Raw genomic sequence first — 230,686 nt, forward strand, 5'->3', positions numbered from 1 at the left:
GCTGACCGGCTAAAAGTTGTTCCTCTGCCTTCTCCCACTCACCAGTCTGTATATATAAGTAACCCCATTTATCAAAAACTGCACGTGTACTATACTTTTCCGCCTTTTGCATATAGGCATAGGCCTCTTCATTTCGCTTCATATCTAACAAACATCTAACTAACGTAAAATATGCTTTCGTTAAAACGTCCGCATCAGTTTCCTCTTCATTTACCTCTTCCAAAGAATCTTTTAATAATTGTGCAGCATCAAGGATTTTACGCTCATCAATTAACTCATCACAATATAAAGAGAGCGTTCTCATATTAGGGAATTTTTTATAAGTATAACGAATTAAAAAGGAGCTATATTGATGCATCAAACCTTCATCAGCAAGGCGAATTAATGTATCAAACTCCGCAAATGATGAAACGTTAGAAAGCCAGGTCTTCACGTATGATAACTTATTCGTTTCTTTTATATGTGCAATTTCATTATTTATCTCATGTAATCCATCTACAAATCTCTTTTCTTTCAAACAAACTTCTAATTGTTTAAAATCTAGCATGTATTCACCTCAAATAATTATTTATACTGCCATTTGCAAGCAGTATTCTAACCTACTTGCTTAGATTTTACACATCATATAGTACGCATTCAACTAAAACCTCATATAATGAACGATATTATTTAATATTATTCAAGTTTTTAACTAAATATCTTAAAAACGATACTTTTTCTCGTTATTTTGTTTAATTTGATGAAATAACATGTATTATTCGAAGATGAATTTTATCTTCTTTTTTGAGGCTTTATTCAGTGGATGAAATTATATTAACGATTTCCTGAATATATCTCTTGTAACTTACAATAGATCAACGATTTGATAAGATATATGGATTTACCGACAAATCTTGATAATAATGGTAACCTATCCACATTAGAAATGTAGCAATTCTCCTTCTCCCTTACTTTTCTAATATGATATTTACTTCTTTATTTCACCAAATGTAATTTTCATATTCGGAGCATATACTAAAGATGAATGCATATGAAATGCTTTAAAAAACCGTAGTTCCACTTCATATTGAGCTAGCGCTTCTTCATATGTTAATCCTCTGGCCATTAAACGTTCTATAAATTGCTGTTTATCACCCGGATTGCCTGCAATCCCCTCTTCTTTTAGAGAATTATATAATCCTTGCTTATCATTTTGATTTAAATTAGAATCTAAAAAATTCACTTTATCACTTACTCTACATTCAATATTTTTAACACCCAATTCACTTAAATACATTGGTATTTTCATGCCAATGTTGCCATCTCTACCGTTTCTCTGTGTATCTCTTTCAAATAATCTCTGCAAAACACCTAACTGGATAATTTCCGATTGATTCTCTCCATCTAATACGTATGAAGACATATTTGACATCCAATGTGGTTCAAAACAGATTATTTTACCACCTTGTTTAATTGAATGTATCATCTTCTCTAGCATCGTTCTTGGGGAACTCATATGTAATAAGAAAGCCTGACAGATTGCTATATCGTATTTATTTTTCAATTCAATTTCTATAGCATCTCCTTTAATAAATTCTGATTCATATGGAAGCGAACGAAACAACTCTCTCGCTTCAACTATTAATGCTTCCCCGCTATCAATACCTGTATACTTTGATCCATTTGGAAGTAAAGGCAACAAAACTAAGCCTAAATAACCATATCCACAAGCATAATCAACAATATGTACCGGTTCAGTAATCTTCCAAACTGTATTCACTAAAAAACTTAAATAATCATCGTTATAATATAAATCTCTCGTATTTCTTAAATACACTAGCTTACTATTCCAATCATATTTTTCCAAAACCCACGCCTCCTTTTATATACAAAACTATAGTTCTCCATTTAATAAATGTATTCCTATGTTTCTAAAAATTTTAGAGATGTTTAATTTTAATTGAAACGTTAAATTGTACATGTTCTTTACTCTCCACCTATTTGACAAACTAATTTTGAAAAAAATAAAAAGGATTACATACCTGAAACGATATATAATCCTTTTCATAATAATATTGAGATAAGCAGAAGTTTAAATAGTACAATCACAATCTGAGCAATCGGTACAATCTATTACGTCACAATCTAAATTTCTCTTTTTTTTGCTTCTTTTTAAATAAAAATATAGTAGCACCATAAATAATACGCAGATAACAAAAGCTATTGTTGCTTCTATATATTTTTCATGAATAATAAAACCAATTCCACTTCCACCTGATATAAAAATTAGAATTATATAAATCCAAAACATGTAAGTAGCTACCTCCGTTGATATGCGGTTTAAGATGTAATCCATATAATACTAGATGCAATAAATAGTCCCATACCATTACCGCTTAATAAGCCGGTAGTTACTCTTAACAAATTTGTGCTGCTTCGCCATTTCCACTTTTGGGTGAATCCATCAATTAATAATGGAATTTGAGCAAAAAAGGATAGCATGAATGAGAGACTAAACGAAGGTGTTATTAAAAAATAAATTGGAAACATACATAAACCAATAAACATACCTGAGCATCGCGCACATAAAGGCATGTATTTTTGTAGTTTAAGAAAACTCCTTTCCGGTAGTCTATGACAAGGAATGTGTAAAATGAAACCTCGAATCAATACGGACCATCCTCTCTACAAATATTTTAATTGATTTCACAACAAAATTATAGAGTTCTTACACTTCGCAGCGTATAACATTTTATAGATAAGAATTTATTCAAGAGAATACAAAAAGAAAAATCAGGTTAATGATCGCCTGATTCTTCTTTTTGTTACAATATTACACTTTAATTTAATCTGCAGTTTATTAGTAAAGTAATATGAATATTTCTCACGGCGCATAAGCACAAAATTATTATTTTACATCTCCTCAGGTGCCTCCACACCAAGTAAATGTAACCCCTCTTTTAATACAACCGTCACAGCATACACTAATGCAAGTCTGCTGTCTTTTTCTTCGCTCTCTTCTAATATACGAACATTACCATAATATTTATTAAACGATTGTGCTACATCTAATACGTATTTCGAAATGATTGATGGCTCATTTTTGTTGAAGGCTGCTTCAATTACTTGTGGGAATTTATTAAGTAATTTTACGACACTCCAGCTATAATCATCTTTTAATGCAAACGTACACGTTTCAAATTCTACACTTTCTTTTCTTAAAATAGAGCAAGCACGCGCGTGTGTGTATTGTACATACGGTCCTGTTTCCCCTTCAAATTTCAACATATTTTCTAATGAGAATTCAATATTATGCATACGCTCATTTTTTAAATCGTGGAAGATAACTGCTCCTACACCTACTTGCTTTGCCACTTCTTCTTTTTGTTTTAAATTCGGATTTTTCTCTTCAATATTTTGTTCCGCAAGTGCAACAGCTTCTTCTAGCACTTCTTCTAATAAAATAATTCTGCCCTTACGTGTCGACATTTTCTTACCGTCTTTTAATATGAATCCAAACGGTACATGTTCCATGCCGTCAACCCAATTGTAGCCAAGCTTTTTTAATACAGTGAAAAATTGATTGAAGTGTAAACTTTGTTCCGGGCCAACAACATATAGCGCTTTATCAAATGCATATGTGTTTTGACGATATAACGCTGCCGTTAAGTCACGTGTTGCGTAAATCGTTGCACCATCTGATTTTCTAATTAAGCAAGGCGGCATTCCCTCTTCTTCTAAATTAACGACTAATGCGCCTTCTGATTCTTCAAGCAAATCATGTTCTTCTAAAATTCCAATAAAATCTTCCATTAAATTATTATAAAAAGCTTCTCCTTGAAAATTAGTAAATTCTACACCGAGAAGTTCGTATATGCGAGAAAATTCTTTTAAGGATTCGTGACGGAACCAATTCCAAAGCTCGACTGCTTCTTCATCACCTTCTTCTAATTTCTTAAACCAAGCACGCCCTTCTTCTTCTAGTTCTTCGTTCTCTTTTACCTCTTCATGGAATTGAACATATAACTTAAACAATTCACGTATTGGATCCTCTTTAACTACTGCTTCATTTCCCCATTTTTTATATGCGGTAATTAATTTTCCAAACTGTGTTCCCCAATCGCCAATATAATTAATCCCTACAACTTCATATCCACATTTTTCGGCGATATGTTTCAGCGAATTTCCTATCATTGTAGAACGTAAATGCCCCATCGAAAAAGGTTTTGCAATATTTGGGGATGAGTAATCAATAACTACCGTTTTTTCACACCCAAAGTGGTTTTGACCGTACTCTTCTTTCTTAGCTAAAATCGTTTTTAATACTTCATCACTTACAGTTTCACGGTTGAAAAATATATTTACATAAGGACCAACGGCCTCTACTTTCGTAAAGAACGGATCATTTAATTTTTCTGCAACTTCCTTTGCGATAATAGCTGGTGATTTTTTATATTGCTTCGCTAGTGAAAAGCATGGGAACGCTGCATCTCCGAATTCATCTTGTTTTGGTGTTTCAATTAAATCTAAAATTTGATTTTTCGTTAATTCATTCGTAAAAATATTCGATAAACTTTTTGCAAACTGCGTTTTATAATCCATACTACAACCTCCTTATTTTTTGAATACAAAAAACTCGTCTCTAAAAAAGAGACGAGTTTTAACCCGTGGTACCACCCTTGTTGTTCATTACGAACCACTTTCCCGTTTATAACGAGGACAGGGGGCCTCGGCTTACTCTACTATTCATTCAAGAAGCATCTCCGAAGTGCGCTTCATCTTTTTCTTCCGCACTAGGCTCACACCACCCCTAGCTCGCTTTCCTTCTGAAAAAGACTACTCTCTTCATCACCGACAGTATATTTAATTAATTATTGCTTATTATACATCTTTTCACACAATTAGCAAGGGTCAATTACACCAAAGTGAAACTTAGCACTTTTTCTTTTGTATACGTGAAAATTATGTTTTTCAAATCTAGAACTACGGAAATGATCTTTCAGAACGACACGCTTTTTCGCCACACGCTTCGCTTCCGCAATTGTTTCGTCAGTAATATCATGATACAAAGCGAAGTGTTTTAACCCTTTTATTCCATCTGATTCTATGACAGTTTCTTCAAACATCGGATCGAGGTAAACAACATCATAACTATTGTCTTCACATTGCGTTAAAAATGCAAAATGCTCTGTTTGCTTTACATCGATTCTTTGCATTGCCTCATCAATTTCTGCAACGGACGAAGACCAAGTTTGCAAGCCTTTTTCCATTATGTAAGCCATATATTCATTTCCTTCAAGTCCTGTTACTCTTCCGCCTTCACCAACAATATAACTAGCTACAATACTATCTGATGCCATACCGAGCGTACAATCTAACACTGTCATTCCGCGCTCTAGTTTAGCAGCTTGTACGAACGGATCGTGCTCTCCGCGCATTAACCTTTTTACACGAAACATCGCTGAGTTCGGATGAAAGAAAAACGACTCTTCCGTACCTTTCGGATAAATAGCTAATCGATTTTTCCCTACAACCAGCACATCTTGTTCATGCTGTTCATGCAATTTATGTACAGGTATATCATTACGTATAACGAAAGAACTATTTAATTCTGCTGCTACCTTATGTGCATAAGCTGTCATTTCTTTATTTGTTCTTCCTGCTGTTGTTACTATCATTGTTTCACCTCTATATAAAGAAAAGAGGGAGATTCACTCTCCCCCTACTTTAGCAATTCTTTTCGAAAGCTTGTTCTAAGTTCGTAATAATTTCGTCCATAGTTGCACCTTCAATTTCATGACGGTGAATGAAGTGAACAACTTCTTTTCCTTTTAATAATGCCATAGATGGTGAAGATGGAGGAATTTCTCCGAAGTATTCACGCATTTTAGCAGTAGCATCTTTATCTTGACCTGCAAATACAGTTACAAGATGATTAGGTTGTTTTTCAGCACGTACAACCGCTTGACCTGCTGATGGGCGCGCTAAACCAGCTGCACAACCGCAAACTGAGTTTACAACTACTAAAGTTGTACCTGTTGCGTTTTCCATAAATTCTGTTACAGCTTCTTCTGTAGTTAACTCTTCAAATCCAGAACGCACTAATTCTTGGCGCATTGGAATTACCATTTGACGCATGTATTCTTCATAAGCATTTGACATCTTGTATCTCTCCTTCAACTTTCATTCCAAATTCATCATATCACGCTCTATTAATAGGTGCAAAAGAAAGATAACGATGATTTCATTTTTTTGTAGGGATTTCACAAACCCCTTCACGGCAGTGTCCAACTGGGACAAGTTTTCTATTGTTAGCGATATAATCGTATACTTTACTTCCAAAACCAAGTACGATAGATAGCTTTATAAAAGGCACTGCAAACCAATAAGATGGAACGGACTTTGCTAATACGTTAATGCTATGAATTCCGTCATACCACTTATTATTTTTTAAAATATACAATCTTTGTTCCATCTTACTTTGTAATTCTTGAGACAGTTCATACTTCTCAACTACATCTTCATCTCGAAATGAAACAAATTTCATCTTACCCTTTTTATCTAATCTTTTCGTACGCTCTGCAACTGCTGTACACATCGGACACCAACTATCATAGAAAACAATCATACATTATTCCCCTTTACGAGACTCCGTCATTTGTTTCCATACAGAACCTTTTGCTTCTTCTCCGCCTTCAATACGCTCTAAAGCTAAACGCGCTTGCATCGCCACTTCAAACTCTGGATCATCTTCTGCTGCTTTTAGTGCCGGAATTGCACTTTCATCACCAAGTTCAAATAAGAACATTGCTGCACGCCAGCGTACTAATTTACTTGAATCTTTCAGAGATTTAATCATAACGAACATCGCTGCTGGATCACCTACGTCTGATAAGCAATCTCCTGCTGTACGGCGAACACTTACTGAACGATCTAATAGCGCTTTATATAATAACGGCAATACTCCATCACCTTTTACCATACCTAAATACGCTGTTGCTAAACGGCGGATTGAAACTTTTTCATCCTCTAATGCCATTTTCAATATCGGCATATCTTCTTCAGTAGGATCCATTTGTTCTAAAGCCGCAAAACGGTTTTTCCAGTCAGAATCTTTCATCATCTCTTCTGTTACTTTATATGGCTCACGCTTTTGAATCGTTACTTCAACAGCACCCGCTTGATTCAATAGTTCTTTAACCGTTTCATTTACACGTTCTTCTGAATAAGCAGCAACAATTTCTTCTACTACTTCTTTCCCGATTTCTTCAAAATTACCGTAACGTGTACTTTGCTCTACCCATTTGCGCTCTTTCACAACATTAGGTGCAGACATTTGCACTTTCATAATAGATTCTTTAAAACGATCAGGTAAGCCTACACGCTCTTCCGTTGTTCCATCTGTTAATTTCACTTGCATCGGAATAGTAAAGAACATTTGAACAAACACTTTCACTTCTCCAAAATGAGAAAGTTGTTGTTCTGCGCTTTCTTCCACTATTTCTTCACCAAAAACGGCACGAACTTGTTGTAATAAAACTTTCCAGTCATACTTCGCATTTCGCTCCACTGCTAAAAAGTCTGCTACATGGTATACACCTTTAATGCCTTCAATTTTCAAAATTTCTTGCACTTGCATTGGTGCTTGTTCTTTATTTTCATTTGTATAATTATTACGCGCTCCTGATGGTAATACTTCATTTAAAATAACTTTCATTGTATTTGGACTTGGCGTCGGTTCAATTGCTTTAATCTTCACGTAAAAAACTCTCCTTTATTGCGTGTTCTTAGCTGTATTGTAACATGTTACCCCTTTATACTCCTACTCGGATGCTTAATTTTGCTGATTTCTTCCCATCATCATAATTTTTCATTCTTTCTCTTTCCACCTAATTAATCCGAAACTATAGTTAAAAGTCTAACATTATTGCGATGCACTCTCCCGCCTTCTCTCTAAAAATGTAATGCTCTCAATCACAACTTCAGTTCTATATATTCTCTTTCCTTGTTCATCATCGTAATTACTCGTATGAATACGCCCTGTAATCCCAACAAGTGAGCCCTTCGTACAATATTCTGTTACATTTTCAGCCGACCTTCGCCAAACAACACAATTAATAAAATCTACTTGTTGTTCACCTAAACTATTTCGAAAACCTCTATTCACCGCAACACATATCCGTGCATAAGCGACACCTTGTTTTGTGTAGTATAATTCTGGCTCCTTTGTCAATCTACCGATTAATACAACTCGATTCATCATAAGTTATACCACCTCACATATTTTTCTTCATTGTAAAGAAAAATGTTGGAAGGGTAAAAAGCACAAAATGATATGTTTGTAAGCAAAAATTATTACTTTATATCTTACAAATCAAAAAAAGAAACCCTACATAGTTTAAACATGTAAGGTTTCCAAAAATATTATACTTCACTGCAAGATATGTAATATCCTCCGCGAGCCATCTTTATTTCAGCGCGGTACATTACATTTTCTAAGTAAAAAGTAATCGGTTTAACTTTACTCTCAAATTTCAATTGTTCATTACATTCTGTCGCATATCCTTCAATAGCTGAACGAATGACTTCTGCTGACGGATATGTTAAAGCGTTATCTAGTTCTATGAAAAAACTTTTAGAAAATAGTTTTTTCATAATCCCTTTTTTCTCTTTCATCATATTCCTTCACCCTCTTCAGTTCAAGCTGATAACATCCATATTTTCAATATATCTTTGAAAATAAAAAATCCTGCACATTTCATGCAGGATTTTTTTATTAGTCATTTTTCGTAAAGTAAGAAACAAAACGAAGAATTTCTAAGTATAACCATACTAGAGTCATCATTAGACCCATTGCACTGTACCACTCCATATATTTTGGAGCTTCACTACGTGCACCACTTTCGATTAAATCGAAATCTAGTAATAAATTTAATGCAGCTACTACAATAACAACCGCACTAATGATAATACCGATAGTTCCGCCTTGGTGAATATATGGAACAGTTACACCGAACATGTTTAATAAGAATACGATTAAATACATAACCATAATTCCCATTGTAGCCGCAATTACACCCGTACGGAATTTATCAGTTACCTTTACAATGCGTGTTGCATACAACACCAACATTGCAAATAGAATTGAGATTGTTAGTAATACAGCGTTTAAAACGATAGAATCGCCAAACTTCATTGTATAAACCGCTGAAATACTTCCTAATACAACTCCCTCTACCGCTGCATAGATTGGTGCACCAATAGGTGATATGCGCGGGAAGAATATAGACGCAAATGCGACGATTGCCGCAATAACTAAAGCGCCAATTAATACTGGCATCTTCATCGTACCTTGCGTCATCTGTATGTATGAATAGACAGACGTTGCAAGCAGCAAGATAAGCATGATAAACGTTTTGCCTACTGTTCCGCCAATAGTCATCGCAGAAGCACTTGCTCCCTCTTTACGAAATGCGTCTTTTTTCAACATTGGATTAGATGTTCTCATTTTTTCCCTCCTAAAATAGGTTCTACCAATAGTGTAAAGTTTTTCTCTTTACTTTTCAATATATGCAGCTTGTTTTTATTTTAATCCTTCAACGATGTCTGATAGTTCACTCCATCTTTCCATCGTTTTTTCTAGCTCTTCTTCTGTTTTCTGCTGTGCTTCAGATAATTCTTGTGCCTTTGTGAAGTCAGATCCAACTTTCGAAAGTTCTTCTCCAATTGACTCAATTTTCTCTTCTAGCTCGGCAATAGTATCTTCAATCGTTTCCCATTCACGCTGCTCATTGTATGAAAGTTTACGTTTACGTTGTTGTTTTGGAGCTTCTTCTACTACTTTTTTCTCTTTTTGAACTTCCGCTTTCTCAATAAGTTCTTTCGTTTTTTCCATTTCTAAATAATCTGTATAACTACCTAAGAACTCTCGCACTTCGCCTCCGCCAGTAAAGATGAACAGTTCATCTACTACTTTATCTAAGAAGTAACGGTCATGCGATACAGTTAAAACGACACCTGGGAAATCTTCTAAATAATCTTCTAGTACTGTTAATGTTTGTGTATCTAGATCATTCGTAGGTTCATCAAGTAATAGTACGTTTGGTTCTCCCATTAAAATACGTAATAAATATAAACGTCTTCTTTCACCACCAGATAATTTACCAAGCGGTGTACCATGTGAATGCGTCGGGAATAAGAAACGTTCTAACATTTGAGATGCACCAATGACTTTTCCATCTGTTGTATGAATAACTTCTGCAATCTCTTTAATATATTCAATCATACGCTGATTTAAATTCATCTCTTCATTTTCTTGCGTATAATAAGCAACTTTTACAGTTTGTCCTACTTCAACTTCTCCACTATCAGGAGATAACTTGCCTGCAAGCATATTTAATAGAGAAGATTTCCCGCTTCCATTCGCCCCAATAATTCCGATACGATCGCCTGGTTTCACAATATGATTAAAATTATGTAATACCGTCTTATCGCCAAATTTTTTCGTTACATCTTTTAACTCAAGTACTTTCTTTCCTAGACGACTTCCACTAAGTGCAATATCAACTGACTGTTTTGCAGCTGGTCCTTCTTGTCCCTTTAGCTCATCAAAACGCTGAATACGTGCCTTTTGTTTCGTAGAACGGGCTTTTGCACCACGACGAATCCATGCTAATTCACGACGATATAAATTTTGGCGTTTTGATTCTTGTGCCGATTCTTGCTCTTCACGAAGTGCTTTCGCTTCTAAAAATGTACTATAGTTTCCTTCGTAGCTATATAGTTTACCGTTATCTAATTCAAAAATACGGTTTGTCACACGATCTAAGAAATAACGATCATGGGTTACAAGTAATACCGCACCTGTATATCTTGCTAAATATTCTTCTAACCATTCAACTGTCTCATGGTCAAGATGGTTCGTAGGCTCGTCTAAAATTAATAGATCAGGTGTTTCAATAAAACATTGTGCCATTGCGATACGTTTTTTCTGTCCACCAGATAAATTTCCAACAGTTGCAGTGAAATCTGTAATTCCTAATTTTGTTAAAAGGGATTTCGCATTTGCATTTGCTTCCCATGCACTCATTGCATCCATACGTTGCTGCACTGCAAATAATTGTTCCTGTACTTTTTCATTACTTGGATCTTTTTCGATATTTAATAGTGCTTTTTCATAATCACGAAGAATACGAATTAAAGGTGTATCACCATGGAATACTTGCTCTAATACTGTTAGTTTCTCATCAAATTCTGGTTGCTGTGATAAATAACTAATTGTATATCCGCGTGAATGCGTCATATCACCTGTATCAGGAGTTTCTAACCCTGCAATAATTTTTAATAATGTCGATTTACCAGTACCATTTACACCAATAATTCCGACACGTTGTCCTTCTGTAATACTACATGATAATCCATCAAATAACGGTTTTTCTCCGTATGATTTCGATAAGTTCTCCACAGTTAACATTTTCATATTTGTGCATTCCACTCTTTCATAAATTGTTCAATAAACTGTTCCATATAACGATGACGAACTTCAGCCTCTTTTTTTGCCGCGTTCGTATTCATTAAGTCTTTTAATTTTAAAAGTTTTTCATAAAAATGATTTAAAGATGGATCGTTATTTTTTCTATACTCTTCTTTCGTCATTACTTCACGCGGCGGAATAGTAGGATCATACATTAATCTCCCTTTCGCTCCGCCATATGCAAATGTACGAGCTATTCCAATTGCACCAAGAGCATCTAAGCGATCCGCATCTTGAACAATTTTCCCTTCAAGTGACTCAACTGTGCCACCGTGACCACCCTTATAAGACATATTGGCGATGATATGAAGAACATGCTTACTTTCCTCTTTTTCAACATGTAACTCTTCTAACCAATCAGAAACTTTTTTCATTCCTGCTTCTTCACTATCATTTAACTTCTCATCTGCCACATCGTGAAGTAATGCTGCCATTTCAATTATAAAACGATTTCCTCCTTCTTGCTCGGATAAAGAAATCGCCAATTTATGTACGCGTTCAATATGATACCAATCATGCCCACTCGCATCTTTTTCTAAAATATGCTTTACGAAAGTTATTGTCTTTTTTATTTTTTCTTGTTTTATCATTTTATCTTCACCCAGTTACTTATTGTAACACGCCTACATTTTTTCATCACATATTTTCTTGTCCGCCCATACACTAGGTGGTAGGCATCATTATGAAGGAGGAATCAAAATGTTCTATAATAATCAACCACCTTATCCACAACAACCATTTTACCCTCAACAACAGGAACAAAGACACACAGAACAATATGAGGAACAAGAGCTTCAACAGCAAGAACAACAATACGAACAAAATCCATACGCAACACCGCAAAATCAAGAAGATGAATATCAACAAAATCCATATGACACACGTCCAAATTATGAATATCCTCAAAATCCATATGCATCACCACAAAATCAAGAACAACAATATCCTCAAAATCCATATGCATCACCACAAAATCAAGAACAACAATATCAGCAAAATCCATATGCAGCACCGCAACATCAAGAACATCAATATCAGCAAAATCCATATGTGACACCACAAAATCAGGAACAACAATATCAGCGAAATCCATATACAGCACCGCAACATCAAGAACATCAAGAACATCAAGAACAACAATATCAACAAAATCCATATGTGACACCACAAAATCAGGAACAACAATATCAACAAAATCCATACGCAACTCAGCCTCAAATGTATCAACCAAACTATGATCCACGAGTTTCACCACCGGCACCACAAACGATTGATCCGACACAACCACAAATTTTACCACCTGGCCCAACACTTGATATTACCCAACCGCAAATCTTACCACCAGGACCTACATTTGATATTACACAGCCTCAAATTTTACCACCTGGACCTATTACAGAACCGACGCAACAACAAATCCAACAAGTTGTCGGTACACAGTTTTTACCTTTAAAGAAACCTGTACTAGATTTCGTAAAACCTTGGGTAGATTACGGTTTAAATGAAGCAAAACATACATCACACAAACATGCTTTAACAGAAGTTGCTGCGATTATGTTCTTAGTTGGTAAAGGATTTAATCCGACGATTGCACATTATATTGTGGAATCTTGGGAGAAGAATGAGCAGTTTTAATCTTATTCATTTTGTGTTAAACAAACCTATAAAAGTGTCACAAATGCCTGTTATACAAGCATTTGTGACACTTTTCCATTTGTTATATTGTATTCTATTTCAATAGGAAATTTCATACTTTTCCACGTGTTTTTATATTATTTATGAGCAAATAATAGCCTTTTAATTAAACTTTATTAGATCTATTTTCATTATAAAAACAATTCATTTAACATACATTTCTGCAATAAATCTTGTATTACAATCACCTTGATAAATAGTTATTACTGTCCCATTGTTGAACTTGTGTGCGGAACAAATTTCAGGATATCAATTCAAATCAAATTTATTACGAAACGTTAATTTATCAGCCTTTTGTATATTCGATATTGCAGTAACAGTAAACGCCATCTGGATATTGTTCGTTAAAAGCCTTCACAAGCTTTTTACATATTTCCGTTCTCTCTTTTTCTTTTTGTTCTAAAATCTCTTTCTGTTTTCTTCTTTCATCCTCAATTGCTTCTTGTTTTTCTCGCTCAGCTAACGTTAACGCCTTTTGGTGTTTTCGCTCTTCTTTCTTTTTTTTTCTGATTGTACTAATATAAAGAGATACTGCTACAATCAGAACTATGATGCCAGAAATGTATGGGTGACCATTGACGAATCCTGGCACGTCGAGCAATACCTTTTCTGGTTTTCTTTTTCTTTAATTTAGACATTTCTCTTAACCTCACTTTCTTCTAAAAGGATTATTTTATTAAGTTATTTTTCCTTAACCAGAAAAATTGTCCCATGCCTTTTACATCTTTCTCATACACTGGCATTACATATATCTCTTCATTTATTAACAGTTGGAACTCTACACATTATTTCTCTTTGTTCCACCCATAGGATGCCATAGGTATCATTTCCGGCTCTATTTTTTCTTTCATTTCCCTATCCCCCTGAATAAAACTCAAAATTCCGTAAATACTGTAGACACATGGTTATCTTTCTCCGTTTTCCTTATATGAGCAGTTAGCTTTTGCTAGCTGCTCTTTTATTTCGTATCATCTATATAGAACTCAGCAACATGCTCAATTAAGTTAGCTAAAGTTTTAATTACTTTTTTAGGATTCTTCTTATCTTCAACAGCATTTTCGATATACGGCTTCATTTCTTCAAATAATTCGTAATCCATCAGTTATCCATTTCCCTTTTCTACAAAATGAAATTTTTATACTAAGCTGCCTCAAGTTCCGTAACAGTTATATAGTTCCTAGCATTCTTCCAACTTGCTATTCTCCTTTGATACGCTGGTCTTGTATAAAAACGAACTGTCGCAGGAAGTACGCCCATATAATCAGCACATTCCTGTATAGTTCCGATACATAGCAATGATTCACCTTTATAAACGACGTACTCCTTTACGTTCACTGTTCATTCTCCTTTTCTCTCAAATAACGATTTTGTTAAATTTCATAAATATAACCGCTTGTCCATTTCACTTTTCTCTATCATTGCATTTACTATAAGTAATACGAACTTTCAGAGGTGAATTACATTGGATGATTTTTTATCTTCTGCTGCATTAAACCCGGGTTCGATTGGACCGACACTCCCACCTATGCAGCCTTTTCAATTCCCTACAGGTCCCACTGGTTCAACGGGCGCGACTGGAGCTACCGGATCAATCGGGCCAACTGACGCGACTGGACCAACCAGCGCGACTGGATTACACCAATTTACAGTGGGTGTAAATGGTATGTTACCTCTTACTTTTACAAGTCCAACGGTTGGTACTCTTTCAACATTAACCATAACTATTGATGATCCTGGGGATACCGTCAGATTTTTTGCAACAATACAATCAGAGACTACTGGGTCAAGCGTAAATTCCGTACCACTTAGTGGGACTGTAATACAGTATCAAATTAGACGAGTAGCACCATTTGCGATTTTCTCAATTGTTCAAAATACAGATTTTGACGAATTAATTTCTACTTTTACAGCTTTTGATAATCCTGGAGTAGGAACTTTCACCTATGTATTAGAAGCGTCATTAATACGTGCAACTGCTGGGAATACTGAACGTGTAACCGGAGTTACTTTCACTGCTGAAGAAATCGAACCTAATTAACTATCAATAATTCTGATTATACTAATAAAAATTCCCTTTAGATCTTCTGAAGGGAATTTTATAAATACATCGGCTATCAAAATTCCATAAATACAGTATCCATTTTTATACAAAATTAAAATTTGGTCTTACTTCACATCAACACGTTTTTGACCTGCCTCCCTGCTAAACCCTTCCGGATATCTTTTTGCTAGTTTAGAAATGTTCATTTACGCAATATCTTCTAAGGTATATCCCATTTCGTGAGCCATGATTGAAATGTAGTACAAGAATTCTATATGGGTGAAATCATGTTAAAAAAGCTGAATTAGGAAATTACCTAGTTCAGTTTTTTATTTTAAGGACCATTACAAAAAAGCTGATGTTCCTCGAATTCGTATTCATGACTTACGGCATACACATGCAACTCTCATGCTTTAAGCCGGAGAGCACCCAAAATCGTTCAGGATCGCTTAGGGCACTCTTCTATTCAAATGACTTTAGATAAATATAGCCATATCACACAAAACATGCAGCAACAAGCCGCAGAAAATTTTGAGAATGTAATAAAACCCTATGAAAATATCAAATAAAAACCAAAAAATTCGAATGTGAGCATTAATAAAAAACAGAGCCTATAAACCTTGATATGATAAGGTTTATAGGCCTACATCATTGAATCTTGGGAGAAGAATGCGCAGTTTTAGTATTTATTTAAAAAAACATAAAAACTTCAAAAATGCCAAATCCCTTATGTCACAAAGGATTTGGCATTTTTAAGTTTCTAGAAAAATCCGATAATTATAGGTAGAAATTAAAAGTCATGAATTCGGTACAATACTGTATCCAAGCCCAAGGAACTGTCAAATGAAATAACGTTTCTAACTTTTTGAAGTCTATTGACCTTTTCAAATCCCCTTATATTAGTGCTCGCTATTAAGACCTTTTTCTTCTAGGACCTACAATTAATTTGATTGCTGTTCTTTCTTGATTATCGATAGTAACCTCTTGAAACGCTGGAACAAGAACCAAGTCAATTCCACTTGGAGCGACAAAACCTCTTGCAATCGCAATCGCTTTAATCGCTTGATTTAAAGAACCAGCTCCAATTACTTGGATTTCTACATTGCCACTTGCTCTTAGTACACCTGCTATGGCACCTGCCACTGAATTCGGACTTGATTTTGAGGATACCTTTAATATATTTTCCATGTAAGTTGCTCCCTCTATTATTTAATCTCTCTTTTCTTACTGTTTGAACTATAACTAACGTATCTTTAACTACTATTCATACTAAATACAAACAATTCTGTATAATTACATTCATTCGATATTTTTTTCCTTCTTCCTGCACAACTACATAAATAAAAAGCGACGACTAAGTTAAAAGCTTAATCATCGCTTTATCCATTTCTCTGTTTCACTAAAATGCTGCCCTTTAAATACTTCTCTTCTTTACTTTGGCGATATACTATCTTAAAGTTTAAATACTTCAACATTTTAAAACCTTGGATAGAGTTATCTGCTAAATATTCATCCTTTTTCTTCTCCAAAATTCATTACATAGAATATTCTAACTCCATTTTTTTGAAAACTATATCTCCTCATTAGAGCACTTTATATTATGCCAGCTTTTTATCCCAAATCTATTACCTTATATGGACAAGTATACACGCCAATTGCTTTTCGATTGCATAAACTACTATGTGTTATACATTTATTAATAATAGGAGGTAATATATTGGGTTCATACTATCATTCTTCAAGTTCATATAAAAGATGTTCATGCCACTCTTCTTCTAGTTCATATAAAAAGTGTTCGTGCCATCAATCTTCCAGTTCGTATAAAAAATGTTCATGCGACCATTCACATACATCATCTAGGCCTGCTTACGGCACTTTTTGGCAAACTGAGTTTATCACGGTTCCTTTTGGCGGTTCTTTTCCATTTAATCACGTTGGCCCTTTGGCAGGAGGAGTTTCCTTACTAAATCCGACTACTATACAATTTAGTAAAGCTGGTGATTATAGAATTTCTTTCATTTCAAGTATTAACACTACGTTAAATCCTGTATTTCCCCATATTCCAGTCATAACTATATTTTTAAATAACAATCCACTTGCTAATAGTCAAGGTGATTTCGCTTTTCAAATGAATACTTCATCAAATAACGAATGCCTTCAACTAGTTGGCGAAACTATTGTTACGGTACCTGCTAATTCAACTCTTCAACTTAGAAATAATAGTGGTTTCAATCATCAAAGTATTGTAACTTGTGATAATGGTATAAATTCAGTTGAATTAACAGTTACAAAACTAAGTTAATACTATTCCCTCACATTCAGATACTAATTTAGTATCTTTTTTTATTGCATAACGTTTTTTGATTCCTATCGTCCTCTTATACAACATAAACTTCCATTTCACTTTTCTACTCATTTACTAAATATGAAAAAGTGCCGAAATCCTTCTACCACAAGAATTCGGCACTTTTTTTATTAAAACCTATTCATTCTTTCCTACTTCTCCACATAAACCGACTTAACTATCGTACGATTATAAGGTTGTCCTTCCTTATTCATCCCTTTTATATCAATTGTAACGTTATATACACCCGGCTGTTCTATATTTTTCAAAGCACCTGTAAATGTATTTGTATTAATATTTTGCGATTCATTTGATTCAGAAACTAACTTTCCATCTTTATTAATTACTCTTACTGTTACTGAAAGATCGCCTTTCATTTCTGGAGCTACAGGTGATTTTTTGAGTTTATACTCTGCTTTATTTACTTTAACTTTTGCCGGCATTTGAAGGACGAACGGAGCATCTTTTTTGTAATCGGTTACGATTAAATATGCATCATTCGGTTGCTTCGCCATCATTTTAACTTGCCATTCTCCTGCTTCCATTTTATCAAATTTAAATGTTCTTATAGTCGCTCCTTTAAAGAAAGACTCGCCTTCACCAGTAGATACAGCACTATCTTTATTTGTATAAACTTTTCCTTTTGGAGAAATTAGTTGTATTTCTACATCCGAAGAAGCTGTTAAAACAGAAACTACCCCTTCTGCCTTTTTATCAACTGCGACAGTTTGTCCTACCCACTGATTTTGTGACAACTCTCCTCCTAAAATAGCTTGATTAGAAGTTGTGTTTAATTGTTCTACCTTTTCCTCTGAACTATTACTTGGGGCTAATAAAACCGGTACTGGTACATTCGCTGTCCGTAAATATGGTTCAATTCGTGCGAAAACAGCTGAACCTTTTCGTATATTATCATGATCAAACCGTGAATCTGTAAATAAATGTGTTCCATATGGTAACTTAGCACTCCATTCGTTCACTAACCCATCATTAGAACCGTATGATGACAAATACAACCCACCCATAGATAATGCTGAAAAAACAGGTCCCCAGCTTGTCCCAGTAGCCGTATAGTAACGGTTTAATTTAGCTGCAGGATTATTATCTATTGTAGAACGAAACTTTGCCATTTCACCTATTTGTAATGAATATGTCCCATCATCTTTTTGACCTAATATAGAGGCAAGCCACCCTGCCCACCAACTATATGATAAATCCGCTAAATTTGATCCGTAATGTGGAGTGGCAAGCGTAATAACATTTCCAACAAATCGATTCGCTCCATATCCAACTAACGCAGCTTGTGTATCGATACCACCTTTACTGTGAGCTACAATATTTACTTTTTTGCCAAAATGATTATAAATCTCTTCAAGCTTTTGTGCTAACAATTTTCCATTGTCCCATTGGCTAGCAGATCCTTTCCCCGCGGCATCATATAATTGAATAAATACAGTTTGATAGCCTGCTTTCAAAGCATAATCGTACATATCATTCATATCATGATATACTGTCTTTCCATACCAACTATCCGCATTACCATTTCTTCCTTGTACAAAGAGAATTGGTGATTTATTCTCATCATAATTAGCAGGTTTCTGACCTAAAAACCATTCTCCAGGAGTAAATACTTCTTGATTTGGAAAGCCAGTCTTAAGCTCTGTTACAACCTCTGCGTGTACATTTGTACTAACAACCATCGGACTCATAAAACAAAGTACAATAAGTAATACGATACACCTTTTCATAATCCCCATTAAAATCCCCCTTTTTCTCTTGAAAGAAAGCGCCATCATTACATTGAACACCAATTGTTTTAAATTCCATTTAATCAATTACTTTTACGATACATTTGAATAAGAAATTAATAGCCACATTCCTTTCTTATCAAACGTTATTCTCTCAACATTCCTTCATTCCTTTTTGCAAGAATCGTTTTAAATATTTCTCAATAAAGCTTTCTCTTTACAAAAAAAGCTGCGTATAAAAGGTTTCTTTAATAACCTTTTATACGCAGCTTCTTTGTTTAAAACTCGATGATGTACTCATCATCATATTTATCGTATTGCAAACCAGCTCCTATTTTCAATTCTGTAACTTTATCTCTTAGAAATGGTGCATCTTCTATTTTACTAGTTGCAATTTCAATTCCGTATTTCTTTGTTAAATGCGCTAACTCTATTAAAAACCATTCTCTTCGCAACGCGACTGGAATATCATACGTCCGTCTTTTCATATATACTAGCACCTCATATTTTTTCATTATTAAAAAAGTACCACTTCTACTTTCGATACACTTTTTAAAACTATCGTTTCTCATCAAAGGCCAATGAAACATTATAGTATATGCATGTCTGTTTTAAACGTGCTATGGCAAAAATAATATTAAAAAACTGAAAACAGCTCATTTAGTTTACATAAAAAAATTATGTAATAGTAAAAGGATAAGGCTTGTCCCCCCATCCTTTTACTATCAAAAGCTAGATTAAGAACATCTTGGTACACCTAAAGCTAAGAATAAACCTGCTACTCCTGCTGTAATTGGCACTTTCAACGTAATAACATCATCTACTTTTGTTACTAAAAAGTAAGCATTCCCTTCTTGTAACACGCAATTCACTAATAATTGAAATTCCATTCAAATCTCCTCCTTTCAATCGATATACTATAATTTATGAAATCTCTTTCAAAAAGTAATAGTAAATATATCTATTTTTCCTTATATACAAAATAAATGTTTATATATCCATTAAAAATAGTAATTTTCTAAATTAATATAAAACGTGTAATATCCAATAAATCCCTATATAATCTATAGAGAAAATCTTACAAATGGAGGTATAAAAATGGCGATTTTGAGTAATATTGGTGCAGCTTTATTTTTTATAGCTTTTATTCTTTTAATACTATGTATTATTTCATTCTTTAAGAAAACTGGAAAAACAAAACAATATGGTCGTCCTACTGTTATTCTTTTTATGATTTCAATTCTCTTAATAGAAATGGGCACTACAAAATCTGAACACCCAGTCATCGATTTTTTTGCTACTTTAAGTTTAATTTTATTTATTTTTTTCCTTGTTCTAGCAATCTTATCCGTAATTAAAAAGACAGGTGTAGCAAAAAAACAATTTATTATCACAGCTATTTTATTTGTCATTTTTGTTGCGCTATCAGGTATTTCAAGTCCTTCTTCTGAAAAAACGACAGCAACGAATAAACAAGTTGCTTCTAATAGTGAAGAGAAAAAAGATGACGAAAAGAAAAAGGAATTAGAAAAGAAAGAATCGGACGAAAAGACTCGTAAGCAAGAAGATGAGAAACGCCAAGCTGAGGAACTAGCTCGTAAGCAAGAAGATGAGAAACGTCAAGCTGAGGAACTAGCTCGTAAGCAAGAGGATGAGAAACGCCAAGCTGAAGAACAAGCCCGTAAACAACAAGAAGAGCAACAGCGTCAAGCTGAAGAACAGGCCCGTAAACAACTAGAAGAACAACAACGCCAAGCTGCTGAGCAAGCTCGTAAACAACAAGAAGAACAACAACGCCAAGCCGCTGAGCAAGCTCGTAAACAGCAAGAAGAGCAACAACGTCAAGCCGCTGAGCAAGCCCGCAAACAACAAGAAGAGCAACAACGTCAAGCCGCTGAACAAGCTCGCGTACAACAGGAACAACAAAAAGCACAGCAAACTCAAACAAAACCTGCTTCAGGAAATACAAGTAACGCATATTACAAAAATTGTGATGCAGTTAGAGCTGCTGGGAAAGCTCCTTTATATAGAGACAAACCAGGTTATAGCTCTAAACTTGATCGTGATGGCGATGGAGTTGCATGTGAAAAATAGTAGTAAAAAAGAAGCTTCTAGTAAGCTTCTTTTTTTATTATCAGAAACTATTGCGACGAATGCCCCTCCTCTTCCTTTTATAAAACTCATTTTATTATTCTCAAATCAGACACATAAAAAGTGATTTCAATCACCACATTATTTTTCATTTATCGCTATTCTTAATTTAGATATTACATTTAAACTTTATGGAGGCATTCATATGGAACATACATTTACTGAAACTTCAATTGTTGGTGAGATTGTTACACAATTCCCAAAAGCTAGTGATCTTTTTAAATCATATAGAATAGATTTTTGCTGTGGTGGTAATAGACCACTGATTGATGCAATTAATGAAAGAAATTTATCGGCTTCTGAGGTAATTACAGAGTTAAATACGCTTTATCATAATACGAAACTATTAAATGAATCTGAAATTGATTGGAAAAATGCTTCTTATCGCGAATTGATTGATTATGTAATTAATAAGCATCATCGCTATTTAAATGAAGAGTTGCCACAGCTAAGTCCATATGTGACGAAAGTGTTACGTGTTCATGGAGCAAATCAACCTCATTTAGCTCAAATTCATAAGCTATTTCATGAACTTAAAATGGAATTAGAACAGCATTTAATTAAAGAAGAAACGGAAGATTTCCCATTAATTTTAGAATTTGAACAAAATCCAACTGATGAAAACTATGAAAAGTTACGCAAAGTAGTAGATGAGTTGGAAAATGAACATAGCCACGCCGGAAATATTATAAAAGAACTTCGTAAGGTGACAAATGACTTTACTCCACCAGAAGGAGCTTGCGGCACTTATCGCCTTGTTTACCAGCGCCTTGAAGCCATTGAATCTGATTTATTTGAGCATATTCATTTAGAAAATAATATTTTATTTCCACGTGCAATTACAAAAGCATAAATAAAGTGCAGGACATGAGTATAAATGCTCATGTCCTGCTTTTTTATTGTATGGAATATATTTATACTTCCCCTCCCCCTCTACCCATATTCCCTTTCGCTTCTCCCTTCACATAAATCCGAATTTTAACAATTTGTGAATCATTATAAAAGTGTGATAAATATCACATCTTCCCCTTTTTTGATTTTCTATAATGAAAATATAATAATTTGTTCAGCATTTCACATAGAAAGGGAAATGAATATGAAAAAACGTTTAGTTATGATCGGAAATGGTATGGCTGGAATACGCTGTATGGAAGAAATATTAAAACATGATAGTGATTCATATGAGATTACTATTTTTGGAGATGAACCACATCCAAACTACAATCGCATTATGCTCTCTCATGTTCTACAAGGCAAAACAAATATGCAAGATATCATTATGAACGAATATAGTTGGTACGAAGAAAACGAAATAACTTTAAATACAAACGAGGGAGTTCAAAGTATTAACCGCGAGGAAAAAGTCATTGTCACAGAAAAAAATCGTACTCTTACATACGACAAACTCATTATCGCAACAGGTTCTAGTGCTTTTATTTTACCAGTTGAAGGTTCCACCCTTCCTGGTGTAACAGGATTTCGAACAATTGAAGATACACAATTTATGATGGATACCGCTAAAGAAAAGAAAAAGGCCGTTGTCATTGGTGGTGGATTACTCGGTTTAGAAGCCGCAAGAGGTCTTATTGACTTAGGAATGGACGTACATGTTGTTCATTTAATGCCTAGCTTAATGGAGCAACAACTAGATACGAAAGCAGCTTCCCTATTGCGTGAAGATTTAGAAGCGCAAGGCATGAAGTTTCTAATGGAAAAGAAAACTGTAAAGATTCTTGGTACAGACCATGTTGAGGGCATTCAATTTGAAGATGGTGAAGTTGTAGACTGTGATTTAATCGTGATGGCTGTTGGAATACGCCCGAATACGCAAATAGCAAAAGATGCTGGTTTACTTGTAAATCGCGGCATTGTAGTTAACGACTATATGCAAACAAATGATGAATCCATTTATGCAGTTGGGGAATGTGCGGAACATGGCGGTATCGCATACGGTCTAGTTGCCCCTCTTTATGAACAAGGCGCAATATTAGCAAAACATATAACGAATTTACAAACGGATGGATATGCGGGCAGCATCGTCGGTACGCAATTAAAAGTTGCAGGTTGTGATTTATTCTCTGCTGGCCAAATTTATGAAGATGATCAAACGAAAGCAATTTCAATCTTTGATGAATGTAATCGTTCCTATAAAAAAGTATTGATTCGTGACAATAAAGTCGTTGGTATCGTTTTATATGGTGACACAGCTGACGGTACACGCCTCTTTAGCATGTTAAAGAAAGAAGAAGATATACAAGAATATACAGCTGCTTCCCTTCTTCACAAAGCTGGTGAAGAAAGCGAACTTGACATTGCTACAATGAGTGCGGATGACACAATTTGTGGATGTAATGGCGTTACGAAAGGTGCAATTGTTCATGCCATTTTAGAACAAGAGTTAACTACTTTTGAAGAAGTTAAAGGATGCACGAAAGCCGCAGGATCTTGTGGTAAATGTCGTCCGCTAGTAGAACAAGTTTTATCTCATACACTTGGAGATGCTTTTGATGCCTCTGCACAATCTGCTGGTATGTGCGGATGTACAGCTTTATCACGTGATGAAGTTGTAGCGGCCATTCACGAGAAAGGTTTAAAATCTCCAAAAGAAGTACGAAATGTTCTTGGTTTTGCCCATGAAGATGGCTGTTCAAAATGTCGTCCTGCTTTAAACTACTATTTACGTATGGCGATTCCAGAAGAATATGCAGACGATAAATCGTCACGTTACGTTAATGAAAGAATGAATGGTAACATCCAGCATGATGGTACATTTTCTGTTATTCCACGTATGTACGGAGGCGTTACAACGGCAGATGATTTAATGAAAATTGCTGAAGTCGCAAAAAAATATGACGTTCCTCTCGTGAAGATTACAGGTGCGAGCCGAATCGGCTTATATGGTGTTAAGAAACAAGATTTACCTAACGTATGGGCTGACTTACATATGACTTCTGGATATGCGTATTCAAAATCGCTTCGTAATGTAAAATCATGTGTCGGTTCTCGCTTCTGTCGTTTCGGTACGAAAGATTCACTAGGACTTGGTATGCTCCTTGAACAGTCATTAGAAATGGTAGATACACCCCATAAAATGAAGATGGGTGTAACGGGCTGTCCGCGTAACTGTGCGGAAGTACTGACGAAAGATTTTGGCGTTGTTTGTGTTGAAAATGGATTCCAACTGTATATCGGCGGAAATGGTGGTACAGAAGTACGCGAAGCTGATTTTGTAATGATCGTCCCTACTGAAGAAGATGTCCTTCGCATCGCTACAGCTTACATGCAATATTACCGTGAAACTGGTATTTACGGGGAACGTACTGCTTACTGGACAGAACGACTAGGCTTCGATCACATAAAAGAAATACTACAAGATACAAGTAAGGTCACGATGTTAAATGAGCGTTTCCAAACAGCTCGTAGCACATATACGGAAGCTTGGGGACAAGCACTAGAAACGAAGTCTTTAAAAGCGATGTATGAAGTAGAAACTGTGAAATAAGGAGCTGTGATCTATATGATACAAACGAAAGAAAAAATAAGAGTTATGCGTGCGGAAGACCTTCCTATTCAAATCGGTAAAGAGGTGCAAATAAAAGGTATGTCTATCGCCCTATTCCGCCTTTCAAATGGCGATATTCGAGCTGTAGAAAATCGTTGTCCTCATAAAAACGGACCGTTAGCAGAAGGAATTGTATCTGGAGAATTCGTCTTTTGTCCACTACATGATTGGAAAATTTCATTACTAACAGGTGAAGTTCAAAAACCTGATGACGGCTGTATTCAAACGTATGAAGTAGAAGTTATTGATGGTGACATTTATATATACATGTAATTTACGAAAGGAAGCCTCCTCTGGCTTCCTTTTAAATAAAAATTGATGAGGTGCGATTATGAACGGATATGTATATTTAGTTGGTGCAGGACCAGGTGATGAAGGGCTTATTACAAAGAAAGCGATAGATTGCTTAAAGCGTGCAGATATTGTCTTATATGACCGCTTATTAAATCCTACCTTTCTTAATTATACGAAAGAAACATGCGAACTTATTTATTGCGGAAAAATGCCGAAAAATCATACTATGCGACAAGAAATGATTAACGCCCACCTCCTTCAATTTGCGAAAGAAGGAAAAACCGTTGTCCGCTTAAAAGGCGGCGATCCCTCTATTTTTGGCCGTGTTGGTGAAGAAGCAGAAACTTTAGCAGCAGCGAACATTCCATATGAAATTGTACCAGGTATTACATCTAGTATCGCCGCTAGTAGCTATGCAGGTATCCCCCTCACCCACCGTAATTACAGTAATAGCGTGACTTTACTAACTGGGCATGCAAAAGGTCCTTTAACCGATCATGGAAAATATAATTCATCCCACAATAGCGACACGATCGCCTACTACATGGGTATAAAAAACTTACCTACAATTTGTGAAAGCTTACTACAAGCAGGAAAGAAAACAGATACGCCAGTAGCAGTCATTGAGTGGGGTACAACTGGAAAGCAGCGCGTTGTCACAGGGACACTATCAACAATAGTTCATGTCGTCCAAAACGAAAATATTTCTAACCCTTCTATGACAATTGTTGGTGATGTCGTTTCCTTACGTAATCAAATCGCTTGGAAAGAACGTAAACCATTACATGGTAAAAAAGTTTTATTTGCATCCGCAACAAATAAAACAAGTTTAGCGAAGCAAAAGTTACAAGAAGCCGGTGCAGAAATATATCAAATTCCAACTTTCAAAAAGAAAGAATACACATTAACCCCTGAACAAATCAATGAAATTTTTAACGTTAAGCGTATTGTATTTTGTTCAGCTGAAAGTGTAGAAATATTGATGCGATTAAGTAGTAAACACCAGAAAGATATTCGTTCCTTACAGGCGAAGCTGCAGTATATGAACGTTGCCACTCAAGAAAAACTGATGCAATATGGGCTACTAAGTAAACAAGCAGAGTTCGCTTCCGATACAACTGTTTATTTAGGAAGAAATATTAATCGGATTGCTTTTATTCAAGAGAAAATTGGTGCCGGGTCATATATGATGACTCATGAGTATACAATTGATCATCGTTTCGATGAAATTCATTCTCGTATGCTTTCTGAATTCTCATGGGATAGCATTGTGTTTGACGGCCGTGCTTCAATTGATACGTTTCTATCAGAAGTAAAACGCCTTGGCTTTATCGATATCCTTACTCTTCCCTTCTCGTATACCGACGTTCCAACTTTACACTATGCGAATAAAGTTGGGTTTCATAATGTAGATGAGCAATTACAAGACATTATTATGAAGAAAGATTTGGTGGTATGATGAAAGGAATTGTATATGTTGGACACGGTAGTCGCCTGCAAGAAGGTAACGAACAATTCATTCACTTTATTCAATCTGTTATGAAAGAACGTAACGAACGGATTCAAAAAATAGCTTTTCTAGAGCTAACAACACCTACCATTTCTGATGCAGTTACAGAAACGATACTAGAGGGCGCAACTGAAATAATGATTGTACCTGTTTTACTATTTGCGGCAGCTCATTATAAACGTGATATTCCTTTTGAAATAGAGCAACTACAAAAGAAATATCCACATATAACATTTTCAGTTGTACCACCTTTTAGTACGCATCCACATATGGTTGAACTTGTAGTAAAAAGAATACGTGAAACTATGCCAATGCAAGGTAGTAGCGTTTTACTCGTAGGACGAGGTAGTAGTGATCCACGGCCTATTTATGAGTTACAACAAATCGGAGCAGCTGTTGAACAAAAACTCGGTATGTCAGTATCGTGCTCCTTTTTAACGAAAGGAACTCCCTCTTTTACCGCTGAGCTCAAGACTATAACATCGACTGCGTCCCATGTATATGTCATGCCGTATCTTCTCTTTACCGGATTGTTGCTTCAAAAAATTAAGTTGCATACAAAAAAATATGATCACGTTACGACTTGCAACTGTCTTCAGTTTGATACATATATGAAGTTAACGTTATTAGAACGAATGGAGGAATGTGTGTATGTATAACATGTACCCTCTTATGTTTAATTTAGATAGAAAAGTGGTTGTTATAGTTGGTGGTGGTAAAATTGCATATCGGAAAGCGTCTGGATTAAAAGATACAGGCGCTTTTGTCACCGTTATCAGCCCAGAAATTTGCGAGGAAATGACGGAACTTCCTTATATTACTTGGAAGCAAAAAACTTTTAGTAATGATGATATTAAAGATGCTCACCTTATTTATGCAGCTACAAATCAACATGCTGTAAATATGATGGTCAAACAGGCTGCTCATGATTTCCAATGGGTTAACGTTGTCAGTGATGGTACAGAATCATCGTTTCACACACCTGGTGTCATCCGAAATGATGATTCTGTTGTCACTATTTCTACTTCAGGTAAAGATCCATCGTTTACAAAGCGTATGAAGCAGGAACTAACATCTATACTTCCTAAGCTTATAAAAAAGCTTTCTCGTACACATAAATCGTAATCTATCACTTAATTAAAATAGTAATTAACTTTGGACAAACGTTTTTTAGAAGCGTTTGTTCTTTTTGTTTTGGTTCCTTTTTTGAATTAAACCGCTTGATTATCAGGCATGGTACAATTGTAAACGACACCTAATATATCAAAGACTGTTTTCTTCTCATATCGATGGGATTTCTGTCCATCATTTACCGCCTCAAATCTATTCGTTTTTGCACGTATATTCAAAACAAAATATATGACAAATAAATAACGACAGTTACTGTAATAATGCTGAAAAGTGTTGAAAATAAAACGATTTGTGCATGTAATTCAGGCTCTATTTGATACTCCATAGCAATGGTTGATGTATTTCTTGAAGTAGGAAAAGAACTTGCAATAAATAATGATTGTGCAACAATACCATCAATGTTTAGTAGGTATATCATGGCAAGTGCTAATAATGGTCCCATTAATAATCTTCCAATTAAAGCCCATGTTATGACTCGATGGAAAAAATTAAGCTTAATGTTGGATAATTGCGCTCCTAGCAATATGAGTGCTATTGCAACAAAACTATTCGCAAGCTGATTAAGAGGTAGAAAGATAGAATTAGGTATTTGAATTGTAAAAGATTGAAAGAGAACCCCTAATATGAGTGCATGAAATACAGGCAGTCTTAGAAATGATTGAATAATACTTCCGATTGTTTTTGTTGCTGATAGTAAGTTATATATCCCATATGAATAAGTTAAAAGATTCTGGAAAATCACAATGAAAATCTGAATGGAAACCCCCACTGGATTGTGACTGAAAATCAATTGACTTACTGGTAATCCATAATTACCGGAATTCATTAACGAAATGCTATTTTTTAGAGCTGCACTTTCTCCTTTTTCTAACTTTAATGTTTTTGAAATGAAATGACTTACTATCATCACACTCAGACTGTAAAGCATTAAATAGTATATTATCTGGAGCAACAAACCTGTTTCTATACTAATATCATATATATTCACAAATACAGCCGCTGGCATCAAGCAATAAGTAATAAGTGTAGATAGCTGCTTTAAGTTAAATTGGAACTTTCTTTGTAAGATTGCACCAATTAGCATCAATATTAATATTGGTAATATTACGTCTAATATAATAAAAACAAACATTTAAAACCTCATTCTAAATATATTTTAGTTGGATTAAACGCTTTACTAAATATGGACACATTTAATTCAAATGTAGACCCTGACGCTACCCAAAATACCATTTAAAAGCATTCGTATACAGGATGTTATCGGTAGCTTGTTCATCAAATAGCTGTTGAATCAATTTGATATCTCCATACTCAAAAGGTCTTTTTGCTCTTGTAGATGGTAAATCTGTTCCAAACATAAGTGCATCTGGGTTAACTTCATAAATCGACTTTAAGGCATTCTCAACATCTAATTCGACACGACCAAAACCAGTAGCTTTCACATGTACCCCTTTATCAACTAGTTTTAATAAATGTGGTAAACCTTCTTCTGATAACCCTAAATGGTCAATTGATATAGCTGGTAATTTTTCTATAGTGGATGCAATTTCGGGCAACTCTTTTGCATCCATATAAAGCTCACTATGCCATCCTACTAAATCATGAACTCTTCTAGCAAAGTAATCCAGCTTCGATAAATCTTCTGAACCACCTCTTTTAATATTAAAGCGTAATGCTTTTATCCCATTTTCATTTAAATTTAGTATTTCTTCATCCGTCACTGTAAAAGGTAATTGTGTTACGCCACAAAATGTTGAACCCAACTGTTTTAGTGCCTTTAATAAATATTCTTGATCAAACCCTTGGAAAGAACCAGATACGATCGCTCCACCAATTACATTCAAATTAGGAGATTCATTCTGATAATCTTCTACAACAAAGTTGGGTGGAAAATACCCTTGGTTCTCAATAATCGGAAAATTAAAATCAATAATATGAAAATGTGCATCAAAAATTCTCATTTCATTTCCCTCCCCTCTCTTTTCTTTAACATATCAAATATGACTCATAAAGAAAATTATGGATTATTTATACAAATTCATAATTTTATCTTATCGACCTAAACTTTATTCTTTATTTTAAGTGTACTTTTTCACAATATCCATTAGCCTTTCCAAAAAATCTGGCCCTAAAAAAATATGAAGTTTTTTCTTGTTATAAATACCGTCATATATTTTTAAAATTTCGGGATATTTCTATATATTTATATTAATTTTTATATATAAATATATAGTTTTTAGAAAGGAGCGACTATTTATCGATTCGTTAGCGATCAATAGTCATCGTTCCATTCAAAAGTTATTATTTTCGTTCTCGATATATTCCGAATGTTTTATGAGGATTTTTCGTTTGTTCATTTCAGTTTTTTAACAATCGTACTGTTGCTTTTACTTTGGAAACTTTCAATAGACAAAAAACAGAGTTCTCGATTGTGGAATTAGATTTAAGTTCATACATTTATCCCTTAATTTCTTTATCTGTAGGCAAAACAATTGCAGCTATTATATAAAGTAACACTGTTAATCCACTAGTAAAAAAGGCTGATAATGCCGTTACTATTCGAAGGATACTAACATCAATTCCATACTTATCGCTTAAGCCACCTAATACACCTGATACTTGTTTATCTTGAGTGGACTTATATAATTTTTTCATCTAAACACCCCAATCCAATTAAATATTTGTATGCTAAAAATTAGTTCGAACATTGGAAGAAATTTAAGATTTCTTTAACTAACCTGCCCTTTAATTGAATAACATCTGCTGTCTATATTTTAACATAAAATCCCATAAACCTTCTGTTTTTCATTTTAAAACCACATTATTTTAGAAAACAAGCGTTTGGTAAGATCGCAATACAACGTGGCGAATCCTATTACTAAAAGAACCATCCCATAATACTTTGGGACGGTTCTTTTTTCTTATTAATGATTCTTTAACATCACTAACAGCTTCTCTTGGCTATACATCCACACTGTAATGATTAAACAAGCAAGTGCAACCTCTGATAATGCCATAAATCCAATTGCATAATGACCTGTTAGTTGGAATAGTAACGTTAAAATTAATGGTGGGAAGAATCCTCCTAGTCCACCTAAAGCTGACACAACCCCATTTACTATCCCTGCTTGTTCAGAGAAATACATTGGAACAAGCTTAAAGATTGTTCCATTTCCAATACCTGCACAGAATGCAACTAGTAAGCAACCAAACGTATACACGTTCATGCTAGGCATGAATGATAAAATAATACCAGACAGTGTTAAACCGATAAATACGAAGATTAATATTTTAAATGGATTAAACTTATCCCCGAGCCAGCCACCAATTGGGCGCATCATTGTTGCTAATACGATGAATCCAGCTGTCCGCATGCCTGCATCTACTTTCTCTAATCCGAAGTGAGATACTAAAAAGTTTGGTAAATATACTGTAAATGCAACAAATGATCCAAATGTTAAAAAGTAAAAGATACATAGAAACCATAATTTTTCATTTTTATATACACCTTTTATTTGTTCCATTAATGGTGTATTCACCTTTTTTTCCTTACGATCGCCTAATAAAAAGTTCATAAGTGCAAATGCTGCAAGTAAAACTAAATAACACTGTACTGTCGTTCTCCAGCCAACTGATGTCGCAATGACAGGTGCTAAAAATGAAGTAATTGCTGTTCCAGCGTTACCCACACCGTAAATACCATTTACAAAACCGTGACTCTCTTTCGGGAAGTATTTCGGTAGAGAAGTTACTCCTACAGAGAATACCGCACCACCGATCCCTACAAATAATCCACCAATAATTAAATCCATCATAGAATTGGCAACACTAATGTAAAAAACAGGGAATAATAAAAGTATAAAACTAATAAAGAACAATTTTCTTGCTCCGTAACGATTCGTCCAATAACCAATTGGAATGCGAAGAATAGAACCTAAAATAACCGGTACTGCTGTGACCATAGAGATTTGTCCCGCAGTTAATGGAATATCCGCTTTAATATAAGGCATTAATGATGATAAAATGACCCATACCATAAAACCGATAACTAGATTAGAAGTTTGTAAACTTAATTGAAAATTAGGACTTTTCATCCTGTTCCCTCCTATGTATGCATAGTTATATTCATTCTCTCCAGCCTAATCACGTCCTAACATGATTAGGCTGAAAAGAATCAACCACCACTTACTGGCGGAATCATTGCTACAATATCGCCAGTTTGAATGATGTCATCTTCATTTGCATACTCTTCATTTATGGCGACCATAACCTCATTTGAAATTGCTACGTTATATTCCTTAACCAGAACTTCCTTTAGTTCAGCAACCGTAATATTTTCACACTCTATGTGCAAGGCAGGTTTGCTTACTTCTTCTTGCAAATGTGCAAATAATAGTACTTCAATCATGTTCTCATCTCCCTTTCAGGCTCACCATTTGCATATGCTATTTTCTCTAACTGATCACCTATCCATGACTCACCATCTTCCCAAAACTCTTTCTTCCAAATCGGAACAACTTGTTTTATGCGTTCCATAATATATTCATTCGCTTCATAAGCTGCTTTCCGATGTGGCGTAGAAACGGCGACAACAACAGCAAGATCAGAAATTTGTAATGTACCAATGCGATGTGTAATTGCCACATATGTCCCAGGCCATTTCTCTTCTACTTCGGTTCCAATCTTCTCAAGTTGTTTTTCCGCCATCGTCTTATAAGCTACATACTCTAAATATAGCGTACGACGTCCTTTCGTAAATTCTCTAACAGTACCAATAAAAGTAGTAACAGCACCACATTCACGCCGAATTACTTTACTTGTAACACCTTCAATTGAAATAGGTGTATCAATTACTTCATAATACGTATGTGTCATTTTGCACCTCTTATCTTTGTATAAGTTAGCAATCTATTTTTATATTATTTGTATGATCGAAGTGGTTCTTTCCACGGCCACTCACTTCCTATATTCGATTCCAATAATAATACCGAAACAATTATTCCTGCTTCAAATCCTCTCGTTCCTCCCGGCAGGACGATACATGCATTCGCCTCTGCAAGTGAAGAAATTGCACTAGATTTATCTAAACCAACTGGAGTAACTTGCAATTGGCCATCTACAATTTCCACTCTCCCTCTTACAAAACGAGTAAATGGGTTTGCTTTTGGAAAATCTTTCTGTAAAATCGCTTCTGCACGATATACATGCGGATCTTTTCTATGCAAATATGTTCGAATAACTGGTCTAACATATAATTCACATCCGACATAACAAGCAGAAGGATTACCAGATAGACCGAATAATAGTTTTCCTTCTAGCTCAGCTACAGTAGTCACGCTTCCTGGTCGCATCGCTATTTTGTTGAAAAGTACATTAGCTTGTAATCTCTCATAAATAGCAGGTAAATAGTCATAGTCTCCTACTGAAACACCACCAGTTGTAATTACAATATCTACCTCTTTCATCGCTTTTTTTACAGTGTTATAACACGTCTCTAATTCATCAACGAACTGTCCATAATACCTTACAATTCCGCCCGCTCGTTCAACTTGAGCAGCTATCATATAGGAGTTACTATTTCGAATCTTCCCTTCTTTCAGTTGTTCATGTACTTCCAGCAGTTCACTTCCTGTCGTTATAATCCCAATAACTGGCTGCCTTACAACATGTACGGAACTATAACCAAACGTAGCAAGAAGCGCCGCTACTCCAGGGTTAATAGAAGTCCCTTTTTTCACAAGTATGGCATTTTGTTTTACATCTTCTCCTTGAAAAGAAATGTTATCACCAGCAGCGAAAGAGCGTTTTAATGTCATATACGTCTTTTCGTTTTCTTCAAACCCTTCCGTTAGCTCTAACATAACAACAGCATTACACCCCGCGGGAATTGCGGCTCCTGTCATAATACGTACAGCTTGAAATGCTTTCACCTCTTCTCTAAAAACAGAACCTGCCCCGATCTCACCAATCACTTCAAACTGAATGGGGTTATTGCTACTTGCTTCTTTTGTATCTTCCGCTCGAATTGCAAATCCGTCGTACGGAGAGCGATCGAAATGCGGGACATCATGATCTGCAATAACATCTTCTCCAAGCGTTCTACCGTAGCTGTCTATAAGGGAAACCTTTTCTATTTCACCTTGATGAGCATACTCCATTACGCGTGCAACTGCTTCTGCTACTGGAATTGGTTTACGTTTTTCTAGCATTCTTTTTTCACCTCGTTTTGATAAGGATAAACTCTCTTTCTGTTCATCCTATATATTTTGCGTATAATCGTTTTGCCATTTTCACATCATTTGTCCCATGAATAAATGCCCTACCGTCTGTAAATAAAACAAAACGATATTCATCTACTAGAAACGATAGTAAATATGGGTTTTTTTTGACACTCACGCTTTTTTGTAAACGTTTTCTAACTTCTTCTAAATTAAGAACTCGCTTTATCCCTGGACGGATTTGAACTGTATTCCGCCCGCATAGCACTTCAGTTTTCATCTGTGATCCAAATGTTAAACTTGGGTAAGTGCGTACATTCCCACAAGATGGACATGTACTTTTCTTCTGCCTATTTACTTTTAATGAGAGATATTGATTGTTCCAAATATCAAATGATAACATCGTTCCCCTTAACGCCTGAAAATCATTCACCAATATTTTCATCGCTTCTGTCACTTGGTGAGCAACGACCATTTGTACAGCCGGCTGAATGATTCCCGCTGTATCGCATGTTGCACCGCCCAGAGGATGATCCATTAGGCAGCGAAAGCATGGTGTTTGCCCTGGAAGAATTGTATACGTTACACCGTAACTTCCAATGCAACCACCGTATATCCAAGGTATATTTTCTTTTTGCGAAATGTCATTTATAAGTAGGCGCGTATCGAAATTGTCAGTCGCATCTAATATAAGATCCACTTCTTTCGTTAACTCTTCTATTTCTTGCATTGTGACATCCGTTACAACTGGTACAATTTCCACTTCAGAATTAATCTTTCTTAAATGTTCTGCCGCTGCAATTACTTTCGGTTTGCACTGTTGTGCATCTTCTTCTGTATATAACTGTTGCCGCTGTAAATTACTCCATTCGACGTAGTCACGATCGGCAATTGTCAATTTCCCAATTCCCATCCTAACGAGCGCTTCTGCATTCGCAGTTCCAAGTGCACCCGCACCGATTAGGAGCACATGTTTTTTCCTTATTTTTCTTTGTCCCATTTCACCAATTCCAGAGAACAATACTTGCCTTGCATATCGCTCTTGCATAGAGAACCCTCCTTTCGCTATCCGCCAATGTAAGACATTTCAACTTTTGGACGTTTATTTGTACTTTCCACCGTTCTTTCATCTGAATACCGATCTGTTCTGTACTCCCATGTATGTTGGAGAATTTTTAATAATGAAGCATCAGAAATATTTTCTCGAAGAAGCGTTCGCAAATCCGTTCCTTTTGTTCCAAATAAGCACGTAAAAAACTTGCCGTCTGCCGAAATACGAGCTCTCGTACAAGAAGAACAAAATGACTCAGATACTGAAGTAATAAATCCAACTTCTGCATCGCTCCCTACATATCGATACAATTTCGCAACTTCGCCAAAGTAATGAGGTTGAACAGGTTCAATCGGATATACGCGATTAATCTTCTCTATTAATTGTTCCTTCGTAATAACTTGTTCAAAATTCCATCCGTTCGTACTGCCTACATCCATAAACTCAATGAAACGGAGCTGAATTTCTTGTTCTTTAAAATAACGAGCCATATGAAGAATTTGACTATCATTCATACCTTTTTTTACGACCATATTTACTTTTACTTCTAATCCAGCAGCCTTTGCTGCTTCAATTCCTTTTAATACAGGTTTTGTACTTACATTTCTTCCATTAATTTTTTGGAAGACGTGATCCTCTATCGCATCTAAACTAATATTTACACGTTTTAATCCCGCATCTTTTAGCGCCTTAGCTTGTTTTGCTAAATGAATACCGTTTGTTGTGAGTCCAATATCCTTTAAGCCTTCTAGCTTTGCAAGCCTTGCAATTAACTTCGGTAAATCTTTACGCAATAACGGTTCACCGCCAGTAAGTCTAATTTTATTGACTCCCATACTTATAAATAATCTCGCTAATCTTTCTATTTCATCGAACGTTAATAAAAACTCTTCTTGTAAAAAAGCGTAATCAGGCCCGAACACTTCAGCAGGCATACAGTATGTGCACCTAAAATTACAACGATCAATAACCGAAATACGTAAATCTTGAAGTGGCCGCTCTAACGAATCCCTCATCTTCTCGTGCATCTATATCCCTTCTTTTCTACTGCAATCCTTAGTAGGTTTCATATTTTTTATTTGCCTTTATTATAAAAAAGAAGCTACATATTCAATGTGACTTTTCTCACATTACTTTCCCCATTCAAAAATTCTTCACAAATCCGTTCGAATTTTGTTCACATCTTTAGTCTCTCCTCCTTACGGTCATTGAAATTTCACTTTATTTTTAAAATAGCTCTTGCATTTTCAGCATATTCACACTCAAAATAGGAAATGTATTGCTTATAAGAAGAAAGGTGATTGCTGTGGCAAACAGTATGACATTATCTCAAGATTTAAAGGAATTACTTGCATCTGTTGAATATAAAATGCAGATTAAAAAGGGGAGTTTTATTTTTCAAGAAGGTATGGAAGCAACAGAACTCTATATCATCCACTCTGGAAAAGTACAAATTAGTAAACTAAGTGCTGACGGGCAAGAATTAACACTCCGTATTTGTTCGGCATACGACATTATTGGAGAATTAACATTATTCACGGACAATGCGAAGTATTTATTAAATTCAAAATGCCTTGAAGATGTTGAAGTAGGAGTAATAAAGCGTGAAACCTTAGAAAAAGCATTACTCCAAAAACCCGCACTTGTATTTGAATTTATGAAATGGATTAGTGAACATTTAAGAAGAATGCAAACGAAGTTCCGAGATTTAGTATTACACGGCAAAAAAGGTGCCCTGTATTCTACTCTCATACGAATGACAAATAGTTACGGTGTGTTAAAAGAAAATGGTATTCTCATCGATTTACCATTAACGAATCAAGAACTTGCTAATTTCTGTGCAACTTCGCGTGAAAGTGTAAATCGAATGTTAAATGATTTGAAAAAAAAAGGTACGATTTCTATTCATAAAGGAAAGATTACAATCCATGATTTACAATTTTTAAAATGTGAAATTGCTTGTGAAGATTGCTCTACCTCTGTTTGTAGCATTGATTAGCATCTTATTTCTATAAGGAAAGCCGAGGTCTCCAATTAGATCTCGGCTTTCCTTATAAGTTACTAGACATATAAAACAAAATTATTTTTTCAATTCATTAGGAATACGTCTTCTATAGATTACATAACTACGGCTTAAATATTTAATTGGAGCACTAAATACATGTACAAGTCTAGTAAATGGCCATACCGCGAATAGCCCCAGCCCTGCAATAATATGAATTTTAAACCATACTGGTACTTCCATCATATATTCAACTTTCGGTTGGAAAATAAAGAGACTTCGGAACCACGGACCGATTGTTGTACGATAATCAAACCCATTTGAGTCGATGTTTAAAAAAGTTGAAGAAAGTCCCGCTAACATTACGATAAGTAATAAAATAAGCGCAATATAGTCTCCCTTTGTACTCGTAGCAATGATACGTTTTACTGTTACGCGGCGGTACGTTAATATAATTAAACCGATGATAGAAGCAATACCTGCCGGAAGCCCGAAACTAATTGCCATTATGTGATACATATGCTCAGAAATACCTATTGAACGATATACAGCCTCTGGAATTAAAATCCCCATAACATGACCACCAATTACGAACATGATCCCAAAGTGGAATAATAGACTTCCGATTCGCAGCATTTTCTTTTCTAATAGTTCGCTAGATTTTGATGTCCATCCAAATTGATCATAGTTGTATCTAAAAATATGTCCGCCGATAAAGATTGCAAAAATGATATAGGGAAACAATACCCACAGAAATTGATCCATCATTTTGACAACTCTCCTTTCTAATTTGTCTGTACACTCCATGTATCGATAGCGAGTAGAACAGCCGCAAGAATTGGTTCATACATACTATCAGCTTCTTTTAACTGAACGTGTAATGCTTGTATGTTCTCCTTGTATTTACTCATAATTGGTTCACTGTCTTGCTCATTTGCATTTGCAAAAAACTCAAGCAATAGCGGTAAATAATCAGGTAATTCTTTATCTGTTACTTCAAAACCAGATTTTTTATAATGCTGTTTTAACTCTAATAACTCAATACCTCTTTCTCTTTGTTCACCGGTGTTCATATAAGTAAGATACATATTTGTCTTCTTACCAAAATCGAATGTATATACGTAACAGTCAATTAATTGATCATCCATTTTATCCAGCGCTTGCTTTATAAATGCTGTAAGTGATGCTTTAACGTCTTCCTGTTCAATCGCTTCAATCTCTTCTTGCAATTCAGTTAAAGCTTCTCTCCACCCGATTTCCGGATAGGAAAGAAGGAATGAAGAACATGAAAAAGCAGTTTGTAAACTTTGTTTCATATTTTTCCGCCCCCATTATTTAAGAAATTGTCGTGCAAGAGCCTGGGCCACCTGCGAAAGATAAACCACAGCTTCCTTGTTCGTTATATAAATCTGCAACTTGTTCGCGGTGAGATGTCGGAATGACGAAACGATCTTTATATTTCGCGATAGCAAGAAGACGATACATATCTTCTACATCCTGTTTCGTTAAACCTAGTTCTTTTAATACCGCTTCATTTGGTTCTTTATTAATTTGCAACGCTCTCATATGCGTTCGCATAACAGCCATTTTTTTCAATGTTAGACGAATATGGGATTCATCTCCTGCAGTGAGTAAATTCGCTAAGTATTGAATTGGAATACGCATATTATCAATAGCAGGGAAAACCTCTTCTGCTTGCCAGTTACTACCTTTCCCCTCCACCATGTTCATAATTGGGCTAAGCGGCGGGATATACCAAACCATTGGCATTGTACGATACTCCGGATGAAGAGGCAGAGCAATTTTCCAATCAATAATCATTTTATAAATTGGTGACTGTTGTGCTGCTTTAATCCACTCTTCAGGAATGCCTTGTTTTTTCGCTTCAGCTGCTACTTCTGGATCATTTGGATCTAGGAAAACAGTAAGTTGAGATTCATATAAATCTTTTTCATCTTCAACAGATGCCGCTTCTTTTACTTTGTCAGCGTCATATAGCATTACCCCAATATATCGAATACGTCCTACACATGTTTCCGAACAAATTGTTGGCATACCCGCTTCAATACGTGGGAAACACATTGTGCATTTTTCAGCTTTATTCGTTTGCCAGTTAAAATACACTTTTTTATATGGACAAGAAGATACGCAGAATCTCCATGCACGACATGCGTTTTGATCTACAAGAACAATCCCATCTTCTTCACGTTTATACATCGCACCGGATGGACAAGAAGATACACAAGATGGATTCATACAATGTTCGCATATGCGTGGTAAATACATCATAAAGACATTTTCAAAATCCGTTTTAATTTCTTCTTCCATTTTCTTTACGTTCGGGTCTTGTAACCCTGTTATATGTCCACCAGCTAAATCATCTTCCCAGTTTGGACCCCATTCAATTTTGTCGATAAATTCGCCTGTAATTGCTGATTTCGGACGAGCAACTGGCTGATGCTTACGCTGTGGACTATTTGTTAACGTTTCATAATCATAGTTCCAAGGTTCAAAGTAATCATCAATTGTTGGTTGATCTGGATTGTGGAAAATATTCATAAGGCGCTTCATTTTGGAACCGGATTTCAGCTGAATTTCACCATTTTTCAATTCCCAGCCGCCTTTATATTTCTCTTGATCTTCCCATTGCTTCGGATAACCAATTCCAGGTTTCGTTTCTACGTTATTGAAGTACATATATTCAGCACCTGGACGATTTGTCCAGGTGTTTTTGCACGTTACGCTACAAGTATGGCAGCCGATGCATTTGTCTAGGTTCATTACCATTCCGACTTGTGCTTTAATCTTCAAGCCAATCTACCTCCTTCAGTTTGCGAATTACAACGTTTAAGTCACGCTGGTTCCCTGTTGGACCATAATAGTTAAATCCATAGCTTAATTGGCCATATCCACCAATCATATGTGTCGGTTTCACATGAATACGGGTTGGACTATTATGCGTTCCTCCGCGGGTGCTTGTTAATTTCGTACCAGGTACGTTAATGTGGCGATCTTGCGCATGGTGCATAAATGCCATTCCTCTCGGTATACGGTGCGTTACAACAGCACGTGCTACGACTACGCCGTTACGGTTAAAACATTCAATCCAATCATTATCAGCAACACCAGCTTCATTCGCATCATCTTTATTCATCCAAACAGTTGGACCACCTCTAAACAGCGTTAACATCGGCAATGAATCGAAGTACATACTATGAATAGACCACTTATTATGCGGTGTTAAATAGTTTAGTGTAATTTCTTTTCCTTCTACTTCGGGACGTGATTTACGGAACGGTTTATGTTGCAGAATTGGTTTAAATGTTGCCATCGTTTCACCAAATTCTTTCATCATGTCGTGATCTAAGTAGAAAGATTGTCGACCAGTTATCGTTCTCCAAGGGATGAGACGTTCAACATTTGTTGTAAATGGTGAATAACGGCGTCCACCTTTTTCAGAACCCGTAAAGGCCGGAGAAGTAATTACTGTTTTCGGCTGCGCTGTAATTTGTTCAAATGTGAAGCATTCTTCTTCACGTTCTTCTGCTAAGTCACGTAGTTTTAAATCCGTTTGTTTTTCAAGTGCTTCCCATGCTTTTACAGCCATATGACCGTTTGTTGTAGAAGAAAGTGTTAATACCGCTTCAGCAGCATTAATTGCTTCTTTTATATCTGGGCACCCCTTCGCAATAGAATCCGTTCGAACAACTCCTAATCGACTCTTTAATTGCTCATATTCTTTTTCTGCAGACCAAGAAATCCCTTTCGTACCAATTGGTTGTTTTCCGGTATTTGGTCCAAGCGCTGTCATCTTGTCATAAATCGTTTTATAATCCCTTTCGACAACATGAATTTGCGGCATTGTTTTACCTGGGATCGGTTCACACTCACCTTTGCTCCAGTCTTTAATCTTGCCAAGTGGTTGCGCTAATTCTTGCGGTGTATCATGAAGAAGTGGTGTTGCCACAACTTCTTTCATTGGCTCAAGATCGATTTTCTTCGCTAAATCTGACACAGCTTTAGAAAGAGAGGTGAAAATATCCCAGTCAGAGCGCGCTTCCCACGGCGAACCGATTGCTGGATTAAACGGATGTACAAATGGATGCATATCTGTACTACTTAAATCATGCTTTTCATACCAAGTTGAAGCAGGTAAGACGATATCAGAATAAAGCGCTGTTCCAGCCATACGGAAATCTAAATTAATAAGTAAATCAAGCTTCCCTTCTGGCGCTTCCTCATGCCACTTAATTTCTTCTGGTCGTAACGAATCACTATCGTCATTCATTAATCCGTTTGTTGTACCTAATAAATGTTTTAAGAAATATTCGTGTCCTTTACCAGAACTTGAAATTAAGTTTGCACGCCATACGAATAAGTTACGCGGGAAGTTATTTTTATTATCAGGATCTTCAATTGCAAATTTCAGTTCTTTATCTTTTAGTTTTTGCGCAACGTATTTTCCGATTTCTTCTTGCGTTGTTGCACCAGCAGCAACAGCTTCTTTATATAATTCAATTCCATTTTTCTCGAATGTCGGATACGAAGGTAACCATCCAAGTCGAGCTGCTAATACGTTATAATCACCGTGATGTTGATAACGAGAGTTGCCCTCAACTGGTGATGCTAAATGTCCAACTGGTGTATCTTCATAGCGCCATTGATCTGTTACGAAATAGAAGAAAGATGTACCGTTTTGTAATTTCGGTGGCCCTTGCCAATCTTTTGCCATCGCGATTGTTTGCCATCCTTCAGCTGGTCGTAATTTTTCTTGCCCAACATAATGCGCCCAACCGCCGCCGTTTACACCTTGTGCTCCGACAAGAAGAACAAGATTTAAAACCGCGCGATAAATCGTATCAGAGTTGAACCAATGGTTAATACCAGCTCCCATAATAATCATCGAGCGACCATTCGTATCAACAGCATTTTGTGCGAACTCACGAGCGATTTGAATAATAAGCTCTCGTTTCACTCCTGTCATTTTCTCTTGCCATGCAGGCGTAAACGGTACATCATCATTGAAGTCTTTCGGCTCTTGTCCACCAAGCCCTCGGTTCACGCCGTAATTTGCTAATGTTAAGTCATATACAGTCGTAACGAACACTTCGCCTTCATCTGTCATAACCTTTTTCACTGGAATTGTGCGTTCTAATATTGTATTTCCATCATCAGAGAAGTACGGAATTTGCACCGTTTCAACACTATCTTCCATTCCAAGTAAAGAAAGACGTGGATCAATCGTTTCACCTGTTTCTTCATCTTCTAAACGTAAGTTCCATTTCTTTTCGTTATCCCAACGTGATCCCATTGTGCCGTGCGGTGTTGCAAAATCTTTTGTGTTCTCGTTCCAAAGAACAGGCTTCCATTCTCCTAACTTCGTTTCACGTCCAATATCAGTAGCATTTAAGAAACGATCAGCGACGAATTGATCTCCTTTTTGTTTCAATGTGACAAAGAAAGGAAAATCAGTATATTGCTTCGCATACTTTGTGAAGTATTCCACTTGATTATCTACGTAAAATTCTTGTAAGATCACATGCCCCATTGCCATCGCAAGTGCACCGTCTGTACCTTGTTTCACACTAATCCAATCATCCGCAAACTTAGTAGACTCGGCGAAGTCCGGACTTACAGAAACGACTTTCGTCCCTTTATATCGAACTTCGGCTAAAAAGTGTGCATCTGGTGTTCTCGTCATCGGTACATTTGAACCCCACGTCATAATGTAACCAGAGTTATACCAGTCACTACTTTCTGGCACATCAGTTTGATCACCCCAAATTTGCGGAGAAGCTGGTGGTAAATCCGCATACCAATCATAGAAGCTAAGCATTGGTCCACCCATAAGTTGCATAAAGCGGCTACCCGCTGCATGACTTAACATCGACATAGCTGGAATTGGTGAAAAACCAACATTTCGGTCTGGGCCGTATTTAATTATTGTGTAAAGTAACGAAGCAGAAACGAGTTGTAATACTTCATCCCAATTCGCACGAATGAATCCCCCTTTACCACGTGCCTGCTTATACTTACGTGCTTTTTCAGGGTTTTCCACAATGCTTTTCCAAGCATCTAACGGTGAATCATTATTTTGTAACTCCTCTTGCCACATACTCCAAAGAACACCACGTACATACGGATATTTCACGCGAAGTGGACTATAAATGTACCAAGAAAAACTTGCTCCACGCGGACATCCTCGTGGTTCAAAATCAGGCATATCAGGACCTGTCGTTGGATAGTTAAGCTCTTGCCCTTCCCAAGTTACAATTCCATCTTTCACATAAATGTTCCAACTACATGAACCAGTGCAGTTCACGCCGTGTGTAGAACGAATTACTTTATCATGCTGCCAACGCTTTCTGTACACATTCTCCCATTCGCGATCTTCATATGTTTCTTGTGTATGATTATCGTTATAACGATCTATTGGTGAAAAATATTTTAAACGTCTCATTAGTGCTGAAGGTTTCTTCTTCATACTGTTCACTCCTTTAGTACGTCTCTCTTACATACCCTTACTATAAAAGAGGTTGTAAAATACAGATGTGACATTTCGCACAGTTCAAGAGATTGTCATAAATTCATTTGGAAATAAGTTTGTGAGAAGATCTTTTGTTCCGTTGTGAAGATTTATGGTTAATCTTAATTATTAGGAGAATAGTATTTTGGGGTATCGACTATTTTGCAAAAGAAAAAACGCAGGAGACATTCCTACGTTTTTCTTTATAAGTATATTGAGAAGTTTTTTATGCTTTTTTGGTAGACTCTTTTCTCACGTTCTATTCAGCACCTTCTTCTAATTATTCTAATTTCACCTACTAATATTGAATGCTCAAAGGATACGTTTGTTATACTCATTTCCTTTTTCCAATGAAAATTATTATCTTTCAAAAGTCATCTACGAATGAAATTATAGTGAAGCGGTTCGCAATATGATAGAAATCAACTGGCTTTGTCTGTGGTACGAAACTTCCTATCACTTTCCCCATTCCTTCCAATTAAAAACTTCGTAAATTTCCATTTTACTGCTTTCATGACAAGTAAAACCGGTGCTTGTTCCATCATGTATGTATACAGTGGATGAACACCATAGTTCAGTCCACAAAAGATTGTAATATAAGCTTCCGTACCAGATTCTTGCCCTCCAAATTGATTACAAGTGAAACCGAGTATTTCTAACTCTTATTCTTTATATTTATCAAATAAAGACGTATCTTAGACAAATTGTTCGCTAGAAGATGAAAGCGGTATTTTAATAGAATTGTGATCAAAATAGTGACTAAGTATGTAATTAATCATACTATTAACTAATAAATTTAAATCATAAGATGTATGATTTATGTTTACAATCTTATCACGTAGATCCCTCTGCGCTTTTTCGTCACCGAAAGCTACTACTCTATTTCTTCCTTGTATGTCCCCTCATTGATTTAAAAATGTTTCGTATTACATTACTCAATTGTCTAGGAATTCAGTGGTATGTATGTGAAGATGGTAGTAGTACAAAAAAGAATTATTACGTTAATAACATAGCGAATATACTGATATTTCCTCATTTAGGTATTTACATATTTATCCTCACGGTTCATAATTTAATCGGGGATGGGAGGATAAATATGGTTCAGATTAAGGTAACACCTGAGGAATTAGAACAAGTTGCAAAACGGGCAAATGATACAAAACACATGTTAGAATCTATACATAAAAATTTATGCGATCAAATTGATTACATGTGTTATCAGTGGGCAGGCGCATCTAATCAAAATTTCGTTCAAGTGTTCAATAACGCAAGACCTTCTGTGTTTACAGCTACCAATGCAATCTCACATATTGAAGAAGAATTAAAGAGAATTGCTGAGAAATTTCGCAATACAGATAATCAGGATGTAGCAAAGGCAGAGGGTGCAATGTGTGGTAAAGTATCAATGGAAGAGAAAAGTTTTGATGAAAAAAAACTAGCTAGAGATATAGCAGGTGAATTGACAGGTGAATACGATATTAGACGTGCTTGGGATGGCATTGATCCCTCTACCGGTGAAAAGCTTTCCACTTGGGATAGAATATTTGCTGGAGGAATGGCGGTAGCTGGACTCACACCTTTTGGAAAACTTGCTAAAGTCGGAAAAGGCGTGAAGATGACTACTAATGCGTTAGAGGGTATTAAGAATGCTGATAGAGCGACTGAAGCTTCTAAGGCAACTAAGAGAATTACACAAGCTGAAGAGGAAATGGTCACTTATAGACGTGTTCAAGGTGGAACACCTCCAAATGCAAGTAGAACTAGGATAACTGTAGATGAAAATAGTAATGTAGAAATACCTAATAAGAAAGCTAATTTAAATGTAAGTACAGGTAATGATGAGCATGCAAAATATTTCTTAAATAAAAGAAGAAGTAATGCAGAGATAGTTGAATTTGATATACCTAAATCGTTAGATGATTTTATAAATGAAAATGCAATACCTCAAAAAGGATATAAATCAAACCCCCTAAATCAAGGAGGAACTGCACCGAAAATAGTTGACCCAACAACGCCAGGAAATTCTTATGAATTGCCAGCACCTTGGATTGAATGGATAGAAGAATACGCCAAGAATGGCAGGACTATAAAGTAATAATAAAAGGAGTAGATTATGATATTAGAACCGCTTTATGCAGAAAACATTATAGTAGCCGTCATATATAATAATGAATTTAGATGGTATGTAACAGATAAAGAACTATGGTTTTTGGATTATAATAAGTTAGATAATGCATATAAAAATTTAGGTGTAAGCATTGAAGATAATGACGAAATTGAAGAAAGAAATGGAATAAAAGTATTAGACAATGAAAATGTAGAAGTATTTTTACAAAGGATTAATAAATATAACACAACTAAAGAGGAATTAAATTATTTACTACTTGAAAATATTAAAAGTAAACATGCAGGAGAAGATCTATTAGATTTTAGTCCGGTGTTATTAATTAACTTTGATGATAAAATACTATATTCAATGTTCCCAGAACCAGCATCATATGAAGAATATACACCAAAAGATTGGAATGGTAAATATGAAGATTTCACTAAATTAATACCTAAATCAGAAAAATATTGGATAGATGAGTTTAATAACAATCTATTTTCACTATAATTTAAACGGGATAAGGATGATAATAGTATGAGTAATAAAGATGTAGTAACTATATTAAATGAGGAATTCGAAAATGAGCAGACTGGTGAAAAGTTACAAGGGTTAACAGTTATAGTTGATGGAAAGTTAAAGCAAGTCATGGATATAATAATCGACAAAAATGATAATTATAGTAATTATACTGAAGTAGTCAAAGATGCACTATTTGAGGGGATAAATAATATCATTAATAAAATTAATAAATGATAAATACTAACTACAAAAAATTAAATACTTAATCTAAATAATGAGGTAAGGTGTAACGAAAATAAAGCACAAATATATATCATAATAAATAATAACGAAGGCTACTACTAATATAAAAGGCGTTAGTCTTCGTTATTATTTTTTTAAAAATGAAAGGAGTTCAAAATACAACGAATATACTCTCGACTTCAAACCCTAAAATTTTAAATTTTGCGCCGCTGTTTCAGGCACCTGGCAAATACAAATTCCGAATATCTCCTCCGCCCTTAAAGAAAAAAGCCGGTATCTATACCGACTATATTTTGAACGTTTTTAATTTGTCTTCGATTTGTTCTCCAGTAATTCCAATGGATCTTAACGTTATCGAAGGATGACTCTGATTTAATAAGGAATTTATTTTCTCCAACGATACTATTTTATATCCAGACATATTTTACATAAAACTACAAATCATTATTTACCATATTGCCCAAAGTTACGGAAACAATTATACTAGATGTAATCAGAATAAATAATCTGAATATTCTTAGAATTAAAGATAAAATCTTTACTGCCCGCAATTAGATGGATACATTCTATTTTCCACTCAATAGATTAAAAAACGATAATAACATTAGGAGGATTACGATGCACCAGCTTGATTCATTACATCCCATTATAGAAAAAATAATTAATAATATTGAAAAGTTAATGGTCGGAAAGCGAAAAGAAACGATCTTAGCTTTGACAGCTCTCTTAGCTGAAGGTCATGTACTATTAGAAGATGTTCCTGGCGTTGGGAAAACAATGTTAGTACGTGCTCTTTCTAAATCTATCGATGCTGATTACAAGCGCATTCAATTCACACCTGATTTACTGCCGTCAGATGTAACAGGTGTTTCTATTTATAATCCGAAAGAGCTCCAATTTGAGTTCAAACCTGGACCAATCATGGGGAATTTTATACTTGCTGATGAAATTAATCGTACATCTCCAAAAACACAATCTGCCTTACTTGAAAGTATGGAAGAAGGCAATATTACAATAGATGGCAGGACAAGACCGTTACCAAAACCATTCTTTGTAATGGCTACACAAAATCCGGTCGAATATGAGGGAACATATCCTTTACCAGAAGCACAGCTCGATCGTTTCTTATTGAAACTAAAAATGGGATATCCTACACAAGAAGAAGAATTTGAAATTTTAAACAGGATGGAAAAAACAAATCCCCTCTCCCATTTACAAGCTATTACTACAATAGAAGAATTACTTTATTTACAACAAAGCGTACGGGAAATAAGCATGGACAAAGCAATCAAGCATTACATTGTAAAGCTTGTTAGTCAGACTCGTTCTTATAGTTCTATACAGCTTGGTGCAAGTCCACGTGGCTCGATTGCTTTAATGAAAGCTTCACAAGCATATGCATTCATCCATGGTAGAAATTACGTTATTCCAGACGATGTTAAATTTTTAGCTCCTTACGTATTGGCTCACAGACTCATTCTAAAAATGGAGGCAAAATTTGAAGGAATTACAGGAGAACAAGTTATCACAAAAATCGTTGCGCGAACTACCGTACCTACTCAAAGGAAGATGAACCTTTGATGAAACGGATACTACGAGCACTCTATCATTTTACTAAGTTATCACTTATTCCGTTATGCCTAGTCTTAACATTTGTATACGCTATGCTTCAAGGAGGATTTGTAAGTTGGTTTTTGTTTTACAGTATGATTCCTATTGGCCTTTATTCACTACTGCTTCCCTTCTATGCTTTACGGAACGCCGAGGTAAAACGAATAACAAATCAAGACGAATATGTAGCAGGAGAACAATTTTTAAGCACGATTACAATAAAAAGAAGATTTCCTTTCCCCTTACTTTATTTAATTATAGAAGATGAACTGCCATCACAATTTACAAATTGTAGACAAACGAAGGTGAATAAGGTAATACTCTTTCCAGGATTGAAACGAAATATTTCGTTTCAATATGCAATTGACACAATCCCTAGAGGAGAGCACACTTTTTCAAGCGTACGTGTCAAAACTGGTGATCTATTCGGAATGATGGAGAAAGAAGTAACTTTTTCAGTTCTAGATACATTTTTAGTCTATCCCCAGTATGTAGATATAGCGTATCGACAATTAGAAAATCATTTCGAACAAGGAGCGCTTTCAGCAAATATAAATTTAGCAAAAGACTCTACAGTCTCTGTCGGTGTCAGAGAATATAAGCCTGGTGACCGCTTTTCATGGATTGATTGGAAAGCAACTGCACGAACAAACAATATTATGACGAAAGAATTTGAACAACAGCGCAGCCATAATATTATGATATTCATGGACAGAACCCCATCCCCTCTATTCGAATCAGTCGTAACATTTTCCGCCTCTATTGTACGGGCTGTATTGAAGCAAAATTCACCAGCGTCATTCGTGTCTGTCGGAAAAGAACGAACTTTTTTCCCTTTAGACAATGGAGATAGTCAGTTGCATCAAATCTTTTGTCATTTAGCGAAAGTGCAAGCGGACTGTGTATTCCCGCTCTCTCGGAGTGTAGAAATAGAATTAAGAAAAATTTATGAGCCCGTAACGATTATACTCGTAACAAGCGATCTTTCTCCCGATATTCAAAAGGCGGCTGACTTTGCTGCTATAAAAAACAGAAAATTAATGGTGTTTGTCGTGAAAGAAAAAGCAAATCAACTCTCACATCGAGAACTAAGTATTCTAGAAACTCTACAAAAACGAAAAATATTTGTAAATGTGGTTTATGGGAACCGGTATACAAACGTGTTTTTTGAGGTGAGCAAATGATAACATTACGAACAAAATACAAATGGGATATGAGCAGATTCTTCATGCATGTATGTGCACTTCTACTTTTACTAGAATGGCTAAGACCCCTTATAGGTATTACAAACGTAGGTAGATTAGATATTTTTGTAATATTTATAGGAATTTGCTTCACTCTCTCTTTTTTTCAAACAAGGTGGCAAATTCCAATAAAGATCGTCACGATCTTATTCATCATTCATTTCCTGTATTATAAAAATGCTTTTATAAATCCATCTTGGCTAACGAAATTTTTTTCTGATATTTCTCGAAATTCCTCCCTGTTATTTCAAGGGAATTTGCTAGATATTTCTCCAGTTTTTCCAACACTTTTATTTTTTTTATCATTTTGGTTTTTGAGTTCTTTCATCTCTTTTTGGATGATTCATAAAAAACGCGGGTTGTTATTTCTTATATTGACTATTATTTATATCATAACTTTTCATAACTTACATTTATACAATGCAAACTACGCTATTATTCGTACTGTTGTCATCGGCTTTTTTATGCTTAGTCTTCTTCAAATAGAACGAATAAAAGAGACGGAACACTTACAAAATTATGCTAGAGTAATCTCAAAATTACTTAGACCTCTTACCATATTTATTGTATTGTCAGCAACTATCGCATACTTCGCTCCAAAATTTGGCCCTCAATGGCCAAACCCAATGGATTTTTTAAAATTCAACACATCCGAAGCAAGTAAAGAACAAGAAGTTTCTAAAATTGGGTATGGTTTAGATGACTCGCAATTAGGTGGTCCTTTTAAGGCGGATAATACAATTGTTTTTACAGCACAAACGCAAAACAAACAATATTGGAGAGTAGAAACAAAAGATTTTTATACAGGAAAAGGCTGGGAGGTTTCTGAAAATCCGAAAAAGGTTTCTTTTAAAAATAAAAACGACGTCGTGAGTTGGTACGAAAAAAATACAAAAACAGAAACAGCCAAAGCAACAATCACCATGCAAAAAAGTTATTCTCACCTTACCTATCCAACAGGATTAGTATCAGTTGAGGCTTCTTCTGATGTATCATACAGCGTTGACCCATTTTCAGAAAAAATCTATACGATGCACGGAGACTCTTCTACTACTTTAAATTCGTATAAAGTAACATATGAGATCCCGGAGTTTTCCATAGAAAACTTGAAAGCTGCAAAAACGAATGAAGGTCAAGAATCAAATCCTTATTTCATGACAAAATACACACAACTTCCCGAATCATTACCGCAGCGAGTAAGAGACTTAGCTGTTAATCTTACAAATGATAAAGACAACCGATATGATAAAGTATTAGCTATTGAAAATTACTTCACAGACCATTCTTTTGTATACGAAACAACGGATGTGATGATTCCTGCCAAAAACCAAGATTATGTAGATCAATTCCTTTTCGATACAAAAAGCGGCTACTGTAATAATTTTTCGACGTCTATGATCGTGTTACTTCGTTCTGCCGGGATTCCCGCTCGATGGGTAAAAGGCTATACAGAAGGAACTCTTGAGAATACACTTGCTAGTACAGAAGATGCGAATGTTTATAAAATCGAAAACAATAACGCACACTCTTGGGTCGAAGTATATTTTCCTGGATACGGATGGATTCCATTCGAACCAACAAAAGGATTTACCAATCCCTATAATTTTACAAATAATACTCCTGCTCCTACTTTTCAAAATAGCGAAGAAACTAATTCTCAAAACGAGCAAATGCACCAAAGAAACAATGAAGCGAAGCTCAAAAGTTTAATAGAAGATACAGAAGAAGCCTCTACTAAAAAGATCACAAATTCTAAAAATGGTTTTTCTTGGTGGTACGTATTCCTCTCTGCGATACCGATTAGTATCATAGGATACATTCTCTTCACCACAAGAATGAAATGGATTACATTTTTTATTATTCTTTTCTATAAATATCGAAAAGATGATGCTGTTTATAGAAAAGCTTACGGTGCACTTTTAAAACAATTTGCGAGAATCGGCATACCGCGGGGTGAAAGTCAAACATTCCGAGAATACGCTCTTCACATCGATACACTTTACAACTCGGCTGATATGCAACAACTTACTTTCAGTTATGAGAACGCTATGTATCAAAAGGAACAAGCCGCCGCCGAATGGAAGACATCCGTACACTTATGGGAAGTGCTTATGAAAAAAGCAGCTTCTCTGCCTAAATCAAATGACTACGATAGAGTGATTTAATCTTGATTATGTGAGTTTAAAGAAAACACCTCAAAGAACTACTTTGTTCTTTGAGGTGTTATTTAATATACATAATAAAAGATAGCTAACTCCTAATTATTCCCCAAGCACCTTCTCAATCTCAACCTCTAAATCCACCGGTTTCGTCTGCGGCGCAAAACGCCCTACTACTTTCCCATCTTTTCCAATTAGAAACTTAGTAAAGTTCCATTTCACTGCTTTCATACCAAGTAAACCGGGTGCTTGTTCTGTCATGTATGTATAAAGAGGATGAGCCTTATCACCTTTCACATCAATCTTTGCAAACATCGGGAAGTTTACACCATAGTTTAATTCACAAAAACTAGTAATATCAGCTTCCGTTCCCGGCTCTTGCCCTCCAAATTGATTACAAGGGAAACCTAGTATTTCTAATCCTTGATCTTTATATTTATCATATACTTCTTGTAATCCTTTATATTGCGGTGTAAAACCACATTTGCTAGCTACATTTACAATAAGAAGCGCTTTTCCTTCGTAATCTTTTAACGATTTATCTTCTCCTGTTATCGTTTTAGCTGAAAAATCATAAACTGTCATTGATCCTACCCCTCTCTTTACTATCATTCTATGTTTATACTATACTACATTCGTGAATATACAGCTCTTATTACGTACTTACACACCAAAATGATAGCGCTTTATTTTTGTTCAAAAATTCGACACAATATACTAGACTTTTATGATGGAAAGTTTTACAATTGAATTGTGAACAAAATGTGACAGTTTATATTCCATGATAAAAGAAAAGGATGGTGTTCATTATGAAAACTGCACAACATGAAACGATTTCAAATCGCGAGTTTTATTTCGTACTATATATGATGTTATTGTATGTTATTGGCTGGGTAATCGATGTAAATGGTTTATTTTTAAGCTCCTACTTTAATTTAGCAGGAGAGATTATGCTTCCAATCGTTGGTGGCATTGTTGGACTGTTCGTTATGTCTATTAATAAAGAACAAACGCGGTAAGAACATTACAAAAAGGCAGAAGACGAAACTTTCGTTTTCTGCCTTTTTGTATTTTTAGCGTATAATATAAAGTGAAACTTTAATCAGTGGGGATTTTGTTCCTCACTGATTATTAGTTGAACCAATCGGGCTTTTACGGGCAGTTGTTCTCCCACCTAACTTCTTTCCTTCAGCCAAATTTTGAGGTGGGAGTCTTACTGCCCACAAATAGCGGGGAAAACTATAAAAGTATATAAGGAGTGGTAAAGATGAAAAAAGTAGAACAATTATCTTCTCACCTATATCTTATTGATGATTACGACTTACAACATATTGAACGAACAGGTACGTACGTTTTATTAGGTGACGACATTACTTTAATTGAAACTTGTGCAGCCCCTTCTCTTCCGTATATTTTAGACGGCTTACAACAACTACATATTGATTTAAAAGATGTAAAAAATATCATTGTTACACATGTTCATTTAGATCACGCAGGTGCAGCAGGGCTAATGATGGAAAAGTGCCCAAATGCTACTTTATTTGTACATTCTCGTGGTGCTCGTCATATGATCGATCCAACAAAACTCATTTTAGGTGCAAAAGCTGTGTACAAAGAAGATTTTGATAAACTTTTTAATCCCATTCTTCCAATTGAAGAAGAACGTGTTCGTATTGTACAACATGGTGATAGGTTAAAAATTGCAGAAGACCGTACACTTACATTTTACGATACACCGGGACATGCTAAGCATCATATTAGCATTCACGATTCATTAACAAACGGCATTTTTACTGGCGATACAATTGGAATTTACTATCGAGAGCTAGCTGATCTTGGTGTAGAACTATATCTACCATCAACTTCACCTTCACAATTCCAACCAGAGGCGATGATCGCTTCTAAAAATCATATTCAAAGTATGGATGTAGATACTATTTATTTCGGTCATTACGGCGCATCATCCAATGTTACAGAAGTATATAACCAACTTGAACATTGGTTACCTATTTTTGTTGGTACTGGTAAAGAGGTCTTTGAAAAGTATAATGATTTCGATGAAGCGACTAAAGCTTTACAAACTTTATTAATGGATAAAATCTCTTCTCATCTTACAAAGTTAAACGTTCCATCAAATCATTCCGTTTATAACATTTTACATCTAGATATAGAAATTAGCGCGATGGGCATTATTGATTATTTCACGAAGCAAGAAAAAGCAAACTCCACTATTAACTAACAGTAAAAGAAGAGATATACAACAGTATTTATTGTATATCTCTTCTTTTTTTGAATATATTTTGAGTAAAGGATGGTGGAATGCAATGCAAAAAGTGATTCTATACCTCTGCTTCACATTATTTATCGTCTTATTATTATTTGTCGGAGTGAAAATTCAATTTTATTTAGATACAGACGCGCAGGTGAACTTTAACGTTTATCCAAGATTATTCTACTATACACTCTTCCCTCTTTTGGTCGGCATTTTATTACGATTCCTTCAATCCATTAATCGTGAAACAAGTAAACAAAACTGGAACTTTCAGCCGGATAAATTTATCGCTATTACGTTGCCTACACTATTCATTTCCTTTTCTCCAGCTCTACTCTTTTCACCAGTTGGAAAATATCTACCTTATTTAACTAATATTATTCTTATAAATACAACTTTCGTTACCATTATTAGTTTAATAGCTGGTTACTCACTTTTAGATTGTTTGATACAAAAAGACAAGGAGACTGGGAAGGAATATAACTAAGTGATTTCCCACTTTCACTTATTTAGTAAATCAAGATAATTCTGCCCCTAACTTGTATGCAAAAGAACCTAATGTTCAATTTTTAAGTGTCGTTGGTTATGGTGGTTTATTTATAAGTGCAATACTCCTTGTAAGAGTTTCTATACATGCGGTAAGGAAATTTAAGTAATAACAAAACGAGTATGAAATCGCATAGATTTTATACTCGTTTTTTATTGTTCATATATTTAATTGATAATAGGAAATTCATGTTAAACTAAAGAAAGTCGTGCACTAAATCAAAATACATTTCAAACAAGGGAGACTTATTATGAAATTTGGGACTTTCTCGTTTCTAACGTTTATCGCAAGTATATGTTCTTTCTTTATTTTAAGAGGACCTAATGCAAATTTAACATTAATTATTGTACTTCTAAGTATTCTTTCATTACTCGGTATTATTTTTGCGATCGCATCAAAGAATTGGCTATTTAAAATAGTTGGCACGGCATTAAATGGAGTAATACTAGTATTTGTATATTTCTTATTGCTAGCAAAAGGCATAGGTGGTTAATATATTTACGTTTCAATAAGAAAAGCTCACAGCTTAAGCTATGAGCTTTTTTACTTATCTCACCTTTTCATCTACATACTCCATATACTGTTCTGCTTTAATAAATCTTTCTTTATACGCTTCAGGTACTTCTTCTACTGTTATCCCACCACTCGATTTCGCTTTTACTAATACAGTTTGATATGACATTAACGCTTCCATATATTGTTCATACTCTTCTGAAGTTAATACTTCTTTACTAGATTTATGGCCATTTAATTTATCAAAATACGGCTGAAGTTCCATTTCTACCTTTTTCATTTCCTCTTTTTTAGCTGGTGATAATTGATCATAATCAATATTACCGTTCGAATCCCCGTACTCAAGCTTTGCATTTGTTAATTTCTTTAGTTCTTTTGTAAACTCTTCATATTCCTTTGCACCCATTTCGTCTTTCGCTTGTGATAACTTTGCATTAAAACGCATATATGCTTCTAATGTCATCGCTCCGGCATGTTTTTTTAAGTTCTCAAACGACCCGTATATACCATCCGCCATAATAGATTGGTAAGCAAAACCAGTCGTTGGGATTAAAAATGCTGCTGCAAGCACCCCTGCAATAAGGCGCTTCTTCCTTTTGTTCCCCCCTCGCTTCATTTTAATCTGAACAATTACTTTTTCTTTTAACTCCGGCGGGGCAATAATCCCCTTCGCTTCTTCTTGTATAGATTCTCTAACTCTACAATCTAAGCTCATTTCACATTCCCTACCTCTCCTAAAAAGATTTCTTCTACTTGCTCTTTTTGACGTAGTTTCTTTAATGCCGCATGAATTCTAGACTTCACTGTACCGATTGGAATATGTAATATTTGTGCTACTTCTTCTTGAGAGTAATCGTGTAAGTATCTTAAGATAATAACTTGTTTCAATTTATACGGTAACTTATGAATGAGTTCGATTAATTTTTGATTTGATATTTTACTTACAACATCGCTAGAAAAATCAATTTGTACTGGCTTTCTTTGCTCTTCTGCTTTTTTTACAATTCGCAGTCGCATCCACCTCTTTCTTCTATAAGAATGAATTTGTTTAATCGCCAGTCCAATTAGCCAAGGTCTAAATGGCTTCTCGCTATCATATTTACGAAGCGATTCATATAGCTGTATGTATATTTCTTGAACGACATCATCTACATCTGCTTTGTCTTCTATTAAAAAATGTGCTGTCTTATATATTTCTTGAATCGTTTTATCATACAATTCGCTATACGCTTCTTTATTGCCTGATAAAGTTAATTGGATTAAATCTGTATACACTGTTTCATCCTTCATGTACCATCCCTCCTTTGTCTTATACTATATATTGGCAAGAAAACGATATTTCGTTCGATTTTTCAAAAAAAATTTTTATATACATTAATATAATGATCTAATGACTTCATAAGCTTCACTTATAACCTTGCATAACAATTATATAATTTTCCAATTCTTAATGAAGATTTAAAATGATTTATATAGTCAAATTTAGGAGGATATTATATGAAAGCTATCGTTGTAACTTCGTTCGGTGGTCCTGAAGTGATGAAATATACAGACGTGGAGATGCCGGCTATTTCAGACAATCAAGTATTAATTTGTGTTGTTGCTACTAGTGTTAATTTTGCCGATATTAAATCACGTTATGGCAAAAAAGGAAACAAAGCCTTACCTTTTATCCCAGGGATAGATGCAGCTGGTATTGTAGAACGCGTAGGTTCTCATGTGAAAAACATTTATCCTGGCCAACGAGTCATTGCTTTTCCTCAAAATGGTTCTTACGCTGAATATGTTGTTGCAAATGAAAATCTTACTTTTGTATTACCTGATGAAGTTGATTTCCAAACTGCAGCCGCTTGCCCTATCGTATCTTTTACAAGCTACAATTTACTTGTAAATGTTGCAAGACTTCAACATGGTGAATCTGTTCTAATTCATGCAGCTGCTGGAGGAATTGGTACTACCGCGATTCAACTCGCAAAATTATTAGGGGCTAAAAAAGTAATTGGGACTGTCGGAAGTGAAGCAAAAAGAAAAATTGCTTTAGATGCTGGTGCTGATTATGTTATTTGTCATCAAGATGAAGATTTTGTAGAGAAAGTCAATGAGCTGACAAACGGAGAAGGAGTTAATGTAATTTTAGACTCTATTTCCGGAACTGTTTCTGAAAGAAGTTTAAAATGCCTTGCTTATTACGGTCGTCTCGTCCATTTCGGCAATGCTAGTGGAGAAGTTGGTAATTTTCAAACGAAAGATTTACACGCAAGTTGCCGTTCTATACTCGGTTTTAGCTTTGGCACTACACGAAAAAAACGTCCTGAACTACTCCAAGAAACTGCAAATGAAGTTTTCCGTTATTTACGTGATGGCCGTCTGAAAATGAAAGCAACGAAATCTTTTCCACTTCAAGATGCAGGGAAAGCACATGAATGGGTCGAAAGTAGAAAAAGTACAGGGAAAGTCATACTAACTATTCAGCCCTCTTCCTGAAATGAATACTTGAAACCGAGGTGTCATTCATGGGATCACGAATTATGCATGCTATTATCGCTAACAGGATTGCCGAGAAATTATCTATTCAAGATAAAACTTCTTTTATACTTGGAGGCGTAGCCCCCGATGCTGTGCATTCAAAGATAGAAAAAGTCACCTCACATTTTTACGCCGGCTCAACAAAAGACTATACGAGACGAATTGATTATGGATCATTTATTCATAAATATAAAGATTATATGGAGTCCCCTTTTCTCCTAGGCTATTGCACCCACCTCATTGCCGATGATAATTGGCTAAGCGGCTTTTTTCTACCTTGGCTTAAAAATAGAATAGAAAATGACGAAACGATCACACCTATGTACTACAACGACTTTAAATTATTGAACGCAAAATTACTTTATCATTACGATAAAGAACAACGGCTCTTCTCTCTTCTCAATCAAGAGACTCACATTATAGATATTGAAGAGGTTTCTAAAGAAAACGTTTTAGCTTTTCGGAAGTATCTTTTTGAAGATATGTTGTATCCAGAGCAACATTTACATGAAAACTTGCAAGTATTTACGTTCAATCAAATCGTTGGTTATATTGAAACAGCTATTGAAAAAGGCGTATTTTATATTAATCAACTCTCTAATGAAAAATCCACTTCAAACATGTAATCCCCCTCAATATATTTGAGGGGGATTTTCAAATAGCAATATTATTATTGGTTCTTTTCCATAACCGCAAAATAATTGCCTTCACTATCAGCAAAGTTAAACACTTTACCAGAAGGCATAGTTACCATTTCTCCAACAGTAACATTTTTATTTTTTAAATCTGTATATAATTGATCAAGATTTTCTGAGAAGAACATTAAAGATGGTGTACCAAGATTTAATTCTGGGCTCATCTTAGAAATAACTTCTTTATTATGTAATATAATACTCGTTTCTGCACCGTTAGTCGGAGCGATTTCAATCCATCTCATTCCTTGCTTGTTATCTTCCTCTGCTACTACATGAAACCCTACCTTTTCCGTCCAAAAATTTACTGCCTCATCTTGATTATTTACATACAGCATAATTTGTCCAACTTTATGGATCATTTCATTTCCCCCTAATGGTTTTTATACTCTATGTAGGTTTCTACAAGTGTTATTGTTATTCCTTTTGAGTTTATATGTACCTCTTTACAAAATTTACCGACTGATTCATCCCGTCAAGTTCGTTAAAATAATCATTTCTTTCAATCATGTTATACCCGTCGAATCCGATTTCATCTAATGCCTTGAAGAATATATCGAAATCTACTTCACCATTTCCTGCTGCGACTTCTATATACTTACTTGAACTATCGCTTTTCACTTCTTTACAATCTTTAATATGAGTTTGTACTATATAATCTTTTAATAGTAATAAACTCTCTATCGGATTTCCATTTACATCGCTAATTAAATTTGCTGGGTCAAAGTTAACAGCTAGTCCTTTGGAGTTTGTAGTTTCTAAAAATTGTTTTAATACTATTGCTTTTTCAGATCCTGTCTCCATAGCGAAGACTCCCCCTAATTTTAATAATAAATCCCCTATCTCATAACAAGCCCTTTGCATCTTGTCATATCGCTCGCTCTTTTCAACATCTGGAATTTTTCCAATGTGAGCCGTTATTATATTTGCTCCTAATTCTAATCCCTTATCAGCAACACGTTTCAACTGCTCTATTACATTTTCATCCTCCGCCCCTACAATTCCACTTTCTCCAAAACTAATTGCTAATGACGGAACTTTAATTCCATTAAAAAATAAACTTTTCTTTAAATTGGTCCATTCTACCTTTGAAATATTTGCTAAGTTGAAAGTCATATTCATAGCATATAGTTGAATATATTTTAAATCCCATTCTCTCGCCTTTTTTATTCCTTCGTTTACTTCAATATGTTTTGTATTTAAAAACATTCCTAATTTCCTGTTCATAAATGTACCTTCTTTTTATTATTTCGTATCATGTTAATATTCGACTCTTTTTATGTTACTTCCTTGTACAAACTAAACTAGAAATGCTACACCTTTATCAATAATCCCTGTAGAATCATTAATATTTTTAAAGTTACGATAGATGAAATTTTAATAATCGTTAATAAAATTTCATCTATTATTCCACAAAAAAAAGACGTAACTACGCATAGTTACGTCTTTCCTTTTATTTATCCCACTATTTGCCGTGCAGTAAGACTCCCACCTCAAAATTCAGTTAGAGCAAAGAAGTCCGGTGGGAGATTAACTGCACGTGAAGGCTAATAATCAGTGGGGAGGAACACCCGCCCACTGATTAAAGTTTAACTTTATCTAGGCTTCTTCTTCCCAGTAAAAGCTGGTTTCTTTTTCTTTGGTTCTTGTGGTTTCGATTCTACAAATGTTCCTTTGAACATTTCTTGTTTCGTAAACACGATACCTAATTTTTTCGCAAATTGAAGTAATTTACGTTCTTCTTGTTCTGTTACAAGAGAAACTACTGTTCCTTCTTTACCCATACGTCCAGTACGTCCTGAACGGTGAATGTATTGGTCTACAGTGTCAGGTAACTCTAAGTGAATTACATGTGTTAAATCATCAATATCTATTCCACGTGCTGCAATATCAGTAGCAAGTAGAATTTCTAATTTCCCACCGCGGAATGCACGCATCGTTGCTTCACGCTCTTGCTTGCTTGCCTCTGCATGAAGAGCTGCTGCTTTCATTTTACGGAATTTCAATTTCTGAGTAATTTCATCTAAACGGAATGGGTCATTTAAGAAAGCAACTGCTTTTACATCGCCCATATGCATAATTCTTCTTACGTAATCATTTTTTTCGCGTCGCTCACAAATGATATACGTATGCTCAACTAAGCTTTTTGACTCTGCACGAGTTACACGTACTAATTGTGGTTCAACTGCTAAATCACGTGCTGCATCTTCTGCCGCTTTTGTCATTGTTGCTGAGAAGAATACTAATTGACGATCGCGCATCGTTGATTTAATTACATCCTGTGCAGCGCCCATCATTTTTTGCTTTACAATTTGATCAAACTCATCAAATACAATTGTTTTCACTTCATGCATTTTTAGCTTTTTCATACGAATTAATTCTAAAATACGGCCTGGTGAACCGACAATTACTTTCGGGTGTTTCTTTAATTTTTCAACTTGGCGCTTAATATCTGCACCACCAATTAAAGATGCACCTGAAATTTCAGTTCCTGCTGTAAATTTTTGAACCTCTTCATGAATTTGCATTACAAGTTCACGCGTTGGAGCTAAAATAACAACTTGTGGCTGTTTTACTTCAGGATTAATTTTATGTAAAAGTGGTAATAAGTACGCTAATGTTTTTCCTGTTCCAGTTGGAGATTCAGCTATAACGTCTTGTCCTTCTAAAATAGTTGGAATCGCTTGTTTTTGAATTTCAGTTAATTCTTTAAAACCAGCCTTCTCCCAAGCTTGTTGTAAAAATGGTTGCATATCTTTTATCATTTGTTTTTCTCCTTTATCTCTATTTTTGAAGAAAATGCTGTATTGTTCGCACCGTTTCTATCATGTGTGAAATAACAGCTATTAAATCATCAACATGGTCTTCTGTAATCGCTTTTTGAAATAGAACCTCTACCTTATTATGATATGAAATCGCTTGCTTATTATATTCGTATGAAATTTTCTGCGTAATCATTCGCTCTTTTCCCCATATAGAATGCAATAAAGTTTCAATTTCTTCGCATCCTATCTCTGGTTGTTCCATTTCGAACGAGAATTCCAGCTTCATTTCACAACCTGGTATAAACTGAGGTACTTCTAATATTTCACCTGATAAATTCTTTGCATCAACAGATAGTGAAAATGTTGCCTCTACCATCGTTTTAAATGGTTCTGTTAGTTGAAATGAAATACTATACATACGACTCAATGAAGCAAGGTCCATCACATCTTTTCGATCTGTTACGAGAATATCACCGTGTAAATCGAAATCATAGACAGCTCCTTCCACAATTACCTTTAAATTTTCAAAAGCAGTTGGATCAAACATAATTTCCTCCAAAAAACAGGCGCCTTTCGATGGAAAGGCGCCACTTGATGTATATATAGTGTACAGATAAACGAGATGAATTACAACCTTTTAGAATAAACCTACTGCTTTTCCCTCTTCATTTACATCCATTTGCAGCGCAGCTGGCTGTTTCGGAAGACCTGGCATTGTTAACATTGTTCCTGTTAACGCAACGATAAACCCTGCACCGATAGATGGTTTTAATTCACGAATTGTAACAATAAAGTCAGATGGGCGCCCTAATTTCGTTGCATCATCAGAAAGAGAGTATTGTGTTTTCGCCATACAAACTGGTAGGTTACTCCAACCTTCTCCTTCATATTGAGCTAATTGCTTACGTGCTTTCGGAGCAAATTCGATATCTTTTGCACCATACACTTTTTGAGCAATTGTACGAATTTTTTCTTCCAATGGTAATTCTAATTCGTAAAGTGGTGCGTAGTTGTTCTCACCTTTTTCGATTTCTTTTAGTACTTTTTCAGCAAGATCAACTCCGCCTTGGCCACCCTTCTCCCAAACTTCTGTTAAGGATACTGCATAGCCACGCTCATTGCACCATTCTTGTAAATATGTAACTTCTGCATCTGTATCAGTAATGAATTTGTTAATAGCAATTACGAAAGGCACACCGAAGCTTTGAATTGTTTCAACATGCTTCTGTAAGTTTTCCATACCTTTTGCTAATGCATCTACATTTTCTTCTTTTAATTGATCTTTTGCTACGCCGCCATGCATTTTAAGCGCACGAATAGTCGCAACAATAACAACTGCTTCTGGTTTAATGCCAGCTGCACGAGCTTTAATATCTAAAAACTTCTCAGCACCTAAATCTGCACCGAATCCAGCTTCTGTAATAACATAATCACCTAATTTTGCTGCCATTGTCGTAGCGATAACACTGTTACAACCGTGAGCGATATTCGCAAATGGTCCGCCATGAATGATAGCTGGTGTATTTTCTAATGTTTGTACTAAGTTCGGTTTTAATGCGTCTTTTAATAATAATGTTAACGCACCTTCTACACCTAAATCTTTAACCGTTACAGGTTGATTTGTAAAATTATAAGCGACAACAATGCGAGATAGACGCGTTTTTAAATCCTGAATATCTGTTGCAAGGCAAAATACGGCCATAATTTCAGATGCTACTGTAATATCAAAACCGTCTTCACGTGGTACACCTTGAACCGGTCCACCAAGGCCAATTACTACATTACGAAGGGCACGATCATTTAAGTCAACACAGCGTTTCCAAACGATTTTACGCGTATCAATTCCAAGTGTGTTTCCTTGTTGGATATGATTATCAATAAACGCCGCTAACGCATTATTGGCAGTTGTGATCGCATGGATATCTCCAGTAAAGTGAAGGTTAATGTCTTCCATTGGTACAACCTGTGAAAAACCACCACCTGCTGCTCCGCCTTTTAGTCCCATCGTTGGTCCAAGAGATGGTTCGCGAAGTGCAATTACTGTTTTCTTACCAATTTTATTAAAAGCTTGACCTAAACCAACTGTTACTGTTGATTTACCTTCTCCAGCTGGAGTTGGGTTAATCGCTGTTACTAAAACAACTTTACCGTCTTTTTCATCCTGTAAGCGCTTAAAAATATCAAGAGATAACTTACCTTTATAATGTCCGTATGGCTCTAATTCATCTTCTAAAATATTTAATTCAGCTGCAATTTCTTGAATCTTCTTCATACTCGCTTCTTGTGCGATTTCAATATCGGATTTAACTGTTGTAGTAGTTGTCATATACCCTAGTCCCCCTTTAATTGGTTCTGATGATATTGTATCAGTTTTTTGTATTTTCTGCACTTATTTACCTCCTAAAAATTCTTTCATTTCTTTATACGTTTTTTAACATAAATACCCATAAGAATGTTAACGATTGTTGTAACTCTGTAGGTAGTTGACCTAACATCTTCTCATTTACTCCGCGCTTATATACACCGATGCCATCTACAACTTCAAAACCTTGTTCTTTCGCTAACTGTTCAAATTCCCAAGGCATCATCGTATTACAAACAACGTCTTTGCCGTATAAACGAGGATAACTATTCTCTCGAGGCTTTGCTGTCGGTCCTAAAATTGCAATACATGCGTATCCATCTTTCTTTAAAACACGCTTTATTTCATTTAATGCTTGTAATGGCTCCTCAGTCCATTCTAAAGAATTAATTGCCATTATTGCTTCAAATTGCTCATTTTCAAATGGTAATGCAGAAAAATCACCTTTTATAAAAGATAAATTTGAGCCCTCTCCGCGTTCCTTACCCTTTTGAATCATCACTTCCGATAAGTCCACCCCAACTGCTTTGTACCCAGTAACACTTAATTTATATGTACCATACCCATCACCACAGCCAATATCTAACACTTGTGCTTCTTTTTCGACGTACTGCTCAAAAAATGGAATGATTGTACTCCTGCTCCCGCTATCCCACATTTCTTGACTATTTTGATTCCAAAACTCTGCATCGTTATCCCATTTTTTCTCTGCCGATTCATGCCAATTAAACTTCGCCATACATTCCCCTACCTTCAGTTATTATCATTCATTTCATTCTACATCATTTTCCAAAATTCCTGTTTATCTTCATAAAGAGATAAAGTGAAGCTTTAATCAGTGGGGGATTTTGTTCGTCCGCCACTGATTATTAGCCCTCACCAATCGGGCTTTTTCGGGTAACCTTACTGCACGGCAAATAGCGGGATGTACAGGATAACAATGGAATCTATTTTCTCCAATTTTTGCTTTACTTGGGTTTAACTCATACTCATGTTCTTTTCCTTATGAAAGATACTATAGATACACCCAATTGAAAGAGAGGGATGTACATGCGAAGAAAGAGAAATCATCATTTTAAAAGTGGTGAAAAAAACGAAGAGTATGCAGCTGAAATATCACCAGCTGGTATTCCGATTAGACATAAGCGCAAAGAAATTGCAAATGAAATAGAAGGTACAAATACCGGAGCAATGATAGGCTATGTCGCATTATTTCTTTCGTTATTCTCCATTGCTTTTTATCCTGTTACACTCGGCTCCCTTGCGATTTTAGTTGGCTTATTAGCTGTCAACTTTGGAGCGAGAACACTTGGATATACTGCAATTGGTTTTGGCAGTTTTTCTGTTTTATTCACTTTACTATATCCGCTTGCTTTATCAGCGTTTTAAAAAAAACACACCAAGTTATACTTGGTGTGTTCATTCATGATACAACATAATATGACCGCATCCACAACAATGCTTGGCTGTAATTTCTTGAAAGACTGGATAATTTTCTTCGTCCCTTTGTTCAATAAACACCTTTTCAAATCGGTACATGTTTGGTGCATATGCCCAATCTTGTTTCGTACGTGCATATAATGTTGATGAAAAAAACTCCTCACCACCACAAACGATACATTCCTTCTTCATTAATCCCCCTCCTATGCTTGTCTTACTTCATCTATATGAACATAAGCATAAAAAAAAGACCTTCTATTACTAGAAAGTCTTCTCTGAAACAAAAAGAAATGTACCAAACATCCCTACTCCGCTATATTCTTTTGTAACACCAGCTTCTGTTTTATACGTTTGCTTTACAGTCATAAAGAAAACACCATTTCGCGCATCAATACTTTCAAACTGTAATTTTTCTTTTTTTCCATCTACATTTTGCGTGCATTCAAAGCTACTCTCGTCACATTTCAATGCATACTTATCCTCTAAATACAATTTGAAATCTGATTCTTTCGGACAAGTTATAAGTAATATCGCCACGAGAATAATACTTACCATACCCACAATTGTATAATATTTCTTCATTTGTTCTCCTTTCAAAAGACAAGAAAACTTGACTTCATGCGCCAAGTTTTCTTAGTCTACTACCCATTGCCACTCTTGTTCTTTCTTATCAAAAATGAGCCAACCTGTTTCTGTTGCGTCCGCTTTCAATTCATCGATATTATCTAGTACCTCATCCGTACTTTCGAATGATCCTACTACATATACCGGAATTTCAAGACCTCTTCTTGACTCAATTTTCCCCGCTAAATCAATGTATAACCCATCTTCCATTAACGGAACAAGCCCAAGGATAACTTCCTTTGAAATTGCTGGGAAAATTTTTGATTTTTGGAAGAAAGTAAAACGTTTCTTTCCAAACGAACCGAGTTTATATGGAATTACTTTACTTAGCATTCCTACAAAATCACCGATTCTACGGTAATACACTTTGTTGTACCAACCATCATCATGTGAAAAATAAACGAATCTATTTTTCAGTAACGGGAAGAACGTTCTTCCAAGTGGTTCTTTTTTGTGAGCCAAATATAATAATTCTGCAATTTCTTTTGGCTCTAACTCATCTAAATCGCTTGCATCATCAAAATCTACCCAACAAAATTCATCAAATTCATCAATCTCTGCTTGAATGAGTTTATGTATGTTTTCTTCCTCGACATATTCAAATAAAGTATGATAATGAAAATCTGTCCACTCAAAATTATGCTTTAAAAGTAATACTTGATGAAGCGGTGAAGGGATGTTACTTGCAAACTCTTTAAACGTAATTCCAGATGTAATAAAACAATGACCCCGACGATTACCATTAATATATATCATATTGTTTACTTGGTCAGATCCTCCAGACAAAGCACCCAGCCACCTTCGTTTTATATGTTTCAATTCTATAGCATATTTTAACATGAAAAATTTTAGAAACATAGAAAAAACTTCAAAAACTATTTACAATTTCATGTGTTTTATTACATACTGATTACAAGAAAAAACGCCTGCTCATAAGCAGGCGTTTTTAAAGGATATCATCTGGGTTTTGAGGGTGATGATTTTCCTCTTTCTTTTCTTCTTTTTGGAACATCGATTGGATTTTATCAATTGTTTGTGGAGCTAATTCAATCATTTTTTCCGCTAAATGTGTCGCATTTTGTAAATGAAGAATATTTACCCCATCTTTATTCACAACTAGAAATGCTACCGGTGTAATTGATACTCCACCCGCGCTACCGCCACCAAATGCAGGGTTACCATTCGCTCTTTGTCCATCATTCGTCTGGAAATCAGAACCTCCTGCGCCAAAACCGAACGCTACTTTAGAAACCGTTAATACTACACCACCGTCAGCCGTTTGAACAGGCTCTCCAACAATCGTATTTACATCGACCATTTCCTTCAAATTTTCCATTGCTGCTTTCATTAATCCTTGAATTGGATGATCCACCGTTCATAACCTCCTTTGTCATATCTTTCCTAGTTTTTCCGAAAGTTTGTGAACTAAACATAAAATTTTATATTGATTTCAAAAAACTTAAGTTGTAATATTTAGAAAAAATAAAAAAGGGGTCGAATCGTGATGCTGCGAAAATTAACAAAGAAAGATCATGAACAAGTATTTTCTTTTCTAAAAGAAGAAGCAGCCCTTAACTTATTTATCATTGGAGATATTGAAGCTTTCGGTTATGACACAGATTTTCAAGAATTATGGGGCGCATTCAAAGAGAACGGAACATTAAAATCAATTTTGCTACGCTTCCATGAAACATTTATACCGTATAGTAAAGGAGAGTTTATAGTCGCTGACTATGAGGCACTTCTTTCCGCATATAAGCCGCTTAAACTCTCTGGCAAGTCGACTATTGTAGAAAGATTTGAAACTGCTCCAAGTGTACAACTAGGTACCAAAAATGAAATGTATTTTTGCGAATGTCTAGATGACAACAACTTACCTAGCACGCCTGTCCAAGAAACAATTAAACATGCCACACTAGATGATGTAGAGCGAATTATGAAATTACGAAGTAACATCGCTGAATTCCCAACTGCTAATGAATCAGAGAAAATATTAAGACAAGCTCTCGAAACAAATACAGGACGTACATATTATATTGAAAAAGACGGTGCTATTATCGCATCTGCTTCTACTTCCGCTGAAAATTCATTATCGGCTATGGTTGTTGGAGTCTGTACACATCCGAATCATCGCGGGAATGGATATGCTTCGCTCATATTACAGAAAATGATCCAAGACTTTACGAAAGAAGGCCGAACGCTTTGCTTATTTTATAACAATCCAGCTGCTGGACGAATTTATAAACGTTTAGGGTTTAAAGATATTGGGATGTGGACGATGTATCGATAATAATGCATAATACACGCAGAAGAGGCTGCCTATTATAAGTAGCCTCTTCTGCGTATAACTAATATCTATTCACATGTACTCCGCTTGTCGTTACTATATGATATACTATGCTTGTTAACTCTTGTTAATTTCTATAACATAAAAAAACAATTTAAATCTTTTATCTTTACAACTGAACCAATTAGGAACGCTTTATCGTTATTCTCTGTTCTTATTTAGATATATTTTTCGAATTGCTACTGAAATTTTCTAATAAATAGGAAATTCCAATACCTACTCCACCAATAATTAGAGCAACAATAGCTGTTAAAACCCTTTTTCCCATTGGCTGTGGAAAGAAGAAGGAAGAAAAAAATAACACTACGGTAAAAATACACATTAAAATGCGCCCTTGTTTAAACATGCTTGATTGCTCCTTTTTTCTTTGTTAAATAAAAAATCAGCCCTCCATTACCAGGGAGATAACGTTAAAAGAGGCGACCAGTAGGCCACCTTCCAAGGAAAGCTATTAGTCATACATGTTATATATTTTCAACTGATATTCCATGCAATCTATCTCTATTTTACCCTTTTCTTTTTTCGATTTCTAAATATAATCTCTAATACAATTACCGTACTGAATCCTACAGTTAGTTGTAAAACTGTAAACAGCAATTTATCATTTAGAGGCATTGTAGGTACACTCCACAGCAGTACTGGAGGGATAAGTATGCCAATGATTACAAGGGTTCTCATTATTTTCCCTATCTTATTTTTTAAATCTATATGTATTTTTCAACTAATCTACAATTCTAATAATTTCTCACGTAGAACTAATTCACTCTCAGTCATATACCCTCTATGCATTTCCTCTACAATCTTATCATGATTAAAACAAAGTACTTTTTCATCACCTAGATAGCCCACTGGATAAGGAACGCCCACATAATCAAAATCACGTTTATCTGCTGATACAACCATTCTTCCAATGATCATAATAATCGGTTCTACCTCTTCTAGTTTAACTATTGTTCCAATTGGAAATAGTTTCATAGGTATTTATTCTCCTCTATTTGTAAATTTTTTAGCTAAACGGTCAAATAATATTGAACTTTCATATGCCAACATCCCAATGCCAATCATAGCAATACTGAAAAATAATTTCTGCCATAAATTAAATGGGAAAAACCACCCTGCAATAACAAGTACCATAGTACCAATAATAATCATAAACCGTCCTTGTCTGAACATACTTTTACTCCTTTTTGTCTTTATCAAGTTTAAAAAAGAATCCTCCTCCATGACCATTAGGTGCTGTCGCATACCCCCCAGTCTCTTGTCCTAAATGGACTTTGTAACCATATCCAAACCCATATTCACCTTTTAGTGTAATATCATAGTCACCTAAGAAAGGGATATAATCCGGAATCTCAATTTTATTAAGAACTACTTCATACTTATGTGCTGTTAATTCATAATCATTTTTAAAAGTATATTGATCTATTCCGAATACATAAGATCCATTTAAGAACTTTTGTGTAACTGTTAAATCCTCTGCAAAGGGAAGTTTTTTAGAGGAAGAGTGGTCTAAAGCATTCGCCTCAAACTTAATGGTACCACCTAGTCCATAACTATCTCTAACATATAATTCCGTTTCTTATCCTAATTATTATTCCTCCTTCAATCTAAGTTTCATTTACTCATCCTCCTTTTAATATACTCCATTAAATTAATTGCTCCTATCGCCATTGCTCCCCAAAAGATCACACCAAATGTATATATAATCTTTTCTTTTATTGAATATGGCCCCATCAGCCCGACAGCGACTGAAATTACAACTAGTATTACCATTATAATTTTCGGAATCTTCATCACCTTACTACTCCTTATCCGTCTTCTCAAATTTTACAAATCTACAACTTTGGACTTTACTACTGTTCCCACTTGTAAAAGCTTCATTTTCATTCCCTTTTATCTTTTGTTTTTCCAATAAAGTCCATTAAATAGGTAAATCCAATTGCTAATCCGCCAAAAACAAGTACAAAAAAGAAAGTAAATATACGATCTCCTAATGACTGCGGAAAAATAATGAGAGTAGTGCAATAATAGGTACTGTTATTAAATATATAGTTCTCATTCGCTTGAAAGGTAGCATTTATTTACTCCTTTTCCCATTGAATTTCTCCATAAAATTTATAATAAATGTGTTCCATACTAGAGAAAATCCAGTAAATATAAAAACAGCTAGCGAAATAACAATTTTATCTTTCCACGTTTCTCCATTTATCATAGCGAGTGTGATTAATAGTACTGCTGCTGCACATATTACTATTTGCGTAACTTTGCGCATAGTAATCTCCTCCTTACACACCTTAATCATCAAACTTTCCCACTTCTTTCATTAAAACTCTTTTCTCAAGTTCCTCCGACTCAATTACAATTGCCATCAATCCCTTTTCTGTACTTGTTTCATGTAACTCACCCTTCTCCCAAAACACAGCTTGTCCAGCTTCCACCTTCACTTTTTCTTTATTTGCTCCGCACACATATCCTTCGCCGTCCACAATAAGAAGCAGTTGAGATACAACTGCTTCATGATATCCGATAATTCCATTCTCTTGTAAATGCATGGCACCGATATGTATATTCCCTTGATGATTTAATATTTTTGCCATTATGAAATTAGATTGAAATGCTGATATGTGTTTCCCAACTTCTGCACTGAAATCAAATATTTTCATTCCTGCTCCTCCCTATATGTATAAAACCATCCTTACTGTCTGCATCATATGTCCTTCAAAGTCCTCTTCAAATTGCTCTAATTCCGCAAAACCTTTCGCTTCATAAAAGCGCTTTCCTTTTTCATTTGCTGCTTCTACATGTATGTACAGTTTCCGAATCCCTTTTAGTCCCTTAATCCCTCTTTTTAACAAAGCGCTGCCTATCCCTTTTCCTTGCTGATCCGGCAACAAATAAATCGCACCTAACTCTGCTTCATTTTGCAGTCTAACAGGTGAAAAATTCGCAAACCCAATTACTTCTCCCTCTTCTTCTGCAACGAATAAGTGTGTATTTTTAAGGCGATATTTCATTTTTTCATCGGAATATGCTTCATTTAAAAAGTTGTCTTGAATCTCTCTCGGAATAATTCCTTCGTAAGTATCATGCCAAGCTATTTTTGCTACGTTTTGTACAGCATGAATATCTTCTTGCTTCATTTCTCTAATTACATATGTCATCTCGATGTCTCCATTCTCTTTAAATTATATTCTGCTAATATACTAGAAGAAATGGCAAAACCATCTTCATAATTTACCTTAATTAATTTTAACTTCTCAATCGAAGCTATTGTAACATCAAATTTTTCATATATATATTCCATTACACTTAAAAATTGATTTGAATTTAACCCATTTGCAATCGTGCAATGCGGAATCCATTTTCCCGGAACGTAATAGGACTGTGGATTATCATGAAAAGTTTTGAAATAATCATGATAAGAATGATGAAGTTTTAATAATTCATCAGTAATGGTTGGTGCTAGAAAGATCGTTCCGTTAGTAGGAAAAGTTCCAACAGATGGAAAAGTTACAGCGGAGATGTTCTCTTGAAAAACTACAAACTCCTCTAATTTCTTCGTATATAAATTAACATCTAACTCATTATAATCAGCCAATGTAATATGTGGTTCTACTCCAGCTAGTTGATTTATTCCAATTATATTTGTTAATTCATTTTGCAATTCTTTAATTTTATTAGTAAACACACTATCCAATGTAGCAATAATTGCGTACATGCTTCCTCACCCCTCCGTTACACATAGCGCTTCCCACTCTTCACGAATCATTCCCATTCGAATAGAGTCATAGTATGTCCCGTTATAATAACGGCATTTTCGCATTCTACCTTCTAATCGCATTCCTATTTTCTCCGCTACTTTCATCATTCGTTCATTACCAGACCAAGTCGTAAGTCCTACTCTACCAATCTCCATATTTTCAAATAGCAAATCTCTATATAGTTTTAATGCTTCTGTACCATATCCACCATTCCAGTATGCTGGGTCATAAATTACGATTCCCATTTCTAACCAACGCGTCGGTTTATGTTCCCAATAAAATCCGACTGTCCCTATAATTTGATCGTTATTTTCTATAATTAAATTTGACAGCGGTTCTTCTCGTAAACGAGTTTGCATCTTCTCTTTATAGGACGCGTATTCTTGCATTGAGAACGGAAAGTACGGTGCATCCCATTTTTTCCACTCTGGATTTTCTTCTTTATATATGAAGCTCCATAATGTTTTTATATCTGATTCTTCTATTGTACGAATTGTAACTTTGTTCCCCTTTAATATAACGTTTTGCATAATTTCCTCCTACATTCCTCTTTATTTCATATATAATTATAATGTTTTTTCAGAAAAATCAAAACAAAAACCCTTTATTTTATTGTATAATTTTGTTATAAAATACGAATTATTTATGTAAATTAGCCTATTTTTTTGAGTTTAATTTAGAAACGGAACTTCGGAAAAAATTAGATGAAGTACGAACTCGTAACATAGTTAATAAAAAATAGGAGGTTATATCCCTCCCACTTTAGCTAAATATTGTATTCCCCTTCTTTTCTACCTCAAGTAGAATTCCTTTCTCTATCCAGCCTTCTACACCATCTTTTTTAATTAAATCATATCCGGCACAACTACCATCAATGAGAGAAACAACATCCCCGTTTCTAACGCTTAATTGTGCACAAGAAATATCCGTTTTCACTGTATACTCACCTGATTCAAGTTGCTTTATATACTCGTTTTTCACATGAAGTAATTCATTTGTTCCTAGTTGTTTACATCCGGTAAAACCTTTCATTCTCTCCACAGGCTCTATGTAATAATGCGGATATGTAACCCCGCCCTGCATTACTGAATTCGCATTAAAATCGGCCAATACCTCATACTGCGGAAAATGATCTACATATGTATAAGAAAACGTATCACCTGAAGTTGTCCTCTGAATAATAAATGCGTTTAATTGCCCTGCTTCTTTAATTGCATTACCACCATCAATCGCAATAATTTTTTTCTCCTTATCAATAACTGGATTGTTAGATGGTGCCTCCTCGGAATAGTTCACAACAGGCCAATGTCCAACAATTACGTACTTATCCGCTCTATGTGACTTATTAAAAAACTCTGGCATTGCAATTGCATTTTTCCTGTCTGTTTGTCTCCAATTCTCTCTATCTTCAAGACCAGCATGTACAAAGATATACTCCTCAGTTTCAATAGCAGTTGGTAATTCTGTTAGCCACTTTATTTCTTTTGAAAAATGGCCCATCAATATGTTTTTCACTTCACAAATATCACTTTCTTCATTAACGGTAACGTTCAATTTCGCTAGCCATTCATTAAAAATTGTATTCTTTTTCGTACATAAATAATTTATTAGCGCAGGATTTTCATTTACAAGTGCTTCAACTACAACTTCACAATTCCCTTCAACTACATAAACATTTGGCTTGCTAACTACTAAATCCATTACATAGTTTACAACGCCAACGCTATCGTTTCCCTTCTCACAAAGGTCTCCATTTATAATTAAATAATCATCATCTTTAAAATGAACTTTATGTAATAATTCCTTTAAAAGATTTAATTCACCATGAATATCAGATATTACGATAACTCTTACACCTTTTGGGATTAATAGTTTCTGAATTTTTTCCAAGTATAAACTCCCCTAACCTTCTTTTAATTCCATATTATCGTCTCAATTATAATGAGACTATTCGACAAAATAAGTAATTACCCCTCCTCATTCTTCAATTCTAAATTAAAAGGGGTTCCATATGTTCTCACACATAGAACCCCCTTACTATTATAATTCTTTATAAAAAGAATAGCTTACCTTATCATAGCCTTCTCTTTCATAAAAACGATGTGCATCAACTCTTGGAAACGCTGATGTAAGAACGATAGAACTGCACCCTTTTTCTTCCCCCCATTTTTCTACATATGACAACAGAACCTTACCATATCCTTTTGATCTGTGAGCTTCTGCAGTTACAAGATCATATACGAAAACATGTTTCTCATTATAAAAATTCGTACAAATCGCTACACCAGCTAGACTAACAACTTCTTCATCTTCATTCTGTAACGAGAGTAGTTTATAATTTTCTTTTTTCATTTTTTGAAATAAAGAACTTGCTTCTTCTCTTGAAATTTTTGTTCGTAATTGCTGTAATACAGGGAATACATCATGTAAATCAGCTTCTGTTACTATTTCTCTAATATTCATTTTGATTCTCTCCTTTCTATTTATTAAATTTTCTAAATGTTGTATCATCATTATAAAAAGTAACTGCCCTTAACTTAAGTGACAGTTCGATTATTTTTTATATGGCCAGTTTTTAAAGGAGAATTCTTAAAATGGATCTTACTATCCCATTACAATTAGAAAGTAAAACACCAATTTACTTACAAATTTACGAATATATGAAACGAGAAATTTCTCAGGGATTACTGCCTGCCGGTACGCGCCTTCCTTCTCACAGAAATTTAGCGATACAACTTAATGTTAGTCGTATTACTGTTGAATCTGCTTATCAACAATTACTAGCTGAAGGTTATGTAGAAAGTAAACCGAAACGCGGGATTTTTGTTGTGGAAGTTGATATTGATGTCATTCAAAATAAACAACACGTTGCGTCAAACAGAGCTAACAATATTAAAAATGAACAATATGACTATGATTGTAGCCAAGGCCTTATTGATCAAAAAGCTTTTCCAATTACAAACTGGAAAAGAGCATTACAAGAAACTTTATTCCAGTATGAAAATGAATTATTTGCTAAAGAAGATCCTCAAGGTGAGTTCATTCTACGAGAACATATTTCAAAATATTTATATCATGCTCGCGGGGTACATTCTACACCTGATCAAATTATTATTGGAGCCGGTACGCAGCCTCTTCTTTGGCTACTACTCCAACTGCTTGGTTCAAAAAAAGAATATGGAATCGAAAACCCTGGATTTCACCGTATAACTGCTATGATTCAAAGTTCTGCTCTTCCTGTTCACCCTATACCTCTAGATGAGAAAGGGATTCATATTTCAGCTTTACGTGAATCAAGTGCTAATGTAGCATACGTCACTCCATCTCACCAATTTCCTCTTGGAATGATTATGCCATTATCTAGAAGGCTCGAATTATTAAGATGGGCCAATGATTGCGAAGGATATATTATTGAAGATGATTATGACGGGGAATTTCGTTATGTAGGAAAACCTATCCCCTCTTTACAGGGACTAGATTCAAATGAACGCGTTATTTATATGGGAACTTTCTCGAAATCCTTTTTACCTTCTTTGCGAATGGGGTATATCGTCTTACCACCTCATCTTTTAAAAATCTATAAAGCGCTTGGAGGCATGTTTAAACAAACTGTTTCTATCCTGCAGCAACTTGCCTTTGCAACCTTTATTCAAAATGGGGATTGGGAACGCCATATTAATCGAAGTCGTACGTTATATAAAAGAAAACATATTTCTTTAGTTAAATCTATTACAAACGAAATGGGCAATAACGTTCATATACTCGGTGAACAATCAGGACTGCACATCGTACTTCATGTTCATAATGGGATGAACGAACAAGAACTTATTCATGCTGCTGCAAAACAGCGAATTAAGTTGTATCCTCTCTCCACATACGATTCTGTTCACAATTTAAAGAAGGTATCGTATGTATTACTCGGTTTCGGCAGTATTCCCGAAGATAGTATCGAAACGATTGTAAAATTATTGAAAAAAGTCTGGTTCCCTAACTAAAAATAACTCCACGTAAGTTATACTTACGTGGAGTTATTTTTATTCACTATTCTTCTGATACTTGCCCTGATCTCGCTGTCCTTCCTGGACGCTTTACACCAGTTGTTTCTGTTGAATAAGAAGCTTCAATTATAGCACTTGGATCTACAGAGAGAACGAGATCTTTCATTTTTGGATAAATGAAACGGTTTGTAATACAATAAATAATTCTCTGGTGCTCTCCTAAAAAACCACCTTCTCCATGTAGATACGTAACAGACAGTTGTAATTCTTTCATAAGCAGTTCGCCAATTTCTTTATTTTTATTCGAAATAATCATGACGCTCTTTCCTTGATTAATACCGTCTAATATGAAATCTATCATCTTCGTAACAATATAGAAAATTGCTAATGAGAACATCGCTTGCTCAATTGAAAATAAAATAGCAACAAATACAAAAATAACCGCATTTACAGCAAGTAAAAATGTACTAATTGGTACTTTAAAATGCTTGTTCATCCAAACAGCTAACATTTCTGATCCATCAATTGCTCCGCCCATTTTTACAACAATCCCTACACCAACACCAAATAGAACTCCTCCATAAAGTACAATTAATAATTCCGAAGTCGTAATTGCTGGAAATGGTTTTAAATAAATCAATCCGAGTGTTGTAACAACATTTGCATAGGATGTACGGATGAAAAACTTCTTTCCCATTACTTTTGCAGTAAATAGTAAAATCGGGATGTTAAGTCCTAAAAACACTCCGTAAAGCGGTAATCCAGCAACTTTATTTGCCATAATAGCAATCGCGGTTACCCCTCCGTCTACTAAGCCATTTGGCGCTAAAATAAGCTCTAGTGAACCCGCTACAATAATGGAGCCAATTGTTAATAATACGTATTCAAATAATTTTTTCATTCATTACCCCCAAAACTTATATATTTTCTTAGTATTATCATAACTAATTTTTTTCGCAAATACAAAGAAATTGCTTTATATACACACATTTTTCACCTTTTTGGTGATTCTTATGTAGAATCTCAAAATTTAATACACTTTATACAAAAATAATATCCCCCTAATTTTTACCTCTTAATTACATTATGTTATATAATTAAATTTAGAGAATTTACAGAAAAAGGAGCTCTTTCATGCTACAACAATTGTTCACTTCACCTATTTTATCTGTTCAAACTTTGCATCCAGGCTATGTAGACCATGCAAGCGACGTGTTTCTTGTTAAAACAGAAGCTGAAGAAGTTATTGTTCGTTCCTCAAAAATGACTGAAGAGCCCAACAATGATTTTTGGTGGGGATGTAAAAACCTTTTTGGAATTGATCCAAGGCATGTACATCGTTTAGAAACAATACACGCATTATTGAAAAAGCATACTACCTTACCCATCCCTACTATTTTGCAAAAACATGTTTTAAATGAGCGAGAGTATGTAATCGTCGAAAAACTAACTGGAAATACACTGCAAACATTTATCGGACAAGCTGATTCTATTTTATTCAGCCTTGGAAAAGGACTAGCAGAAATTCATTCGTTTCAAGCAGAGTTTATAGGAAACCCATCAAGTACTTTCCACATTCCACTAGAAGAATTTAAATCTCACATATTAAAAGTCAGTAAAGAACTTGTAAATAGGTTCTATTCCGATAACACGAGTATCCATAACGCATTTCATACTTTTGAATCACAGCTATCTTCCTTGCCTGCACCAAAGGAATCTACACTCGTTTTAATTGATATGGATCCTACTCAGTTTTTATCAGATGGTACAACTATTACGGGTTTAGTAGATACAGAAGCCTATGCAGTTGCTCCTCGAGAGTTTGATTTTATCGGCTTAGAATATGTATTTACAAAAAAAAGAGGCTCATGCTTTTAAACAAGGTTACGAAACCATTATGCCCATTCCTCGTCTTGAAGAATGTAGACACCCCTATCGATATTTGTACCGGTTATTATCTGTTCAGGGCAGTGTGGAGTTAGAAAAGTGGCTAAGTCATCCATCCTATTTTTAAATACGAATGAGAGGGATTATGAAATGAATATTGAAAAAAAGAAATCTTTAACAGCAAACGAAATTCAGCAAATGAAAGATTTAGCTCATATTTGCGGACAACAAGATAAAATTGATTACTCGTCAGATTTACATGTCAACTTTTTAACTGCCCGTAATAAAGAAATGATAAATGATTTTCTATTTTGTGATGGTACTCAATTAATTGGTGCATTAAGTATGTATGACTTTGAAAGACCGACAAAACTGGAGTTAATAGGGTTTGTTCATCCAAACTATAGGAAACAACATATAGGCACCACTCTTTTACAAACCGCAATGAAAGAAATACGGATAAGAGAGGTAGATGAAGCTCTTCTTATTATGAATGGGGATTCTGCTTCTGGGAAAGAATTTGCAAAACAAATGAAGTTACCTTATTTATATAGTGAATATAGTATGGAGTTCAAAGCAAAAGAAGTGCAACAAACAACAAAGAATACTATACAGCTCACTCTTGCATCTTCAGAATCACTTCTTAATCTTATTGAAATTTCCAGTAAAGCCTTTGGAGATTCTGTAGAAAATACCGCTACATGGTTACAGAAAATGATGAATTCACCTTCTCATCAAGTTTACATTGCTCTTATTAATGAAAAAGCAATTGGAACGATTACCGTTTCTGAGCAAGAACAATCTACTACACTATCAGGATTCGCAGTTCATCCTTCTTATCAAGGTAAAGGGTATGGTAAAGATATTCTTAGTTATATGGTACATACACTTATTATAGAAGGAGTTTCAACAATTGAATTAGACGTCGAAACGAAAAATAATAATGCTTTAAAACTATATACACAATGTGGTTTTGAAATTAAAACGAAGCATGACTATTATAATTTAATGAATTTTGAGCAGAATACATATGTCTAAAAAACTAATTTATTCTGATTATGATATTTTTGCAGAGATCTATAATAAACATTGGGGACATTTTGCAGAACACTCTTATCCAGCCTATCATAAATTCGTTTTACAAGGTGCCGCTCCCCACTCCCGTATATTAGACCTTTGCTGCGGGACTGGTCATCTTACTAGGAAACTAATTGATAATAATTTTATAGTAACTGGTATAGATGGTTCTGCTCAAATGATTGAACACGCACGTCAAAACGCGCCAGATGCATCCTTCATCGTCGATGATGCACGCTCTTTCAAATTGAATGAGCAATTCCACTATGTCATTTCAGCCGGTGATAGCTTAAATCATATAATGAAATTAGATGAGCTAAAAAACACTTTTCATCATGTTTATTTAGCATTATATGATGGAGGTACATTTGCATTTGATATGAATATGGAGAAAGGTTTTCTTGAAAATTGGAGTGCGTCCTTTCACATTTCAGAACAAAAATATGTCTGTACGATAAACTCTACTTATGACATTGAAAGAAAAAAAGCAGAGATGAACTTTATACTATTTAAGCATGACATAAATGATAATTGGCAAAGAAGTGACTTTTCTTTTGAGGAAGCTTGTTACTCTAATGAAGAAATAATTTCTTCGTTGGAATCTGTAGGATTTAAAAACATTCAACTACATGGTACAAATAGAACATTTTTCATTTGTGAAAAATAAAAAAACTGAATCATAACGATTCAGTTTTTTCTTAATATATTTACAACAGCAGTCATTTCATTATTTTCTTTATAAACACGTGGGATTCTTCTGTCTAACATACATGTAACTTCATAGTTAATTGTCCCTAACATATCTGCTACTTCTTCTACCGCAATTTCTTCTTCGCCTTGTTTACCGTAGAATACTACTTCGTCCCCAACTTGTACTGGCATTGCTTTTGAAATGTCTAGCATAAGCTGATCCATACAAACACGGCCAATAACAGGTACTCGAACTCCGTTTATTAATGCATGTCCTTTATTAGACAACTGGCGATTATAACCATCAGCATAACCAATCGGTACAGTTGCAATCCATTCTTCACCCGTTGTTACATACGTATTTCCATAACTAACACCACGATTTTTCTTCGCATGTTTAACATGAGCTACTTTTGATTTTAAAGACAACGCTGGTTTTAACACTACAACAGTATGATCAACTTCTTTGGAAGGATACATTCCATAGATTCCAATACCGACACGAACCATATTTTGAAATGTGTTGCTAAGTTCCATTGATCCTGCACTGTTTGAACTATGAATATATGGAAAATGAATTCCCAATTCTTTTGCTGTATTTACAGCTTTTTCGAATAAACTTGTTTGCATATTCGTATATGCTTTATCAGTTTCATCAGCGGTAGAGTAATGTGTAAACATTCCTACCACTTCCACATACTCCATACGGTTTAATTCTTCTAAAAATGGTTTCACTTCTTCTTCCTGTAAACCGATACGACTCATTCCTGTATCAATTTTCACTTGAATTTGCACTTTCTTTTGAAGACGGTTTGCAATTTCATTTATACTTTGTAAATCTTCAATTCTATAAACAGTCATCATAACGTCATATTGAATTGCATCTTCCACAGCTGCTACTGATGTATAGCCTAAAATTAAAATCGGTACAGTGATTCCAGCTTCTCTTAATTCTATTGCTTCATCTACAAATGCAACTGCAAGTTGGTTTATTCCTGCTTCGATAGCAGCTTTCGCAACTTCAACTGCTCCGTGGCCATACCCATTCGCTTTTACAGCAGCCATCATTGCAATATTTTCATCATTCACACGTTTTTTAAATTCTTTTACATTATGTTTTACAGCATTTAAGTCAACTTCAACAATTGTATCTCTTCCATATTTCAAGCTCATTGGTCTAACTCCTAACTCAATAATTACATTCCATTCTATTTCACGTTTCATATGACCTTTTACAATATAATACTTTTCAATATGCTAGTCAAACTACTAGAATTTTCGGAATTTTGAGTATGATATAATACCCTTAAGAAACTATTATATACGGAGGTGAGGAGAATTACAATGTTTGTTCACTCTGCCTTGCATCAACTACAAGTTGCTGTTGATACTTCTATTCAAATGCTTAACCAATATAATGAAGACGATTTAAAAATACAACCAATTCACTCGAAGCGATCATTATTTGAAATGTGTGCACATCTTTCTCTTATTTGCCATGCTGATTTACTCATTTTAAATGGTATTACAGAAAAAGAGTTACGTACCTTTTATTTAGAACATACACCAAAAACAATTACTCAAATGCAACAAATGATGATAAAAGGGTACGAACTACTTTCTAAAACTTTCTTATCCTATTCCAATGAAGAGTTAGCGGAAATTATGACTGCTTATTGGGGGATTTCTTATTCTCGATTCGAATGGTTACTTGAAATCGTTGCACACTTTTATCATCATCGCGGGCAAATTCATATTTTATTGTGCGAGCACATTAAAGATCCTAACATACCTTTATTTCAATAAAGGTATGTTAGACGATATGAAACTTCTCTAAGGCAAATAAAATACCACCTTCACTTGATTTCTTTGTAACGAAATCTGCTCTTGTTTTTAACTCTTCTCCGCCATTCCCCATCGCAATTCCTAATCCTACATATTGCAACATCTCAACATCATTCCCACCATCTCCAAAAGCAATTGCTTCTGATTTACAAATGTTTAAATGTTCCAATACCTTTTGAATTGCAGTTAGCTTCGATACTTTATTATCTTCCAACACATTCATAACGTAGCCATGAAAACGTTCAAACGTAAGTGCTGGATATCTTTCAAAGAATTTTTGGGCTTCTGTTTCATCAGCATACAGACAAACACAATAAATCTCTTCTGACAAGTTTCTAACTTTGTCAGGATAACACTCTAAATTTAACGTTTCATTTAATGCTCGTATTACACGTTCGTCTTTTGAGGCAATACCATTCATTACAAATTCTTCTGTAAAATAAGAAACACTATGACCATGTAATTCAGCAAAATTTGAAATATCATGAACAATTTCACTTGAAAGTACCGATTTATGTATAACTTCATCAGCACATTTTATATGTGCACCATTTGCAGAAATAAACGTATTTATGCCCAGCTCTTTAAATTGTGAACATAAACTATATGGTCTCCCTGTTGTAACAACTACGTGAATTCCTTTATCTATTAACCTTTGTATAGCCTCTCTTGTACTTTCGTGCATACTTCTATCAATCTCGCTTAAAAGAGTACCGTCAACATCAAAAAATACAACTTTGTACATATCCTCTTACATTCCATCTAAATGATTTGTATCATTTATAAAATGAATAGTTTTCTGTTTATCCGTAAGTTCAATCAAACTAATTCCCGTATCTCCCATTTTAAAATAATAGTCCATGCTAATTGGCATTTGGAAAAACGCTCGTAAAATACTATTTATTACACCACCGTGTGCAACAATTGCAATTCGGTCATATGTATTCTCTGTCACGATTTTAGAAAAGATTCCTTCTATTCTCATTCTAAATTCAATAAATGATTCCCCGTTTTCAAAACGATCATGAAGAAATTTTGGCTCTGGATATTTTTTCGCTTCTTCAAATGATAACCCTGCTTGTATCCCGTTATTAAACTCCATTAATTCTTCTTCTAGTTGAATTGGGCACTGAATCGCTTCAGCTAATGTTTCAGCCGTTTCTCGAGCACGTTTTAATGTACTTGCCCAAATGAAATCTGGTGGGAAATCTGCTTTCACTTTCTTTACAAGCCTTTGCACTTGCTGTCTTCCCTTTTCTGTTAATTCAAAGTCAGCTCGACCTTCATGTACATGTAAAATGTCTGCCTCGGATTCTCCGTGGCGTATTAGTAGTATTTGCATTCTTACTCCCCCTTATCTCCTTAAAACCAAGATTAAATTTTAACATATTATCAAAAATTTTCAAAATAATAAAAGCAATCCCCATTCATAAAAGAATGAAAATTGCTTTTATTACTAACTAACTTTCTTCTAAACTAGCTTTTGACTTTCCTCCTACTCCCCAATGTGAACTAGGTATTTCATTTACTAAAACACGTACACGCCCAACATCTACATCTAAATTTTTTGCAACTGCCTCTGTAACATCCGAAATAAGATTTTGAATTTGTTCTTGTCTTCTACCCTCTATAATTTGAATTTGTACAATTGGCATTTCTATCTCTCTCTTTGCTATTTATTCACAAAACATCGCTACACTTCCTAAGTGATCAAATTGTGCAATAATAGAATCTCCTGCTTTAAATGCAATCGCTTCTGATAATGCTCCACTTAATACGATATCACCTTTTTTTAATCCTTCATTTTGTAAACCAAGTTTATTTACCGCCCAAGCAATTGCCTCTGCTGGATGTCCCAGTACTGCTGCCCCCGTTCCAGTTGTAGCAATCTTACCATTTTTCGACATAACCATCCCTACACTAGCTAAGTCTATTTCTTTAGCATCCATCCATCTACTTCCTAATAAAAACTTTGAAGATGAACAATTATCTGCTATTACATCAGGTAATGTAAATTTAAAATTTAAATACCTGCTATCAATAATCTCTAAAGCTGGCGCAACATATTTTGTTGCCTTTAATACATCATCTGCTGTCACATTCGTTCCCTGTAAATCCTCACCTATTAAAAAAGCAATCTCTGGTTCTACTTTTGGATGAATCAATATTTCGTATTGCAATGGCTCCCATTCGAACGCTAACATATCTTCCAATAAATATCCGTATATCGCTTCATCAATACCCATCATTTGCTGTTTTGCTTTACTCGTTAACCCAAGCTTCACACCAACTCTTTTAGAACCTTCGTTCATTTTCTGTTCAATTAAACATTTTTGCAATTTATAAGCATCCTCTACTGTTAAATCTGGGTGCTTATCCGTTACTTTTACTACTTCTTTCCTTTCCTTTTCAGCTTGAAGTAAATACTCCACAATTTCTAAATCTGCTCCTTTCACTAAAGCCATCTTTTACACCCCCGTTTTTATCTTTGCTAATTCTGCCGCGACATCTAAAATCATATCCTCTTGCCCTCCAACTACTTTTCTTTTCCCCAGTTCTATTAAAATATCACGGGCATCTACATTAAAGCGTTTTGCCGCTCTTTCAGCATGTAATAAAAAGCTAGAGTATACACCAGCATATCCCATTACTAGACTACCTTTTTGGATTTCTTGTGGTACTGGTAATAAAGGGGCAACAACCTCCTCAGCTACGTCCATCATCTTATATAAATCTATATCTAGCTTATATCCCATACGATCCAAAACAGCTAGCAATACTTCTGTTTGGGCATTTCCAGCTCCTGCCCCAAGACACCGCACGCTTCCGTCAATACGTGTCGCACCTTCCTCAATTGCAGTGACTGTATTCGCTACTGCAACCGAAAGATTATTATGACCATGGAAACCAATTTCTATATTTAAAGATTGACGTAATGCACGAATACGCTCACGTACTTCGTGGGGTAATAAAGCACCAGCCGAATCAGTTACATAAATTGCTTCTGCACCATAATCCTCCATAAGCTTTGCTTGTTCTACTAATTTTTCAACCGGTGCAGAATGTGCCATCATTAAAAAACCGCACACTTCCATACCTAACTCACGCGCAAATTGAATATGCTGAGCTGAAACATCCGCTTCTGTTACATGCGTTGCTACACGAACAAGTTTCGCACCAATATTTGCAGCTTGCTTTAATTCATGGATAGTTCCAATACCAGGAATTAACAAAACAGCTACTTTAGCTTGCTTACACTCATCTACTGCTGCCTCAATTAGCTTCATTTCGTTAACTAATGACTTTCCATATTGTAATGTAGAACCACCTAAACCATCTCCATGACTCACTTCGATATAATGCATACCGGCCTCATCTAATGCCCTTGTAACAGATCGAACTTGTTTTTCTGTAAATTGATGTTTCATTACATGGCTTCCATCACGTAAACAAACTTCCGTTATTTTCACTGGCATTTCACTATTTCGCCTCATTCATTACACCTCTTTTCTTCTCTGAAATGATTTGTGCTGCGAATTCTTCAGCTACTTTTAATGACGCTGCTGTCATAATATCTAAATTACCGGCATAAGGGGGAAAATAATCTCCTGCTCCTTCAACCTCTAAAAATACAGTTACACGATTCCCATCAAACATCGGCTCTTGTTTTAAAGAATAACCTGGAACATACGTCCTAACTACTTCAACCATCTTTTGAATCGCTTCTTGGATAGAAGCCTCATCCATATACTTAACTTCACAATATACTGTATCTCTCATTAATATAGGAGGCTCAGCAGGGTTTAATATAATAAGTGCTTTCCCTTGATCTGCCCCACCAATTTCTTCGATTCCGCGCCTTGTCGTAATTGTAAACTCATCAATATTTGCCCTTGTACCTGGACCTGCACTTAAACTTGAAATTGTAGCAACTATCTCTGCATATGTAACATTTGCTACCTCATTAATAGCATAAACAATCGGAATCGTTGCTTGTCCCCCGCACGTAATCATATTAACGTTTTGCTTTTCTACAAAATTATTATTTGGTATAGCAGGGCAAACGAACGGCCCACATGCAGCAGGTGTTAAGTCTATTATTATTTTCCCAAGTTCCCCCAATACTTTTGCATGGTGACTATGTGCTTTAGCTGAAGTTGCATCAAATACAATATCGGCTAAATTTGGATTATCAATAATTGCTTGTATTCCATTATCAAAAATCTCGTATCCCGCTTCTTTTGCTCGCTTTAAACCATCCGATTCCGAATCTATTCCAATCATGGCATTCAGCTCTATGACTTCACTTTTTCTTAATTTATACATTAAATCCGTGCCAATATTACCTGATCCAATAATGGCTACCTTTACTTTCTCCACATCTATCCCCCCTTTTTTCAATCTTTTAATCTATATGAAGGTAACAGAAACCGATCCGAGTGAACCGAAATCAGCATGAATACTATCTTTACTATTTACTGAGACTGCACCAGATAACGCACCTGGTAAAATTAACTCCCCTGCTTTTAATCCAATATTAAACTCATGAAGTTTATTAGCTAGCCAAGCAACAGCTTGCGCAGGATGCCCTAATGCAGCCGCACCAGCACCCGTTGCAATTAAACTATTATTTTTATAAAGTGTCATTCCAGTTGTACGTAAATCTACTTTATCAACGCTAGAGAATGTATCACCAATTACAACTTTTGCCGACGATCCATTATCCGCCACTGTATCAGCAAGCCGAATTTTCCAATCAGCAATTCGACTATCAATAATTTCAAGTGTAGGCACTACATATTTCGTCGCCATTAGTACGTCAACATATGTAATATTAGGCCCATTTAAGTCTTCTGCTAAAACAAACCCTATTTCTGCTTCTATTTTGGGAGCTACAAAGGAACTTATTGAAATTTCACTACCATTTTCTATCTTCATATCGTCCAGTAAATGTCCATAATCTGGTTCATTTACCCCAAGCATTTGTTGCATTGCAACACTCGTAAGTCCAACTTTCTTTCCAATTACACAACGCCCATTCTCCAACTTTCTTTCTACTACTTCAAGCTGAATATTATAAGCATCCTCAACAGATAAATTAGCATATCTCTCAGTAAATGGAGGTATCCCTACTCGTGAATTTTCAGCTTGTAATAGTTCATCAGCTAATTCTTTAATTAACAATTGCTTTCACCTCATTTTTCAAATTTATATATCCCCTATCAACGACAATATAACTAGCCCCCACCTAACTATTTTATTTCCATAAATGTCAGATGAGAGCTTTGAACTTTAAGTTAAAACATCCCCTTTATAATTTCATCGTAACCGTCTTAGCTTCCGTATAAAATTCGAAACTATGACGTCCACCTTCTCTACCAATCCCACTCGCCTTCGAACCGCCAAATGGAGTACGTAAATCTCGAACATACCAACAATTAATCCATAATAAGCCTGAATCGATTTGTGAAACCACTCGTTGCGCTCGTCTAAGATCATTTGTCCAAACAACTCCAGCTAGTCCATAAATGGAATCATTCGCAATGCGAATTGCATCCTCTTCCGTTTTAAATGGAATAACAACTAGAACTGGGCCAAATATCTCTTCTTGCGCTACACGCATACTGTTATCAACATCATATAGAATAGTAGGTTCATAAAAGTTTCCTTCTACTAGACTCTCCACTCTTTTTCCACCATAGGCTAATTTTGCCCCTTCTGAAATTCCTATTTCTACATAACGATCAACTGTTTCTAAATGAGATTTTGATACAAGCGCTCCCATATCTGTATCTTCAGAAAGAGGATCTCCAACTTTTATTCTTTTTACAGCCGCTACAAATTTCTCTAAAAACTGTTCATATACACTTTCTTGCACAAGTAATCTTGAACCAGCTAAACAAATTTCTCCTTGGTTCCGATAAATAGCTTCAATCGATCCTTGTACCGCTTCATCTAAATCTGCATCTTCAAATACGATATTTGCTGATTTGCCCCCTAATTCTAATGAAACAGGTATTAAGTTTTCTGATGCATTACGCATAATTGTTTTTCCTGTATTACTTTCTCCAACAAATGAAATTCTTCTTACAGCTGGATGTGTTGTCATTTTTGTCCCGACAGTATTCCCTGGACCTGTAATAATATTAAGTACACCTGGAGGTAGTCCTGCATCATTTGCAATTTCACCAAGCATAACTGCACTTAATGGAGTATAAGAGGCCGGCTTGACAACAACAGTATTACCAGAAGCAAGTGCAGCTGATGCTTTCCACGTCATTTGCATAAATGGCAAATTCCAAGGAATGATTAAACTTGTCACTCCCGCGGGAGCATACTTTGCATATGACATAAAGTTATGTTTGTCATAATGCTCATGCACCATATATTTAGCCATTTCAGCAAAGAAGCGAAAATTATGAGCCGAACGGGGTATATCGAATCCTTTGCTTTCTTTAATCGGTTTTCCAACATCAAGAGTTTCTATATATGCTAGTTCATCCACTCTTTCCATAATCAAATCTGACATTTTGCATAAAATATTCGACCGCTCTTCCACAGGCATTTTACTCCAAATGCCGCTTTTAAATGTACGTTCTGCCACATCAATTGCTCTTTTTGTGTCCTCTTCATTTGCCTTTGCAATAGAAGCAAGTTTTCTATTCGTCGCTGGATTGAACGTATCAAATGTTTCGCCAGATATGGAATCCACGTATTGTCCATCAATAAACAATTTCGCATTTTTTACTTTCATTTTGTCAGTTAATAATTCTTTGTTCACCTTCCTTACCTCCTACTCCTCAATTTCTAAAACCATCTCAATTTCAATTGTTGTGTTATTAGGTAATTGAGCCATACCGACTGCAGATCGGGCGTGTTTTCCCTTTTCCCCAAAAATATCTACTAATACATCAGATGCCCCATTCATTACTTTTGGCTGATTAATAAAATCTTCCGTACTATTTACAAAACCAAGTAGCTTTACAACTCGTTTTACCTTATTTAAATCACCTAGTTCGTTTCTCACAACACTCAATAAATTCAACATGGATTGTCTTGCTGCTTTATATCCTTCATCAATTGAAATATCCTTTCCTAACTTCCCGTGATACTCATCTACACCTTGTCCTGCAGTAAACAATAAGTTACCTACTTTTACACAACTAACATAATTTCCAACTGCTGGGCGAATAGCTGGTAGTGTGATTCCTAACTCACTTAATTTGCTCTCAGGTGTTTGTAATCTCTGCATATGCTACACCTCGTTTTTTTATATCAATATTTAAAAATTCCGCAGCATTTCCCCCGAGCATCGCTGCTTTTTGTTCCTCCGATAAACCGACTGTTTCATCAATCACTTTTCCAGGATCAACTTCTCGCAATAGAAATGGATAATCTGAGCCCATGAAAATTTTTTCATGTCCAAATCTTTCAATCATATATTTCAAATTAATAGGATCATAATTTAAAGAATCAAAATAAAATTTCTTTGCATAATAACTAGGAGGGTGTGTAGTCAACCGTAAATGCGGCCATACTTTCCATCCTTGATCTAATCTTGGCAAAATATATGGGAAAGACCCTCCCCCATGTGCAAAACAAACCTTTAACCGTGGAAATTTCTCCATTATCCCACTACATATTAGTGTAGCTGCCGCAAGTGCTGTTTCACTTGGCATCCCGACTGTATACATAAAATTATGATGTGGCATTCTATCGCGCCCTAATGTTTCCCATGGGTGAATAAAAATCGGAACTTGCCATTTTTCAGCCATTCGAAAGAATTCAATAAACGATGGATCATCTAAATTTTTACCATTTACGTTTGTACCAATTTCAATACCATGTAAATTTAATTCCGTTATACAACGCTCCATTTCACGAATTGCAGTTTCTCCATCTTGCATCGGAACTGTTCCTAGCCCTACAAAACGATCTGGATGTGCTGAAACTGTTTCTGCAATAAAATCATTTTGAATACGTGCCATACTTTCGGCTTCCTCTGGTTTTGCCCAATACGAAAATGTAACAGGGATTGGCGATAAAACTTGAATATCTACACCTTCACGGTCCATATCTTCAATTCTTTTCTTAGGGCACCAGACTTGGTCTGTAACGTCACGAAAGTTTTTACCTCCAACCATAATACTTGCACCACATGTACAAGTCCGATTTAATATCGGCCAACGACCACCACCAAACTTCTCTTCAAAATCCGGAAAAGTCTCAGGAATAATATGTGTATGAAAATCTATTCGCACTTCCATTCCTCCACTTCTTCTGGCATAATGTGACCACAGTGCTTACATGCTCGAATTTCCTTATTCGAATTAAAACTATGAATTGCTTCTTTTACTTGCTTTTCAATATCATTTAATTGAACACGCACACGATGCATTTCATGATTACACTCGTCACAGAACCAAACGAAATCCTCAAGTTCTCCTTGGCTACGTTTTCTTTCAATTACTAGCCCAAATGTATTAGCAACACGGTGTGGTGAATGTGGTACCATAGCTGGCAGCATAAATACATCCCCTTCTTTTACTGTGACGACTTCCCGCTTACCTTCCTCTGTAATACACTCCACATAACATTCACCTTTAATTTGATAGAAAAATTCATCTGAAGGATCTACGTGAAAATCACGTCTTCTATTTGGACCACCTAATATCATGGCAATAAATTCCGAATCTTGCCAAATAACTTTATTATTTACTGGCGGCTTCAATAACTCCTTATTCTCATCAATCCATTTTAGTAAATTAAAAGATTGCAAAGTTTTAAACATATTATTTCCTCCTCTTTATTCCTTCTATTTATATCGTTTTAAAAGACTAACCGAGTAAAGCGCTAGACTTTTGCAACTCTCCATGACATACATAATTTCTAATTCTCGTTGAAGATATTCGCTCACCTTCTTCACAGCAAACATCTTTCACTATAGAAATATTGAAGTGTTCTCTTAGCAGCTCTATATTACCTTCTCGATTTTTTCCGAACCTAAAATCTTGACCAATATAAATGTCTACAGGATTTAGCCTTTTTAAGTCTTGAACAAAACAGCTCGCACTTTTGGTTATATATGACTCATCAAACCGAATTACAATTACATGTTCAACACCGAGATTTTGAAGACGTTTCACCTTCTCTTCAATGGGTGTTAATATTTGCGCCCCTTGAAAATAAGAACGTGGTGGTGGATCAAATGTATACACAACATTTGTTATCTTTAATTCCTTTGCCTTCTCAACCGTATTTTTAATAACAGTTTGATGGCCTTTATGTACACCATCAAAAGCACCAATTGAAACAATTGATTTCATTAATTCAGGTATACACTGCTCATGTATATAAATGATTCTCATCTCTCTTCTTCTAAAGTTAGATTTCTAAATAACCAAATTCCTTTGAAATCAAATTTGCTGTATTCATCACACTTTGAATTATGATTTCACGTTGACTTCCCTGCATATATGATATGGGACCAACAATATTAAGCGCCGCAATAGTTCTGCCAGTATAAGATCGAATTGGAGCAGCAATTCCATATAGTCCATGTTCATTTTCATTATCACTAATTGAATATCCTTGTTTACGAATCTTCTGTAACTCCACTTGGAATTGTTTCACGCAAGTAATTGTATTAGGGGCTCGTCGTAAAAGTTCTTTTTCTGACGTACATTCTAATGAAGATGAATGGAACGAAAGCAACACTTTCCCTGTACTTGTACAATATGCAGGCTCTCTTGATCCAACATGTGTTGAAATTTGAACTGATTCCCTTGATGACACTTTCAAAATAAATACGACATCACCACGATCATACATACCAATATGCACAGTCCCATTAAAATTTCTAACAAGCTCTTCTACAAGTGGAATTGCTCCGCTATAAATCTCTTGCTGAAACATAACCTGGTTTCCCCACTCTAACAATTTCCAGCCTAATCTATATTTTCTTTGCTCATCTTGAATGAGCATTCCTTCTTCACACAACGTACGAACAAGGTGATGAACCGTACTTGCATTCATATTTAGTTTTTCCGCTATTTCAGAATTACCTAGTACAGGCTCATCACTCGTGAAACAATTTAGAATTTTACAAATTTTACTGATAGAAGCGATCAAATCATTTACCTCCCCTATTCCAGTTACAGTTCTCTAGTTTTAGATGTTGTTAAAAATATAAGAAGATTTACATCCTAACAGTAAAATTCTTGTTATCATCTGTTGCTCCTTCCTTTTCTAAATAAAAATGTAAGCGCAAACATTTTTATTTAACTTAAAGCACCTTCAGATGAACTTGATTGCAAAGCATTGTTTACTAGGGAAAACGTTTGTTGTTTTTTGTACGCATTATAAAACATTCCCATTTTACGTACCGGATCTCCAGAATAATAACGCTCATATTGTAATAACCGTTGTCCAAAAGCTTCTCCACATAAATCCCATGCTAATTTAAATAAACGAACTCGTTCCTCAGAAGATACTCCTTCACGCCCAATATAGTATTTTTCCATATCGTCTTGAATTTCGGGATTCATAAAATCTGCACCTGTCGGTGACATTAATAATCCACCAGCACCAATGGTTTGAATAATCTCAATTGCACGTGGATACATTTTAGGTAATAAACTGCGTATTGTATCAAGTGGCAACCTTGCAGGAATAACTTCTCCATATGGATTCTTTTCATATTCATACTCAGCTACTTGTAAGAGCGCACGTATCGTTTCTACATCTTGCATAAGTTCTGCTAACTGGTTTTGTACATTCAAAAATCCATCTACTCCTATCGAATCTGCTAATTTCATAGCTACTTCAGCAGCGAAAGAAAGCTTTACTAATCCTCTTACTCCAGATTGATGCGCTGGCTGATGACCAATTCCCGTTTTAGGATACAATTGATTCCCAGCTTCTATATTTTGATAAATAAATACTTTATCCCATGGGATAAACACATTATGAAATACTAGTAATGCATCCATTTCCTCAAACCTTGATGCAAGTGGATGATCAAATAGAGAACGTTTTCCATCTTGCATTGGCTCACGACAAAGAATTCTTAGTCCTGGTGCATCAATTGGTACTGCAAAAGAGATTGCATGACGTTCATCACCTGGCTTAAAACTTGGATAGGAATATATAATTACCTCGTCTGTAATAGGGGCGAGTGTCGCTAACATTTTAGCACCACTAACATACATCCCTTCTGCTGTTTCACTTACTACACCTAAATGCATAGTTTCATCTTCTTGTTGATGAGAAGCCTTACTACGATCATTTTGCGGATTAATAATCGCATGTGTTAAAAATAAATCATTATCCCGTATATGTTTATAATAATTCTTTATATTCGCTCCCCATTCTGGATTGAACTTCTCAAAAAACCAAGAATTACTTGCCATTGAAGTTACTGTTACATTTAAAAAATCTGGTGTTCTTCCCATTAAACCGAAGGTAGCTTTTGCCCATACTTCAAATAATTCACGACGTGCTTTTAAATCCTCATAATTTTTTGGCACTAAAAAGGCATTTGAGACCCTTTCCCCTGTCTCTTCGCATATATGAGTAATCTTATCCTGATATTCTAGATTGTGCTGCATATCATATAAGTTAGCAATTTGTAAAATGGGGTCGCGAAAAACATCTTCATTTACTACATCTGTTACTTTTCTTCCACCAATCCAAATTTCAGGATTTCTTTTTCGTAATCCTTCAATATACTGTTCCCCTGTTCTAATTGCCATTCTTTCCCCTCCAATTTCCCATAATAATATACTAAAAAGTTTAGAAACTCTATTTGATGACTGAATTTTCAATCATTATATCAATTTTAATACTTACAATTTCGCTCTTATTTCACATTATGAAATCTTAATTTTTTTTAAACAACACGAAAAAGGAACGGTTTCCCGCCCCTCATCCATTCACTTTCTCTGCATCATTCCAATAATATTTACTAAACGCTTCCGTTAACACATCAATGGTATTATATAGTTCGTCCAGCGTATTATCCACACCACCCACTTCAATTAACATTGCGTTTTTAGATAAGTCTTGATTATATACACCATTTCCGTCTTTTTTATCCTTAGGGAATATTCCTCTACTTATTCCGTAATAGTTTTCATCTAAATAGCTATTGATCGCCCTTGCGATTTTTTCATTTTCAGCACGCCCTTCGTTTTCCATCCCAATTATAAAATATAATCTTGCATACGATTTCCCGTTAATGACTTTTGTTGTTACCTTCTTTCGCTGATCATCACGATGTATATCAATCGGAAACGCAATTTTACTATTCTGTGCTAATGCTTCTTTTACATATCCATGCGATGCTTTATATGACTGATACCATACCCATTTTTTACTAGCTAGTAAATCACCCATATTCGTTTTATCATGAATTACTGGAATTCCTTGTCCTTCAAGTTGCTCCTTAAAACGGTCCCCTAATAAGGACACATTTACATCTGGACTCGATGGATCGGTAGCACCTGGTAATAATGGAAAGAAGGATTCCCAGCTATGTGTATGGTAAATATATACCGCGCTTTCTCCCTTTTTTGTCCCGCTCTTTTTTTGCACTGGATTCTTCTTTTCCGCTTCTGTAACTTTGTCTTTTGCTACTTCTCGTTCTTTCGTTACTTCTTCAATTTGTACACTAGATTCATTAGGAATATTCGTATAGTTCGTCCCTTCACCAGCTACGATAATGTTAGAATAATATTTTGACATACCGGGTACTTCTTTACCAACAAACGTTCTTAAATCTTTAATTTTCAAATCCGTCGCGATAGAGAATAGTAAACTTCCAACTGAGTCTCGTTTATATTTTTTAAAATAATCATATCCATAGTAATGATTCTCACTTTCTATCATTTGTACAAAACCTTGCATCGATACTTTTCCAAACCACTGATTCGCATAATAAGATTTCATTGTATGTAAAAGTGACGTCACAATCGACGCAATAATAATTACTACTAGTGCATATAAAAAGAGTAATGAAATTAGTTTCTTTCCATGTATACGAGTTGCATACTTTTTCACTATATCACCTTCTTTATACATGAATATGTACAAGCTTTATGGAATATACGCACAAAAAAAGAGAAATGGCATCCCATTTCCCTTTCTCACTCTTATTGTTCTTTACCTGTATCATTTGAAGGTAGTTTCTTCGCTTGTTTTTCTTTAAAGATTTCTCCGATTGCACCAAGAGTACCAAGTGTTTCAATTGCATTAGATGGAATAAAGACTTTATTTGCTGGCCCTTTCGCGACCTCAATCAATGATTCAAATGATTTATAAGCCAGTACGCGCTCATCTAAATCTGCTGCACGAAGTAACTCAATTCGATTTTGTTCTGCTTTTGCAATTTCATCAATCGCTCTTGCTTCCCCTTGTGCTTCTAATTCTTTCGCTTCTCGTATACCTTCAGCTTCACGAATACGTGCTTCTTTATCCCCTTCAGCCATCAAGATTTTACTTTGTTTTTCACCTTCAGCACGAAGAACTTTATCTTGTTTTGCAGCTTCAGCTTCTAAAATGATCGCACGTTTATTACGTTCTGCTTTCATTTGTTTTTCCATCGATGCTTGCACATCTTTTGGCGGATTAATATCGACAACTTCAACACGTTCAATACGAACGCCCCATTTTTCTGTTGCTTCGTCAAGCGCTAAGCGAATTTCCGTTGAAATTTTTTCACGGCCAGATAATGTTTCATCCAGTTCCATTTTACCAATAATTTGACGCATCGTTGCAGAAGTAATGTTACGAACACCATATTCATAGTTAGAAATACCGTATGTCGCAAGTTCTGGTTCAACAATTTGATAGAAAATAATTGTATCAATTTCTACTTGTACATTATCTTTCGTTATTACCTTTTGCGGTGGTACATTCGTTTGTTGAATACGTAAATCATGATATACACGAACGCGATCCACAATCGGTATTAATAAATTTAATCCTGGGTGCATAATGCGTTGAAATTTACCAAACCTTTCAATAACTCCAACTTTTTGCTGTGGGACAATTTTAATCGTCAATGCAACAAATACAACGACAATCAACGCGAAAATAATCGTTAACGTTAATGCTACTACCATATTTATTCACTCTCCTTTTTTACTTGTAAAATAGTACTATGCCTCTTTATAACAACGACTTTTTCTCCAGCATCGATAGGAGTATCCGAAATAGCTGTCCAAGTATCTCCATCCACTTTCACAATACCGTTCACTTCACTTGTAATCGCTTGCATAACAATTCCCTTTTTACCAACAAGTTTATCTACTGTATCAGTAAAACCTTTTGCTTCTCGAAAGTTTTTTGAAATTCTTTTCGTAAAGAAGGTCAATGTTAAACTGACAATCGCACCAGCAACAACTTGTAAAAATAGTGCATCAGGGGCAAACAAAGCAATAAGACCTCCGACAACAGCCCCAATCCCAAGCCAAAGCATGTAAAACGTAATCGACAACATTTCCGCGATAAATAAAATACCTGCTATTATGAACCAAATCACCCATCCAGCCATATGCAACCCTCACTTTCTTTCTCATTTTCTATATGTATATGAAGAAAAGAATGGTTTATCCGCCCTTTCTCATAGAGGGACGTTTGCTACAAGCTATTATATATATTCGCTGTTACAACAAGCATTATTAAAATACTATATTAATATATTCTTCATTATACATGAAAATCCCTTTCAAAAAATGACAAAAAATTTAATTCTTTCAAAAATATAACTTGCAGATTATAATAATTATAATTAAAAAGCACCATTGATTTGAAAGGTGGTATTCTTATTGCTGAATCGCTCACTAGTTTACTATTTAGGCTCCAAAATATGTATTACCCTTGCTGACATTGTATACGTAATGATTATTACAACTCACATCTACATCACAACTAAATCAGCTACAATTACCGCTCTCTTTCCATTATTACAAGTTATTACAAATCTTATCGCTAACATATCTGCACCACTTATAATGAATTGGCTTCCATCTTATACGTTGCTATATACTCTGCAATGGCTGAAAACAGCTCTTTTGCTATTATTAATGATTTTATTCCCGGTCTTATCCACAAACATTTTAGCTCTATTAACTTTCATTTTTTTCATTTCATTATGTAGTGGGTGGAGTGCTCCATTACTATACAGCATCCTTCCACGCCTAACACCAAAAGAAAAATTGGTAAAAGTAAATAGTATCTTTTCCTTTTCAACACAAATTGCACAAGCGACAGCTTATTCATTTACAAGTATTATAGTTCTTCTCATTGGTGCTACTTCTACACTCATGATTAATAACATTTTGATGATTTTTGGATGTATTGCATTACACTTTTCATTACGTTCCATACATACTGAACGAGTAACAGAGCCTTCCTCTTCAAAAAGCACCGCTTTATTAGAAGGCTGGAAACTATTATTTCATCACCCTTCTTTGCGCACAGTTACACTAATGGACTTAATTGAAACTTTCGCAGGGACAATATGGATCGGTGCTATTACGATGGCTTATGTAACGACTGTTCTACATAAGGGAGAAGAATGGTGGGGATATATTAATACAAGTTATTATGTCGGTACATTAATTGGTGGTCTAATAGCGTGGAGAATGAGTTCATACATTCAAAACAATTTAATACGCTCCATGGCGTTAGGCTCTCTTATGTTTAGCATCCTTACGTTTCTATATGGTGTTACAAGCAACGCATTTATCGCTCTATTTCTTTGCATTCTAATGGGCCCTTGTTATCAAATTAGAGATATTTCTCAAACAACAGTCCTTCAATCAAGTGTCTCTCCTTCGTTATTATCAAAGATGTATACAGCCCATGGTGCACTTCTCTCGACAGCTTCAGGCCTTTCTATGCTTAGCGTTGGAATTATTACTGATATTTTCGGTGTTCGTACTATTTATATCATCGCTTCTTTTCTTATTTTATGTTCTGCTTGTTTGTCTTTTAGCTTATTAAAGCATCAAAAAACGCAAAAGAAGGATATTTCTTTTTAATCTATATAACAAAAAGGACAGGGATTTCCTGTCCTTTTATATGTTCCATTTACGATAAATTCGGAATCTTTCTATGTTTTGTCGCCTGTTCAAAAGCGTATGCTAGTTTAATTAATGTCCCTTCACTAAAAGCAGCACTTGCAAAAGTAATTCCAAAAGGCCTCCCGTTATCCATATATCCCGCAGGCATTGCTATAGATGGATAACCTGCTTTTGCACATATAGTGGATCCTATATAGGATGGGAACAGTATCGCATCAAGATTATATTTTTCCAATGCAAAATCAATACCTTGTTCTTGTGAAAAATATATATCTTCTAATCTTGCGTTTAAATATTCTTGATTCCTTAACGTATTAGGAAAATCTTTTCTTCTTTCTAACTTAGTTTGTCCATATTTCAAAGCTCTTCCTGCTATATTTTCATTAAACTCTATTAATTCCAACATAGAATGTACTGGAGTGGTAGAAGGTAATTTAGAAAGATAGTTATCTAAGCTATGCTTCAGTTCATAAAGCGGAACTCCCCAGCTCCATTCTCTATGAAAAGATGGAATATCAATATCTTCTACTATTGTCGCTCCCTTACTACGTAAAACTTGAATCGTTTCCTTAAACAATTTTTCATCGTATTCTCCAGATTCATAATAATCTTTTGGCGCATTGCTAAATACACCAATCTTCGCCCCCTTTAAACCGTTAGCATCGAGGTAAGGTGTATAATCTTGATATGCCATTCCTTCACTTTTATGAGTAGCTACATCCTTCTCATCCACCCCAGTTAGACTCCCTAGTAAAATAGCAGCATCTGTTACCGTTCTAGCAAATGGCCCAGCTGTATCTTGTGAATAAGTGAAAGGAATAATTCCACTACGACTAATTAAGCCAACAGTCGGTTTAATACCTACAACCGAGTTTTGAACAGCTGGGCTCAAAATAGAAGCATCTGTCTCTGTTCCGACGGATAATACAGTAAAGTTAGCGGCAACTGCTATAGCAGACCCTGTACTTGAGCCACCAACGAACATATCATCCTCTCCTGTACCGTAAGGATTAATTGTTTGACCGCCTCTAGCGCTATATCCAGCCCACATTTCAAAAGACATTGCATTTGCTAGTTCTGTCATATTTGTTTTACCTATTATAATTGCTCCTGCTTCTCGAAGTTTTGTAACGAGAAATGCATCTTCACTACTTATATTTTGTTCTAGGGCAATCGTACCAGCACTTGTATGCATCGAGTCATTCGTTTCAATATTATCCTTAAGTAAAACAGGTATACCATGTAATGGACCTCTTACACCTTTTGTCTTTCTTTCATAATCTAACGCTTCTGCAATAAAGATAGCATCTGGATTAATTTCTAAAATTGAATTAATTTTCGGTCCATCTTGGTCATACTTTGCGATTCTATGAAGATAATACATGACTAGTTCTTTTGAAGTTAAATGCCCAGCTTCCATTTCCTTTTGAATATCATGAATTGTTAATTCTTTTTGCAATAATGTATTATACTGTATTTCCATATTCATTCTCCTTTTATAAGCCCTTTTATTGATGACGTGTATATATTATTCTTTTCATTTTCTCCGCTCCTCGCATAAATAACTACAATCCCTTTTAAGGACTTCAACTTACCCGTTAAAAAACCTTTAATTTCCAGAGAAATAAAAAGAGTCTGAAACGAACACATTGTCGCCTCAGACTCTTTTTATTATTTTACGTATACCTCTTCTAGCAAATGTAAAAACTCTCCTTGTTTACCTGCTAATTCAGGGCATTTGTTAATATCAACCCACTCATAACAAAATACTAAACCTTTGTCTTCCTCACCAGCTCTCACTATATGTTCCCACGTATCTTTCACATCTGTTAATAATGAAATATGGAAAAAATGGCGTTTTTGATATTCCTTTTTTTCTTTCACAAAAATAATGTAATCGGAAAGAAAGCGCTCGATACAAAAATGGCGTAGTCCTGACTCTTCTTGTACTTCACGTAAAATTGCTGCCTCTAACGTTTCCCCTTCATCTACTGTCCCACCTGGCACTTGGATACCAGCCTCTCGTATATCACGATGTTTAAAAACGAGTAGTTGCATAACCCCTTCTTTTTCTCTCGTAATATATGCATGTACCTTTTTCCTATATAACATCGTCATCTTAGCCTTCTCCCCTCAATTCATTACTGTGTTACTTCTTCAAGCGTCAGTTGGTTTTCATATAAATATGTAGCTTGCGGATTCCCAACATACCGTACATGCCACGGTTCATAACGATAACCAGTAATCCCTTCTTTCTCTTTCGTATATCGAATAACAAAACCAAACTTATGGGCATTTTCAGAAAGCCACTTTCCTTCTTTCGTCTCCCCAAAAACAGTTTCTAACTGAAACTTAGCTGATTGAGATGTAATATCCATAGCTAGTCCTGTTTGATGTTCACTCGTACCAGGGACTGCACTAGACATCGCTGTCTTTGCTTCGCCATCTTGCCTTTTATACATCGTATTTAATGCTTTTTGTCGATCAAAAGATCTAAATCCAGAGACTGCAAAAAGGAAAATCCGCTCATTATTAGCTTGCTGAAACATTTCTTCAAGTGCCAACGCTGCCTCTTTCCTCATCTTTTTCTTCTCTTGATCACCTTCACTAGAGTAACGTACTTTCGGAATAACTAAATCTGGCGGTCTATACCCATCTGGTAATCGCCTATTTTTATTCACAAGTACAAGCATCGAATTCGGATTACTAATGACCGCGATATCTCCATCCATATTTGCAATCGTTTCTGTTGCTTTTGGAAATATATTATTTACATTTACTTCCCTCGCCTCTTGATCCTTGTACATCTTATAATTTATTCCTGCTACTCCAACAATCAGTATCATCGCTACGATACCAAGTAGTGCCCATCTTTTTTTCATATAACGACCTCTTATTTTAATAATTTGGCCATTTCATACTCATCGACACCTTTTCCATCGATGATAAGAGCAGATTTTTTGACACCTTCTTGTTCAAATCCAATTTTGCTATATAGTGCCTGAGCTCTTGTATTGTGGGCCATTACCGTTAATTCTAAACGCCATACATCATGTAATCTTGCCCACTTCTCTACCTCTTTAAACAAAGTCGTTCCAATACCTCGGCCACTATACTCTTGCAAAATACCAATTACAATGCCTGCCACATGTCTTTTTCTTTGAATATTATTTCCATTAACTAAAATAAACCCTACTATTCTCTTTTCTTCAACTGCTACAAATATTGTCGCATATTCATTTTCAATAAAACGGTGGACCATCTTTTCTTGTTGCTCTACTGTAGTTTTTCTTTCTCCTGGTTCGTATAACATAAATTTCGTTTCTTCGTCTAACTGCTTACTTAATTGTAAAAATGATGCTGCATCTTCTACTCTAATCTCTCGTATCATCTTGATCCCCTACCCATTCTGTTCGTTAAAAATTTTCCTTGTAAAAATATTTTCTCCACTATTCTGAAAATTCCTTTCTAAATTTCTTACTATAAATAGACAAATTTCGATATCAATATAATAATAGGGAATTTTGTCTATAATGTGACACTTCTTTCTATCTATAGATTATGAACAAACAAATAAACGTAAGCTTCTTGCTTACGTTTATCCCGTATTAACGGGTAGCCTGATTGGTAAGGGCTACTAATCAGTAGGATGAGCACTCACCAATTAAATTTTCACTTTATCCATTCACTTTTTCGGCTTGCCAAAAATATTCTCCAAATGCCTTAGCAAGTGCATCTATCGATCGATTTAATTCTTCCTCTGTATTGTCTACGCCACCCACTTCAATTAATATGGCTTGTCCTGATAAGTCCTGATTATAGACTCCATTTCCTGTTTGGAATCCTTTTTGAATTACACCACGGCTCATTCCCGGATATTTCTTACTAATCGTCTCATGTAACGCAGTTGCTAATTGTAAGTTTTTTTCATAGTTTTTGTTACCTTTCCCGATTACAAAAGCAAGCTTCGCATATGATTTATCTCCAATTGTTTTTGTCGTGACATTTTTCCGTGCACTATCACGGTGCAAATCGAAAAAGTATTGGAGTTCTTTATTACCAGCCATTGCTTCTTGTACAATTTCTCGTGACAGTTTATAAGAACTATTACTGTTTAATCCTTTACTTATTAACTTTTGACCAACATCAGTTTTATCGTTAGTAGCACCGATCCCTTCACTTTCTAACTGTTCTCGCAATCGATCGCCAACTATTGAAATATTCGTTACAGAACTCGTTGCTTTATTTGGATTAGGATCATTTGTTAAGTTAAGTAACGGCAAATAAGATTCCCAGCTATGTGAATGATATATAAATGCAACTTGTCTTTTTCCAGTCGTTTGAGATGGTTGTTTCTTCTCTTTATTCGTATCAGGCTTTGGCGCTTGTCCACCTTCTCCAGTCCGTTCTTTCACTACTTCTTCAAGAGGAACACTCGATTCTATCGGTAAGTTGGAGTAATTTGTTCCTTCACCTGCTATAACGATTTCTGTATCATATTTCCCAAATCCCGGAAGTTCTTTCCCGACAAAACTACGTACATCATCAAAACGAATATTTGTAGCCATCGAAAAGAGGAATGAAGAGATAGAAAAGTCTTGATTCAAATTCCGGTACTCCTGTGTAAAATAATGATTTTCTTTCCCAATAACGTACATGTAACCATTCATTGATAACTCATTCAACCAATTATATAAATACGTTGACTTCGTCTCTTTCATGGAAGTTACCATTAAACTAATAAGAAAAAAAGTCGCTAATACCGTAGTAATAACAAATAAAATTAATTTGCGTACACTTGTTAATTTCACGTAAAAAAAGCCTCGATTCATACTATCACCCTCTCTATTTCAAGTTATGTACAAGCTCTAGAGAATAGACCGCTTAAATTCCGGCTATATTGTTAATGAGGTGAAATGAATTGAAGCTATTAATAGGATCATTACCAATCGCTCTATCAATTACTTTTTATTTACTTGCTTTACATCCTAAAATTCGTATTGTGCTCCATATTTCTGCGTACCTAGCATTGTATGTACTTGGGACTATAATTTCTATTACTATATATGATGTTTTAATACAAAATTTAGTTTTCATGACAAGCATTCATGGAATTTTACTAAATCCATTTTTTCTTATATCAGGAGCATATATAGGGATATACACTTTATACTTACTTTTGTCTTACATTATTACAAATATAAAAAATGGAGCGTAATGAAATGCAACCACCGTTCATCTGTCATACATGCAAAAAAAGAATTGCGCGAAAGAAAGATCTTATTACCTCTACACGGTATTTCCGCTTTTATTTATTTCACAACACTTGTTTCAAAAATCAGCAATTATTTGTCTCACGTTTTATTCCTATTAATACACTCTTTGGTTTCTTTCTTATTACATATGGGCTTATTGCTGGCATCATTCTAATGTTCACGGAGCCCTCTATCATTTGGCTTATTTTTTTGCTTCCTATTTTATATCGGTTTCTTTCATATTATTATGTTGAACGTTTTTTCTCTAAATAACGGGTAGACTGACCTCTAGGAATACTTAAACATTCCCAATCATTTTCTTTTAACATTTTACCAATGTAAATGATTTGTCCAATATGTAAAGCATAATGAGCAATTTGCCTTTCGATCGCTTGCATGACAGTGTGTTCTTCTCCGCGAATGTATACTTTCTGCAAAATCTGCTCTGCTGTTAAAGTATCCATCGTTTTAAAGACATACTCCCACCCTTCTTGCCACGCAGCAAGCGCTTCTTGTTTTGAATTGTAGCCACCTTCAAATTCACCATCTCGGTTACGATCTATTTTTTCTCCATCAGACGTTAAAAATTCCGTCCATCTTGAACGCATATTACCATGTAAATGCTTAATAATAATCGCGATACTATTTGTCTCTTCATGGGCACACCACATTATCTGTTCATAAGATAATTGAGAAAGTACACGTTCTCCTTGTTTTTGTGTTGCCTTGAAATTCGAAATGGCACATTGTAAATATTCTCGTCCGATATCCATGTTTACCCCTGCCTTCACACTAACTAATTTTCGTTCCATTTGGCAATTCCATATTAGGCTGAAGCAACACAACATCACCAGCTTCAGGTACTCCCCCTAAAACAAGCACTTCTGATTTAAATCCAGCTACACGTTTTGGCGGGAAATTCACAACAGCAACTACTTGTTGACCGATTAAATCTTCTGGATTGTACCTTTTCGTAATTTGAGCACTTGATTGCTTAACCCCTAACTCTCCAAAATCAATCTCTAACTTAATTGCAGGAACCCTTGCTTCTTTAAATTCCTCCGCCTTTCTTACCGTCCCAATACGCAAATCCAAATTTAAAAAATCTTCAAAACTAGCCATTATATCAATCCTCCCAATTACTACTTAGACAAAATATAAAAATCCCCTTCAAAAAAAAGAAAGGTGCCTAGGCACCTTTCTTTTGTAACTCACTTGATTCATTTGATTTATAGAAGAAGAAACCGAGAACCCCGCCAATACATGCTGGGATTAACCACCCTATTCCTTCTTTATATAATGGTAGCATTTGTAATACGTTAGAAATCGCGTCAATTTTAATGTTCGCACTTTCTAAACCGTTAAAGAAACTAATTAACAAAGCGCCTAAAATAGCTCCAATATAAATTGTATTACGATTTCCAATCCATTTATGGAAATACGAAAGTACAATTAATACAATTGCAACTGGATAAATAATCATTAACACTGGCAAAGTAACTGCAATTAATTGTGTTAAACCTAGGTTAGATACAATTAAACTAAACACACATACCATTGTTACAATCGTTTTATGCGAAAGTTTTGGGAATAAGTTTGTAAAGAAGCCAGCACAAGCTGATGTTAATCCAACAGAAGTTGTTAAACAAGCGAGTATAATAACAAGTCCTAATAAAATTTTACCACTTGTTCCATATAACTCATTTACAACATTCGTTAAAATAAGTCCACCATTCTCTGAGACACCAAGTGATGTACTTGTTGAACCAAGATAAGCAAGTGATAAATAGATTAACGTTAAACCAAGTACAGCAATAATACCTGATACAACTGTTATTTTTGCAATTTGACTACTCTCTTTTATTCCTTTAGAGCGGATAACTTGTACAACGACAATTCCAAATACAAGCGCACTAATTGCATCCATCGTTAAATATCCTTGAATAAATCCACCAAAGAAAGCATTTTCTTTGTATGCCGCTAGCGGCGCAGCTGGTTCTCCAATCGGATCAATAATTGCCTTTCCGACAATTACAGCAACAATCAATACTAACAATGGTGTAAGAAATTTCCCGAACCAATCCACTAACTTAGATGGATTTAATGATAAATACCACGTTATTCCGAAGAAAATTATAGTGAAAATAAATAGCATGTACCACTCTGAAACCAATGCCTCTGATAAAAATGGCTTCATACCCATTTCAAATGAAACGGCTCCCGTACGCGGAATCGCGAAGAATGGTCCAATCGCTAAATAACTAATCAATGGGAAAATAAACGCAAATATAGGGTGAACTCTAGAAGATAGCGCTTTCAAGTCCCCCTCTACAAACGCGACAGCTGTCACAGCTAATAGGGGTAATCCGACTCCCGTTACAAGGAATCCGATTGTAGCAACCCAAACATTCTCTCCAGCTTGTTGCCCTAAAACTGGTGGGAAAATTAAATTTCCTGCTCCTAAAAATAGTGCAAATAACATTAAACCAATTGCTACCGTATCACCTGGCCTTAAACGTCCCTTCATACTTTTCATTTGCATAGCACTTTTTCATTGTTTATCTCTCTTTTCACAATATGCTATGCATCCTCCTCTCTGCTCAAGATGATAAAATATGCCCCTTACAAAGCAGTGTCTTTCTCCATAATTTCTCCATTCCCCTTATTCTTACTCTAATTATTAATTTTTGATTTTTTCGAAAATTTAACTCATTAGAGTGGTATTGCGTGGAGTATAGTTGTCAGACCTCTTTGTTTTTATCACACATATAGTAACATATTTAGTTGAAAAATAAAAACATATTTTCAAATTGATTTTTTTGAAAATCAAAATTATCTACATTTTTTATTCTTTTACACAAATATTTTTACAATCTCACCTATTACCCTATCGTTATTTCCAAATAATTTTATACACGTAACATAGCAAAAGCCATCCAACATAATTAGATGGCTTTTGCATGTTACTCTATCGTTTCAACTTCACGTGGATTTTTCATCTCTTCCACATACACAACTCTAAATCCATGATCTTCTAAATCTTTCAATAACGTCTCTAATTCACCTTCGTTAAACTCTTCTCCTAATGTAAACATAATTCTACGAACTAATAAGGCATCATTATCAAAAGTCATTAAACTCTGGATACCTGTATACTTTTTTAACACTGTCGATAATTTTTGAATTGCCCCATTATAATCCTGCGTCCCAATCATGACAGAATATTTACTAGAATGAACACCCCAAGCATCTTCTAATAACTCAAAAACCTTTTTATGCGTTAAAATTCCAAGAAAGACTCCTTTTTCATCAACTACTGATAAATAAGGTAATTTTTTTATTGTAAAAAACACTTTAAAGAACGAAGAATCTTCTCTGACATATCCTTCTTTATCGTTTAATAATTGTAATACACTCTCTTCCAGCGAACCTTTATATTCTAAAATATCTACTTTATATATATTCCCTAAATATTTCTCTTTTTTTTCATCTAAAACTGGTACACAACGATAGCCAGTTTTATTTAAATGCTCCAGTGCTTCCCCTATTGTTATTGAACTTAAGCAAAATAAAACTTCCCTTTTCGGCACATAATTCCCTTTAATCCTCATAAACAGCCTCCTTATGTTAAAATACTTTCTGTGCCATAACTATATTATATTTTCAGAAAAAAATAAATGATTTATTTTATTTTTCTGAAAATTGTTCATTTTTCCGTCATAATTTATTCATTAATCATACACTTGTTTAAAGTGAAACTTTAATAAGTGGGGATTTTCCCACCCCACTTATTATTAGCCTTCACCAATCGGGCTTTTACGGGCAGTTGATCTCCCCACCTAACTTCTACGCATTCGCCGCATTTTGAGGTGGAGTCTTACTGCCCGTTAAAGCGGGATAATCACAGTATAGTATATTCTCTCTAACCTACTTCGAGAAAAATATGTTGTAACTTCATCCGAAAAAGGCTAAAATAAGAATAAGAATTTTCTGAATATTCAAAGAGTAGGTGATTGTATGTCCTTATTGCGCTCACATATATGTAAATTCATGGTCGGTGTTTTGATTATTTTTGTCATTAGTCCTATTCCAGCATTATTCATTACACATAATTACTCTTATTTAACTGGATTTGTAAGCATTTTTCATAATTTTGCACAGCCTTCTTCCATTTCAATTCCAACAATTGATTGGATGCATGAACCTATCCTTTTCTCAGCAAGTCAGCTTATACATGCACAAAATATAATACATACCTCTAATCATTCGTCACCACTGTTCCCCTACATATGGGAAATTTATTTTTTATCGATCGTTCGTTTCACATTCACTCTTGTAATCGGTTTCTTTATAAGTCTAGGAATTGGTCATCTATTTTTAAAAGCACCCAATTCATTAAAAAAGTGCAGTTCTTTATTTCGCTGGATACCATATTCTTTTAGCACTGTGATATTACAATGTTCAGTGCTATTATCACTTCTCTATATCGCGAAATTCATAAATTTTCCTTTCTTCTCCTCTTTTATCATCGTATGTAGCACTTCCATGATTATCGTTATGCAAGCAATTAAAAAATGGCTACCGTTCTTAAATAATACTAATGAATACGAAATAAAAAATTCATCTTTTCTTATTGATACATTATTTATTGCCCTTACTTCCAATCATAAATCTATTTTAAGTTCCATTATTCTTTCATTCGTTTTTATGGAATGTATTTTTCACACAAACGGACTATTACAATTTGTCGTTCAATTTGGCGGAAAAGCACCTATAGTTGTTACAATTGGTTTATTACTACTTTATATTCCATATAGCATCTTATCGTTTCTCCAAGCTTTATGGACAACAAACTACACTAAACAAAATACCTATACTTTAACTAGAAGTATTTCGAAACCATAACATAGAATAACCGTCTACTTAAATTAAATGTAGACGGTTATTCCTATTATATAGAGGACAAAATAACAGCAAATTAAAAAACCACTATTAAAACCTACCATTATTTACCCATTTTCTTTGACTAATCTTTTCATTTAGATTTATTATAAAAGTATAACATAATTGCAGGAGGTGACATCTTTATTCCAAACTTTGGAATAGAGAACACACTTGGACATATTAAATATTTTTCTCATCTTTATACTTATCCTTATTTCTGGCTTTTTCGTTGCATCAGAATTCGCTGTTGTAAAAGTACGAAAAAGTCGAATCGATCAACTTGCCAATGAAGGTAATAAGCAAGCATTAGCTGCAAGAAGCGTCTTATCTAACTTAGATGTTTATTTATCCGCTTGTCAGCTTGGCATTACTATCACCTCTTTAGGACTTGGTTGGCTTGGTGAACCAACTGTGGAGCATTTACTACGACCGCTATTTGAAAAAATCAATATTACTGGAACGATGGCTAACACGTTATCCTTTATTATTGCTTTTAGTGTTATTACTTTTTTCCATGTTGTATTAGGAGAGTTAGTTCCTAAGTCTTTCGCAATCCAAAAAGCAGAAGCAATCACATTAAAATTTGCAAAACCACTTATTTTATTTGATAAAATTATGTATCCGTTCATTTGGCTTCTCAATAGTGCAGCTATATTTTTCACAAAATTACTCGGTTTAGAACCTGCAAAAGAAAATGAACTTGCTCATTCCGAAGAAGAACTACGACTCATTTTAGGTGAAAGCTATAAAAGCGGCGAAATTAATCAAACCGAATATAAATATGTAAATAATATTTTTGAATTTGATGATCGTGTTGCTAAAGAAATTATGGTACCTAGAACTGAAATGGTTTGTTTATCTACTGAAAATACGTTAGAAGAAAATATGAAAATCGTTGCAACTGAAAAGTATACACGTTATCCTATTATTGAAAAGGATAAGGATGATATTATCGGAATGATAAATACGAAAGAGATTTTTCATAATCAAACAAAAGGCATTTACAAACCACTTGATGCCTACATACATCCTGTTTTAACTGTATTTGAAACAGTTCCCATTCGTAAAACGTTAATACACCTCCAAAAGAACCGCGTACAAATGGCGATTGTTATGGATGAATACGGTGGAACTGCTGGCCTTTTAACGATGGAGGATATTCTTGAAGAAATTATCGGAGAAATTCAAGATGAATTTGACGCAGACGAATCACCAATGATCGAAAAGCGTACTCCTAAGCTTACTGTTTTAGATGGGAAAGTACTCATTTCTGAAGTAAATGATATGTTTGGCCTACATATCGATGAAAGTGATTTAGATACAATTGGTGGTTGGCTTCTCTCTCAATCAATTGATTTAAATATTGAGGCTGGCTATTCAGTTGAATATGATGGTTTTCAATTTAAAGCATTAGAACTTGATGGGCATCAAATTAAAAAGATTGCTGTACATAAATTAGATACTACAAAGGAGTTATAAAGTGACTGTTTTATTAACAATTTGTATCATTGCTTGTTTCATTGTTTCATTTCTTGCCTTTATATACCCCATTATCCCTGGCATCCTTGCCGTATGGGCTGGCTATTTCATTTATCATTTTGGAATAAACGGCGGAGAGTTAACGACATCTTTTTGGATTATTCAAGTCATTTTTACACTCTTCATTTTCGTTGCTGACTTTATTGCAAATGGATACTTCCTAAAAAAATACGGAAGTACAAAATCGGGCGAACGTGTTGGTATGGTTTCTATCATTGTCGGATCGTTCTTCTTCCCACCATTCGGGCTTATTATCATACCGTTCTTATCTGTATTTATTACGGAACTAATGCATAAAAAGGCGCCAAAAGACGCCCTTTTAGTCGGAATTGCAACTGTAGTCGGTTTTTTAAGTAGTACAGTAGCCAAAGCCATTCTCCAAATCATTATGATTATCATCTTTGTATGCTATATCATTTTTTAGCCATCCCTATTTGGGGATGGTTTTTTAATATGAAATACCTACTCGGCTTTTCTCGTATAAGCTTTTATTACGTAAACTCCATGTAAAATGAGCTGTATCACCAACTGTGATTTTCGATCCATCTGTTGGCAACATATCTTTTTCAGTTCGATATAAACCAGTTTCATCACCATTTATTAAATGCGTTGGACAAACAACAGTCCAGCAAAGTTTACTATTTTCCAGCGCTACATAGGCAGCTAAATGATCTTCCGCTGCTGTTGTTGTTTTTCTTTTCGATTCATTTGACTGGAAACGATATATACTTGGATTTGTTCGTGCTTGTAAAATGCCAGCAGTTCCTATTGTAACTATCTTCTTTATGTCCTCTTTTTCCATACATTTTATAATAATTGGAAAACTCTTTGCTAACGTTCCATTCCCATCTGTTCCAAGAGTACTAATTACAAAATCGCACCCTTTCACTGCTTCCGTTATATCATTTTCATTTAATACATTTCCCTCTATAATATGTAACCTTTCATGCTCTATTTCCACTTTACTCAAATCACGAACTAATACTGTCACTTCATATGAATCATGTAATGCTAACTTCAAAATGTGTGAACCTACTCTACCTGTCGCTCCTAATATACATACTTTCATATACTATCCCCCTCTTCCATTCTATCTCTCTATTTTTCCGCAAAACTTACAAATATACAACAAAAAAGCTTCCCCATATATGTGAGGAAGCTCTATTATCCATTTATCCTGCTATTTGCGGGATAATATTCAGTGGGGGATGGACAAAACCTCCACTGATTAAATAAAGTTTCACTTTATTTCTTTTCTTTTGAATCAGAAGACTTTTCTGTTCCACTTGTTTCTTTATCTTTCTTTTCATCTTGCTGCGAAGTTGTGTCATCCTCTTTCTTTTTATCCTCACCTTTACTACAACCTACCATTAATAAAGAACTTGCAAGTGCCATAGCAGTTAATGACTTAACCCATTTGTTCATTTGCGTTTCCTCCCTTTGATAGAATATGTACAATCCCATATTACTCTTTATTTTTAAAGGAAAGATTTAAAAATAGTAAAGATATAGTAAATTTTTGTAAATATTCCGATAACAAACCCACTCTTTAATCTTCACCCTCTAATTGAACATAAAAAAACTAAGGCGCCTTTCATTCCGCCTTAGCTTTTCACGCGAATTTTTCATTTTCATATACATGTTTAATCTTATATTCCTTCTTCACAACATATTGCCAAACATTATATGCATAACGGTTCATTTTCACAAAACAATTTTCAAGAAAAGAACGAAATTCCGGGTTCGCAACTTCTACTGCCACTTGAGCAAACTTTAATGCTAATCGTTTCAAATGTGTAATATAACAAATAGCAATCCCAATATCCCCTGTATACTCATTATCTGTTTCCCTATCCATATCAGGAAATTCCGGACACATTTGTTTACAAGTTATATGTTGTATATTTTCTCCTTCTTGAAAATTCACTTGTTCATTATATGCTTGTAACATATACGGCAAATGATGCTGCAAAATACCCTTTAATTCTTCATCTCGAACCTTGCTCGTATATTCTCCAACTTTATATATAAGTGTGTAACTATATGTCATCAATTCTTTCATACAACCCATTAAAGCGCCTCCCTTCCTATTTCATCTCTATACTATAAATATGATGCGATAACATTTGATATTCTTGCTAGAAACCAATCCCATCTACTAATTTTCTCAAAATCTTCTTCAGAAAATCGTTTTGATTTATGAAAGTCTTCTTTTAGTCGACTCCAGACGTCAGCAACGACTGTCTTATCATATATGAAACAGTTAGATTCGTTATTTATGTAAAAACTTCTATTATCAAAATTTGCTGTACCAATATCAACCATTTCCTCGTCAATGATTGTTACTTTCCCATGAAAAAATCCATTTCGATATTGATAAATCTCCGCTCCAGCATCTAACATGTCTTTCAAATAAGGATAGGCAGCCTGTTTTAACAATACGGCATCACTTTTAAATGGGACGAGGATTTTTACACGGACACCACGATTTAATGCATCTTTCAGCCCCTTCACCATTTCTTTACTCGGTACAAAATATGGTGTAGCGATAATTAAAGAATGTTTTGCCTTCTTTAAAAACGCTCCATACTCCTTCCATAAACCTTTTCCATTCGAAAATACGTATTGATATTTTACATTTCCTTTTACAGGTAACTCTTGATGTATAGGAAACTTTTCTCCCGTATCTTCTTGCCAATCTTCCGCAAACTTCCTTTCCATATCAGTAGCTCCATTCCCTTCGATGCGTACATGATAATCACGCCACGGACCAAATTTAGGATCCTGTCCAAGATATTCCTTTCCGATATTGAAGCCACCGATGTACGAAACTTTCCCGTCTATTGTAACAATGCGTCTATGATTACGTTGATGCAAAGAATAAAATAAGTTTTTTAATTTAGGTTTTTTACTAAATGTAAACTTCACGCCTTTTTCTTTTAATTGATTAATTATCTTTTTCTTAAGCTTATATCCGCCGATACGGTCTACTGACAATTTCACATCTACTCCGCTAGATGCTTTTTTCTCTAATAACTGTAAGAATTTTTGGCTTACTTCATCTTTTCCTACAATATAAAAATGAATATACACATTCTTTTCTGCACGATTTACATCCTCAAATAAACTTTTATATAACTCATCACCGTTCGTATATAATTGAAAATCCCCTAATCGAATTTGTTCTAATTCATATCCACTAGCCATTTTCTTCCCCATTTCCACATCGATGTTCATCCATATGAATACACCTATAAAACAAAGTATTACAATTAAAAAGTGCTTCATGGATATGTTCCTTTCTCTAAATACTGTTATTCCTATATCTTTCCTTTTTTTTAACATTACCATTCAAAAAATATGTCATTGCATGATATACGTCCATATCAAACAGGAGCTCATTTGCATATTCTATGTTGTATCTTAAAATAAAAGGAGGAAATAACAATGGGCTTCGCACATGGTAATGGATTTGCGCTACTAGTCGTATTATTTATCCTCTTAATTATCGTAGGTGCTGCTTGCTTCTGCTAAGCAGTTATTGTAATACGATATGTGGATGAAAAAACTATAAAAGCGGACACCTAATTTTAGGTGTCCGCTTTTCATTTCAAAAATCCCCTAGCCTATTCCAATACTAGTACCACCGGGAAAGTATGTTTCATCAAAAAGTTAACAGTGTAGCTACCTTCTTACTCTCTGCCTTACGAATATGGCGTTGCTCTGCACGTAACACAGCAATTCGATGCAATTCTTTCTCCTCTTCTGTCTCAGGGATAACACGCGGTACAGGAACTGGATTATTCTCCTTACTAAGCGCAACAAAAGTAACGAATGAAGTTGCCGCTACACGTTTTTCACCTGAAATTAAATCTTCCGCTACTACTTTCACAAAAATCTCCATAGAAGTTCTTCCCGTCCAAATTACGAAAGATTCATAACTAACACAATCTGAAGAACGAACTGGGTGTAAGAAATCTACCCAATCCATAGACGCTGTGACACATTCCATTCTCGAGTGTCTCGTTGCTGAAATTGAAGCAACCATATCCATCTCCGCCAATATCTTTCCACCAAATAGCGTGTTATGATCATTTAAATCTGTTGGAAATACTCGGCTCGTTTTAAACACTCTTGATTCATTAGCTGTTTTACCCTTTACTTCAGTCATTGTTATCACCCCTTTAATTATTCATCCCTAATATCCCAATATACACTACATCTCATGAACTACACGTTTAATATTAACAATCTTTAGAACTTTTAGTCCATAAAAAAGAACCGATTTTATCAATCGGCTCCTCTAAATACATATTGTTCTTTCGGCTGTTCAACTTTATTCCATTTCGTTACCTCTAAAACAGGAATATTTGCATGGAACGGCTGATAAAATTCAGTTGAAATTTCTCCCTCTACCTGAATCCAATCATCATTTTTCCACTCTACACCTTCTGGTTTTTTAACTAACATACCATATACACCCGAATCCGCTACACAATGTATAATACCGAAACGGAATAAGAAATATTGTTCCTTTTTAGAAGAATCATCTCGGAAAACAAATCCTTTATAAGACAGGGTTTTACCAGTAAATTCACCAGGATAATTATAAATTGTCTCCATACCCTTTAAGAAATCTTCATCTTTTAAAGTGATATTATCTTTCGTAACAAACTCTTTCTTCCCTTTTTCCATTACACCACGATATCCTTCTTTCCCGTAATAAATACTCGTATCCGGTCTTAAAAATTGTCTTGTCATAAATGGATCTTTACTTTCCGCTTGGGCAACAGGGAAATGAAAACCCTTCGCTTTAACAATGTCCGAATCTAATGTTGCAATCGGGAAAAACAAACCTGAAATGATTGGAAAACAGAACAATGAATACGAAAATACTTTTTTCCACCATGTATTCTCATCTTTCGAATGATCATGACCGCAATGGCTATGATCACAACTACAATCATGTTTCTCTTTTTCCTTTTGGTGCTCTTTCTGGAAAACGATAATAATTTGTACAATCGTTAAGAAACCTAAAATAATAGCTGCCGTTTTTGATAAATAGGCATACTTCATATTTATATACTTCGTAATGTTACCGGAAATATGAAGCTGTCCAATTAATATTGTAAAACCTAATAATATATATGCTCGAAACATAACCTACCACCCCATCGCATAAATGAGTAGTGAGCTTGCATATACAACAAGTGTAACTGTAACCGTCACGACAATTACAAATTTTGTTTTAAATGTTGCAAGCATCATAAACATATTTTTAATATCCACCATCGGTCCATAAACAAGGAACGCGACAAGTGACGCTGTTGAAAATGTACTTTGGAACGAAGAAGCAATAAATGCATCTGCCTCTGAACAAAGTGATAAAATAAAAGCAAGTCCCATCATTACAGCTGATGAAGAAAACGGACCTTGTCCAATAGCAAGCAATGTTGAAGTTTGTACAAACGTTTGAACTGCAGCAGCAATTAACGCTCCTAACACTAAATATTTCCCCATTGAGAAAAATTCCTCAACAGCATGTGTACATACATCCCACATTTTTGTACGTAATGGACGCTTATGATTCACTTCTGGGAAGTGATCATCTCTTAATTGATGTTCTTTAAACATAAATGATAATATAATTCCAACAATAATTGCTACGATAATCGCTACAATAGAACGATACCATACCATGTGCATACTACTTCCAAAAGCAACATATGTTGCAAATAGTACAACTGGATTAATAATCGGTCCAGTTAACATAAATGCAATCCCTGCGTATGGTGGAACGCCTTTTCCGATTAATCGTCTTACAATCGGAACAATTCCACATTCACATCCAGGAAACATCATGCCTAAAAAAGTAGCTAATAAAACAGACAGAAATCGGTTCTTCGGCATCCATTTTGCCACCATATCTTCTGTCACAAACATTTGAATGAATCCTGAAATAAATACACCAATTAGCACAAACGGAAGTGCTTCGATTAATATTGAGATAAAGATTGTATTCATTTGCAGGAATGCTTTCGGTAATTGAAACAATTCCATGATGTATTTCCTCCAACTTTTCTTTAACAATATGTAATTTTAACCCCATTTTATTATTTGAACAAGGGTTATCCAGAATTCACAACCTTCATACACATTACATTTCACAATATATATTCTGTTCCAAAATTGAGATTTCATAGCAAAAAAAGCTGATCTAGCGCAGTTTTATAACTATGCTAGATCAGCTTTCCTATCATTAAAAGTAACGTTTCTTCCAAAAAACAAATGCTAAAGTGAAAGATAATGTTACACATATAATAAGTACAATTACAAAACCATGTGCTTCCCCTTCAAACGGGACCTTTACATTCATTCCAAAGAAACTAGAAACCATCGTTGGTAATGATAAAATGATTGTAATTGAAGTCAACAGTTTCATAACACTATTTAAATTATTTGATATAACCGAACTAAATGTATTCATCATTCCACTTAAAATGTGACTATATATTTCCGCCATTTCAATAGCCTGCTTATTTTCAATTAATACATCTTCTAGTAAATCTTGATCATCTTCATACATTTTCAAAAATGTACTGTTTCGCATTAATTTTTGAATTACAATCTTATTGGCCTTTAATGATGTTGTAAAGTAAACTAAACTTTTTTCTAGACCTAGCAATGTGAAAATTTCTTTATTTTTCATCGACTTATTTAATTGGTGCTCTAAATCGATTGTTTTTCGATTAATTTGCTTTAAGTATCTTAAATAATAAGTAGAAATTGTATATAAGAGCTGAAGTGCGAAGCGCGTCTTTTTAAACGTATAAAATTCTTTAATACGTTGATTAATAAATCGTTCAAAAATTGGATTTTCTTCTAAGCAAATAGTAACAAAACAATCTGGCATTACAATCATACCTATTGGAATCGTGTCATAAATTGAATTTCCTTCTTCATCATGTCTGACTGTCGGAATATCCACGATAATTAAAGTATTATTGTCTTCCTTTTCAATACGAGAGCGTTCTTCATCATCCAAAGGGTCTTTAATGAAATCTAAGTCTACATTTAAAGTTTGTACTAGATACTGAATTTCTTCTTCTGTTGGATGAAGTACATTAATCCAGCAGCCCTTTTGCATTTCCTCAATCTCTTGTAGTTTTCCGTTTCGGTCTGTTAAATAAATATTTAACATACTATCACCCCGATTCTTTTTACATGTAGGAATCTACCTCACTTAAACAACAGTTTTTGAACCGCTATTTTCAGCATATGGAACAAACGATTAAATTTCAATAGAAAAATTATTTTGAAAACGTTTTTTTAAGAAAAATCTTGTAAACATAGAAAAAGACAGAGTATTCTCTGCCTTTAAAAAAGCTTATGTTGCCTTTATAACATATTTAGAAAGCATCCACAAGTTAAAGCCGACTGAAATCGTATAGCCAGCATATGTTGAAATAATAAAACTCACATAATCAAAATACGGTAGCAATACAATATTTAAAACTATCTTTACAATTATTCCGATTACTAATCCTAGAACTGTTTTCTGCTGTTGATTGATTCCTTGTAGCATTGCAGCCGTTACTGTGAAGAGTGAAAATAGTATACAAGCAGGAGCATAGTACTGTAAAATGATTCTCCCCATCTCCGGATCATTCCCGGCACCAAATAAAAGAGTATATACTGGCTTAGCTAATACCATCATCCCAATTGCGGCTGGTACCGTAATCCCTACTACTAATACATTCGTCCTCGTAAAATGTTTGTACAACAATTTTGTATTTCCTGCTGTATAAGCTTTCGTCATCTCCGGTACAAGAGACATACTAAAAGCGGTCGCAACGGAAACAGGAATGAGTACAACCATCTGAACAAGACCAATTATCGCATTAATCTTTTCAGCTTCTCCTTGCATATATCCTATTTGTATAAGTAGTTTATTAATTGTAAATGTATCAATTGTCTGATACAACGGAATTGCTAAACCAACCACAACAAACGGTATTGAATATGTAAAGAGCTCCCTATATAACGAGAAAAAAGATTTCGTTGTTTGTTGTATACTTGCCATCTCTTTTTTCTTTAAGTGCCTTCTCCTTTTTACATAATACGCACTTAAAACCGTTAATCCACCTATAGCTCCCATAAATGCACCAAACGTTGAAATACCAACCGCTAGCGAAATAGACTCTTTTAAAACATATAAAACAACAAAACTTCCTATTAAAATGGTTAAGACTCGAAAAAATTGCTCAACAACTACACTTAGTGCAGAAGGCCCCATCGATTGAAATCCTTGAAAGAAGCCCCTTAACAAACTCATTACTGGTACAAGTATTAGCGCAAAACTTACAATTTGAATGTTATTTGCGACCGCCGTTATACTATTCCCAGTTTGATCATTTCCATCAATTACAAGTTTAGCTAAATGTGGAGCTAATATATATAGTGTAAAACATGAAATAACTCCCATTATAAACATAAAAACGATACCACTCTTTAATACTCTTTTAACCGTATGATAATCATTCAATTGATCATATTTTGATACCATTTTTGAAACGGCAAGTGGCAATCCCATCGTTGCAATACTAAGCATAATTGTATAAGGACGGTATGCATACGTATATAATACGTACCCACTCGTACCTACCATTGCTGTAAATGGTATAACATATATGAACCCTAACATTTTAGATATCATCGTTGCCATCGTTAAAAATATCGTTCCACGTAAAAACGGTGATCCTTTCATCACATTCCCCCGCTACGCTTTATTATTACACATTATGGACAACTTCTTTTTTTTAGAACTGAAACAATAAAAAAAGCCAATGAAAAATCATTGACTTTAACGCGCTGCTTTTTTCTTTTTTAAATACTTTAAACCGAAATATAGAGCCACAAAGAGAACAGCTCCTATAATTATGTAATGTGTGTAATCAGATGCATACTCTTTAATATGTCTCCAATTTCCACCAAGCTTTTCACCTAAGTATATAAATAGTATTGACCATGGAATAATCGCTACTACTGTATACAGTGTAAAGAGCTTTAACGGCATCTTAGCTAATCCTGCTGGAATAGAGATAGCATGGCGTACAACTGGGATAAAGCGTGCAGAGAATATTACACCTGCCCCGTATCGTTTAAACCAATTTTCTGCAATATCTAGATGATGCTTATTAATAAGTAAATATTTCCCGTATTTTTCAACAACCGGACGCCCTCCGTAGTATCCAAGCCAGTATAAAAAGATTTGCGCTAAAGTACCACCAATTGTTCCAGCGATAACAGCTCCGACAAAACTAATTTTTCCTTCTGCAACTAAAAATCCTGCATATGAAAGAACAATTTCACTCGGGATAATTTCAATCATTAAACCTAGCGCTACTCCAAAGTATCCTAGACTTGCAAAGAATTGCAATAACTGATCTATTATGTTTGCTAACATTTTCTTTTCTATCTCCTTTTTTCTTCACATACCATCCCATTATCACATAAAGATTGGCATCTGCCAATATCTTCATTTTAACAATATGTACAATTCAAACAGTATTAATCTATTATTTTTTCTTTCTGCGGGTCTTTCATGTAGGCAAACATTTCTTTAATCTGCTCTTCTGTATTTCTAGCAATTGATAAATCCGGCAATTCATCTTCACCAAAAAACTCTATTTCTTCCGTTTCAATACTAACTTTCTTTTCCCCACCAACAATATTACAGCCAATAAAAATCTTATATACATGCGTTGCTGAAGGCGATGGTTGATGTTTTTCTTTATCGAATATTGCTAGTAGCCTAAAATGATCTACTTTATAACCTGTCTCTTCTAATACTTCTTTCGCTGCGACTTCTGTTGGCGTATAACCAATGTCAGCCCATCCACCTGGCAATGCCCATTTCCTATCACTTTTTTCTTTCACAAATAATAACTTTTCATTTTGAAAAACGACTGCTCTTATATCAACTTTAGGTGTTTGATAGCCTGTCTCACTTGCAAATAAATTCTCTACAACTTCCCAATCTGTCTTGGTGTAATGTGACATCATTGAAATGGAAAGATCCCGTAATTGTTGGAAACGCTCTATATCATACACATCCTTAGAATACGTTAAACCCGCTTGAGCTATAGATTGTATTTGTTTTACCCAATCAATCCACTTGACTGTCATGTTTCCACATCTCCATTCTTTATTAAATAAATATTACGTCAATTCAATTGATACATCTTTATTATACAAAAAAAGAGATTGATAATGTTCCAATCTCTTTCAAAATTAATCCAATTCATGTAAGTGGTCTTGTATATACTTCCTTCTTTTATTTATATATTCATCAATCATATCAGCTTCTTGATCAAATGTTTCTAATTTTTCTTTCATATATGGATCTTGTAGTAAATATGGACGAATCGATTCACACAAACCTTCTACTTTCGGCATCATAAACGAAACGGTAAATTGTTCTTCTAATATTTCTTCCAAAATACTTCGGTATTGTTTTCTAAAAACAGGTATATCTAACAATCTCGCACTTAACGTATTATACCCTTGAATCCGAATGTACTCATGATTAAGCGGTCTCCCTTGTACATCCCTTCCCCAAGTCGCATCGTAATCCCACGGTATCACTTCAAATAAATTTGTTTCATCATTATGATACAGTGCATAGTTATGAACAAAACCATCAAAGTTTTGTGTAAAAATAACTCCAGCTAACCATCGTAAATATTTATCTACATGTAGAAACTTCCCGATTTCTTTTTCATAATCTTCCCTCGACAAAGTATTCGCTTGAAATACAAATTCACTCAGTTGTTCTTCACTATTTTTATTCGAATATTTAAATTCATAACCCGCAAAGAGCTCTGTCTTAACATCTTTATCTCTCTCGCTCATTAGAGAAAAATTTGCGTCATCATCTATCGCATAATAAATAGAACCACTCGGCAACCCTCTATTTTTCAAAAAGTTTTCATCAACTGATTCTAACTGTAAATACACACCTTGAATTTGACCATTAATTTTTATAAATACATGTTGTGATTTTGGCGAAAGTACACCAATATCATGAAAAAAATCTAAAGATAATTTATTTCGTATGAGAGACGGATCCATAAACTCAGAATTTAAATGAAACTCTTTCGCGCCTTGAAATTTTTTCGGTTTATAAAACATAACATGATAAGACTTTTTCTCAAATTCGCGAATATGAGCCCCTCGGTATACGATATCAATGTCATACTTCTTTTTTCCATAAGTTAATTTTGCTGGCACTGGACTATCTGACCAAATGTCCTTTTTCAATTCCACTAAGTACATTGGATGAACAAAAAAATCATATGAAGGCAGCATGTTTTCTCATCCCTTCTCAGTTCTCTTCATTCAATGTATGCGCCTTGTCTTGTCCATACATCCGCTATCATCTATTTATATAAAATTACACTCTTGTCCTGTTCAGAAAGACTTCATCTCTCATATCATGTTAAGGAAAAAGAATACCTTTTCACTTTAATACATGATAAGGAGGATTTCTATGAAACGTGATATTAGAAAAGCTGTTGAAGAAATCAAAAGTGCTGGGATGGAGGATTTCTTACATCAAGATCCAAGTACTTTTGATTGCGATGATGATCATCATAAATGTACAACAGGGTGTAAATGTACAACAGGGCGTAAATGTACAACAGGGCGTAAATGTACAACAGGGCGTAAATGTCCAAGAACAAGGTGTACTCGCGTGAAACATTGTACTTTCGTTACAAAATGTACTCATGTAAAAAAATGGACTTTTGTTACAAAATGTACTCGTGTACGCGTTCAAAAATGGACTTTCGTTACAAAGGTTACTCGTAGAAAAGAATGCGTTTTAGTTACAAAACGTACTCGCAGAAAACATTGTACTTTCGTTACAAAATGCATACGCTTTGAAAAGAAATTTTTCTGGACAAAACGAAGTTTCTGTAAAAAATGCGAATTCTTCCCTCACGGACACGGTAGCTCTTGCGATGACGATTGTGATCATGGTAAAGACTGTCACGATGACGGGCACAAATGGAATGATTGCAAAGATAGCAGACACAAGTCTTCTTCTTGCAAGAATAAAAAATTCGATCACTTCTGGTATAAAAAACGTAATTGCTAGTTTTTTATGCCCACCAAAAAAAGGTCGCTTTGCGACCTTTTTTACGTTTACTGAAAATGACTTATATCTGCAAATTGTTTTACTTTGCCAAGATCTTCATCAAATTCAATCACACTAAGACTCGCGCTATGCATAAATGGCTCTCCCCATACATGTTCAATTTCAAGACCTGCAAAATGTCCTACAAGTAGTTTCGCTGCTGCTGCATGAGTAACTATTAAAATATTTTCTCCTTTATGCTTTTCTAAAAGAAAGTGTATCCCTTCAATTACTCTTTTATGAACGGCCGCAAAGTTTTCCCCTGATGTTGACTGAAAAAGATGTGGTTCATTCCAAAATAAATGCACTTCTTCTGGATATTGCATTTCCAAATCGGCAATTGTTTGCCCTTCCCATGTCCCCATATTTATTTCATAGAAACGTTCATCCGCTATAATTGGAATATTGCGTTCCCTTTTAATCAATTCAGCAGTATGAAGCGTTCTTTCGCTTGGACTACTATATATGGCATGGAGTGGTAAATCCTTCATACGCTCCCCTAATTGTTTCGCTTGTATCATACCATTTTCTGTTAATGCTGAATTTTTCCGTCCTTGCATCCGCCCTGCTACATTCCATTCTGTCTCACCGTGCCTTGTTACATATACCGTTGTCTTCATTTCCCATGCCCCCTTACCATTTTGGCCGTGATTCCCACGGCTCTACTCTCCCGACAATCCATTCTGTACATTTACTTTCAATTCCTTTTATAACTCCGTCAGCAATCTCTTCATGAGTAAGCCATCTTGCATATGTATCTTCTAAAATAAACCCTAATATAATTCTATAATAACTACATAATGCCCCACCTATTTTTTGTGACTTCGTACGCGATGCACTACTACCTAATATATGAAATAAACTGTACTTTTCCGATGACAATTCAACCTCATTACAAATGAGTCGTAATGCATGCTTAGCACTCGAATGTACCCATGCAACTACTAATGTAATTGGACCATTCTGTTCAATTGTATTTGTAATAGATCGCTTTAGATCATCGTCATTATGATAATCTAAAGGAAGACATGTGATATTTTCTGGTGTAATACTCGCTCGCTTAACATTTTCTAATCTCCCTTCATCTCTCCCAATAATAGAAACATGAAACCCTTGCTCACAAAGCCACACAGAAACCCTCTTTAGCATTCCTGTTCCACCAATTACAAGTGCATGCAACTTCTTTCCCCCTTAGTAAAATGTCATATGAGGTTTTTCTTCCCTATAATAATTTAGACGGTCTTGCAGTGTCCCTGAATGAAACTCAAATTTATGGCCATCTGGATCTTGAAAATATATAGATTCACAATCTCTCACATCTCGTTCTCTGCCCTTTAAAATATGAACTTCATTTTCTTCTAATCGCTTTAACAAACAATTAAAATCTTCTTGTTCTACAGTGAATGAAATGTGCGTATAAGATTGATGAATCTCATTTCTTGGAATATGTACCTCTTCATTAAGTGCTACCCACACTCCGCATATATTAAAATATGCAAGCTTTCTTCCTTTAACCAATAATTCTCCTTCTAGTATTTTTTCGTAAAACACAATAGATTTTTCTAAATCTGAAACCGAAAAACAGAGATGATTGATTCCCCTTAACAACTATAGCTCCCCCTTATACAAAAAAGATGAGCGAAAATTCACTCATCTTTTATTATACTATTTCTTTGTAATATATGCCCATTTATAACTGAAGTCTCCACCAAACGTATGGTTAGCGATACCTTTTACATATGTCTTCTCTAAATAAGCCGTACTTTGTTGATACGTAGGTGAGATTGCAGCGTCTTGACCAATTAAGATTTTTTCAGCTTCCGCAAGTGCTTTCCAACGTGCTGCATCATCTTTTAATAATTCTCCTTTTGATTTTGCTACTAAATCATCATACTTCGGATTAGAATAATCCATTTCATTAAATGAGCTTCCCGTTACAAACATATCAATATAAGTCATTGGATCTGGATAATCTGGACTCCAAGCAGATAATGAGAATTCATATTCAAATTTCTTTTCTAAATCTAGCTTCTGCTTATATGGTTGTTGTTTCAAATTCACCTTTAGACCCGGTAAATTTTTCTCTAACTCTTCTTTAATAAAGTCGCCCACTTTTTTACGGCTACCGTTATCATCATTCAGAAATTCTACTGTAATTGTATCTTGGCCAAGTTCTTTCTTCGCTTCTTCCCATAATTTTTTTGCTTTTTCTGCATTATCTTTACTGTCACGGAAATTTTTATTTACAGAACGGAAATCTTTCCCATCTGGCCCTGTCGTAAATTTTTCAGGTACTAAGAAATATGCTGGCAATGATCCGTCATTTAAAATAACATTCGCAATTCCTTTTTTATCATATGCCAAATCAATTGCTTCACGTACTTTTTGGTTTTTAAATGTTGCATTTTTTTGGTTAAAGCGCAAGAAATACATACGTGGATCTAACTTTGTTTTAAATTCATCTGGCTTATTCTTTTTATATTTATCAACAAATTCAGAACTTAAAATAACTCGATCTGCTTGATCACTATCATATAAATTTACTCCTGTGCTCGTTTCTTTCACAATACTTACATTAATTTCTTCTAACTTTACAGTATCTTTATCCCAATAATTAGGGTTTTTCTTTAACTGATAACTTTGTTCATGTTTCCATTGACTCATAGTAAATGGTCCATTGTATAATAATTTATCTGCTTCTAATGCATATTTATCCCCTTGTTCTTTTACATATTTTTCATTTAAAGGGAAAAATGTTGGGAATGAAGTCAGCTCAAGGAAATATGGTGCTGGTTGTTCTAATTCTACTACTAACGTTTTATCATCCTTCGCTTTCACTCCTAATTGATCTAGCGGTAATTCTCCTTTATTTACTTTCTGTGCATTTTTCACATCAAATAAAATAAATGCATACTCAGCTGCCGTTGCTTTATCTAATGCACGTTGCCATGCATATACAAAGTCTTGCGCTCGAACTGGATCGCCATTAGACCATTTCGCATCTCGTAATTCAAATGTATATGTCGTTTTATCCTCACTAACCTTCACATCTTTTGCCATACCTGGAGTTGGCTTATTGTCCTTATCTAAACGATATAGCCCTTCCATTGCATTTACAAAGGCCCGGAATGATACTGAGTCCGTTGATTTTGATGTATCCATTGAAGGAATTTCTGCTGTTTCTAGTAAGTTTAATACTTGCTTATCTGCTACTCCCTTACCTGCTTCTTTCTTTGTTGTAGATGCCTTCTCCCCATTTCCGCAACCTGCAACCAATACACTAGTTGATAATGCAACTGCAGCAATCGTTGTTACCTTTCTCTTCATTCTTCCTTCCCCCAATCTATATGTATAAATGAAATCTAGTATAATACATATTATTATACAAAAGATTCAGATTATTTCAAATATTATTTTTCACACACAAAAAAAGAAGCAGATAGAAAGTTCTTTCCATCCGCTTCTTTTTCTATCACTTTTACTTGCAATCCATCCTCTATTTCAAACGGATTTTGAACCTTGAATATTTCTTCCATCATCTTCAAAAACTCTTCTTCATTTTTAGATTCACCATTAATCGTAAGGGAGTATGGTTCAATTTCACTCAGTTTATAATCAACAATAAATTGAATTGTAACTTTTTGTCTTGGCATCCCTGGGCTGTATCCTTGAAATTCTACTAATTCCATACCTTCCGATCCACGATAATATATCCACCCTGAATTTTGAAAATAGCTTTCAAACGATTCACCAATCGAAAAGAATGGATATTCATAAAGCGAACTTGTACGTACTTTTTGTATAATATCTCGATCAGTCGGAAAAAAGAAATGGCTTAAAAGAAGGCTAGCAACTGCTAAAATAGTTACGATTGTTGCTCCCATTTTACTCGTTCCACCACTATCACGGATGAGATAATTTTCAACCGATTCATCTTTAATTCCCCGTGCTTTTATTCGATATATACGCCTTTCTGCAAATTGATAATATAATCCATTCGCAAAAATCCCCATCCCAAATAGAATAAAAACGAGTAATAAAAACGTAAGAGGCACCATATTAATGATTGGCAACGCTACGTTGAACCCCATATAATAAGAAAACGCATCACATGCTACTAATAACAGTATAAATAAAGCAGCAGGTAAATAATGCTTACGATATCCAAGCCAACCTACATTGAAAATAGTAGCCAAACCATTCCAGCTCCACCTAGCAATTCGCTTGTTCTCAAGCTCCCATTTTCTTTTGTAATACGGATATTGTCTCCCTACATATACTTCTAATTCTTTGTCTATTAACGAGCTACTTTCCCCTTGTTCATTATGCAAATTCCGTTGACAATTTGCACAATTTAACTGATCATTAGTACAAGGTCGCCCACAATTTATACATTTCAAAACGATCCCTCTTTCCATCCACACTTCATTTTAAAATACCTTCATGCTTCAATAACCACTCTTTCCTCCATAAACCACCCGCATACCCAACAAGCTTTCCACTCTTTCCTATTACACGGTGACATGGAACGATAATTGAAATTGGATTCCGGCTATTTGCTCCTCCTATCGCTCGTACAGCTTTTGTATTGCCGACCTTCTCCGCAATATCTAAATATGAAGCACTTACGCCGTACGGAATAGTATAGAGCGCATCCCATACATTTTTTTGAAATAATGTTCCCTCAGCAGACAACGGAACCGTGAACTCTTTTCTTTTCCCCTTAAAATATTCCTCTAGCTCATTTATACACTGATCTATCATTTCATTTGTACGTTCTTCTTGTCGTTCATCAACAAATATAACAGACGTAATTCCTTTATCATTCGCTGTAATTTCCAGCAAACCTAATTCACTTTCATAATATGCCTGATACATATGTCATCCTCCAATTCATTTCATATTAGTCATTGTAACACGAATAGACAAAATTTTTCGTATAAGCGTTTTGTTAGGGAAACAAAAAAGAGAATGATACAATGTAAGAAAATTCAATCAAGGAGGCTATTTGATGCATTCCCAACTTTTTTCACCCTATACAATTAAGGACGTTACACTAAAAAACCGTATCGTTATGTCGCCTATGTGCATGTATTCATCAGAGAATGAGGATGGCCAAGTAACTAATTTTCATCTCGTCCATTATGGAACCAGGGCCGCTGGTCAAGTAGGTCTAGTTATGATTGAAGCAACAGCTGTGTTACCTGAAGGACGAATTTCTAACAAAGACCTAGGCATTTGGGATGACTGTCTAATTGAAGGCTTACATAAAACGACAACTTTTATACGTGATAACGGTGCAAAAGCAGCCATTCAACTCGCTCATGCCGGAAGAAAGGCTGAATTAGAAACAGACGCTTTCGCCCCCTCAGCAGTTCCATTTAGCGACGGAATGAAAATACCAGTAGAAATGAATAAACAGCAAATTAAAGAAACTGTTTCCGCTTTTCAAAAAGCAGCTTTCCGCTCTAAACAAGCTGGATTTGACATTATTGAATTACACGGCGCTCACGGTTATCTTATTAATGAATTTCTTTCTCCACTTTCCAATAAGCGGACTGATGAATACGGGGGCTCACCTGAAAATCGCTATCGTTTCTTACGCGAAATCATTGATTCTGTAAATGAAGTTTGGAACGGACCGTTATTTGTTCGTATTTCGGCAAATGATTATCATCCTGACGGGTTAACGGTTCAAGATTATGTACAGTATACAGGATGGATGAAAGAACAGGGGGTAGATTTAATCGATTGTAGTTCTGGTGCTGTTGTACCGGCACATATTGATGTGTATCCTGGGTATCAAGTACAATATGCTAAACATATTAAGGAACATGTTAACATTGCAACAGGCGCAGTAGGATTAATTACAACTGGATCACAAGCAGAGCAAATTTTAAAAACTAACGAGGCAGATTTAATTTTTATCGGACGTGAGTTACTTCGCAATCCATACTTCCCAAGAATAGCCGCCAATGAACTAGGCTTTGAATTACAAGAACCATATCAGTACCGACGAGCACCTGGAAACATTAAAACTAATAAATAAAACCGAGAAGTCATTCTTCTCGGTTTTATTTATTCTATAGTTGTAATTTCATTTGAATTATAAATATGGATACCCGATTCCTCTCGTAGCGCCGTTATATACATTCCTTTCGCCACATCTTTAGCTGAAATTGGTTTGTACTTTTTAAAAGCTCCTTTAAATATAAACGGAAGAATACGAGATAATTTCTCAGCCATTCTTTCTCCAAAACGATATTCTTGTCGATTTCCTACTAATAATGAAGGCCTAAAAATGTGTATGCCACCAATAACTAGCTTTTTCAGCTCCTCTTCCATCCTTCCCTTCACTTGCGAGTAAAAGAAGAATGATTTAGGTTTCGCTCCCATTGATGAGATAACAAGAAAATTTTGCACGCCCTGTTTTTCAGCTAAGCAAGCAGCTCGCAATGTATATTCATAATCTACTTTTTTAAAATTCGCCTTCGACTTCGCTTTTTTTATCGTTGTCCCTAAACAACTGAATACATCATCTACTGCAAAAAATTCTTTATATTCCTCTAACACTGAAAAATCCACCTGTTTCTGCTGTAATTTCTCATGTTGTAATTGTAATGGTTCCCTTACAAAAATAGTAACCGAATCGTAGTAATCTGAGTCAAGTAATAGTCGCGTTATTTCTTGTCCAACTAACCCACTTGCACCAAGTACTAACGCTGTTCGCTTATTCATATATGTGTATACCTCTTTATTTACTATTCTCCCCTATAGCTATTCGTCGCTAACAGGAGTTTCCATTCTCCCATTTTACCATAAGTAAAGCACTATGCGTACGCATAGTGCTTTACTTACTCTTTTTTCTTTTCTTTTTCTTCCATTGGTAATTTCGTTATTGTTGTAGCATCTCCTAAATTACTTATTAATCTCCTTAAAAAAATTAAAACAAAAGATAATGGCAAAACAACCGCAAGTATTAATAAGATGGCCTCCATGAAGTAACCCAAGCACTCATCCCCTTTTTTCTGCTCCCTCCCAATATATGAAAGTAACATTGTCACATATGCACTAATAATAAAAATTAATACCTTTCTTTTTGACAAATTTATAACAAAATCAAATCGTAATGATTATTATTTATTGCAACTTTCATAAAGATGTATTATACTAGGTTCGCGAACTAAAACGTAATTATTCCGTTTTGCATTAAAACGATATTTTCTTCTAATATTTGGAGAAAATATAATTGTAAAAAAGAAAAGAGGAGAATTATATGCCTAAAAAATTAGCTCTATTTTCATTTATACTTATTTTCACACTCATCTTTGCTGGATGTTCTAACAACAAAGAAGGTGTAGCGAAAAAAGATGGGAAACTTTCTGTTTATACAACCATTTTCCCACTCGCTGACTTTGCAAAAAAAATCGGTGGTGATTATGTAAATGTAGAAACAATTTACCCACCTGGTGCGGATTCTCATACATTTGAACCAAGTCAAAAGCAGACTGTACAAGTTGCGAAAGCCGATTTATTTGTTTATAACGGCGCAGAATTAGAACCATTTGCCGAAAAAATGGAAAAATCATTAAAAAAAGAAAACGTAAAAATTGTAAATGCATCTAAAGATATCGAACTTCGTGCTTCATCTGAAGAAGAGCAGCACGATCATGGAGACGGTCATAAAGAAGATGAACATCATCATGATAAAGACCCACACGTTTGGATAGATCCTACTCTTGCGATGAAACAAGCAGAAAAAATTAAAAATGCACTTGTAGAATTACAGCCTGAACATAAAAAAGAGTTCGAAAAAAACTTTGCAGCACTACAAACAAAATTTACTGATTTAGATGATCAATTTAAAGCTGTCGTTGCAAATGCAAAAACGAAAGAAATATTAGTTTCACACGCAGCTTATGGCTACTGGGAACAACGATACGGTCTAAAACAAATCCCAATCGCTGGAATTTCAGCATCTGATGAACCATCTCAAAAACAGCTGGCTGACATTACAAAAACAGTAAAAGAGCACGGTCTAAAATATATTTTATTTGAAACATTCTCCACTCCAAAAGTAGCATCAGTGATTCAACAAGAAACTGGCACAAAAATTTTACGTTTAAATCACCTTGCTACTATTTCTGAAGATGATGCTAAGAACAATAAAGATTACTTTACTTTAATGGAAGAAAACGTGAATACATTGAAAGAAGCTACTAACTAATCAACTTTTTTATCCCGTATTAGCGGGCAGTAAACGCCCGATTGATGCGGACTGATAATGAGTGGGGGATGAACAAAACCCCCACTCATTAAAGTTTCACTTTAAAAGAAGCTGAATATGCCATTCAGCTTCTTTTTTGTTTGTTCTCACTTGACTTGACCAAAATAACAAGTAAAATTATCCATATTAGCTTTTAAGCTATATTAATTTAGAAGGTGAGTTGGAATTATGACTCTTCACATTAGTGAAGTAACAGCAAAAAATTGGCGTTCAGTAGCTGCTTTAAACGTCGCAAAAGACCAGCAGCAATTTATTGAAAGCAATGCGTTTTCTTTAGCAGAATCATTATTTGAAGGAAACGGAACGTCAGTAGGTTTATATGATGGAGAAACACTTGTAGGGTATGCAATGTATGGATGGTATTGGGAAAAACGTAAAAGTGTCTGGTTAGATCGCTTTATGATTGACGAGCAATATCAAGGAAAAGGATACGCAAAACGTTTCCTTCGCATACTCATTCAATTCTTACAAAAAAAATTTGAATGCAAAATAATTTATTTAAGTTTACATCCTGACAACAAACTCGCAATGGGACTATATGAGTCATTTGGCTTCCGTTTAAATGGTGATATTGATGATGAAGGCCCAGTTGTAGGTGTTGTAATGGAATTACTAATAGATGAAAATACAAGCCTGTGAAAACAGGCTTTTTATTATACATTTATCAATGTTATTTCTATTTTTAGTTTCTTCCTCTTATATACTCCATTTTTACAATCTAATATTCTTTCAATGAAGTTCTCCAAAGTATAAAAAAATAAACCTGCAATTACGCAGGCTTATTTCACACACTCCTCGAAATGTTCTTGGAACCATTCTTTATTAATATCTTTTCCGATAAACACGACTTCACTTACTCGTTCTTCGCCCTCTTGCCACTCTCTATCATATGATGCAGCAAACAGTGTATGCACACCTTGGAAAACGATACGTTTATCTACTCCATCAATAGATAAAATTCCTTTGTAACGATATAAATACTCCCCTAGCTCTTGAACGACAGCTGACATCCACTCATTCAATTTTTGTAAATCTAACGGACGTTCTTCACGTAATACAAATGATTTTACACCTTCTAGATGGTTATGTTCTTTATGAGGGTAAATTTGTAACGTATCTTTCGTTTTAAACGTTTGTATTTGTAGTAATGATGGAATATCCACATCACAGTTAGTGGCCTCGATTAACTTTGCAGTCGGATTAATTCCTTGTAGTTCATGCAAGAGATTTTCTTTCTCACTTTTTTCAATTAAGTCTAATTTATTTACTAAAACAACATCAGCAAATGCAATTTGCTCTTTTGCTTCTAGTCCTTTTTCAAAATGCTTATGTATATGGTAACTATCTACTACCGTTACAACACCGTTAATTTGATATGCAGATTGAATAACAGGATCTAAAAAGAATGTTTGAATAATCGGACCTGGATTTGCAAGGCCAGTCGTTTCAATTACTAAACCATCAAAATCCATTTTCCCTTCTGCTTTTACATCCAATAATTGTTTTAAAGCAACGAGTAAATCTTCACGTACAGTACAACATAAACAACCGTTTGTCATCTCCATAATCTCTTCTTCGACATTCATAATCAGCTGATTATCAATACCAATTTGCCCTATTTCATTTACAATCACTGCTAATTTTTTACCATGATTTTCTGTTAAAATACGATTTAATAATGTCGTTTTCCCAGATCCAAGAAAACCAGTTAATATCGTTACTGGAATCATTTCGTACATCTCCTTATAGCTATATGTTTCTACATTATAGCATATAGAAAAAATCGTTTTTGTAGCAAAACATATTTATTGTATGTACGACCCTGTAACTATATAATAATACGTAGAAAGAAAGCCTTTTCAAAAATATTATTCATTCATATAGGGGGTACTTATAGTGGAACGAGTTCAAATGGCCGAAACACTAGAATTTTCTCGTATTATTCAAGGTTTTTGGCGTTTAGCAGAATGGAATATGACAAAGCAAGAGTTACTTTCTTTTATTGAAGACTGTATGGATATGGGGATTACTACTTTCGATCACGCTGATATTTATGGCGGATATACGTGTGAAGGATTGTTTGGAGAAGCGTTACAACTCAAGCCTTCCTTACGCGAAAATATGCAAATTATCACAAAATGTGGAATCGCTCCCCCATCACCTAAATTTCCAGAGCGATATGTTGCTCACTACAATACGAGTGCTGAACATATCATAAAGAGCGCGGAAGATTCATTACAAAACTTACATACAGATTATATTGATGTATTGCTCATCCATCGCCCAGATCCATTTATGGATCCAACTGAAGTGGCAGAAGCATTCTCACGCTTAAAGCAAGAAGGCAAAGTTCGTCACTTCGGTGTATCTAACTTCTTACCTTCACAATTTAATATGTTAAGTTCGTATTTAGATTTCCCGCTCATTACAAATCAAATTGAAGTATCTGCGATGCAGCTTGAGCATTTTGAAAAAGGTACGATTGATTTATGCCAAGAAAAACGAATCAATCCAATGATTTGGTCACCTCTTGCTGGTGGTGAAATCTTTACTGGTCAATCAGAACGTGCCATACGTGTACGTGAAACTTTACAAAAAGTTGCTACTGAACTAGATGTTACTAGCATCGATACGGTTATGTATGCATGGTTGCTTGCTCACCCAGCTAACATGATGCCAATCGTTGGATCTGGTAAATTAGATCGTGTTAAAACAGCCGCGCTTGCTACAAAAGTTAATTTAGATCGTCAACAATGGTTTACAATTTTCGAAAGCTCTAATGGACATCCTGTACCATAATACTCAAAAAGAAGAGCTGTTTCTTTACAGCTCTTCTTTTTCATATGTATTTCTAGTCATGGCAAATACACACATATCCCTTAATCCATTTCCATCTACTGCAACACTCGCACTTTCTAACGTACCTTCTAACTTAAATCCTAATTTCTCAGGTATCGCTCTACTCTTCTTATTTAAAGAATCGCATCGAATTTCTACGCGGTTTGCTTTCAATTCAGTGAAAGCATAATCTGTTATACCTTTTGCAGCCTCTACCATATAGCCCTTTCCACTAAACCTTGAATCAATCCAATACCCGATTTCAAATTGAGGTATATCCCAATTAATACGATGTAATCCGGCAGATGCAACAAATTCACCTGTTTCTTTCAAAAAAACTAGTAATCTCAAATCCTCACGCTGCAAAAATTGAATATGCGATTTTCTAATACTCTCTTCTATTTCTTCCTCTGTTTGCTCTTTTTGTGCAAAGACCATCCAAGGTTTTAATTCTTGTATTGAAGCTTGAATTGCGTCATATACAACTTTACCGTCATCTGGTTTTGGCATTCGTATATAAAGCCTTTCAGTATAAAATTCAGAAGGAAAATCGAATAATAACGGATTCATTTTCAACACTCCCTATATTTCTTTTATATATAATAATATCCATCTCAAGTTATACAGTAAAGAAATTTCTGAATTTTACACATTTTGATCATTTACCTCTACAGCCACACGAACTCCGGATTCAATCGCACCTTGAATCCATCCGTGATACAGCGTTGTATGATCACCAGCAAAGTAAATTCTTCCCTCAGGTTTTACAATGACTGGCTGTAATTCAGATTCTTGGCCAGCTTGAAATAGTGCAAACCCTCCAAGCGCATATGGATCTAATGTCCAACTCTTTGATATTCCAGACATAAACTCATCATATACTTGACCACCTAATATTGTTGCTAAATTTTGTAATGTGTAATAGATACGATCCCCTTTTGATAAACCATCCCATAGTAATGCATCGTATGACCACGTATAACTCCCAAGCATAATGGCTGGTCCTTTTGAACCGATTCCATGACTTGGATAATACGCATAACGTATAGGAAGATCTGTTATAATTCTCCCACCTAATTGCCCTTGTTCCTCCCAAAAACGACTTTTAAATTGAATTCCTATTTTTGTAGCTGGCATATAATGCAATTCGCGAATTGTTTTCCACTTCGCATGAGATATAGAATCAAATGGATCTACTTCTACAAATCGCATTGTTGAAAAAGGAATTGTAACAATAACTAAGTCCCCTGTAATACTACTATATTCAAAAGTTTCCTCGTTCCGATAGAAAGCTGTCACACCGTTATCTTGTTGATGAAGCTTCATTAATTTTTGATTATATATAATATTTTCTTCTAGTTGTGGTAAAAAAGACTTTGGTAATCTATCATTCCCACCTATTATTTCGCAAAATCCGCTCTCCTCTTGCATAATATATAAAAAACGTAACGTCTCAACGAATGACCTTTCTAAAAAACCTTCTAAATCTAATAGAACACCTATCATCTCAATCGTTACTGGCGAAAAATACGTATTATATTGATAAGGATGATACTTTAAAAATTGCCCTGTAGAATATCTCCCAAAATCCTTTACTACAATATCCCAATTTTTCTCTGGGTTCTTTTTTATAAAATTTATAATGGGCTGTACCGCTAACATTAATAGTTCCTCAGACGTTTTCCCAACTTCATTCATTTCCACAGGATATCTTAAAATACTTGGATCTTTTTCGTATTGTTTTAATGTCGTTTTCCGACCATTTACGTAGATAATATCTGTCTCATTCCTATTAATAAAAGGGCTCACCTGTAGCCCAAACTTTCTTATATATGCCATCGTTAATGTATGCGAATACGGAATTCTCATTGCTCCAACATCTAAATATAATCCGGTATCTTCCATTCTAACTGTCTCTATACGGCCACCTACCCGGTTGTTTGCTTCAAAAATCTTCACTTCATGTCCCGCAGCCTTTAATAAAGATGCCGAAACTAATCCAGCCATACCAGCCCCTACTACAATAATTTGTTTCGGGCGTGACGTCTTCTCCAATCCTTTATCTATAACTTTTAACGTTTCATCCATCTCATTGTTAAACATTATAGCTTTCTGCACAATTCCACCCCTTACTTCATAAAATGAAGCTATAATCAGTGGGTTTGTTCCTACCCACTGATTATTAGTTGAACCAATCGAGCTTTTATGGGCATTAGTGGTTTAGTGCATTTTATTCATAAATCCCCTCAAACATAACACCATAGCAAGTCGAATATTCACTAAAAGTACTTAAGGTATAGCTCTCACATCTCTTCACGCTCCGTATAATATAGCAACTGTAAAGAAGGAGTGGTTAAAAATGAAACATACTTATGATTACCACGCTACAAAAAAGTATTTAGAATTAAAGAAACAACAACTCTGCAAAAAACTTAGTAATATGAAATTATCTGAAAAAGAACGTGAACAAATAAAACTTGAGATTGATAACTACGAATATATATTAAACTTAGTCGAAATGAATCATTATGAACGTGGGTTTTCTCGTTAAAAGTGGATATATTATCATCCTCTTTTTTGTATGAGCATTTCACTACGCATTTTTCGTAAGTAAATATATAATAGAATGTACATTAAGATTGAGAGGTATATTCTATGATCAAATTAAGTGTATTAGACCAATCACCTATTTCTGATGGCAGTACAGCAGCTGAAGCTTTTTCACATACAGTAACACTTGCACAAGAAGTTGAAAAACTAGGATTTACACGTTTTTGGGTATCCGAACACCATAATTCTGTAAGCCTAGCAGGCTCAAGTCCAGAAATACTCATTTCACATATTGCAGCAAAAACGAATCGTATTAGAGTTGGCTCGGGTGGTGTTATGTTGCCACACTATAGTCCATATAAAGTTGCCGAGAATTTCCGCGTGTTAGAGGCACTTTATCCAAACCGTATTGACCTTGGTGTTGGTAGAGCGCCTGGTGGTATGCCGATAGCAACTCGCGCACTTCAAGAAGGCAAAATGGTCTCACTTGATCAATATCCAGAACAAATTGCAGATGTTGCTATGTACTTACATGATCAAGTACCAGAAAACCATCATTATGCAAATTTAAAGGCTACTCCAGTTATCACAACATCTCCTGAAATGTGGATGCTTGGTTCTAGCGGGGAAAGTGCAATGATTGCCGCAAAGCAAGGCGCTTCCTTTGCATTTGCACAGTTCATTAACGGATACGGTGGACCTGAAGTAATGAAGGCTTATCAAGAACAGTTCCAACCTTCCTATTTAGGTGATAAACCAAAATCAATCGTCTCTATTTTTGTTATTTGCGGAGAAACAAACGAAGAAGCGGAGAATATAGCATCAAGCCTTGATTTATCGATTTTATTATTAGAACAAGGAAAACGGACTACTGGAACCCCGTCTATCGAAACCGCTCAAAATTATTCGTATAGTGCTTATGACCTATTTCGTATTAAAGAAAATCGTCAACGTATGATCGTCGGCGATCCGTCTTCTGTAAAAGAACAAATATTAAACTTAAGCAAAGCATACAATGCTGAAGAGTTTATGATTGTCACAATCACTCATCAATTTGAAGATAAATTAAACTCTTATCGCTTATTGGCAGACGCTTTTAATTTATAATAACGAAAAGGAGATGCATCACATATGATGCATCTCCCTTTCTTACTACCAATCAATTGTTTTTGTTTCCTATATATTCAATAGCTTCTTTTAATACCACATCAAAATTCTCAGGATAATCATGATTTAAATTAGGTACCACTTTATACTTATGTTCTATATTTTTATCTTTTAATAACTTTACAAATTGCTGTGTACATTCGAAACAATCTTCATCTTGATCCCCACATATTATATATCCTTTTATGCTTTTATCATGTAATATTCCAATCATTTCTTCCCATTCTTCCATTTCAGGGAGCCACGGTGCCACAAAAATAAAACCGTTCACTTCTATTTCACCTTGTAACATGGAATGTAGCGCTACTCTTGCCCCAGCAGAAAATCCACCAATGATAATGTTTTCAAATGTATTACTCAACATAATCTTATTGTAATGTCCTTTTAACTCTTCTCTTCCTCTTTCGATATTATCCCAAACATATCCATCTGAAAATTGAGTTTGAGACGATTGAGGAAACACTAACAAATAATCTCGTTCCAAAGCTGAATGCCAATAAGGTTCTACTATTTTTATATTTTCTTGATCACCATGCATTGTTATTAATAGATTTTCATTTTGTTTACTGTATATATATTTCACGTCTGCTTGTTCCAATTTCTTTGCTAACTCTTCTCTTTCTTTACATAATTGAACCATTCTATGAAACTCTTCAAATTTATGTAATGGTTTTAAATCATCATCGGAAATTAAATACTCACTTCCATACCAAAACCCATTTTCTATAATTGCTTTCTTCATTAAATGCAACGCTTCATCTTCAAGTCCTGCTGCACTTGCTAGCGCATATTTAAAGTTATATATTTGTGCTTCATTACCCACTACACCTTTAGCATGCTCCATTATATAAGTGTATGCTTCAAAACTTCCTTTTTTTGCATAACAATCTAGCGTTTCATTTAATAATTGAATATAAGTCATACTATTTTTCATATAGAAATCCCCCGTAACCTTTTATAATATTTTTTCTCCAATCATCCTATCATTCTTGGGTCACGGTATAAGTAGTAAAATTCTACAATTCACCTTAACAATACCTGATTTTCAGAATGATATTTAATAATTAATGTATGTATACGCATAATACACCACTCCTTCCTATCCACTAGTTATAGTATAAAATTAAACAGACTGAAAAATCAATATTTTAAAAACAAAAAAAGACAACAATATATTATTGTTGTTCTCATAACATCTGCCCACTATTCTTTTTTTTCTTATCTGGTTTACTTGAAACTAAATAATGCTTTTCTGAAATATATAAGTTTCTTTTTAATATACGATTTAAATATGGTCCTAACTTCACTCCGCATATGAGACGATCTTCGCTATCTTCAACAATTGGGAACATTTCTTTTTCTGTTACATATTGATCTACGGCCTTTTGTACGATATCAATTTCTTTAACTAGGTTTAAATTTTCTTCTGTATGCTCAAATACCTCAAGCGTTTCCTTCGTTATCAGAAAAAAATTTGTTGGAAATGCAGGTAAATATGGCTTTAATAAATCATAATTTACTGTGTAATCATCGTTTACTAAAACTGTATAAACGATATTAGCGTTCGTTTCTAGAAACTTAGCCATCGCTTGCTCTAATTCGTCTTTCGTAATTTCCCTATCTTCTTTTCCAGTTCTGAAAAAGCGAAACATCGTATCGCCTCCTTTTTACTATATTATAGCATAAAAGAAAACTGAAAAATTATAAAAAACTCTATTGAAAGAATTTTTCGATAGAGTTTTTCTTTAATCCATTTATGTTTATTTTAAGAATGCACTTAACATCCACACATGTTGTTCTAATGTCGTATGAATTGCTAATAGCATATCAGCCGATGTTTCATCACCAGCTTCACCAGCTACTTCCATACCTTCTTTTAATTCTTGAATGAGTGCAGAAAAATCATTTACTAAAGTTTGTACCATTTCTTCTGCAGACTCTTTGCTTGTCCCTTCACTCACAGTAGAAGTTGCTAGATATTCTTTCATTGTCGCTAAAGGTTTTCCTTCTAGCGCTAAAATACGTTCTGCTAACTCATCAATGTAAGTCCCTGCTTCATTATAAAACTCTTCAAATTTCTCATGTAATGTAAAGAAGTGTGGTCCTGTCACATACCAGTGATAATTATGCAGTTTCACATATAACACATTCCAGTTTGCTACCTGCTTGTTTAATACTTCAACAACATTTGTTTTCGTACTCATACAATCCACTCCTCTTAGCATTTTTATAATTATTATCTTTTAATAACCTAATTACATTTTACCATACATTTCCTACTCGTTTGAATGAACAGCTTATATGTAACAAAGTTTTAACAACCTTAATATTTCCCTAATATCATATAATTCATGTATTCTTTCAACTACTTCATATGTCTAATTGTCCAAGCTCACACATATGCATAATAGTAAGTCAAGCTCATCATAGAAGAAAGAGGGATAACATGGACAATCAACAATGGCAAGTAGCAAAGAAAGTCGCTGCTACTTATATCGGAACTGTCGTTGGAGCTGGATTTGCTACTGGGCGAGAAATTGTTGAATTTTTTACAGTGAACGGATTTTACGGAACCATTGGCATATGTATAAGTGGATTTTTTTTTATTTGGCTCGGTACAAAGATGATGTTACTTTCATCACAAATAGGGGCATTTTCAGCTCAAGAATTCAACAAATATTTATTTGGGGATGTATTTGGGAATGTCGTAAACACATTACTATTACTCGTATTATTTGGTGTAACAAGCGTTATGTTGTCAGGAGCCGGGGCAGTATTTGAAGAACAACTCCGCCTCCCGAGACAACTTGGTATTTTCATCACAGTCATCGCCTGTCTCATTATTGGGAGCCGGGGATTACAAGGTGTTTTTGAAGTAAATACACTTGTCGTACCTATAATGATGATCTTTATTATTGGACTCGCTATCACAACCTTTATTCATGGTACAACTCCTCTTATTAACACCGTTCCTACAGAAAGTTGGAATATGAAATGGATTACTAGCCCGATTACATATGTTGCATTAAATCTTTCACTCGCCCAAAGTGTTCTCGTCCCATTAGCCAGTGAAGTAAAAGACCGAAAAGCTATTTTATGGGGTGGTATTTTAGGAGGCGCAGGGCTCTGCTTCATTTTATTATGTAGCCATTTAGCAATATTATCAGTTGAACAATTTTATCAATACAACATCCCAATGGCTGAAGTTGTAAGAAGATTTAATGCCACTTTCCACTTTTTCTTTGTTCTTATCATTTTTGGTGAAGTGTTCACAACATTAGTTGGGAATATATTCGGAATGACAAAACAAATGCAATCCATTACAGGATGGAAAAGTCATAACATTATTTACTTCATATTACTAATTAGTTATTGCTTTAGTTACATCGGATATAGCCAATTGCTTCATATTCTATATCCAATTATCGGTTGGGTAAGCATCATTTTACTACCGATTATTGCTTTTAAACAACTTCAAAAAACATGAAAAAGCATCCGCTTATACGGATGCTTTTTCATGTTCATTCACACTCTTCACATACTTCCCAATACGGCCCCATTTCTACTGCAAGATACGGCTTTAATTGCAAACGAATCATTCGACTTGGCATACGTTCTAATACGAATTGAATGCCTTCTTCCTCTTCATCTAACTCAACTTTTGAAATAGCAATTCTTTGCATTGTAGTAATAGGGCTTCCATCTTTATATAAAGTGATTTTCACCTCATCATATTCATTAAAATACAATTCAACATTCATTTGCTTTTTTAACATTTCATCAACAATTTCATAATTATCATTTTGTTCCTGGATTATATATTTCCAGCCGCCTCTATCCAATTCTATCGGAGCAGCTTGGAATAATGTCATCAAATCCTCGTATAGCATAAGATAACCCCTCTCTTACTAAAAAACGATGAGTATTTTATATACCCTTTATCTCTATCACTATCTATGTTTATTGTACCATATATCACGAATCTTACCGCATTCATTTGCTTTATAAGCACATACAAAACATATAGTATTTTTGATTCCTTCTCTACTCACTAGTATGTCCCTTTACTGATAACCTACCACTTTCCTTATTTCCTTCACACTGCTTATAAATCTAAAAATTTCACACAAAAGAAGAGTGATTTATATCACTCTCCTCAAAAGACTTTTCCTGCGGCTGCTAATGCTAATACTATAATTAAACTGGCAAATAATAGCGATACAATTAAACTAAAAACCGGTAATATTTTCTTTTCATTCTTCTTAGATAATAATCTCAAGCTAAGAATGATATTTAATGGGACAAATATAAAATAAAAATATTTAACGATTTGTAATGAACTATTTGAAAGTGTTTTAAATACAAACACTTCAATTACAAAAACAGCAAAGAATAAAATACTTAACCAAAACGAGACATAACTAAGCCAAGAATGTCTTTTCGTTCCCCAATACACTCCCATAATAATCTCCTTTATATGTAATCTATACAATATTCATTATACACGCACTTAACAAATCCCTCTATTTTTCGACAAATATTTAATAAATTGAACCTCTAATCATTTATATTCCCTATATATAAGCCTACAATAATCCGTTTATCGGCTAAAAAGACTGCCTCTAATAGCACTAATGCTATTTTGAGACAGCCTCCCCTTTTTATACTTTAAATCTTTCAATTAACACTTGTAACTCTTCAGCCATTTGAGATAGTGTACCAGCCGCAGAACCAATTTCTTCCATGGAAGCTAACTGCTCCTCAGCTGACGCTGCAACACTTTGTGTACTCGTCGCGTTATTTTGTGCTGTCATTGCAATTTGGCCAACTGAAATAGATACTTCATTTGCACCTTTTGACATTCCATTAGCCGTTTCAACCATCGTTTTAATTTGATCAGCAATTTCATTTGTAGATTGTAAAATCTCAGTGAAATTTTGTTTTGTTTCATTTGCAATAACAAGTCCAGATTGAACTTCTTCATTTACATTATTCATAGATTTTACTGTCTTACTCATATCATCTTGTATTTCACAAATTAATTTACTAATTTCACTTGATGATACACTAGATTGTTCTGCTAATTTTCGTACTTCATCAGCAACAATTGCAAAGCCTCTTCCATGCTCACCAGCTCTTGCAGCCTCAATTGCTGCATTTAAAGCTAGAAGATTTGTCTGATCTGCAATATTTTGAATGACTTCTAAAATATCACCAATTTGCTTTGATTTGTTATTCAATAACTGAATAACAGCATCTGATTGCGAAACAGATTCTGCAATAGACTGCATTTGATTCACTGTTTTTCCTACTAACTTTTCACCATCTTCTGCTTTTTCACGAGTATGAGCGGAAGCAGTATTAATAGATGATGAACTAGTTGCTACATGCTGAATCCCTTCTGTTACATCAAACAGTAACATAGCCCCATTTTCTACGCTTGCTGTTTGCGTCGTTGCACCACTTGATATTTCATCCATTGCTGATGTAATTTGTTCAGTCGCTTCACTCGCTTGTCTCACACTTGCTGTTAACTCTTCAGATGCAGCTGCAACATGCCCTGCTGAAGTATTGATTCTTCCAATTAATGTGCGTAGTGAATGAGTCATCTCATTAAAACCTTTCGCAAGTTGTCCAATTTCATCATTTGAATGTATTTGAATCGTTTGAGTTAAGTCCCCTTCGCTTATTTCTTTAGAAGTGACAACTAATTGTTTTAAAGGTTTGGTAATAGAAATTGTCACGAAATAAATAAGCACTCCACCTACAACTAATGAAATAAACATTACAATTAACATATTATAAAATACAGGTTGAGCAGCCTCAACTATTTCATTTGAGTACATCGTCCCAGCAATTTTCCAACCTGTTTTTAAGTTTGTGGCAAATACCATTTTCTTTTCACTACCGTTATAAGTGTATGAAAAAGTGCCATGGTTATCTTCGTAAATTTTCTTTGCCCAAGAATCATCGGCCTTGTCACCCAATTTTTCTTTAGGGTGAGCAATTATTTTTTGTTTCCCATCTAAAATGAAAGCATAGCCTTTTTTACCAATATTGATTAACTTTGTTGTTTTTAATAAATTATCTAAATTTAAATCTACTGCAACAACACCATTTTTATCTTCCGTTTGTTTTGCGATTGTTACGACAATATGCCCATTTCCTTGTGCCTTATATGGTTCAGTGACAACAATTCCACCTTGCTTATTCACTGCATCTTTATACCAAGAACTCTCTGTTGGATCATAATCTGTTACCATTTTTATTTTTGGTTCTTGTACAAATTTTTTATCGTTTCCGGCAACATACACTTGTTCTACATCTTTGTTCAAACTAATATATTGAGATAATATTTTTCTTAGTTCGTCCTGATTATCCCCTTGATACATATCACTATGAATCACTCGTGCAAAATTATTTACATCGTTGAATTGCGCATCAATCATTTGATTGATTAAATTATCTAATATTCGTATATTATCCTGAGCGCTATTCATAATTTGTGTTTCAAAATTCTTTTTAGCTGTTTGATACGACATGCCCCCAATAATAGAGACTGCCGCAATTAATATAACAAAAAACGAAATTAATAGTTTTTTTGCTACCTTCATATCTCTAAACCAACTTACTAGTTTACGCATTATAAACCTCCTGTATTTTAATATTAAGTTTTAAAGATTTAATGGAGTTAATTTTGAATATATCCCATTCCTTAGTTTCTATTTTTATACTTTGTTTTGATGAACACTTTGTAAAGTTTAAACAAATTAATTCCTTTTGTCTATATATATGAATAATATTATTATAAAATTTACAAATGTAAAAAACCAAAGGAACAAGCCCTTTGGTTTTTTACATTTTTTTATGTTGTTTAGAAATCTTTTTCCATCTATCTCGTTCGGCTCTTGCCAGAGTAATGTTTTGTTTTCTCATAACATATGCCAATTCTCTTTGCAGCTTTTTATAGCTTAGCAAGCGCTCTACGGGTATAATCCCGTTATCTATAGCACCTCGCACTGCACATCCTGGTTCACCATCATGTTTACAATCTCGAAAGCGACAGGTATTTGCAAGATCTTCAATATCAGAAAATGCAGTTTGGATTGCCGCGCTTCCTTCCCAAAGCTGAAGTTCTCTCATACCAGGAGTATCAATTACTAAACCACCACTTGGTAATTGGAACAATTCACGGTGAGTTGTCGTATGTCTCCCTTTACTATCTTCTTCACGTATATCGCCGGTTTTTGCTACAACTGTTCCTATTAATGCATTTAACAAAGTAGATTTCCCTGCGCCTGAAGATCCAACTAAGGCAATTGTTTTTCCTGGTGAAACAAATTGTTGCAATGATTCTATTCCGACGTACGCTAAGCTATCAACAACAAATATAGGAACACCGATTGCTACTGCTTCAGTTTCTGCAATTTTTTGTTCCACATCTTCACATAAACTACTCTTCGTTAAAACAATAATAGGCATTGCACCACTCTCATAAGCCAATAGCAAATAACGTTCCATCCTTCTTACGTTGAAATCATGGTTAAGAGCATTTACTAAAAAAAGATAATCCACATTCGTAGCTATAATTTGTTCTTCTGTTCGGTAGCCAGCCTCTTGTCTAGAAAAAGAACTTCTCCTTGGAAAAATACGATGAATAATTGCCTTTCGCTCTCCTTCTATTTTCTTTATATACACCCAATCGCCAACTGCCGGATAATCCCCTTTCGTTAACGCTTCATGACGAAACTTTCCAGACAGTTCCGCTACATATTCACCATCATTACAAATAATCCGATATATATGCTTATGCTCAAGTAAAATACGGCCTACTTCATAGTTCTCTACAGCTTGTTCTTCAAAAAAAGAATCCCATCCGAAAGATTCTAAAATATTTTGATCCAAATTGATATCCTCCCTAGTTTGAACTTAGTGGAAGGATTGTGCGCTCACTTATAGAGTATCGCCCTTTCCGTCCACCTTTGTATTTGGTTTATTATTCATATAAGTTAATTTCGCCATAACACATCACCCCGTTCTCATTTTAATTACTCTCATTATATGGAATATTCATTTAAAAAGCTACCTTATTTAACGTAATTTTCAAATAATTTATTTTTCATCATTCTAATTTGTCCACGGTGACTAATTTCATCTTCTAGCACATGAAACCAACGGTAGTGCTGATTATACGCTACGCCATTAGGCCACTTTCTTTCTGACATAAGCCATTGATCATTTTGTTCACTCAAATACTTCAGAGATTCTTCTCGAACACTTTGTAGAAGTTGTACATAATACTGTATTTCATGACCACGGATTGTTCTCCCCGCTTTCCCTAAATACAGTGCGTCTTCCCATATTTCTAATTCTTCTTTTGTAAAATCGCGCTCTTGAAATGAAATAAGTTGATGCGCTTTTTCTATAGCCGCTATATGCTTTAGTAACGCTCCGATGGAATTCCCTCCACTCGGCATACTTAAATCTAATTGCTCAACTGATAGATCTTTTATTTCCTGTAATGTTACAGCCCTCGTATGCTCCAGCATGCTTACTAATTCCCCTATATTTTTTGTATAACCATCTACACTTCTTATTCGATAATCTATATTCATATCACGCACCCCTTTCTACATTCATATTAAGGAATAACTGCTTCATATAATAGACTGAAATATATCAGATTCTTCTGTTATAATTAAATTGAATACGGAATAAACCCAAACAAACTTTCTCAATATGCTTATATGAAATATTAAAAGGAATCAATATAAAATTATCGAATCTTATTCACTAAAAGGAGTGGATTCGATGGAAATGTATCAATGGCTAACCGCTGTTCTCGTTGGTGGCATTACTGGCTTCGTTTCCCATCTGATCAATAACCAAGGCAAGTTATTGCTTCCACGCCGTTTAAAAACTTTTTTTCATTTTGGATTTTTAACTGATATTTTTACAGGCAGCCTCGCCGCACTTCTTGGACTCGTTTTATTCGATGTCACCTTAATAAAAGAAATTATAAAAGTCTCCATTGTGACCGCTATTTCCGGTCAAACGTTTTTACTTCACCAAGCTCTTGGTGGTGAACAGGCTAAAAATACGCAAATTGGGAAAGCTGATGAGAAAATCCAAGAAATTGACAAACTATTACGACGTTAGTCTATACTTTCTTTAAAAATTATTGTTATAATAAAAAATAAATATTTTCTATTGCGTCGTTTGTCAGAAGAAAGGGTGTTTCGTATGACAAAAAAGAAAATAGAAGATTTCTTAACAAACACCGAAAAAGAGGAACTGCTAGAAAACTATAAATGTTTACGAGAAGCCCGCACAAAAAGCGAAGCTAACTATTTTGGTGAAGCAGTAAACCATCTATTAAATAAAGCTAAAAAACGAATTGTTGATGATGCAGGGATACATGATGAAAATGCAGCAACTGTTCAATCAAAGAGAAAAGCACTGTTTTAGCTAAAACAGTGCTTTTTATTACGGCATTTTTCACATTACTTTCACATCTATTTCACAAATATACGTACTCCAGTATGGTAAGCTAAGTTTATCCTTTTCCAAGGAACTATATGCCGATATATAAATCCCTATCTCTTTAGGGATTTTTTATTTTTTGGATTTCCCCGATTTATTTTTAAAGGCTTTATGATGCAATTTCTGTTTCACTATCTTCATTAAGCCTTTCGCTTTTTCTAAACAAAAATAAAGCTCCTATATATAGTAGCGCAGTAAAACTACCTACAAGTATAAAATTGTGAGATGCTGCAAATAACATTCCTGCTATTGCCGCTCCAATCATTTGGCCAATATACATAGAAGCATTAGCAAGAGCGGCTCCTGTTCCTCTTGCTATACTAGACATATTTTGTAAGCGCCCCATCATCAATACAAACAAAATTCCTGTCACAAAAAATAAAACAAAGAAAAATAACTCTACAAATATAATGTTCTTTAAATGAGGAAGTATGACATATAGCACTGCTGTAAATACAATTCCACCATAGAAAGAAATGTTATAACCAATTTTATTTACGATTCTCGGCCCAAAAATGTTACCGGTTAAATTTCCCAATCCTAATACGAGCATAGCTGTACCTACTTCATGAACTTGTAAGCCAAATTGACTGGAAAGCCACACACCAAAGAATGAAAATGCTGCAAAATTACCAGTTTGAAAAACAAAATATGCAAAATAAGAAAGTGAAACCTTTGAATCTCTAAGTAATTGCTTATAGCGCTTTAATATATTTTTTTCATTTCCACCTATTTGAACTGGTTGTATTTCTGGTAATGTAACATAAATAAGAACGACAAGTAGTGCTGATAATATACTAATGACGAAGAATGGTGTTGTATAATGTATCGTTGCTAAATATGCTCCAATTGGCAGTCCTAAAATTTGGGAGATTGATAACCCTGCTGTTGCAATTCCAATTGCTTTTACAATTTGCTTCTTCTCTATAAGGAGCGGAATAGATGCCCATACTTGTGGAGATACAAAAGCTGCACTTACACCTGCTAAAAATCTAAATGTTAGCATCCATAAAAAACTCGGTGCCATTCCACACAAAAATGTACTTAATGCAAAAAAACTCATTCCTAATACCATCACTTTTTTTCTGTTTAAGCCATCTGATATAGGACCAGCGATAAGCGCAAATCCAGCGTATCCTACAGCATATGAACTCACCATCCATCCTGATAATTCAGTTGATACATGATACACCTGTTGTAATGTCGGCAAAAGTGGTGAAATTAAGAACGTATCTGTACCAATCATAAACATTATCGTAAAGAATACAGCTAGTACTCTTTTCATTTATATCTTCTCCTTTTATATAAAAAGAGGGAACTATCCCTCTTTTCAACTAAGCTTCTAAAATAGATTCAATCTCTTTCATAACCTTCTCATTCAATGAAACTTCCACCGCTCTTACACTTTCTCTTATTTGCTCTGCCCGCTTCCCGCCAGGAATAACAGTATCAATTCCTTTTTTGTTTAATAACCACGCTAAAGCTAAATGCGATACTTCGAGATTCTTTTCTTTAGCTAAGCCCTTTAACTTCTCAACTTTCTTAAAGTTACTCTTATATGTATTTTCTTCAAATAGATTTACACTTTGACGCCAATCCCCTTCACTCAATTTTAAATCTTCTGTATATTTTCCACCTAGTATCCCAAAGGCAAGAGGCCCGTACGGAATAAATGAAATACCTGATTCTATACAATATGGCAAAAGTTCTTCCCCAGTAGCACGATCCAACATATTATACGGTGATTGTACAACATCTATATGTCCGTGCTGATTCGCTTCTTTTAATTGCTCTACATTAACGTTTGATATTCCAATTGAACGAATTTTCCCTTCTTCTTTTAGGCGAGTAAGCTCTCCAATTGAATCTATGTAACTTGTTTCAGGATTTGTAAAATGTAAATAATATAAATCAATATAATCAGTTTGTAATCTTCTTAAGCTATTTTCCACAGCATTTCTTAAATAGCTTCGTTCATTATTAATATAAACCTCTCCATTTAATAACGGTTGTATTCCACCTTTTGTAGCAAGTACAACTTCTTGGCGTTTTCCTTTCAATACTTCTCCTACCAATTCCTCTGATCTACCGAATCCGTATGAATCCGCTGTATCAAAAAATGTAATCCCTTGCTGGATAGCTTCTTCTATTAATCGTTTTCCTTCTTCCTCATTCACATCAGCATATAAATTATGCCCCCCTACAGCGTTTGTTCCTAACCCCAACTTCGAAATATTTAGTCCTGCCTTTTGTAATTTTGTATACTTCATTTTTTCTCCCCCCTATATTTCTATTGTTCGAATATATTCGAACAATAGAAATATACCACTTCATATGTTATAGTGCAAATATATTAACTTATACAAGTAGGTGAAAAAATGCGTACTCTCTATCATCCTAATCGAGAAGAAATTCAATTCTCTTCTGTCTTATACGCACTTAGCGATCAAATTCGTTTACAAATTGTAACTATGCTACTAGAGAAAAATGAACAATCTTGTGGCGCGTTAAACATTCCAATTGCGAAATCAACTTTATCTCACCATTTCAAAGTGTTACGTGAATCTGGTGTTATGTATACACGCCTTGAAGGCACACAACGTTTCATTTCAATTCGTGAAGATGATTTAAATGCTAGATTTCCTGGTTTATTAGACGTCGTAATACATGCAACAGAACCGTACTAAAAACATCTCATATAAATATGAGATGTTTTTTAGTCATTACTATTCTTTTAATAAATCTATTAATCCATTCCCTTCAGATGTACGTTCATACCCTAAAGGTACAGTCCTTTTTATAAGTTGCGCGTATATTTCTGGCTCTGATAATTTTCTACCATACTCTCTTTCACACTGCTTTATGAGAAGCGCTAGCGCCCCAGCGACATGCGGCGTCGCCATTGAAGTACCACTTAATACTGCATATTTCCCCTCTGGATACGTAGACAGTATTTCATCACCTGGCGCTACTAAATCAATTTCTTGATTTGAATTACTAAAGCATGAAATTTTCCGCTCTAAATTAACAGCACCTACTTCAATTACTTCAGAATAAGCACCTGGAAAATCTAATTCTTCCGTATCATCGTTACAATCTCCATCATTTCCTGCAGCGCACACAACAAGTACGTCTTGTTTTACCGCATTTTGAATAGCTTCATGTAATTCCGGTACATCTTGCGGACCACCAAGTGACATTGAAATAATTCTCACTTTCTCTTTATTCGGTCCTCTCCAATTTACAGCATAATGAATGGCCTCAATAATTTGCTCATAACTTCCAGAACCATCTCCAGCTAATACTTTTAAAACTAACATTTTAGAAAGTGGTGCGACTCCTAAAACACCGACACCGTTTTCAGTCGCTGCAATCGTCCCCGCTACATGAGTACCATGCCCATTATTATCAAGGTACACATTGGGATCTCCTTCATAATCTTTCGTGAAATTTCTTCCACCAATAATACGATCTTTTAAATCTACATGATTCACATCACAACCTGTATCTAAAACAGCAACGACAATGTCTTTCCCCTTCGCACTCTTTTCCCATACTTGCGGAGCATGAATCAATTGTACACCTGGTGGAATTTCATTTACTTGCTCAACGACTTTATTAACAATAAACGGAATTAATTGTATACCTTTTTGTTTATTCGCTGTACTACTATTCATCGTAATCCCTCCTGAAAATGTATTATTTTCATTTTAGACCACTATGGAATACGTTTATATTTAACATTCGTTTTATTCGTTGCATTTCCCTTCCTCTCAAATGTTTCTCAATAAACAAAAGAAAAGGACCTATTATGGTCCTTTTCTTTTTCAGTTTTTTAATAGAATAATATAAAGTGAAACCATAATCAACAAGGGGATTGTTCCTCTCCACTGATTATTAGCCCTCACCAATCGGGGGCTTTTACGGGCAGCCCGACTCCCACAAATAGCGGGATAAATTAAGACTAAATCTCACTCTTTTTCAAAAACTGCTCAATTTCTTTTATTACATGTTTTGCGCCTTCTATACTAACAGTAATGTTTCCATTTGCTAATGAAATATTTTGATCTGAAACATCACCTGTTATTTGACAAGCATTGTAAGGTTGATATTTTTGTAAAATGACTTTGTCTTCTTCTACAAAAATTTCAAGTGGTGATTTGATTTGTATTCCTAATACATCTCGTAATTCTTTAGGAATAACTATCCGTCCCAATTCATCTACTTTTCGAATAATTCCTGTTGCTTTCATGTTACTCCCCCCTTACTCTCTATTATTTTTTTCACCTCGCTATTTTCATTTTATCACTATATATTTGGTAATGGCTTACTCTTTTTAGAAAATATAGTACAAAAGTTAAAAAAACACATTTAACGAATATTCAATCTTTCTTTCAATTGTTTTAAATAACGAACTCGTATAATGATGAAATACAAAACCTGAATACTTACAAAAATACTTAATACAATCGTATTCTCTTTAAACAGTGAGTACTCAAACATTTGTCCTAACGCAGTTAATGCTACTGCCCCGTGCAATGTTGCAACTCCAACTGGAACGAAGAATAAAAGCGCTAGGCGGATTGTAACTACTTTCGATAATTCGCCTCTCGTCAATCCAACTTTTCGAATCATTTCAAATAAACGAGTATCGTCCTCCAAATCAGAAAATAAGCGGAAGTAAAGGAAGCTTCCTGCACAAACAAAAAATACAATACCAATAAAGAAACCTACAAATAAAATGGGTCCTGCAATTTGTAAACTTTGATTTTGATCGTACTCTTCTGCACTAAACGTTGCATGTTCTTGATAGGGCTTAATCTGATGCGTAAGCTCTTTACCAACCTCAATTTCATCTTTCATTCCTTTTGTTTTATACATATAATCTTTTTCTTCTTTAAATCCATCTTGTAATGCATCATATTGATTTTTAGAGATTACATAAACATTACCTCTTAGTATTTTACTTAATGAAGAAGTATTAACTTTTTTCACCTTTAAGGGCTCATTGGCATTTGGGAAAGAAATTTCTTTTCTTTCCTTTATCGGTGGCCCTGGTATTTCTACTGACAGAAATAGGGCTTCTTTGTCTGATAAAGTATTAAACGGTTCCCCTGTTAACTTTGCATACTCCTTATAATCTGATTCTTTTATAAAAATGGAGCTCCTTAACGACTGCTCCTCCGTTTTCTTCGATGAAATATGTATTTTTGAAGCTGCTATATTATGTTTCTTTAATCCCTCGTCAATGATCTTCAGATGCTGTGCCTCATTACTATTCCCTTGCTTAGAATGATAGTGAAACGCAATTGGTCTGTCCATAATTTCTTTCGTCATTGAAGCAAAGCCAACTAATGTACCTATTGCTGAAAATGCTACAGTTGAAATAATGGTTACAATAAAGAACATTCTTGCGTTATCTCTCATACGGTAAGCTAAATCTGATAACGTAATAATATTTGTCTGTGTCCAATAGAAACGTTTACTTTTTTTACATAATCGAATAATAAAGACGCTCAACTGCTTGTACAGTAAATACGTACCAATAATGACTACCGTTGTAACAGGAATCATCATCACAAATACCATTGCACCATGTGACATAAGCGCTCCTGCATAACCCGCACTAAGCAATACTACTGCTAATATAGAAGAAATTATAGATGCTTTCGGTTCCGGCTTCGCTTCTGCTGATCCTCTAAACAATTTCATAATTTTATTTTTCCGAATCATTCCTGCACTAAATAATGAAATAATCATAAATAATACAAAAAACATAATACTCGTTACAACAATCGCTTTCATCGGTATGTAATAGGACAAAGAGATATCTAGTTTCAATATCATCAGGGCTACAAATATTAATATTCCTGAAAATAACATACCTGACAGAATTCCGAAAATTATTGCCCCTATTCCAATCATGATATTTTCAAAGAAGATAAGACGCTTTAATTGGTATTTCGTCATACCAAGCATCATTAAAATTCCTAGTTCACGCTTTCTCGTTTTTAAAAACATTCCCATTGAATATAAAATAAAGAAGAATGTAAATAAGTAAATAATTGACTGTGCAAAAGACATACTTACGAATACGTACTGTCCTAATTCTCCCGCACTTAATGCCGGATGGAACGCAAAAAATGAATACACAAAAAAGGCCATAATAGCAAATGCACTACTCAAAAAATATGCTGAATATGTTCGTCTATTTCGCGTTACATTTCGAAATGCAAGTTCTCTAATGTTCATACTACTTCTCCGCCCTTCTACTAACTATGCTTTTTTATATTAGTAAAATCCGGAAATACCTTCCATCGATTCAAATGATAAAAACCTTACATTATTGAAAGGTTTAAAAAAATTGCTTATACAAAACAGTTTATTTATAATAACTTCATTCATATTCATACACGCATCCTATTGTATATTCGTTAGTTTTGCGAAATAATAAAGGATAGAAGTATGTACCAATATACATATAAACTTATTTACTGCTTTAAAACGAATAGGAGGAAAACATAATGACATTGCAAGAACAAATTATGAAAGCATTACATGTTCATCCTGTAATTGATCCGAAAGTAGAAGTTCGTAAACGAATTGATTTCTTAAAAGATTATTTAAAAATTACAGGTGCAAAAGGATTTGTACTTGGAATTAGCGGTGGACAAGACTCTACACTTGCAGGGCGTTTAGCGCAGCTTGCAGTCGAAGAAGTTCGTAATGAAGGTGGTAACGCAACGTTTATCTCCGTACGTCTTCCGTACAAAGTACAAAAAGATGAAGATGATGCACAATTAGCATTACAATTTATTCAAGCTGATCAATCTGTTGCTTTTGATATCGCTTCAACTGTTGATTCCTTCTCAAATCAATATGAAAACTTATTAGGTGAATCATTAACAGATTTCAATAAAGGAAACGTAAAAGCACGCATTCGCATGGTTACACAATACGCAATCGGTGGACAACAAGGACTACTTGTTATCGGAACAGATCATGCTGCAGAAGCTGTTACAGGATTCTTTACAAAATTCGGAGATGGTGGTGCAGATTTATTACCATTAACAGGTTTAACGAAGCGCCAAGGACGTGCTTTATTACAAGAGTTAGGTGCAGACGAGCGACTTTACTTAAAAATGCCAACAGCTGATTTATTAGATGAAAAACCAGGTCAAGCTGATGAAACAGAATTAGGTATTACTTACGATCAATTAGATGACTATTTAGAAGGTAAAGCAGTTCCAACTGACGTTGCTGAAAAAATTGAAAAACGTTACACAGTAAGCGAACATAAAAGACAAGTACCAGCATCAATGTTTGATGACTGGTGGAAATAGAACATAAAAAAGAAGCTAATCTCATTAGCTTCTTTTTTATGTTAACGATATACTCCTACCCTTTTCTCTAATAGATCCTGCAAGCAATCTTCATGTTGTTTATTAAACAATGGCGGCATTTTGTCTAACGGGAAAAACTTCAGATCTAATGTTTCATCGCCGTCTATTTTTTTGTTCCCTCCAACGATTGAAAACTTAAAGAATATTACAATTGCCTGTGCCTGATCTCCATTCGGATATTTTTGAAAATATTTCGTATACACACCAATGAGCTCATCAATTTCCACATCATATCCTGTTTCTTCTTTAATTTCTCGAATCGCAGTTTCTGCGGCAGATTCTCCGATTTCCATTGCACCGCCAGGAAATCCCCAAGCATTAAAGTCTCCTCTTTTTTGCAGAAGCACTTCACCAAGTTCATTAAATACACAACCACCTGCAAAATTCAAAATAACATAATCATGCCCTACTTTTTCACGTAATTCTTTTATATAATTAGCCATCTTCTTCCCCTTTTCATACATCTTCTATCGCTATTTCTTATCTTTTTCAAGCAATTCAATAATTCGATCTAGCTTCTGGTTCATATTAATCACATGTTGTTTTTTTGCAGCGCTGTTTTGCAATAACCTTCTAACAAACAAAGTAAATGATAGGAAAAACAAAACGATAAGTCCGATTACTAAACAAGTATATATCAATGTAAATATATTACTTTCGAACAAATTCATTCAGATTCCACATCCTTCCTCTTTTATTTTATCCCATAATTCTGATTTTTTAAAGTAATACATAATAAAAAGAGCACCTTTTACAGATGCTCTTTTTCATTGCTTAATACGTAAATGTAATTGTCGCTAATGAATAACCTGCCATTGCACTATATGGCGCAACTTGATAAGATACACGCTTTGCACCTTTTGGCCAAGTTATTTCATCTAGTACTTTCTTTATATCTTGCATTGTTCCATCCATGGACTGCTTATATCGTACTTCTACCTTTTCTGGCTTAGAAGCGAATTGTTGCTGTAATTTTTTCTTAAATTCACTGTAATTTTCTGCCCCGTATTGTGCAGACAAATATTTTAAATTCGTTTCTTTTAACATTTGTTCATATGCAGCAGTTTTTGAACTACCAGCTTTTATTTTGTTCGTTAATTCACCAAAGTAGCTTGTAGTTGCTGCTGGATATTTACTACGATCCCATTCATGGTCTTTACTTAATTGCTCGTCAGACATATTAAAATATGAATATGTCACACGCCCAGCTTTATCTGGCACTGGATCATCGAATGTAGTATCAAGGTGGTACCACTTGTTGTCAATGTTCACTAAATTCCATGCGTGAGCTTGTCCATTTCCTGTACCTGTTACAATATGATTTTGAATACCCGCTTCTTTTAGTAACTCATATGTTAATAATGTATATCCTTGGCAAACTGCAGAACGGTTCGCTAACGCTTCATATGCTGTATATGCTTGATAAGAAGTATCATAGGATACATGTTTCACAACATAATCATGAATAGCTTTCACTTTTTCATGTTCATCCATTCCTGGTTTTACAATTGAACCGATAATTGTTTTTGTCTGAGATTTTACATATTGTGTTTGCTCTTTTGATTCACGGTATTTCACTTGCAGTGTAAACGTATAGTTCCCCGGCAGCCCTTTAATAGAGTATTTAGTAGAGGCTACATTATATTTTACATACTCATCTACATCTACAATTTTATTAAACTCACTATACAATTGGTCCATAACATCTCTAGCATTTCTATCTTTTGTTTTATATGCGATTGTAATATTTTCATCTCGATTATCAATCTGTTTTTTTAATTCTTTTCTGAAATCATTTAACAACTTCGCATCTGATTGTGTTGTCACTGTAGTCTGATCCGTAGCCGCATAAGATACAGCTGACGCCTGTAAGCCTCCCATTACTATAGTTGAACAAAGTGCGGCAGCTGTTACATACTTACTTGTCTTTCCCATCTTGTCACTCCTTACATTCTATAACTATACGAAAAAGTATCGTATAGTTTCAGAGTATACAATATTTTTCAAAATAGGTCATATGAGATTATGCATATTTAACATTGTAAAAAGGTTGCTCTTTTTACAAGAACAACCTTCTTCATTAACAAGTTTGTAACACACAGCATGCATTTTCAAAACGTCGATTTTTTAAATCTTCATTTCCAATACAGAAATAAAGCATCCCTAAATCTCCCCACATCATATTACCATTTTTAGTATCTGAATCAATTTGGAATAAAAGCGTCATATGCTGTGGATCTATCCCCATATATTTTCCAATCTCGTACAATACCTCATCTTGTACAGAGAATGGCTCCCCAAACATTTGATGATTATCATAGTTGTCTGGAATTAGCTCCTCCAGTAATTGCAAGAAACGATCTGAATCTGCCTCATCTTCAATGAAAAGTTCTGGTAATTTATAAGTCAGTTCAAAAGTAATTGCGCATTGAGTATACTTCGCTTGCGTTTCATCTGCTCTTCGTAATTGCTCTACAGGAATATCATAATAAAGTACACGCCCCGCTTCAGTTGGATTCACATCTTCTTCAAAGTAATTTTCAATGCTAAAGAAATATAACATCCCTGTCTTAGGAAGATTGTGATCCATACCAACATTTTGTAAATCATTTAAATTTAATTGAGCGATAAACTGTAACGGATTTCCTTTATACATTGGGTATTCAAATGAATCCGGTAAATCAGGAACTCCCCCCATTTTCGAACTACCTATCGCAATCATTTCTTGTTGCTTTGGCACAACTTTTACACAAGGAAATACAGTATGAATAAGTTCCTCTTTTAAATGTGACAGTCCATATTTATCAATTAATACTTCAATTTTTTTATCCATAAATTCTCCTTACATTTACATACTTATTTGTATCATAGCACAAAGATTATACTCCATTTATCGTAAAATCAACAAGCCCTCCAAAAAACGGGCTTATCCCTCGTACGCGAACAAGTTTAAAAAAGCATAGTATACATTGTTCCTACAAACACGATAGTTCTTTATTTCTTCCAGTACATTTTCCCCTCGTTCATTTTTATTTTTAATTTAAGGAGGAATTCCACATGGGTTACGGATATAGTTGCGGCGGTTACGGCGGTGGTTACGGTTACGGCGGTAGTTGTGGTGGATGTGGTTATGGAGGTTTCGCTTTATTAATCGTTTTATTTATCCTTCTAATCATCATCGGCGCTAGCTGTTGGGGCGGCTTTGTAGGCTGCTAGTAAACTTAAAAACTATTGTAAAAAAGCACGTACAATACGTGCTTTTTTGCCATTTTTAAATCTTTTATTCGAAAGGAAGTATGATTGATGAAGATTGATGGTGTTTTTGAAGGAGGCGGTGTACGCGGAATTGCGCATGTAGGGGCAATTTGCGCGTTAGCTGAAAAAGGCTATGAATGGGAGCGTGTAGCTGGAACATCAGCTGGTTCCATTATCGCAGCGCTCCTAGCAGCAGGATATTCTTGTTCAGAGTTAAAAACGATTATAACTGATATTGATTATAATACATTTACGAAGAGAACCTTTATTGACAGAATCCCGTTTATCGGCAAAGGATTAAGCGCATGGACTACTCTTGGTATTTACTCTAATATTTTTATAGAAGAATGGATTGAAGAATTACTTCGCAAAAAAGGAGTTCACTTATTTACAGATTTACCTGATTTAAATAAGCTTAAAATCATCGCTTCTGATATAAGTAATGGTAAAATGGTTATCTTCCCCGATGATTTGCCGAACTATGGATTTTTAAATTATCGCTTCTCTATTGCTAAAGCTGTAAGAATGAGTAGTACAATCCCCTTCTTCTTTGAACCCGTAAAATGGAGAACCCCAAAATGGAAGCAACCTTGTTATATGGTTGATGGAGGGATTTTAAGCAATTACCCCATTTGGATTTTCGACTCACCTACCTCTCCTCGCTGGCCGACTTTTGGATTTCATTTTGTAAAAGATGAGATTCAAGCTGATCCTGCCCACTATAACGAGCCTATCTCCATGTTCAAAGGACTATTTAAAACAATGATGCAAGCCCATGATTTACGCCATTTAGATAAAGAATCTAAAGCAAGAACGATTACAATTCCAACGGGATCCATTACAAGTACAAACTTTGAGTTAACAAAGGAAGAAAAAGAGTGGCTTTACAATTCTGGTTATAACGCTGCAAATAAATTTTTACAATCTTGGAACTTCAGGCAATATGTTGATAAATATAGAGACGGAAATCAGGATCGAAAAACAAATCGGTATTTCCGTCAACTTGACTCATAATACTATTATTTTTCATACGAGAACACGTAACACTTTCAAAAAAAATAAGCCTAGTAATATCATATATTACTAGGCTTATTTACTTCTTGCATAATTATTATACGTTGCTTAAGGATAAGTTAACCCTTCAGCTTCCTCCGCAGTAATAACTGTGTATCGATTTCCCGTTCGTAATCCTAACAATTCTGCTTTTTCAATTGCATCCTGCTTCGTCTCCGCATAAGCAGCTAAATATTTATCCCCATCGATAATTTGGCAAATTACATATTGTTTCATTATTTTCTCCTCTTACATTTTCATTAGTTGTGCAAGCTTTTTTATACCTATTTCAATTTCTTCTAGCGTCGCGTATGAATATGATAGGCGCAAAAATTGGTTTGCACTTCTATCATACAAAGTACCTGGATTTAATAAAATCTTTTCTTGCAAAGCTTTGTCAAATAAGCTACGGTTCGAAACGGGTACATTCATATGTAACCAAATATAAAAACCACCTGCCGGTTCATACCATGTTGCTATATCATGACAATATTTCTCTAACATTTGTAACATAAAATCTCTGCGCTTTTTCAACTTAATTCTTACAAACTGTAAATGTTCATCATACAATCCATTTGTAAACCATTCCGCTGCAATTTGCTGGGATATAGAACTTGAACCATAATCTGTTTGCATTTTTATGTCTGCCAATCTTTGAATGACTGGCTCAGATCCAACAATCCATCCAATTCTTAATCCTGGACTAATTACTTTAGACATACTCCCTATATGTAGTACAATTCCGTTTTTATCATATGCTTTTAAAGGCTTTGAAACAGGCTCATCAAACCATAAGTCTTGGTACACCGCGTCCTCTATAATAGGCAATCCAATTTCATTACAGATTTCCATCACTTCTATTCGTTTCTTCGCATTCATACTAAAGTTCGTCGGATTATGAAAAGACGGGATTGTATATAAAATAGATGCATTAAATTGCTTCTTATATTTCGTAATATATGATGCATTTAAACCATTCTCATCCATTGGTATTCCAATTAAACGCATTCCTGCTGATTGAAATACATTAAGCGAATATAAATATGATGGTTTTTCTAATAAAATTGACGCTCCTTTCGGAAGAAGCCCCATAGAAATAAGTTGCAGTGCTTGAATTGCCCCTGAAACAATTAAAATAGATTCAGGAGATACATATACCCCATGCCCTTTTAAATATTCCGCAATTTTTTCTCTTAAATAAAGATTTCCTTTCGGTTCCTCATACCCAAGTGTAACATTTGATTGTAAAATTTTATTAATAACTTCCTTCATCTTTTTCTCAGGTAAGAGGCTCGGCGCGAGCTCACCTGTTCCTAATCGAATTACATTGGGCGTAAATTCAGCTTGATTAATCTCTTGTACAGCAGGAAGATTTGGATAATGAAGCCCTGTTTCCACATAGGACCGCCAGTTAGGAGGGGGTGCATATGTGGCAGTACTCTCACTATTATTTATTACAATTGTTCCCTTCCGGCCATTCCCCTCAATATACCCTTTTGCTACTAATTCATCGAAAGCCATTACAATTGTACTTCGATTTACTTCAAACGTTTGCGCCAAATCTCTTTGTGAAGGTAATTTAGTTCCAACTGTCCATTCCCCATTAACAATTCTTTCTTTTATATAAGATTCTATTTGTTTATATAATGGAATAGGTGAAGACATATTAGGTTTCCAAACTAACCTTTCCATCATATCACCTCACATTTTTTTTGGTTGGTAACCTATCCAACCATATGGATGGATACAAACTTTCATTTCTTCTATACAATATACACTATCATAATTAATCACATTAAGTAGGAGGTAATATGATGAGTGAAGCAATTATTCACGGTATCATCCTTGCATTTGGTCTTATTATTCCATTAGGTGTCCAAAATGTTTTTGTCTTTAACCAAGGTGCGAGCCAACCAAATATTTGGAGAGTAGCCCCTGTAGTATTAACTGCATCTATATGTGATACGTTGCTAATTTTAATTGCTGTACAGGGTGTCTCCCTTGTGCTCCTAACTTTTTCTTGGTTAACAACCACCTTGTATTTGATTGGATTTTTCTTTCTTATGTATATGGGCTGGGTTATTTGGAGAAGCGATCCTGCAAATGATGTAAAACAAGAAAAAAGTATGCCTTTAAAAAATCAAATTATTTTCGCAGCATCGGTTTCATTACTCAATCCACACGCAATTTTAGACACAATTGGTGTAATTGGAACAAACTCTATCCAATACATAGGAAGTGAAAAATGGGCTTTCACTTTTGCAACTATTATCGTTTCTTGGATTTGGTTTATAAGCTTAGCTTTAGCGGGGAAATTTCTAAAAAGAATAGACTCAACTGGAAAGACAATCTTATTATTAAATAAATTTTCTGGTCTTATCATATGGGGTGTCGCACTTTATATGTTAAAACAAGTTATTTATTCTTAATGAACGAAAGAGAATTGCATGTTACTTAAAACATCATGCAATTCTCTTACAAATTATGAAGTAGGTTCCGATTTCTGTTTTACCGTCTTTGCATCTTTTGCTGGTTTAATCCAAATCATTGCTATAACAGCACCAATACCAGCGAAAATACTTGTTAAATAAAACACTTCATGGTCAGCACCTTTCATGAAAAAAGAATATAGAGGTGGTCCAGCTGCTACACCGATAAATCGCATTGAACTATAAAATGACGTAACCGTCCCCCTTTGTTCCTTTTCAATTCCTTGTGTAATTAGGGCGTCTAAACATGGGAGTGCCATACCAATTCCTATTCCCATAATAACGAGACAAAGAAGTAGCAAATAGATCCCTTTTATAAATAAAGGAATGATGACTGATGCAGCTGCCATTAAAAAACCAATATAAATACACTTCTTCATCATATTTTGATTATCTCCAATTTTTTTACCAGCCATATATGAACTAAGTGACAGTACAAGCAACGGGATAGCAAGTACACACCCCTTCCATATACCATGAATGTCATACTTTGATTCCAGTATAGTCGACAAATAAAAGAGAATTCCGAATAAAATAAGCATAATAATTGCACCTAATACAAAAATGGCAATCAACCATCTTCCCTTTTCTCGAAACGTAGAAAGAATAGATTTTATAAACTCTTTAAGTGGTGGTACTTCTCCTTCTTGTTTCTTTGCCTTTACTAGAACAAGTAATAAAACGATTGATACTACGCATAAAATTGGAATTGCCCAAAATGGTAAGAACCATACAATGGCAGCAAGAGCAGATCCTAAAATAGGGCTCAACACTTTTCCAAATGTATTGGATGTTTCAATGATTCCTAAACCTGTACTAACTTGTTTTTCATCCCTGTATAAATCACCAACACACGGTATAACAACTGGCATTGCACCAGCAGCACCAATACCTTGAATCGCTCTACCGATCAATATCCAAGTGTAGGGATTATCAACTTTCCAAGATACCCAACCAGTTATCGCTCCTCCTATAGCCGCAATCAGCAAACTCGGAACCATTACCATCTTTCGTCCCCATCTATCTGATAAATAACCAGCAATCGGTATAAGTAAAATGGCTACAATAGAGTAAATTGTAATAATCATGGATGCTTGAAACGATGAAATATGTAATTTTTTTTCGATAGTCGGTAGGATTGGAATGAGCATTGAATTCCCTAATGTCATAACAAGTGGAACTGATGCAAGCGCAATTAAACAACAGTTTTCTTTTTTTAACATGTTGGCTTCGGAACCTTTCATCATATATTTCTTACCATATAATAGCCCTGCTGGAACGTAATTTTTCATTCCACCAGGGCTATTACATTTTACTACTTCCCATTTACAACAAAAGAAATTGGGGAAATTATAGTATTATTCCTATTCTTTGAATCCAGTTCGCAATATATCCATACCAATTAATTGAAAAAAAAAGAAAGGAAGAATCCTTCCTTTCTCCTATAACCTTCTACAATTAGCGAGTATATCCGCCACCAAGCTGTTGTTCTGCCATCGCTACAAGGCGTTTTGTAATTTCACCGCCTACAGAACCGTTTGCACGTGAAGAAGTATCAGCTCCAAGTTGTACACCAAACTCTTGTGCAATTTCATATTTCATTTGATCTAGAGCTGCTTGTGCTCCATGTGATGCTAATTGATTAGCGTTACGATTTCTAGCCATTACCGATCACCTCCTTATTTATATATAAATTGTGTTAAATTTCAATTTAAATACATGGTAATTTTTGGTTATTTTTATTTTTAAAAAAAGAGTCTCTACAATGAGAGACTCTTACATCATTTTATATTAAGAAGTTACTACTTCTAAATTTCTATTTATTAATACTTTCATTTCTTCTTTTAATATATCTTTCGCATTATGTCCAAACCATTCGAGTGATGCGAAATGGTCAGTGTCTCTCACTTCCTGAATAATCTCATCATAATTTACGATACCTTCAAATAATGGAACCATACCAATTCGACTTCCCGCTGCTGCATATACATTATTTGGTTCAAACACATGCAAATAATCTGCTGACGATATATTCTTAAAATGGTAATGTTGTATCCACGGCCTTAGTCGATGGAAACTGTCAATTGGATCTGCACCAGACTCCCATATATGAAGAAAATCAAGGTTTATTTTCAAGTTCGGATGGTCTACTTCTTCTAATAATTCCAAAGTAGAGGGTAACGTGTCCGTTAACGTATTTGGATGTGTTTCTAAAAGTACATACATATTGTGCTGAGCAAATACTTCACAAATCATGCGAATTCGATTCACATACTCTTTTCTTTCCTGTTCCGAGAAATCTTCGCTTCCTTTTTGTCCAGCAAACGTACGAATTTTGTTCGTTTTAAACCAATTAGCTAGTATTGCAAGTTGTTCACATTTCTCTATCGTTTTTTCAAAATCTGCCGATAATGATATGTCTAAGTAATCACTTATCATCGTAATTTCCAAGTTTTTATCCTTTAAACAACTCAATTCTCTTTCCGTCGTTTCATACTCTTGCATATACAAATTTTGTGCATGAGTCCCCCACAATTCAATTCCTTCAAAACCGTTTTCATATGCAAATTGAACAATATCAGTAAATGAAATTAATTGATGACGAAAGGAAATAGTACATAACGAATATTTCATAGGTTTGAACTCCCTTATCTTAAAATTCAGTTAGCTTTTTTAAAATGCTAAGACAGACTGGTTTGTTTTCATTTCTTTCCATGATAAAAACTGTCTCTCTAATTCAGCCTTAATTTGCAGTTCAATTGCATTCATTTCATCCAGCTTTTCAACAATTGATAATAACATACCTTTATTATTCGTCATTGCCATTTTAATTGCACGATACTGTACATTTGTAAATCCTTGTACAATATCTTCTACCCGATCACACCAATAATCAAATTCTTGCTCCGAATATTGCAACGTTTCACGGAAGTATGCAAAAGCATGTTCATAACTATATTTACGAATTGCAAGTACTGGTATTTGTTTTACTGCCGCTACAAGACTAGAAAGCGAGTAACCTTCTTCTTCATTTGCCATTTTTATAATTAAATTTTTCAGCTCCATAGTCAGTTCATTGTCGTTTCTTTTGAAAGTTTCTATGAAATAATTCGCTACCATTTCTTCTGTTGGCTCCTGAATTTCTTCTACATCAATGATATACCCTCCACCAAATGGGTTGTCTTGAACAGAGTGAAGTACTTTTTCTCTTTCCATATTCCCTTCCCAGCGAAAATCAGGATCTAGCATGAACCATTCTTCTTCTTTCTCTGTCTTCGATATCATTAAATAATGCGGAAACGGTTTTTGATGGAATTTATTTTCCCTCTCTGGTAATAGAGACATATCAACCATTACAATGACATAGCGATTCTCTGGCTTGTTTTCTACTAATTCTAAAAAAGTTTCTACATTGCTACTTTTATCTTTTGCGTGATCATACCATTCGTTCACTTTCATACCATACAATTTTTCATACCATAGTAAATAATTATCATGGTTAATATTTTCGGAGTGATACGAAATAATGCCACCTTCTGTTATATCAAAATCTCCATCCCATAATCCGAAATAAAATGGACGGTAATCTATATCGCTACGCCTTTTTATAATTTCACAAAAACAACTCACTAAACAGTGAACTTTAATTGAAGTCATATTCTCATCCGCTTTCCTAAAGGTTAATTATTCACATTTACTTCTTATAACGGCTGTAATTCCTCCATAAAATCAAGCAAAGATCCTACAGTAAGAAATGCTTTTGGATCTACCTCATCCTCTGGAACGCATAGCTTTACATCCATTTCTATGTAAACTATGAGTTGTAGCATCATTACCGAATCTATATATAAGTCTTGATTTAAACGCATCGTTTCTTCTAAATGTTTCACGTTTTTTAGTTCCATTTTTCCTGTCATAATTTTCAGCACTTCATTTTTTAATGTTTCACGTCTCATGTTGTAACCTCTCCCATCTCTAGTAACTTTCTACTTACTTTTCCAGTTTTATTTTTCGGAATTTCAGTTACACTTTCAATCTCATGTGGAACTTTATAAGATGGTAAATGCTGAATACACCATTCTCTTATTCGCACTGGATCAATATGAGAGATTACTTTCGCTTTAACAATTTCGCCCATCACAGGATGTTTCCCTCGATATACAATTGCCTCTTGAACGCCTTCTAGTCGAAGCATCGTTTCTTCTACCTCTATAGGAAAGACTTTTAATCCTGAAACGTTAATCACATCATCCATGCGCCCCATAAAATGAAGGCCACGCTCAGATTTATACCCCAAATCTTTCGTGAAGATTTCTTTATCGTTCATTTTCACTACGATTTCTTCAGGCATATTTTCATCTGAACCTATGCTTATACTCGCATGAGGTAGTGGATTTCCTAAATCTAAATGGCTTTTCATATCATGACATATACTAATACACCCCGCTTCAGAACAACCGTATTGCTGCATCATATATGTTGTCATTTCTTTTAGTTTATAAAATAATGCTTCTGGTAAAGGTGATCCGGATGTCATAATTTTATGAAACTGAAACGTTCCTAACGGAAAACTCCCCATAATATGTAACATAAGTGGTACTGCATATATGATATGTTTTTCTGTATTGCGAACTATATTTAATGCGAATTTAGGGTTTTTATTCGTAATGACGATCGGTCTGCTTCCCCGCGTAATCGCAGATAACGTACCACATATTAGTCCGTATGAATGTGAAACAGGAGCCATAACGATCGGCACTTCATCTACTTCACAGTTTAAAGCTTCATTATAAGCAGTAATTTCTGTATCAACTTCCGTCCATGCTCTACGAATTAGTTTCGGTTCTCCTGTTGTTCCAGAACTATATTGCAATAAAGAAGGCTCTTCTAGTAAAGAGTTCACTACTTCTAGTTTTGTAAAATCGCTATATTCTCCATATAAAATCCCTATACAATTTGCACGCTTTGCCATTTCAATAGCCGTTTCTTTTGGCGTATCTTCATGTATAAGTAATACTGATGATTTCTTTTCTTTTAAGAAAAACACAAACGTAATAATATCGAATGGATCTTTCAGACAAAGCGCAAATCTATTTCCTGCTGCTTCTTGAAATTGTTCCATTTCCTCATAAGCTTGTAATCTCAAATCAAAATCACTTTTGCTATACTCTTGTTTATTAACGATTAGCATGATTTCCCCCTATAACAACTGATTTTTGTTTGTTAAGTTGTCTTGCTCTATACAATGGATTTGGAACTTCATGAACAAGTGATTCCACATCTAAATATAAACGACGCTTCGTCAATTGCTCGGCGTAAAATGTAGGTGTATATAATTGAATCCTTTCAAATCTCTCTTTTAAATGTGGATATTTGCTAATATGATTTTCCATTTCTTCGACCACTATCATCCAAAAACTTTCTTCTTTCCATTCATATTCATCCGCAAGTACGAAAGCTAATTCTCCTACATTAAATAAGAACAGTGCATCTAGTACCATCTCTTGTAAACATTCGATACGATCCATTTCAAAGAAATCATTCATTTTTCCATTCGCATACGTTTTATGCATTTTAGTAAAGTCAGGACATTTGTCAATTTCTTTTAAGAATGGACGATAAAACTCAAGTCCTTCATGGAAATCCTTTAATGCAATTCGGACAGGTAGCCCTTCTTTATGAACTAAAATCATATTTTGTCCGTGTGATTCTAATGCGATCCCATGCTCTACAACAAGATGTATAACTGGTATAATCGCTTTTTGAATAAGTAATCGTAGCCAATTTTCTATTCCATGTTTGTTTAACCATGCATCAATAACTGGCGTCCCATCTTTCTCTTTTGCATATAAGCCGTTAAAGGGCACGGCATCCTCTTGTCTATCCAAATATTTATGAACGCTTTCACGCCAAATGCATCCTAATGAACCATATACAGATTCCTTATTCGTATCATACGTTACACCCGAAAACTCATTTAAAAAAATGATGCGCGATTCATCTCTTAAATACAGATCATCACTTACAACATCATTTAACCAATTTGATATTGCTGGTGCACTCACAACAGAATATGGTTTCAGTGTACGGAGTGTTGAAGTGTTGAGTAAATTCATCGATAATTTAACGTACGGCTTCTTTGGATTCGTAATATTTCTTAACGTTCTCATTGACTGTTGCGCGCAATAATCATCCTCTGACTCCTCTAAATAAATGATGCATTTATCCTGTATATGATCAGCATAATTCGGAATAATAAAGTTTTCCCACTGCCAAGGATGAACCGGAATTAACCAATACTGTTCTGGATTAGAACCTAAACTTCGAATACGATTCATATATTCTTCTATTTTCTGCTCACCAATTTCTTCTTTTAAAGTATCGCTATAAATCACTTCATTTTCATAACCTACAGTCGCATAATTCTTATGCGCTGCAATCCATATGAGTTTTATTGGCTGTATAAATTCATATCCATAATGAAAATTGTCACGATATTGAAATCCAACACGTGCTTTATAACTAGGATGATATGGATGGCCGTCTATTAAATGGCTTTCAAACTCATCGTAAGATTTTTGAGTGTATTCTTCCTTATTATTTCTTTCATATTGTGCAATCGTGTCTTTAAATATTGTTTGTTCTAATTCGTGAATAAAAGAATCTAATTTAGTTCGTTCTACGCTAACAATCCGAAAAACTTCTTCTAGAAATTGCGACACAGATTGTATTTCTTGTTGTTCCTCTTGAACTCTTATTATTAATGAACCTACAGAGATACGTCCAAATGTCATTCGTTCTCTTCCGTAGCATTTGTATGTGACACTTTTGTTTTCTTCATCAAGTCCTTGTATTATAAAAAGAATTTGTTCTTCCTTTTCTATGCGAACTGGCGTAATGATCCCTTCATAAATTAACGACTCTACTAATTGACGTAGCACTCTTCTTCGCACTGAAATGTAATCTTCTGATTCGAGCGCCTTCAATATTTTCGTGTGATACATGTCCACTCTCATAAACCCCTCCACTTTATGACAAAATACCATTATTTGTATTACGTGAAATTTTAACGCTATTTATGAACGAACAGCCACTTCCCTAACGAGTGGATTATGTACTTGCACATAAATTGCTTGCTCTAATGGATTACTTAACTCATCGACATCGAAAAATCTCGTTAGTAAATTCGCTTTACATGCCAACTTATCTTCGTCCAGCAATTCTCTTAAAAATGTAGAAGGTTCCCGATTATACGGAAGGAATGATTCAAGTACAGACCTTAATTCCGAGAGAAGAATTTCCTCCTTAATTAATCCTGCTGTGCCAAAACCATTAATGAGGCCAAACATATGATTGAAAATTAAGTAGTAACGAAATCTCTCATCTACAATATAATCGTCATATAAATTTCCAGTACGTTCTCCAATACCAGCTAATTCATTATTAAGCATCTCTTTCATTGAATTACAGAAATAAAACCCTTGATTATCACGGAAATAATATTTGACCGGATAACCATCCTTTAGCTGAACAACGCTATTTTGCTGATGGGCTTCTAATGCAACACCATACTGTAAATACATCCATACCATCGGCTTTAAAGAAATGTTCATATATCGTCTAAACCACTCTAAGCTTACTTCTTCACAGCTTCTACTTTCTAAATCTGCTAGGCGATGAATAATATTTGATAACCGAGTACGTTCCCCAGGTATAGCGTCTTGAACTAGCCCAGCAATTAATGTAGCGTCATTTGCATGTTCACTATAAAAAGGATTCTCGCGAATAATCACTTCAAATCCAGATTCTTGTGTTCCATAATTTAATGTAATAAAGGCTGGATCACAAATAAAATCAAAGCCTGGAAATCTTTCTCGTACCTCACCAATAGCCGTATTTAACATTTCCTTCCCTTCAAGACCACTCTCAAGTTCTTTCAGTTTATTAATACGCATTGAATTCGTTACTTTCACCGGAAATGAAAACTTAAGCATATACTTCGAATCCGGATGATATAGTGTCCTTAGTGATGATGTTGCCATATAATACTTACCGGCAGGACCGATATATTCAAGTACTCCTTGATCTATCCAATCCTGTACGTAAGGTTGGTGTAATAGCCATTCTGCCTGAAGCGGATGAATTGGAATTAATGAATATTCATCTTCAGTACAATACTTCGATATAAATTCCTTACTAACCATCTCATCATTACTTAATTCTTCTTTTATAATCGTTGTTGTAGAATCTGCTAATAATGATTTTTCATTTACTATACTTTTATGTGCCCTAAAATAATGAAGCTGACATTCTCCTTTTAATTCTGGAGAATACATTGCACTTTTCCACTCCAAAATACCTTGTCTACTCTTTGGGGTTGGATGAGTTAAATGTCCAAATAATAAAGATTGCTCCGCCTCTATAAAAGATGTATGGAAACCATATAATTCGGATGTATCTTCTATTCTCTCTTTTGTAAATTCCTCAATATTTTGACAACTACAAATGACTCGAAACATAAGTTCAGCAGGATTCGTCCCTTCTCCGTAGTTGATAGACATCTCTTTTATTAAAAATGTAATAACTGTAACGTAATCTGCTTTTATAACATTCTTATTTTCTCCCATTTGATAATAAAATTGTTCTCCAAACAAATGACGATCTGTTGGTGATTTATATATAACCTCTCCATACAAAGTAATGTTTTGTGCCGATAACCGACAGCATAAATAAGTAGAGCAAGTATCTCTTTGTAATGAATGGTAGAAAATATCCTCTATCCTTTTATCCTCTGTAATCCATTCTCCACTTCCTGTTTCTCTTAAATAACAATTTAAAAAACTTTGTATTGTTGCATGTTCCGCGATTTGTTTCGCACGCTGCATACTTGTCCTCCTCTTTATATGAACGCTATCGGAATTTCATATTACAATTGATAATTGAATCTTGTTATCAATTAAGATTCTAATTGATTATCATTATCAATTCAATAGTTTATTTCAGAATTTTTAAATCTGAATAAACTTTTCTTTTTTTCAGACTTTCTTTAATCTGATTAAAAATACATAAGAAAAATTCTCAATTTCAAACTACATACTTACTTTTTTTCATTAGTAATCCATCCAAAATAGTTAAACAAAAGAGGTATACCTTAATTGGTATACCTCTTTCAAACAACAAGTTTACATAATAATATTATTTATATTTCTCCAACAATACGCTGTTTCTTCTACATTCAGTCTTTCTAAAAATTTCGTATCAATTTTTTCTGGACTATATTTTTCATAAAACTTTTTAGAAGGATTATTCGTAACTACCCAAACTAACAGCGATTGCATATTATTTTTTTTGCACTCAGATAAAAATACTTGAACTAGCCTTTTTCCTATTTTCAATCCTTGATACTGTCGTAACACATAAATCGCATATAATTCCCCATCACAATTATATGTACCGCTTCTTTCAACTCCCCCGTCAATAAATCCGATAATTGTTCCATCCAACGTCTCTGCTACAAATCTATATTGGTGTTTATCTTCTTGTTGAAAAATGTTTTCCCATAGTTTTTCTCGTTGCTCATATGTTATATTTTCTAAAATTTTTTCAGCAAATATCCCTTTATACGTTGTTTTCCAGCTATCAACATGCACCTTTGCTATACCTGGTATATCATCTTTTATCGCTCTTCTTATATGTATTTCCATCATTTCTCCCCCTTGTTTACTCATCATTATATCAATTTATTTCCTTGAAAATCCAAATAAAAAAAGAGTGAATTCACTTCACTCTTTTTTATCATAATTATCTACTTTCAACTTCAACTGAGACAACACGATCAATCTCTTTTAGAGAACTGTATAACTCAGTTGTATATAAATCTTCTGGAGCTAAAATAACCATCTCCAATTGCTGGAATGCTCCATTATCAATATCTTTAATTTTCACTCGTTTCACATGCATACCTAAATTTTTAATTTGCTTAAATATACCATCTAATTCTTGATGCTCTTTTACAGTAATTTTTATAGATAAGTCCTTTTGTCTTAATGAATAAGGGCCTGCAATTTTCACAATTTGCGGAAGTACGTTAATCGCTAAAATAATTAAAATCATAGCAACCGTCGCTTGTATATAAAATCCTGCTCCAATCGCAATACCTAAAGCTGAAGCAGCCCACACCATAGAAGCTGTCGTTAATCCCGAAATAACGTCATTACTTCTTCGTAAAATTACCCCTGCTCCAAGAAAACCGATACCACTTACAATTTGGGCAGCAAGACGCATTGGATCCATATTTGTATGACCCGGTACAGAATAAACATTCACTGATTCAATTGAAACCATTGTAATTAAACAACTCGCTACGGAAATAACCATACTTGTTTTCACACCAAGCGGTTTATTCTTTAGCTGCCTATCTATTCCGATGAATAATCCTAAAAAGAGTGCTAAACCTAATTTGAATAAAAATTCATATGACATAATTCAATCTCCTTACTTTACAATGTTTCCCTTGGAATAATTCACTATAACTCTTTTATGATATCAATTCCAGTCTTTTCTATTCATTTAACGACAAAAGCCGAAAAAACATTTTTATTATAATGTTTTTTCGGCTTTTTCTATAGATTTTTTATCGTAATTAAGATACTTCTTTATTTTTGTTCTTTAATCTTAATTTGTGCATCTTTATAAAATGTTAATTTATTATCATTATACTCTTTTGTATATTTATTAAATTGTTCTTTCGCCTTTTGCGCTTCCACATTTAACCCATTAACAGTTTTAACTTTTTCACCAATTTCTTTTAACTTCGTTTCTTTTACTTTTAATTTTTCATACAGCTCTTTTTCAGTCGCTAACGCCTTCGTGTAATTCTCATTCATCTTTTGGAAGGCATCATAACGATTTTTATACGATTCTTCTACTGTTTTTGCTTGTTTTTGTAATTTCTTATCTTCGAGTTTTTCAATATTACTTTGAACAGATGTCGTTTCTTTCTGCGCTTTTTCTAACTGTTCCTTCGAGTTTTTCAATACTTTTTCACGCTCGTCTACATTTGCAGTAGCTTGCTCTATTTTCTTTGAAACTGCTTCATTATGCTCTTTACCTTCTTGTAAAATTTGAGAATAAAGTTCTTGTCCTTGCTGTTCTAACTTCTCTAATTTTTTTGTGTCATCTGCTAAAGATTTTTCTTGTGTAGCTGCTGCTTCAAAAGCCGTAAATAAATTTTCTTCTGGCTTTTCACCAAAACAACCTGATAATAATCCTACTGATAATGCTCCAACTACTGCTACTTTTCCATATTTCAACGTCAATTCCTCCATTACATACGGTTATCATGCCAGAGGTTCACGGGGAAGTGATTCTCTTCATGATATGCTTCAAACTCATAACCCTTTTCTTTTAGACCCTTTAATATTGCTGGCACAGCTGCGACTGATTGCGGATGAATATCATGCATTAAAATGACTTCTTGAGGATTTGTTGCACCAGCTAATACATTTTGAGCGATTTGTGCTGCCGCTGCATCGACTGGTACTTTATTGTATTTCCAGTCTAAAGAATCAATTGTCCAGTCCCATACTTTAAGACCACCCTCTACTACTTTGTTTCGAAGGTCTTCATTTAAACCAGGCTTCGACCCGTATGGTGGACGTGTTAATTTAGGTGATTTCCCAATAATATTTGCGATTAAGCTTTGATCTTCTTTCATTTCATTAACATATTCGCCATTTTTATATAACTTCGCAAAATTGTGTGTCATACTATGCATTCCAACATAATGACCCTCTGCATTTTCACGTTTTACTAAATCAGGAAACGCTTTTACATTCGCTCCGATTAAAAAGAATGTCGCCTTCGCATCATGCTGTTTTAACATATTTAATAATTCAGCCGTATATTTTCCTGGCCCATCATCAAATGTAAGATAAGCAACTTTTCTTTCCACTCCGTTAAAACGACTTGGTGCCGTTTTATTCATTTCAACTTTCGATTGTTCACTTGCAAGCTGCACTACATTTTCTTGTTTCGCTACAGCTTTTGCTGGTGAAGTAATAGATTGAAACATGAAATACCCAATAGCTACTATTGCAATCGCTATTAAAACGACTACTACACGTTTAAAGTTAAAAGCCTTTTCCATTCTATCGAATTCCTCTCTCTATTAATCTCATATATAAATCACCCAATATAATTATACATCTATTTATTTTTATTACACTATATAAACATACTTTATATAAAATTATAGTGGGAGTTTTATCAAAATTGTTGTTCCTACTCTTTCTCTACTTGTAATACTAAGCGTACCACCATGAAGCTCCACCATTTTTTTTACGATAGCTAATCCAATACCTGCGCCCTCAATATGGTTATTAATCTGATAAAATGACTGCTCTATAAATGGTAGATGCTCTTTAGCAATTCCAATACCTTGATCTGTCACCTTAATCACGGCTTTTCCATCACTTTTGGCCGCTTCAATGTAAATTGTACCTTTTTCATTTGAATATTTAATAGCATTGTGAATAATATTTAGAAAAACTTGTTTTAGTCTATTTCGATCTCCTACTAGTTCTACTCGTTCTAAATTAGCGACTAGTTGAATCTGTTTCTCTTCTGATTTAGGAGTTAATTGCCAAATCGTCTCTTCTAGTATATCGTACAATTGCACCTTTTGTTTATATAAATTAAAATGATTTGACTGCAATCTTGAAAAATCTAGTAACTCTTCTACTAAATGTATCAATCGGTCTGTTTCACCTGAAATAATTCCCATACCTTGCTTTATTTCTTCATCTGTTAAATGATCTACTGTTTTTAACGTCTCACTCCACCCTTTAATCCCTGTTAAAGGTGTTCGTATTTCATGCGAAATAGAGGCAATAAATTCATTTTTCATTTGCTCAGCTTTTTCTATTTTATCGGCCATATAATTTAAACTATGTGCTAACTCACCTAATTCACCAGGATAATCTTCTTTAATTTGCTCCTTTAATGTACCTTCTGCAATTTGCGAAGAAGCATGAATAATAGATTCGATAGGTTTCACAAACGAATTCGCCAATCGTCTACTTATTAAAAATACGATACCTGAGATGACAATTCCAACTGAAATAGTAAACAAAATAATTTCGATTATCTTTGCATTGACATCTGTTAACACAGTCGTATATTTTAAAACGCCAATAGTTTGTCCTTGATGAATCAGTGGACTATATACTTCTAATTGTTTCACACCATCTTTCGTAATAGTAACTTGATGATACATTTCTCCTTCTAGTAAAGAATATGGAATAATCACTTTACCTTCCACCTTTTGTCCACTTGACGACTGTATAATCGTACCATGACGATCAATCAATTGTAATTCCGTTCCTTCTAATTGGAAACTCTCAATTATTTCTCCGCTATATTCTTGCAAGCGAATAAAATATAGTGAATTGTATTCTGAGAAAAAACGTGTACTTGTCTTTGCATGAGATTCAACATATTGCACAATACCATTATAATAATATCGATAAATGGAAACTGAAAATACTACTTCAAATAATACAAGCATAAGTATAATGACCGTCATAAAATATAAAGTCACTTTCCGTCTCATCTTATAGTTTCCTTCCACACATATCCTTTTCCCCACACAGTATGGATAAACTCTGGTTCTGACGGATTACATTCTATCTTTTGACGTAACCGTCTCATATTTACATCGACTACCTTCGTCTCGCCTACGTAATTAGTTCCCCAAATCATATTTAAAATTTCATCACGCGAAACCGGCTTCGAAGCCTGATTCATTAAATACTGTAGTATCATGTACTCCGTAGGGGTTAAATCAACTAATTGTCCACCTTTATATAATCTTTCTTCTATGATATTTAACGAAAACGGACCAGACGTGATTGTATTCGTTTTTTCTTCATGTACTTCTATTCTTCTTAATAAAGATTGTATACGTGCAATTAATTCTACTGGACTAAACGGCTTTGCGATATAATCATCTGCACCAATTCCTAGCCCTTGTACTTTATCTTCATTTTGTACACGTGCGGTTAGCATAATAATACCCATTTTTTTATTTTCTTCCCGGATAGCTTTACAAACTTGAAAACCATCAATCCCCGGCAACATAACATCAAGTAACGCTACATTAACAGTTTGTTCACTTAAAATCTGTAACGCCTCTTCTCCAGTACTAGCTTCTAATACATAAAATCCAGCACGTTTCAAATTTAAGACAATAAAACTACGGATTGGTATTTCATCTTCTAAAACTAAAATTGCTGACATAATTCCCACCTCCCTACTCTTGTTGATAATCCGCTAGCGGTTTTATATATGCTTTTACTTTTTCAAATTTAGATTGCTTCGGTACTGCATATACGTGAGAAGCCGTTTTAACAGCTGCCTCGTATCCTTTTATTTTGAACCATTCTTTCCGCTTAAAAATATGGACTTCAAGCCATATTTCATTTGTAGTTACATCTATAAATTTTTGAACATCCGATGCGTCTTGCTGAACTGGGACAGTTATTTTTCCAATTAGCGCTTGAGGGATTTTGACAAAATAACCTTTCTCTATATTGACATATCTTTCTTCTATCGGTTTAATTCCCTCTTCACTCCACTGTATATAACGTTCAAACATCGTGCTCTCTCCGTACGATACCTCTTCCCAACCTTTTGGACGCACAGTACGAACAAATTCAATAATACCGTCCTCATTAACGTCTTTACTTTCCACAACATACTCATTGAATAAGTCTTCTTTCCCATCCATAGGTAGTACTTCATAATGATCCTTATCAAATTTCGCTACATATGTTATACCTGAATGAGCCCCAATTCCTGCATCAATTACAATTGCCTTTAATGTTTTAGAAATATGGCCCATTTGTATTCTTTGAATACTATTTATAAAAGGATCAAATGTAACTTCTGATACTGTCTTAAACTGTTCAATGAACTCAACTTTCAATTGTTCGTCTTTTTTATACGTAACAAGACTTATATCATTAAGGCCATTTTGATTTAAATCCTCTATAAATAACTTCGTATATTGCCGATTATAAATCTCCTTCATATCATCATTTTCTTCCGAAAAAGCATACATTACATGTTCTAAAGATTCACGACTTACAGTGATCCCAATTAATAACTCTCGCTTCCCGTTCCCTGTAAAATCACCGACTTTAACGATATCTATATCCTCACCATCAAATGTATGAGTGGACTTTAGTTTCCAACCATTGTTGCTTTCCGCATAAATAGCTAAGTATATACTCCAATCTTCATTCTGTAATTTATAAAATACAATCGCTTCTTTTTTATTATCTTGTTTAAAATCCATTGACCAAATCATCTGTTTATCTTTATTAGACATTGGAGTAAGCAATCGATAATTAATAGGCAAATCTTTATCTATTTGCTCTTTTAATTCATTCATCCACTTTTCATTTGCAGGAGCTGCCATTAAACTTGTTGGAGCTTCAGACATTTTACATCCAGTCAATATAAAAATGATTCCCAAAATGCTTATCCATTTCTGCATATGATATCTTTCCTTACTACAGATTTTAAGTATTTCTCTATACTATTTGCTTCTCCAATATTCTCATATATATGAGTATAATTTTTCTAAAATAAAAAATCGTTACAGAAAAGTTACAATTATATTCCCATAAAAAAAGATTGGCGAAGGCCAATCTTTTTTGACTATTCATTTCGAGTTGGTTTTGGTGTAACACCTAAATGCTCATTTAACTTAGTCGAAATATCTTTCACATTTTTTTCGTTTGGAATGTAATAATAAATACCACCAATACGTTTATCAGTACCTTCAATTTGCATCTTTTCCATTTGCAAATCTGATCCTGCCATATTTTTCGTAATAGCAAGCATATCATCAAATGTTAAATTTGTTTTCATATTTTTATCAACTGCATCAAGTAACGAGCCCATTTTACTAATTGATTGAACAGACATAGCTTTTTTCGCAATTGCTTCAATTACAAGTTGTTGTCTTTGACCACGCATTGCGTCACTATCAATTTTACGCGTTCTAGCAAGCGCAAGGGCTTGTTCACCATTTAAATGTTGGTAACCTTTTTCTAAATGAATCATACCTGCTTGGTCTTTACTATCTTGTTCAGTGAAAGTAACCGGTACATCAATATCAATACCACCAATTGAATCTACAATTTGTACGAATGATTCAAAGTTAAACTTCACATAATAATCAACAGGAACATTTAAAAATCTTTCCACTGTATCTCTTGTGCTTTCAACACCGCCAAATACGTGGGCGTGTGTAATTTTATCTAATTTCTTTCTAGTTGGAATATAAACACGTGAATCACGCGGAATACTTACTAATTTAACTGATTTATCATCTTTATTAATTGTCGCTAATAAAAGTGCATCTGTTCGAACAGCTTCACCATATTGGTCTTTTCTCATTTCACTTCCATCTACACCCATGATTAAAATTGAAATGTTGTCCTTTAAAGGTTCAACTTCTTTATCACGCTTTGATGACTTATCAATTTTTGCATACGCATCACTTACAACAGCTTTTGCTTTGTTATATATAAACGATCCATATCCTACTCCTCCAAAAATAAGTAGGAAAAATGGAATTAAAATGAACCATTTTATTGACTTTCGTTTAGAACGTTTTTTATTGCTTCTCGTATTTTGTTCTAATTCAGAGCTCATGTTCATTCTCCTCTCTTTCTCTTTTCCTAGTATAATGTATGTCTAGTAATCTTCATATTGAATTTCCTTTCAATCACCTTACATTTTTGTAAGGTTACATCATGAATCCAATATGTATTCCATTTCACATTATACTCTCGTGCTTATTTTTGGCAAGTCACTGTTTATCAACTTCAAAAATTTAACACTTCAAAACATTTGAAATTACAGATTTATCATTCTTTTATTGCAGATAGTAAAATTTTCACCTCACAATTTAGCAGGAATAAAGAGTCCAGTTTGTGCCGTAAAATCTTGATTGGTGCGGACTATTAATCAGTGAGGGATAAATCCCCCCACTGATTAAAGTTTCACTTTATTATTTTTTATTTGGTGTGTACATTATTTGTTTCCCATTATTATTAATTAAAGCTGATTTTGCTTTTATTTTCATTTTTTCTATTTCCACATCTTCATTTGAGAAATTCACAATGATTTTAATATCTTTTCCATAAGAAGCCGATTGTACTAACTTATCTTCTGACAGATATGCAAAGTCCGTCATTTCTTCTTTTACTGCCTTTTTATGAACTTCATTCCAAACTTTCAGATGCTCTGTAATTTCTTTTTTATGCTTATTCCACTCTACTGCATCTAAATGGTACAACGGCGGAAAATTATACAATAACTCATATAGCATACGGCTTCCTACCTCATCTTTTACTTTCAAACTTCCCCATTCCCAGTGATGCGTTGTAATAACAGAATCGTTGTATACTAATTTATATAACGGAACCGAATATACTGGATTTAAATATACTTGTTTATATTCTTCTTTCAACGGTACTTGTTTTGCATATTTTTCGGGAACATTTTGATTGGGTGAATAATATCCACCGACATAATACGGGCTTGTTTTGTTTTTCCTCATATCTTCATCGTCCCATTTAATAACTGGAGTTTCAATTCCATGAGCAAATGCAATCGTACTACTTGCAAAGTCATTTCCGCCCTCAGAGCCAACTACCATACCTTTTTCTTGGGCAATATAATCCATTCGTTGTAATCTTGCTTTTAAGTCTTGTTCTTGTGACGTTATATGTTTTGCTGAATAGTCATCATAAATTTCACCTGTTGCATCACAATCAATAAACCATGAATTATATTTAGGACCATTTTGTAATATATCGTTCATTCTTTCTTTTACGCTAGGAAGTGATAATGTCGGATTTAGTTTTCTTCCTCTACCTAAAAATCCTTGCACCTTTTCTCCATTTTTCTTCGTTACAGTAGCCTCTTCATATAACGATGGATCATTAAAAGATGCTGTATTCCAATTCTTATCACCTTTCTCATGAATTGAGTGATAAGAATCATACGGACCAACTAAATATCCCATTTTCTTAGCTTCTGTAACGAAATTAGGCTGCATATATCCTTGTTCCCAGTTCGGTAGACCAATCCACGCTTTGTCTATTCCTGCTTCTTTCATTTCCTTTATAATATCTGTCCCATCTGCGTTACCCCATTTACTTACTTCTTCAACCGCGTCACCAAGTATCGACTTTAATAAATGCTTATTTAAGTTATATAACTCCATATTCGATAAGTGATCTATGCCTTTCTTTAATAGTGCACTAGCTTCCTGATCAACTTTAGGAAAAATATCCTCTTTATAAAATCCCTTCATTGATAATACTTCGTTTACATAACGCAAAATAACATTTTTTTGATACTTATCGATGAAATCTTGTTTACTTACTTGCTCAAATACATTCAATTCTCCAGGCTCTGAACTATTCTTTTGAATAAGCTCTTTTATATGGCTAAACACAGGGCTATTTATTTGCTCTCTTAGCTTCGGCCAATTTACGTTACTTTCTGATAATCCATTTTGATTCCAAAAGTAAAAATGAGCTGCCCCGTAAAGTTTTTCGATTTCTTTATTTTTTCTTGCCTTTTCTTGTAATGTTTTAAATTCACCTTTTCGAGCAATATTATCCTTATACAGTTTAGCAATACTTACTGCATCATTATTTGTCACATATAACTGAAATCCGTACGTTTTATTTTTATTTATACTCGGGAATTCATGTGTAAAATCAAATCCTATTTTCGGATCCGAATGAAATTTCAATTCATTATTAAACATATTGTTCGCAATATATACGATCGAATATTTCGAACCATTTAATGCGAAAAACTTCATAGAAAATGATTCAGCAAATGAATATGAATCATCCTTTAAAAACTTCTTCCAATTCTCATCATTACTTGGGATTTGCTTACCTTCCCATAACGGAAGTATATAATTTTCAGCTTGTACTTTCGGCCATGTAAAGCTTTCTGCACCAGTCGATTCCACTTCAATATTTAAGTGGTCTTTTTTCTTTTCTAAGTTTATTTTTACTTTTTCATCTGGATATTCCCACGATGTGCGATCCTTATCTTTTTTTACATTTGATACTTTCATTTTCGGTAACGGTTGTGATGCCTGTTCCTTTACGCCATCATGTTCTACAGTTAACGCGAAAGTCTCTGGATTTACATCGTAAGTAAAATCTTTATACGTCGCTTTCTTTATTTTAGACTCTTGTACAGTATTATTACCTTTTACATCACACCCAACTAAAGTCGAAAATGACATAGTTGTAAGAAGACATATTGCTATCATTTTTTTCATCTTCTGCACCTCCACCACTGAATATACAGGGGCTTTGTTACAGGAATGTGGCAAAAAATAATAGAGCTAGCGGCACTAGCTCTATTATGAGTATAAAAAAAATTCAAGAATAACTATTATCTGATTTAAAGAAAATATGTAATACAATAGGACTTTAATCCTAGTTTTTTATTCGCACTAATAATTAGAATTTCACCAAGCTTTCCTTAACTGAAAAAGTAAGTGTATATTATATATCCTAAAACTAGCACTAAAATTAATATCCCTGTACCTTTCCAATTCATGCCCCCTGTCATATCAACAGGGCTACCTGATTCCGCTCTATTGAGCCCATCATTCAAAGAACCGGTAGGGTTATTTTTCAACTCACTTTGTCTTATGTGTTCTCTTTTTTCTTCTGGTGACTCTTTTGAACTCATATAATCGCCTCCAAAATTAATGCGCGCTTTACTGAATTATACAATACTCATTTTCATTTTATATGCTGATGTAAAATATATTTACAACATAAAAAAGCTAGCGATGCTAGCTTTCTTTATAATCCAATATGTTCTTCCTTATTTACAGTAATCCCTTTATGATCGATTTCAAGCTCACATACTTTCATAGCGGTAAATACTCTCGCTAATTGCTCCGCAATTTCTTGTCGCTTCTCATATGGAGTTAATATAAAAATGGATGGTCCCGCACCGCTAAGTGCTGTGCCATATGCTCCGAATTCTTTTGCACATTTACGAATTGATGGTAATAACGGTACAAGTTCTAAACGATACGGCTCGTGAAAATGATCTCTCTCCATCATTTCACCTACAACTTCCCACTTCTTTTGACAAAACGCAGCTACTAATACGTTACTTATCGCACTAGCCTTAACTGCTTCATGAAATGGAAACATCTCTGGTAATACAGATCGACTCTCGTCCGTATTTAGCTCTTCATTCGGAATAAGAGAAATTACGCCTAATTCCTTACTTTCAATCCTTACGACAGAAACATTCTTTCCATCCAGTGCTCCGATTACAGTTCCACCTAATATAGAAGCAGCAACATTATCTGGATGTCCTTCAAAATTTGTTGCAATTTGAACTTTCTGATCAGTTGTTAAGTTCAAATTTCCAAGCTGATTCGCAAGCTCTATTCCCGCTACAATTGCTGATGCACTACTTCCTAGACCTCTTGTCAGCGGAATATTACTAGTAACTTCTATTATATAGGGTGATAAAGAAGGACATACTTTACATGCCGTGCTAACAATTAAATTTTTATCGTCTGTTGGAATTGAATCTTCAAAGGAATGGATTACTTGCCATTTATCTGCTTCCGCCTTTACCACCACATCTAAATATAATGACAATGCTATTCCTACTGAATCAAATCCAGGTCCGACATTCGCTGTACTAGCAGGGACACGTACTCTCAATGGTATCACGACATAATCACCCCTTTAATATGATCTTTAATTTGCTCTATATCATTTGACACACTTGCAATATCAAATTTATTAGAAGAAATTGCGATATCAGGATCTTTCAAACCGTTTCCAGTTAAAACTGCAACAACTGTTTCTCCCTTTTTGATTTTTCCAGATTGCACATGTTTAATGACGCCCGCTAATGAAGCATTTGATCCTGGCTCTGCAAAAACTCCTTCAGTTTTTGCTAACAATCTATACGCATGTAATATTTCTTCATCTGACACCATATCTATTTCACCATGAGACCGCTCGGCAGCCTCTACTGCATACGACCAACTCGCTGGGTTACCAATACGAATCGCTGTTGCAATCGTTTCAGGTTCTTCAATTACATGCCCTTTTACAATTGCAGCTGCTCCTTCGGCTTCAAAGCCGTGAATTCTTGGTTTTTTATAACCCTTTTCTTTTTCATATTCACAGAATCCTTTCCAGTATGCTGTTATGTTCCCTGCGTTCCCAACAGGAATAGCTAGAACATCTGGTGCATTTTCCAACTGGTCACAAATTTCAAATGCTGCTGTTTTTTGCCCTTCAATTCGGTAAGGATTTACTGAGTTTACTAATGTAATCGGCTCTTCTGCAGCAATATTTCTTACAGCCTTAAGTGCATCATCGAAATTCCCTTCTATTGAAATGATCTCCGCTCCATAAGCAACTGCTTGCGCTAATTTCCCATGCGCAATCTTTCCTTCTGGTATTACGATAATACATTTCATTCCGAGGCGTGCCGCGTATGCGGCAGCTGATGCTGATGTATTACCTGTAGATGCACAAATGATAGCCTCTGAACCTTCTTCTTTCGCCTTTGCAACTGCCATTACCATACCACGGTCTTTAAAAGAACCTGTTGGATTCGCTCCTTCATATTTTCCGTATAACTGAATCCCTAATTGTTTTGATATATTTAATAATGGAATCAGGGGTGTATTCCCTTCCATTAAGCTGACATCAGGTGTGTTTTCATTCACCGGTAAATAAGAAGCGTACTGTTTTAATAGTCCTTTATACATATTGTTTTTCCTCCTCAATAATGTAGTAACTGTTTATTTCACTTGCGACATCTTCTATCGCTCCTAAAACTTGTTCGAATTGATATTTTGAAGTTTGATGCGTCACAACTACTACTTCTGCATGCTCACGATTTAATGGTAATTGGATTACCTCTTTTAAACTAACAGAGTAATTAACGAAACATTCCGTTATTTCACGCAACATTCCAGGTTCATCTCGTAATGAAATACGTAAGAAATATTTCGAAACCACTTCTTCATCTCCTTGTAATTCATACGGTTCTGGTTCTTTTAACGCACTTTTATTTTTCGGAACTTGATTCATATTTTTAACGATTGAAATGATGTCACTTACTACAGCAGAACCAGTTGGTAACTTCCCAGCTCCAGGTCCGTAAAACATCACTTCTCCTACCGCTTGACCGTGAACATACACCGCATTAAATTCATTATTCACATTCGATAGCGGATGATGACGTGGTAATAAAGTCGGTTCTACACTTAAGTGAATGGATGATCCTTGTTTTTCAGCTTTACCAATTAATTTCATTGTAAATCCTAATTTTTCGGCCATCTCTAAATCTTCTTTTTCAACCTTTCGAATACCTCTAACTTGAACATCATCTAAAGAAACATTCATCGAAAAACCTAAGTTTGCAAGAATTGCTACCTTTCTCGCAGCGTCTAGTCCATCTACATCCGCTGTCGGATCTGATTCTGCAAACCCTAATTTTTGCGCTTCCTGTAAAGCCTCTTCATACGACCATCCATTTTGACTCATCTTTGTTAACATATAATTTGTTGTTCCATTTACAATTCCCATTATTTTTTCAATTTGATCTGAAGCTAGCCCGTCTGATAATCCTCTTAATATTGGAATCCCACCGGCTACACTCGCTTCGTAACATAAGTCACATTCATTTTTATTTGCCAGTTGCAGAAGCTCCGCACCATATACAGCCATTAAATCTTTATTTGCTGTTACGACATGTTTCTTACTTTGCAATGCCTTCACAATATGCACTTTCGCTTCTTCAATTCCGCCCATTACCTCTACTACAATATCAATATTTGAATCATTTAGAACTTCATCGACATTACTTGTTACTACGATTCCATCGATACAAATATCACGTTCTTTTTCCAAATCACGTACAACGACTGTCTTTACCTTTACTTCATATCCTGTATCAAGAGTGATTTTTTTATAATGTTCTTTCAAAATATGGACAACACCACTTCCGACAGTACCTAATCCTAATACCCCAACATTAATAACGTTATTCATCTTCTAATCTCCTCCTAAATAGTTTAATTGTTACACCTATGAATCACCTTACTCTGCTTTTTAATCATGCAGGTGGTGGTTATTTCCGTACGTACTAAACGCTTCATGTTACCGCACCTCCTTTCAAAGTGATAAAAAAAACACACTCATCCCTAGGAAAGGGACGAATGTGTTTTCGTGGTTCCACCCTTGTTCCAACCTAGACTTACTTTCTTCTAGATTGCTCAAGTTCAGATAACGGCTGATACCGTCAATAATTACTAGATTACTCGTTCACTATTGAAGTTCAAAGGTGGTAAGATCATTTTTCGTGTTAGGAAGCTCACACCCTTGACTTCCCTCTCTGTAAACCGTAAAAATGTTCTCATGTCCTTATCGTTACTTTTTCGCTCATGTTTATTTGTTAACTCATTATACTCGCATAAAAAACAAAATCAATACTATTTTTTAATTATTTTAAATTTTCAATCTTAAAAACTATAAAAAAACACACTCATCCCTAGGAAAGGGACGAATGTGTTTTCGTGGTTCCACCCTTGTTCCAATCTAGACTTATTTCCTTCTAGATTGCTCAAGTTCAGATAACGGCTGATACCGTCAATAATTACTAGATTACTCGTTCACTATTGAAGTTCAAAGGTGGTAAAGTCATTTCTCGTGTTAGGAAGCTCACACCCTTGGCTCCCCTCTCTGTAAACCGTAAAAATGATTTCATGTCCTTATCGTTACTTTTTCGTTCATGTCTATTTGTTAACTTATTATAGTTATCAACTTTTTAAAAAGCAAGCCTATTTTTCTTCACAATTTTAAAGATAATTTTTCATTATATTTCACAATAACATTTCATAAAGACTCCTCTTATTACGTATCTTACAACTTAACAACTTACAAGGCAGCAGTTCACATATGAAAATCTCATTCTAAAACGAGAAGATCCCGCTCTTATTAAAACTATATTAACAAAGTAATTTTCAATACAATCTTTTTGTATAACTTTCTTCTAAAGAACGTGCAACTTCCTCTTCTGAAGCATTCACTTTCGCATGCTCCATTAACATTTTCGCCGCTGAGGGTAGCTCTTTTTTATTTAACCATGACTCTGGATCCCACATTTTTGAACGAAGAAAAGCTTTTGCACAGTGAATATAGCATTCTTCTATTTCAACAACAATTCCAAGTAAAGGTTTTTTTCCATTTGCCTGCATTTCTTTCAAAATTTCTTCATCGTTTGTAATTTGTGCTCGGCCGTTTATTCTCAAGGACTCCCCGAGACCAGGAATGAAAAAGATTAATCCTACGTGCGGATTCGAAATAATATTTAAAATAGAGTCTATACGACGATTACCTGGTCTTTCTGGGATGATAATTTTATTTTCATTTAATACATATACAAATCCAGGTGCGTCTCCCCTCGGCGAAGCATCACACTCTCCGAATTTATTTGCAGTAGATAATACTAGAAAAGGCGATTTAGACAGAAAATCTACACAATGATGATCAAGTGATGAAATAACTTTTTTCAAAGCCCGTTCACTTGGTTGCCCCAATATTTGTCGTAATTCTTCCTCAGTTGAAATTATTGATTTTATTTCCTTATTCTCTATCTTCACTAATAATCACTCCTTTTTCTTTATTTTCCCAAAATTCAATACAAATATTGTATAATAAAATTTGCAGAAAGGGGAATTAAAATGACAGAGTGGTTAACAATATTTGATCCTGAAAGAAATACACTTGGAAAGAAATTACGTGATGACGTGCATCGTGACGGTGATTGGCACGAAACATTTCATTGCTGGTTTGTAGAAAAAGATGCTGAGGATATGTTCTTATATTTCCAATTACGCTCTAAAAATAAAAAAGACGCTCCGAGTATATGGGATATTACTTCAGCTGGACATATTATGCATGATGAAGAAGTAGAAATTGGCGGTCTTCGTGAAATTGAAGAGGAATTAGGGCTTTCCTTTCAAACTACTGATTTAACATACAAAGGTATCTTTAAAATAGATTATGAACTTTCAAATCTTACTGATCGTGAGTTTTGCCATATGTATTTTCACAATGTAATAAAGCCACTTCCGTTTGCACCAGGTGAAGAAGTAGACGATGTGATGAAAGTACACGCAACTTCTTTTCTACAACTATTAAAAAGAGATATTTCATCTATAACGACTATTTCTCTTTTAAACAGTAAACCGATAACGATAACATTTGAAGATATTTATCCATATGACCTTGAATACTATGAATTTGTTGTCGAACAAGGAAAAGAATTGCTAAAAAATAATAGTTTGTAAATAAAATAGGACTCCCAGCTTATATTGCCTGGGAGTCCTATTTTATTTATCATTATTGTTCAAGTGTCTTCAATCTTTTCTCTACTCGCATAAATAAGCGAATGATTAACAATAGCATGACAGCCATAATCACCGCTGTTGTATGAGGATATCTAAACAATATACTAATAGCACTTCCAATTAACATCATAATGTATCCATTCTTTTTCATCACTTCTGCACTATACTTGTTACCCGCATCCCATAATTCTTTATTTTTCATAGATCGTTTCGTCCGGTAACCATATGCTGCGTTAATATCCGTCGGTGGATTTTTTTGAACAATACGTGCGGCAAGTATAAATATAATACCGATTAACATGCTTATTCCTATGTTTACTAGTGCATACATCAATTATATCCACCCCCTAACTTACACCTTCATTATACTATACAACCCTCAAAATTCCAATTATTAACATTTAATTTTCTCTCTTTAGATGTCTGGAACATACTTGGAAGTGTTACAAAACGTGCCCCTTTCGTTTTTAACTGTGGAATAATTTTGTCTAGCGCATCTACAGATCCTTGCAAGTGTCCACCTGGAGTTGAATGCTGAAGTATGACACTACCTGGAAATGAATTCCCTAACACATTATTTGTAATCGTGTCAGCACTTACACCTTTCCAATCAACCGTATCAACACTCCACTGTACAATCATAAAATTTTGCTCTGTCGCCCACTTCAATTGATTTTCAAGTATTTCACCATATGGTGGACGTATGAATTTCGGTGCATAACCAGCTAAACGATTTAATATTTCTTCCGTTTTTATAATTTGATTACGGTACTCAGCCTCATTTACTTTCGCTAAATTCGGATGATTGTACGTATGATTACCAATTACATGCCCTTCATTTGCGATACGCTTTACTACATTCGGAAACTTTTCTGCATTTTCACCAAGTAGGAAAAAAGTAGCTTTTACATTATGTTTTTTTAACTTATCTAATATTTTTGGTGTAAATAATAAATCTGGTCCATCATCAAATGTAAGAGCAACTTCCGCTTTATTGTAAGGACCTGAAAATGCATATGCATATTTTTCGACCCATGAAAATGGTGTCCATGATCCCCTCTCCTCTTCTTTCATTTGTATTTCATAATTTTGAGGAACATGTAATGCGTATGGCAATGAGCTTATATAGTCTCCATAATAAAATGAGTTATATGGCATATAAGCATACGAAACATTTCGCTCTAACCCCCATTGATATGGAACGAACATTTCTGGCGAATAAAAATAATACATGATAAAAACCTCCCTAAAGTTTCATATGTGATTCATCTGTACTTTGTTAGAGAAATTGTTATTCATGAACAAAAATAAGACTGTCCGTAATTAGGACAGTCCTGCTGCTTTATATTATTAATAAATCGATGTAATATCTTTCGGCAAAGCTTTCACATGTTTTAAATAACTCGTCACTTTGTCATCATCATCTTGCGGATATTGATATCCATATGTGTTAGCAATTTCATTCGCAACTTCCCTAAATAAATCACCCATTACAAAGAATGACCGCCATAAATTTTCATATTCTGCATTTGAAAAGGTCCTTTTAAATTGCTCCCACATATCTTTTTCAATATATTGCTCGAAATGCTTTCCAAACTTCCCTACATTAACTGTAAAGTCTGTTTTCATACCAATATGCCATTCTAGCATTACGATGAACATATCTCGCATTGGGCCTTCAAGCATTCCTTTCGCATAAGAAAGTTCCTCGCGCCACAATCCTTTTCCTACATTTGTACTGCACCACCAAAATTCATTACAGCAATCTAAAAACTCTTTTTCTGTGGGCTTTTTTATTAAATAATCCCTATCGCTTGCTGGTGGAAATTCATCCATACAATCATCTTTATCAAGAAGCAGTTTACTTAAACTATCTTGCCCAACGAATATATCTATCAAATCAACTGGAACTAACGTTAAATCAATCCGGTTCCCATCCATGAACTGCATTAAATACGGAAATTTCCCGTCTTCATCTGCTGGAAGTAACGTCATTTCTTCTGGCATCTGGACAATCATTATTTCTCCAAATCTACGTATCCAATTATGATTAGATGTAAAAGATTGGATATCTTTTACAACATACATAATATCATAATCTTGGAAACAGTCTTTTTTCACATTTGGATTTACACGTGATCCATTCATGATGACTGCTCGAATTCTTTTATCCTCTTTTGCTGTATTTATAATTAAGTCTAGCATTTCTTTTTCAGTTCTCATCTATTTCTAACCCCCAATTTTTTTATATAAACTTATATTGTTAAGTATGTTGGAGGTCCACGAGCTAACTGTATTGCACACAATACACGTTATAATTTTTGAAACTTCCTTTTCATCCTTTTTGCCTCCTTACATCACTCTTTTACAACTGCCATTACAAATCCATCATACCCTTTACTTCCGACAGTTTGAAGCGCTGTAGCACTTACACGCGGCTCAGCAGCTATGAGCTCATAGAAACGGCGTATCCCTTGTACACGAGGGTCGTTACTCGTATTGTCAATAACTTCTCCTTCACGTACTACGTTATCCCCAATAATTACAGTGCCAGGGCGTGATAGTTTCAGTGCCCATTCAAAATAAGCAGGATTATTTTGTTTATCAGCATCTATGAAAATAAAATCAAATGGTTCATACTTCTCATTTTCTATTTGTTTTAAAGAATCTAACGCTAATCCTAATCGTATTTCAACTCTATCATTCAAATTGGCACGCTCAATATTGCTACGTGCAATTTCAGCATGCTTTTCACTTGCTTCTAATGTAACAATTTGCCCTCCAGATGGCAATCCTCTTGCAAGCCATATAGTGCTATATCCGCCTAGAGTGCCAATTTCTAAAATGTTACGAGCTCCTTGGATTTGTACTAATAGTTGTAAAAACTTCCCTTGAATTGGCGATACATCATGCGCCGGCAAATTAGCTGAAGCATTTGCTTGAAGAACTTCTTCTAATGTAGAATCTTTCGGTATTAATACATCACTCATAAATTGATCAACAGCCGTCCATTTCTCAATCGTACTCATGGAAATACCATCCCCTTCAATTTTTTCATGCTTTTCTACCATTCACGTTTGATTATACAGAAAATTCCGTTTCATACACAAAAAATAAAGAAGGGATACCCACTCCATTACAGAATAGATGTCCCTTCTTTGTATTTTATATTTATCCCTTACGGATTAGTAGACCAAAGTCCTGCTGATTTAATAAATGTACGTTTATTTAATTTCAGCTGCGCTACGATAAACTCTGCAATATCTTCCGCTTGCATTACTTTATCAGGGTTTCCATCAGTTAATCCTAAGTCTACAGCCATGTCAGTTGCTACTGTACTTGGAGTTAAAGCTGTTACACGAATGTTATGTTTGCGAACTTCCATCGCTAACGATTCTGTTAAGCCAAGAACACCAAATTTAGAAGCACTGTATGCACTCGTTACTGGTGCACCTTTTTGTCCTGCTGTAGATGAAATGTTAATAATATCACCAGATTGTTGTTCAATCATGCTTGGTAAAGCTGCACGAGTTGCATAGTATACACCCATTAAGTTTACTTGAATGATTTTTTCCCAATCAGCAACATCTAGTTCTAAAAACTTACCGAACTTAGAAATACCAGCGTTATTAATTAAAATATCGATAGATCCTAATCCAGCTTTTAACGTTTCAATTGCATTCGTTACTTCTTCATATGAAGATACATCCGCAGTCGCAATAACAGCTTTTACACCTTCTGCTTCCACTTCTTTCGCAACTGCTTTTAAGTTTTCTTCTGAACGAGCTAAAAGACCTACATTTACGCCTTCTTTCGCTAATGCGATCGCTACAGCGCGACCAATTCCTCTACCTGCTCCTGTAATTAAAGCATTTTTTCCTTGTAATAATTCCGCCAAGTGTAACACTCCTTAATCATCTCAGTTGTTTATTATATTAAAAGTGTATCTATGTTTATGAAAAAAGGCAATGATGCACTTTCATGTGCGTAGGTTACTTATAGGTAACTATAGTAATGGTAAATGCATTTTTAAAGAAAAATAGTGTTAGAAGGTCTCCTCCTAACACTATTTTTCTTCATGATTTGGAATACGCACAATAAATTTTGTACCATTCCCTTCCTCACTCTCGACTTTTATTTCTCCTTGATGAAGGTCGAGTACTTTTTTTACAATCGCTAAACCTAAGCCACTTCCTCCATAAGCACGGTTTCGTGAAGAATCCACTTTATAAAAACGCTCAAAAACATGTTGCTTCTGTTCTTCTGATATACCAATTCCCGTGTCCCGAATACTTACTTCTAGGAATTCCTTATGTTCTTTTAACTGAATTGTAATCATACCACCACTTGGAGTAAATTTAATACTGTTATGAATTAAATTAATCCACACTTGACTCATACTTTCTTGGTCCGCAGTAATTTGCACTTTCTCTAAATCAAGGTCTAACTCAATTTCTTTTTCAGCCCACAGCGGTTCACTATTTAATACAACTTGCTTTAACTGTTGATCTAATCGATAAGTCACTCTTTCTGGTACATACTCTTCTGATTCTAAAAGTGTTAGCTTTAATAGATTTTGACTTAGTTTAGATAATCTCGTTGTTTCCGTTTCAATAATGGTAAGATAATGCTTTCTTTTTTCCTCAGAAAGATTATTATCTTGCAGCGCTCTAGCAAACCCTTTTATAGAAGTTAATGGTGACTGTATTTCATGAGAAACATTCGATACAAATTCCTGGCGCAGTTTCTCCATCGCGTTCAGTTCATCTGTCATATCATTTATACTCTTTACGAGTACACCAATTTCTCCATCATACTTTTCTTCATTTCGTATTTTTACAGAGAAATCCCCTTTTGCAATTTTTTGTATCGGTTCAATAATAGTCCAAATCATCGCCTCTCGCTTCGGTCTCATTAAAATTCCAATTACTGTCCAAATAAGAACAATAAAAACAAAGCCAACCATATCACTAATTAGAAAAGTAATAAAAGGCGATACGTTTATTTCCAGAGCTTTCATGACACTTGACGATACAAAAAAGGCTATAGACCAAATTATAGTAAGAAAAGTAAAGAGCGCTACTATCGCCCCCATTACTTTTAACATCTTCATCTTACTCATTCTTTCTCTTTTTCTCATTTACTTACCTCTAAGCGATACCCTAAGCCCCTTATCGTCCTTATACTAAACTTCGATAACTCTTCTTGAAACTTTTCACGCAACCGATTAATATGAACGTCTAGCGTGCGTTCATTCCCTTCAAAATCATATCCCCATACGTCTTCTATTAATTGCTCTCTTGAACAAGTTCTTCCCGCCTTAGATCCTAATGTAAAGAGCAATTCAAATTCTTTTAATGGCAACGTCACCGTTTGTTCTCCGGCGTTAACTTCAAATGTATTACGATTTAACAGTACATTCCCAACTTGAATAGATTGCGATACTGTAATTTGATAACGTTTCAACAATGCCTTCACTCTTACAACTAATTCTAAAGGATCAAATGGTTTTACAAGATAATCATCTGTTCCGAGGTGAAACCCTTTTATCTTTTGAGATGTTTCACCTTTAGCAGTTAACATAAGAATCGGCATATCATAGTATTTTCTTAATTCATAACATAAATCAAATCCATCCATATTTGGCATCATAATATCAAGAATCGCCATATCAACTTTCACTTCTTCTATTCTTCGAAGAGCATCTAATCCATCAACGGCTTCATATGTTTGAAAACCTTCTTTTTCCAAAAATACAGAAACAAGTTCTCTAATATGCGGATCATCATCTACAATTAAAATTTTGGGTATCAAGGAATCATCTCCTTTCTGCTTAGCATACTTTTTAGCACTCTAAAATTAACAATCAGTGAAGTGCCCCCTCACTGATTGTTTTCATTCTATAATGCTCCTTCTTTAATTTTCAATTGTTGCATTGCAAATTCACGGTACATGTCATGTGTCCGTAATAACTCATCATGTGAGCCACTTCCTGTAAGATTCCCTTTTTCAATAAAGATAATTTTATCTGCATCTACAACAGTAGAAAGTCTATGCGCGATAACTAAAGTCGTTCTACCTTTCATTAAGTTATTTAACGCCTTCTGAACAACTGATTCCGATTTACTATCAAGACTTGAAGTCGCTTCATCTAACATAAGGATTTGCGGATTTCGTAGTAACGCTCGAGCAATCGCAATTCGTTGTCTTTGCCCTCCAGAAAGCTTCACACCACGCTCTCCAACTTCTGTTGCGTATCCGCTTGGTAAATCATGAATAAACGCATCAACATACGCCATCGCTGCCACTTTTTCAATTTCTTCATCCGTCACATCATTCTCAACACCGTAGCAAATATTATCACGAATCGTTCCATCAATTAACGGACTATCTTGTGAAACATAACCAATTTGACGTCGCCATGACTGTAATGAATAGGCCGTAATTGGTTCTTCTCCTAATTTTATTACACCATTAGTCGGCTCATAAAAACGTTCTAATAGCGAGAATAAAGTTGTTTTCCCACTACCACTTGGTCCTACAATCGCTGTTACTTTTCCAGATTCAATCGTGAAATCGACATTTTTCAATACTTTCTCATCTTCGTTATACTCAAAATTCACATTTTCAATAACGATCGACTGCTTTGCATTTGTAACTTTCACACCAGTTTCATGGTCTTCTACTTCATATTCTAGAATCGTATTAATTCTTTCAGTTGCACCAATTGCCTTTTGGAATTGTGTAAAAAACATAGATAATTGACTCATTGGCATTATAATTTGAACTAAATATAAAATAAACGCTACAAGTTCCCCTGTTGTTAATGCGCCACTAGAAACTCGCATTCCACCATACCCTACGATAATAACAAGCAACGCCATTAAAACAAACGACATAACTGGTGAAATTAACGCTTGCACTTTTCCTTCTTTCAAACCAAATTGCAATAACTTTTGGATACCTGTATTACCTGTTTCATATTCTCTTTTTTCCGTATTTGAAGATTTCACTAAACGAATTTCTGATAACACCTGTGTTAACACACTTGTAAAAGAAGCTGTTTCATCCTGAAGTGCTTTTGAAATCTTATACATTTTTCGTCCAAGTGGCACTAAAATTAGTACAGATAATGGAATAACCGTTAAAAGTAATGCTGTCATTTTCCAATCTAAAACAAATAATACAATTAACGATCCAATAATTGAGATACCGCCTGTTAATAAGTTTGACAAATGCTCAGAAATTAATGTTTTAACAACACCTGTATCATTTGTCATACGACTAATTGTATCTCCAGTTCTATTTTGATCATAATAAGACACTGGTAAAATAAGTACCTTTTTCCACAATCGTTCTCTAAGTCCAGCTACAATTTTTTGTCCAATATAATTCAGTAAATAAATTGACAATCCTGCAGCAATTGTTTGCATTATAAAGAATGCGACTAACGCAACAATTTGTCCTGTACTAATTGAAGAAATCGAGAAATTATCAACTAATCCTTTTGTTAACATCGGAATAAACAAACTCGCTCCAGTAGAAAGTAAACTCATTAATAATGCAAAAATAAGAATGCCTTTCGGTGGATTTGTATCTTGAATAAGACGTAAAAACTGCCTCCAATTTCCTTTTTTCTTTTCTGTATTCCCAACTTCCATTGTCGTTCATCTCCTCGTTTTCAACAAAACTATGATTTCTAAAAATAGAATACGATATAAATGTAAACTGAATGTAAACACACTTTTTCTATTTTTACAAAATATACATATAAACTCATCTTTACAACAGATATAAATATCTGATATTATTACCTGGTACTTAATATTATTCTATGCAAATGCTAGACTACGCATAGAATATTTATAACCGATTTTCTTAATTAGCCAATTTAAAATACTAAATAAATCTCCAGTTACTGAAAGGAGTATCCTTTTTGCAAACAAATAAACACTCTGAAAAGGAAACAATCATTTTTATTCATGGATTAGTTGGAAATCGCCGTGCCTTCAAAAAAGAGCATAAACGATTTTCTGCATCCTACAACATTATAACTTATGACTTATTAGGCCACGGAGATGATAAAGGAGAGGCTATCGACTTTTCAATACAGCGCCTCGTAGATCAATTGTTGAACTTGTATGAAAAAGAGGGTATTAAAAAAGCTCATATTTGCGCTCTAAGCTACGGCTGTTATATCTCTACGACATTTGCGCAAATGCATCCTGAAAAAGTATTAAGCATTTGTCATATTGGTGGACATTATAATAATCCTTCCCGTTTATATAATGTTTTTCAGAAATTTTGGGAAAAGCGCGGGGATGAATATTCAGCTTGGCTTTCTCAGTATGCAAATACTATTTTCCCAAGTGGGATATTAAAGGCTAACCCATTCGCTGTAATTTCAAGAAATATTTATTACCGTTTCGGATTACAATTACACTCTTCCATTATCGCTGAGTCATTACGACATCGCTTAGAATTCGACTTGAAATCTAAATTAAAAGCACTTCCCCATCCTATATTATGGGTGATGGGAGAACATGATCATCTCTATAAATCTTGTCTCTTTGATTTAAAGTCCATTCTTCCGAACGTTTTATATAAAGAAATTCCATTAGCAGGTCATGCAGCAAACTTATTCCGCCCAAACTATTTTCATGATTTATATGCTAAGTTTTTGCATGGAAAATTGACATAAAGTGAAACTTTAATCAGCGGGGATTTGTCCATCCCCCGCTGATTATTATCCCGCAAATAGCAGGATAAATACTACTATACTGTTAGTTTATCCAACTATGAAAAAGGCTTCCCAAGTTTCCCTGGAAAGCCTTTTCTCTATACGAATAGTATATAAAATACTTCTTCTTAGTATGCTTTTGTGTAACCTAATAGGTGCTTACTCCAGTAAGAGTTGCTTACAGAGCTAATGCGTACGCCAGTTGCGTCAGTTTCTGCACTGATGAACTGTCCATTACCTAAGTAAACGCCCATGTGAGAAGGACCTGATTTATAAGTATTTTGGAAGTATACTAAATCACCTGGTTGTGGACTGTTAGTCTTTGTTTTAGAGCTCCAGTATCCAGCAACTGTTTGACGAGCGCCTTTATGACCAGTTTGATTTAATACGTAGTGAATGAATCCACTGCAGTCAAAACCAGCAGGTGTTGTACCAGCAGTTCTGTATGGTGAACCATTTAAAGATCTAGCGAATCCAGCGATTGAAGATGTATCTCCACCTGTTGGTGCTGTTGGTTTTTGTACTTCGTTCGTACCTTGGTTCGTACCTTGGTTCGTACCTTGGTTACCACCAGTAACTACATTGTTCACTCCGCCTTTTACAAACTTAACAAAGTCTGCACTTACGTAACCAGTGCGGCCATTATGGTTAATTTTATACCAACCATTTTCAGCGCCAGTAACGTTTAATACTGTACCATTTGTTACCCCACCAATTACAGGGTTATATGTAGCTGGACCTGTACGTACTTTTAAAGCACCTGTGTTAACAACATAAGATCCACCAGTTTGAACTGTAGTAGTATTGTTGTTGTTGTTTGTAGTTGGTTGCTGAGTTTCGTTAGATACAGCTGAACCACCTTTTGTTACGAAGTCTTTACTTACGTATCCAGTTCCACCATTGAAGTTAATTTTAAACCAATCTTGAACTTCACCTACAACTTGAACTGTTTTTCCTTTATTTACAGAACCTAAAACAGTATGAGATGCACTTGGGCCTGTACGTACGTTTAATGAAGAAACGTTTACTGTGTAAGTACCTGTTCCTTGCTGAACAGTAGTAGTAGTTCCTTTGTTGCCACCAGTTGTTACGAAGTCCCCACTTACATAACCTGTTTGACCGTTTACACTAACTTTGAACCAACCGTTTTCTTGTCCAATTACTTGAAGTACTTGACCTGATTTCACTTTAGAAATAACGTTATGTCCTGTACCAGCACCTGAACGTACATTTAATACATCAGCTGTTACTGTGTATTTTAATTCAGAAGTTGTTTCTACCGTTTTTGTTTCAGTTACAGTCGTTTGAGTTTGAGTTTGAGTTTGTCCATTAATTTCTTTTAGCGCATCATTTGAAACTTGTGCATGAGCAGAATCCATTCCAGGAACTGCTACACCTACTACAGATGCTGCTGCTAAACCTGCGATTACTTTTTTCATAAGTTGTCTTTACTTCCTTTCCCTACTATCCTCTTGAGAAAACTATAAACTTAGTACTTTACAATATTATCAAAGTAAAATATTCATCCAGTTCCATTTTTTAGCAAGAGTTTTATTTTTCACACATCATTTATTTTAAACGATTGAAGTGAATTTAGTGTGAACTTCATGTGAACTTTATCATTAAACAGTGTGTTTTTGCAATGTTTTTTTCAAATTTCTTATGTATTTCATTGAAAATTCGACATTCCATTCATTATCTTAATATATATTTTTCTTTTGCTATCCACTTTAAAAAACTCTATTAATCTAATACAATGCAAAGAATGTATTTTCTAGTAAAGTCCCTTCCATGAAGCATACTCTTAATCATGACAAAAAATGCTTTTTTTATCATTAGTATAATATTTTCAGAAAACTTTTTTTGATATTATCCATCGTTTTTAAAAGATTTGACGATTTGTAAGATTTAACTCCAAAAATTCTGTTCTAATTTGACGAAAATACACATTCCACTATCTATTTTTCACTATCCATGGAATTTTCAGGATATTTATATTATCATATATAAAGTAGGATTTTAATCCATACAAATTTTATTCACCCCACACTGAAACCAATCGAACTTTTACAGGTCGGTATTCTATACGTATCATTGAATTTTAATATGGAAGCCTTACTGCCCGCAAATAGTGAGATAAAAAAAGGAGATATATTTATGAAAAACATAATAGATGATCCTATAAATAAAAATATAGAACTGTACTATGCTTTTTTTCAATTCGTTTCAATTATAACATTACAAAAAGTATCAACTATTGAAACACGTAAAAACAAATTAAAAAATCAGATGAAAAATTCCTACAAAAAAAATCCTTACTACTTATAAAAGGTGAACAGATTATATCTCTGTTCACCTTTTATTTTTTATTTTATTTGTAAATTTTCACACGAGTTTCTAATGGCTGATATTCTTTATCTCCTGCCGAAACTACCGGTTTACCAAATGGCATTTGCGCAGTTAACTTCCAGTTTTCAGGTACATCCCATTCTTTTCTTACTTTTTCATCAATCAACGGATTATAATGCTGCAATGTAGCACCAAAACCTTCAATCTCTAACGCTGTCCAAATCGCAAATTGTAACATTCCAGAAGATTGCTGCGACCATGTAGGAAAATTATCTTTGTATAGTGCAAAGTTCTCTTGCAAACTTTCTACTACTTTACTATCTTCAAAATACAAAACTGTCCCATAGCCACTTCTAAATGCATTCATTTTCTCTTCCGTAGGTGCAAAATTATTTTCAGGTACAATTTTTCGTAACGTTTCTTTCGTAACATCCCATAATTTGTCGTGTTGTTCACCTAGTAATACAACAACTCTTGCACTTTGAGAATTAAAAGCCGAAGGTGTATGTTTCACAGCATGATAAATCACTTCTTGAATTCTTTCATCAGAAACTACTTGCTCTTTACTAATTGCGTAAATAGATCTTCTGTCTTCAATTGCTGAGTAAAAATCTTTTGCCATCAAAATTCCCTCCAATTTTTATTTGAGGCAATATCATATGTATGAAGCATATAATGCCCCTAAACTTATTAATAATAAGTTCTTAACTTAATAATATCAACAAACAATAACAAACTCAAATGATATCACTTAAGTTTTTACTCCCAATACGTCAAAGAATAAAGCAGACAGTCTATTGTCACCAACATCAAGGTTCAATAAACTGTCTGCTTTATTTTTATAAAAATCTAATTTACTTCTTTCTTCACCTAATTAAGCAATTGAAATGCATAGGACATTAATTTATTTGTTTCTGTAAAACGTTTTGTTTTACTTTTTGTCCCCATAACAACTGTAATAATGCGATTATCACCTTGTTTTGCAGTACCTGTAAAACAATACCCTGCGCTATCTGTAAATCCTGTTTTTAATCCGTCTATTCCTTCTATATATAAAGCTTTATTATTTTTGTTTAACATCTCATTTGTGCTTGTAACATTAACATTATTAAATGCTAACTGACTTTGACGTAAGTGAGTCACTTCTAATATCTCTGGATAGTCTTTTATAAGATGATACGCTAATTTTGCTACGTCAGCTGCTGTCATTTTTGTTTCACTTCCGTCGGGCTCCTGCAATCCGGAAGCATTCGCAAATTTAGCTTTATCTGACATTTCTAACTGCTTTGCTTTTTCATTCATAAGTTGAACAAAGTTTTTTTCTGTCTTAGCTACATGTTCCGCTAAAGCGACAGCCGAATTATTAGCCGATTCAATCATTAACGCATGATATAAGTCCTTAACAGTTAATGTATCATTTGCTTGCATCGGGATTTTTGCACCCTCTGTTTGTGCCGACTTTGCACTTATTTTCACTGGATCTTCCCAGTGGACTTTTCCATTATGTATACTCTCTAAAACGAGATATGCTGTCATCATTTTTGACATACTAGCAGGGGCAACAGCTTCATTTTCATTATTTTGATAAATAACTTCTCCATTACTCGCATCGATAATAATAGCTGCTTTTGCATCAATTTCTGGTGGTATATATTTTGGTGGAACTACTTTTTCAGATAGCCCTGTTTTAGGTAGCTCTGCCACTTGTAAAGGCTGAGTATCTACATTTGTTTCACTCTTTTGAACTCCTTGGAAAAAGAACCAACATATACCCAGAATTACTACTAATAGGATTGTTAATCCTCCCCATTTTAACCGCTTCATTCTAAAACTCCTTTAGCAAACCTTTTATACACTCATGTTTAACCATAACAACAATTACTTTATATCGTCAAGGTAAAAAGCATATTTATTCATCTACAACAATTATTATTTCAATCCCTTTCTCTTTTTTATATGTGTTACACTAAAAATAACGAAATATAAGAATATTCAATAATAATAAGTTCGAAAACACCATATAATAGAAAGGATTTATACAAATGATACTTCCAAAAGCATTAAAATATGGCGATACAATTGGCATCTACTCTCCCTCTTCACCAGTAACCTATACTTCTCCAAAGAGATTTGAACGAGCAAAATTATACTTAAAAAAGAAAGGATTTCGTATATTAGAAGGCTCACTAACAGGTCAATATGATTATTATCGTTCAGGAAGCATTAAAGATCGTACAGAGGAACTAAATGACTTGATTAGAAACCCTAACGTTTCTTGTATCATGGCAACAATTGGGGGAATGAATTCAAATTCATTATTACCTTATATTGACTATGATTCTTTTCAAAAGAAACCAAAAATAATGATTGGCTATTCAGATGCAACAGCGTTATTACTAGGGATTTATGCAAAAACAGGAATTCCTACATTTTACGGTCCAGCACTCGTTCCTTCTTTTGGTGAATTTGAGCCTTTCGTAGATTGCACGTACAAATATTTTGCGGATACTGTATTAACTGATCAACACCTTCCTTACAACATAAATCAGCCGTTATTTTGGTCAGATGAATTTATTAATTGGGAAGAAAAAACGAAAGAAAAAGAACTTCGACCGAACAATTGGATTTCAGTAATTGGTGGAAAAGCTACTGGACGTATTATTGGTGGGAATTTAAACACTATACAAGGTATTTTTGGTAGCCCCTATATGCCACATATTCAAGAAGGTGACATTCTCTTTATTGAAGATAGCTCAAAAGATGCATCTACTATCGAAAGAAGTTTTTCATTACTTAAAATTAACGGCGTTTTTGATAAAGTTTCAGGTATCATCCTTGGAAAACATGAGCAATTCAATGATTGTGGTACAAATCGAAAACCTTACGAAATACTATTAGAAGTATTACAAGATCAAAAAATTCCTTTTCTAGCCGATTTTGATTGTTGTCATACTCATCCAATGATTACTTTACCGTTAGGTATTCAAGTAAAGATGGATGCAACAAATAAAACGATACAAATTATAGAACAGTGGAAAATCTAACTCTACTACCTCCATTTCAACTCTATAGCTACGTATGGCCTTCTATTGTTTTACATTAAAAGACATGATACTATATATTTTGGAATGTGAAGGAATAAACAAAAATCATTTCAATATGCCTTCTACATAATAAGAAGCTATTGATTATATACATCGAGTTTACATGCGTGTATATAAATGTAAAAGAGAGTGAATATATGAAACCAACTATTAAAAACTATGTATTTTTACATGTGGCCTTCTTGATATATTCTATCATTATGGTTTACATGAAATGGGCATCTCAATTCCCTATTGCATCAATTTCATTTTTTATTGCTTACTTCGGACTTGTTGTACTTTTATTCGGGTATGCAATTCTATGGCAACAAGTCATTAAGAATTTTGAAATTTCTAGAGCATATTCACACCGCGGAATTATAATACTGTGGTCAATGCTATGGTCAGTATTCCTATTCGGAGATAAGATACATTGGAATCACATACTTGGTGCAGCTATTATTATCGTCGGGATTGTGGTGGTGACAAAAGATGAATAGTTATATGTTATTATTTATTTTCGGGATAATTTTAGCCAATTACTCACAAATATTATTAAAAAAGGCTACTTTACAACAATACGATTCTAGAATAAAAGAATATGTGAATCCTTATGTTATCATCGGCTACTTTTTATTTGTAATTAATGCCGGATTAAATGTGATCGCCTTAAAGGGCTTGGCATTAAAGCAAGCATCTGCATTAGAATCATTAAGTTATATCATAATTTTAATTTTCGGTTGGTACTTCCTAGGGGAGAGAATAACGAAACGAAAAGTCATTGGTAACATTATTATTGTTATTGGTGTAATCGTCTATTGTATACAATAATAAAAAGATCCGTTTATGATAAACGGATCTTTTTATTATTGCCCTAAGTTTTGAACTTTATCTTTCAAATCACGAACTTGTTCTATCGTCTGCATAAGCTCAGAGTCTTTAAACTGCTCTACATTCATTTTTCCTTCCTCTATCTTTTTCATAGATGTATCAATTAATGTATTTAACTTTTCATTATATCCGACGATTTGCTGGTGAAGATCCTTCGCTACATCCGGTGGTGTTAATTCATTAAAAGCTGGTATATCTTGTTTAATTTCAGTAAGTTTCGTTTCTAGTTCTTTTCGAGCTTCTCCATCATTAACAGCCTTTTCAGCTAATGCTGGTGCTTCATTTGCAAATGCACTTATTTCATTTACATAGTCTGTCGCTTTTTGAGCATAATCTATAGAGTTCTTCCCTTCCTCTACTAGCGAACATCCCATCAAACCAATTGAAACTACAATTGAAAGTAGCATTGTTTTTGTAAACTTCATTTTGACCTCCTAAATAATTATCATACTTTTATTCATTTATAAACACTTTATTTTCTTCTTATACACCTTATCACATCATATCCTATTATTTAATCTTCCTCTAATACATTCTAGAGAAATCATTATTATCCTGTTCAACATGTACTTCGAACAATTTATCATACATTTATTCATTTTCACCTCGAAACTATCTTCATTTAAATATAAAAACAGACATACTTATTTTAAGTACATCTGTTTTCGAGGTACGTATAACTCCCACTAATTAAAGTTTCTCTTTATACTCTTACATGTCCTATGATCGTTACAATATCTATTTCTATATGTACACTAATAATATCTTCTATAATGTCCGTATACCCTTGGCCTAAAGGTGTTCCGTAATGTAATATAATCCCCTTTTTTTCATAAACTGACTTCGGTACAGTAAAAATAAATTTCCTTATATTCCGTTCATCAGCAGGCTCCATAATTAACACAATGCCATCCTCTTCAAACATATAATCACGCCTTCCAACAATCCTTTCACTATGGCTCAGTATTGCCTTGAAAGGCTAGGTTTTAAACACCCTTTCTAACAATATATAACCATTCCATGTTCAACTAGCTTATACGTCCTATATGATTTGACCACAAATATAAAAAAACACAAACCTTGAACTGTCAAGAATTTGTGTTTTTTCATTTTAAAGTTTCACTTTATCGAGCTCATAAAGGCTACGATATTTCTCATTTTCTTTCAGTAACTGTTCATGGCTACCTTGTATAGCGATTTGACCACTATCAAGGAAAATAACTTCATCTACATGTTCAATTCCTACAAGGTGATGTGTAATCCAGAGAACAGTCTTTTCTTCTGTTGCAGAAAACATTGTTTCTATTAAGGCTAATTCCGTTTTAGGATCTAAACCGATAGTCGGTTCATCAAGTACAATAATCGGTGTTTCTTGCATAAGAGTTCTTGCAAATGCTACCCTTTGCCTTTCTCCACCAGAAAACCTCTTTCCCATTTCATGCATTTTTGTTCGTAATCCATCAGGAAGAGATGCAATATGTGAAGCTAGCTGTGCTTTCTCTAAAGCTTTCCATATCTCTTCATCATTAGCCTCTGGTTTACCGATTCGCACATTATTTCCAATTGACGTATCGAACAAATGCGGTTTTTGATTTAATACAGAAATATATTCGGATAAAAGATTCGTATGCGCTTGTTCACCATTCAATAAAACTTGGCCATTTACCGGACTTAACGCCCCTGTTAACAATTTTAGTAAAGTAGATTTCCCTGTCCCACTTCTACCTAAAATAGCAATTTTCTTTCCTGCTTTTATTTGTAACGATATATCTTTCAATACGGTCTCGTTACTATCCGGGTAACTATACGATATATGATTCAGTTCAATATCTACATGTTTTGGTGCAACGTAATCCTTAGCTCCATGTAAATCCATTTCATCATGTAAAACACTATCACTTTCTACACCATTAAGACGATGAGCAGATTCTACATACGATGGGATTCGATCGATGGCATCTGAAATAGGAATAAGCGCATTCGTTACAGATAAAGTCATTAATACGAAGGCCGCGATAACTGTAGGTGCAATTTGTTCACTTGCCGCTTCATTCCCAGTCCATATAATCATTGAAATAACTACAATCCCTACTACTAAATGAATGAGACTGTCTCGAATATGATACCAGCGTTTCAATCTCTTCTCTGTTTTTAACAATTGATCATTTTGCTCTACATACGCATTAATAAATTCATTTTTTCTACCACTCGCCTGCCAATCAGATAACCCAAATACTGCATCTGTCAATTGTTGATACAAACGATTTCTTCCTTGCTTCAAAGCGATATGATGTTGTTTCATTAAAAGCAGTGATACAAACGGAAGAAGAAAAACGATAATAGCTAACATACAGCCTGCAATGAGTGCAAACACTACGTCAAATGCACCAATAACAACCACAAATATGCTATATACAACTAATGCTAATATGCTAGGAAATATTGTACGTAAATATAGGTTTTGCAAATGCTCTATATCTTCGGATAATACGCCTAACATATCGCCCGTTTGAAATCGTGAACGGAAAAATAACGCCTGTGGTTCTACTATTCTATATAGTTTCGTTCTCATCTTTTCTAATATGCGTAGTACGACATCGTGTCCAACTAAACGCTCTAAATAATGAAATACCGCTTGCCCTATACTAAACGCACGTGTTGCAACAATAGGAACATATACAGCCATTACATTTTCTGGTCTGAGAGCAGATTTAGAAATTAAATAACCTGAAATAAAAAGTAACATTGCACCCGAACTAACTCCAAGAAGCCCAAGGAAAATAGTCAAAGTCATTCTACCTTTATTTTGCTGTATATAAGGCTTAATCCAGTTACTCATCGCTCTCCCCTCTCTTCGCTATGAAAATGTAATGTCTCATTCGTTAAAAGTTCTTCATATGTTCCGCTTTCTATAATTTTCCCTTTATTTAAAATAAGAATATGATCCATTTGCTTCATCCAATGTAGACGATGTGTTGCAAGAAACACTAACTTACCTTCAAACAGACGTAACATCGATTGCTTTATTTCAAATTCAGTTTCAATATCAAGATGTGCTGTAGGTTCATCTAATAAAATGATTGGCTTTTTACTTAAAAGTGCACGTGCCATAGCGACACGTTGTTCTTGTCCGCCGCTAAGCATACGTCCACCTTCTCCAATTATTTCATACATCCCATTTGATAATGATGCAACGAGCGAACGAAGACCTACTTCATTAATAACTCTCTCAACTTCTTCATCAGTTGTATTTGTTTCATAGAAACAAATATTATCTTTTAATGAAAGCGGAAAAATATATGGTTGCTGCGGAATATAAGCAATATTCTTTTGCCAATCTTCACGAGTAGATCCGTCAATTTCAACACCATTTACTAACATCTTCCCAGCCGAAGGAGATAAAAATCCTGCTAATACATCGATTAACGTTGATTTCCCTGCTCCACTTTCACCAATAACGCCTATAGCACCGTTACCTTGCCAAGTAAAATCAATTCCCTCTAATATAGCCTTTTCAGATTCATCATTATTTACTTTTACATCTTGTAATTTTAAGCTACTAGAGGCGTTCCATACTATATCTACATTTGAATCTTTCATTTCTATTCCTTTTTGTTTCTGTAAAATCTCTTCTATTTGCTCTATCGCAAGTTGTCCATCTAATGTAGCATGATAATTCGCTCCAACTTGTTTTATCGGCAGAAAATATTCCGGAGCTAAAATTAAAATCGTAAGTGCTGGCAATAGTATTATCGTTCCATCTATTAACCGTATCCCTAATCCGACTGCTACAAATGCAATTGATAAACTCGTAAAGAAATCTAATGCAAAAGAAGAAAGAAAAGCAACTCGCAAAGTACGCATCGTTGCTTTTCTATATCGTTTACTTACTTTTTCAATCTTTCCTTCATGCTGTTTACTTTTCCCTAAATACTTTAATGTTTCTAACCCTTTTAATGTATCTACAAAATGATTAGAAAGTACACGATATATTTCATATTGGCTATCCGCCATTTTCTGCGCTGCTAATCCTAAAAGGATCATAAATATAATCACAATAGGAATCGTTACAACTAAAATGATTCCTGACTTAATGTCCAGTGTAAAAACATATAGAACAATTAGTCCTGGTACGATACTACTTCTAATCATTTTAGGAATTGTCAATTCAATATATGTTTTGAATTTCTCTATGCCTTCAATCGATAAAGTAACCAAATGACCAGTTCCATTCGTTTGGACAAATCTCGGCCCTAATGTAAAATATGCTTCTATTAGTTGTTTACGTAATGCGAATCCTGTTTTTTCAGCGAAACGCTCAACCAATATTTGCGATGTTCGCACCAACATTTGGCGTACTACAAACGTAATCCCAAAATAAACAGTTTCATTTAGCACAGCTTGCACTGTTTCTCCATGAAATAAAAATGTAATTGCTCGTGCTAAAAACACTGTCTGTGCAATAATACTACACGCCTCTAAAATGCTAATAAAGGTTAACGTTACATATAAAACTCGGCTACCAGGATACGACGGAAGTCCTCTTTTTCTTTTCATTAGTACTCCAAATCTTTGTCCGACTTAACAGGTTGTCTAAATACATAGAAACTCCATATTTGACTACCGATAACAAACGGTAAAATAGCAAGAGAAAAATAGCTCATCAGTTTTAATGCATAAGGTCCTGATGCCGCATTATAAATTGTCAAATCATTCACCGCTCCTAATGAGCTAATCATGACACGCGGGAACATACCAATGAACACACTTGCACTTAGCAAAATGATTGTTAAACTCGTCATAAAGAAAGCCCAACCATCTCTTCTTCTTTTATTTAATAAAGTAGAAACAAATAGCGCTACAAAAGCTCCGATCGGAACCATTAGCCACTCTGAACCATGTGCGGTGAAAATATCTGTTTTCCATAACCCTACACCTGCAAAAACAAGAAGTGTTATTAATGCAAAAGGTGCAATCTTTGTTGCGGCAATACGTGCGCGTTCTCGTAATGTTCCTGTTGTACGTATAGTAAGAAATTGCAAACCATGAACAATACATAGAAGAAGAAACATAACTCCTCCAAGTAACGCAAATGGGTGAAGTAATTTCATGAATCCGCCTACCATATTTTTACTTTCATCAATTGGTACACCTACCATGAAGTTTGCAATTGCAACTCCCCAAAGTACGGGAGGTAGCAAACTTCCAATAAACATGCCCCAATCCCAGAAACTCTTCCATTTATGATTTTCTATTTTCGCACGGAATTTAAAGGAAACACCTCTTATAATTAATGCAAGAAGCATAAACACAAACGGAATATAGAACCCACTAAATAAAGTTGCATACCAGTGCGGAAATGCCGCAAACATAGCACCACCAGCACAAACAAGCCATACTTCATTTGCGTGCCAAAACGGTCCAATTGTATTTAAATATATACGCTTTTCTAAATCGTTCTTTCCTAAAAACCTTGAAACGATTCCTACACCAAAATCGAAACCTTCAAGTACGAAGAATCCAACGAATAAGGTTGAAATAATTAGAAACCATAACTCATTAAGAGATAACATACTCTTCCTCCTTATCAAATGGATCATGGCTTTGATAATCCTTTTTCACTTTCTTATTCGCATGTCCTTTAATGATACGAACGAATAAGTAAACAGTAATGCCTCCAATAATTACATATAGTGATGTGAATGAAACAAGGGAGAATAATACTTCTCCAAATGTAACGTTTGGAGATACTGCATCTTCTGTTTTCATAACACCAAAGACAACCCAAGGCTGACGTCCCATTTCAGTCATAATCCAACCTACTGTATTTCCGATAAACGGTAGTGCAATTGCATATACCATTAATTTTAAATACCAAGTTTTTTCAGCTAAACGATCTTTTCTTGATAAGAACCAGCCGTACGCTCCTAGAAGAAGCATAAATGTTCCACTCATTACCATCGCTCTAAAACTCCAGAACATAATATGTACTGGCGGAATATAATCTCCAGGTCCATATTTTTCTTCATATTGTTTTTGAATTTGATTCATCCCTTCAACTTGACCGCTAAATTTATCATATGACAATAGACTTAACATATAAGGAATTTGAATTTCAAACGAATTTTCTTTCTTCTCTGTATCAATTTTCGCAAACACTGTAAATGGCGCTGGATCCTCACTCGTATTCCATAACGCTTCAGCTGCCGCCATTTTCATCGGATGCGTCTTAATTAAATTTTGAGCTTGTGCATGACCGAAAAATAATACAAGAGCTGTTGTAATTGTTCCAACAACGATAGAAACTCGGAAAGACTTCTTAAACACCTCAGTCTCTTGTTGTTTTGCAATTTTCCATGCACTAACACCAGCAATAAAGAATGCGCCTGTTGCAAGTGCCGCTGTAATTGTATGCGGGAATTGCACCCATAACTGTGGATTTTGAATAATCGCTAAGAAATCATTCATCTGCGCACGTCCATCTGCAGCCATTTCATATCCTACAGGGGACTGCATAAATGCACTTGCAGTTAAAATCCAAAATGCTGATAACATTGTTCCTATTGAGAGGAGCCAAATACATAAAAGGTGAACTCGCTTCGGAAGTTTATCCTCACCGAATACCCATAAACCTAGGAATGTAGACTCAATGAAAAATGCTAATAAACCTTCAATTGCCAGTGACGGTCCGAAAACATCACCAACAAAACGTGAATATGTTGACCAGTTCATACCAAACTGAAATTCTTGTAAAATACCTGTTACAACACCTACTGCAAAGTTAACAAGGAATATTTGTGTCCAAAACTTTGTCATCTTCTTATAAACTTCTTGTCCCTTTACCACATACAACGTTTGCATTAACGCAATGATAAAAGCTAAACCAATGGATAGCGGAACGAAAAAGTAATGAAAAATCGTTGTAGATGCAAATTGTATTCGTGCCAATTCGAGCGTTTCCATGCTAAATTCACTTCCTTCATAATTTTTTATATCGTAATATCGATTGAATTCACTTCATAACGAACAATTCAATCATTTGGAAATACAAAAAGATAAATTCGTTTATGTACTTTCTGAAAATATAGATTGTCAGTTTTTTAGATAATTACAAAAGAACTTTCTTCATACGATTTACCTTTTCACTATTTCAGTAGTGTTTTATTCGTTAATCGAATTGTATAATATACTTACATAATAAATTCAGGTGATTTTTGACGTATTATTGACAGGATTTTGTCTGAAATATGTCTTTTGTAATTTTTTTGAATTAGATTTCTTACATTTTAAAAACTTGTTTTTCAAACATACAACGGACTCTTATATCAATTATTATTACATTTTTCTCTTCATGCGCTTGACTTTCCCCTTAAAAAAATGTCCTCGAATCAAACCTGAAAATACGCTGCATTTTTGTCAAGAGAAAAATGTATTTCCAAAATTCAAATTAAGAATATTGTTATTCACAAATAGAAAAATCCTTTCCTTTTTTTAGATTAAAAGTTCATTTTTTCGTCATTTTTTGAAACTGAATTAACATAAAAAATACCGAGAGTCAGCTAGACTCCCGGTATTCTTCAATTATTTTGCTATGTGCTTTCTAACAGCCGGCATAATTTCAGTTGCAATTAATTCGATGTTTTTCTCAATCTTATCAAATGGTACACCGCCAAAATCAATCTGCGCCATAAAACGTTGCTGTCCAAATAATTCATATTGGTAAAGCATTTTTTCAATAATTTGTTGCGGGCTACCAATCATTAACGCGTCACGATAATCTACTGCATTAGTAAATTGTTGTTTTGGATACCCACCACCACGTAGTGCAAGCATACCAGCATGAATATGAGGATAATATTCACTAAGTGCATCTTGTGAATTTTCTGCTGTATAAAATAAACTTGTTGTAGCAATCGGTAATGTTGCTGGATCAAAACCACTTTGTTCAGCAGCTTCACGATATGCATCCACCGAAACTTTAAAATTAATAGCTGGGCCACCAAGTGTCGTAAGCATCATTGGTACACCTGCGTGTCCTGCTTTAATTGCACTAGCAGGTGGCCCTCCAACAGCACGCCAAATTGGCATATTGTTATTTTTAGCTCTCGGTATAATTGTCGCATGTTCAAGCGGCGTTCTAAACTGCCCTTTCCATGTTACACTTTCTTCTTTATTTATTTTTAATAAAAGATCCATCTTCTCTTCAAATAGTTCTTCATAATAATTTACATCGTAACCCAGTAAACTATATCCCCCAATACGGGATCCACGACCAGCAACGATTTCCGCACGACCATTAGAAATTAAATCGATTGTAGCAAAATCCTCATATACACGAACCGGATCTGATGTGCTTAATACTGTTGCAGAACTCGCGATTTTAATGTTTTTCGTAGCTTGTGCAATAGCTCCTAAAATAACTGTATGAGCTTGCGTTGTAAAATGCGCTTGATGACTTTCACCGACAGCAAACACATCAAGTCCAGCTTCATCTGCTAACTTAGCTGTTTCAATTAGTTCATGAATTCTTTTTTCTGCACTTATTTTCGAACCATTATGCGGATTTAAAATGTGATCTCCAATTGAATATAATCCAAATTCAATTCCTTTACTTGTATCAATACGGTATTTTTCCATAGTTGTTCTCTCCCTTTTAATCAAGTTGAATTAATTTCTCCTCAATCTCTTTTCTTCTCTCTTCTAAAAATGGTGGTAAATCTAGCTCTTTTCCTAATTCAGCAACTGCTGAATCTACAGTAAATCCTGGTCCATCCGTCGCAATCTCAAATAAAATTCCATTTGACTCACGGAAATATAAACTTTTAAAATAAAAGCGATCAATAATCCCTGTTGATTGGAACCCTTTATCTTTCACAGCTTCATTCCAGTAACTCAGTTCTTCATCATTTTTTACACGAATAGCTAAATGATGAATACTTCCTTTACCAGGTCTTTCACTCTCTCCCTCTTGCTGTTTCACCAAAATTTCTCCAAAAGATTGACCAGCAATAGATTGATACATCCCCTCATCGTCCGAACGAGATACTTCTTTGTAACCAAACAAACCTGTTAATGTTTTTGATAATTTATTTAAACTGCGCACTGTCATTTCAACTGTTCCCATACCTAAAATACGATGATTCTGCTCTACAGAAGAGTCATCCCATGCAGTCCAATATTCAGGCACCTCTTCACCGTTATTATTTAGTAGCACTAACCGTAGGCCATCTGGATCTTCAAAGTGCAGTGCGTCTCGGCTGGCGTAAGTTGTAATTTCTCCATGCGCCACTTGAAACGACTCAAAACGTTTCTTCCAAAATGTAAGGCTTTCTATTGAAGGTACGAGCAAACCTATTTGCGTTATTGCATTTGTGCCACGGATTGTTCTTCCTACATTCGGCATTTCAAAAAATGATAATTCAGTTCCGGCACTCCCTGTTAAATCGCCATAAAACAAATGATACATAAATGGATTATCTTGATTGACTGTCTTTTTCACTCGGCGTAATCCTAAAACATCTCGATAAAAATTATTATTCGTTTTCGCATTTTTAGTCACCATAGAAATGTGGTGATGTCCTGGAATTGTATACATAAAACTTCCTCCTCTTTATCACTTGATTAGTCAATTGATTGAGTAAAAAAAATTACTCATTCGGTAATTCTTTTTTTTCACTATGCTTATGAACTTTTGTCATCAACTCGTATAGTATTTTCTGCTCTTCTTCATTTAATACATCATCAAAAAATGATGATTGAAATGCAAGTTGCTCTGGCAATGCTCTTTCTAAAACCTCTTCCCCTTGCTCTGTAAGACTAATTGTTTTCGTTTTCCAATCTTGTTTTCGTATAATATATCCTTCTTTTTCAAGACGTGTTAACATTCGAGAAATACCGCCTTGTGTAACGGTAACCTTTTCTGCTAACTCCATTTGTGTTAATGGCTGATAAGTCCGTATTTGCAAAAGCACATCAAATTGAGCTGTCGTTAAATCAAAACGTTTTAAAAACTCATTTGACATTTGATTACTTTGGTTTGTAAATCGTATTAGGCGTAACCATATTAACGACCCTATCGTATTTTCACGCATGTTTCATCACTTCCTAGCGTTGATCTTACTATCACTTTACCACTCAAGTGATAAAAAAGCAAGTAAAGAGTAAATACATATTTAATCCCAAAAATCTTAACCAGCTATTTTTCCAATTAGAAATAATAAATTAGCATCAATTGAACTATTTAATTAACGCAATAGACTTTTATACAAAATAACAATCTCACGAATTCCATACACCCAAGTTCTTTTCTAGAAATGGCAAACCCTCCTTTAGATAAGTTAAAGGAGGGACTTCATATTATATAGCTTCACCTAAAACCTTTTTATCTTATATAGAGCTATTCCTTATTACCAAAACCTTATTCCAAAGAGTTTAAACGTTCTGTTCCACCCCTGTACTCTTCTCCTTCTTACTTCTTTTAAAATTCTTCAACTTCTTAACCGTTCCAACTAATCCTTTTGGAAAAACCAATAACACGATAATGTATAATAAACCTAGAATAATCGTCCACCTTTCAAAAATCGGATACTCTGTAGCTAATTCTGATAAATAATATTTCAGTGATTCAATAATCCCCGCTCCAGCAATAGCTCCGATTAACGTTCCAACTCCCCCAATCATTGTCATCAATAATGCATTTAACGTCATTTCAATTGAAAATACAGTTGTATTAACAAAGCGTAATGTGATGACAAATAAACCACCGCTAATCGCTGCAACTACTCCTGCAACAACACTAGCAATAATTTTATAATGAAGAACTTTATAGCCAAGTGCTTCAACTCGTTGTTCATTTTGTGAAATCGCCTTTAACACTTTCCCAATTGAAGATTTTGTGAAAAGGCGTAACAAAATGAAAATACTGATTAGACATATAAATGTTATATAATAAAATGTAAAACGATCACGGAATATATCTGGTACACGAAATGTAAATCCATCTCCTCCATGAGTCAGTGAACGCCATTTTTCAGCAAGTACAAAAAACAGCTGGGAAATAGCGAGCGTTAACATTGCATAAAAATGACTTTTCAGCCGTAAAGAAAGCAAACCGATTATATAACTAACGATGGCTGATACAATAATTGCGGTTGCTATTCCTATAAAAAAGTTTGTGATAGACACCCCTTGTCGATCAAATAAAAGTGCTACCCCATACGCCCCTATACCAAAGAACATACAATGACCGAATGAAACAATACCTGTATATCCAAGGAGAACATCAAAACTCATAGCGAAAATAGCAAAGATGAAGATTTGAGTGAACAAAATTAACAAGCTCCGTGAATCATTTACGAATGGAAATACACTTAAACAAATGAGCATAAATACTCCGAAGTATACTTTAATTCGATTCGATGTGCTGTTCACCATTTCACCCCTTTTCACCAACAAGTCCCGTTGGCTTCACTATTAAGAAAAATAGTAACATTAACATATTAATTGCAAGTGATAAATCCGGTATAAAATATGCTGTAAAAGCACCAGCTAATCCAACAATTAAAGAAGCGATTGCTGAACCTTGTACGCTTCCTAATCCTCCAATTATCACTACTATAAAAGCTAAAATCGCATACTGCATACCCATCTCGGCGAAAATAACACCTGAATACGGTGCTAATAAGAAGCCTCCCAAAGCCGCCATCCCTGCTCCTAATAAAAAGACGAAAGAAAATATCGCTTTTACATTAATACCGAGCGCTTGAACCATCTCTTTATCCATTACACCTGCGCGAATCATAAGACCTATCTTTGTTTTTTTGAGCAATAATAGTAAGGCAATGTAAATGATGATCCCAATTAAAATAACGAATAGACGATATTTAATTAATATAACGCCTTCAAATGTATAACTACCTTGTAACCATAACGGTAATTTAGCACCAATTGGATTTGGCCCCCAAAATACTTTAATACATTCACTAAGTACAAGCATTCCTCCAAGCGTCACAAGAAGCTGGCGAACATGATTTCCATATACCGGTCTAATAAGGAATCTTTCTAAAATGAATCCAAGAAACATCCCCATAGCAATTGCTCCAATTAAAGCGAGTAAATAGCTTCCAGTTGTATTAAATATCCATACACCTGTAAAAGCTCCCCATGCAAATAACCCACCATGTGCGAAGTTTAGAACGCTCATTAAACCGAAAATAAGTGAAAGACCTGACGCTAATAAAAAAATGAGCATCCCTGTTGAAATCCCATTTACAAATAAATTGATTAACACATCCATCCTTCTCACCCCGGATTCATGTTAAGAGATTCCTAAATATTTGTGACACATTTCCTTATCCTCTTTTAATTCATGCATAAAACCGTTATGAACAATTCTTCCGTTATCCATAATATAAAAGTAATCACCAATTTGACTAGCCATCATAAAGTTTTGTTCAACGAGTAAAACTGTTGTTTTCTCTTTCATTTTCAAAATGGCTATCATTAATTTTTCTATCATAATGGGCGACAAGCCTTTACTCGGCTCATCAATAAGTAATAAACCATCACTATTAATAAATGCTCTTGAAATTGCTAGCATTTGCTTTTGCCCTCCGCTTAAGAGTCCGCTTTTTTTGTGCCAAAATTGCTTTAAATCTGGAAATAATTCAAGCATCCAGTCTATTTTTTCTTCCGCTTCTTCTCCCTTCCCCCTAGCAAGAGCGAATGTTTCTTCTACTGTCAGGTCGTGAAAAATACCTTGATTTTCTGGTACATACCCTATTCCTTTCCTTGAAATTAAATGTGTAGATAATCCATTTACTTGTGTACTATCATAATAAATTTCACCATGTGCGATATGGTGAAATCCCATAACCGAACGTAATGTCGTAGTCTTCCCTGCCCCATTTCTTCCAAACAGTACAGTAATCGTTCCTTTCTCAACAGTAAGAGATACCCCTTGTAAAATATGAAACTGATCTAAATACGTCTCTATATTATTCACTTGTAATAGTGCCACTATATAATCCCCCTAAATAAGCACTTTGTACACGCTCATCTTTCATCATTTCTTCGGGCAAACCTTCAGCCAATAACTCTCCATGGAATAAAACGATAAGATGGTCTGACAAGCCTAGTACCATATCCATTTTGTGTTCAATAAGTACAATTGTACTCTCTGGATGTTTCTTAATATTTTCAATCACTTGTAAAATAGCCGGTACCTCCTCAACTGATATACCTGCCGTCGGCTCATCAAGTAGTAACACATCCGTTTTTAAAGCTAATAACATCGCAAGCTCTAACTTTCGTTTTTCCCCATGCGCTAGATCTTTCGCTAATACATGTTCTTTCTCGTGAAGTAATACTGTTTTTAAGAAACGTCTCGCCTCTCCAACTTGTTGCTTAAATTTTGCCGAACTCGGAAAAAAACTATAGTAATCTTGCACAAATGATTGAACACTTAAACGAACATTTTCAAGTACCGTTAACTCTGGGAATATATTTGTAAGTTGAAAAGAACGACCAATTCCTAATCGAGTACGATCCGAAATTGATAAATTTGTAATCTCTTGTCCTTTAAAATATACTTCACCCTTTGTTGGAGAAATTTGTCCACTTAGTAAATTGAATAGCGTTGTCTTTCCTGCACCATTTGGTCCAATAATTGAAATGAGCTTTCCTTTTTGTACTGTTAAATTCACATCCTTAATAACATGATGCTCGCCAAAAGATACGCAAAGATTTTTCGTTTCTAGCAAATGTGTCACGAAATCCCTCCCTTTAAAGCTTTAAGTATGAAAGAAATACGTATAAAGAGGGTGTACTCCCTCTTTATACAAAAACAACAGAAAATTCAGTCTATTTATTTTGAACTTGGGGTTCTGTCTCTTTCATCGTTAATTCTCGCTCTAATACTGGCACCGGATAATCAACACCATCTTGCTTTTTCAATGTGATAGAATAAAGTGTCTGCATCGCTTGATGATCCTTCTCTCTAAATTTCATCTTTCCTTTCGGTGTATCAAATTCCATTCCTTCCATTTTCTTAATCAATGTATCTACATCTGTATCACCTTTTGTTTTCTTTAAAGCTTCTACAATTGAAATTGCCGCTGACATTCCTCCTGCTGTAAATAAATCTGGCACCGCACCATTAAATCTTTTTTTATGTTCTTCAACTAACCAATCATTCACCTTATTTTTCGGAAGTGTGTGATAATAAACAGAAAAACCTTGCATTCCTACTAACGCATCCATCGTTTTTAATGCCGGTATATCTGGTGCACCGGTAGAAATTTTAATACCCTGCGCTTCCACATTCATATCTTTTAACTGTTTCCAAGGTGAATTCGCACCTGCCCAAACGATAAATAAATAATCTGGTTTTGAGCTAATAATATTTTGAATATTTGCAGTGAAGTCAGTCGAATTTGTATCAGCATATTGCTCGTTTACAATATTCGCACCTAATTTCTTCGCTCCAGCTTTAAATGCCGCAATTCCCTCACGGCCGTAAGCATTATCTTGTGCTAACGTTGCTATTTTTACATCTTTTTTAGCAATTGCCGCAGCACCAGCGACTGCATCTTGAGATGAATTTCTACCTGTTCTAAAAATATATTTATTCCAGTTCTTCCCGGTAATACTATCAGCTACTGCTGGTTCTACAACCATTATTTTTTCATATTCCTCTGCAAGTGGTAAAACCGCTAATGTATCACTTGAACTAGACGATCCGACTAAAAAATCGACTTTCTCTTCTTCTAATAACTTCGTAGCTTTTTTAACCGCTACATCAGCTTTCGTTTCCGTATCTTCTACAACAAACTTAATCTTCTTCCCTTCCACTTTCCCAGTTCCACCAGTTGCATAGTCTAACCCTAATTCAAATCCGTTCACTGTTTGTTTTCCATATGATTCTAATGGACCTGTTAATGAAGCAAGAACCCCTACCTTAATCGTCTTTTCATCCTCTGTACTTGTTTTCTTTCCTGAACAAGCTGCCGTTATTAATAACGAACCTAAAACACAACCAGCAGCCACCATTTTTAGCCATTTACGTTTTTTCATCGACATTGTGATCCTCCCCATACTTTACTTTCTGATAGAGTCAAACACGCCAAAGTTACCCATCCGTAATTATGACTTTTCCTTTGAATAATATAAACGAGATTGTTAGTATACATGTATCTTCTCCGATTTCCATTAAACACCTTTACAATTTCATATAAATATTTTATTCCTACCTATACCGCATTCCCAAACTATTAAACTTCTATCCTTTCTAACAAGCATTTTGAGTCTCCAATATTAATTAGCTTTCTTAAAAAATTGAATTCTTTGGAGTAAACCATCTGTAATAATGATATTCCCTTGACTATCCACATCTATTCCTTGTGGTGAGAAAAACTGCCCTGACATACCATTAAAACTTCCAAAAGACTCTAAAAAATCCCCATTTTCATTGTAAATATTCACACGATTATTAGAAGTATCTGTGACATATACCGTATTATTTATATCGATTTCAATTCCTATTGGCAAAAAAAGATCTCCTGGACCCTCTCTCCAATTTTCTAGTGGATCTAAGTTTCCAGCTCCATGATTTGTACCCCATTTTGTAAGAAAATTACCCTCATTATCAAATTTTTGAACCCTATTATTAATCCGATCAACAACATAAACATTATCTTTTGAATCAATTGCTAATTGCATAGGTTGAAAAAACTCTCCCTCTCTACTTCCTTTTCTCCCCCATTCTTTCATATATACAAAGAATGGATTAAATTTTTGAATACGATGATTTTCTGAATCAGCTATAAATATGTTTCCTTTACTATCAATAGCTATTCCAGATGGAAATTGAAAAAAACCTGGTAATACTCCAAATGAACCATATGAAGCAAGCGCTATCCCTGAATTGGTGAATTTTTGGATACGATGATTTACAGAATCAGATACATACACATTATTGTAACGATCCGTTGCAATCTGTCTTGGAACAAAAAACTGTCCTGGAAGACTTCCGAACCCAAGTGGCCCACCAGTACCACATAAACTTCCCCACTTAGCAACAATCTTCCCAGATATATCATATTTCAAAATTCGATGATTAAAAGAATCAGATACAAAAACATTTCCATTCGTGTCTCTTTCGACATCATAAGGTCCTGCATATTGTGTATTTCCATTCCTTTCATTACCTATGGTTTTCTTCATTACCGCTGTTAGGCCTACCTCATTATATAAAAGTACACGATTATTTCCCGTATCTGTTATATAGATATTCCCTTTACCATCCGGAAAAACTTGATTAGGATAAACAAACTGAAAAAAGTTACCTACTGTATATAAAAATTGATCTTTATTTGTAAATTTCATTATCCGATTGTTATATGTATCTGCTACATATAGCGATCCAGATGTTGAGTCAAAATTTATTCCTCTTGGATGGTAGAATTGATATGGGCCTAAACCTGCAATTCCTGTTCCGATTACTCGCTGAAACTCCCCTTTTTTATCAAACACTTGAATACGATTGTTATATGTGTCTGCAATATAGACCTCGTCTTGTTTATTTATCGCAATTCCTTGTGGTAAAGCCATTTCTCCATTCGCCTTTCCATAACTCCCTATTGTTTGAATATACTGCCCATCCGGGCTATATTTTTGAATACGATGATTGTATTCATCCGTAATATAGTAATTGTTATCGCTATCTACTGCAATTTCCCTAGGAAACGAGAACTGCTCACTTCCTTTACCTTTTGTGCCCCAACTTTTAATAAATTGAAACTCCTCATTAAATTTTTGAATACGATAATTCGCTGTATCCGCAACTAAAATATTACCTTCTTTATCAACAGCAATACCAAATGGCATATTAAACTGTCCCGGACCTTCACCTAAAGTTCCTATAGCATCAACAACTTCTCCATTCTTATCTATTTTCAAAATCCTATTATTCCCCATATCAACAACATACAAAAATCCTTTTGCATCCCTTGCCATCGCCACTGGTGTCCTTAGTAACTTAGAAGTATCTAGCTCACTCCCCCATGATTTCACATATTTTACAGCAGAGGCACTTCCTACAGAAGCAAACATCCCTAGACTCACAATAACAATGAAAAAACAACATATAATTTTTTTGATAAAATCCATGCTTACTACCATCTAATCACAGTAGCTGCCCAAGTATACCCAGTACCTGCACTAACCACTACTGCAATATCTCCAGGCTGTAATTTCCCTTGCTCATTTGCAAAATGAAGACCTATACATGGGTCAAGCGCTGACATATGTCCATAATGATCTAAATATACAACTTGCTCTTCTACTAAGCCCAGCCCCTGTAACAATTCTATTAGCATAGAGCGTTTTGTATGCAGTGGTAACAATACTTTAATATCTTTAGGAGTAAATCCACTTTTTCTTAACGCCTCCCGAATAACCTTATCAAAATTAGGGGTTGAAATGGGATCTAAACGTTCTTTCATACTAATAGGATCTATTACATCAATATAATGTTGTCGATTCTCAACTGTATCATAGCTCGCAACCTGCTTCGATCCACCAGCTGGAATACGAACATCGTCATGAAATGAACCATCCGTTATAATCGCACTGCCTAATATTTCACCGTTGCTAGCTCCCTTTTTTACTAAAGCTGCACTTCCGCCATCAGCAAAATTAAACATAAAACGTGAGCGTGGATTATCATAATCTACAATTTGAGATTCTTTACATCCACCTACTAATAATATATTTTCAATTGATTTATCAGAGTAGAGCATATCCTTTGCAACTTTGAGAGCGATTGGAAAGCAAGAACTAACATTCATAATTTCAAAAGCATAAGCATTTTTCAATCCAAGTTCATGCTGAATTTTTGGGGCACTAGACCATACGTGGTAATCTTTATGTGGACTGCCAAAATAAATGACTACATCAATAGATTGAGGATCTACTTGTAATAATATTGACTTTGCAGCAGCAATAGCTAAATCTGATGCATGCATCGTTTCGTCTGCGACATGTTTTTCATATAACCCAAACTTTTCTATAATAATATTCTCAGGAATACCTGTTTTTTTAGATAAATCTGCGGCCGTCTCTACGTCTTTTGGGAAGAAAACACCAGTTGCTTCAATCCCAATTCTCATTAGACAATTCCTCCTTTTTTTGGCACCATCATAGTCGCTACACCCGTTAACACTAAATCTCCTTTTTGGTTATGACACTCAGTTAACAATTTCAAAACTCTCTTTTCTATCATAAATTCTTGTACTGTTGCCGTAGCTGTAATCGTATCTCCTATAAAAACTGGCGCTGTAAATTTAATAGTTTGTTCCATATAAACGGAACCCTTTCCTGGTAAATGAACACCTAACAATTGTGATAATAAACTAGACGTTAATAAACCATGTGCGATTCTTTGATTAAATCTAGTTTGTTTTGCATACTCATGATCAATATGAATTGGATTAAAATCCCCGCTCAAACCCGCAAACAATACAAAATCCGTTTCTGTTATTGTTTTACTACATGATGCCTGTTGACCGGAACTATACATAATCATCCCTTCACCTACTTTTCAGTTGATTTGCTAACTGTGCTTTTTGAATTTTACCAGTTGCATTTTTAGGCAATTCCTCTAGAAACACAATTTCTTTTGGAACTTTATATTTGGCTAGAAATAAACGACAATGATCAATGACTTCCTTTTCAGTTAATACACTGCAACTCTTTTTCACAATAAAGGCGATTGGAATCTCTCCCCACTTTACATGTTGTGTACCAATTACTGCTACCTCACATACTTCTGATAGTTTATTAATAACTTGCTCTACTTCAAGGGGATAAATATTTTCACCACCGGAAATTATCATTTCTTTTTTTCTACCGACAATGTATACAAAACCATCTTCATCAACTTTAGCTAAATCTCCCGTATATAACCAACCATCTTGAATCGTTTCTTCTGTTGCATCTGGCCGATTCCAATACCCTTTCATTACATTTGGTCCTCTTATTAGTAACTCTCCAACTTCACCAATCTCAACTTTATTTTTGTTTTCATCAATAAGTACATAATCACAAAACAGAACAGGTTTTCCAATTGAGCCTACTTTACGTCTTGCATCTTCTTCTGAAAGCATAAATACGGTTGGTGATGTTTCAGTCATACCAAAGCCTTGACCAAATAAAAATCCTCTATCTATAAATTCTCTCATCAACTCTTCTGGACATGGTGCACCACCGTTATAAAACCAGCGAACTGATTGTAAATTTGTAGTTTCAAACTTTGCGCAATTAATTAATGCTTGGTGAATTGTAGGTACTCCCATTACAACAGTCACTTTATATTTTTCTATCATAGAAAGAGCTATGGTTGGCTCAAATTTTCTCGGAACAATGATTATTCCACCTGCAAATAAAGTTGGAAATGCGAATAAACCAATCCCACCAATATGAAATAAAGGCAATAACACAATGGAGCGGTCATGAACAGTTAGGTCAATCGCAAATGTATTATTAAGCGCATTCCAAAACATATTCTCTTGTGTAAGTACAGCTCCTTTCGGTTGTCCTGTTGTCCCCGAGGTATAACATATAATAAAGGATGCGCTTTCATTTATCTCTTCAAAGTTGTCAATTTTTCTATCTTCTATTTCTTTTAAACTTTTAATCGAAATAACTCTTTGTACATATGTTACATTCTGCATTAACAGTGCCATATTTTGAAATGTTTCCTCTACAAATAAAACTGTAGCTCCACTATCTTTTAACTGAAATATAAGTTCATTTTCTGTTAACCGTATATTCAGTGGAACAGCAATACATTCTACCTTTGCTATAGCAAATAAAAGTACAATATATTCCAAGCTATTTTGTGATAAAATAGCTATCCTCTCTCCTTTTTGCACATTTAAGTCGTAAATTAAATATGCTGCTACTTTACTTACATACTCATGTAACTGTTTATATGTCATTTCCTCCTCTTCTGTAATAATGGCAATGCGATCTGGATGTAAATAGGCCCGTTTTTCAATCCAATAAGCAATGCCTTGCATATTTTCCCCACTCCCTTATCTCTTTCTCAATCCTTCAAATATTAATGACATCGCTGCTTCAAATACATCTTCCGGAACATCTTTCTCTTCCCAATAGCCCCATCGCATTCCTAAAAATTGACCAATTGACATAAGACAATACGCAATTGTTTCTTTATCAAGTTGTTTAAATTCTCCCGCTTCCATGCCAGCCGATAAACTTTTTAAAAATCCATTTGCGAGCTTTGCATAATACCATCTATATAAATTATCATCAACAACTACCGCCTGTTGTACAATGTTATATAGATTAGGACGATCTTTCACCCATCGAAAAAAGGCCTGAAAACCTCTTCTTTGTGCCTCTTCATAACTTGATATCCCCTTCATTTCTTCTTTAATAATTAAGCGTAACTCACGGTTCAATCTGCGAATCAATTCATCAAATATATCTTTTTTAGATGGAAAGTAATTATAGAAAGTTCCGTGCGCTACCGTTGCTTCTTGTGTAATATTCACGATAGAAGCTTCGTAATATCCTTTATTACCAAATACCTCTTCTGCAGCACACAATAATTTCTCTCTCGTTTCTAACCCTTTTGTTGTTAGGTTTTTTACATCCATTATTATTTTTTCTGACACCTGAATCACCTCTTAGATTTGATTATAAATATATTTATGAATTTTTCAATTATTTTCATTAGACAAAATCCGCAAGCGTTTTTCTACATACAAAAAAGGACTAACTTATTTTGAAGTTAGTCCTTTAATCTTAATTAGAATTAAGTTCTACTTTCTCTAACCCCTCAACCAATTGCTTCTTATCTAATCCTTCCCCTATTACTACCAAGTTTGTCGGGAAACCAAAATCCTGCTCCAGTAAAGTTGGTACGCCAAACGAATATTGGAATAGATGAGGGTATTTATCTCCATGGAATTTCACAAAACCTTTCACTCGATAAATACTATCTGGTAAATTCGAAAGCCATTCATATAATTTGTCTTGATCAATTGATTTCGTAAATTGATACGTCATTGTTTGTATATGTAAATGCTGTTTAACATGAAGTGTCTCGTGTTCTCCATCACTCATAAATTCAGCTTCTTCTATATCCTTTAAAGATATATTACAATACTTTGTTTCATACAACTTCGCATGATTATTTATTGCTTTTACATCTTCGAATACTTTACTTTTATCTTCCTCTGTTAATAAATCTGATTTATTAATGAGAATATGACTTCCATATTTCATTTGCTCATGTAATAGCTGTTGTACATTTGCACTTAATATACTTCGGTTTAACCATCTTACTGCATCTAATACGACTACTATAGATTTCACTTCAAGGAAAGGAGCTAAAATTGGTGATACACATGCATCTAACACTTCAATTGGATGTGCGACGCCTGTTGTTTCTATATAAATTACATCCGGTCTTTCTTGTTGATATAGTGAATGCAATTGTATTTCAAGCTCTTCTTTTAACGTACAACAAATACATCCTTTCAGAAGTTCCTTTAACACATTCTCTTTTCCAATAATATCTGTATCTACCGAGTATTCACCGATTTCATTCATCAAAACTGCAACTTTTCGATTTTTCTTCTTTTCTGCTAATAATAAATTTTGCAGCAATGTTGATTTTCCGCTACCTAAAAAACCACCTAATATATGAATTTCTACTTTACTCATTTGACCGACCATCCATTTCTCTACTTCAAATTTCTTCAAAGCGTAATTATTACGATTTATACTTATCATTTTATTAAAAGAATACTTATTTGTAAACAAAACTGCTAGATTATCGTTTCATTTTCCATTCACTTCATGAGCAACTCTAATTCCAGACTCGATTGCTCCCTGCATCCATCCATGTGTTAATGTCGTATGTTCTCCTGCAAAGTGCACTCTACCCGCTGGCGGCGTAATATATGGAAACAATTCAAGCTCTTGCCCTGGTTCAAAAGCTGTAAATGCTCCGCAAGAATACGGATTTTGACTCCAACTAAAAGATTTTCCCGCAACATACTCACTATAAACCACATTCCCATAAATTTGCGCTAAATTTTTCAACGCATAACGAATACGTCCTCTATTCGGGAGACTATCCCATGTTAATGCCTCATCTGCCCACGTATAGCTTACTATAACGATAGATGCCCCTGGTGACTGAATGCCATAGCTCGGATAATATGTAAAGCGGATAGGTAAATCTGTAATTGACTTACCACCATATTGTCCTGCTCTTTCCCAAAATCTACTTTTAAACTCTATCGCAATTTTAGTTGAAGCAATATAATTCAATTCACGAATTGCCCGTCTTTTATAATAAGAGAATAAATGATACGGCTGGACTTCTACAAATCGCAAAGCTGAAAATGGAATTGTGACAATAGCGATGTCACCAGTTACTATACATGAATTTAACGTTTGTTCATGTGTTACTTGCATCATTACTTTATTATCTTCCTGTATAATTTTTTCTACTTTATACGGCATAAAAATATTATCCTTTAGCTCTGGTAAAAATGAATTTGGTAATACGTCCATCCCGCCTGTTATCTCATAATATTTCGTCGTTGAAGTGAAAAAGATCATTTCGCGTAATACTTCAATTAAAGACATTCCCATGTATGCTTCCATATCAAGAAGTACTCCGATCATATCTATTGCCCCATCTGAATAATACTCGGTTAAAAACGAACCGAGCGAATATGTTTTATACTTTTTTTCAACAATAATCCAGTTTTTATTAGGATCTTTCTTAATATAATTAAGTATCGGTTCCAATACCTCTAACATTAATCCTTCTGCCGTTTTCCCCCTTTCTTTATCTAAAACTGGATATCCAAGTACACTTGGGTCCTTTTCAAACACATCCAATCTCGTTCTTTTGTTATTCGTATAAATTATATCTGAAGAAGTTTTATTAATAAAAAGGTTTAACGGTAGTTTAAATTTACGAATGTAGGCTAAAGTTAAATCATGAGTATCCGGAATACGCATAGGGCCTGCGTTAAAATATAACCCTGCGCTAAATGGTTCACGAATCGTATACACCCTGCCACCTATTCTGTTATTCGCTTCTATAATCGTTACCTCGTGTCCAGACTCTTTTAATAAAGATGCTGCAACTAATCCAGACATCCCTGCACCGGCAATTGTAATCCGTTTGGGGTTATTTGTTTTGGCAAGCCCTTCATGAATAATTTGAAGCATTTCTTCCATCGATAATGGATTCCCCATGCCAATTCCCCTTTTATGAAGGATTTTACTGAATTATATTCTTTTAACAGGATTCCTATGTTTCATTCAAGCAATTGAGCGGATACATTTTCAATTACTTGAATATCTTTTATAAAATGTAATAAAATAGATATGAAACTTTAGAAGTAAGACGTATTATCTTACATAATAAAATTAATGAAATTGCGAGGAATTTTGAAATGAAAAAAGGTATTAACCGTGTTGTATTAGTAGGAACAGGAGCAGTTGGGTGTAGTTATGCTTACTGCATGATTAACCAAGCTGTAGCTGAAGAATTTGTTTTAGTGGATGTAAATGAAGCCAAAGCTGAAGGAGAAGCAATGGATTTAAGCCATGCGGTTCCTTTCGCACCAGCTCCAACAAAGGTTTGGAAAGGTAGTTATGAAGATTGTAAAGACGCAGATCTTGTTGTAATTACTGCTGGGTTACCACAAAAACCAGGTGAAACACGCTTAGACTTAGTTGAGAAAAACGCTAAAATTTTCAAGCAAATTGTTCGTAGCATTATGGATAGCGGATTTGATGGCATCTTCTTAATCGCAACTAACCCTGTAGATATTTTAACTTACGTAACTTGGAAAGAGTCTGGATTGCCAAAAGAACGCGTAATTGGTTCTGGTACAACTCTTGACTCAGCTCGTTTCCGTTATATGTTAGGTGAGTACTTCGATATTGGGCCTCATAACATTCACGCTTATATTATCGGAGAGCACGGTGATACAGAACTTCCTGTTTGGAGCCATGTATCAATTGGCATTCAAAAACTAGAAACGCTTCTTGAAAAAGACAACACATATAACCAAAAAGATTTAGATGATATTTTCATAAACGTGCGTGATGCAGCTTACCACATTATTGAACGAAAAGGTGCTACATACTACGGCATCGGCATGTCACTGCTGCGTGTTACGAAAGCAATCTTAAACAATGAAAACAGCGTATTAACTGTATCAGCATACCTTGAAGGTCAATACGGCCAACAAGATGTTTATATTGGCGTACCTGCTGTCTTAAACCGCGGAGGCGTTCGTGAAATTTTAGAAGTTGAATTAAGTGAAGAAGAAGAATTAAAATTCGATCACTCTGTTCAAGTATTGAAAGAAACAATGGCTCCTGTTCTTTAATCATATATTTTAATCAAAAAAGCAATCCAATTTATATTGGATTGCTTTTTTATATTTTTACAGTTCCCCCTCAATTTAAACGGTAATATTATCTATAATAAAGTGAAACTTTAATCAGCCCTCACCAATCGGGCGTTTACGGACAGTTTATCTCCCACCTAACTTCTTTGCTCCACCCGAATTTTGAGGTGGGAGTTTTACTGCCCGTTAATGCGGGATAGAAAGGAGTGATTTTATGAATGATTCTTGGACAATTGTCATCCTCTTACTAGCTGTATCCGCATTAATACTTTTTCTCTTTTTAATCATCCGAACATTATTTCCAGCCAAAAAATATGATAAGAATCTCGGATTGATTCTTATCATTTTAAGCTTATTAGCAATACCAATCAGTATCTTCCTTATAGGAGGATGGGCAGGTATGGGGGTCGGCATAATCGCGGTGTTTATTTTTACTGCTGTTATTATAGCTTTAATTGCAAATAAATTTATAAAACTACCTCCTCCAAAGAAAAAATAAGAAATAACCGATGTTTTCTCCAAAAGACAACATCGGTTATTTCTATCACTTATTACTTTTAATCGATTTATCATTATTTACGTCAAGTACATCTAATAAAAAGATAAAGATCGGTATCCCGATAATAAGCCCCCATATTCCGAGGAAATGCTCTGAAAAGATGAGAATCATAAATGTATAAAAGACAGGCAAATTCGTTTTTGCAGACATAAATTTTGGATTTAAAAAATAACTTTCAAGAGCATGGATTATTGTAATGAATACTAGTATGTATACAACATACATAACTCCACCGACGTTATAGGCAATGATACAAAGTGGAAACAGGGAAATAATAACACCAGCAACTGGAATCAAACCGAGTAGAAAGACCATGACAGCTAATACAAGGAGCTGTGGAAATCCTAAAATGACCAGTGCGATTACAGTGAGCACACAATTGACCACCGCAATTAAAAACTGTGCTTCAATCACCTTTCCAAACGATCTTGCAAATCTTTCGCCGAAATATGCAATCTCCTCATAAAAAATCTTTAATTTACTATCTTTAAATTTAGACGTGAACGAAATAATACGCTCTTTTTCTAATAAGAAAAATAAGCTTAGAATAAGAGACAATAGTATTTGCAAACTTACCTTTCCTATGTTTGCTATTGATTGATAAATGACATCCACACCTTGTTCAATATATTTTGATACTTCCATTTCATTAATTGCTGAAAGTACATATCTAATCATCTCATTATCAGGTGGATGCTGAAAAAACAATTTAAATTGATAAATCAATTGTGAAATTTGTATCGTTAGTACCGGTAAATACTTATACAATGTTGTGACAATAAAGGTCACTAATATTATATATAAACAAGCAATAACTACCTTCCTATTTACTTTCAACTTCTTTGAAATAAAACGTTGAAACCGATCCATTAAAAATGTCAGTATAAACGTAATCAAAATTAAATTGATCATACTTTTTAATCCATATAATACAAGCACTAATATTATTAAAACGAGAAACCGTTGAAACCCTCTACTTCGAAAAAAATTTTTCACTTCATTCATTAAGATTTAACCTCCCCCTTCAATGGATGGAAATTGGATATATTGCAACACACACTTATTCATTGTAATACTATTACATTTTATGAGCTTCTATAGACAATCTTTCTTACTAATTGGGAAGAATCCTTTTTTTCTTTTTTATTGTCGGATTTTTTATCTAATACTTTTCTAAAAGCTACTTTTTCAACTCTATATTTTAGGAGATCGTCTATTTTTAGATTGCTGTTCATACGCATATCCAATATTAAAAAGTTCTTTTTCACCAAACTGTTTCCCAACAAACACTACGCCTACCGGCTGACCATCAGAATCATACCCTGCCGGCACTGCTAATTCTGGATAACCAGCCACAGCTGATAGAAGAACTTCATCGTTATTAATCATCACAAGAGCATCCAAACCTTTTTCTACTAAATACCTATCTAGCTCTTTTCTTGCATTTTCTTGGCTCGTTTGAACTACTTTTTCAAACTCATCTTTCGTTATAGCAGATTTTTCAGACCCCTCAATTAATGTTTGTCCATATTTCATTCGTCTTTTACTATCTTTTTTATTAAACGCTATAATCTCTTCTAACGATTTTACAGGCACATTTTTTTGCTTCGAAAGATAGTCGTTAACATTATGCTTGAACTCATATTCTAATGTTTGCAGATTATCTACACCCTCGCTGTTTAACTGAATATCATCAGTCAATATCGCACCTGCATCTTGAATGTCTTTTCTAATCTTTTCTGCTACTGCTTTTCTATTTTCATCTTGTTGATCTACAGAAAAAAGAATCCCTATCTTTTTCCCTTTTAATCCATCTATCGATAAATCATTCGTATAATTTATTCTATCTCTATCTTTCATTTTTTCTGTCATAGCATCTTTTTCATCATAACTTACCATTGTATTAAATAACGTTGCCGCGTCTTTTACCGTTCTTGCCATAGGCCCTGCAGTATCAAGCGTTTCAGCTAACGGAATAATTCCAGTTCTACTAATCATACCTAAAGATGGACGTAATCCAACTACTGATTGCTGAGATGCTGGTGCTACAATTGATCCAGTCGTTTCTGTGCCAATCGCAAGCGGTGCAAAATCTGCTGCAACTACTGTAGCAGATCCAGAACTTGATCCCGATGTATCAAACGTAATCGGACCGTATGGATTTAAATTTTGTCCTTTTTTCCCGCTATACCCACTTGGCATTGTAAAGGATAAATAATTTGCCCATTCAGACATATTCGCTTTTCCTAAAACAAAAGCACCTTCTTCTTTCAACTTCTTCACGATCGTCGCATCTTCATCTGCAATCCAATCTTTTAATACATAAGTTCCTGCGCTTGTCGGCATCACTTTTTCCGTTTGTATATTATCTTTTACAATGACAGGAATGCCATATAAGTTCGATTTCTTATTTAACGCTCTCTCTTTATCTAGCTTTCGTGCTACTTCCATCGCATCAGGATTAATCTCTGCAACAGCATTTAATGATATTCCACTTTGGTCGTGTTCTTGTATTCTAAAAAGATAAATACTCGTCAATTCTTCATATGACAATTTTCCATCATCGACCATTTTTTGAAGCTCATCCACAGTCGCATTTACAACTTCTTTTTCTTTTATCTTTATATTATCTATGTCGATCCCTTTAAGCTGATTATGTATCGGTTTTAACACTCTGCCTTTATCATATACAATACGTTCAGGTTCCTTCGGAAAATAATTTTTATACACGTAATATCCTCCGGCACATGCCACTAGGACCATACCTCCAGCGATAGACAACGTTATTTTCACCCATTTTTTCATGTTGTTTCCTCCACTCTAAAAGTTGCTCATTTATATAAAAAAGAGAGTTACCTTTTACTTAACTCTCTCCAATCAAAATGCTAAATGAAAAAATGAAAGATTTCAATCTAATTACTTCTTTTTTGCATTTGCTTCGCTAATAATTCCTTCACTTGATTATACGTTAATCCTGAATCTTTATTTAAACGTTTTACTTCCTCAACATCAGTACCTACTACTGTATATTTTTTCTCATCATTCATTTTTCCACTTCCCTTCTTACTACGTTATTTCTTATATTTTTCCCCTAAACTCTTATAAATTAACACAAATACAATTAAGGACACTGTACGAAACTCAATGGATAAAGGCAGTTACGTAAGAGGAAAAGATAAAAAAATGTCGAATTTATATACTTGTTGAATTTAAGGACTTGGAGGTTACATTTTGAAAACATATGAGTTTAAACATAACATTCCAACATTAGAAGAGTATAAATATTTGTGTGATTCTGTTGGATGGACTAATTATATGAATTTTGAAGTAGCGGATACTTCACTGAAGCATTCTATTCACTGCATCACAGTCAAAGATAATGAACAAATTATCGGCATGGGGAGAATTGTCGGCGATGGATCTATCTATTTCTATATTCAAGATATAGTGGTTCATCCAGATTATCAGAAACATGGTATTGGGAAAGAAATCATGCATCGTTTAGTTGCATACTTAAATGAAAATGCACCTGATAAGGCGTTTGTCGGTTTATTTGCATCACAAGGTAAAGAATCATTCTATGAAAAATTTGATTTTAAAGATTACTCACCAAACATGACAGGGATGTTTACTGTCATTTCAAAAAAATAAGCATATAGATTATTGATTGTACGGAAAGACATCGATTCATATGGAGGAAATTGTTCTTGCAGTAACATTTTCCACAATCGAGTTTAAACATTACATACGAAAGGACAGTACATATTAGCCATATGTACTGTCCTTTCATTTATTTAACTCTGTATATATTAAATTTCTTAATAAAATTTCACTACATCTTCAGTAGGTAAGAATGTTCTTTCTCCTGGTTGTTCATTTGGCTCACCAAATGGCATTTGTCCTACTAAACTCCACTCTGCTGGAATGTTCCATGTTTCTTTCACTTCAGCATCTACGATTGGATTGTAATGTTGTAATGATGCGCCAATTCCTTCAGCTGATAATAACATCCATACAGTATGTTGTAACATTGCATTTCCTTGATGAGACCAGAATGGGAATTGATCTCTATATAACGGTGCATTTTCTTGCATTTTTTCTACAGTTGCTTGATCTTCAAAGAATAAAACGGTACCTACACCTGCATGGAAACCTTTTAGTCTTTCTACAGTCGCTTCAAAGTTTTCTGCTGGTACGCGTGATCTAAGCGTTTCTTTTACGATATCCCAAAACTTTTCATGTTCTCCATCCATTAATACAACCATACGGCCACTTTGCATATTGAAAGAAGTTGGTGCATGTAAAGCTGTTTTTAATACTTCTTCAATTCTTTCCTTTGTAATTGCATCATTTTTTGTTACTTTACGAATTGAACGACGGTTCACGATTGCTTCTTTTAAGTTTGTTGTAGTTGCTGACATTTTAGTTCCTCCAAATATTTGTTTTATAATTTATTTTGTTATTTCATAACAAGCGAATTAGCAATATCCATCTGTATTACATTGCATTCCTTCAAAAGAATTTGTTTTATTCTTTTCAATTTCTTTATCAATTACTCTCTCTAGCGTTTCTTTACTAGCAAGCCCTTGAATAACTTCATCACCAATCATGACAGTTGGTACCGCCATAATATTCGCTTCATCATATGCACGCTGAATTGCTTCTTGATGTTTTTCTTTATATTTTCGATTTACTAATGCATCTTTAAATTCAGCTTCTGGAAGCCCTACTTCTACCGCTAGTTTTGTTAACACATCAATATCTTCAATGTTTTGTTCTTCTTGGAAAAATGCGGTGAATACGCGGTGATGATACTCATTTCCAAGTCCACGTTCTTTCGCAAATTCACATCCTTCAAAAGCTAAATGTGTATATGGATGCGGTGAAACACGTGGCAAGCGCATATCGATTCCTAATTTCTTCGCTGTAGGAAGAATGAAAGCATCCCATGAACCTAACTTTTCTGGCTCATTCCATGGATCTATTTTTGAATATGGACTTGGACGTAATTCAAATGGCATCCATTCAATTTCTACATCTTTTTCTTTTGCTACTTCATCTAATGGACCTTTTGCTAAAAAACAAAATGGACATATAAAATCTGAGTATACTTTCATTTTTACAGTCATAATTTTTACACCTTACCTTTATAGTTGTAATCAAAATAGTTACATTAATAATAAAAAAATATAGATACTATTTTAAGCATTCATTTTCTCTTGTAAAGATTCAAACAACTGCCCCATCGTAATATTTCTCAAAACTTCTTCCATCGCGGATTGTGCTTGAATTAATATAACTTCTAACACCACTTGAATATTCGCGCCAATTGGACAATCTGGATTTGGTTGTTCGTGAATATGAAATAGTTTGTCTTCTTCCACTACATTTACTGCATGATACACATCTAACAACGTGATTTCATGTAAATCCTTTAATAACCCCGCG

At 34.7% G+C, this 230,686-nt stretch carries 249 protein-coding genes, 6 pseudogenes and 3 other annotated features (2 of these 258 only partly in view); of the genes and pseudogenes, 62 read left to right on the plus strand and 193 right to left on the minus strand.

Annotated elements, in window-relative coordinates; genetic code table 11:
- From Q3V31_RS00590 to Q3V31_RS00655, 14 genes are all read right to left on the minus strand, one after another.
- Nucleotides 1–547 carry the start of a tetratricopeptide repeat protein gene (locus Q3V31_RS00590; protein ID WP_329761799.1) on the minus strand. The gene continues 3,656 nt to the left of window position 1, outside the view, so the window shows 547 of its 4,203 coding nt (coding positions 1–547); it begins with the start codon at nt 545–547; the stop codon falls past the left edge of the window.
- A gap of 420 nt (nt 548–967) precedes the next feature.
- The gene (locus Q3V31_RS00595; protein WP_329761800.1) at nt 968–1,846 is read right to left on the minus strand and encodes a methyltransferase domain-containing protein; all 879 of its coding nucleotides are present in this window, start codon (nt 1,844–1,846) and stop codon (nt 968–970) included.
- Nucleotides 1,847–2,071: 225 nt separating this feature from the next.
- Nucleotides 2,072–2,290 (minus strand): hypothetical protein, encoded by a 219-nt coding sequence (locus Q3V31_RS00600; RefSeq protein ID WP_000498597.1) that lies wholly within the window; start codon nt 2,288–2,290, stop codon nt 2,072–2,074.
- Between the two features lie 29 nt (nt 2,291–2,319).
- Nucleotides 2,320–2,649, minus strand: coding sequence for a DUF2085 domain-containing protein (locus Q3V31_RS00605; RefSeq protein ID WP_002094625.1), 330 nt, complete (start codon nt 2,647–2,649; stop codon nt 2,320–2,322).
- Between the two features lie 243 nt (nt 2,650–2,892).
- On the minus strand, nt 2,893–4,581 hold the full coding sequence (argS, locus tag Q3V31_RS00610) for an arginine--tRNA ligase (RefSeq protein ID WP_000385019.1): 1,689 nt from the start codon (nt 4,579–4,581) through the stop codon (nt 2,893–2,895).
- A gap of 44 nt (nt 4,582–4,625) precedes the next feature.
- Nucleotides 4,626–4,840, minus strand: a binding site (T-box leader).
- Nucleotides 4,841–4,880: 40 nt separating this feature from the next.
- Entirely contained in the window at nt 4,881–5,657 is a 777-nt protein-coding gene (locus Q3V31_RS00615; RefSeq protein ID WP_000637431.1) for a class I SAM-dependent methyltransferase, read from the minus strand.
- A gap of 49 nt (nt 5,658–5,706) precedes the next feature.
- The gene (locus tag Q3V31_RS00620; RefSeq protein WP_000063704.1) at nt 5,707–6,141 is read right to left on the minus strand and encodes a BrxA/BrxB family bacilliredoxin; all 435 of its coding nucleotides are present in this window, start codon (nt 6,139–6,141) and stop codon (nt 5,707–5,709) included.
- Nucleotides 6,142–6,223: 82 nt separating this feature from the next.
- Nucleotides 6,224–6,607, minus strand: a complete 384-nt coding sequence (locus tag Q3V31_RS00625; RefSeq protein ID WP_000634904.1) for a thiol-disulfide oxidoreductase DCC family protein — start codon at nt 6,605–6,607, stop codon at nt 6,224–6,226.
- 3 nt (nt 6,608–6,610) lie between these two features.
- A complete protein-coding gene (locus Q3V31_RS00630; RefSeq protein WP_000692559.1) occupies nt 6,611–7,738 on the minus strand; it encodes a conserved virulence factor C family protein in 1,128 nt (375 codons plus the stop codon).
- 165 nt (nt 7,739–7,903) lie between these two features.
- Nucleotides 7,904–8,242, minus strand: coding sequence for a single-stranded DNA-binding protein (locus Q3V31_RS00635; RefSeq protein WP_000982022.1), 339 nt, complete (start codon nt 8,240–8,242; stop codon nt 7,904–7,906).
- A 161-nt stretch (nt 8,243–8,403) separates the two neighbouring features.
- On the minus strand, nt 8,404–8,658 hold the full coding sequence (locus Q3V31_RS00640; protein WP_000975141.1) for a DUF4318 domain-containing protein: 255 nt from the start codon (nt 8,656–8,658) through the stop codon (nt 8,404–8,406).
- Nucleotides 8,659–8,755: 97 nt separating this feature from the next.
- Entirely contained in the window at nt 8,756–9,487 is a 732-nt protein-coding gene (locus Q3V31_RS00645) for a Bax inhibitor-1/YccA family protein (RefSeq protein WP_001260634.1), read from the minus strand.
- A 75-nt stretch (nt 9,488–9,562) separates the two neighbouring features.
- A complete protein-coding gene (locus Q3V31_RS00650) occupies nt 9,563–11,458 on the minus strand; it encodes an ABC-F family ATP-binding cassette domain-containing protein (protein WP_090813229.1) in 1,896 nt (631 codons plus the stop codon).
- Nucleotides 11,455–12,102: an HD domain-containing protein gene (locus Q3V31_RS00655; RefSeq protein WP_090813228.1), complete on the minus strand. Its 648-nt coding sequence runs from the start codon at nt 12,100–12,102 to the stop codon at nt 11,455–11,457. The genes Q3V31_RS00650 and Q3V31_RS00655 overlap by 4 nt, the downstream gene beginning before the upstream one ends.
- 109 nt (nt 12,103–12,211) lie before the next feature.
- Between Q3V31_RS00655 and Q3V31_RS00660 the strand changes: the two genes are divergently transcribed.
- Complete coding sequence (locus tag Q3V31_RS00660; RefSeq protein ID WP_090813227.1) at nt 12,212–13,147, plus strand: hypothetical protein; 936 nt, start codon at nt 12,212–12,214, stop codon at nt 13,145–13,147.
- A 346-nt stretch (nt 13,148–13,493) separates the two neighbouring features.
- Here the strand turns inward: Q3V31_RS00660 and Q3V31_RS00665 are convergent, their stop codons facing one another.
- The 4 genes and pseudogenes from Q3V31_RS00665 to Q3V31_RS00680 all read right to left on the minus strand — a co-directional run bounded on the left by Q3V31_RS00665 (nt 13,494) and on the right by Q3V31_RS00680 (nt 14,542).
- Nucleotides 13,494–13,799, minus strand: a complete 306-nt coding sequence (locus Q3V31_RS00665) for a hypothetical protein (protein ID WP_090813226.1) — start codon at nt 13,797–13,799, stop codon at nt 13,494–13,496.
- 76 nt (nt 13,800–13,875) lie between these two features.
- Nucleotides 13,876–14,058, minus strand: a pseudogene (locus Q3V31_RS00670) (hypothetical protein).
- 107 nt (nt 14,059–14,165) lie between these two features.
- On the minus strand, nt 14,166–14,306 hold the full coding sequence (locus tag Q3V31_RS00675) for a hypothetical protein (RefSeq protein ID WP_016129264.1): 141 nt from the start codon (nt 14,304–14,306) through the stop codon (nt 14,166–14,168).
- Between the two features lie 41 nt (nt 14,307–14,347).
- Nucleotides 14,348–14,542 (minus strand): hypothetical protein, encoded by a 195-nt coding sequence (locus tag Q3V31_RS00680; protein ID WP_016129263.1) that lies wholly within the window; start codon nt 14,540–14,542, stop codon nt 14,348–14,350.
- 127 nt (nt 14,543–14,669) lie between these two features.
- On the opposite strand from Q3V31_RS00680, the gene Q3V31_RS00685 reads away from it, so the two are divergent.
- The gene (locus Q3V31_RS00685; protein ID WP_329761802.1) at nt 14,670–15,245 is read left to right on the plus strand and encodes an exosporium leader peptide-containing protein; all 576 of its coding nucleotides are present in this window, start codon (nt 14,670–14,672) and stop codon (nt 15,243–15,245) included.
- Between the two features lie 128 nt (nt 15,246–15,373).
- Here the strand turns inward: Q3V31_RS00685 and Q3V31_RS00690 are convergent.
- Nucleotides 15,374–15,520 (minus strand): annotated as a pseudogene (locus tag Q3V31_RS00690) (nucleoside triphosphate pyrophosphohydrolase family protein); the annotation flags it as partial.
- Between the two features lie 58 nt (nt 15,521–15,578).
- On the opposite strand from Q3V31_RS00690, the pseudogene Q3V31_RS00695 reads away from it, so the two are divergent.
- Nucleotides 15,579–15,817, plus strand: a pseudogene (locus Q3V31_RS00695) (tyrosine-type recombinase/integrase); the annotation flags it as partial.
- Between the two features lie 343 nt (nt 15,818–16,160).
- Here the strand turns inward: Q3V31_RS00695 and Q3V31_RS00700 are convergent.
- Complete coding sequence (locus tag Q3V31_RS00700) at nt 16,161–16,436, minus strand: stage V sporulation protein S (protein WP_000427797.1); 276 nt, start codon at nt 16,434–16,436, stop codon at nt 16,161–16,163.
- 529 nt (nt 16,437–16,965) lie between these two features.
- On the opposite strand from Q3V31_RS00700, the gene Q3V31_RS00705 reads away from it, so the two are divergent.
- The gene (locus Q3V31_RS00705; protein WP_000536164.1) at nt 16,966–17,550 is read left to right on the plus strand and encodes a hypothetical protein; all 585 of its coding nucleotides are present in this window, start codon (nt 16,966–16,968) and stop codon (nt 17,548–17,550) included.
- Between the two features lie 194 nt (nt 17,551–17,744).
- Here Q3V31_RS00705 and Q3V31_RS00710 read toward each other — a convergent pair whose 3' ends face one another.
- The 3 genes from Q3V31_RS00710 to exsG all read right to left on the minus strand — a co-directional run bounded on the left by Q3V31_RS00710 (nt 17,745) and on the right by exsG (nt 20,230).
- Nucleotides 17,745–19,349, minus strand: coding sequence for a lipase family alpha/beta hydrolase (locus Q3V31_RS00710; RefSeq protein ID WP_000512305.1), 1,605 nt, complete (start codon nt 19,347–19,349; stop codon nt 17,745–17,747).
- A gap of 269 nt (nt 19,350–19,618) precedes the next feature.
- Nucleotides 19,619–19,828 (minus strand): hypothetical protein, encoded by a 210-nt coding sequence (locus Q3V31_RS00715; protein ID WP_000830289.1) that lies wholly within the window; start codon nt 19,826–19,828, stop codon nt 19,619–19,621.
- 249 nt (nt 19,829–20,077) lie between these two features.
- Nucleotides 20,078–20,230 (minus strand): exosporium protein ExsG, encoded by a 153-nt coding sequence (exsG, locus tag Q3V31_RS00720; protein ID WP_000395676.1) that lies wholly within the window; start codon nt 20,228–20,230, stop codon nt 20,078–20,080.
- Between the two features lie 208 nt (nt 20,231–20,438).
- Here exsG and Q3V31_RS00725 point away from each other — a divergent pair, with 208 nt between their 5' ends.
- The 7 genes from Q3V31_RS00725 to Q3V31_RS00755 all read left to right on the plus strand — a co-directional run bounded on the left by Q3V31_RS00725 (nt 20,439) and on the right by Q3V31_RS00755 (nt 27,982).
- Nucleotides 20,439–21,434 (plus strand): excalibur calcium-binding domain-containing protein, encoded by a 996-nt coding sequence (locus Q3V31_RS00725; protein WP_329761807.1) that lies wholly within the window; start codon nt 20,439–20,441, stop codon nt 21,432–21,434.
- 202 nt (nt 21,435–21,636) lie between these two features.
- Nucleotides 21,637–22,344 (plus strand): iron-sulfur cluster repair di-iron protein, encoded by a 708-nt coding sequence (gene ric / locus Q3V31_RS00730; protein ID WP_000401370.1) that lies wholly within the window; start codon nt 21,637–21,639, stop codon nt 22,342–22,344.
- A gap of 243 nt (nt 22,345–22,587) precedes the next feature.
- The gene (gene nirB, locus Q3V31_RS00735; RefSeq protein ID WP_016129260.1) at nt 22,588–24,993 is read left to right on the plus strand and encodes an NADPH-nitrite reductase large subunit; all 2,406 of its coding nucleotides are present in this window, start codon (nt 22,588–22,590) and stop codon (nt 24,991–24,993) included.
- Nucleotides 24,994–25,008: 15 nt separating this feature from the next.
- On the plus strand, nt 25,009–25,326 hold the full coding sequence (nirD, locus tag Q3V31_RS00740; protein WP_000616698.1) for a nitrite reductase small subunit NirD: 318 nt from the start codon (nt 25,009–25,011) through the stop codon (nt 25,324–25,326).
- Nucleotides 25,327–25,384: 58 nt separating this feature from the next.
- The gene (locus Q3V31_RS00745; RefSeq protein WP_088007941.1) at nt 25,385–26,806 is read left to right on the plus strand and encodes a uroporphyrin-III C-methyltransferase; all 1,422 of its coding nucleotides are present in this window, start codon (nt 25,385–25,387) and stop codon (nt 26,804–26,806) included.
- Complete coding sequence (locus tag Q3V31_RS00750) at nt 26,806–27,516, plus strand: sirohydrochlorin chelatase (protein WP_071733992.1); 711 nt, start codon at nt 26,806–26,808, stop codon at nt 27,514–27,516. The genes Q3V31_RS00745 and Q3V31_RS00750 overlap by 1 nt, the downstream gene beginning before the upstream one ends.
- Nucleotides 27,509–27,982, plus strand: coding sequence for a precorrin-2 dehydrogenase (locus Q3V31_RS00755; RefSeq protein WP_071733989.1), 474 nt, complete (start codon nt 27,509–27,511; stop codon nt 27,980–27,982). The genes Q3V31_RS00750 and Q3V31_RS00755 overlap by 8 nt, the downstream gene beginning before the upstream one ends.
- Before the next feature lie 220 nt (nt 27,983–28,202).
- On the opposite strand, the gene Q3V31_RS00760 is transcribed toward Q3V31_RS00755, so the two are convergent.
- The 9 genes from Q3V31_RS00760 to moaA form a co-directional block, all read right to left on the minus strand.
- Complete coding sequence (locus Q3V31_RS00760; RefSeq protein ID WP_000497512.1) at nt 28,203–29,120, minus strand: AEC family transporter; 918 nt, start codon at nt 29,118–29,120, stop codon at nt 28,203–28,205.
- Between the two features lie 85 nt (nt 29,121–29,205).
- Nucleotides 29,206–29,949, minus strand: a complete 744-nt coding sequence (locus Q3V31_RS00765) for an amidohydrolase family protein (protein WP_001217838.1) — start codon at nt 29,947–29,949, stop codon at nt 29,206–29,208.
- A gap of 496 nt (nt 29,950–30,445) precedes the next feature.
- The gene (locus Q3V31_RS00770; protein ID WP_000737855.1) at nt 30,446–30,643 is read right to left on the minus strand and encodes a PspC domain-containing protein; all 198 of its coding nucleotides are present in this window, start codon (nt 30,641–30,643) and stop codon (nt 30,446–30,448) included.
- 269 nt (nt 30,644–30,912) lie between these two features.
- Nucleotides 30,913–32,082 (minus strand): nitrate transporter NarK, encoded by a 1,170-nt coding sequence (narK, locus tag Q3V31_RS00775; protein WP_000841862.1) that lies wholly within the window; start codon nt 32,080–32,082, stop codon nt 30,913–30,915.
- Nucleotides 32,083–32,162: 80 nt separating this feature from the next.
- The gene (moaD, locus tag Q3V31_RS00780) at nt 32,163–32,396 is read right to left on the minus strand and encodes a molybdopterin converting factor subunit 1 (RefSeq protein WP_000573679.1); all 234 of its coding nucleotides are present in this window, start codon (nt 32,394–32,396) and stop codon (nt 32,163–32,165) included.
- Nucleotides 32,393–32,863, minus strand: a complete 471-nt coding sequence (locus Q3V31_RS00785; RefSeq protein ID WP_000149981.1) for a molybdenum cofactor biosynthesis protein MoaE — start codon at nt 32,861–32,863, stop codon at nt 32,393–32,395. Before Q3V31_RS00785 ends, moaD begins: the two co-directional genes overlap by 4 nt.
- A 44-nt stretch (nt 32,864–32,907) precedes the next feature.
- On the minus strand, nt 32,908–34,197 hold the full coding sequence (locus Q3V31_RS00790; RefSeq protein ID WP_090813224.1) for a molybdopterin molybdotransferase MoeA: 1,290 nt from the start codon (nt 34,195–34,197) through the stop codon (nt 32,908–32,910).
- A 43-nt stretch (nt 34,198–34,240) separates the two neighbouring features.
- Complete coding sequence (locus Q3V31_RS00795) at nt 34,241–35,254, minus strand: molybdopterin-synthase adenylyltransferase MoeB (protein ID WP_090813223.1); 1,014 nt, start codon at nt 35,252–35,254, stop codon at nt 34,241–34,243.
- A 17-nt stretch (nt 35,255–35,271) separates the two neighbouring features.
- Nucleotides 35,272–36,285: a GTP 3',8-cyclase MoaA gene (gene moaA / locus Q3V31_RS00800; RefSeq protein WP_071733981.1), complete on the minus strand. Its 1,014-nt coding sequence runs from the start codon at nt 36,283–36,285 to the stop codon at nt 35,272–35,274.
- A 278-nt stretch (nt 36,286–36,563) separates the two neighbouring features.
- On the opposite strand from moaA, the gene Q3V31_RS00805 reads away from it, so the two are divergent.
- Nucleotides 36,564–37,256 (plus strand): Crp/Fnr family transcriptional regulator, encoded by a 693-nt coding sequence (locus tag Q3V31_RS00805; RefSeq protein ID WP_000013861.1) that lies wholly within the window; start codon nt 36,564–36,566, stop codon nt 37,254–37,256.
- An 81-nt stretch (nt 37,257–37,337) separates the two neighbouring features.
- On the opposite strand, the gene narI is transcribed toward Q3V31_RS00805, so the two are convergent.
- The 5 genes and pseudogenes from narI to Q3V31_RS00830 form a co-directional block, all read right to left on the minus strand.
- A complete protein-coding gene (narI, locus tag Q3V31_RS00810; protein ID WP_000969206.1) occupies nt 37,338–38,027 on the minus strand; it encodes a respiratory nitrate reductase subunit gamma in 690 nt (229 codons plus the stop codon).
- Between the two features lie 17 nt (nt 38,028–38,044).
- On the minus strand, nt 38,045–38,575 hold the full coding sequence (narJ, locus tag Q3V31_RS00815) for a nitrate reductase molybdenum cofactor assembly chaperone (protein WP_000814211.1): 531 nt from the start codon (nt 38,573–38,575) through the stop codon (nt 38,045–38,047).
- Nucleotides 38,576–38,594: 19 nt separating this feature from the next.
- Nucleotides 38,595–40,070: a nitrate reductase subunit beta gene (narH, locus tag Q3V31_RS00820; RefSeq protein ID WP_000692677.1), complete on the minus strand. Its 1,476-nt coding sequence runs from the start codon at nt 40,068–40,070 to the stop codon at nt 38,595–38,597.
- The gene (locus Q3V31_RS00825) at nt 40,060–43,743 is read right to left on the minus strand and encodes a nitrate reductase subunit alpha (protein ID WP_090813222.1); all 3,684 of its coding nucleotides are present in this window, start codon (nt 43,741–43,743) and stop codon (nt 40,060–40,062) included. The genes narH and Q3V31_RS00825 overlap by 11 nt, the downstream gene beginning before the upstream one ends.
- 409 nt (nt 43,744–44,152) lie before the next feature.
- Nucleotides 44,153–44,471: pseudogene (locus tag Q3V31_RS00830) on the minus strand (hypothetical protein); the annotation flags it as partial.
- 410 nt (nt 44,472–44,881) lie between these two features.
- Here Q3V31_RS00830 and Q3V31_RS00835 point away from each other — a divergent pair.
- The 6 genes from Q3V31_RS00835 to Q3V31_RS00860 all read left to right on the plus strand — a co-directional run bounded on the left by Q3V31_RS00835 (nt 44,882) and on the right by Q3V31_RS00860 (nt 51,674).
- Nucleotides 44,882–45,880, plus strand: coding sequence for a WXG100 family type VII secretion target (locus tag Q3V31_RS00835; protein ID WP_329761808.1), 999 nt, complete (start codon nt 44,882–44,884; stop codon nt 45,878–45,880).
- Between the two features lie 18 nt (nt 45,881–45,898).
- Nucleotides 45,899–46,399 carry a hypothetical protein gene (locus Q3V31_RS00840; RefSeq protein WP_071733977.1) on the plus strand — a complete coding sequence of 167 codons (501 nt, stop codon included), beginning with the start codon at nt 45,899–45,901 and terminating at the stop codon, nt 46,397–46,399.
- 27 nt (nt 46,400–46,426) lie between these two features.
- On the plus strand, nt 46,427–46,645 hold the full coding sequence (locus tag Q3V31_RS00845; protein WP_000066138.1) for a hypothetical protein: 219 nt from the start codon (nt 46,427–46,429) through the stop codon (nt 46,643–46,645).
- A gap of 627 nt (nt 46,646–47,272) precedes the next feature.
- A complete protein-coding gene (locus Q3V31_RS00850) occupies nt 47,273–48,235 on the plus strand; it encodes an AAA family ATPase (RefSeq protein ID WP_000553993.1) in 963 nt (320 codons plus the stop codon).
- Nucleotides 48,235–49,449: a DUF58 domain-containing protein gene (locus tag Q3V31_RS00855; RefSeq protein ID WP_090813219.1), complete on the plus strand. Its 1,215-nt coding sequence runs from the start codon at nt 48,235–48,237 to the stop codon at nt 49,447–49,449. Before Q3V31_RS00850 ends, Q3V31_RS00855 begins: the two co-directional genes overlap by 1 nt.
- The gene (locus Q3V31_RS00860; RefSeq protein ID WP_090813218.1) at nt 49,446–51,674 is read left to right on the plus strand and encodes a transglutaminase TgpA family protein; all 2,229 of its coding nucleotides are present in this window, start codon (nt 49,446–49,448) and stop codon (nt 51,672–51,674) included. Before Q3V31_RS00855 ends, Q3V31_RS00860 begins: the two co-directional genes overlap by 4 nt.
- 96 nt (nt 51,675–51,770) lie before the next feature.
- Here the strand turns inward: Q3V31_RS00860 and bsaA are convergent, their stop codons facing one another.
- Complete coding sequence (gene bsaA / locus Q3V31_RS00865; RefSeq protein ID WP_000219424.1) at nt 51,771–52,253, minus strand: glutathione peroxidase; 483 nt, start codon at nt 52,251–52,253, stop codon at nt 51,771–51,773.
- Nucleotides 52,254–52,477: 224 nt separating this feature from the next.
- Between bsaA and Q3V31_RS00870 the strand changes: the two genes are divergently transcribed.
- The 4 genes from Q3V31_RS00870 to Q3V31_RS00885 all read left to right on the plus strand — a co-directional run bounded on the left by Q3V31_RS00870 (nt 52,478) and on the right by Q3V31_RS00885 (nt 54,980).
- A complete protein-coding gene (locus tag Q3V31_RS00870) occupies nt 52,478–52,687 on the plus strand; it encodes a DUF3925 family protein (protein ID WP_000844974.1) in 210 nt (69 codons plus the stop codon).
- 248 nt (nt 52,688–52,935) lie between these two features.
- Complete coding sequence (locus tag Q3V31_RS00875; protein WP_090813217.1) at nt 52,936–53,907, plus strand: MBL fold metallo-hydrolase; 972 nt, start codon at nt 52,936–52,938, stop codon at nt 53,905–53,907.
- 85 nt (nt 53,908–53,992) lie between these two features.
- On the plus strand, nt 53,993–54,427 hold the full coding sequence (locus Q3V31_RS00880; protein ID WP_001174414.1) for a hypothetical protein: 435 nt from the start codon (nt 53,993–53,995) through the stop codon (nt 54,425–54,427).
- 310 nt (nt 54,428–54,737) lie between these two features.
- Nucleotides 54,738–54,980 carry a hypothetical protein gene (locus tag Q3V31_RS00885; protein WP_000668394.1) on the plus strand — a complete coding sequence of 81 codons (243 nt, stop codon included), beginning with the start codon at nt 54,738–54,740 and terminating at the stop codon, nt 54,978–54,980.
- A gap of 54 nt (nt 54,981–55,034) precedes the next feature.
- Here Q3V31_RS00885 and Q3V31_RS00890 read toward each other — a convergent pair whose 3' ends face one another.
- The gene (locus Q3V31_RS00890) at nt 55,035–55,715 is read right to left on the minus strand and encodes a DUF3600 domain-containing protein (RefSeq protein ID WP_000050667.1); all 681 of its coding nucleotides are present in this window, start codon (nt 55,713–55,715) and stop codon (nt 55,035–55,037) included.
- Complete coding sequence (locus tag Q3V31_RS00895) at nt 55,712–56,290, minus strand: sigma-70 family RNA polymerase sigma factor (protein WP_000651115.1); 579 nt, start codon at nt 56,288–56,290, stop codon at nt 55,712–55,714. Before Q3V31_RS00895 ends, Q3V31_RS00890 begins: the two co-directional genes overlap by 4 nt.
- A 207-nt stretch (nt 56,291–56,497) precedes the next feature.
- Here Q3V31_RS00895 and Q3V31_RS00900 point away from each other — a divergent pair, with 207 nt between their 5' ends.
- Nucleotides 56,498–57,484 (plus strand): quinone oxidoreductase family protein, encoded by a 987-nt coding sequence (locus Q3V31_RS00900; RefSeq protein ID WP_090813215.1) that lies wholly within the window; start codon nt 56,498–56,500, stop codon nt 57,482–57,484.
- A 29-nt stretch (nt 57,485–57,513) separates the two neighbouring features.
- On the plus strand, nt 57,514–58,152 hold the full coding sequence (locus Q3V31_RS00905) for a zinc dependent phospholipase C family protein (protein ID WP_090813214.1): 639 nt from the start codon (nt 57,514–57,516) through the stop codon (nt 58,150–58,152).
- Between the two features lie 44 nt (nt 58,153–58,196).
- Here Q3V31_RS00905 and Q3V31_RS00910 read toward each other — a convergent pair whose 3' ends face one another.
- The 6 genes from Q3V31_RS00910 to Q3V31_RS00935 form a co-directional block, all read right to left on the minus strand.
- On the minus strand, nt 58,197–58,580 hold the full coding sequence (locus Q3V31_RS00910; protein WP_000581476.1) for a VOC family protein: 384 nt from the start codon (nt 58,578–58,580) through the stop codon (nt 58,197–58,199).
- A 70-nt stretch (nt 58,581–58,650) separates the two neighbouring features.
- A complete protein-coding gene (locus Q3V31_RS00915) occupies nt 58,651–59,445 on the minus strand; it encodes a sugar phosphate isomerase/epimerase family protein (RefSeq protein WP_001080391.1) in 795 nt (264 codons plus the stop codon).
- 368 nt (nt 59,446–59,813) lie between these two features.
- On the minus strand, nt 59,814–60,983 hold the full coding sequence (locus Q3V31_RS00920) for a DEAD/DEAH box helicase (protein ID WP_000588605.1): 1,170 nt from the start codon (nt 60,981–60,983) through the stop codon (nt 59,814–59,816).
- Nucleotides 60,984–61,002: 19 nt separating this feature from the next.
- Nucleotides 61,003–61,530, minus strand: coding sequence for a hypothetical protein (locus tag Q3V31_RS00925; protein WP_000460232.1), 528 nt, complete (start codon nt 61,528–61,530; stop codon nt 61,003–61,005).
- 90 nt (nt 61,531–61,620) lie between these two features.
- Nucleotides 61,621–63,309, minus strand: coding sequence for a formate--tetrahydrofolate ligase (locus tag Q3V31_RS00930; RefSeq protein WP_033657013.1), 1,689 nt, complete (start codon nt 63,307–63,309; stop codon nt 61,621–61,623).
- 94 nt (nt 63,310–63,403) lie between these two features.
- Nucleotides 63,404–64,084, minus strand: coding sequence for a class I SAM-dependent methyltransferase (locus tag Q3V31_RS00935; protein ID WP_001051562.1), 681 nt, complete (start codon nt 64,082–64,084; stop codon nt 63,404–63,406).
- A 311-nt stretch (nt 64,085–64,395) separates the two neighbouring features.
- On the opposite strand from Q3V31_RS00935, the gene Q3V31_RS00940 reads away from it, so the two are divergent.
- Nucleotides 64,396–64,734 (plus strand): hypothetical protein, encoded by a 339-nt coding sequence (locus Q3V31_RS00940; RefSeq protein ID WP_001253199.1) that lies wholly within the window; start codon nt 64,396–64,398, stop codon nt 64,732–64,734.
- Nucleotides 64,735–64,764: 30 nt separating this feature from the next.
- Here Q3V31_RS00940 and Q3V31_RS00945 read toward each other — a convergent pair whose 3' ends face one another.
- The 4 genes from Q3V31_RS00945 to ytfJ all read right to left on the minus strand — a co-directional run bounded on the left by Q3V31_RS00945 (nt 64,765) and on the right by ytfJ (nt 66,781).
- On the minus strand, nt 64,765–64,977 hold the full coding sequence (locus tag Q3V31_RS00945) for a hypothetical protein (RefSeq protein ID WP_000711203.1): 213 nt from the start codon (nt 64,975–64,977) through the stop codon (nt 64,765–64,767).
- Between the two features lie 69 nt (nt 64,978–65,046).
- Nucleotides 65,047–65,367 carry a hypothetical protein gene (locus Q3V31_RS00950; RefSeq protein ID WP_000761191.1) on the minus strand — a complete coding sequence of 107 codons (321 nt, stop codon included), beginning with the start codon at nt 65,365–65,367 and terminating at the stop codon, nt 65,047–65,049.
- 51 nt (nt 65,368–65,418) lie between these two features.
- Nucleotides 65,419–66,195 carry a hypothetical protein gene (locus tag Q3V31_RS00955; RefSeq protein WP_000014098.1) on the minus strand — a complete coding sequence of 259 codons (777 nt, stop codon included), beginning with the start codon at nt 66,193–66,195 and terminating at the stop codon, nt 65,419–65,421.
- A 160-nt stretch (nt 66,196–66,355) separates the two neighbouring features.
- Entirely contained in the window at nt 66,356–66,781 is a 426-nt protein-coding gene (gene ytfJ, locus Q3V31_RS00960) for a GerW family sporulation protein (protein WP_000349989.1), read from the minus strand.
- 132 nt (nt 66,782–66,913) lie between these two features.
- Between ytfJ and Q3V31_RS00965 the strand changes: the two genes are divergently transcribed.
- Nucleotides 66,914–67,699 carry a GNAT family N-acetyltransferase gene (locus Q3V31_RS00965; protein WP_016129244.1) on the plus strand — a complete coding sequence of 262 codons (786 nt, stop codon included), beginning with the start codon at nt 66,914–66,916 and terminating at the stop codon, nt 67,697–67,699.
- Nucleotides 67,700–67,910: 211 nt separating this feature from the next.
- Here the strand turns inward: Q3V31_RS00965 and Q3V31_RS00970 are convergent, their stop codons facing one another.
- From Q3V31_RS00970 to Q3V31_RS01030, 13 genes and pseudogenes are all read right to left on the minus strand, one after another.
- Nucleotides 67,911–68,102, minus strand: a complete 192-nt coding sequence (locus Q3V31_RS00970; RefSeq protein WP_016129243.1) for a hypothetical protein — start codon at nt 68,100–68,102, stop codon at nt 67,911–67,913.
- A 155-nt stretch (nt 68,103–68,257) separates the two neighbouring features.
- Nucleotides 68,258–68,446: a hypothetical protein gene (locus Q3V31_RS00975; protein WP_000516426.1), complete on the minus strand. Its 189-nt coding sequence runs from the start codon at nt 68,444–68,446 to the stop codon at nt 68,258–68,260.
- Between the two features lie 36 nt (nt 68,447–68,482).
- Nucleotides 68,483–68,731, minus strand: a complete 249-nt coding sequence (locus tag Q3V31_RS00980) for a DUF4176 domain-containing protein (protein ID WP_090813212.1) — start codon at nt 68,729–68,731, stop codon at nt 68,483–68,485.
- A 6-nt stretch (nt 68,732–68,737) separates the two neighbouring features.
- Nucleotides 68,738–68,929, minus strand: coding sequence for a hypothetical protein (locus tag Q3V31_RS00985; RefSeq protein WP_000489621.1), 192 nt, complete (start codon nt 68,927–68,929; stop codon nt 68,738–68,740).
- 441 nt (nt 68,930–69,370) lie between these two features.
- Nucleotides 69,371–69,550, minus strand: coding sequence for a hypothetical protein (locus tag Q3V31_RS00990; RefSeq protein ID WP_000701193.1), 180 nt, complete (start codon nt 69,548–69,550; stop codon nt 69,371–69,373).
- A gap of 89 nt (nt 69,551–69,639) precedes the next feature.
- Nucleotides 69,640–69,833: pseudogene (locus Q3V31_RS00995) on the minus strand (hypothetical protein).
- Nucleotides 69,834–70,028 carry a hypothetical protein gene (locus tag Q3V31_RS01000; RefSeq protein ID WP_001233480.1) on the minus strand — a complete coding sequence of 65 codons (195 nt, stop codon included), beginning with the start codon at nt 70,026–70,028 and terminating at the stop codon, nt 69,834–69,836.
- 22 nt (nt 70,029–70,050) lie between these two features.
- Nucleotides 70,051–70,419 carry a cupin domain-containing protein gene (locus Q3V31_RS01005; RefSeq protein WP_000688061.1) on the minus strand — a complete coding sequence of 123 codons (369 nt, stop codon included), beginning with the start codon at nt 70,417–70,419 and terminating at the stop codon, nt 70,051–70,053.
- A gap of 12 nt (nt 70,420–70,431) precedes the next feature.
- Nucleotides 70,432–70,917 carry a GNAT family N-acetyltransferase gene (locus Q3V31_RS01010; RefSeq protein WP_088007894.1) on the minus strand — a complete coding sequence of 162 codons (486 nt, stop codon included), beginning with the start codon at nt 70,915–70,917 and terminating at the stop codon, nt 70,432–70,434.
- A complete protein-coding gene (locus tag Q3V31_RS01015) occupies nt 70,914–71,474 on the minus strand; it encodes a 2'-5' RNA ligase family protein (protein ID WP_016129242.1) in 561 nt (186 codons plus the stop codon). Before Q3V31_RS01015 ends, Q3V31_RS01010 begins: the two co-directional genes overlap by 4 nt.
- A 6-nt stretch (nt 71,475–71,480) precedes the next feature.
- Nucleotides 71,481–72,047, minus strand: coding sequence for a GNAT family N-acetyltransferase (locus tag Q3V31_RS01020; RefSeq protein ID WP_001181785.1), 567 nt, complete (start codon nt 72,045–72,047; stop codon nt 71,481–71,483).
- Between the two features lie 232 nt (nt 72,048–72,279).
- Complete coding sequence (locus Q3V31_RS01025; RefSeq protein WP_090813211.1) at nt 72,280–73,407, minus strand: metallophosphoesterase; 1,128 nt, start codon at nt 73,405–73,407, stop codon at nt 72,280–72,282.
- 150 nt (nt 73,408–73,557) lie between these two features.
- Nucleotides 73,558–73,980, minus strand: a complete 423-nt coding sequence (locus tag Q3V31_RS01030; RefSeq protein ID WP_001025957.1) for a GNAT family N-acetyltransferase — start codon at nt 73,978–73,980, stop codon at nt 73,558–73,560.
- A gap of 131 nt (nt 73,981–74,111) precedes the next feature.
- Here Q3V31_RS01030 and pdxR point away from each other — a divergent pair, with 131 nt between their 5' ends.
- Nucleotides 74,112–75,512: a MocR-like pyridoxine biosynthesis transcription factor PdxR gene (gene pdxR, locus Q3V31_RS01035; protein WP_090813210.1), complete on the plus strand. Its 1,401-nt coding sequence runs from the start codon at nt 74,112–74,114 to the stop codon at nt 75,510–75,512.
- A 46-nt stretch (nt 75,513–75,558) separates the two neighbouring features.
- On the opposite strand, the gene Q3V31_RS01040 is transcribed toward pdxR, so the two are convergent.
- Nucleotides 75,559–76,416: a YitT family protein gene (locus tag Q3V31_RS01040; RefSeq protein ID WP_000732300.1), complete on the minus strand. Its 858-nt coding sequence runs from the start codon at nt 76,414–76,416 to the stop codon at nt 75,559–75,561.
- Between the two features lie 233 nt (nt 76,417–76,649).
- Here Q3V31_RS01040 and Q3V31_RS01045 point away from each other — a divergent pair.
- From Q3V31_RS01045 to Q3V31_RS01055, 3 genes and pseudogenes are all read left to right on the plus strand, one after another.
- A pseudogene (locus tag Q3V31_RS01045) lies at nt 76,650–77,529 on the plus strand (phosphotransferase).
- A 23-nt stretch (nt 77,530–77,552) separates the two neighbouring features.
- Nucleotides 77,553–78,440 (plus strand): GNAT family N-acetyltransferase, encoded by an 888-nt coding sequence (locus tag Q3V31_RS01050; RefSeq protein WP_001019356.1) that lies wholly within the window; start codon nt 77,553–77,555, stop codon nt 78,438–78,440.
- Nucleotides 78,433–79,146, plus strand: a complete 714-nt coding sequence (locus Q3V31_RS01055) for a class I SAM-dependent methyltransferase (protein WP_000038480.1) — start codon at nt 78,433–78,435, stop codon at nt 79,144–79,146. The genes Q3V31_RS01050 and Q3V31_RS01055 overlap by 8 nt, the downstream gene beginning before the upstream one ends.
- A gap of 20 nt (nt 79,147–79,166) precedes the next feature.
- On the opposite strand, the gene alr is transcribed toward Q3V31_RS01055, so the two are convergent.
- Nucleotides 79,167–80,342, minus strand: coding sequence for an alanine racemase (gene alr, locus Q3V31_RS01060; RefSeq protein ID WP_000054191.1), 1,176 nt, complete (start codon nt 80,340–80,342; stop codon nt 79,167–79,169).
- Between the two features lie 171 nt (nt 80,343–80,513).
- Here alr and Q3V31_RS01065 point away from each other — a divergent pair, with 171 nt between their 5' ends.
- Entirely contained in the window at nt 80,514–80,975 is a 462-nt protein-coding gene (locus Q3V31_RS01065; RefSeq protein ID WP_000497556.1) for a DinB family protein, read from the plus strand.
- A 7-nt stretch (nt 80,976–80,982) separates the two neighbouring features.
- On the opposite strand, the gene Q3V31_RS01070 is transcribed toward Q3V31_RS01065, so the two are convergent.
- The 17 genes from Q3V31_RS01070 to Q3V31_RS01150 all read right to left on the minus strand — a co-directional run bounded on the left by Q3V31_RS01070 (nt 80,983) and on the right by Q3V31_RS01150 (nt 95,568).
- Nucleotides 80,983–81,759, minus strand: a complete 777-nt coding sequence (locus Q3V31_RS01070) for a Cof-type HAD-IIB family hydrolase (protein WP_000278981.1) — start codon at nt 81,757–81,759, stop codon at nt 80,983–80,985.
- Nucleotides 81,760–81,765: 6 nt separating this feature from the next.
- On the minus strand, nt 81,766–82,356 hold the full coding sequence (locus tag Q3V31_RS01075; RefSeq protein ID WP_001166449.1) for a histidine phosphatase family protein: 591 nt from the start codon (nt 82,354–82,356) through the stop codon (nt 81,766–81,768).
- Nucleotides 82,357–82,474: 118 nt separating this feature from the next.
- Nucleotides 82,475–82,675 (minus strand): 4-oxalocrotonate tautomerase, encoded by a 201-nt coding sequence (locus Q3V31_RS01080; RefSeq protein WP_255257093.1) that lies wholly within the window; start codon nt 82,673–82,675, stop codon nt 82,475–82,477.
- A 15-nt stretch (nt 82,676–82,690) separates the two neighbouring features.
- Nucleotides 82,691–83,479 (minus strand): 2-keto-4-pentenoate hydratase, encoded by a 789-nt coding sequence (locus Q3V31_RS01085; RefSeq protein WP_090813207.1) that lies wholly within the window; start codon nt 83,477–83,479, stop codon nt 82,691–82,693.
- Between the two features lie 3 nt (nt 83,480–83,482).
- The gene (gene dmpG, locus Q3V31_RS01090; protein WP_001254084.1) at nt 83,483–84,508 is read right to left on the minus strand and encodes a 4-hydroxy-2-oxovalerate aldolase; all 1,026 of its coding nucleotides are present in this window, start codon (nt 84,506–84,508) and stop codon (nt 83,483–83,485) included.
- A complete protein-coding gene (locus Q3V31_RS01095; RefSeq protein ID WP_000416720.1) occupies nt 84,495–85,394 on the minus strand; it encodes an acetaldehyde dehydrogenase (acetylating) in 900 nt (299 codons plus the stop codon). Before Q3V31_RS01095 ends, dmpG begins: the two co-directional genes overlap by 14 nt.
- Nucleotides 85,395–85,424: 30 nt before the next feature.
- On the minus strand, nt 85,425–86,198 hold the full coding sequence (locus tag Q3V31_RS01100) for a 2-keto-4-pentenoate hydratase (RefSeq protein WP_000905638.1): 774 nt from the start codon (nt 86,196–86,198) through the stop codon (nt 85,425–85,427).
- A gap of 127 nt (nt 86,199–86,325) precedes the next feature.
- On the minus strand, nt 86,326–87,795 hold the full coding sequence (locus Q3V31_RS01105) for an aldehyde dehydrogenase (RefSeq protein WP_329761813.1): 1,470 nt from the start codon (nt 87,793–87,795) through the stop codon (nt 86,326–86,328).
- 12 nt (nt 87,796–87,807) lie between these two features.
- Nucleotides 87,808–88,266: a RidA family protein gene (locus tag Q3V31_RS01110; protein ID WP_001189373.1), complete on the minus strand. Its 459-nt coding sequence runs from the start codon at nt 88,264–88,266 to the stop codon at nt 87,808–87,810.
- Nucleotides 88,244–89,281: an amidohydrolase family protein gene (locus Q3V31_RS01115; protein WP_033656566.1), complete on the minus strand. Its 1,038-nt coding sequence runs from the start codon at nt 89,279–89,281 to the stop codon at nt 88,244–88,246. The genes Q3V31_RS01110 and Q3V31_RS01115 overlap by 23 nt, the downstream gene beginning before the upstream one ends.
- On the minus strand, nt 89,266–89,805 hold the full coding sequence (gene nbaC / locus Q3V31_RS01120) for a 3-hydroxyanthranilate 3,4-dioxygenase (RefSeq protein WP_329761814.1): 540 nt from the start codon (nt 89,803–89,805) through the stop codon (nt 89,266–89,268). Before nbaC ends, Q3V31_RS01115 begins: the two co-directional genes overlap by 16 nt.
- A 46-nt stretch (nt 89,806–89,851) precedes the next feature.
- Nucleotides 89,852–90,382 (minus strand): FAD synthetase family protein, encoded by a 531-nt coding sequence (locus Q3V31_RS01125; RefSeq protein WP_001220345.1) that lies wholly within the window; start codon nt 90,380–90,382, stop codon nt 89,852–89,854.
- Between the two features lie 16 nt (nt 90,383–90,398).
- Nucleotides 90,399–91,145, minus strand: coding sequence for an IclR family transcriptional regulator (locus Q3V31_RS01130; protein ID WP_000561977.1), 747 nt, complete (start codon nt 91,143–91,145; stop codon nt 90,399–90,401).
- Nucleotides 91,146–91,294: 149 nt separating this feature from the next.
- The gene (locus Q3V31_RS01135; protein WP_329761815.1) at nt 91,295–92,767 is read right to left on the minus strand and encodes a 4-hydroxyphenylacetate 3-hydroxylase family protein; all 1,473 of its coding nucleotides are present in this window, start codon (nt 92,765–92,767) and stop codon (nt 91,295–91,297) included.
- Nucleotides 92,768–92,939: 172 nt separating this feature from the next.
- The gene (gene spoIIP / locus Q3V31_RS01140) at nt 92,940–94,094 is read right to left on the minus strand and encodes a stage II sporulation protein P (RefSeq protein ID WP_002075600.1); all 1,155 of its coding nucleotides are present in this window, start codon (nt 94,092–94,094) and stop codon (nt 92,940–92,942) included.
- 71 nt (nt 94,095–94,165) lie between these two features.
- Entirely contained in the window at nt 94,166–95,137 is a 972-nt protein-coding gene (locus Q3V31_RS01145) for an SPFH domain-containing protein (RefSeq protein WP_016129236.1), read from the minus strand.
- A gap of 2 nt (nt 95,138–95,139) precedes the next feature.
- Nucleotides 95,140–95,568, minus strand: a complete 429-nt coding sequence (locus Q3V31_RS01150; protein WP_000929496.1) for an NfeD family protein — start codon at nt 95,566–95,568, stop codon at nt 95,140–95,142.
- A 274-nt stretch (nt 95,569–95,842) separates the two neighbouring features.
- On the opposite strand from Q3V31_RS01150, the gene Q3V31_RS01155 reads away from it, so the two are divergent.
- Nucleotides 95,843–97,060, plus strand: a complete 1,218-nt coding sequence (locus Q3V31_RS01155) for an MFS transporter (RefSeq protein ID WP_000934743.1) — start codon at nt 95,843–95,845, stop codon at nt 97,058–97,060.
- 49 nt (nt 97,061–97,109) lie between these two features.
- Here the strand turns inward: Q3V31_RS01155 and Q3V31_RS01160 are convergent, their stop codons facing one another.
- The 5 genes from Q3V31_RS01160 to spoIIP (Q3V31_RS01180) form a co-directional block, all read right to left on the minus strand.
- Nucleotides 97,110–98,585, minus strand: coding sequence for an amidase family protein (locus tag Q3V31_RS01160; protein WP_000405625.1), 1,476 nt, complete (start codon nt 98,583–98,585; stop codon nt 97,110–97,112).
- A gap of 188 nt (nt 98,586–98,773) precedes the next feature.
- Nucleotides 98,774–99,220, minus strand: coding sequence for an NUDIX hydrolase (locus Q3V31_RS01165; RefSeq protein WP_090813205.1), 447 nt, complete (start codon nt 99,218–99,220; stop codon nt 98,774–98,776).
- Nucleotides 99,221–99,243: 23 nt separating this feature from the next.
- Nucleotides 99,244–99,984 (minus strand): M15 family metallopeptidase, encoded by a 741-nt coding sequence (locus Q3V31_RS01170; protein WP_000747652.1) that lies wholly within the window; start codon nt 99,982–99,984, stop codon nt 99,244–99,246.
- An 11-nt stretch (nt 99,985–99,995) separates the two neighbouring features.
- On the minus strand, nt 99,996–100,493 hold the full coding sequence (locus Q3V31_RS01175) for a GNAT family N-acetyltransferase (protein WP_016129234.1): 498 nt from the start codon (nt 100,491–100,493) through the stop codon (nt 99,996–99,998).
- A 286-nt stretch (nt 100,494–100,779) separates the two neighbouring features.
- Nucleotides 100,780–101,934, minus strand: a complete 1,155-nt coding sequence (gene spoIIP, locus Q3V31_RS01180; protein WP_001079312.1) for a stage II sporulation protein SpoIIP — start codon at nt 101,932–101,934, stop codon at nt 100,780–100,782.
- An 89-nt stretch (nt 101,935–102,023) separates the two neighbouring features.
- Here spoIIP (Q3V31_RS01180) and Q3V31_RS01185 point away from each other — a divergent pair, with 89 nt between their 5' ends.
- Nucleotides 102,024–102,320: a hypothetical protein gene (locus Q3V31_RS01185; protein ID WP_000770740.1), complete on the plus strand. Its 297-nt coding sequence runs from the start codon at nt 102,024–102,026 to the stop codon at nt 102,318–102,320.
- A gap of 4 nt (nt 102,321–102,324) precedes the next feature.
- The gene (locus Q3V31_RS01190; protein WP_002100073.1) at nt 102,325–102,630 is read left to right on the plus strand and encodes a hypothetical protein; all 306 of its coding nucleotides are present in this window, start codon (nt 102,325–102,327) and stop codon (nt 102,628–102,630) included.
- Here Q3V31_RS01190 and Q3V31_RS01195 read toward each other — a convergent pair.
- The 4 genes from Q3V31_RS01195 to cbpA form a co-directional block, all read right to left on the minus strand.
- Nucleotides 102,603–103,169 (minus strand): DUF1572 domain-containing protein, encoded by a 567-nt coding sequence (locus Q3V31_RS01195; protein WP_000440094.1) that lies wholly within the window; start codon nt 103,167–103,169, stop codon nt 102,603–102,605. The genes Q3V31_RS01190 and Q3V31_RS01195 overlap by 28 nt on opposite strands.
- Nucleotides 103,150–103,479, minus strand: coding sequence for a chaperone CsaA (gene csaA, locus Q3V31_RS01200; protein WP_000135732.1), 330 nt, complete (start codon nt 103,477–103,479; stop codon nt 103,150–103,152). Before csaA ends, Q3V31_RS01195 begins: the two co-directional genes overlap by 20 nt.
- Nucleotides 103,480–103,546: 67 nt before the next feature.
- On the minus strand, nt 103,547–104,884 hold the full coding sequence (gene brnQ4 / locus Q3V31_RS01205) for a branched-chain amino acid transport system II carrier protein BrnQ4 (protein ID WP_406910831.1): 1,338 nt from the start codon (nt 104,882–104,884) through the stop codon (nt 103,547–103,549).
- A 436-nt stretch (nt 104,885–105,320) separates the two neighbouring features.
- Nucleotides 105,321–105,968, minus strand: a complete 648-nt coding sequence (cbpA, locus tag Q3V31_RS01210; protein ID WP_001220501.1) for a cyclic di-AMP binding protein CbpA — start codon at nt 105,966–105,968, stop codon at nt 105,321–105,323.
- Nucleotides 105,969–106,374: 406 nt separating this feature from the next.
- Here cbpA and Q3V31_RS01215 point away from each other — a divergent pair, with 406 nt between their 5' ends.
- The 3 genes from Q3V31_RS01215 (at nt 106,375) to Q3V31_RS01225 (ending at nt 109,264) form a co-directional block, all read left to right on the plus strand.
- A complete protein-coding gene (locus Q3V31_RS01215) occupies nt 106,375–107,262 on the plus strand; it encodes a hypothetical protein (protein ID WP_002075595.1) in 888 nt (295 codons plus the stop codon).
- A gap of 210 nt (nt 107,263–107,472) precedes the next feature.
- Nucleotides 107,473–108,780: a hemolysin family protein gene (locus Q3V31_RS01220; protein WP_000353723.1), complete on the plus strand. Its 1,308-nt coding sequence runs from the start codon at nt 107,473–107,475 to the stop codon at nt 108,778–108,780.
- A gap of 1 nt (nt 108,781) precedes the next feature.
- Nucleotides 108,782–109,264: a DUF456 domain-containing protein gene (locus Q3V31_RS01225; RefSeq protein ID WP_000217328.1), complete on the plus strand. Its 483-nt coding sequence runs from the start codon at nt 108,782–108,784 to the stop codon at nt 109,262–109,264.
- Nucleotides 109,265–109,288: 24 nt separating this feature from the next.
- Here Q3V31_RS01225 and Q3V31_RS01230 read toward each other — a convergent pair whose 3' ends face one another.
- The 4 genes from Q3V31_RS01230 to cls all read right to left on the minus strand — a co-directional run bounded on the left by Q3V31_RS01230 (nt 109,289) and on the right by cls (nt 112,128).
- Nucleotides 109,289–109,909 carry an NAD(P)-dependent oxidoreductase gene (locus Q3V31_RS01230; protein ID WP_000861612.1) on the minus strand — a complete coding sequence of 207 codons (621 nt, stop codon included), beginning with the start codon at nt 109,907–109,909 and terminating at the stop codon, nt 109,289–109,291.
- A 176-nt stretch (nt 109,910–110,085) separates the two neighbouring features.
- A complete protein-coding gene (locus tag Q3V31_RS01235) occupies nt 110,086–110,265 on the minus strand; it encodes a hypothetical protein (RefSeq protein WP_001045959.1) in 180 nt (59 codons plus the stop codon).
- Nucleotides 110,266–110,452: 187 nt separating this feature from the next.
- On the minus strand, nt 110,453–110,911 hold the full coding sequence (locus tag Q3V31_RS01240) for a spore coat protein (protein WP_090813204.1): 459 nt from the start codon (nt 110,909–110,911) through the stop codon (nt 110,453–110,455).
- A 32-nt stretch (nt 110,912–110,943) separates the two neighbouring features.
- Entirely contained in the window at nt 110,944–112,128 is a 1,185-nt protein-coding gene (cls, locus tag Q3V31_RS01245; RefSeq protein ID WP_002075590.1) for a cardiolipin synthase, read from the minus strand.
- A gap of 159 nt (nt 112,129–112,287) precedes the next feature.
- On the opposite strand from cls, the gene Q3V31_RS01250 reads away from it, so the two are divergent.
- Complete coding sequence (locus Q3V31_RS01250; protein WP_000505094.1) at nt 112,288–112,374, plus strand: YjcZ family sporulation protein; 87 nt, start codon at nt 112,288–112,290, stop codon at nt 112,372–112,374.
- 130 nt (nt 112,375–112,504) lie between these two features.
- On the opposite strand, the gene Q3V31_RS01255 is transcribed toward Q3V31_RS01250, so the two are convergent.
- The 8 genes from Q3V31_RS01255 to cotH all read right to left on the minus strand — a co-directional run bounded on the left by Q3V31_RS01255 (nt 112,505) and on the right by cotH (nt 120,210).
- Nucleotides 112,505–113,011: an acyl-CoA thioesterase gene (locus Q3V31_RS01255; protein WP_000141174.1), complete on the minus strand. Its 507-nt coding sequence runs from the start codon at nt 113,009–113,011 to the stop codon at nt 112,505–112,507.
- Between the two features lie 119 nt (nt 113,012–113,130).
- A complete protein-coding gene (locus Q3V31_RS01260; RefSeq protein ID WP_000488064.1) occupies nt 113,131–114,000 on the minus strand; it encodes a TIGR03943 family putative permease subunit in 870 nt (289 codons plus the stop codon).
- A gap of 3 nt (nt 114,001–114,003) precedes the next feature.
- Nucleotides 114,004–114,900, minus strand: coding sequence for a permease (locus tag Q3V31_RS01265; RefSeq protein WP_000418719.1), 897 nt, complete (start codon nt 114,898–114,900; stop codon nt 114,004–114,006).
- 199 nt (nt 114,901–115,099) lie between these two features.
- On the minus strand, nt 115,100–116,041 hold the full coding sequence (locus Q3V31_RS01270; RefSeq protein WP_000932386.1) for a magnesium transporter CorA family protein: 942 nt from the start codon (nt 116,039–116,041) through the stop codon (nt 115,100–115,102).
- 186 nt (nt 116,042–116,227) lie between these two features.
- Nucleotides 116,228–117,607: a putative polysaccharide biosynthesis protein gene (locus Q3V31_RS01275; protein ID WP_000678852.1), complete on the minus strand. Its 1,380-nt coding sequence runs from the start codon at nt 117,605–117,607 to the stop codon at nt 116,228–116,230.
- A gap of 96 nt (nt 117,608–117,703) precedes the next feature.
- Nucleotides 117,704–118,306 carry an undecaprenyl phosphate transporter UptA gene (uptA, locus tag Q3V31_RS01280; protein ID WP_000880693.1) on the minus strand — a complete coding sequence of 201 codons (603 nt, stop codon included), beginning with the start codon at nt 118,304–118,306 and terminating at the stop codon, nt 117,704–117,706.
- A gap of 104 nt (nt 118,307–118,410) precedes the next feature.
- Nucleotides 118,411–119,028, minus strand: a complete 618-nt coding sequence (locus tag Q3V31_RS01285) for an NUDIX hydrolase N-terminal domain-containing protein (protein WP_000216927.1) — start codon at nt 119,026–119,028, stop codon at nt 118,411–118,413.
- A gap of 105 nt (nt 119,029–119,133) precedes the next feature.
- On the minus strand, nt 119,134–120,210 hold the full coding sequence (gene cotH, locus Q3V31_RS01290) for a spore coat protein CotH (protein WP_000937998.1): 1,077 nt from the start codon (nt 120,208–120,210) through the stop codon (nt 119,134–119,136).
- A 181-nt stretch (nt 120,211–120,391) separates the two neighbouring features.
- Here cotH and exsB point away from each other — a divergent pair, with 181 nt between their 5' ends.
- On the plus strand, nt 120,392–121,000 hold the full coding sequence (gene exsB / locus Q3V31_RS01295; RefSeq protein WP_000817478.1) for an exosporium protein ExsB: 609 nt from the start codon (nt 120,392–120,394) through the stop codon (nt 120,998–121,000).
- A gap of 47 nt (nt 121,001–121,047) precedes the next feature.
- On the opposite strand, the gene Q3V31_RS01300 is transcribed toward exsB, so the two are convergent.
- From Q3V31_RS01300 to Q3V31_RS01325, 6 genes are all read right to left on the minus strand, one after another.
- A complete protein-coding gene (locus tag Q3V31_RS01300) occupies nt 121,048–121,659 on the minus strand; it encodes a phosphoserine phosphatase 1 (RefSeq protein WP_000859172.1) in 612 nt (203 codons plus the stop codon).
- 13 nt (nt 121,660–121,672) lie between these two features.
- Nucleotides 121,673–122,218 (minus strand): short-chain dehydrogenase, encoded by a 546-nt coding sequence (locus Q3V31_RS01305; protein ID WP_090813201.1) that lies wholly within the window; start codon nt 122,216–122,218, stop codon nt 121,673–121,675.
- A 12-nt stretch (nt 122,219–122,230) separates the two neighbouring features.
- Nucleotides 122,231–122,647 (minus strand): FosBx1 family fosfomycin resistance bacillithiol transferase, encoded by a 417-nt coding sequence (gene fosB, locus Q3V31_RS01310; protein ID WP_000943777.1) that lies wholly within the window; start codon nt 122,645–122,647, stop codon nt 122,231–122,233.
- Between the two features lie 57 nt (nt 122,648–122,704).
- Nucleotides 122,705–124,366 carry a peptide ABC transporter substrate-binding protein gene (locus Q3V31_RS01315; RefSeq protein ID WP_000824549.1) on the minus strand — a complete coding sequence of 554 codons (1,662 nt, stop codon included), beginning with the start codon at nt 124,364–124,366 and terminating at the stop codon, nt 122,705–122,707.
- Between the two features lie 83 nt (nt 124,367–124,449).
- Complete coding sequence (locus Q3V31_RS01320; RefSeq protein WP_033656562.1) at nt 124,450–125,439, minus strand: DUF2628 domain-containing protein; 990 nt, start codon at nt 125,437–125,439, stop codon at nt 124,450–124,452.
- A 25-nt stretch (nt 125,440–125,464) separates the two neighbouring features.
- On the minus strand, nt 125,465–125,917 hold the full coding sequence (locus Q3V31_RS01325; RefSeq protein ID WP_000283898.1) for a methylated-DNA--[protein]-cysteine S-methyltransferase: 453 nt from the start codon (nt 125,915–125,917) through the stop codon (nt 125,465–125,467).
- Nucleotides 125,918–126,050: 133 nt separating this feature from the next.
- On the opposite strand from Q3V31_RS01325, the gene namA reads away from it, so the two are divergent.
- Nucleotides 126,051–127,088 (plus strand): NADPH dehydrogenase NamA, encoded by a 1,038-nt coding sequence (gene namA / locus Q3V31_RS01330; protein ID WP_000556056.1) that lies wholly within the window; start codon nt 126,051–126,053, stop codon nt 127,086–127,088.
- A 29-nt stretch (nt 127,089–127,117) separates the two neighbouring features.
- Here the strand turns inward: namA and Q3V31_RS01335 are convergent, their stop codons facing one another.
- Both Q3V31_RS01335 and Q3V31_RS01340 read right to left on the minus strand, forming a co-directional pair.
- On the minus strand, nt 127,118–127,777 hold the full coding sequence (locus tag Q3V31_RS01335; protein ID WP_001042741.1) for an oxidoreductase: 660 nt from the start codon (nt 127,775–127,777) through the stop codon (nt 127,118–127,120).
- A 116-nt stretch (nt 127,778–127,893) separates the two neighbouring features.
- Entirely contained in the window at nt 127,894–128,049 is a 156-nt protein-coding gene (locus tag Q3V31_RS01340) for a hypothetical protein (protein ID WP_000540342.1), read from the minus strand.
- 266 nt (nt 128,050–128,315) lie between these two features.
- On the opposite strand from Q3V31_RS01340, the gene Q3V31_RS01345 reads away from it, so the two are divergent.
- Together Q3V31_RS01345 and Q3V31_RS01350 are read left to right on the plus strand one after the other, a co-directional pair.
- A complete protein-coding gene (locus Q3V31_RS01345; RefSeq protein ID WP_001124864.1) occupies nt 128,316–129,266 on the plus strand; it encodes a metal ABC transporter substrate-binding protein in 951 nt (316 codons plus the stop codon).
- A 228-nt stretch (nt 129,267–129,494) separates the two neighbouring features.
- The gene (locus tag Q3V31_RS01350) at nt 129,495–129,965 is read left to right on the plus strand and encodes a GNAT family N-acetyltransferase (RefSeq protein ID WP_090813200.1); all 471 of its coding nucleotides are present in this window, start codon (nt 129,495–129,497) and stop codon (nt 129,963–129,965) included.
- Between the two features lie 140 nt (nt 129,966–130,105).
- On the opposite strand, the gene Q3V31_RS01355 is transcribed toward Q3V31_RS01350, so the two are convergent.
- The gene (locus Q3V31_RS01355; RefSeq protein WP_000613453.1) at nt 130,106–131,056 is read right to left on the minus strand and encodes a CobW family GTP-binding protein; all 951 of its coding nucleotides are present in this window, start codon (nt 131,054–131,056) and stop codon (nt 130,106–130,108) included.
- A 166-nt stretch (nt 131,057–131,222) separates the two neighbouring features.
- On the opposite strand from Q3V31_RS01355, the gene Q3V31_RS01360 reads away from it, so the two are divergent.
- Nucleotides 131,223–132,125 carry an aldo/keto reductase gene (locus tag Q3V31_RS01360; RefSeq protein ID WP_000442789.1) on the plus strand — a complete coding sequence of 301 codons (903 nt, stop codon included), beginning with the start codon at nt 131,223–131,225 and terminating at the stop codon, nt 132,123–132,125.
- A 24-nt stretch (nt 132,126–132,149) separates the two neighbouring features.
- On the opposite strand, the gene Q3V31_RS01365 is transcribed toward Q3V31_RS01360, so the two are convergent.
- Together Q3V31_RS01365 and Q3V31_RS01370 are read right to left on the minus strand one after the other, a co-directional pair.
- Nucleotides 132,150–132,734, minus strand: a complete 585-nt coding sequence (locus Q3V31_RS01365; RefSeq protein ID WP_001068769.1) for a GNAT family N-acetyltransferase — start codon at nt 132,732–132,734, stop codon at nt 132,150–132,152.
- A gap of 75 nt (nt 132,735–132,809) precedes the next feature.
- Nucleotides 132,810–134,282 carry a flavin monoamine oxidase family protein gene (locus Q3V31_RS01370; RefSeq protein ID WP_001167902.1) on the minus strand — a complete coding sequence of 491 codons (1,473 nt, stop codon included), beginning with the start codon at nt 134,280–134,282 and terminating at the stop codon, nt 132,810–132,812.
- A gap of 241 nt (nt 134,283–134,523) precedes the next feature.
- Between Q3V31_RS01370 and Q3V31_RS01375 the strand changes: the two genes are divergently transcribed.
- Together Q3V31_RS01375 and Q3V31_RS01380 are read left to right on the plus strand one after the other, a co-directional pair.
- Nucleotides 134,524–134,715: a DUF3896 family protein gene (locus tag Q3V31_RS01375; protein ID WP_000683371.1), complete on the plus strand. Its 192-nt coding sequence runs from the start codon at nt 134,524–134,526 to the stop codon at nt 134,713–134,715.
- A 104-nt stretch (nt 134,716–134,819) separates the two neighbouring features.
- Nucleotides 134,820–135,821 (plus strand): LLM class flavin-dependent oxidoreductase, encoded by a 1,002-nt coding sequence (locus Q3V31_RS01380; protein WP_090813199.1) that lies wholly within the window; start codon nt 134,820–134,822, stop codon nt 135,819–135,821.
- Between the two features lie 52 nt (nt 135,822–135,873).
- Here Q3V31_RS01380 and Q3V31_RS01385 read toward each other — a convergent pair whose 3' ends face one another.
- The 3 genes from Q3V31_RS01385 to Q3V31_RS01395 form a co-directional block, all read right to left on the minus strand.
- Entirely contained in the window at nt 135,874–136,815 is a 942-nt protein-coding gene (locus Q3V31_RS01385; protein WP_090813198.1) for an alpha/beta hydrolase, read from the minus strand.
- Between the two features lie 253 nt (nt 136,816–137,068).
- Nucleotides 137,069–137,533, minus strand: coding sequence for a DUF3939 domain-containing protein (locus Q3V31_RS01390; protein WP_000488199.1), 465 nt, complete (start codon nt 137,531–137,533; stop codon nt 137,069–137,071).
- Between the two features lie 108 nt (nt 137,534–137,641).
- Complete coding sequence (locus Q3V31_RS01395; protein ID WP_000105200.1) at nt 137,642–138,085, minus strand: Dps family protein; 444 nt, start codon at nt 138,083–138,085, stop codon at nt 137,642–137,644.
- A gap of 242 nt (nt 138,086–138,327) precedes the next feature.
- Between Q3V31_RS01395 and Q3V31_RS01400 the strand changes: the two genes are divergently transcribed.
- Nucleotides 138,328–139,368 (plus strand): YkvI family membrane protein, encoded by a 1,041-nt coding sequence (locus Q3V31_RS01400; protein ID WP_002075563.1) that lies wholly within the window; start codon nt 138,328–138,330, stop codon nt 139,366–139,368.
- 34 nt (nt 139,369–139,402) lie between these two features.
- Here Q3V31_RS01400 and Q3V31_RS01405 read toward each other — a convergent pair whose 3' ends face one another.
- The 5 genes from Q3V31_RS01405 to Q3V31_RS01425 form a co-directional block, all read right to left on the minus strand.
- The gene (locus tag Q3V31_RS01405; RefSeq protein WP_016129214.1) at nt 139,403–139,771 is read right to left on the minus strand and encodes a DUF3979 family protein; all 369 of its coding nucleotides are present in this window, start codon (nt 139,769–139,771) and stop codon (nt 139,403–139,405) included.
- A 266-nt stretch (nt 139,772–140,037) separates the two neighbouring features.
- The gene (locus Q3V31_RS01410) at nt 140,038–140,343 is read right to left on the minus strand and encodes a hypothetical protein (RefSeq protein WP_000539563.1); all 306 of its coding nucleotides are present in this window, start codon (nt 140,341–140,343) and stop codon (nt 140,038–140,040) included.
- 199 nt (nt 140,344–140,542) lie between these two features.
- Nucleotides 140,543–142,525 carry a methyl-accepting chemotaxis protein gene (locus Q3V31_RS01415; protein WP_001230214.1) on the minus strand — a complete coding sequence of 661 codons (1,983 nt, stop codon included), beginning with the start codon at nt 142,523–142,525 and terminating at the stop codon, nt 140,543–140,545.
- A gap of 211 nt (nt 142,526–142,736) precedes the next feature.
- Entirely contained in the window at nt 142,737–143,786 is a 1,050-nt protein-coding gene (gene rsgA / locus Q3V31_RS01420; protein WP_090813196.1) for a ribosome small subunit-dependent GTPase A, read from the minus strand.
- 182 nt (nt 143,787–143,968) lie between these two features.
- Nucleotides 143,969–144,496 (minus strand): DinB family protein, encoded by a 528-nt coding sequence (locus tag Q3V31_RS01425; RefSeq protein WP_090813195.1) that lies wholly within the window; start codon nt 144,494–144,496, stop codon nt 143,969–143,971.
- Between the two features lie 196 nt (nt 144,497–144,692).
- Here Q3V31_RS01425 and Q3V31_RS01430 point away from each other — a divergent pair, with 196 nt between their 5' ends.
- Nucleotides 144,693–145,040 carry a DUF4257 domain-containing protein gene (locus Q3V31_RS01430; RefSeq protein ID WP_000426320.1) on the plus strand — a complete coding sequence of 116 codons (348 nt, stop codon included), beginning with the start codon at nt 144,693–144,695 and terminating at the stop codon, nt 145,038–145,040.
- 84 nt (nt 145,041–145,124) lie between these two features.
- Nucleotides 145,125–145,349 (plus strand): hypothetical protein, encoded by a 225-nt coding sequence (locus Q3V31_RS01435; protein WP_000162605.1) that lies wholly within the window; start codon nt 145,125–145,127, stop codon nt 145,347–145,349.
- Nucleotides 145,350–145,533: 184 nt separating this feature from the next.
- On the opposite strand, the gene Q3V31_RS01440 is transcribed toward Q3V31_RS01435, so the two are convergent.
- Both Q3V31_RS01440 and Q3V31_RS01445 read right to left on the minus strand, forming a co-directional pair.
- Nucleotides 145,534–146,709, minus strand: coding sequence for an MFS transporter (locus Q3V31_RS01440; protein WP_090813194.1), 1,176 nt, complete (start codon nt 146,707–146,709; stop codon nt 145,534–145,536).
- A 49-nt stretch (nt 146,710–146,758) separates the two neighbouring features.
- Nucleotides 146,759–147,694 (minus strand): aldo/keto reductase, encoded by a 936-nt coding sequence (locus Q3V31_RS01445; RefSeq protein ID WP_329761851.1) that lies wholly within the window; start codon nt 147,692–147,694, stop codon nt 146,759–146,761.
- Between the two features lie 108 nt (nt 147,695–147,802).
- Between Q3V31_RS01445 and Q3V31_RS01450 the strand changes: the two genes are divergently transcribed.
- Nucleotides 147,803–148,111 (plus strand): ArsR/SmtB family transcription factor, encoded by a 309-nt coding sequence (locus Q3V31_RS01450; protein WP_001259916.1) that lies wholly within the window; start codon nt 147,803–147,805, stop codon nt 148,109–148,111.
- Between the two features lie 39 nt (nt 148,112–148,150).
- On the opposite strand, the gene Q3V31_RS01455 is transcribed toward Q3V31_RS01450, so the two are convergent.
- The 3 genes from Q3V31_RS01455 to Q3V31_RS01465 form a co-directional block, all read right to left on the minus strand.
- Nucleotides 148,151–149,101 (minus strand): serine protease, encoded by a 951-nt coding sequence (locus Q3V31_RS01455; RefSeq protein ID WP_090813192.1) that lies wholly within the window; start codon nt 149,099–149,101, stop codon nt 148,151–148,153.
- Nucleotides 149,102–149,388: 287 nt separating this feature from the next.
- Nucleotides 149,389–149,676, minus strand: a complete 288-nt coding sequence (locus tag Q3V31_RS01460) for an AbrB/MazE/SpoVT family DNA-binding domain-containing protein (protein ID WP_000648281.1) — start codon at nt 149,674–149,676, stop codon at nt 149,389–149,391.
- A 119-nt stretch (nt 149,677–149,795) separates the two neighbouring features.
- On the minus strand, nt 149,796–151,676 hold the full coding sequence (locus tag Q3V31_RS01465; protein WP_090813191.1) for an ABC transporter permease: 1,881 nt from the start codon (nt 151,674–151,676) through the stop codon (nt 149,796–149,798).
- A 272-nt stretch (nt 151,677–151,948) separates the two neighbouring features.
- On the opposite strand from Q3V31_RS01465, the gene nadE reads away from it, so the two are divergent.
- Nucleotides 151,949–152,767 carry an ammonia-dependent NAD(+) synthetase gene (gene nadE, locus Q3V31_RS01470; protein ID WP_090813190.1) on the plus strand — a complete coding sequence of 273 codons (819 nt, stop codon included), beginning with the start codon at nt 151,949–151,951 and terminating at the stop codon, nt 152,765–152,767.
- Nucleotides 152,768–152,808: 41 nt separating this feature from the next.
- Here the strand turns inward: nadE and Q3V31_RS01475 are convergent, their stop codons facing one another.
- The 4 genes from Q3V31_RS01475 to Q3V31_RS01490 all read right to left on the minus strand — a co-directional run bounded on the left by Q3V31_RS01475 (nt 152,809) and on the right by Q3V31_RS01490 (nt 155,660).
- Nucleotides 152,809–153,270, minus strand: a complete 462-nt coding sequence (locus tag Q3V31_RS01475) for an NUDIX hydrolase (RefSeq protein WP_000035008.1) — start codon at nt 153,268–153,270, stop codon at nt 152,809–152,811.
- 30 nt (nt 153,271–153,300) lie between these two features.
- Nucleotides 153,301–153,498 carry a DUF4083 domain-containing protein gene (locus tag Q3V31_RS01480; RefSeq protein ID WP_001048107.1) on the minus strand — a complete coding sequence of 66 codons (198 nt, stop codon included), beginning with the start codon at nt 153,496–153,498 and terminating at the stop codon, nt 153,301–153,303.
- Between the two features lie 103 nt (nt 153,499–153,601).
- Nucleotides 153,602–154,762: a transglutaminase domain-containing protein gene (locus Q3V31_RS01485; RefSeq protein ID WP_090813189.1), complete on the minus strand. Its 1,161-nt coding sequence runs from the start codon at nt 154,760–154,762 to the stop codon at nt 153,602–153,604.
- 145 nt (nt 154,763–154,907) lie between these two features.
- The gene (locus Q3V31_RS01490; RefSeq protein WP_090813188.1) at nt 154,908–155,660 is read right to left on the minus strand and encodes a YwqG family protein; all 753 of its coding nucleotides are present in this window, start codon (nt 155,658–155,660) and stop codon (nt 154,908–154,910) included.
- A 224-nt stretch (nt 155,661–155,884) separates the two neighbouring features.
- Here Q3V31_RS01490 and Q3V31_RS01495 point away from each other — a divergent pair, with 224 nt between their 5' ends.
- Complete coding sequence (locus tag Q3V31_RS01495; RefSeq protein ID WP_000540422.1) at nt 155,885–156,043, plus strand: YjcZ family sporulation protein; 159 nt, start codon at nt 155,885–155,887, stop codon at nt 156,041–156,043.
- 87 nt (nt 156,044–156,130) lie between these two features.
- Nucleotides 156,131–157,096 carry a patatin-like phospholipase family protein gene (locus Q3V31_RS01500; protein ID WP_090813187.1) on the plus strand — a complete coding sequence of 322 codons (966 nt, stop codon included), beginning with the start codon at nt 156,131–156,133 and terminating at the stop codon, nt 157,094–157,096.
- Nucleotides 157,097–157,204: 108 nt separating this feature from the next.
- On the opposite strand, the gene Q3V31_RS01505 is transcribed toward Q3V31_RS01500, so the two are convergent.
- Nucleotides 157,205–157,372 (minus strand): DUF3933 family protein, encoded by a 168-nt coding sequence (locus Q3V31_RS01505; RefSeq protein ID WP_000816371.1) that lies wholly within the window; start codon nt 157,370–157,372, stop codon nt 157,205–157,207.
- 12 nt (nt 157,373–157,384) lie between these two features.
- Nucleotides 157,385–158,830 (minus strand): aminotransferase-like domain-containing protein, encoded by a 1,446-nt coding sequence (locus Q3V31_RS01510; RefSeq protein ID WP_139265897.1) that lies wholly within the window; start codon nt 158,828–158,830, stop codon nt 157,385–157,387.
- Between the two features lie 119 nt (nt 158,831–158,949).
- Between Q3V31_RS01510 and Q3V31_RS01515 the strand changes: the two genes are divergently transcribed.
- Nucleotides 158,950–159,564: a LysE/ArgO family amino acid transporter gene (locus Q3V31_RS01515; RefSeq protein WP_001287321.1), complete on the plus strand. Its 615-nt coding sequence runs from the start codon at nt 158,950–158,952 to the stop codon at nt 159,562–159,564.
- 53 nt (nt 159,565–159,617) lie between these two features.
- On the opposite strand, the gene bcbE is transcribed toward Q3V31_RS01515, so the two are convergent.
- The 22 genes from bcbE to Q3V31_RS01625 form a co-directional block, all read right to left on the minus strand.
- A complete protein-coding gene (gene bcbE, locus Q3V31_RS01520) occupies nt 159,618–160,847 on the minus strand; it encodes a bacillibactin exporter BcbE (protein WP_139265905.1) in 1,230 nt (409 codons plus the stop codon).
- 235 nt (nt 160,848–161,082) lie between these two features.
- Nucleotides 161,083–161,289, minus strand: a complete 207-nt coding sequence (locus Q3V31_RS01525; RefSeq protein WP_000113539.1) for an alpha/beta-type small acid-soluble spore protein — start codon at nt 161,287–161,289, stop codon at nt 161,083–161,085.
- Between the two features lie 126 nt (nt 161,290–161,415).
- Nucleotides 161,416–162,258 carry a petrobactin biosynthesis 3-dehydroshikimate dehydratase AsbF gene (gene asbF, locus Q3V31_RS01530; protein ID WP_000877701.1) on the minus strand — a complete coding sequence of 281 codons (843 nt, stop codon included), beginning with the start codon at nt 162,256–162,258 and terminating at the stop codon, nt 161,416–161,418.
- Nucleotides 162,259–162,297: 39 nt separating this feature from the next.
- Nucleotides 162,298–163,281, minus strand: coding sequence for a petrobactin biosynthesis protein AsbE (gene asbE, locus Q3V31_RS01535; protein ID WP_016129191.1), 984 nt, complete (start codon nt 163,279–163,281; stop codon nt 162,298–162,300).
- A 44-nt stretch (nt 163,282–163,325) separates the two neighbouring features.
- A complete protein-coding gene (gene asbD, locus Q3V31_RS01540) occupies nt 163,326–163,580 on the minus strand; it encodes a petrobactin biosynthesis protein AsbD (protein ID WP_329761853.1) in 255 nt (84 codons plus the stop codon).
- A complete protein-coding gene (gene asbC / locus Q3V31_RS01545; RefSeq protein ID WP_090813184.1) occupies nt 163,577–164,815 on the minus strand; it encodes a 3,4-dihydroxybenzoic acid-AMP ligase AsbC in 1,239 nt (412 codons plus the stop codon). The genes asbD and asbC overlap by 4 nt, the downstream gene beginning before the upstream one ends.
- A complete protein-coding gene (locus Q3V31_RS01550) occupies nt 164,802–166,640 on the minus strand; it encodes an IucA/IucC family protein (protein ID WP_139265896.1) in 1,839 nt (612 codons plus the stop codon). The genes asbC and Q3V31_RS01550 overlap by 14 nt, the downstream gene beginning before the upstream one ends.
- A gap of 60 nt (nt 166,641–166,700) precedes the next feature.
- Entirely contained in the window at nt 166,701–168,509 is a 1,809-nt protein-coding gene (asbA, locus tag Q3V31_RS01555) for a petrobactin biosynthesis protein AsbA (protein WP_090813183.1), read from the minus strand.
- A gap of 297 nt (nt 168,510–168,806) precedes the next feature.
- Nucleotides 168,807–169,328, minus strand: coding sequence for a GNAT family N-acetyltransferase (locus Q3V31_RS01560; RefSeq protein WP_139265895.1), 522 nt, complete (start codon nt 169,326–169,328; stop codon nt 168,807–168,809).
- A gap of 97 nt (nt 169,329–169,425) precedes the next feature.
- The gene (locus Q3V31_RS01565; protein ID WP_000119498.1) at nt 169,426–170,106 is read right to left on the minus strand and encodes an MgtC/SapB family protein; all 681 of its coding nucleotides are present in this window, start codon (nt 170,104–170,106) and stop codon (nt 169,426–169,428) included.
- 173 nt (nt 170,107–170,279) lie between these two features.
- The gene (locus Q3V31_RS01570) at nt 170,280–170,936 is read right to left on the minus strand and encodes a YkyA family protein (protein WP_090813181.1); all 657 of its coding nucleotides are present in this window, start codon (nt 170,934–170,936) and stop codon (nt 170,280–170,282) included.
- A gap of 14 nt (nt 170,937–170,950) precedes the next feature.
- Nucleotides 170,951–171,772, minus strand: coding sequence for a peptidoglycan-N-acetylglucosamine deacetylase (locus Q3V31_RS01575; protein ID WP_000409396.1), 822 nt, complete (start codon nt 171,770–171,772; stop codon nt 170,951–170,953).
- 102 nt (nt 171,773–171,874) lie between these two features.
- Nucleotides 171,875–173,236, minus strand: coding sequence for a sensor histidine kinase (locus Q3V31_RS01580; protein ID WP_090813180.1), 1,362 nt, complete (start codon nt 173,234–173,236; stop codon nt 171,875–171,877).
- Entirely contained in the window at nt 173,233–173,922 is a 690-nt protein-coding gene (locus Q3V31_RS01585; protein WP_001274205.1) for a response regulator transcription factor, read from the minus strand. Before Q3V31_RS01585 ends, Q3V31_RS01580 begins: the two co-directional genes overlap by 4 nt.
- Nucleotides 173,923–173,935: 13 nt before the next feature.
- Nucleotides 173,936–175,183 (minus strand): hypothetical protein, encoded by a 1,248-nt coding sequence (locus Q3V31_RS01590; protein WP_090813179.1) that lies wholly within the window; start codon nt 175,181–175,183, stop codon nt 173,936–173,938.
- A 164-nt stretch (nt 175,184–175,347) separates the two neighbouring features.
- On the minus strand, nt 175,348–176,349 hold the full coding sequence (locus Q3V31_RS01595; protein WP_000093637.1) for an LCP family protein: 1,002 nt from the start codon (nt 176,347–176,349) through the stop codon (nt 175,348–175,350).
- Nucleotides 176,350–176,707: 358 nt separating this feature from the next.
- A complete protein-coding gene (locus tag Q3V31_RS01600) occupies nt 176,708–179,011 on the minus strand; it encodes a glycoside hydrolase (protein WP_329761854.1) in 2,304 nt (767 codons plus the stop codon).
- Nucleotides 179,012–179,217: 206 nt separating this feature from the next.
- Nucleotides 179,218–179,430, minus strand: coding sequence for a DUF6366 family protein (locus tag Q3V31_RS01605; RefSeq protein ID WP_000095426.1), 213 nt, complete (start codon nt 179,428–179,430; stop codon nt 179,218–179,220).
- A 116-nt stretch (nt 179,431–179,546) separates the two neighbouring features.
- Nucleotides 179,547–180,440: a homoserine kinase gene (gene thrB / locus Q3V31_RS01610; protein WP_000612652.1), complete on the minus strand. Its 894-nt coding sequence runs from the start codon at nt 180,438–180,440 to the stop codon at nt 179,547–179,549.
- Nucleotides 180,437–181,495 carry a threonine synthase gene (gene thrC / locus Q3V31_RS01615; RefSeq protein ID WP_000276431.1) on the minus strand — a complete coding sequence of 353 codons (1,059 nt, stop codon included), beginning with the start codon at nt 181,493–181,495 and terminating at the stop codon, nt 180,437–180,439. The genes thrB and thrC overlap by 4 nt, the downstream gene beginning before the upstream one ends.
- The gene (locus tag Q3V31_RS01620) at nt 181,488–182,783 is read right to left on the minus strand and encodes a homoserine dehydrogenase (RefSeq protein WP_329761857.1); all 1,296 of its coding nucleotides are present in this window, start codon (nt 182,781–182,783) and stop codon (nt 181,488–181,490) included. Before Q3V31_RS01620 ends, thrC begins: the two co-directional genes overlap by 8 nt.
- Nucleotides 182,784–182,939: 156 nt before the next feature.
- Nucleotides 182,940–183,171: a binding site (T-box leader), on the minus strand.
- Between the two features lie 115 nt (nt 183,172–183,286).
- Nucleotides 183,287–183,518, minus strand: a binding site (T-box leader).
- 236 nt (nt 183,519–183,754) lie between these two features.
- Nucleotides 183,755–184,393, minus strand: a complete 639-nt coding sequence (locus Q3V31_RS01625) for a pyridoxamine 5'-phosphate oxidase family protein (protein WP_000687792.1) — start codon at nt 184,391–184,393, stop codon at nt 183,755–183,757.
- An 81-nt stretch (nt 184,394–184,474) separates the two neighbouring features.
- On the opposite strand from Q3V31_RS01625, the gene Q3V31_RS01630 reads away from it, so the two are divergent.
- On the plus strand, nt 184,475–185,083 hold the full coding sequence (locus Q3V31_RS01630; RefSeq protein ID WP_090813175.1) for an NUDIX hydrolase: 609 nt from the start codon (nt 184,475–184,477) through the stop codon (nt 185,081–185,083).
- A gap of 52 nt (nt 185,084–185,135) precedes the next feature.
- Here the strand turns inward: Q3V31_RS01630 and Q3V31_RS01635 are convergent, their stop codons facing one another.
- The 8 genes from Q3V31_RS01635 to Q3V31_RS01670 all read right to left on the minus strand — a co-directional run bounded on the left by Q3V31_RS01635 (nt 185,136) and on the right by Q3V31_RS01670 (nt 192,804).
- Nucleotides 185,136–185,474, minus strand: coding sequence for an SdpI family protein (locus tag Q3V31_RS01635; protein ID WP_329763053.1), 339 nt, complete (start codon nt 185,472–185,474; stop codon nt 185,136–185,138).
- A gap of 32 nt (nt 185,475–185,506) precedes the next feature.
- On the minus strand, nt 185,507–186,376 hold the full coding sequence (locus tag Q3V31_RS01640; RefSeq protein WP_097871871.1) for a peptidoglycan-N-acetylglucosamine deacetylase: 870 nt from the start codon (nt 186,374–186,376) through the stop codon (nt 185,507–185,509).
- Nucleotides 186,377–186,493: 117 nt separating this feature from the next.
- Nucleotides 186,494–187,366, minus strand: a complete 873-nt coding sequence (locus Q3V31_RS01645; RefSeq protein ID WP_090813172.1) for an aminoglycoside 6-adenylyltransferase — start codon at nt 187,364–187,366, stop codon at nt 186,494–186,496.
- Between the two features lie 134 nt (nt 187,367–187,500).
- On the minus strand, nt 187,501–188,172 hold the full coding sequence (locus tag Q3V31_RS01650) for an O-methyltransferase (protein ID WP_000103831.1): 672 nt from the start codon (nt 188,170–188,172) through the stop codon (nt 187,501–187,503).
- Between the two features lie 149 nt (nt 188,173–188,321).
- On the minus strand, nt 188,322–189,041 hold the full coding sequence (locus Q3V31_RS01655; protein ID WP_000818981.1) for a 3-ketoacyl-ACP reductase: 720 nt from the start codon (nt 189,039–189,041) through the stop codon (nt 188,322–188,324).
- A 168-nt stretch (nt 189,042–189,209) separates the two neighbouring features.
- Nucleotides 189,210–190,283, minus strand: a complete 1,074-nt coding sequence (gene hitS, locus Q3V31_RS01660) for an envelope stress sensor histidine kinase HitS (RefSeq protein WP_001231499.1) — start codon at nt 190,281–190,283, stop codon at nt 189,210–189,212.
- Nucleotides 190,280–190,957, minus strand: a complete 678-nt coding sequence (gene hitR / locus Q3V31_RS01665) for an envelope stress response regulator transcription factor HitR (protein WP_000612403.1) — start codon at nt 190,955–190,957, stop codon at nt 190,280–190,282. The genes hitS and hitR overlap by 4 nt, the downstream gene beginning before the upstream one ends.
- 86 nt (nt 190,958–191,043) lie before the next feature.
- A complete protein-coding gene (locus tag Q3V31_RS01670) occupies nt 191,044–192,804 on the minus strand; it encodes an ABC transporter ATP-binding protein (protein WP_000451781.1) in 1,761 nt (586 codons plus the stop codon).
- Nucleotides 192,805–193,079: 275 nt separating this feature from the next.
- On the opposite strand from Q3V31_RS01670, the gene Q3V31_RS01675 reads away from it, so the two are divergent.
- Nucleotides 193,080–193,844, plus strand: a complete 765-nt coding sequence (locus Q3V31_RS01675) for an alpha/beta fold hydrolase (protein ID WP_071733893.1) — start codon at nt 193,080–193,082, stop codon at nt 193,842–193,844.
- Between the two features lie 167 nt (nt 193,845–194,011).
- Here the strand turns inward: Q3V31_RS01675 and entFM are convergent, their stop codons facing one another.
- The gene (entFM, locus tag Q3V31_RS01680; protein WP_329761860.1) at nt 194,012–195,322 is read right to left on the minus strand and encodes an enterotoxin EntFM; all 1,311 of its coding nucleotides are present in this window, start codon (nt 195,320–195,322) and stop codon (nt 194,012–194,014) included.
- 718 nt (nt 195,323–196,040) lie between these two features.
- Here entFM and Q3V31_RS01685 point away from each other — a divergent pair.
- Nucleotides 196,041–196,211, plus strand: a complete 171-nt coding sequence (locus Q3V31_RS01685) for a hypothetical protein (RefSeq protein ID WP_002086168.1) — start codon at nt 196,041–196,043, stop codon at nt 196,209–196,211.
- Between the two features lie 43 nt (nt 196,212–196,254).
- Here Q3V31_RS01685 and Q3V31_RS01690 read toward each other — a convergent pair whose 3' ends face one another.
- A complete protein-coding gene (locus tag Q3V31_RS01690; RefSeq protein ID WP_001029951.1) occupies nt 196,255–196,854 on the minus strand; it encodes a nitroreductase family protein in 600 nt (199 codons plus the stop codon).
- 248 nt (nt 196,855–197,102) lie between these two features.
- Nucleotides 197,103–198,056, minus strand: a complete 954-nt coding sequence (locus Q3V31_RS01695) for a D-alanyl-D-alanine carboxypeptidase family protein (RefSeq protein ID WP_016129175.1) — start codon at nt 198,054–198,056, stop codon at nt 197,103–197,105.
- Between the two features lie 218 nt (nt 198,057–198,274).
- On the opposite strand from Q3V31_RS01695, the gene Q3V31_RS01700 reads away from it, so the two are divergent.
- The 3 genes from Q3V31_RS01700 (at nt 198,275) to Q3V31_RS01710 (ending at nt 200,146) form a co-directional block, all read left to right on the plus strand.
- Complete coding sequence (locus Q3V31_RS01700) at nt 198,275–199,276, plus strand: S66 family peptidase (protein WP_090813167.1); 1,002 nt, start codon at nt 198,275–198,277, stop codon at nt 199,274–199,276.
- A gap of 197 nt (nt 199,277–199,473) precedes the next feature.
- Nucleotides 199,474–199,815, plus strand: coding sequence for an EamA family transporter (locus Q3V31_RS01705; RefSeq protein ID WP_000805131.1), 342 nt, complete (start codon nt 199,474–199,476; stop codon nt 199,813–199,815).
- Nucleotides 199,808–200,146 (plus strand): EamA family transporter, encoded by a 339-nt coding sequence (locus Q3V31_RS01710; protein ID WP_090813166.1) that lies wholly within the window; start codon nt 199,808–199,810, stop codon nt 200,144–200,146. The genes Q3V31_RS01705 and Q3V31_RS01710 overlap by 8 nt, the downstream gene beginning before the upstream one ends.
- Before the next feature lie 35 nt (nt 200,147–200,181).
- Here the strand turns inward: Q3V31_RS01710 and Q3V31_RS01715 are convergent, their stop codons facing one another.
- The 21 genes from Q3V31_RS01715 to Q3V31_RS01815 form a co-directional block, all read right to left on the minus strand.
- Entirely contained in the window at nt 200,182–200,631 is a 450-nt protein-coding gene (locus Q3V31_RS01715) for a DUF6376 family protein (RefSeq protein WP_090813165.1), read from the minus strand.
- Nucleotides 200,632–200,909: 278 nt separating this feature from the next.
- Nucleotides 200,910–201,131: a hypothetical protein gene (locus Q3V31_RS01720; RefSeq protein WP_000461287.1), complete on the minus strand. Its 222-nt coding sequence runs from the start codon at nt 201,129–201,131 to the stop codon at nt 200,910–200,912.
- A gap of 186 nt (nt 201,132–201,317) precedes the next feature.
- Nucleotides 201,318–203,045, minus strand: coding sequence for a thiol reductant ABC exporter subunit CydC (cydC, locus tag Q3V31_RS01725; RefSeq protein ID WP_090813164.1), 1,728 nt, complete (start codon nt 203,043–203,045; stop codon nt 201,318–201,320).
- The gene (cydD, locus tag Q3V31_RS01730; RefSeq protein WP_329761863.1) at nt 203,042–204,763 is read right to left on the minus strand and encodes a thiol reductant ABC exporter subunit CydD; all 1,722 of its coding nucleotides are present in this window, start codon (nt 204,761–204,763) and stop codon (nt 203,042–203,044) included. The genes cydC and cydD overlap by 4 nt, the downstream gene beginning before the upstream one ends.
- Entirely contained in the window at nt 204,763–205,779 is a 1,017-nt protein-coding gene (cydB, locus tag Q3V31_RS01735; RefSeq protein WP_090813162.1) for a cytochrome d ubiquinol oxidase subunit II, read from the minus strand. Before cydB ends, cydD begins: the two co-directional genes overlap by 1 nt.
- Nucleotides 205,766–207,169, minus strand: a complete 1,404-nt coding sequence (cydA, locus tag Q3V31_RS01740; RefSeq protein WP_000448895.1) for a cytochrome ubiquinol oxidase subunit I — start codon at nt 207,167–207,169, stop codon at nt 205,766–205,768. The genes cydB and cydA overlap by 14 nt, the downstream gene beginning before the upstream one ends.
- Nucleotides 207,170–207,787: 618 nt before the next feature.
- Nucleotides 207,788–208,843 carry an LLM class flavin-dependent oxidoreductase gene (locus Q3V31_RS01745; protein ID WP_000417555.1) on the minus strand — a complete coding sequence of 352 codons (1,056 nt, stop codon included), beginning with the start codon at nt 208,841–208,843 and terminating at the stop codon, nt 207,788–207,790.
- A 16-nt stretch (nt 208,844–208,859) separates the two neighbouring features.
- Nucleotides 208,860–209,801 (minus strand): ring-cleaving dioxygenase, encoded by a 942-nt coding sequence (locus Q3V31_RS01750; RefSeq protein WP_097871866.1) that lies wholly within the window; start codon nt 209,799–209,801, stop codon nt 208,860–208,862.
- Nucleotides 209,802–209,853: 52 nt separating this feature from the next.
- Complete coding sequence (locus Q3V31_RS01755; protein WP_001208968.1) at nt 209,854–210,297, minus strand: MarR family winged helix-turn-helix transcriptional regulator; 444 nt, start codon at nt 210,295–210,297, stop codon at nt 209,854–209,856.
- A gap of 340 nt (nt 210,298–210,637) precedes the next feature.
- Nucleotides 210,638–211,591 carry a branched-chain amino acid ABC transporter permease gene (locus Q3V31_RS01760; RefSeq protein ID WP_329763055.1) on the minus strand — a complete coding sequence of 318 codons (954 nt, stop codon included), beginning with the start codon at nt 211,589–211,591 and terminating at the stop codon, nt 210,638–210,640.
- A gap of 49 nt (nt 211,592–211,640) precedes the next feature.
- Nucleotides 211,641–212,501 (minus strand): branched-chain amino acid ABC transporter permease, encoded by an 861-nt coding sequence (locus Q3V31_RS01765; RefSeq protein ID WP_000382784.1) that lies wholly within the window; start codon nt 212,499–212,501, stop codon nt 211,641–211,643.
- Nucleotides 212,502–212,522: 21 nt separating this feature from the next.
- A complete protein-coding gene (locus Q3V31_RS01770; RefSeq protein ID WP_001196706.1) occupies nt 212,523–213,224 on the minus strand; it encodes a branched-chain amino acid ABC transporter ATP-binding protein in 702 nt (233 codons plus the stop codon).
- Nucleotides 213,202–213,975: an ABC transporter ATP-binding protein gene (locus Q3V31_RS01775; protein WP_000149306.1), complete on the minus strand. Its 774-nt coding sequence runs from the start codon at nt 213,973–213,975 to the stop codon at nt 213,202–213,204. Before Q3V31_RS01775 ends, Q3V31_RS01770 begins: the two co-directional genes overlap by 23 nt.
- 91 nt (nt 213,976–214,066) lie before the next feature.
- Complete coding sequence (locus Q3V31_RS01780) at nt 214,067–215,284, minus strand: substrate-binding domain-containing protein (RefSeq protein ID WP_000061988.1); 1,218 nt, start codon at nt 215,282–215,284, stop codon at nt 214,067–214,069.
- Nucleotides 215,285–215,518: 234 nt separating this feature from the next.
- Nucleotides 215,519–217,315 (minus strand): 6-bladed beta-propeller, encoded by a 1,797-nt coding sequence (locus tag Q3V31_RS01785; RefSeq protein ID WP_329763056.1) that lies wholly within the window; start codon nt 217,313–217,315, stop codon nt 215,519–215,521.
- A gap of 62 nt (nt 217,316–217,377) precedes the next feature.
- Nucleotides 217,378–218,373: a 3-oxoacyl-ACP synthase gene (locus Q3V31_RS01790; protein ID WP_329761864.1), complete on the minus strand. Its 996-nt coding sequence runs from the start codon at nt 218,371–218,373 to the stop codon at nt 217,378–217,380.
- Nucleotides 218,373–218,789: a MaoC family dehydratase gene (locus Q3V31_RS01795; protein WP_000606188.1), complete on the minus strand. Its 417-nt coding sequence runs from the start codon at nt 218,787–218,789 to the stop codon at nt 218,373–218,375. The genes Q3V31_RS01790 and Q3V31_RS01795 overlap by 1 nt, the downstream gene beginning before the upstream one ends.
- Nucleotides 218,790–218,793: 4 nt before the next feature.
- Nucleotides 218,794–220,284, minus strand: a complete 1,491-nt coding sequence (locus tag Q3V31_RS01800; protein WP_001161505.1) for an o-succinylbenzoate--CoA ligase — start codon at nt 220,282–220,284, stop codon at nt 218,794–218,796.
- 15 nt (nt 220,285–220,299) lie between these two features.
- Nucleotides 220,300–220,905 carry a TetR/AcrR family transcriptional regulator gene (locus Q3V31_RS01805; RefSeq protein ID WP_001290796.1) on the minus strand — a complete coding sequence of 202 codons (606 nt, stop codon included), beginning with the start codon at nt 220,903–220,905 and terminating at the stop codon, nt 220,300–220,302.
- A 130-nt stretch (nt 220,906–221,035) separates the two neighbouring features.
- A complete protein-coding gene (locus tag Q3V31_RS01810) occupies nt 221,036–221,959 on the minus strand; it encodes a CobW family GTP-binding protein (RefSeq protein ID WP_033656729.1) in 924 nt (307 codons plus the stop codon).
- Nucleotides 221,960–222,076: 117 nt separating this feature from the next.
- On the minus strand, nt 222,077–223,513 hold the full coding sequence (locus Q3V31_RS01815) for a flavin monoamine oxidase family protein (RefSeq protein ID WP_329761866.1): 1,437 nt from the start codon (nt 223,511–223,513) through the stop codon (nt 222,077–222,079).
- Between the two features lie 200 nt (nt 223,514–223,713).
- Between Q3V31_RS01815 and Q3V31_RS01820 the strand changes: the two genes are divergently transcribed.
- Nucleotides 223,714–224,658, plus strand: a complete 945-nt coding sequence (locus tag Q3V31_RS01820; protein WP_000715316.1) for an L-lactate dehydrogenase — start codon at nt 223,714–223,716, stop codon at nt 224,656–224,658.
- A 235-nt stretch (nt 224,659–224,893) separates the two neighbouring features.
- Nucleotides 224,894–225,178: a YesK family protein gene (locus Q3V31_RS01825; RefSeq protein ID WP_001000120.1), complete on the plus strand. Its 285-nt coding sequence runs from the start codon at nt 224,894–224,896 to the stop codon at nt 225,176–225,178.
- A 45-nt stretch (nt 225,179–225,223) separates the two neighbouring features.
- On the opposite strand, the gene Q3V31_RS01830 is transcribed toward Q3V31_RS01825, so the two are convergent.
- The 3 genes from Q3V31_RS01830 to Q3V31_RS01840 all read right to left on the minus strand — a co-directional run bounded on the left by Q3V31_RS01830 (nt 225,224) and on the right by Q3V31_RS01840 (nt 228,285).
- Nucleotides 225,224–226,243, minus strand: a complete 1,020-nt coding sequence (locus Q3V31_RS01830; RefSeq protein WP_001006580.1) for an AI-2E family transporter — start codon at nt 226,241–226,243, stop codon at nt 225,224–225,226.
- Between the two features lie 189 nt (nt 226,244–226,432).
- Nucleotides 226,433–228,043 (minus strand): amidase family protein, encoded by a 1,611-nt coding sequence (locus Q3V31_RS01835; protein WP_071733866.1) that lies wholly within the window; start codon nt 228,041–228,043, stop codon nt 226,433–226,435.
- Nucleotides 228,044–228,150: 107 nt separating this feature from the next.
- Nucleotides 228,151–228,285 (minus strand): hypothetical protein, encoded by a 135-nt coding sequence (locus Q3V31_RS01840; protein ID WP_000997340.1) that lies wholly within the window; start codon nt 228,283–228,285, stop codon nt 228,151–228,153.
- Between the two features lie 184 nt (nt 228,286–228,469).
- Between Q3V31_RS01840 and Q3V31_RS01845 the strand changes: the two genes are divergently transcribed.
- Nucleotides 228,470–228,889, plus strand: a complete 420-nt coding sequence (locus Q3V31_RS01845; protein WP_000860619.1) for a GNAT family N-acetyltransferase — start codon at nt 228,470–228,472, stop codon at nt 228,887–228,889.
- Between the two features lie 167 nt (nt 228,890–229,056).
- Here Q3V31_RS01845 and Q3V31_RS01850 read toward each other — a convergent pair whose 3' ends face one another.
- From Q3V31_RS01850 to Q3V31_RS01860, 3 genes are all read right to left on the minus strand, one after another.
- Entirely contained in the window at nt 229,057–229,659 is a 603-nt protein-coding gene (locus Q3V31_RS01850) for a nitroreductase family protein (protein WP_329761867.1), read from the minus strand.
- 57 nt (nt 229,660–229,716) lie between these two features.
- On the minus strand, nt 229,717–230,367 hold the full coding sequence (locus tag Q3V31_RS01855) for a DsbA family oxidoreductase (RefSeq protein WP_071733864.1): 651 nt from the start codon (nt 230,365–230,367) through the stop codon (nt 229,717–229,719).
- A 72-nt stretch (nt 230,368–230,439) separates the two neighbouring features.
- A protein-coding gene (locus Q3V31_RS01860) for an Rrf2 family transcriptional regulator (RefSeq protein ID WP_071733862.1) crosses the window boundary here: on the minus strand, nt 230,440–230,686 show its 3' portion. It continues 185 nt past the right edge of the window; 247 of the gene's 432 nt are visible here — the last part of the coding sequence; its start codon lies beyond the right edge, outside the window — the gene reads right to left on this strand; its stop codon occupies nt 230,440–230,442.

Source organism: Bacillus nitratireducens (assembly GCF_036320425.1).
Classification (GTDB): Bacteria; Bacillota; Bacilli; order Bacillales; family Bacillaceae_G; genus Bacillus_A; species Bacillus_A nitratireducens.

Excerpts from the sequence above, each read along its gene's own strand:
- Q3V31_RS00600 (WP_000498597.1), bottom strand. The coding sequence starts at position 2,290 with ATGTTTTGGATTTATATAATTCTAATTTTTATATCAGGTGGAAGTGGA.
- argS (WP_000385019.1), bottom strand. The coding sequence starts at position 4,581 with ATGGATTATAAAACGCAGTTTGCAAAAAGTTTATCGAATATTTTTACG.
- Q3V31_RS00615 (WP_000637431.1), bottom strand. The coding sequence starts at position 5,657 with ATGATAGTAACAACAGCAGGAAGAACAAATAAAGAAATGACAGCTTAT.
- Q3V31_RS00620 (WP_000063704.1), bottom strand. The coding sequence starts at position 6,141 with ATGTCAAATGCTTATGAAGAATACATGCGTCAAATGGTAATTCCAATG.
- Q3V31_RS00625 (WP_000634904.1), bottom strand. The coding sequence starts at position 6,607 with ATGATTGTTTTCTATGATAGTTGGTGTCCGATGTGTACAGCAGTTGCA.
- Q3V31_RS00635 (WP_000982022.1), bottom strand. The coding sequence starts at position 8,242 with ATGATGAATCGAGTTGTATTAATCGGTAGATTGACAAAGGAGCCAGAA.
- Q3V31_RS00640 (WP_000975141.1), bottom strand. The coding sequence starts at position 8,658 with ATGATGAAAGAGAAAAAAGGGATTATGAAAAAACTATTTTCTAAAAGT.
- Q3V31_RS00645 (WP_001260634.1), bottom strand. The coding sequence starts at position 9,487 with ATGAGAACATCTAATCCAATGTTGAAAAAAGACGCATTTCGTAAAGAG.
- Q3V31_RS00650 (WP_090813229.1), bottom strand. The coding sequence starts at position 11,458 with ATGAAAATGTTAACTGTGGAGAACTTATCGAAATCATACGGAGAAAAA.
- Q3V31_RS00655 (WP_090813228.1), bottom strand. The coding sequence starts at position 12,102 with ATGATAAAACAAGAAAAAATAAAAAAGACAATAACTTTCGTAAAGCAT.
- Q3V31_RS00660 (WP_090813227.1), top strand. The coding sequence starts at position 12,212 with ATGTTCTATAATAATCAACCACCTTATCCACAACAACCATTTTACCCT.
- Q3V31_RS00675 (WP_016129264.1), bottom strand. The coding sequence starts at position 14,306 with ATGGATTACGAATTATTTGAAGAAATGAAGCCGTATATCGAAAATGCT.
- Q3V31_RS00700 (WP_000427797.1), bottom strand. The coding sequence starts at position 16,436 with ATGGAAAATATATTAAAGGTATCCTCAAAATCAAGTCCGAATTCAGTG.
- Q3V31_RS00710 (WP_000512305.1), bottom strand. The coding sequence starts at position 19,349 with ATGGGGATTATGAAAAGGTGTATCGTATTACTTATTGTACTTTGTTTT.
- Q3V31_RS00715 (WP_000830289.1), bottom strand. The coding sequence starts at position 19,828 with ATGAAAAGACGGACGTATGATATTCCAGTCGCGTTGCGAAGAGAATGG.
- exsG (WP_000395676.1), bottom strand. The coding sequence starts at position 20,230 with ATGGAATTTCAATTATTAGTGAATTGCGTGTTACAAGAAGGGAATGCT.
- Q3V31_RS00725 (WP_329761807.1), top strand. The coding sequence starts at position 20,439 with ATGGCGATTTTGAGTAATATTGGTGCAGCTTTATTTTTTATAGCTTTT.
- ric (WP_000401370.1), top strand. The coding sequence starts at position 21,637 with ATGGAACATACATTTACTGAAACTTCAATTGTTGGTGAGATTGTTACA.
- nirB (WP_016129260.1), top strand. The coding sequence starts at position 22,588 with ATGAAAAAACGTTTAGTTATGATCGGAAATGGTATGGCTGGAATACGC.
- nirD (WP_000616698.1), top strand. The coding sequence starts at position 25,009 with ATGATACAAACGAAAGAAAAAATAAGAGTTATGCGTGCGGAAGACCTT.
- Q3V31_RS00745 (WP_088007941.1), top strand. The coding sequence starts at position 25,385 with ATGAACGGATATGTATATTTAGTTGGTGCAGGACCAGGTGATGAAGGG.
- Q3V31_RS00750 (WP_071733992.1), top strand. The coding sequence starts at position 26,806 with ATGAAAGGAATTGTATATGTTGGACACGGTAGTCGCCTGCAAGAAGGT.
- Q3V31_RS00755 (WP_071733989.1), top strand. The coding sequence starts at position 27,509 with ATGTATAACATGTACCCTCTTATGTTTAATTTAGATAGAAAAGTGGTT.
- Q3V31_RS00760 (WP_000497512.1), bottom strand. The coding sequence starts at position 29,120 with ATGTTTGTTTTTATTATATTAGACGTAATATTACCAATATTAATATTG.
- Q3V31_RS00765 (WP_001217838.1), bottom strand. The coding sequence starts at position 29,949 with ATGAGAATTTTTGATGCACATTTTCATATTATTGATTTTAATTTTCCG.
- Q3V31_RS00770 (WP_000737855.1), bottom strand. The coding sequence starts at position 30,643 with ATGAAAAAATTATATAAGTCCACTCAAGATAAACAAGTATCAGGTGTA.
- narK (WP_000841862.1), bottom strand. The coding sequence starts at position 32,082 with ATGAAAAGTCCTAATTTTCAATTAAGTTTACAAACTTCTAATCTAGTT.
- moaD (WP_000573679.1), bottom strand. The coding sequence starts at position 32,396 with ATGATTGAAGTACTATTATTTGCACATTTGCAAGAAGAAGTAAGCAAA.
- Q3V31_RS00785 (WP_000149981.1), bottom strand. The coding sequence starts at position 32,863 with ATGACACATACGTATTATGAAGTAATTGATACACCTATTTCAATTGAA.
- Q3V31_RS00790 (WP_090813224.1), bottom strand. The coding sequence starts at position 34,197 with ATGCTAGAAAAACGTAAACCAATTCCAGTAGCAGAAGCAGTTGCACGC.
- Q3V31_RS00795 (WP_090813223.1), bottom strand. The coding sequence starts at position 35,254 with ATGCAAGAGCGATATGCAAGGCAAGTATTGTTCTCTGGAATTGGTGAA.
- moaA (WP_071733981.1), bottom strand. The coding sequence starts at position 36,285 with ATGCACGAGAAGATGAGGGATTCGTTAGAGCGGCCACTTCAAGATTTA.
- narI (WP_000969206.1), bottom strand. The coding sequence starts at position 38,027 with ATGATGGATCAATTTCTGTGGGTATTGTTTCCCTATATCATTTTTGCA.
- narJ (WP_000814211.1), bottom strand. The coding sequence starts at position 38,575 with ATGAAACAAAGTTTACAAACTGCTTTTTCATGTTCTTCATTCCTTCTT.
- Q3V31_RS00825 (WP_090813222.1), bottom strand. The coding sequence starts at position 43,743 with ATGAAGAAGAAACCTTCAGCACTAATGAGACGTTTAAAATATTTTTCA.
- Q3V31_RS00835 (WP_329761808.1), top strand. The coding sequence starts at position 44,882 with ATGGTTCAGATTAAGGTAACACCTGAGGAATTAGAACAAGTTGCAAAA.
- Q3V31_RS00840 (WP_071733977.1), top strand. The coding sequence starts at position 45,899 with ATGATATTAGAACCGCTTTATGCAGAAAACATTATAGTAGCCGTCATA.
- Q3V31_RS00845 (WP_000066138.1), top strand. The coding sequence starts at position 46,427 with ATGAGTAATAAAGATGTAGTAACTATATTAAATGAGGAATTCGAAAAT.
- Q3V31_RS00850 (WP_000553993.1), top strand. The coding sequence starts at position 47,273 with ATGCACCAGCTTGATTCATTACATCCCATTATAGAAAAAATAATTAAT.
- Q3V31_RS00855 (WP_090813219.1), top strand. The coding sequence starts at position 48,235 with ATGAAACGGATACTACGAGCACTCTATCATTTTACTAAGTTATCACTT.
- Q3V31_RS00860 (WP_090813218.1), top strand. The coding sequence starts at position 49,446 with ATGATAACATTACGAACAAAATACAAATGGGATATGAGCAGATTCTTC.
- bsaA (WP_000219424.1), bottom strand. The coding sequence starts at position 52,253 with ATGACAGTTTATGATTTTTCAGCTAAAACGATAACAGGAGAAGATAAA.
- Q3V31_RS00870 (WP_000844974.1), top strand. The coding sequence starts at position 52,478 with ATGAAAACTGCACAACATGAAACGATTTCAAATCGCGAGTTTTATTTC.
- Q3V31_RS00875 (WP_090813217.1), top strand. The coding sequence starts at position 52,936 with ATGAAAAAAGTAGAACAATTATCTTCTCACCTATATCTTATTGATGAT.
- Q3V31_RS00880 (WP_001174414.1), top strand. The coding sequence starts at position 53,993 with ATGCAAAAAGTGATTCTATACCTCTGCTTCACATTATTTATCGTCTTA.
- Q3V31_RS00885 (WP_000668394.1), top strand. The coding sequence starts at position 54,738 with ATGAAATTTGGGACTTTCTCGTTTCTAACGTTTATCGCAAGTATATGT.
- Q3V31_RS00890 (WP_000050667.1), bottom strand. The coding sequence starts at position 55,715 with ATGAGCTTAGATTGTAGAGTTAGAGAATCTATACAAGAAGAAGCGAAG.
- Q3V31_RS00895 (WP_000651115.1), bottom strand. The coding sequence starts at position 56,290 with ATGAAGGATGAAACAGTGTATACAGATTTAATCCAATTAACTTTATCA.
- Q3V31_RS00900 (WP_090813215.1), top strand. The coding sequence starts at position 56,498 with ATGAAAGCTATCGTTGTAACTTCGTTCGGTGGTCCTGAAGTGATGAAA.
- Q3V31_RS00905 (WP_090813214.1), top strand. The coding sequence starts at position 57,514 with ATGGGATCACGAATTATGCATGCTATTATCGCTAACAGGATTGCCGAG.
- Q3V31_RS00910 (WP_000581476.1), bottom strand. The coding sequence starts at position 58,580 with ATGATCCATAAAGTTGGACAAATTATGCTGTATGTAAATAATCAAGAT.
- Q3V31_RS00915 (WP_001080391.1), bottom strand. The coding sequence starts at position 59,445 with ATGAACAGGAAATTAGGAATGTTTTTAAATACAAAACATATTGAAGTA.
- Q3V31_RS00920 (WP_000588605.1), bottom strand. The coding sequence starts at position 60,983 with ATGATAAAAGATATGCAACCATTTTTACAACAAGCTTGGGAGAAGGCT.
- Q3V31_RS00925 (WP_000460232.1), bottom strand. The coding sequence starts at position 61,530 with ATGTTTGATCCAACTGCTTTTGAAAATTTAAAGGTAATTGTGGAAGGA.
- Q3V31_RS00930 (WP_033657013.1), bottom strand. The coding sequence starts at position 63,309 with ATGACAACTACTACAACAGTTAAATCCGATATTGAAATCGCACAAGAA.
- Q3V31_RS00935 (WP_001051562.1), bottom strand. The coding sequence starts at position 64,084 with ATGGCGAAGTTTAATTGGCATGAATCGGCAGAGAAAAAATGGGATAAC.
- Q3V31_RS00940 (WP_001253199.1), top strand. The coding sequence starts at position 64,396 with ATGCGAAGAAAGAGAAATCATCATTTTAAAAGTGGTGAAAAAAACGAA.
- Q3V31_RS00945 (WP_000711203.1), bottom strand. The coding sequence starts at position 64,977 with ATGAAGAAGGAATGTATCGTTTGTGGTGGTGAGGAGTTTTTTTCATCA.
- Q3V31_RS00950 (WP_000761191.1), bottom strand. The coding sequence starts at position 65,367 with ATGAAGAAATATTATACAATTGTGGGTATGGTAAGTATTATTCTCGTG.
- Q3V31_RS00965 (WP_016129244.1), top strand. The coding sequence starts at position 66,914 with ATGCTGCGAAAATTAACAAAGAAAGATCATGAACAAGTATTTTCTTTT.
- Q3V31_RS00970 (WP_016129243.1), bottom strand. The coding sequence starts at position 68,102 with ATGTTTAAACAAGGGCGCATTTTAATGTGTATTTTTACCGTAGTGTTA.
- Q3V31_RS00980 (WP_090813212.1), bottom strand. The coding sequence starts at position 68,731 with ATGAAACTATTTCCAATTGGAACAATAGTTAAACTAGAAGAGGTAGAA.
- Q3V31_RS00985 (WP_000489621.1), bottom strand. The coding sequence starts at position 68,929 with ATGTTCAGACAAGGACGGTTTATGATTATTATTGGTACTATGGTACTT.
- Q3V31_RS00990 (WP_000701193.1), bottom strand. The coding sequence starts at position 69,550 with ATGAAGATTCCGAAAATTATAATGGTAATACTAGTTGTAATTTCAGTC.
- Q3V31_RS01000 (WP_001233480.1), bottom strand. The coding sequence starts at position 70,028 with ATGCGCAAAGTTACGCAAATAGTAATATGTGCAGCAGCAGTACTATTA.
- Q3V31_RS01005 (WP_000688061.1), bottom strand. The coding sequence starts at position 70,419 with ATGAAAATATTTGATTTCAGTGCAGAAGTTGGGAAACACATATCAGCA.
- Q3V31_RS01010 (WP_088007894.1), bottom strand. The coding sequence starts at position 70,917 with ATGACATATGTAATTAGAGAAATGAAGCAAGAAGATATTCATGCTGTA.
- Q3V31_RS01015 (WP_016129242.1), bottom strand. The coding sequence starts at position 71,474 with ATGTACGCAATTATTGCTACATTGGATAGTGTGTTTACTAATAAAATT.
- Q3V31_RS01020 (WP_001181785.1), bottom strand. The coding sequence starts at position 72,047 with ATGCAAAACGTTATATTAAAGGGGAACAAAGTTACAATTCGTACAATA.
- Q3V31_RS01030 (WP_001025957.1), bottom strand. The coding sequence starts at position 73,980 with ATGAATATTAGAGAAATAGTAACAGAAGCTGATTTACATGATGTATTC.
- pdxR (WP_090813210.1), top strand. The coding sequence starts at position 74,112 with ATGGATCTTACTATCCCATTACAATTAGAAAGTAAAACACCAATTTAC.
- Q3V31_RS01040 (WP_000732300.1), bottom strand. The coding sequence starts at position 76,416 with ATGAAAAAATTATTTGAATACGTATTATTAACAATTGGCTCCATTATT.
- Q3V31_RS01050 (WP_001019356.1), top strand. The coding sequence starts at position 77,553 with ATGAATATTGAAAAAAAGAAATCTTTAACAGCAAACGAAATTCAGCAA.
- Q3V31_RS01055 (WP_000038480.1), top strand. The coding sequence starts at position 78,433 with ATGTCTAAAAAACTAATTTATTCTGATTATGATATTTTTGCAGAGATC.
- alr (WP_000054191.1), bottom strand. The coding sequence starts at position 80,342 with ATGAGCTTGAAATATGGAAGAGATACAATTGTTGAAGTTGACTTAAAT.
- Q3V31_RS01065 (WP_000497556.1), top strand. The coding sequence starts at position 80,514 with ATGTTTGTTCACTCTGCCTTGCATCAACTACAAGTTGCTGTTGATACT.
- Q3V31_RS01070 (WP_000278981.1), bottom strand. The coding sequence starts at position 81,759 with ATGTACAAAGTTGTATTTTTTGATGTTGACGGTACTCTTTTAAGCGAG.
- Q3V31_RS01075 (WP_001166449.1), bottom strand. The coding sequence starts at position 82,356 with ATGCAAATACTACTAATACGCCACGGAGAATCCGAGGCAGACATTTTA.
- Q3V31_RS01085 (WP_090813207.1), bottom strand. The coding sequence starts at position 83,479 with ATGGCTTTAGTGAAAGGAGCAGATTTAGAAATTGTGGAGTATTTACTT.
- dmpG (WP_001254084.1), bottom strand. The coding sequence starts at position 84,508 with ATGAGGCGAAATAGTGAAATGCCAGTGAAAATAACGGAAGTTTGTTTA.
- Q3V31_RS01110 (WP_001189373.1), bottom strand. The coding sequence starts at position 88,266 with ATGCAGAGATTACAAACACCTGAGAGCAAATTAAGTGAGTTAGGAATC.
- Q3V31_RS01115 (WP_033656566.1), bottom strand. The coding sequence starts at position 89,281 with ATGGAAGTGCGAATAGATTTTCATACACATATTATTCCTGAGACTTTT.
- nbaC (WP_329761814.1), bottom strand. The coding sequence starts at position 89,805 with ATGTTTAAAACTTTGCAATCTTTTAATTTACTAAAATGGATTGATGAG.
- Q3V31_RS01125 (WP_001220345.1), bottom strand. The coding sequence starts at position 90,382 with ATGAGAATCATTTATATACATGAGCAGTGTATACCTGAATTAATGAAA.
- Q3V31_RS01135 (WP_329761815.1), bottom strand. The coding sequence starts at position 92,767 with ATGGCAATTAGAACAGGGGAACAGTATATTGAAGGATTACGAAAAAGA.
- spoIIP (WP_002075600.1), bottom strand. The coding sequence starts at position 94,094 with ATGTATAAAGAAGGTGATATAGTGAAAAAGTATGCAACTCGTATACAT.
- Q3V31_RS01145 (WP_016129236.1), bottom strand. The coding sequence starts at position 95,137 with ATGGTAGTAGCATTAACGTTAACGATTATTTTCGCGTTGATTGTCGTT.
- Q3V31_RS01150 (WP_000929496.1), bottom strand. The coding sequence starts at position 95,568 with ATGGCTGGATGGGTGATTTGGTTCATAATAGCAGGTATTTTATTTATC.
- Q3V31_RS01160 (WP_000405625.1), bottom strand. The coding sequence starts at position 98,585 with ATGGAAATACAGTATAATACATTATTGCAAAAAGAATTAACAATTCAT.
- Q3V31_RS01165 (WP_090813205.1), bottom strand. The coding sequence starts at position 99,220 with ATGACGATGTTATATAGGAAAAAGGTACATGCATATATTACGAGAGAA.
- Q3V31_RS01170 (WP_000747652.1), bottom strand. The coding sequence starts at position 99,984 with ATGAAAAAAAGATGGGCACTACTTGGTATCGTAGCGATGATACTGATT.
- Q3V31_RS01175 (WP_016129234.1), bottom strand. The coding sequence starts at position 100,493 with ATGATACGAGAGATTAGAGTAGAAGATGCAGCATCATTTTTACAATTA.
- spoIIP (WP_001079312.1), bottom strand. The coding sequence starts at position 101,934 with ATGAATCGAGGCTTTTTTTACGTGAAATTAACAAGTGTACGCAAATTA.
- Q3V31_RS01190 (WP_002100073.1), top strand. The coding sequence starts at position 102,325 with ATGCAACCACCGTTCATCTGTCATACATGCAAAAAAAGAATTGCGCGA.
- Q3V31_RS01195 (WP_000440094.1), bottom strand. The coding sequence starts at position 103,169 with ATGGAACGAAAATTAGTTAGTGTGAAGGCAGGGGTAAACATGGATATC.
- csaA (WP_000135732.1), bottom strand. The coding sequence starts at position 103,479 with ATGGCTAGTTTTGAAGATTTTTTAAATTTGGATTTGCGTATTGGGACG.
- brnQ4 (WP_406910831.1), bottom strand. The coding sequence starts at position 104,884 with ATGAAGGGACGTTTAAGGCCAGGTGATACGGTAGCAATTGGTTTAATG.
- cbpA (WP_001220501.1), bottom strand. The coding sequence starts at position 105,968 with ATGAGGATTAAAGGGAATTATGTGCCGAAAAGGGAAGTTTTATTTTGC.
- Q3V31_RS01215 (WP_002075595.1), top strand. The coding sequence starts at position 106,375 with ATGTCCTTATTGCGCTCACATATATGTAAATTCATGGTCGGTGTTTTG.
- Q3V31_RS01230 (WP_000861612.1), bottom strand. The coding sequence starts at position 109,909 with ATGAAAGTATGTATATTAGGAGCGACAGGTAGAGTAGGTTCACACATT.
- Q3V31_RS01235 (WP_001045959.1), bottom strand. The coding sequence starts at position 110,265 with ATGAACAAATGGGTTAAGTCATTAACTGCTATGGCACTTGCAAGTTCT.
- Q3V31_RS01240 (WP_090813204.1), bottom strand. The coding sequence starts at position 110,911 with ATGGGTTGTATGAAAGAATTGATGACATATAGTTACACACTTATATAT.
- cls (WP_002075590.1), bottom strand. The coding sequence starts at position 112,128 with ATGAAGCACTTTTTAATTGTAATACTTTGTTTTATAGGTGTATTCATA.
- Q3V31_RS01250 (WP_000505094.1), top strand. The coding sequence starts at position 112,288 with ATGGGCTTCGCACATGGTAATGGATTTGCGCTACTAGTCGTATTATTT.
- Q3V31_RS01255 (WP_000141174.1), bottom strand. The coding sequence starts at position 113,011 with ATGACTGAAGTAAAGGGTAAAACAGCTAATGAATCAAGAGTGTTTAAA.
- Q3V31_RS01260 (WP_000488064.1), bottom strand. The coding sequence starts at position 114,000 with ATGTTTCGAGCATATATATTATTAGGTTTTACAATATTAATTGGACAG.
- Q3V31_RS01265 (WP_000418719.1), bottom strand. The coding sequence starts at position 114,900 with ATGGAATTGTTTCAATTACCGAAAGCATTCCTGCAAATGAATACAATC.
- Q3V31_RS01270 (WP_000932386.1), bottom strand. The coding sequence starts at position 116,041 with ATGTTAAATATTTATTTAACAGACCGAAACGGAAAACTACAAGAGATT.
- Q3V31_RS01275 (WP_000678852.1), bottom strand. The coding sequence starts at position 117,607 with ATGAAAGGATCACCGTTTTTACGTGGAACGATATTTTTAACGATGGCA.
- uptA (WP_000880693.1), bottom strand. The coding sequence starts at position 118,306 with ATGTTAGCAAACATAATAGATCAGTTATTGCAATTCTTTGCAAGTCTA.
- Q3V31_RS01285 (WP_000216927.1), bottom strand. The coding sequence starts at position 119,028 with ATGACAGTCAAGTGGATTGATTGGGTAAAACAAATACAATCTATAGCT.
- cotH (WP_000937998.1), bottom strand. The coding sequence starts at position 120,210 with ATGCTGCCTTCATATGATTTTTTTGTTCATCCAATGTACTTAGTGGAA.
- exsB (WP_000817478.1), top strand. The coding sequence starts at position 120,392 with ATGAAACGTGATATTAGAAAAGCTGTTGAAGAAATCAAAAGTGCTGGG.
- Q3V31_RS01300 (WP_000859172.1), bottom strand. The coding sequence starts at position 121,659 with ATGAAGACAACGGTATATGTAACAAGGCACGGTGAGACAGAATGGAAT.
- Q3V31_RS01315 (WP_000824549.1), bottom strand. The coding sequence starts at position 124,366 with ATGAAGAGAAAGGTAACAACGATTGCTGCAGTTGCATTATCAACTAGT.
- Q3V31_RS01325 (WP_000283898.1), bottom strand. The coding sequence starts at position 125,917 with ATGTATCAGGCATATTATGAAAGTGAATTAGGTTTGCTGGAAATTACA.
- namA (WP_000556056.1), top strand. The coding sequence starts at position 126,051 with ATGCATTCCCAACTTTTTTCACCCTATACAATTAAGGACGTTACACTA.
- Q3V31_RS01335 (WP_001042741.1), bottom strand. The coding sequence starts at position 127,777 with ATGAATAAGCGAACAGCGTTAGTACTTGGTGCAAGTGGGTTAGTTGGA.
- Q3V31_RS01345 (WP_001124864.1), top strand. The coding sequence starts at position 128,316 with ATGCCTAAAAAATTAGCTCTATTTTCATTTATACTTATTTTCACACTC.
- Q3V31_RS01350 (WP_090813200.1), top strand. The coding sequence starts at position 129,495 with ATGACTCTTCACATTAGTGAAGTAACAGCAAAAAATTGGCGTTCAGTA.
- Q3V31_RS01355 (WP_000613453.1), bottom strand. The coding sequence starts at position 131,056 with ATGATTCCAGTAACGATATTAACTGGTTTTCTTGGATCTGGGAAAACG.
- Q3V31_RS01365 (WP_001068769.1), bottom strand. The coding sequence starts at position 132,734 with ATGAATCCGTTATTATTCGATTTTCCTTCTGAATTTTATACTGAAAGG.
- Q3V31_RS01375 (WP_000683371.1), top strand. The coding sequence starts at position 134,524 with ATGAAACATACTTATGATTACCACGCTACAAAAAAGTATTTAGAATTA.
- Q3V31_RS01380 (WP_090813199.1), top strand. The coding sequence starts at position 134,820 with ATGATCAAATTAAGTGTATTAGACCAATCACCTATTTCTGATGGCAGT.
- Q3V31_RS01385 (WP_090813198.1), bottom strand. The coding sequence starts at position 136,815 with ATGAAAAATAGTATGACTTATATTCAATTATTAAATGAAACGCTAGAT.
- Q3V31_RS01390 (WP_000488199.1), bottom strand. The coding sequence starts at position 137,533 with ATGTTTCGCTTTTTCAGAACTGGAAAAGAAGATAGGGAAATTACGAAA.
- Q3V31_RS01395 (WP_000105200.1), bottom strand. The coding sequence starts at position 138,085 with ATGAGTACGAAAACAAATGTTGTTGAAGTATTAAACAAGCAGGTAGCA.
- Q3V31_RS01400 (WP_002075563.1), top strand. The coding sequence starts at position 138,328 with ATGGACAATCAACAATGGCAAGTAGCAAAGAAAGTCGCTGCTACTTAT.
- Q3V31_RS01405 (WP_016129214.1), bottom strand. The coding sequence starts at position 139,771 with ATGCTATACGAGGATTTGATGACATTATTCCAAGCTGCTCCGATAGAA.
- Q3V31_RS01410 (WP_000539563.1), bottom strand. The coding sequence starts at position 140,343 with ATGGGAGTGTATTGGGGAACGAAAAGACATTCTTGGCTTAGTTATGTC.
- Q3V31_RS01415 (WP_001230214.1), bottom strand. The coding sequence starts at position 142,525 with ATGCGTAAACTAGTAAGTTGGTTTAGAGATATGAAGGTAGCAAAAAAA.
- Q3V31_RS01425 (WP_090813195.1), bottom strand. The coding sequence starts at position 144,496 with ATGAATATAGATTATCGAATAAGAAGTGTAGATGGTTATACAAAAAAT.
- Q3V31_RS01430 (WP_000426320.1), top strand. The coding sequence starts at position 144,693 with ATGGAAATGTATCAATGGCTAACCGCTGTTCTCGTTGGTGGCATTACT.
- Q3V31_RS01435 (WP_000162605.1), top strand. The coding sequence starts at position 145,125 with ATGACAAAAAAGAAAATAGAAGATTTCTTAACAAACACCGAAAAAGAG.
- Q3V31_RS01440 (WP_090813194.1), bottom strand. The coding sequence starts at position 146,709 with ATGAAAAGAGTACTAGCTGTATTCTTTACGATAATGTTTATGATTGGT.
- Q3V31_RS01445 (WP_329761851.1), bottom strand. The coding sequence starts at position 147,694 with ATGAAGTATACAAAATTACAAAAGGCAGGACTAAATATTTCGAAGTTG.
- Q3V31_RS01450 (WP_001259916.1), top strand. The coding sequence starts at position 147,803 with ATGCGTACTCTCTATCATCCTAATCGAGAAGAAATTCAATTCTCTTCT.
- Q3V31_RS01455 (WP_090813192.1), bottom strand. The coding sequence starts at position 149,101 with ATGAATAGTAGTACAGCGAATAAACAAAAAGGTATACAATTAATTCCG.
- Q3V31_RS01460 (WP_000648281.1), bottom strand. The coding sequence starts at position 149,676 with ATGAAAGCAACAGGAATTATTCGAAAAGTAGATGAATTGGGACGGATA.
- Q3V31_RS01465 (WP_090813191.1), bottom strand. The coding sequence starts at position 151,676 with ATGAACATTAGAGAACTTGCATTTCGAAATGTAACGCGAAATAGACGA.
- nadE (WP_090813190.1), top strand. The coding sequence starts at position 151,949 with ATGACATTGCAAGAACAAATTATGAAAGCATTACATGTTCATCCTGTA.
- Q3V31_RS01475 (WP_000035008.1), bottom strand. The coding sequence starts at position 153,270 with ATGGCTAATTATATAAAAGAATTACGTGAAAAAGTAGGGCATGATTAT.
- Q3V31_RS01480 (WP_001048107.1), bottom strand. The coding sequence starts at position 153,498 with ATGAATTTGTTCGAAAGTAATATATTTACATTGATATATACTTGTTTA.
- Q3V31_RS01485 (WP_090813189.1), bottom strand. The coding sequence starts at position 154,762 with ATGGGAAAGACAAGTAAGTATGTAACAGCTGCCGCACTTTGTTCAACT.
- Q3V31_RS01490 (WP_090813188.1), bottom strand. The coding sequence starts at position 155,660 with ATGGATAAAAAAATTGAAGTATTAATTGATAAATATGGACTGTCACAT.
- Q3V31_RS01495 (WP_000540422.1), top strand. The coding sequence starts at position 155,885 with ATGGGTTACGGATATAGTTGCGGCGGTTACGGCGGTGGTTACGGTTAC.
- Q3V31_RS01500 (WP_090813187.1), top strand. The coding sequence starts at position 156,131 with ATGAAGATTGATGGTGTTTTTGAAGGAGGCGGTGTACGCGGAATTGCG.
- Q3V31_RS01505 (WP_000816371.1), bottom strand. The coding sequence starts at position 157,372 with ATGAAACAATATGTAATTTGCCAAATTATCGATGGGGATAAATATTTA.
- Q3V31_RS01510 (WP_139265897.1), bottom strand. The coding sequence starts at position 158,830 with ATGATGGAAAGGTTAGTTTGGAAACCTAATATGTCTTCACCTATTCCA.
- Q3V31_RS01515 (WP_001287321.1), top strand. The coding sequence starts at position 158,950 with ATGAGTGAAGCAATTATTCACGGTATCATCCTTGCATTTGGTCTTATT.
- bcbE (WP_139265905.1), bottom strand. The coding sequence starts at position 160,847 with ATGTTAAAAAAAGAAAACTGTTGTTTAATTGCGCTTGCATCAGTTCCA.
- Q3V31_RS01525 (WP_000113539.1), bottom strand. The coding sequence starts at position 161,289 with ATGGCTAGAAATCGTAACGCTAATCAATTAGCATCACATGGAGCACAA.
- asbF (WP_000877701.1), bottom strand. The coding sequence starts at position 162,258 with ATGAAATATTCGTTATGTACTATTTCCTTTCGTCATCAATTAATTTCA.
- asbE (WP_016129191.1), bottom strand. The coding sequence starts at position 163,281 with ATGACTTCAATTAAAGTTCACTGTTTAGTGAGTTGTTTTTGTGAAATT.
- asbD (WP_329761853.1), bottom strand. The coding sequence starts at position 163,580 with ATGAGACGTGAAACATTAAAAAATGAAGTGCTGAAAATTATGACAGGA.
- asbC (WP_090813184.1), bottom strand. The coding sequence starts at position 164,815 with ATGCTAATCGTTAATAAACAAGAGTATAGCAAAAGTGATTTTGATTTG.
- Q3V31_RS01550 (WP_139265896.1), bottom strand. The coding sequence starts at position 166,640 with ATGAGAGTGGACATGTATCACACGAAAATATTGAAGGCGCTCGAATCA.
- asbA (WP_090813183.1), bottom strand. The coding sequence starts at position 168,509 with ATGCAGCGTGCGAAACAAATCGCGGAACATGCAACAATACAAAGTTTT.
- Q3V31_RS01560 (WP_139265895.1), bottom strand. The coding sequence starts at position 169,328 with ATGGAAATACATATAAGAAGAGCGATAAAAGATGATATACCAGGTATA.
- Q3V31_RS01565 (WP_000119498.1), bottom strand. The coding sequence starts at position 170,106 with ATGTCATATGAATTTTTATTCAAATTAGGTTTAGCACTCTTTTTAGGA.
- Q3V31_RS01575 (WP_000409396.1), bottom strand. The coding sequence starts at position 171,772 with ATGGAAAAGGCTTTTAACTTTAAACGTGTAGTAGTCGTTTTAATAGCG.
- Q3V31_RS01580 (WP_090813180.1), bottom strand. The coding sequence starts at position 173,236 with ATGAGACGGAAAGTGACTTTATATTTTATGACGGTCATTATACTTATG.
- Q3V31_RS01585 (WP_001274205.1), bottom strand. The coding sequence starts at position 173,922 with ATGTCAGCAATTTTAGTTTTAGAAGATGAAATACCAATCCGTAGTTTT.
- Q3V31_RS01590 (WP_090813179.1), bottom strand. The coding sequence starts at position 175,183 with ATGCAGAAATGGATAAGCATTTTGGGAATCATTTTTATATTGACTGGA.
- Q3V31_RS01595 (WP_000093637.1), bottom strand. The coding sequence starts at position 176,349 with ATGAGCTCTGAATTAGAACAAAATACGAGAAGCAATAAAAAACGTTCT.
- Q3V31_RS01600 (WP_329761854.1), bottom strand. The coding sequence starts at position 179,011 with ATGAAAAAAATGATAGCAATATGTCTTCTTACAACTATGTCATTTTCG.
- Q3V31_RS01605 (WP_000095426.1), bottom strand. The coding sequence starts at position 179,430 with ATGAGTTCAAAAGAGTCACCAGAAGAAAAAAGAGAACACATAAGACAA.
- thrC (WP_000276431.1), bottom strand. The coding sequence starts at position 181,495 with ATGTATAAAGGACTATTAAAACAGTACGCTTCTTATTTACCGGTGAAT.
- Q3V31_RS01620 (WP_329761857.1), bottom strand. The coding sequence starts at position 182,783 with ATGAATAACGTTATTAATGTTGGGGTATTAGGATTAGGTACTGTCGGA.
- Q3V31_RS01630 (WP_090813175.1), top strand. The coding sequence starts at position 184,475 with ATGACAGAGTGGTTAACAATATTTGATCCTGAAAGAAATACACTTGGA.
- Q3V31_RS01635 (WP_329763053.1), bottom strand. The coding sequence starts at position 185,474 with ATGTATGCACTAGTAAACATAGGAATAAGCATGTTAATCGGTATTATA.
- Q3V31_RS01640 (WP_097871871.1), bottom strand. The coding sequence starts at position 186,376 with ATGTATTATTTTTATTCGCCAGAAATGTTCGTTCCATATCAATGGGGG.
- Q3V31_RS01645 (WP_090813172.1), bottom strand. The coding sequence starts at position 187,366 with ATGAGAACTGAAAAAGAAATGCTAGACTTAATTATAAATACAGCAAAA.
- Q3V31_RS01650 (WP_000103831.1), bottom strand. The coding sequence starts at position 188,172 with ATGAGTACGATTGAGAAATGGACGGCTGTTGATCAATTTATGAGTGAT.
- hitS (WP_001231499.1), bottom strand. The coding sequence starts at position 190,283 with ATGAGAAAAAGAGAAAGAATGAGTAAGATGAAGATGTTAAAAGTAATG.
- Q3V31_RS01670 (WP_000451781.1), bottom strand. The coding sequence starts at position 192,804 with ATGGAAGTTGGGAATACAGAAAAGAAAAAAGGAAATTGGAGGCAGTTT.
- entFM (WP_329761860.1), bottom strand. The coding sequence starts at position 195,322 with ATGAAAAAAGTAATCGCAGGTTTAGCAGCAGCATCTGTAGTAGGTGTA.
- Q3V31_RS01685 (WP_002086168.1), top strand. The coding sequence starts at position 196,041 with ATGAAAAACATAATAGATGATCCTATAAATAAAAATATAGAACTGTAC.
- Q3V31_RS01690 (WP_001029951.1), bottom strand. The coding sequence starts at position 196,854 with ATGGCAAAAGATTTTTACTCAGCAATTGAAGACAGAAGATCTATTTAC.
- Q3V31_RS01695 (WP_016129175.1), bottom strand. The coding sequence starts at position 198,056 with ATGAAGCGGTTAAAATGGGGAGGATTAACAATCCTATTAGTAGTAATT.
- Q3V31_RS01700 (WP_090813167.1), top strand. The coding sequence starts at position 198,275 with ATGATACTTCCAAAAGCATTAAAATATGGCGATACAATTGGCATCTAC.
- Q3V31_RS01705 (WP_000805131.1), top strand. The coding sequence starts at position 199,474 with ATGAAACCAACTATTAAAAACTATGTATTTTTACATGTGGCCTTCTTG.
- Q3V31_RS01710 (WP_090813166.1), top strand. The coding sequence starts at position 199,808 with ATGAATAGTTATATGTTATTATTTATTTTCGGGATAATTTTAGCCAAT.
- Q3V31_RS01715 (WP_090813165.1), bottom strand. The coding sequence starts at position 200,631 with ATGAAGTTTACAAAAACAATGCTACTTTCAATTGTAGTTTCAATTGGT.
- Q3V31_RS01720 (WP_000461287.1), bottom strand. The coding sequence starts at position 201,131 with ATGTTTGAAGAGGATGGCATTGTGTTAATTATGGAGCCTGCTGATGAA.
- cydC (WP_090813164.1), bottom strand. The coding sequence starts at position 203,045 with ATGAGTAACTGGATTAAGCCTTATATACAGCAAAATAAAGGTAGAATG.
- cydD (WP_329761863.1), bottom strand. The coding sequence starts at position 204,763 with ATGAAAAGAAAAAGAGGACTTCCGTCGTATCCTGGTAGCCGAGTTTTA.
- cydB (WP_090813162.1), bottom strand. The coding sequence starts at position 205,779 with ATGTTATCTCTTAATGAGTTATGGTTTCTAATTATTTCAACCTTATTC.
- cydA (WP_000448895.1), bottom strand. The coding sequence starts at position 207,169 with ATGGAAACGCTCGAATTGGCACGAATACAATTTGCATCTACAACGATT.
- Q3V31_RS01745 (WP_000417555.1), bottom strand. The coding sequence starts at position 208,843 with ATGGAAAAATACCGTATTGATACAAGTAAAGGAATTGAATTTGGATTA.
- Q3V31_RS01750 (WP_097871866.1), bottom strand. The coding sequence starts at position 209,801 with ATGTATACAATTCCAGGACATCACCACATTTCTATGGTGACTAAAAAT.
- Q3V31_RS01755 (WP_001208968.1), bottom strand. The coding sequence starts at position 210,297 with ATGCGTGAAAATACGATAGGGTCGTTAATATGGTTACGCCTAATACGA.
- Q3V31_RS01760 (WP_329763055.1), bottom strand. The coding sequence starts at position 211,591 with ATGCTCATTTGTTTAAGTGTATTTCCATTCGTAAATGATTCACGGAGC.
- Q3V31_RS01765 (WP_000382784.1), bottom strand. The coding sequence starts at position 212,501 with ATGGATGTGTTAATCAATTTATTTGTAAATGGGATTTCAACAGGGATG.
- Q3V31_RS01780 (WP_000061988.1), bottom strand. The coding sequence starts at position 215,284 with ATGTCGATGAAAAAACGTAAATGGCTAAAAATGGTGGCTGCTGGTTGT.
- Q3V31_RS01785 (WP_329763056.1), bottom strand. The coding sequence starts at position 217,315 with ATGTTTGCTTCTGTAGGAAGTGCCTCTGCTGTAAAATATGTGAAATCA.
- Q3V31_RS01790 (WP_329761864.1), bottom strand. The coding sequence starts at position 218,373 with ATGAGAATTGGGATTGAAGCAACTGGTGTTTTCTTCCCAAAAGACGTA.
- Q3V31_RS01795 (WP_000606188.1), bottom strand. The coding sequence starts at position 218,789 with ATGATTATGTATAGTTCCGGTCAACAGGCATCATGTAGTAAAACAATA.
- Q3V31_RS01800 (WP_001161505.1), bottom strand. The coding sequence starts at position 220,284 with ATGCAAGGCATTGCTTATTGGATTGAAAAACGGGCCTATTTACATCCA.
- Q3V31_RS01810 (WP_033656729.1), bottom strand. The coding sequence starts at position 221,959 with ATGAGTAAAGTAGAAATTCATATATTAGGTGGTTTTTTAGGTAGCGGA.
- Q3V31_RS01815 (WP_329761866.1), bottom strand. The coding sequence starts at position 223,513 with ATGGGGAATCCATTATCGATGGAAGAAATGCTTCAAATTATTCATGAA.
- Q3V31_RS01820 (WP_000715316.1), top strand. The coding sequence starts at position 223,714 with ATGAAAAAAGGTATTAACCGTGTTGTATTAGTAGGAACAGGAGCAGTT.
- Q3V31_RS01825 (WP_001000120.1), top strand. The coding sequence starts at position 224,894 with ATGAATGATTCTTGGACAATTGTCATCCTCTTACTAGCTGTATCCGCA.
- Q3V31_RS01830 (WP_001006580.1), bottom strand. The coding sequence starts at position 226,243 with ATGAATGAAGTGAAAAATTTTTTTCGAAGTAGAGGGTTTCAACGGTTT.
- Q3V31_RS01835 (WP_071733866.1), bottom strand. The coding sequence starts at position 228,043 with ATGAAAAAATGGGTGAAAATAACGTTGTCTATCGCTGGAGGTATGGTC.
- Q3V31_RS01840 (WP_000997340.1), bottom strand. The coding sequence starts at position 228,285 with ATGAATGATGAGAAAAAATATACAGTAGTAGGTACTGATGTTGAGGAA.
- Q3V31_RS01850 (WP_329761867.1), bottom strand. The coding sequence starts at position 229,659 with ATGTCAGCAACTACAACAAACTTAAAAGAAGCAATCGTGAACCGTCGT.
- Q3V31_RS01855 (WP_071733864.1), bottom strand. The coding sequence starts at position 230,367 with ATGACTGTAAAAATGAAAGTATACTCAGATTTTATATGTCCATTTTGT.